Origin of the sequence: Polaromonas sp., assembly GCF_029945925.1 — a bacterium.
Lineage (GTDB): Bacteria > Pseudomonadota > Gammaproteobacteria > Burkholderiales > Burkholderiaceae_C > Polaromonas.
This window is the reverse complement of sequence record NZ_JAQSDN010000033.1, coordinates 1-227235: the sequence shown is the minus strand read 5'-3', so window position 1 is coordinate 227235 and position 227235 is coordinate 1. Positions and strand designations below refer to the sequence as shown.

At 64.6% G+C, this 227235-nt stretch carries 204 protein-coding genes and 1 riboswitch (1 of these 205 only partly in view); of the genes, 92 read left to right on the top strand and 112 right to left on the bottom strand.

The window, feature by feature from the left end:
• The 7 genes in view from PSV40_RS08615 to PSV40_RS08585 are tightly spaced (at most 18 nt apart) and all read left to right on the top strand, a layout consistent with a single transcriptional unit that may run on beyond the window.
• Positions 1–1143: the 3' portion of an ABC transporter substrate-binding protein gene (locus PSV40_RS08615; protein ID WP_300536552.1), read on the top strand. The gene continues 336 nt to the left of window position 1, outside the view; 1143 of the gene's 1479 nt are visible here — the last part of the coding sequence; the start codon falls outside the window, past its left edge; it ends in the stop codon at positions 1141–1143.
• On the top strand, positions 1140–2198 hold the full coding sequence (locus tag PSV40_RS08610) for an ABC transporter ATP-binding protein (protein WP_300536550.1): 1059 nt from the start codon (positions 1140–1142) through the stop codon (positions 2196–2198). Before PSV40_RS08615 ends, PSV40_RS08610 begins: the two co-directional genes overlap by 4 nt.
• Complete coding sequence (locus PSV40_RS08605) at positions 2195–3187, top strand: oligopeptide/dipeptide ABC transporter ATP-binding protein (protein WP_300536548.1); 993 nt, start codon at positions 2195–2197, stop codon at positions 3185–3187. Before PSV40_RS08610 ends, PSV40_RS08605 begins: the two co-directional genes overlap by 4 nt.
• Positions 3181–4119, top strand: coding sequence for an ABC transporter permease (locus PSV40_RS08600; RefSeq protein ID WP_300536546.1), 939 nt, complete (start codon positions 3181–3183; stop codon positions 4117–4119). Before PSV40_RS08605 ends, PSV40_RS08600 begins: the two co-directional genes overlap by 7 nt.
• 1 nt (position 4120) lies before the next feature.
• Positions 4121–5077: an ABC transporter permease gene (locus PSV40_RS08595; protein ID WP_300536544.1), complete on the top strand. Its 957-nt coding sequence runs from the start codon at positions 4121–4123 to the stop codon at positions 5075–5077.
• 18 nt (positions 5078–5095) lie between these two features.
• Complete coding sequence (pehA, locus tag PSV40_RS08590; RefSeq protein ID WP_300536542.1) at positions 5096–6637, top strand: phosphoric/sulfuric ester hydrolase PehA; 1542 nt, start codon at positions 5096–5098, stop codon at positions 6635–6637.
• On the top strand, positions 6634–7296 hold the full coding sequence (locus tag PSV40_RS08585) for an HAD hydrolase-like protein (protein ID WP_300536541.1): 663 nt from the start codon (positions 6634–6636) through the stop codon (positions 7294–7296). Before pehA ends, PSV40_RS08585 begins: the two co-directional genes overlap by 4 nt.
• A gap of 47 nt (positions 7297–7343) precedes the next feature.
• Here the strand turns inward: PSV40_RS08585 and PSV40_RS08580 are convergent, their stop codons facing one another.
• Complete coding sequence (locus tag PSV40_RS08580) at positions 7344–8324, bottom strand: LysR family transcriptional regulator (RefSeq protein ID WP_300536540.1); 981 nt, start codon at positions 8322–8324, stop codon at positions 7344–7346.
• Positions 8325–8452: 128 nt separating this feature from the next.
• Here PSV40_RS08580 and PSV40_RS08575 point away from each other — a divergent pair, with 128 nt between their 5' ends.
• Positions 8453–9970 carry a CoA-acylating methylmalonate-semialdehyde dehydrogenase gene (locus PSV40_RS08575; RefSeq protein ID WP_300536603.1) on the top strand — a complete coding sequence of 506 codons (1518 nt, stop codon included), beginning with the start codon at positions 8453–8455 and terminating at the stop codon, positions 9968–9970.
• 176 nt (positions 9971–10146) lie between these two features.
• Positions 10147–11907: a GMC family oxidoreductase N-terminal domain-containing protein gene (locus PSV40_RS08570; protein ID WP_300536539.1), complete on the top strand. Its 1761-nt coding sequence runs from the start codon at positions 10147–10149 to the stop codon at positions 11905–11907.
• A gap of 102 nt (positions 11908–12009) precedes the next feature.
• Here the strand turns inward: PSV40_RS08570 and PSV40_RS08565 are convergent, their stop codons facing one another.
• Together PSV40_RS08565 and PSV40_RS08560 are read right to left on the bottom strand one after the other, a co-directional pair.
• Positions 12010–12786, bottom strand: coding sequence for a hypothetical protein (locus PSV40_RS08565; protein WP_300536538.1), 777 nt, complete (start codon positions 12784–12786; stop codon positions 12010–12012).
• A 190-nt stretch (positions 12787–12976) separates the two neighbouring features.
• The gene (locus tag PSV40_RS08560) at positions 12977–13504 is read right to left on the bottom strand and encodes a TIGR02281 family clan AA aspartic protease (protein WP_300536536.1); all 528 of its coding nucleotides are present in this window, start codon (positions 13502–13504) and stop codon (positions 12977–12979) included.
• Between the two features lie 98 nt (positions 13505–13602).
• Between PSV40_RS08560 and PSV40_RS08555 the strand changes: the two genes are divergently transcribed.
• Positions 13603–15903, top strand: coding sequence for a response regulator (locus tag PSV40_RS08555; protein WP_300536534.1), 2301 nt, complete (start codon positions 13603–13605; stop codon positions 15901–15903).
• Between the two features lie 79 nt (positions 15904–15982).
• On the opposite strand, the gene PSV40_RS08550 is transcribed toward PSV40_RS08555, so the two are convergent.
• Positions 15983–16447 carry a hypothetical protein gene (locus PSV40_RS08550; RefSeq protein WP_300536609.1) on the bottom strand — a complete coding sequence of 155 codons (465 nt, stop codon included), beginning with the start codon at positions 16445–16447 and terminating at the stop codon, positions 15983–15985.
• Between the two features lie 14 nt (positions 16448–16461).
• Positions 16462–17661, bottom strand: coding sequence for an ammonium transporter (locus PSV40_RS08545; RefSeq protein ID WP_300536601.1), 1200 nt, complete (start codon positions 17659–17661; stop codon positions 16462–16464).
• 656 nt (positions 17662–18317) lie between these two features.
• Between PSV40_RS08545 and PSV40_RS08540 the strand changes: the two genes are divergently transcribed.
• Positions 18318–19076, top strand: coding sequence for a TSUP family transporter (locus PSV40_RS08540; RefSeq protein WP_300536532.1), 759 nt, complete (start codon positions 18318–18320; stop codon positions 19074–19076).
• Positions 19077–19102: 26 nt separating this feature from the next.
• Here PSV40_RS08540 and mrdA read toward each other — a convergent pair whose 3' ends face one another.
• The 4 genes from mrdA to PSV40_RS08520 form a co-directional block, all read right to left on the bottom strand.
• Positions 19103–21145, bottom strand: coding sequence for a penicillin-binding protein 2 (mrdA, locus tag PSV40_RS08535; RefSeq protein ID WP_300536530.1), 2043 nt, complete (start codon positions 21143–21145; stop codon positions 19103–19105).
• Positions 21146–21316: 171 nt separating this feature from the next.
• Positions 21317–21835, bottom strand: coding sequence for a rod shape-determining protein MreD (mreD, locus tag PSV40_RS08530; protein WP_300536528.1), 519 nt, complete (start codon positions 21833–21835; stop codon positions 21317–21319).
• On the bottom strand, positions 21832–22752 hold the full coding sequence (gene mreC, locus PSV40_RS08525; RefSeq protein WP_300536526.1) for a rod shape-determining protein MreC: 921 nt from the start codon (positions 22750–22752) through the stop codon (positions 21832–21834). The genes mreD and mreC overlap by 4 nt, the downstream gene beginning before the upstream one ends.
• 47 nt (positions 22753–22799) lie before the next feature.
• A complete protein-coding gene (locus PSV40_RS08520; RefSeq protein WP_077592290.1) occupies positions 22800–23843 on the bottom strand; it encodes a rod shape-determining protein in 1044 nt (347 codons plus the stop codon).
• 260 nt (positions 23844–24103) lie between these two features.
• Here PSV40_RS08520 and gatC point away from each other — a divergent pair, with 260 nt between their 5' ends.
• The 3 genes from gatC to gatB are packed head-to-tail and all read left to right on the top strand — an operon-like array spanning position 24104 to position 27479.
• Positions 24104–24403 carry an Asp-tRNA(Asn)/Glu-tRNA(Gln) amidotransferase subunit GatC gene (gatC, locus tag PSV40_RS08515; RefSeq protein ID WP_300536524.1) on the top strand — a complete coding sequence of 100 codons (300 nt, stop codon included), beginning with the start codon at positions 24104–24106 and terminating at the stop codon, positions 24401–24403.
• A gap of 3 nt (positions 24404–24406) precedes the next feature.
• The gene (gene gatA / locus PSV40_RS08510) at positions 24407–25909 is read left to right on the top strand and encodes an Asp-tRNA(Asn)/Glu-tRNA(Gln) amidotransferase subunit GatA (RefSeq protein ID WP_300536522.1); all 1503 of its coding nucleotides are present in this window, start codon (positions 24407–24409) and stop codon (positions 25907–25909) included.
• Between the two features lie 52 nt (positions 25910–25961).
• On the top strand, positions 25962–27479 hold the full coding sequence (gene gatB, locus PSV40_RS08505; RefSeq protein WP_300536599.1) for an Asp-tRNA(Asn)/Glu-tRNA(Gln) amidotransferase subunit GatB: 1518 nt from the start codon (positions 25962–25964) through the stop codon (positions 27477–27479).
• A gap of 90 nt (positions 27480–27569) precedes the next feature.
• Here gatB and PSV40_RS08500 read toward each other — a convergent pair whose 3' ends face one another.
• The gene (locus PSV40_RS08500) at positions 27570–28235 is read right to left on the bottom strand and encodes a DUF4124 domain-containing protein (RefSeq protein ID WP_300536520.1); all 666 of its coding nucleotides are present in this window, start codon (positions 28233–28235) and stop codon (positions 27570–27572) included.
• A 20-nt stretch (positions 28236–28255) separates the two neighbouring features.
• Positions 28256–29020: an orotate phosphoribosyltransferase gene (pyrE, locus tag PSV40_RS08495; protein ID WP_300536518.1), complete on the bottom strand. Its 765-nt coding sequence runs from the start codon at positions 29018–29020 to the stop codon at positions 28256–28258.
• A 10-nt stretch (positions 29021–29030) separates the two neighbouring features.
• On the opposite strand from pyrE, the gene PSV40_RS08490 reads away from it, so the two are divergent.
• Positions 29031–29909 carry an exodeoxyribonuclease III gene (locus tag PSV40_RS08490; RefSeq protein ID WP_300536516.1) on the top strand — a complete coding sequence of 293 codons (879 nt, stop codon included), beginning with the start codon at positions 29031–29033 and terminating at the stop codon, positions 29907–29909.
• Here PSV40_RS08490 and PSV40_RS08485 read toward each other — a convergent pair.
• Genes PSV40_RS08485 through PSV40_RS08475 form a run of 3 tightly spaced genes read right to left on the bottom strand, consistent with a single transcriptional unit; the run spans position 29899 to position 32404 of the window.
• Positions 29899–31332, bottom strand: coding sequence for a sensor histidine kinase (locus PSV40_RS08485; protein ID WP_300536514.1), 1434 nt, complete (start codon positions 31330–31332; stop codon positions 29899–29901). The genes PSV40_RS08490 and PSV40_RS08485 overlap by 11 nt on opposite strands.
• Positions 31329–31991, bottom strand: a complete 663-nt coding sequence (locus PSV40_RS08480; RefSeq protein WP_300536513.1) for a response regulator transcription factor — start codon at positions 31989–31991, stop codon at positions 31329–31331. Before PSV40_RS08480 ends, PSV40_RS08485 begins: the two co-directional genes overlap by 4 nt.
• A gap of 17 nt (positions 31992–32008) precedes the next feature.
• Positions 32009–32404: a PepSY domain-containing protein gene (locus tag PSV40_RS08475; RefSeq protein WP_300536511.1), complete on the bottom strand. Its 396-nt coding sequence runs from the start codon at positions 32402–32404 to the stop codon at positions 32009–32011.
• A 136-nt stretch (positions 32405–32540) separates the two neighbouring features.
• On the opposite strand from PSV40_RS08475, the gene PSV40_RS08470 reads away from it, so the two are divergent.
• The 5 genes from PSV40_RS08470 to PSV40_RS08450 all read left to right on the top strand — a co-directional run bounded on the left by PSV40_RS08470 (position 32541) and on the right by PSV40_RS08450 (position 36508).
• Positions 32541–32963 (top strand): DUF1924 domain-containing protein, encoded by a 423-nt coding sequence (locus PSV40_RS08470; protein WP_300536509.1) that lies wholly within the window; start codon positions 32541–32543, stop codon positions 32961–32963.
• A 30-nt stretch (positions 32964–32993) separates the two neighbouring features.
• Complete coding sequence (locus PSV40_RS08465) at positions 32994–33512, top strand: diheme cytochrome c (protein WP_300536508.1); 519 nt, start codon at positions 32994–32996, stop codon at positions 33510–33512.
• A gap of 17 nt (positions 33513–33529) precedes the next feature.
• Positions 33530–34288 carry a cytochrome b/b6 domain-containing protein gene (locus tag PSV40_RS08460; protein WP_300536506.1) on the top strand — a complete coding sequence of 253 codons (759 nt, stop codon included), beginning with the start codon at positions 33530–33532 and terminating at the stop codon, positions 34286–34288.
• Positions 34289–34337: 49 nt separating this feature from the next.
• The gene (locus PSV40_RS08455) at positions 34338–34502 is read left to right on the top strand and encodes a rubredoxin (RefSeq protein ID WP_300536505.1); all 165 of its coding nucleotides are present in this window, start codon (positions 34338–34340) and stop codon (positions 34500–34502) included.
• 185 nt (positions 34503–34687) lie between these two features.
• A complete protein-coding gene (locus PSV40_RS08450; protein ID WP_300536504.1) occupies positions 34688–36508 on the top strand; it encodes an ABC transporter ATP-binding protein in 1821 nt (606 codons plus the stop codon).
• Between the two features lie 64 nt (positions 36509–36572).
• Here the strand turns inward: PSV40_RS08450 and PSV40_RS08445 are convergent, their stop codons facing one another.
• From PSV40_RS08445 to PSV40_RS08355, 19 genes are all read right to left on the bottom strand, one after another.
• The gene (locus tag PSV40_RS08445; RefSeq protein WP_300536502.1) at positions 36573–37301 is read right to left on the bottom strand and encodes a GntR family transcriptional regulator; all 729 of its coding nucleotides are present in this window, start codon (positions 37299–37301) and stop codon (positions 36573–36575) included.
• 9 nt (positions 37302–37310) lie between these two features.
• Positions 37311–37979 carry a cysteine hydrolase gene (locus PSV40_RS08440; RefSeq protein WP_300536500.1) on the bottom strand — a complete coding sequence of 223 codons (669 nt, stop codon included), beginning with the start codon at positions 37977–37979 and terminating at the stop codon, positions 37311–37313.
• Between the two features lie 708 nt (positions 37980–38687).
• Positions 38688–40328 carry an ABC transporter ATP-binding protein gene (locus PSV40_RS08435; protein WP_300536498.1) on the bottom strand — a complete coding sequence of 547 codons (1641 nt, stop codon included), beginning with the start codon at positions 40326–40328 and terminating at the stop codon, positions 38688–38690.
• Between the two features lie 142 nt (positions 40329–40470).
• Positions 40471–41160 (bottom strand): isochorismatase family cysteine hydrolase, encoded by a 690-nt coding sequence (locus PSV40_RS08430; RefSeq protein WP_300536497.1) that lies wholly within the window; start codon positions 41158–41160, stop codon positions 40471–40473.
• A gap of 12 nt (positions 41161–41172) precedes the next feature.
• Positions 41173–42216, bottom strand: a complete 1044-nt coding sequence (locus PSV40_RS08425; protein WP_300536495.1) for a formamidase — start codon at positions 42214–42216, stop codon at positions 41173–41175.
• A 19-nt stretch (positions 42217–42235) separates the two neighbouring features.
• Positions 42236–43156, bottom strand: coding sequence for an ABC transporter permease (locus PSV40_RS08420; RefSeq protein WP_300536493.1), 921 nt, complete (start codon positions 43154–43156; stop codon positions 42236–42238).
• A complete protein-coding gene (locus tag PSV40_RS08415; RefSeq protein WP_300536491.1) occupies positions 43153–44244 on the bottom strand; it encodes an ABC transporter permease in 1092 nt (363 codons plus the stop codon). Before PSV40_RS08415 ends, PSV40_RS08420 begins: the two co-directional genes overlap by 4 nt.
• Positions 44245–44338: 94 nt before the next feature.
• On the bottom strand, positions 44339–45457 hold the full coding sequence (locus PSV40_RS08410; protein ID WP_300536489.1) for a BMP family ABC transporter substrate-binding protein: 1119 nt from the start codon (positions 45455–45457) through the stop codon (positions 44339–44341).
• A gap of 55 nt (positions 45458–45512) precedes the next feature.
• Entirely contained in the window at positions 45513–45890 is a 378-nt protein-coding gene (gene hpxZ, locus PSV40_RS08405) for an oxalurate catabolism protein HpxZ (protein ID WP_300536487.1), read from the bottom strand.
• Between the two features lie 5 nt (positions 45891–45895).
• Positions 45896–47368 carry an AtzE family amidohydrolase gene (locus tag PSV40_RS08400; RefSeq protein ID WP_300536486.1) on the bottom strand — a complete coding sequence of 491 codons (1473 nt, stop codon included), beginning with the start codon at positions 47366–47368 and terminating at the stop codon, positions 45896–45898.
• Between the two features lie 2 nt (positions 47369–47370).
• Positions 47371–47586 (bottom strand): AtzG-like protein, encoded by a 216-nt coding sequence (locus PSV40_RS08395; RefSeq protein WP_300536485.1) that lies wholly within the window; start codon positions 47584–47586, stop codon positions 47371–47373.
• A gap of 14 nt (positions 47587–47600) precedes the next feature.
• The gene (locus PSV40_RS08390; protein ID WP_300536484.1) at positions 47601–48422 is read right to left on the bottom strand and encodes an ABC transporter ATP-binding protein; all 822 of its coding nucleotides are present in this window, start codon (positions 48420–48422) and stop codon (positions 47601–47603) included.
• Between the two features lie 2 nt (positions 48423–48424).
• The gene (locus PSV40_RS08385; protein WP_300536482.1) at positions 48425–49276 is read right to left on the bottom strand and encodes an ABC transporter permease; all 852 of its coding nucleotides are present in this window, start codon (positions 49274–49276) and stop codon (positions 48425–48427) included.
• A gap of 86 nt (positions 49277–49362) precedes the next feature.
• Positions 49363–50370, bottom strand: a complete 1008-nt coding sequence (locus tag PSV40_RS08380; protein ID WP_300536480.1) for an ABC transporter substrate-binding protein — start codon at positions 50368–50370, stop codon at positions 49363–49365.
• 52 nt (positions 50371–50422) lie between these two features.
• Positions 50423–52234 carry an allophanate hydrolase gene (locus tag PSV40_RS08375; RefSeq protein WP_300536597.1) on the bottom strand — a complete coding sequence of 604 codons (1812 nt, stop codon included), beginning with the start codon at positions 52232–52234 and terminating at the stop codon, positions 50423–50425.
• A 333-nt stretch (positions 52235–52567) separates the two neighbouring features.
• Positions 52568–54196: an MFS transporter gene (locus PSV40_RS08370; protein WP_300536478.1), complete on the bottom strand. Its 1629-nt coding sequence runs from the start codon at positions 54194–54196 to the stop codon at positions 52568–52570.
• Between the two features lie 99 nt (positions 54197–54295).
• Positions 54296–54685 carry a response regulator gene (locus tag PSV40_RS08365; RefSeq protein ID WP_300536476.1) on the bottom strand — a complete coding sequence of 130 codons (390 nt, stop codon included), beginning with the start codon at positions 54683–54685 and terminating at the stop codon, positions 54296–54298.
• 15 nt (positions 54686–54700) lie between these two features.
• A complete protein-coding gene (locus tag PSV40_RS08360) occupies positions 54701–55048 on the bottom strand; it encodes an Hpt domain-containing protein (RefSeq protein WP_300536475.1) in 348 nt (115 codons plus the stop codon).
• 4 nt (positions 55049–55052) lie between these two features.
• Positions 55053–55871, bottom strand: a complete 819-nt coding sequence (locus PSV40_RS08355) for a M48 family metallopeptidase (RefSeq protein ID WP_300536473.1) — start codon at positions 55869–55871, stop codon at positions 55053–55055.
• Positions 55872–55942: 71 nt separating this feature from the next.
• Between PSV40_RS08355 and PSV40_RS08350 the strand changes: the two genes are divergently transcribed.
• The 4 genes from PSV40_RS08350 to PSV40_RS08335 all read left to right on the top strand — a co-directional run bounded on the left by PSV40_RS08350 (position 55943) and on the right by PSV40_RS08335 (position 60703).
• On the top strand, positions 55943–57349 hold the full coding sequence (locus PSV40_RS08350) for an AmpG family muropeptide MFS transporter (protein WP_300536471.1): 1407 nt from the start codon (positions 55943–55945) through the stop codon (positions 57347–57349).
• A 269-nt stretch (positions 57350–57618) separates the two neighbouring features.
• A complete protein-coding gene (locus PSV40_RS08345; protein ID WP_300536595.1) occupies positions 57619–58329 on the top strand; it encodes a response regulator transcription factor in 711 nt (236 codons plus the stop codon).
• A 153-nt stretch (positions 58330–58482) separates the two neighbouring features.
• A complete protein-coding gene (locus PSV40_RS08340; protein WP_300536469.1) occupies positions 58483–59694 on the top strand; it encodes an ATP-binding protein in 1212 nt (403 codons plus the stop codon).
• Between the two features lie 391 nt (positions 59695–60085).
• Complete coding sequence (locus PSV40_RS08335) at positions 60086–60703, top strand: carboxymuconolactone decarboxylase family protein (RefSeq protein WP_300536467.1); 618 nt, start codon at positions 60086–60088, stop codon at positions 60701–60703.
• Positions 60704–60706: 3 nt separating this feature from the next.
• Here PSV40_RS08335 and waaF read toward each other — a convergent pair whose 3' ends face one another.
• The 7 genes from waaF to radA all read right to left on the bottom strand — a co-directional run bounded on the left by waaF (position 60707) and on the right by radA (position 67419).
• Entirely contained in the window at positions 60707–61666 is a 960-nt protein-coding gene (gene waaF, locus PSV40_RS08330; protein ID WP_300536465.1) for a lipopolysaccharide heptosyltransferase II, read from the bottom strand.
• Positions 61667–61808: 142 nt separating this feature from the next.
• Positions 61809–62018, bottom strand: a complete 210-nt coding sequence (locus tag PSV40_RS08325) for a zinc-finger domain-containing protein (protein ID WP_300536463.1) — start codon at positions 62016–62018, stop codon at positions 61809–61811.
• Positions 62019–62020: 2 nt separating this feature from the next.
• Positions 62021–62962 (bottom strand): branched-chain amino acid transaminase, encoded by a 942-nt coding sequence (locus PSV40_RS08320; protein ID WP_300536461.1) that lies wholly within the window; start codon positions 62960–62962, stop codon positions 62021–62023.
• Positions 62963–63060: 98 nt separating this feature from the next.
• On the bottom strand, positions 63061–63495 hold the full coding sequence (locus PSV40_RS08315) for a glycerate kinase (RefSeq protein WP_300536459.1): 435 nt from the start codon (positions 63493–63495) through the stop codon (positions 63061–63063).
• Between the two features lie 197 nt (positions 63496–63692).
• A complete protein-coding gene (locus PSV40_RS08310) occupies positions 63693–64469 on the bottom strand; it encodes a metallophosphoesterase family protein (protein WP_300536457.1) in 777 nt (258 codons plus the stop codon).
• A 25-nt stretch (positions 64470–64494) separates the two neighbouring features.
• Positions 64495–66015, bottom strand: a complete 1521-nt coding sequence (locus PSV40_RS08305) for a BCCT family transporter (RefSeq protein ID WP_300536455.1) — start codon at positions 66013–66015, stop codon at positions 64495–64497.
• 36 nt (positions 66016–66051) lie between these two features.
• A complete protein-coding gene (gene radA / locus PSV40_RS08300) occupies positions 66052–67419 on the bottom strand; it encodes a DNA repair protein RadA (RefSeq protein ID WP_300536453.1) in 1368 nt (455 codons plus the stop codon).
• 106 nt (positions 67420–67525) lie between these two features.
• Here radA and hpaR point away from each other — a divergent pair, with 106 nt between their 5' ends.
• The 11 genes from hpaR to PSV40_RS08245 all read left to right on the top strand — a co-directional run bounded on the left by hpaR (position 67526) and on the right by PSV40_RS08245 (position 76911).
• Positions 67526–67957, top strand: coding sequence for a homoprotocatechuate degradation operon regulator HpaR (gene hpaR, locus PSV40_RS08295; RefSeq protein ID WP_300536451.1), 432 nt, complete (start codon positions 67526–67528; stop codon positions 67955–67957).
• Positions 67954–68661: a fumarylacetoacetate hydrolase family protein gene (locus tag PSV40_RS08290; protein ID WP_300536450.1), complete on the top strand. Its 708-nt coding sequence runs from the start codon at positions 67954–67956 to the stop codon at positions 68659–68661. The genes hpaR and PSV40_RS08290 overlap by 4 nt, the downstream gene beginning before the upstream one ends.
• Entirely contained in the window at positions 68658–69404 is a 747-nt protein-coding gene (locus PSV40_RS08285) for a fumarylacetoacetate hydrolase family protein (RefSeq protein ID WP_300536433.1), read from the top strand. The genes PSV40_RS08290 and PSV40_RS08285 overlap by 4 nt, the downstream gene beginning before the upstream one ends.
• A gap of 2 nt (positions 69405–69406) precedes the next feature.
• Positions 69407–70870, top strand: coding sequence for a 5-carboxymethyl-2-hydroxymuconate semialdehyde dehydrogenase (gene hpaE / locus PSV40_RS08280; RefSeq protein WP_300536431.1), 1464 nt, complete (start codon positions 69407–69409; stop codon positions 70868–70870).
• 118 nt (positions 70871–70988) lie between these two features.
• On the top strand, positions 70989–71912 hold the full coding sequence (gene hpaD / locus PSV40_RS08275; RefSeq protein ID WP_300536429.1) for a 3,4-dihydroxyphenylacetate 2,3-dioxygenase: 924 nt from the start codon (positions 70989–70991) through the stop codon (positions 71910–71912).
• 14 nt (positions 71913–71926) lie between these two features.
• Positions 71927–72331, top strand: a complete 405-nt coding sequence (locus PSV40_RS08270; protein WP_300536427.1) for a 5-carboxymethyl-2-hydroxymuconate Delta-isomerase — start codon at positions 71927–71929, stop codon at positions 72329–72331.
• Between the two features lie 87 nt (positions 72332–72418).
• Entirely contained in the window at positions 72419–73219 is an 801-nt protein-coding gene (gene hpaH, locus PSV40_RS08265) for a 2-oxo-hept-4-ene-1,7-dioate hydratase (protein ID WP_300536425.1), read from the top strand.
• Between the two features lie 10 nt (positions 73220–73229).
• Complete coding sequence (locus PSV40_RS08260; RefSeq protein ID WP_300536424.1) at positions 73230–74063, top strand: aldolase/citrate lyase family protein; 834 nt, start codon at positions 73230–73232, stop codon at positions 74061–74063.
• A 12-nt stretch (positions 74064–74075) separates the two neighbouring features.
• On the top strand, positions 74076–74846 hold the full coding sequence (locus PSV40_RS08255; protein ID WP_300536422.1) for a class II aldolase/adducin family protein: 771 nt from the start codon (positions 74076–74078) through the stop codon (positions 74844–74846).
• Positions 74847–74884: 38 nt separating this feature from the next.
• On the top strand, positions 74885–75898 hold the full coding sequence (locus tag PSV40_RS08250) for a 2-dehydropantoate 2-reductase (protein ID WP_300536420.1): 1014 nt from the start codon (positions 74885–74887) through the stop codon (positions 75896–75898).
• Positions 75895–76911, top strand: coding sequence for a zinc-dependent alcohol dehydrogenase family protein (locus tag PSV40_RS08245; RefSeq protein WP_300536418.1), 1017 nt, complete (start codon positions 75895–75897; stop codon positions 76909–76911). Before PSV40_RS08250 ends, PSV40_RS08245 begins: the two co-directional genes overlap by 4 nt.
• 57 nt (positions 76912–76968) lie before the next feature.
• On the opposite strand, the gene PSV40_RS08240 is transcribed toward PSV40_RS08245, so the two are convergent.
• From PSV40_RS08240 to PSV40_RS08220, 5 genes are all read right to left on the bottom strand, one after another.
• A complete protein-coding gene (locus tag PSV40_RS08240; protein ID WP_300536416.1) occupies positions 76969–77547 on the bottom strand; it encodes an amino acid synthesis family protein in 579 nt (192 codons plus the stop codon).
• A 16-nt stretch (positions 77548–77563) separates the two neighbouring features.
• Complete coding sequence (locus tag PSV40_RS08235) at positions 77564–78529, bottom strand: tripartite tricarboxylate transporter substrate binding protein (protein WP_300536414.1); 966 nt, start codon at positions 78527–78529, stop codon at positions 77564–77566.
• 91 nt (positions 78530–78620) lie between these two features.
• Positions 78621–79484, bottom strand: a complete 864-nt coding sequence (locus tag PSV40_RS08230; RefSeq protein WP_300536412.1) for a fumarylacetoacetate hydrolase family protein — start codon at positions 79482–79484, stop codon at positions 78621–78623.
• Between the two features lie 50 nt (positions 79485–79534).
• Complete coding sequence (locus tag PSV40_RS08225; RefSeq protein WP_300536411.1) at positions 79535–80083, bottom strand: VOC family protein; 549 nt, start codon at positions 80081–80083, stop codon at positions 79535–79537.
• 42 nt (positions 80084–80125) lie between these two features.
• Positions 80126–80821 (bottom strand): GntR family transcriptional regulator, encoded by a 696-nt coding sequence (locus tag PSV40_RS08220; RefSeq protein ID WP_300536409.1) that lies wholly within the window; start codon positions 80819–80821, stop codon positions 80126–80128.
• A gap of 244 nt (positions 80822–81065) precedes the next feature.
• Here PSV40_RS08220 and PSV40_RS08215 point away from each other — a divergent pair, with 244 nt between their 5' ends.
• The 3 genes from PSV40_RS08215 (at position 81066) to PSV40_RS08205 (ending at position 82496) form a co-directional block, all read left to right on the top strand.
• Positions 81066–81968, top strand: a complete 903-nt coding sequence (locus tag PSV40_RS08215) for a DMT family transporter (protein WP_300536407.1) — start codon at positions 81066–81068, stop codon at positions 81966–81968.
• Positions 81969–82030: 62 nt separating this feature from the next.
• Complete coding sequence (locus PSV40_RS08210; protein ID WP_300536405.1) at positions 82031–82243, top strand: DUF6290 family protein; 213 nt, start codon at positions 82031–82033, stop codon at positions 82241–82243.
• Positions 82227–82496 (top strand): type II toxin-antitoxin system RelE/ParE family toxin, encoded by a 270-nt coding sequence (locus tag PSV40_RS08205; RefSeq protein ID WP_300536402.1) that lies wholly within the window; start codon positions 82227–82229, stop codon positions 82494–82496. Before PSV40_RS08210 ends, PSV40_RS08205 begins: the two co-directional genes overlap by 17 nt.
• 201 nt (positions 82497–82697) lie before the next feature.
• On the opposite strand, the gene alr is transcribed toward PSV40_RS08205, so the two are convergent.
• On the bottom strand, positions 82698–83792 hold the full coding sequence (alr, locus tag PSV40_RS08200; RefSeq protein ID WP_300536593.1) for an alanine racemase: 1095 nt from the start codon (positions 83790–83792) through the stop codon (positions 82698–82700).
• A gap of 205 nt (positions 83793–83997) precedes the next feature.
• Between alr and lplT the strand changes: the two genes are divergently transcribed.
• From lplT to PSV40_RS08185, 3 genes are all read left to right on the top strand, one after another.
• On the top strand, positions 83998–85278 hold the full coding sequence (gene lplT / locus PSV40_RS08195) for a lysophospholipid transporter LplT (RefSeq protein WP_300536591.1): 1281 nt from the start codon (positions 83998–84000) through the stop codon (positions 85276–85278).
• Between the two features lie 52 nt (positions 85279–85330).
• Positions 85331–86215 (top strand): DMT family transporter, encoded by an 885-nt coding sequence (locus PSV40_RS08190; protein ID WP_300536401.1) that lies wholly within the window; start codon positions 85331–85333, stop codon positions 86213–86215.
• Positions 86216–86369: 154 nt separating this feature from the next.
• Positions 86370–86855: a glutathione peroxidase gene (locus PSV40_RS08185; RefSeq protein ID WP_300536400.1), complete on the top strand. Its 486-nt coding sequence runs from the start codon at positions 86370–86372 to the stop codon at positions 86853–86855.
• A gap of 8 nt (positions 86856–86863) precedes the next feature.
• Here the strand turns inward: PSV40_RS08185 and PSV40_RS08180 are convergent, their stop codons facing one another.
• Entirely contained in the window at positions 86864–88051 is a 1188-nt protein-coding gene (locus tag PSV40_RS08180; protein WP_300536399.1) for an acyltransferase, read from the bottom strand.
• A gap of 148 nt (positions 88052–88199) precedes the next feature.
• On the opposite strand from PSV40_RS08180, the gene PSV40_RS08175 reads away from it, so the two are divergent.
• Positions 88200–89069 carry a LytTR family DNA-binding domain-containing protein gene (locus tag PSV40_RS08175; protein WP_300536397.1) on the top strand — a complete coding sequence of 290 codons (870 nt, stop codon included), beginning with the start codon at positions 88200–88202 and terminating at the stop codon, positions 89067–89069.
• 47 nt (positions 89070–89116) lie between these two features.
• Here PSV40_RS08175 and glcF read toward each other — a convergent pair whose 3' ends face one another.
• From glcF to PSV40_RS08140, 7 genes are all read right to left on the bottom strand, one after another.
• On the bottom strand, positions 89117–90361 hold the full coding sequence (gene glcF, locus PSV40_RS08170; protein WP_300536395.1) for a glycolate oxidase subunit GlcF: 1245 nt from the start codon (positions 90359–90361) through the stop codon (positions 89117–89119).
• Positions 90362–90446: 85 nt separating this feature from the next.
• Entirely contained in the window at positions 90447–91544 is a 1098-nt protein-coding gene (glcE, locus tag PSV40_RS08165; RefSeq protein WP_300536393.1) for a glycolate oxidase subunit GlcE, read from the bottom strand.
• A 74-nt stretch (positions 91545–91618) separates the two neighbouring features.
• Positions 91619–92551: an SMP-30/gluconolactonase/LRE family protein gene (locus PSV40_RS08160; RefSeq protein WP_300536391.1), complete on the bottom strand. Its 933-nt coding sequence runs from the start codon at positions 92549–92551 to the stop codon at positions 91619–91621.
• The gene (locus tag PSV40_RS08155) at positions 92548–93414 is read right to left on the bottom strand and encodes an aldose 1-epimerase (protein ID WP_300536389.1); all 867 of its coding nucleotides are present in this window, start codon (positions 93412–93414) and stop codon (positions 92548–92550) included. Before PSV40_RS08155 ends, PSV40_RS08160 begins: the two co-directional genes overlap by 4 nt.
• A gap of 172 nt (positions 93415–93586) precedes the next feature.
• Positions 93587–95125: an ammonium transporter gene (gene amt, locus PSV40_RS08150; protein ID WP_300536387.1), complete on the bottom strand. Its 1539-nt coding sequence runs from the start codon at positions 95123–95125 to the stop codon at positions 93587–93589.
• Positions 95126–95152: 27 nt separating this feature from the next.
• On the bottom strand, positions 95153–95491 hold the full coding sequence (gene glnK, locus PSV40_RS08145; protein WP_077591625.1) for a P-II family nitrogen regulator: 339 nt from the start codon (positions 95489–95491) through the stop codon (positions 95153–95155).
• A 37-nt stretch (positions 95492–95528) separates the two neighbouring features.
• Complete coding sequence (locus PSV40_RS08140; RefSeq protein WP_300536385.1) at positions 95529–96296, bottom strand: TorF family putative porin; 768 nt, start codon at positions 96294–96296, stop codon at positions 95529–95531.
• A gap of 204 nt (positions 96297–96500) precedes the next feature.
• Here PSV40_RS08140 and PSV40_RS08135 point away from each other — a divergent pair, with 204 nt between their 5' ends.
• Positions 96501–98036 (top strand): YifB family Mg chelatase-like AAA ATPase, encoded by a 1536-nt coding sequence (locus PSV40_RS08135; RefSeq protein ID WP_300536384.1) that lies wholly within the window; start codon positions 96501–96503, stop codon positions 98034–98036.
• A 93-nt stretch (positions 98037–98129) separates the two neighbouring features.
• Here PSV40_RS08135 and metH read toward each other — a convergent pair whose 3' ends face one another.
• The 3 genes from metH to fba all read right to left on the bottom strand — a co-directional run bounded on the left by metH (position 98130) and on the right by fba (position 103142).
• The gene (gene metH, locus PSV40_RS08130; protein ID WP_300536382.1) at positions 98130–100937 is read right to left on the bottom strand and encodes a methionine synthase; all 2808 of its coding nucleotides are present in this window, start codon (positions 100935–100937) and stop codon (positions 98130–98132) included.
• 17 nt (positions 100938–100954) lie between these two features.
• Positions 100955–101058, bottom strand: a riboswitch (S-adenosyl-L-homocysteine riboswitch).
• 25 nt (positions 101059–101083) lie between these two features.
• Complete coding sequence (locus PSV40_RS08125; protein WP_300536380.1) at positions 101084–101992, bottom strand: phosphoribosylaminoimidazolesuccinocarboxamide synthase; 909 nt, start codon at positions 101990–101992, stop codon at positions 101084–101086.
• Positions 101993–102077: 85 nt separating this feature from the next.
• Entirely contained in the window at positions 102078–103142 is a 1065-nt protein-coding gene (fba, locus tag PSV40_RS08120) for a class II fructose-bisphosphate aldolase (protein ID WP_300536378.1), read from the bottom strand.
• Positions 103143–103393: 251 nt separating this feature from the next.
• Between fba and PSV40_RS08115 the strand changes: the two genes are divergently transcribed.
• Positions 103394–104122 carry a phosphatase PAP2 family protein gene (locus PSV40_RS08115; RefSeq protein WP_300536376.1) on the top strand — a complete coding sequence of 243 codons (729 nt, stop codon included), beginning with the start codon at positions 103394–103396 and terminating at the stop codon, positions 104120–104122.
• 50 nt (positions 104123–104172) lie between these two features.
• Here the strand turns inward: PSV40_RS08115 and pyk are convergent, their stop codons facing one another.
• The 7 genes from pyk to def form a co-directional block, all read right to left on the bottom strand.
• Positions 104173–105606, bottom strand: a complete 1434-nt coding sequence (pyk, locus tag PSV40_RS08110; RefSeq protein WP_300536374.1) for a pyruvate kinase — start codon at positions 105604–105606, stop codon at positions 104173–104175.
• Positions 105607–105709: 103 nt separating this feature from the next.
• Entirely contained in the window at positions 105710–106591 is an 882-nt protein-coding gene (locus PSV40_RS08105; protein ID WP_300536372.1) for a dihydrodipicolinate synthase family protein, read from the bottom strand.
• A 114-nt stretch (positions 106592–106705) separates the two neighbouring features.
• Positions 106706–107899, bottom strand: coding sequence for a phosphoglycerate kinase (locus tag PSV40_RS08100; RefSeq protein WP_300536370.1), 1194 nt, complete (start codon positions 107897–107899; stop codon positions 106706–106708).
• A 65-nt stretch (positions 107900–107964) separates the two neighbouring features.
• The gene (locus PSV40_RS08095; protein ID WP_300536368.1) at positions 107965–108300 is read right to left on the bottom strand and encodes an AzlD domain-containing protein; all 336 of its coding nucleotides are present in this window, start codon (positions 108298–108300) and stop codon (positions 107965–107967) included.
• The gene (locus PSV40_RS08090; RefSeq protein ID WP_300536367.1) at positions 108297–109055 is read right to left on the bottom strand and encodes an AzlC family ABC transporter permease; all 759 of its coding nucleotides are present in this window, start codon (positions 109053–109055) and stop codon (positions 108297–108299) included. The genes PSV40_RS08095 and PSV40_RS08090 overlap by 4 nt, the downstream gene beginning before the upstream one ends.
• Positions 109052–110032, bottom strand: a complete 981-nt coding sequence (gene fmt / locus PSV40_RS08085; RefSeq protein ID WP_300536365.1) for a methionyl-tRNA formyltransferase — start codon at positions 110030–110032, stop codon at positions 109052–109054. Before fmt ends, PSV40_RS08090 begins: the two co-directional genes overlap by 4 nt.
• Positions 110033–110225: 193 nt before the next feature.
• Positions 110226–110738 carry a peptide deformylase gene (def, locus tag PSV40_RS08080; RefSeq protein ID WP_300536363.1) on the bottom strand — a complete coding sequence of 171 codons (513 nt, stop codon included), beginning with the start codon at positions 110736–110738 and terminating at the stop codon, positions 110226–110228.
• Between the two features lie 188 nt (positions 110739–110926).
• On the opposite strand from def, the gene PSV40_RS08075 reads away from it, so the two are divergent.
• The 3 genes from PSV40_RS08075 to PSV40_RS08065 all read left to right on the top strand — a co-directional run bounded on the left by PSV40_RS08075 (position 110927) and on the right by PSV40_RS08065 (position 113941).
• Positions 110927–112144 carry a LysM domain-containing protein gene (locus PSV40_RS08075; RefSeq protein WP_300536589.1) on the top strand — a complete coding sequence of 406 codons (1218 nt, stop codon included), beginning with the start codon at positions 110927–110929 and terminating at the stop codon, positions 112142–112144.
• Positions 112145–112215: 71 nt separating this feature from the next.
• Positions 112216–113337, top strand: coding sequence for a DNA-processing protein DprA (dprA, locus tag PSV40_RS08070; RefSeq protein WP_300536362.1), 1122 nt, complete (start codon positions 112216–112218; stop codon positions 113335–113337).
• Between the two features lie 79 nt (positions 113338–113416).
• Entirely contained in the window at positions 113417–113941 is a 525-nt protein-coding gene (locus tag PSV40_RS08065) for a DUF494 domain-containing protein (protein WP_300536360.1), read from the top strand.
• Between the two features lie 116 nt (positions 113942–114057).
• On the opposite strand, the gene PSV40_RS08060 is transcribed toward PSV40_RS08065, so the two are convergent.
• From PSV40_RS08060 to PSV40_RS08035, 6 genes are all read right to left on the bottom strand, one after another.
• On the bottom strand, positions 114058–116535 hold the full coding sequence (locus PSV40_RS08060; RefSeq protein WP_300536358.1) for a DUF1631 family protein: 2478 nt from the start codon (positions 116533–116535) through the stop codon (positions 114058–114060).
• A gap of 27 nt (positions 116536–116562) precedes the next feature.
• Positions 116563–117516, bottom strand: coding sequence for a protein translocase subunit SecF (secF, locus tag PSV40_RS08055; RefSeq protein WP_300536357.1), 954 nt, complete (start codon positions 117514–117516; stop codon positions 116563–116565).
• Between the two features lie 27 nt (positions 117517–117543).
• Entirely contained in the window at positions 117544–119439 is a 1896-nt protein-coding gene (gene secD / locus PSV40_RS08050; protein ID WP_300536355.1) for a protein translocase subunit SecD, read from the bottom strand.
• Between the two features lie 66 nt (positions 119440–119505).
• Positions 119506–119841: a preprotein translocase subunit YajC gene (gene yajC / locus PSV40_RS08045; protein ID WP_300536353.1), complete on the bottom strand. Its 336-nt coding sequence runs from the start codon at positions 119839–119841 to the stop codon at positions 119506–119508.
• Positions 119842–120038: 197 nt separating this feature from the next.
• A complete protein-coding gene (locus tag PSV40_RS08040; protein ID WP_300536351.1) occupies positions 120039–123620 on the bottom strand; it encodes an indolepyruvate ferredoxin oxidoreductase family protein in 3582 nt (1193 codons plus the stop codon).
• On the bottom strand, positions 123617–123778 hold the full coding sequence (locus tag PSV40_RS08035; RefSeq protein ID WP_300536350.1) for a hypothetical protein: 162 nt from the start codon (positions 123776–123778) through the stop codon (positions 123617–123619). The genes PSV40_RS08040 and PSV40_RS08035 overlap by 4 nt, the downstream gene beginning before the upstream one ends.
• A 177-nt stretch (positions 123779–123955) precedes the next feature.
• Between PSV40_RS08035 and PSV40_RS08030 the strand changes: the two genes are divergently transcribed.
• Positions 123956–124441 carry an Lrp/AsnC family transcriptional regulator gene (locus tag PSV40_RS08030; RefSeq protein ID WP_300536349.1) on the top strand — a complete coding sequence of 162 codons (486 nt, stop codon included), beginning with the start codon at positions 123956–123958 and terminating at the stop codon, positions 124439–124441.
• 251 nt (positions 124442–124692) lie between these two features.
• Here PSV40_RS08030 and PSV40_RS08025 read toward each other — a convergent pair whose 3' ends face one another.
• Together PSV40_RS08025 and PSV40_RS08020 are read right to left on the bottom strand one after the other, a co-directional pair.
• Entirely contained in the window at positions 124693–125046 is a 354-nt protein-coding gene (locus PSV40_RS08025) for a hypothetical protein (RefSeq protein WP_300536348.1), read from the bottom strand.
• A complete protein-coding gene (locus tag PSV40_RS08020) occupies positions 125043–126200 on the bottom strand; it encodes an MltA domain-containing protein (RefSeq protein WP_300536346.1) in 1158 nt (385 codons plus the stop codon). Before PSV40_RS08020 ends, PSV40_RS08025 begins: the two co-directional genes overlap by 4 nt.
• On the opposite strand from PSV40_RS08020, the gene PSV40_RS08015 reads away from it, so the two are divergent.
• Positions 126199–126348, top strand: a complete 150-nt coding sequence (locus PSV40_RS08015) for a hypothetical protein (RefSeq protein WP_300536344.1) — start codon at positions 126199–126201, stop codon at positions 126346–126348. The genes PSV40_RS08020 and PSV40_RS08015 overlap by 2 nt on opposite strands.
• A gap of 2 nt (positions 126349–126350) precedes the next feature.
• On the opposite strand, the gene PSV40_RS08010 is transcribed toward PSV40_RS08015, so the two are convergent.
• The 4 genes from PSV40_RS08010 to PSV40_RS07995 form a co-directional block, all read right to left on the bottom strand.
• Positions 126351–126977 (bottom strand): response regulator, encoded by a 627-nt coding sequence (locus PSV40_RS08010; protein ID WP_300536342.1) that lies wholly within the window; start codon positions 126975–126977, stop codon positions 126351–126353.
• Between the two features lie 26 nt (positions 126978–127003).
• The gene (locus PSV40_RS08005) at positions 127004–129007 is read right to left on the bottom strand and encodes an ATP-binding protein (RefSeq protein WP_300536587.1); all 2004 of its coding nucleotides are present in this window, start codon (positions 129005–129007) and stop codon (positions 127004–127006) included.
• 80 nt (positions 129008–129087) lie between these two features.
• Positions 129088–129894: a carbon-nitrogen hydrolase family protein gene (locus PSV40_RS08000; protein ID WP_300536340.1), complete on the bottom strand. Its 807-nt coding sequence runs from the start codon at positions 129892–129894 to the stop codon at positions 129088–129090.
• Between the two features lie 2 nt (positions 129895–129896).
• A complete protein-coding gene (locus PSV40_RS07995) occupies positions 129897–134084 on the bottom strand; it encodes a YhdP family protein (RefSeq protein ID WP_300536338.1) in 4188 nt (1395 codons plus the stop codon).
• Between the two features lie 57 nt (positions 134085–134141).
• On the opposite strand from PSV40_RS07995, the gene glnE reads away from it, so the two are divergent.
• The 5 genes from glnE to PSV40_RS07970 all read left to right on the top strand — a co-directional run bounded on the left by glnE (position 134142) and on the right by PSV40_RS07970 (position 143693).
• Positions 134142–136994: a bifunctional [glutamate--ammonia ligase]-adenylyl-L-tyrosine phosphorylase/[glutamate--ammonia-ligase] adenylyltransferase gene (glnE, locus tag PSV40_RS07990; RefSeq protein ID WP_300536337.1), complete on the top strand. Its 2853-nt coding sequence runs from the start codon at positions 134142–134144 to the stop codon at positions 136992–136994.
• Between the two features lie 106 nt (positions 136995–137100).
• Positions 137101–137814, top strand: coding sequence for a CerR family C-terminal domain-containing protein (locus PSV40_RS07985; protein WP_300536336.1), 714 nt, complete (start codon positions 137101–137103; stop codon positions 137812–137814).
• Entirely contained in the window at positions 137811–139301 is a 1491-nt protein-coding gene (locus PSV40_RS07980) for an efflux transporter outer membrane subunit (protein ID WP_300536335.1), read from the top strand. The genes PSV40_RS07985 and PSV40_RS07980 overlap by 4 nt, the downstream gene beginning before the upstream one ends.
• Positions 139302–139344: 43 nt before the next feature.
• On the top strand, positions 139345–140520 hold the full coding sequence (locus tag PSV40_RS07975) for an efflux RND transporter periplasmic adaptor subunit (protein ID WP_300536334.1): 1176 nt from the start codon (positions 139345–139347) through the stop codon (positions 140518–140520).
• A gap of 11 nt (positions 140521–140531) precedes the next feature.
• Positions 140532–143693 carry an efflux RND transporter permease subunit gene (locus PSV40_RS07970; protein WP_300536332.1) on the top strand — a complete coding sequence of 1054 codons (3162 nt, stop codon included), beginning with the start codon at positions 140532–140534 and terminating at the stop codon, positions 143691–143693.
• Between the two features lie 114 nt (positions 143694–143807).
• Here the strand turns inward: PSV40_RS07970 and rfaE2 are convergent, their stop codons facing one another.
• From rfaE2 to PSV40_RS07955, 3 genes are all read right to left on the bottom strand, one after another.
• Positions 143808–144314, bottom strand: a complete 507-nt coding sequence (gene rfaE2 / locus PSV40_RS07965) for a D-glycero-beta-D-manno-heptose 1-phosphate adenylyltransferase (RefSeq protein ID WP_300536330.1) — start codon at positions 144312–144314, stop codon at positions 143808–143810.
• Between the two features lie 59 nt (positions 144315–144373).
• A complete protein-coding gene (locus tag PSV40_RS07960) occupies positions 144374–145243 on the bottom strand; it encodes a ferritin-like domain-containing protein (protein ID WP_300536329.1) in 870 nt (289 codons plus the stop codon).
• 206 nt (positions 145244–145449) lie between these two features.
• Positions 145450–146451, bottom strand: a complete 1002-nt coding sequence (locus tag PSV40_RS07955; RefSeq protein WP_300536327.1) for a MerR family transcriptional regulator — start codon at positions 146449–146451, stop codon at positions 145450–145452.
• A 125-nt stretch (positions 146452–146576) separates the two neighbouring features.
• On the opposite strand from PSV40_RS07955, the gene PSV40_RS07950 reads away from it, so the two are divergent.
• The 9 genes from PSV40_RS07950 to PSV40_RS07910 all read left to right on the top strand — a co-directional run bounded on the left by PSV40_RS07950 (position 146577) and on the right by PSV40_RS07910 (position 154686).
• A complete protein-coding gene (locus PSV40_RS07950) occupies positions 146577–147173 on the top strand; it encodes a glutathione peroxidase (RefSeq protein WP_300536326.1) in 597 nt (198 codons plus the stop codon).
• 338 nt (positions 147174–147511) lie between these two features.
• Complete coding sequence (locus tag PSV40_RS07945) at positions 147512–148837, top strand: FAD-dependent oxidoreductase (RefSeq protein WP_300536325.1); 1326 nt, start codon at positions 147512–147514, stop codon at positions 148835–148837.
• Positions 148834–149727: a DUF1365 domain-containing protein gene (locus PSV40_RS07940; protein ID WP_300536324.1), complete on the top strand. Its 894-nt coding sequence runs from the start codon at positions 148834–148836 to the stop codon at positions 149725–149727. Before PSV40_RS07945 ends, PSV40_RS07940 begins: the two co-directional genes overlap by 4 nt.
• Positions 149728–149729: 2 nt before the next feature.
• Positions 149730–150977: a cyclopropane-fatty-acyl-phospholipid synthase family protein gene (locus PSV40_RS07935; protein WP_300536323.1), complete on the top strand. Its 1248-nt coding sequence runs from the start codon at positions 149730–149732 to the stop codon at positions 150975–150977.
• 11 nt (positions 150978–150988) lie between these two features.
• Positions 150989–151549: a chalcone isomerase family protein gene (locus PSV40_RS07930; RefSeq protein WP_300536322.1), complete on the top strand. Its 561-nt coding sequence runs from the start codon at positions 150989–150991 to the stop codon at positions 151547–151549.
• Positions 151546–152832 (top strand): MFS transporter, encoded by a 1287-nt coding sequence (locus PSV40_RS07925; protein ID WP_300536320.1) that lies wholly within the window; start codon positions 151546–151548, stop codon positions 152830–152832. The genes PSV40_RS07930 and PSV40_RS07925 overlap by 4 nt, the downstream gene beginning before the upstream one ends.
• Positions 152829–153389: a DUF3833 domain-containing protein gene (locus tag PSV40_RS07920; protein ID WP_300536318.1), complete on the top strand. Its 561-nt coding sequence runs from the start codon at positions 152829–152831 to the stop codon at positions 153387–153389. Before PSV40_RS07925 ends, PSV40_RS07920 begins: the two co-directional genes overlap by 4 nt.
• A gap of 87 nt (positions 153390–153476) precedes the next feature.
• Positions 153477–154247, top strand: coding sequence for an SDR family NAD(P)-dependent oxidoreductase (locus PSV40_RS07915; protein ID WP_300536316.1), 771 nt, complete (start codon positions 153477–153479; stop codon positions 154245–154247).
• A 10-nt stretch (positions 154248–154257) separates the two neighbouring features.
• Complete coding sequence (locus tag PSV40_RS07910) at positions 154258–154686, top strand: nuclear transport factor 2 family protein (RefSeq protein ID WP_300536314.1); 429 nt, start codon at positions 154258–154260, stop codon at positions 154684–154686.
• A 178-nt stretch (positions 154687–154864) separates the two neighbouring features.
• On the opposite strand, the gene PSV40_RS07905 is transcribed toward PSV40_RS07910, so the two are convergent.
• Complete coding sequence (locus PSV40_RS07905; protein WP_300536312.1) at positions 154865–155491, bottom strand: glutathione S-transferase N-terminal domain-containing protein; 627 nt, start codon at positions 155489–155491, stop codon at positions 154865–154867.
• A gap of 175 nt (positions 155492–155666) precedes the next feature.
• Between PSV40_RS07905 and purB the strand changes: the two genes are divergently transcribed.
• Positions 155667–157055 carry an adenylosuccinate lyase gene (gene purB, locus PSV40_RS07900; RefSeq protein WP_300536310.1) on the top strand — a complete coding sequence of 463 codons (1389 nt, stop codon included), beginning with the start codon at positions 155667–155669 and terminating at the stop codon, positions 157053–157055.
• 197 nt (positions 157056–157252) lie between these two features.
• Here purB and PSV40_RS07895 read toward each other — a convergent pair whose 3' ends face one another.
• Positions 157253–157561 (bottom strand): DUF2007 domain-containing protein, encoded by a 309-nt coding sequence (locus tag PSV40_RS07895; RefSeq protein WP_300536308.1) that lies wholly within the window; start codon positions 157559–157561, stop codon positions 157253–157255.
• Between the two features lie 86 nt (positions 157562–157647).
• A complete protein-coding gene (locus PSV40_RS07890) occupies positions 157648–158076 on the bottom strand; it encodes a DUF3717 domain-containing protein (protein WP_300536306.1) in 429 nt (142 codons plus the stop codon).
• 459 nt (positions 158077–158535) lie between these two features.
• Between PSV40_RS07890 and PSV40_RS07885 the strand changes: the two genes are divergently transcribed.
• The 3 genes from PSV40_RS07885 (at position 158536) to PSV40_RS07875 (ending at position 160248) form a co-directional block, all read left to right on the top strand.
• Positions 158536–159273 (top strand): TerC family protein, encoded by a 738-nt coding sequence (locus PSV40_RS07885; protein ID WP_300536304.1) that lies wholly within the window; start codon positions 158536–158538, stop codon positions 159271–159273.
• Positions 159274–159297: 24 nt separating this feature from the next.
• On the top strand, positions 159298–159750 hold the full coding sequence (locus PSV40_RS07880; RefSeq protein ID WP_300536302.1) for a hypothetical protein: 453 nt from the start codon (positions 159298–159300) through the stop codon (positions 159748–159750).
• Positions 159751–159897: 147 nt separating this feature from the next.
• Positions 159898–160248, top strand: coding sequence for a phage holin family protein (locus PSV40_RS07875; protein ID WP_293593140.1), 351 nt, complete (start codon positions 159898–159900; stop codon positions 160246–160248).
• Here the strand turns inward: PSV40_RS07875 and PSV40_RS07870 are convergent.
• Positions 160207–161805, bottom strand: coding sequence for a M48 family metalloprotease (locus PSV40_RS07870; RefSeq protein ID WP_300536300.1), 1599 nt, complete (start codon positions 161803–161805; stop codon positions 160207–160209). The two genes, PSV40_RS07875 and PSV40_RS07870, sit on opposite strands and share 42 nt — an antisense overlap.
• A gap of 171 nt (positions 161806–161976) precedes the next feature.
• On the opposite strand from PSV40_RS07870, the gene moaC reads away from it, so the two are divergent.
• Positions 161977–162465: a cyclic pyranopterin monophosphate synthase MoaC gene (gene moaC / locus PSV40_RS07865; RefSeq protein WP_300536299.1), complete on the top strand. Its 489-nt coding sequence runs from the start codon at positions 161977–161979 to the stop codon at positions 162463–162465.
• Positions 162466–162477: 12 nt separating this feature from the next.
• On the opposite strand, the gene PSV40_RS07860 is transcribed toward moaC, so the two are convergent.
• The 12 genes from PSV40_RS07860 to sucC all read right to left on the bottom strand — a co-directional run bounded on the left by PSV40_RS07860 (position 162478) and on the right by sucC (position 179277).
• Positions 162478–163917 (bottom strand): Wzy polymerase domain-containing protein, encoded by a 1440-nt coding sequence (locus tag PSV40_RS07860; RefSeq protein WP_300536297.1) that lies wholly within the window; start codon positions 163915–163917, stop codon positions 162478–162480.
• 104 nt (positions 163918–164021) lie between these two features.
• On the bottom strand, positions 164022–165791 hold the full coding sequence (locus PSV40_RS07855) for an O-antigen ligase family protein (RefSeq protein ID WP_300536295.1): 1770 nt from the start codon (positions 165789–165791) through the stop codon (positions 164022–164024).
• A gap of 3 nt (positions 165792–165794) precedes the next feature.
• The gene (locus PSV40_RS07850; protein ID WP_300536293.1) at positions 165795–166292 is read right to left on the bottom strand and encodes a pilin; all 498 of its coding nucleotides are present in this window, start codon (positions 166290–166292) and stop codon (positions 165795–165797) included.
• Between the two features lie 147 nt (positions 166293–166439).
• Entirely contained in the window at positions 166440–168845 is a 2406-nt protein-coding gene (locus PSV40_RS07845; RefSeq protein WP_300536292.1) for an ATPase, T2SS/T4P/T4SS family, read from the bottom strand.
• Positions 168842–169633, bottom strand: a complete 792-nt coding sequence (locus tag PSV40_RS07840; RefSeq protein ID WP_293593127.1) for a 3',5'-cyclic-nucleotide phosphodiesterase — start codon at positions 169631–169633, stop codon at positions 168842–168844. Before PSV40_RS07840 ends, PSV40_RS07845 begins: the two co-directional genes overlap by 4 nt.
• 34 nt (positions 169634–169667) lie before the next feature.
• Complete coding sequence (locus tag PSV40_RS07835) at positions 169668–171917, bottom strand: adenylate/guanylate cyclase domain-containing protein (RefSeq protein ID WP_300536290.1); 2250 nt, start codon at positions 171915–171917, stop codon at positions 169668–169670.
• Between the two features lie 63 nt (positions 171918–171980).
• Positions 171981–172643, bottom strand: a complete 663-nt coding sequence (locus tag PSV40_RS07830) for an FHA domain-containing protein (RefSeq protein ID WP_300536288.1) — start codon at positions 172641–172643, stop codon at positions 171981–171983.
• Between the two features lie 40 nt (positions 172644–172683).
• Positions 172684–173469: a Stp1/IreP family PP2C-type Ser/Thr phosphatase gene (locus PSV40_RS07825; RefSeq protein ID WP_300536287.1), complete on the bottom strand. Its 786-nt coding sequence runs from the start codon at positions 173467–173469 to the stop codon at positions 172684–172686.
• Positions 173470–173479: 10 nt separating this feature from the next.
• Positions 173480–176182 carry a serine/threonine-protein kinase gene (locus tag PSV40_RS07820; protein WP_300536285.1) on the bottom strand — a complete coding sequence of 901 codons (2703 nt, stop codon included), beginning with the start codon at positions 176180–176182 and terminating at the stop codon, positions 173480–173482.
• 236 nt (positions 176183–176418) lie between these two features.
• Entirely contained in the window at positions 176419–177120 is a 702-nt protein-coding gene (locus tag PSV40_RS07815) for a TerC family protein (protein ID WP_300536284.1), read from the bottom strand.
• A gap of 87 nt (positions 177121–177207) precedes the next feature.
• Positions 177208–178101 (bottom strand): succinate--CoA ligase subunit alpha, encoded by an 894-nt coding sequence (sucD, locus tag PSV40_RS07810; protein ID WP_096666096.1) that lies wholly within the window; start codon positions 178099–178101, stop codon positions 177208–177210.
• Between the two features lie 15 nt (positions 178102–178116).
• On the bottom strand, positions 178117–179277 hold the full coding sequence (gene sucC, locus PSV40_RS07805) for an ADP-forming succinate--CoA ligase subunit beta (RefSeq protein WP_293593120.1): 1161 nt from the start codon (positions 179275–179277) through the stop codon (positions 178117–178119).
• A 197-nt stretch (positions 179278–179474) separates the two neighbouring features.
• On the opposite strand from sucC, the gene argC reads away from it, so the two are divergent.
• From argC to PSV40_RS07790, 3 genes are all read left to right on the top strand, one after another.
• A complete protein-coding gene (gene argC, locus PSV40_RS07800; RefSeq protein WP_300536281.1) occupies positions 179475–180398 on the top strand; it encodes an N-acetyl-gamma-glutamyl-phosphate reductase in 924 nt (307 codons plus the stop codon).
• 411 nt (positions 180399–180809) lie between these two features.
• Complete coding sequence (locus PSV40_RS07795) at positions 180810–181583, top strand: c-type cytochrome (protein WP_300536279.1); 774 nt, start codon at positions 180810–180812, stop codon at positions 181581–181583.
• A 56-nt stretch (positions 181584–181639) separates the two neighbouring features.
• On the top strand, positions 181640–182632 hold the full coding sequence (locus tag PSV40_RS07790; protein WP_300536277.1) for a c-type cytochrome: 993 nt from the start codon (positions 181640–181642) through the stop codon (positions 182630–182632).
• A gap of 59 nt (positions 182633–182691) precedes the next feature.
• Here the strand turns inward: PSV40_RS07790 and recX are convergent, their stop codons facing one another.
• Positions 182692–183168, bottom strand: a complete 477-nt coding sequence (recX, locus tag PSV40_RS07785) for a recombination regulator RecX (protein ID WP_300536275.1) — start codon at positions 183166–183168, stop codon at positions 182692–182694.
• Positions 183169–183275: 107 nt separating this feature from the next.
• Positions 183276–184391 (bottom strand): recombinase RecA, encoded by a 1116-nt coding sequence (recA, locus tag PSV40_RS07780; RefSeq protein ID WP_300536274.1) that lies wholly within the window; start codon positions 184389–184391, stop codon positions 183276–183278.
• A gap of 166 nt (positions 184392–184557) precedes the next feature.
• Here recA and PSV40_RS07775 point away from each other — a divergent pair, with 166 nt between their 5' ends.
• From PSV40_RS07775 to PSV40_RS07760, 4 genes are all read left to right on the top strand, one after another.
• A complete protein-coding gene (locus tag PSV40_RS07775; RefSeq protein WP_300536272.1) occupies positions 184558–185058 on the top strand; it encodes a MarR family winged helix-turn-helix transcriptional regulator in 501 nt (166 codons plus the stop codon).
• Positions 185059–185417: 359 nt separating this feature from the next.
• Positions 185418–186092, top strand: a complete 675-nt coding sequence (locus PSV40_RS07770; RefSeq protein ID WP_300536270.1) for a response regulator transcription factor — start codon at positions 185418–185420, stop codon at positions 186090–186092.
• A gap of 242 nt (positions 186093–186334) precedes the next feature.
• The gene (locus tag PSV40_RS07765) at positions 186335–187777 is read left to right on the top strand and encodes a sensor histidine kinase (RefSeq protein WP_300536268.1); all 1443 of its coding nucleotides are present in this window, start codon (positions 186335–186337) and stop codon (positions 187775–187777) included.
• A gap of 61 nt (positions 187778–187838) precedes the next feature.
• Positions 187839–188672: a gamma-glutamyl-gamma-aminobutyrate hydrolase family protein gene (locus PSV40_RS07760; RefSeq protein ID WP_300536267.1), complete on the top strand. Its 834-nt coding sequence runs from the start codon at positions 187839–187841 to the stop codon at positions 188670–188672.
• Between the two features lie 137 nt (positions 188673–188809).
• Here PSV40_RS07760 and PSV40_RS07755 read toward each other — a convergent pair whose 3' ends face one another.
• From PSV40_RS07755 to PSV40_RS07725, 7 genes are all read right to left on the bottom strand, one after another.
• Positions 188810–189604, bottom strand: coding sequence for an ABC transporter ATP-binding protein (locus PSV40_RS07755; protein ID WP_300536265.1), 795 nt, complete (start codon positions 189602–189604; stop codon positions 188810–188812).
• Positions 189601–190668, bottom strand: coding sequence for a dihydrodipicolinate synthase family protein (locus PSV40_RS07750; RefSeq protein WP_300536263.1), 1068 nt, complete (start codon positions 190666–190668; stop codon positions 189601–189603). Before PSV40_RS07750 ends, PSV40_RS07755 begins: the two co-directional genes overlap by 4 nt.
• Positions 190669–190697: 29 nt before the next feature.
• Positions 190698–191543, bottom strand: a complete 846-nt coding sequence (locus PSV40_RS07745; RefSeq protein ID WP_300536262.1) for a GNAT family N-acetyltransferase — start codon at positions 191541–191543, stop codon at positions 190698–190700.
• The gene (locus PSV40_RS07740) at positions 191530–192594 is read right to left on the bottom strand and encodes an NAD(P)-dependent oxidoreductase (protein ID WP_300536260.1); all 1065 of its coding nucleotides are present in this window, start codon (positions 192592–192594) and stop codon (positions 191530–191532) included. Before PSV40_RS07740 ends, PSV40_RS07745 begins: the two co-directional genes overlap by 14 nt.
• Positions 192591–193403 (bottom strand): ABC transporter permease, encoded by an 813-nt coding sequence (locus tag PSV40_RS07735; RefSeq protein ID WP_300536258.1) that lies wholly within the window; start codon positions 193401–193403, stop codon positions 192591–192593. Before PSV40_RS07735 ends, PSV40_RS07740 begins: the two co-directional genes overlap by 4 nt.
• Positions 193404–193526: 123 nt before the next feature.
• Positions 193527–194894, bottom strand: coding sequence for an L-serine ammonia-lyase (locus tag PSV40_RS07730; RefSeq protein ID WP_300536256.1), 1368 nt, complete (start codon positions 194892–194894; stop codon positions 193527–193529).
• A 38-nt stretch (positions 194895–194932) separates the two neighbouring features.
• Positions 194933–195586: a TetR family transcriptional regulator gene (locus PSV40_RS07725; protein ID WP_300536254.1), complete on the bottom strand. Its 654-nt coding sequence runs from the start codon at positions 195584–195586 to the stop codon at positions 194933–194935.
• Between the two features lie 82 nt (positions 195587–195668).
• On the opposite strand from PSV40_RS07725, the gene PSV40_RS07720 reads away from it, so the two are divergent.
• The gene (locus tag PSV40_RS07720) at positions 195669–196661 is read left to right on the top strand and encodes an ABC transporter substrate-binding protein (protein ID WP_300536252.1); all 993 of its coding nucleotides are present in this window, start codon (positions 195669–195671) and stop codon (positions 196659–196661) included.
• 70 nt (positions 196662–196731) lie between these two features.
• On the opposite strand, the gene PSV40_RS07715 is transcribed toward PSV40_RS07720, so the two are convergent.
• Both PSV40_RS07715 and PSV40_RS07710 read right to left on the bottom strand, forming a co-directional pair.
• The gene (locus tag PSV40_RS07715; protein WP_300536251.1) at positions 196732–199695 is read right to left on the bottom strand and encodes a DNA topoisomerase III; all 2964 of its coding nucleotides are present in this window, start codon (positions 199693–199695) and stop codon (positions 196732–196734) included.
• On the bottom strand, positions 199692–200210 hold the full coding sequence (locus PSV40_RS07710; RefSeq protein ID WP_300536250.1) for a TlpA disulfide reductase family protein: 519 nt from the start codon (positions 200208–200210) through the stop codon (positions 199692–199694). The genes PSV40_RS07715 and PSV40_RS07710 overlap by 4 nt, the downstream gene beginning before the upstream one ends.
• A 74-nt stretch (positions 200211–200284) precedes the next feature.
• On the opposite strand from PSV40_RS07710, the gene PSV40_RS07705 reads away from it, so the two are divergent.
• From PSV40_RS07705 to PSV40_RS07695, 3 genes are all read left to right on the top strand, one after another.
• Positions 200285–201007, top strand: coding sequence for an SET domain-containing protein-lysine N-methyltransferase (locus PSV40_RS07705; protein ID WP_300536248.1), 723 nt, complete (start codon positions 200285–200287; stop codon positions 201005–201007).
• A 105-nt stretch (positions 201008–201112) separates the two neighbouring features.
• Positions 201113–201979 (top strand): biotin--[acetyl-CoA-carboxylase] ligase, encoded by an 867-nt coding sequence (locus tag PSV40_RS07700; protein ID WP_300536246.1) that lies wholly within the window; start codon positions 201113–201115, stop codon positions 201977–201979.
• Positions 201973–202665: an SPOR domain-containing protein gene (locus tag PSV40_RS07695; RefSeq protein WP_300536244.1), complete on the top strand. Its 693-nt coding sequence runs from the start codon at positions 201973–201975 to the stop codon at positions 202663–202665. The genes PSV40_RS07700 and PSV40_RS07695 overlap by 7 nt, the downstream gene beginning before the upstream one ends.
• Positions 202666–202757: 92 nt before the next feature.
• Here the strand turns inward: PSV40_RS07695 and PSV40_RS07690 are convergent, their stop codons facing one another.
• The gene (locus PSV40_RS07690; protein WP_300536242.1) at positions 202758–203690 is read right to left on the bottom strand and encodes a LysR family transcriptional regulator; all 933 of its coding nucleotides are present in this window, start codon (positions 203688–203690) and stop codon (positions 202758–202760) included.
• Positions 203691–203892: 202 nt separating this feature from the next.
• On the opposite strand from PSV40_RS07690, the gene PSV40_RS07685 reads away from it, so the two are divergent.
• The 8 genes from PSV40_RS07685 (at position 203893) to PSV40_RS07650 (ending at position 213636) form a co-directional block, all read left to right on the top strand.
• Entirely contained in the window at positions 203893–206079 is a 2187-nt protein-coding gene (locus PSV40_RS07685; protein WP_300536240.1) for an indolepyruvate ferredoxin oxidoreductase subunit alpha, read from the top strand.
• A gap of 125 nt (positions 206080–206204) precedes the next feature.
• Positions 206205–207671: an indolepyruvate oxidoreductase subunit beta family protein gene (locus tag PSV40_RS07680; protein ID WP_300536585.1), complete on the top strand. Its 1467-nt coding sequence runs from the start codon at positions 206205–206207 to the stop codon at positions 207669–207671.
• Between the two features lie 90 nt (positions 207672–207761).
• On the top strand, positions 207762–208739 hold the full coding sequence (gene dctP, locus PSV40_RS07675) for a TRAP transporter substrate-binding protein DctP (protein WP_300536238.1): 978 nt from the start codon (positions 207762–207764) through the stop codon (positions 208737–208739).
• 66 nt (positions 208740–208805) lie between these two features.
• Positions 208806–209336, top strand: a complete 531-nt coding sequence (locus PSV40_RS07670; protein ID WP_300536237.1) for a TRAP transporter small permease subunit — start codon at positions 208806–208808, stop codon at positions 209334–209336.
• A gap of 73 nt (positions 209337–209409) precedes the next feature.
• On the top strand, positions 209410–210732 hold the full coding sequence (locus PSV40_RS07665; protein WP_300536235.1) for a TRAP transporter large permease subunit: 1323 nt from the start codon (positions 209410–209412) through the stop codon (positions 210730–210732).
• Positions 210733–210921: 189 nt separating this feature from the next.
• Positions 210922–211341, top strand: coding sequence for a response regulator (locus PSV40_RS07660; protein WP_300536234.1), 420 nt, complete (start codon positions 210922–210924; stop codon positions 211339–211341).
• Between the two features lie 154 nt (positions 211342–211495).
• Positions 211496–212689, top strand: coding sequence for an MFS transporter (locus PSV40_RS07655; RefSeq protein ID WP_300536584.1), 1194 nt, complete (start codon positions 211496–211498; stop codon positions 212687–212689).
• A gap of 149 nt (positions 212690–212838) precedes the next feature.
• Positions 212839–213636, top strand: a complete 798-nt coding sequence (locus PSV40_RS07650) for a transglutaminase family protein (RefSeq protein WP_300536232.1) — start codon at positions 212839–212841, stop codon at positions 213634–213636.
• Between the two features lie 47 nt (positions 213637–213683).
• Here the strand turns inward: PSV40_RS07650 and PSV40_RS07645 are convergent, their stop codons facing one another.
• A complete protein-coding gene (locus PSV40_RS07645; protein ID WP_300536230.1) occupies positions 213684–213836 on the bottom strand; it encodes a hypothetical protein in 153 nt (50 codons plus the stop codon).
• A 404-nt stretch (positions 213837–214240) separates the two neighbouring features.
• Here PSV40_RS07645 and PSV40_RS07640 point away from each other — a divergent pair, with 404 nt between their 5' ends.
• Positions 214241–217021, top strand: a complete 2781-nt coding sequence (locus PSV40_RS07640; RefSeq protein ID WP_300536228.1) for a PAS domain S-box protein — start codon at positions 214241–214243, stop codon at positions 217019–217021.
• A 471-nt stretch (positions 217022–217492) separates the two neighbouring features.
• Entirely contained in the window at positions 217493–218626 is a 1134-nt protein-coding gene (locus tag PSV40_RS07635) for an ABC transporter substrate-binding protein (RefSeq protein ID WP_300536226.1), read from the top strand.
• A gap of 165 nt (positions 218627–218791) precedes the next feature.
• On the opposite strand, the gene PSV40_RS07630 is transcribed toward PSV40_RS07635, so the two are convergent.
• Positions 218792–219550 carry a class II aldolase/adducin family protein gene (locus PSV40_RS07630; protein WP_300536224.1) on the bottom strand — a complete coding sequence of 253 codons (759 nt, stop codon included), beginning with the start codon at positions 219548–219550 and terminating at the stop codon, positions 218792–218794.
• Positions 219551–219760: 210 nt separating this feature from the next.
• Here PSV40_RS07630 and PSV40_RS07625 point away from each other — a divergent pair, with 210 nt between their 5' ends.
• Entirely contained in the window at positions 219761–220762 is a 1002-nt protein-coding gene (locus PSV40_RS07625) for a 3-hydroxyacyl-CoA dehydrogenase NAD-binding domain-containing protein (protein ID WP_300536223.1), read from the top strand.
• 53 nt (positions 220763–220815) lie between these two features.
• Here the strand turns inward: PSV40_RS07625 and PSV40_RS07620 are convergent, their stop codons facing one another.
• Positions 220816–222591 (bottom strand): IlvD/Edd family dehydratase, encoded by a 1776-nt coding sequence (locus PSV40_RS07620; RefSeq protein WP_300536221.1) that lies wholly within the window; start codon positions 222589–222591, stop codon positions 220816–220818.
• Positions 222592–222785: 194 nt separating this feature from the next.
• On the opposite strand from PSV40_RS07620, the gene PSV40_RS07615 reads away from it, so the two are divergent.
• Entirely contained in the window at positions 222786–223745 is a 960-nt protein-coding gene (locus PSV40_RS07615; protein WP_300536582.1) for a tripartite tricarboxylate transporter substrate binding protein, read from the top strand.
• A 95-nt stretch (positions 223746–223840) separates the two neighbouring features.
• Here PSV40_RS07615 and PSV40_RS07610 read toward each other — a convergent pair whose 3' ends face one another.
• The gene (locus tag PSV40_RS07610) at positions 223841–224461 is read right to left on the bottom strand and encodes a flavin reductase family protein (protein ID WP_300536219.1); all 621 of its coding nucleotides are present in this window, start codon (positions 224459–224461) and stop codon (positions 223841–223843) included.
• 138 nt (positions 224462–224599) lie between these two features.
• Positions 224600–224944 (bottom strand): PRC-barrel domain-containing protein, encoded by a 345-nt coding sequence (locus PSV40_RS07605; protein WP_300536217.1) that lies wholly within the window; start codon positions 224942–224944, stop codon positions 224600–224602.
• Positions 224945–225331: 387 nt separating this feature from the next.
• Here PSV40_RS07605 and PSV40_RS07600 point away from each other — a divergent pair, with 387 nt between their 5' ends.
• Complete coding sequence (locus tag PSV40_RS07600) at positions 225332–227152, top strand: 3'-5' exonuclease (RefSeq protein WP_300536215.1); 1821 nt, start codon at positions 225332–225334, stop codon at positions 227150–227152.
• Positions 227153–227235 lie beyond the last annotated feature (83 nt).

Genomic DNA, 227235 nt, shown 5'->3' with positions numbered 1-227235 from the left:
TCGCTGGAACAAGTGAAGGTGATCGACAAGTACACGGTGCGGTTCATCAATGCCGTCCCCGACGTGACCATGGAGGGACGTATCGCACGCTCCGGCTCGGAGATCATCTCCAAACGAGCCTTCCTGGCCTCGAAAGACTGGGCATCGTGGGCACGAAGCCCGGTCAGCGCCGGACCTTACAAGGTCAAGGAGTTCAAGCCAGACAACTTTCTGGTCCTCGCCGCTCATGACGCCTACTTTGGCGGCAAACCGCCGGTTCGCGAGATTCGTTACCAGGTGGTGCCCGAGGTGTCGGGACGGGTCAACGGCTTGCTCAGTGGGGAATACGATTTCGTCACCGACATCCCGCCGGATCAGATCAAGACCATCGAAGCCAACCCCAAGTATGAAGCCGTGGGTGGCCCGCTTCTGAACCACCGGCTTGTGGTGTTTGACAAAAACCATCCGCAACTGGCCAACCCGAAAATCCGGCTGGCCATGGCGCATGCCATTGACCGCGATGCCATCGTTCAGTCGCTTTGGGCCAACCGGACCAGCGTGCCCGCCGGCCTTCAGTGGGAGTTCTACGCGGGCATGTTCCAGAAAGACTGGACCGTGCCCAAATACGACCCCCAACTTGCGGCCAGGCTGATCAGGGAGTCTGGCTATAAGGGCGAGTCCATTCCCTACCGTGTACTCAACAACTATTACACCAACCAGGTGCAAACTGCCCAGGTCATGGCCGAAAACTGGCGTGCGGTGGGCTTGAATATTGACATGCAGATGAAGGAAAACTGGCAGCAGATCTTCGACAACACCAAACCCCGCGGCATCCGGGACTGGTCCAACTCGGCCCCCTTCAACGACCCGGTCAGCTCCATCGTCAACCAGCATGGCCCCAACGGGCAGCAGCAGCAGATGGGCGAATGGAGCAACGTTGAGTTCAACACCTTGTCGTCACTGCTGGAAACATCCACAGACATGAGCAACCGGCAACGCGCCTTCCGCCGCATGCTCGAGATTGCCGAGCGCGAAGACCCTGCGTACACGGTATTGCACCGCAACGTTGTGTTTTACGGCAAGCGCAAGGACATCGGCTGGAAGTGGTCGCCCACCTTCACCATGGACTTCACGGCGGCCAACCTGCAGCTGCCGAAAAAATGAGCGCCCTGCTTCGCGTCGCAGCGGAGGAATCGCTGCGGCCATTTTTTCAACCGACCGGTCCTGACGGTGCCATCCGGACCGCACCGACCGGCAAACCCCTGGTGAGCATCCGGGACCTGCGTGTGGCGTTTGATGATGGCGCAAGCCATGTGCCGGTCTTGCATGGCATCGATCTGGACATTCACCGTGGCGAGGCGCTTGGCATCGTGGGCGAGTCGGGTTGCGGGAAAAGCGTGACCTGGCTCGCGGTGCTGGGCTTGCTGGGCCCGCGTGCGCAAGTCAGCGGATCCATCCATCTGGATCAGCAGCCCATTCACGGCCTCGCCAACGACGACCTCGCCGCCATACGCGGCAAGCGTATTGCCATGATCTTCCAGGATCCCGCCTCCGCGCTCAACCCGATACACCGGGTGGGCCGGCAAATCACCGAAGCGCTGAAGCTGCACCGTGGTCTGCGGGGTCAGGCGGCCCACACCGAGGCGCTGCGTCTGCTGGAGCGGGTACATATTCCCAACGCCCGGCAACGGTTCGACGCCTATCCCCATGAAATGTCAGGCGGCATGAACCAGCGCGTGATGATTGCCATGGCTTTGGCAGGTGAGCCGGACATGCTGGTGGCCGATGAACCCACCACGGCGCTCGATGTCACCATCCAGGCACAAATCCTCGACCTTTTGCGAGAAATCCGCGAGGACAGCGGCATGGCCATGGCGCTGATCTCGCATGACCTGGGGGTCATTGCCGAAGTCTGTGATCGAGTGATGGTGATGTATGCCGGTCGCATGGTTGAGCAAGCGCCCGCGCGCAGGCTGTTCGACGCCCCGCACCACCCCTACACCCGGGGCCTGATGTCCGCATTGCCCGATCTGGCAGCGCCACAGCGTCGACTCATCGCCATCGCGGGAAGCGTGCCCGAAGCCGGACGCCTGCCCAAGGGCTGCAGTTTTGGTCCCCGCTGCGGGCAGGTCCACGCGCGCTGCAAAGAAGCACTGCCCCCCACCCGGGAAGTGCACGCAAGGCATCACGTGGCCTGCCAGCTCCCGGTGGCCGCATGACCGCCTTGCTCGAAGTCAATCACCTGGTCCGTCATTACCCTGTACGCCAACCGGGCAGCCTGTGGGGCAAGCCGGCAACGCTGCGCGCAGTCAACGACGTGTCGTTCCATCTCCCGCCGGGCAAGACACTGGGACTGGTCGGCGAATCAGGTTGCGGCAAGTCCACCACGGCCCGTCTGGTCCTGGGCTTGCTTCCCCCCACCAGTGGTGAGGTGCTTTTTGAAGGCTCGCCCGTGCCTGCCCGCAACGGCGCTGCCTGGCGCGCCCTGCGACGCCGCATGCAGATGGTTTATCAGGACCCGCTGGGGGCGCTGGACCGGCGCCTGCCGGTGGCGACGCAGGTGGCAGAACCCCTGCTCGTCGTTGGACAAGGTACAGCCGCTGAGCGCAAGGAACAGGCCCGCGACCTGATGTCTGCCGTGGGTCTGCCGCAACACCTGTTCGAGCGCTATCCGCACGAACTTTCTGGCGGGCAACGCCAGCGTGTCGTGCTGGCACGGGCTCTGATACTGCGACCCAGCCTTCTCGTTTGCGACGAACCCATCTCGGCGCTGGATGTTTCCATCCAGGCCCAGGTGATCAATCTTCTGCAGGATATGCAGGAACAACGCCACGTTGCCCTGCTGTTCATCAGCCACGACCTGAAAGTAGTGCGCCAGGTCAGCGACGAGGTGGCCGTGATGTATCTGGGCCGCATCATTGAGCAAGGGCCGCCCGAAGAGCTTTTTCAGCGCCCTCTTCACCCTTACACCCAGGCGCTGGTTTCGGCTATTCCGTCCCCATGGCGCGGGAAATCAGAGCGGCGCATCATGCTTGAAGGCGATCCTCCGAATCCAGTCAATATTCCGCCGGGCTGCGCCTTTCATCCGCGCTGCCCATCGGCCATGCCTGTGTGCAGCCAGCAGCGCCCGGAGCTCGCGGCCGTGGACAGCGGCAGGCTGGCAGCTTGTCATTTGCTGACACCGACCAGCACGGAGACCGCATGCTGAACTTCATCGTTTCAAGGCTGTCCAGGGCATTGCTCACGATATTTCTGGTACTCACCTTTGCATTCTTCATCTTGCGTATGTCGGGCGACCCGGCCATGCTCATCATGTCGCCCGATGCACCGCCGGAAGCCTTGATTGCTTTCAGGCAAGGCTGGGGCCTGGATGCACCGCTGTGGAAGCAGTACCTCGGCTTTTTCAAGAATCTGCTGCAGGGCAACTTCGGGCAGTCCATGCGCGACAGCAGCCCCGCCATGGACCTGGTGATTGAGCGCATTCCCGCCACGCTGGCCCTCGCCTTGCCGGCTTTTGCACTGAAGCTGTTGATCGGCATTCCTGCCGGCATCTTTGCGGCGCTGCATCGCAACTCATTGGCCGATCGACTGGTGATGAGCTTGTCTGTGGCTGGCTATACGGTGCCGAGTTTCGTTCTGGGCCTGGTACTGGTCCTGATTTTCGCTGTCCGGCTTGACTGGCTGCCGAGCGGCGGGCATGACAGCTGGAAACATGCCGTGCTGCCCATCATCACGCTCAGCCTGGGCGGCGCCGCTGTTCTGGCACGCTTCACCCGCTCGGCCATGCTGGAAATCATGGGCCAACCGTACATCCGCACTGCGTCGGCCAAGGGTTTGCCGTGGCGTGCGGTGGTGCGCGCGCATGCACTCCCGAACGCATCCATCCCGATCGTCACAGTGGCCGGTTTCATGGTCGGCAGCCTGATCGCCGGTGCGGTGGTGGTCGAGAGCGTGTTCTCCTGGCCGGGTGTCGGACGCCTCCTGGTTTCTGCCGTGGCCAACCGCGACCTGGCCGTGGTTCAGTGCATTTTGCTGCTGGTGGCCGCCACGATGGTGTGCTCCAACCTGATCGTGGATGCACTGTATGGCTTGATCGATCCACGCCTGGGCAGCGCCGATGCCCCCAAGTCCGGACACTGATATGACCGACAACGTCACCGTTCTCTCGCCGCCCGTGCCTGCGGTGCCACTGGCTCCTTTGGCTCCCGCGGCGCCTGCACCAGCGCCTGCCATGGCCCAAGGGGCCGCGCCCCGCCACGCGTTATCCCGTCTTTTGAAGGCGTGGCCCCCTTTGGTGATGTTCGGCATAGCCTGGGTGCTGGTCATGCTGGTGGTCGCCTTGTTTGCCGACGTACTGGCGCCGATGAGCTACAGCCACCTCGACCTCAAGGCAAGGCTCGCGCCGCCCAGCTTCATGGGCGGAAGCGCCGAGCACTGGCTGGGCACGGATGAACTGGGGCGCGATGTCCTCTCACGCCTGGTGATTTCGGTGCGCATCAGCCTGCTGGTGGCTTTTGTGAGCACCGTGCTGTCAGCGTCCGTCGGTGTGCTGCTGGGTATTCTGGCCGCTCACTTCAGGGGCTGGGTTGAGCAAGTCGTTCTCACCTTGATCGACTTTCAGGCCTCCATGCCGTTCATGATCATTGCGCTGGCAGTCCTCGCCTTCTTTGGCAACACGCTGCCTCTGTTCATCGCCCTCATGGGCTTTTATGGCTGGGAGCGCGCCGCGCGTATTGCACGCGGACTCACCATCGCCGCCAATGAGCAGGGCTATGCCGCTGCGGCACGCGAAATCGGCGCCTCGCCGCTGCGCGTCTATGGCGCGCACGTTCTGCCGAACATCGCCAGCACCTTGATCGTGAGTGTGACACTCACTTTTCCAGAGGTGATTCTTCTGGAGTCTGGCTTGTCCTTTCTCGGTCTGGGGGTTCAACCTCCCATGACCAGCCTGGGAAACATGGTGGGCTATGGCCGCGAATATCTGCAAACCGCGCCATGGATTCTGCTGGCGCCCAGCGCGGTCATCGTCCTCACCACTTTTTCCGTGAGCATGGTCGGCGACTGGCTGCGCGACCGGCTCGACCCGACACTTCGCTAACCCTGTACCAAGGCTCTTATGAAACAACGAAAAAACGTCCTGCTCGTCGTGGTTGACCAGTGGCGCGGCGACACGCTGCCCATGCTGGGACATCCGGTGGTGAAGACCCCGAACATTGAAGCTCTGGCCGCTGAAGGCGTGACCTTTGCCCGCCACTACACCCAGGCCGTGCCCTGTGGCCCGGGTCGTGCCAGCCTGCTCACGGGACAGTACATGATGAACCACCGGGCGGTGCAAAACACCATTCCGCTCGATGCCCGCCATACCAACATCGCCTTTGAAACGCGCAAGGCGGGCTACGACCCGGCGCTGGTCGGCTACACGACCACCACGCCAGACCCCCGCGTGATCTCGCCAAACGACCCGCGCTTCACTGTGTTGGGCGCGGACATGGAGGGCTGGCGCCCGGTCGGTTCCTGGGGCATGAAGATGGAGGCTTACTTTTCCTGGGTGGCGTCGCAGGGCTTCAAACTGCCAGTCAATCCGTGGGATATCTGGCGGCCGGAAGGGTTGGCGCCACACGAGGTCAATGCCACCAACAAGCCCAGCCGCATACCCGCTGAACTCTCCGACACCGTGTGGTTCACGGATCGGGGGCTCGACTATTTGCGTGGTTCGCAGCACAAGCCCTGGTTTCTGCATCTGGGCTACTACCGCCCGCACCCACCGTTTGCGGCACCCGCCCCTTACCATGACATGTACGACCCCGCGGATTGTCCAGCACCGGTGCGGGCAGCGTCGGCCGAGGCAGAATCCGCACAGCATCCGATGCTGCGTTTTTATGTCGAAAACATCCAGAGCAGCAATTTTTTCCAGAATGGCCAGGGTCTTGGCAGCGCGATGAGTGAGGCCGAAGTACGCCAGATGCGCGCCACCTATTACGGACTGATGACCGAGATTGACACCCAGCTGGGCCGCGTGTTCCAGTTCCTCAAAGACACCGGTCAGTGGGACAACACCTTGATCATTCTGACCAGCGACCACGGCGAGCAACTCGGTGACCATCACTTGCTGGGCAAGATTGGTTACTTTGACGAGAGCTACCATATCCCGATGATCGTGCGGGACCCCCATGCCGAGGCGAATGGAACGCGCGGCTCCATCATCGGTAATTTCACCGAAACGGTGGACACCATGCCTACGGTGCTGGACTGGCTGGGTCTGCCCTCGCCCCGTACCTGCGATGGCCACTCACTGCTTCCATTCCTGCGCGAAGGGCAGGCCCCGTCAGACTGGCGCACGGAGGTGCACTACGAGTACGACTACCGCAACATCTTCTACTCAAAACCCCAGGATGCGCTCGGCCTGAAAATGGATGCGTGTTCACTGGCCGTGACCCAGGACGAGCACTACAAGTACGTCCACTTTCCTGCCCTGCCACCCCTGTTCTTCGACCTGAGCAAAGACCCCGATCAACTGCACAACGTGGCGAACGACCCGGCCTACGCTCCCCAGATGTTGATCTATGCGCAAAAAATGCTGAACTGGCGACTGTTGCATGCTGATCGCACCTTGACCGGCTACGCCGCCTCTCCAGAAGGACTGTTGTCTCGTCTATGAGTACCGCAACGCTCATGGCACGTCACGAGGTGCTGGTGTTTGACCTGGACGGCACACTGATCGATTCAGCCGGCGACATCTCCAGCACACTCAGCCTGGCACTGCAGGATTGCGGTCTGGCGCCCTTGCCGCCGGGTGAGAGGTCGCCCGATCTCTTCAGCCCGCTGGAGGGAATCGTGCAAACCGTGCTGCAAACCCGCGAGGAAACGGCGGTCACGACCGCGGCCGTGGTGTCAGCCTACCGCATGCGCCAGCAGCAGAGTACCTACGCGGCCTCCACCCCTTACCCAGGGGTGCTTGAACTGTTGGGCAAGTGCCGTCAGCGGGGTCAGCGTATGGCGGTGTGCACCAACAAGCTACACAGTGAAGCCTTGCGCATGCTGGAGCATTTCAGTTTGATGGGTTTTTTCAGCCATGTGATCGGAGGCGGCAGCACCGCCAACGCCAAGCCCAGCCCGGACCCACTGCTGCTGGCGCTCGAGCAGCTAGGCGCCCATCCTGCCGAAGCGCTGATGTTTGGCGACACCCATGTGGACGCCCTATGCGCTCACCAAAGCAAGGTGCAGTTCGTCTGGCACCAAAGCGGTTACGGGGGCGAGGAAGTCCTGCAACATCCTGTGGCGGGACGATTTCAATCCTTTTTCGAACTCGACGCATGACGTGCCGCCGGTAGGCAGTGAAAGTGAACGCGCGTGGGGGTGAAGCCTCACCCCCAGACCGCCTCGATCGCCTGCCAGGCACTGGCCACCACCGGCGCCTGGCGCTGCGCGCTCAGGCTGACAAAACTCAGCACGCTTTGCAGGCTGACCTGGTCGGCAATCACCAGGCCTGCAGCGTGCGACTCGCGGATGGCGATCGAGTCGCGCACCAGGCTCAGGCCCACCCCGGACTTGACCAGGTCCAGCATGGACGCCTCCTGGTCCACCAGCGCCACCCGGTGCGGCTCGACGCCCAACGGACCGAACACACTGGCCAGCAGCCGGTGGTGCGCCGAGGCGGGCGGCGTGGCAATCCAGGGCAGCGCCGCCAGGGCTTTCCAGTCCTTGCCACGCACCTGCGGCCCCCAGCCAGCCGGCGCCAGCACCCGGTAGGTGAAGTGCGTCAGCTCCCGGACGGCAAAACGTGCCGCCCGGTCGGGCGCCTGATCCGCTCCTGAATGTATAGCTGCTGGCGCTTTGGTGGAAAGGGCTGCAGCCTGATTTTTCATGAAATCACGGGTCTCCCCCAGCGGGTGGGCCGGCGTGCCGAGGTAAAAGCCCACATCGAGCTCGCCCCGGTCGATTTGCGCCAGCACCTCGCCGCTCATGGCTTGGCGCAGTTCGGTTTCCACCTGGGGCGCGGTTTCCACCAGCACCTTCAGGAAAGCCCCGAGCCGGGTGAACTCGGGGTCGAGGATGGTGCCTATGCGCAGGCGGCCGCGCACTTGGCTGTGCAGGCGGGCCGCGGCGTTTTTGAAGTCGCCCTGCGCGGCGAGCACTTTTTCGGCCAGCGGCAACAGGGCCGCGCCGTCGCGCGTCAGGTTCATGCCCTGCGCGCTGCGCTTGAACAGTGTCAGCCCCGTGGCAGCTTGCAGGCCTTTAATCTGCAGGCTGACGGCCGGCTGTGTCAGGGCCAGCTTGTCGGCCGCGCGAGACAGGCTGCCCTCGCGGGCCACCGCCACAAAAATCCGGAGTGTGTGGATGTCCATTATTAGAAATATTTATAACACTTCTGAGAAATTCAAAGTAGCAAAAGCTGGCCCAGTGCGCTAATCTAGTGGGTTAGTCACAGGTTAATTGCAGGAGACAACCCATGAATGATATGAGCCACCCAAATATGAACAGCAGCGTCCAGGCCATAGGCCACGCCATCAACGGACGCCCCGTGCCCGGCCACTCCGGGCGCGAGCAGGACGTCTTCAACCCCGCCACCGGCGCCGTGACCGGCCGCGTGGCGCTGGCCAATGCGACCGAGGTGGCCACTGCCGTCAGTGCGGCCCAGGCTGCCTTCCCGGCCTGGGCCGACACACCGCCGATACGCCGGGCGCGAGTCATGTTCAAATTCCTCGAACTGCTGAACCAGAACAAGGACACCCTGGCCCACATGATCACCGCCGAACACGGCAAGGTGTTCACCGACGCCCAGGGCGAGGTCTCGCGCGGCATCGACATCGTCGAATTCGCCTGCGGCATTCCGCAGTTGCTCAAAGGCGACTTCACCGACCAGGTGAGCACCGGCATCGACAACTGGACGCTGCGCCAGCCGCTCGGCGTGGTGGCCGGCATCACGCCCTTCAACTTCCCGGTGATGGTGCCGATGTGGATGTTCCCGGTGGCGATTGCCGCGGGCAACTGCTTCGTCCTCAAGCCCAGCCCGATCGACCCGAGCGCCAGTCTGTACATGGCCGAGCTGCTCAAGCAGGCCGGCCTGCCCGATGGTGTGTTCAACGTCGTGCAGGGCGACAAGGAAGCGGTCGATGCCCTCCTGGTGCACCCGGACGTGAAGGCCGTGTCTTTCGTCGGCTCGACACCGATTGCCAACTACATCTATGAAACCGGCGCGCACCATGGCAAACGTGTGCAGGCGCTGGGCGGCGCGAAGAACCACATGGTGGTCATGCCCGACGCGGACCTGGAGCAGGCGGTTGACGCGCTGATAGGCGCCGGTTACGGCTCGGCCGGCGAGCGCTGCATGGCGATCTCGGTCGCGGTGCTGGTCGGCAACGTGGCTGACAAACTCGTTCCCATGCTGGCGGCGCGCGCCAAAACCCTGGTCGTGAAGAACGGGATCGAGCTCGATGCCGAGATGGGTCCCATCGTCACGGCCGCGGCACACAGCCGCATCACCGGCTACATCGACACCGGCGTCAAGGAAGGCGCGAAACTGCTGGTCGACGGCCGCGGCTTCACCGGCCAAAGCGCGGGCGCCGGTTGCGACCAGGGCTTCTGGATGGGCGGCACACTGTTCGACCATGTGACCCCGGAGATGAAAATCTACAAGGAAGAGATTTTCGGCCCGGTGCTGGGCTGCGTGCGTGTCAAGGATCTGGCCGAAGCGGTGAACCTGATCAACGCCCACGAGTTCGGCAACGGCGTGAGCTGCTTCACGCGCGACGGCAATGTGGCGCGCGAATTTTCGCGCCGCATCCAGGTCGGCATGGTCGGCATCAACGTTCCGATTCCCGTGCCCATGGCCTGGCACGGTTTTGGCGGCTGGAAAAAAAGCCTGTTCGGCGACATGCATGCCTACGGCGAGGAAGGCGTGCGTTTTTACACCAAGCAGAAGTCCATCATGCAGCGCTGGCCCGAGAGCATTGGCAAGGGCGCGGAATTCGTGATGCCAACCGCAAAATAAGTACCCCCCGAAGCGGCCTGCGGCCGCCTCCCCCCTCGGGGGCGCCACCTGCGGCCCGGCATAGCCGGTTCCGCGATGGCCTTGGTATGGGACTAACCCGAGGTGGCGCTTAGCTGTGTTGGGAGCGGCAGAACAAGCTCTAAAAGCAGTACAAGAAAAACGATGAGACAAGAAGCATGAGCGAAAACATCTTTGACTACATCATCGTCGGGGGCGGCACCGCCGGTTGCCTGCTGGCCAACCGCCTGAGCGCCGACGCGTCCAAACGTGTGTTGCTGATCGAGGCCGGCCGCAAGGACGACTACCACTGGATCCACATCCCGGTCGGTTACCTGTACTGCATCGGCAACCCGCGCACCGACTGGCTTTACAACACCGAACCCGACGCCGGCCTGAACGGCCGCACCTTGCGTTACCCGCGCGGCAAGACGCTGGGCGGCTGCTCCAGTATCAACGGCATGATTTACATGCGTGGCCAGGCGCGCGACTACGACCGCTGGGCCGAACTCACCGGCGACGATACCTGGCGCTGGGACCATGTGCTGCCGGGCTTTCGCAAACACGAGGACCACTACAAACTCGATGTGCCCAAAGGCAAGGCAGAGGCGGTGGTCAATGAAAACTTCCGGCGACTGCACGGCCACAAGAGCCAGCACACCACCAGCGAAGGCCTGGCGCGCAAGATGGGCGGCGAGTGGCGCGTTGAAAAGCAGCGCCTGCGCTGGGACATCCTCGACGCGTTTGCGGCGGCGGCGCAGCAGGCGGGTATCCCGGCCACCGACGACTTCAACGGCGGCAACAACGAAGGCGTCGGTTATTTCGAGGTCAACCAGAAAAGCGGCTGGCGCTGGAACACCGCCAAGGCGTTTTTGCGCCCCACTTGTTTTGCACGCCCCAACTTCGAGATGTGGACCGGCGCACAGGTCAGCAAACTCCTTGTCGAGCGCCAGGACGACGGCAGCCAGCGCTGCACCGGCGTCGAGGTCTGGACCGGCCACGAACGCGTGCAGGCCTTTGCCACGCGCGACTCTGGCAAAGCGCAGGGCAAGCTGGGCGAGGTCATCCTGAGCGCCGGCAGCATCGGCTCGCCGCAAATCCTGCAGCTCTCGGGCATAGGCCCGGCGGCGCTGCTGCAGCAGCACGGCATCCCGGTGCTGGTGGACCTGCCCGGCGTGGGCGCCAACCTGCAGGATCACCTGCAGATCCGCTCGGTCTACAAGGTCAACCCCGTCGCAGGCAGCAAGGCAAAAAACTTCACGCTCAACACCTTGGGCAGCTCGCTCTGGGGCAAGGCCAGAATCGGCCTCGAATACGCGCTCAAACAGACCGGCCCGATGAGCATGGCGCCGTCGCAGCTCGGCGCCTTCACGCGCAGCTCGCCGGACCAGCCCTGGCCCAACATCGAGTACCACGTGCAGCCGCTGTCGCTCGACGCGTTTGGCGAGCCGCTGCACAGCTTCAATGCCTTCACCGCCAGTGTCTGCAACCTCAACCCCACGAGCCGCGGCACGATTCAGATCAAGAGCGGCAACTTTGAAGACGCGCCCGCCATCGCGCCCAACTACCTCAGCACCGCCGAGGACCGGAAGGTGGCGGCCGACTCCCTGCGTGTCACGCGCCGCATCGTGAGCCAGAGCGCCCTGGCCGGTTACCAGCCCGAAGAGTTCCGCCCCGGCGTGCAGTTCCAGAGCGATGAAGACCTGGCGCGGCTGGCCGGAGACATTGCAACCACCATCTTCCACCCGGTGGGCACCACCAAAATGGGCAAGGCCGATGACCCCCTGGCCGTCGTCGACGCCCATCTGCGGGTGCGCGGGGTGACGGGGCTGCGTGTGGTGGATGCCGGCGTGATGCCGCTGATCACCAGCGGCAATACCAATTCACCGACCCTGATGATTGCGGAAAAAGCCGCGCAGTGGATCCAGGCCGGAAATTAAGGCCCCCATGATCGCGTTATTCCGCTCGTTCTGAGCTGTCGACGGCTGCCCGCCGGGGTTTCAAACAAACAGTACACGCAGTGACAAGCGTGGGAGCTTGGTTCATTGCCCGATCAACGCAGCGATGGTCACGCCATCACCTCTCTGGTTGCTGGCGCGCAACTCGTCAGCGCAGGTGATCCAGCTCTTGATCTGCGAGACCCAGCCTTCCGCCTCGTCATCGGCCGGCGGTGCCTTGCCCTTCATGGCCAGCGCCACAGGTTCGGGCCCGCAGCGGGCCTGCGCCGCATCGATGAAGCCGAGCCGGTAAGACACCGCGGTCAGCAGATGCTGCTCGGCCAGCCAGCGCGGGCTGATGACAAACAGGTCTGTCGGCGCAGTGGCATTCATCTTGTCGAGGATGACACGCGGCGTGCCCAGCCCCGACATGTAGTTTTCAACCGTGCGCGCAATCTGGCTGACATACGCCGACTGCTGGTCGATGCCGCCCTCCTTGACCTGGACATAAATGCGGTGCACGCCAAGCGTTGCACCGCTGGACACATGGCGGGTCACGCCACTCATCCACAAAATGAAACAGGCGCTGTAGCAGCGCGCGCCACGGGCCACATGGGTGGCGGCGTAACTCTTGTCAAGCAGGTGGGCGATCTTGATGGCCTCCACCACATCACCGCCCGATGAATCCAGGTAGACCATGCGTGCGAAGCGCCCGTAGTTGTCGGGGTGCCGGACAAACTCGATGATCCTGGCGTAGTCGCCTTTCTCGATGGTCCCCTGGATCAACACGCCGCGCTGGTAGGCCGAGATATCGGCAGCCGCTGCAGGCAGCCATGCACCGGCAAACGCGCTGATCAAAAAGGTGACGATGGCTCGCATCATGAGGGTCTCCTGTCATCAGCCGGAAGGACTGAACAGAAGTCATCTTAGGAGGGCGCTGCGCCAGCGTCAGTCATCAATTACCGGGGTGGCGGTAACTTATTTACCGCCCGGTTTTCAGCGTGGCGGCCGGGGAGAGAACCTGCGACTTATCGGTGCGGCGGGTGCACGCAAAATGAAAACCTTAGGCCCACTACTTGCCGCGCAACACCATGTTGTCCCCGGACAGCACGATTTCGAACCGGGACAGGAAGCTCTGCCCCAGCAGGGCCATCGAGGGATCGGCTCCCACCAGCCCCACGCCGACCCGTGTGCCCGAGACGCTGGCCGGCCCGACCGACACCGTGACACCCTTGACGATCCGGCCCTGCAGTTCGCCGCTGGCGGTCCGGAAGGTAGTCGCCTCGCCCGGCGCCATGCCGGCGGTCCGCGCAAACTCCTGGCTGACCACCACCAGCGATGCGCCGGTGTCCACCAGAAAAGTGACAGGCCGGCCATGGACCTGTCCCCGCGCGTAAAAGTGGCCGTCCCGGGCACGCGGAATCAACAGCTCACCGGTCACTGAAACGGTCAGCGGCGGCGGCTTCAACACCTCGCGCATCACGGCGTACAGGGCCCCCATGACCCCCAGCCAGAAAAGCAGGATCACCAGCGGTCCCCACCGAAGGCCCGCACCGGCCGGGCGGGCCTGTTTCGTGCTGTTGCGGTCCGGATGTCTCATGGGTGGTTGGCTTGACGGGGGTGGTCTGCGCGGAAGGGCTAGTACTGCGTCCGGGGCCATGATAATGGACCAGCCTTCCTCACCACCCCAAAGCCCCGATGCCGACCACCAGCCTTGCCCTTTACATGCAGACCCAGCGCGCGCTGTATGCGGCCGGGTTGCCGGAAAAGATCAGTGTGCTGGAAGCAGCGCTGCAACAACTGGGCGGCGGCACCGACGAACCCGGCAGCCAGGAGGCGGCGCTGTCCGCGCTGGCGCAGGCCCACAAGCTGGCGGGCTCTGGCGGCACCTTTGGTTTTCCCGCCGTCAGCGAAGCGGCGGCAACGATCGAGAAACTTCTCTCGGAAAACGCCGGTGTCCCGGGTTTTCCCTGCGCCGATGATCGTCTCACGCTGGAAGCCTGCCTGCAGGCGCTGAAAGCCGCGGCGGCCGCGGACCAGCCTGCCGCCGAGATTCCGGCTGCGGCTCCCACGGCCAGCAATGATGCCGTCGTGCCACAGCCCGCCGGACCAGCACGGATGCTTCACATCATCGATCCCGACGGGGTAGCGGCCGGCCAGCTTGCCGATCATCTGCGCCATGGCGGCTACCAGATCCGCGTGTTCACCCAGCCTGCTGCCGCCGACATGGCGGCGCGGCAGGAAGCACCGGCGGCCATTCTTGCCGACATCGCATTTTCTGCAGACCCCCTGGTGGCGTGGCCCGTGCTGGCCGCGCCCGGCCCGGCCACAGAAGGCAGGACGCCCCTGCTTCTCATGGGCGCCGGCACGGACTTCCAGACTCGCCTGGCCGCCGTGCGGGCCGGGGCGGCCGGTTATTTCCCGCACCCCGTGGATGTGCGGGCCATCACCGCCCTGCTGGGCCAACTCACCTCTGCGGAGCCGACGCAGCCCTACCGGGTGCTGATCATCGAGGACGACGAAGCGCTGGCGAGCTTTTATGCCGGCGTGTTGCAGTCGGCAGGCATGCAAACGCGCATCGTCACCGAACCCTGCCAGGTCATGGCACCGCTGGTCGATTTCCAGCCCGACCTGATCACCTGCGACATCCACATGCCGCAATGCAACGGCATCGAACTGGCCACCCTGATCCGGCAGCAGCCCGAGTTCGTCCGGGTGCCCATCATCTTCCTGTCTGCCGAGACCAGCCTGGACCAACAGGCCCAGGCGCTCCTGCAGGGCGGGGATGACTTCATCACCAAGCCGGTCTCCCCGGAAACGCTGGCCTCTGCGGCGCAGAGCCGGGCACGCCGCCACCGCAGCCTGCTCGCAGCCGAAGACACCCTGCGCATCAGCGAGGAGCGTTTCCGGCTGGTGGTCGAAACCAGCCTGGACGGCTTCCTGCAAAGCCTGCCCGACGGCACGGTGGTCGCGGCCAACCAGGCGGCCTGCACCATGTTCGGGATGAGCGAACAGCAAATCAGGGCGGCAGGCATCGCCGGTCTGCTGGACAGCAAGGATCCACGCATGGCCGGGCTGATGATGCGAGTCAGCCGCTCCGCCAGGTTCCGCGGCGAACTCGTCTGTGCGCGCGGGGACGGCACGCGTTTTCCGGCCGAGGCCTCCTCGTCGCAGCATGTGAACAGCGAGGGCGACGTGCAGGTCAGCGTGATCCTGCGCGACATCACCGAGCGCAAGCTTGCCGAGCAGCAGATCCTGCAGCTCAACGCGGAGCTGGAAACCCGCGTGGAAAACCGCACGGCCGAACTGACGGCAGCCACCCTGGAGCTGCAGGCTTTTTCGCAGGCTCTGGCCCATGACCTGCGTCAACCCTACATTGCCATCAACGGCATGACCCGGCTGCTGGAAAAGGAAATGGCGGCCGGCATCAGCGAGCGCGGCAGGCACTACCTCCAGCGCATCCGTGCCGGGGTCAGCCAGATGAACGAACGGACCGACAGCCTGCTGGCGCTGGCGCAGCTGTCGCGCACGCAGTCCCGCCGCGAGCAGGTGGACCTGGGCACCATGGCCGGGGCGGTTCTGAAATCACTCCAGCAACAGCACCCGGAACGCCTTGTGGCCACCCGGATTGAGGCCTTGCCGGCCGTGCAGGCCGACGCCGGACTGGCGCTGCATTTGCTGAACATCCTGCTGGGCAATGCCTGGAAGTTCACGTCTACGCGGGCGGACGCCGAGATCACGGTGGGCTGCGAGCCGGGCACCGATGGCGAGATGATTTTTTTCGTGAGGGACAACGGCGCCGGGTTCGACATGACGTATGCCGACAAGCTGTTTACCGCCTTCCAGCGCCTGCATGCCCCAGGCGAATTTGCCGGTGCCGGCATTGGCCTGGCGACCGCACGCCGGATTGTCACGCGCCATGGCGGACGTATCTGGGCCACATCGGCACCTGGCCAGGGCGCCTGTTTTTATTTCACACTGGCCGGCGCCAAACCTTAGTGTTGCGCCGGGCGCGCAGATCCCGGTCGTTCCCCTTCGACGCGAGGGATCTGAAACAGGCGACGTGAGCAGGAGCCGCTCAGCGCAGCCCCTTCACATAACGGGGTGCGTCCGGATCGCGCGGCTTGCGCTCGCGGTGTTTTTCGCTGTCACCAAAAAAGTTGCCGAACGTCGACTCGATGAAGCCCGACTCGGGGTAGACCTCTTCCTCGGTGTTGACCGAGCGGGCACCCTGCTGATCCGGCACCGGCGCGGCGGCGGCTGGTGGCGCGGCGTTGCGCTCCTTGACCGCATCGGCCATCATCCTGACCAGCGGCACGCGGTGCCTGGCCTCCGGAGACGCCATGATTTCCTCGAGCCGGTCGGCCCAGACGCCGAGATCGATGTGGCCATCTTCGGCCGCCTTCTCGCGCGAGAAGCGGACGATTTCGGCAGCGTATTCCGCGTTGGTCGCCATCCACTCGGTGTCGGTCACCCGCCCGGTCTTTCTGCGCAGCAACACATGAAGATGGGCAGCAATCGCAATTTTTTCGCTGGAGGGCATGTCAGGGTCCTCCATCAGGTGCCCATCCGCTCGGCATGCTGGGCAATGTCCAATCCGTCGGACTCCGAGCTGTCACTGACCCGCAGGCTGAAAACCAGCGATGTGATCCAGAGCACCACGGCCGTCATGAGCAGGCTGTAACAGAGCACAGCCCCCACACCGATGGCTTGGGTCAACACGCTGCCTTCCACGCCCGAGATGGTATTGCTGGCAAACACGCCAGTCAGCAGCGAGCCGACGATGCCGCCCACGCCGTGCACGCCAAACACGTCGAGGGAATCGTCGGCATTGAGCAAGCGTTTGAGGCCGGTCGCGCCCCAGTAGCAGGCGACGCCGGCAATCAGCCCGATGGCCAGGGCCGCGCGAGGCGAGACAAAGCCAGCCGCCGGGGTGATGGCGACCAGCCCGGCCACCAGCCCCGAACACAGGCCGAGCAAGGTGGGACGCTTGCGGACCATCCACTCGGCCGCCATCCATGACAGGGCGCCGGCAGCGGCGGCAATGTGCGTCACCGCCATCGCCAGGCCGGCCCGGCCGTCGGAGGCCACGGCGGAACCGGCATTGAAGCCGAACCAGCCGACCCAGAGCATGCCGGCACCGGCCATGGTGAGCCCGAGGTTGAAGGGCGTGAAGGCCTCACGGCCGTAGCCGCGGCGCGGCCCGAGCACGTAGGCACAGACCAGCCCCGCTACGCCGGCATTGATGTGGACGACGGAACCACCGGCAAAATCGAGCGCCCCAAGTTGGGCCAGCCAGCCATTGGGTTCCCAGACCCAGTGCGCAATCGGTGCATAAACGACCAGGGTCCACAGGCTGATGAAACACAGCATCGCGGAAAACCGCATGCGCTCCACAAACGCACCCACCACCAGCGCCGCGGTGATGATGGCAAAGGTCAGCTGGAACATTGCGTACACCGACTCGGGAATATTCGGCGCAATATGGCTGACCGCGACTTTCTGCGCGTCCTTGACATAGTCCAGACCGGCAAACCAGAGCCGCTCGCCACCGCCAATGTAGCGGCCCAGATCGCCGCTGCCCGGCGTGAAGGCCAGGGAGTAACCGACGGCGAACCACAGCAGACTGACAACAGCGCAAATGGCGACCACGCAGGCCATGGTGTTGAGCACGTTTTTCTTGCGCACCATGCCGCCGTAGAACAGGGCGATGCCCGGCAAGGTCATCAGGAGCACCAGGGCCGTCGAGGTCATCATCCAGGCGGTGTCGGCGCCATGGAGGGTATCGGCGGCCACCAGACCCGGGCGGGTCAGGGGGGCGGGGACCGGGACCGCAGGGACAGGGGCTGGAGCCGCTGTTGCGGCAGGCGGCGCGGCCACCACCTGCGCCACCGGTTCGGCAGGCGCGCTGGCAGCTGGCACGGCGGGCGCGACCTCTGCAGGGACCGGCGCCTGTGCTCCCACCAGAGTGGCGGCCAACAGCAGCCCGAGACCCCAACCCAATGAAACGAACCGCGTGTGGTGCATGGTGATTTCCGATGTGTGCCGAATGGAGCGAACATCTCGTAACAGGCATAAGTCGTGCCATGCTGCCGACGCCCTGTTTCGCTGCACCCCGGCACCCAGCCCGCCGGGAACAAGCCCCCCGGCACAGGGAAGGGAAAGTCCCGATGCACTATGGGGGTGCGCACACTACAGTCAATGATCTGCATACGAGCCAAGCTGCTCGCAGAGGGCCGAGGAGACAAACTCGCACAAACACAACAGACAACAGAATTGGCATCCAGAGAGATGTTTTTTACAAAGCGCCGGTCAACCCGGCGCTTTTTTTTGCCCGTCCGATCCGGATCACCCGAGGTGCGGGACCGGGACCGGCAGCTTGCCGCCGGCGGGGCCAATGAGACAATTCGCCGATGGAATTACTGATCGTGTCATTGGCCTCGCTGCTGGCGGGATTTGTGGATTCCATCGTGGGGGGCGGCGGGCTGATTCTGGTGCCAGCCCTGTTTGCCGTGTTTCCCACCACCCATCCGGCGACACTGTTTGGCGTGAACAAGGGCGCATCGGTCTGGGGCACGGCGGTGGCCACCGTGCAATACGCCCGGCGCGTGGACATGCGCTGGGCCGCCCTGCTGCCGGCCGCGCTGGCCGGTTTTGTCGGCTCGTTCGCCGGTGCCTGGCTGGTCACCGTGATTTCCCCGGGGTTTCTGCGCAAGGTCCTGCCGTTTGTGCTGCTGGCCGTGCTGCTCTACACCCTGGTGCGCAAGGACCTGGGACGCACCCACGCTCCGCGGTTTTCCGGTCGCGCGGAAACCTGGGCGGCCTGCACCATCGGTATCCTGCTGGGTTTTTACGACGGCTTTTTCGGCCCGGGCACCGGCAGCTTTTTTGTCTTCCTGTTTGTGCGCTGGCTGGGTTACGACTTCCTGAGCGCTTCGGCTTCCGCCAAGCTGCTCAACACCGCCACCAACCTGGCTGCCCTGCTGCTGTTTGCGTACAAGGGCCACGTCTGGTGGCATTTCGCGCTGACCATGGCACTGGCCAACGTGGCGGGCAGCCTGCTGGGCACACGCCTGGCGCTCAAGCATGGCGCGGGTTTTGTGCGTGTGGTGTTTATCGTGGTGGTCAGCGCACTGATTCTGAAAACCGGGTTCGACGCTTTCCTGAAATAGCTTCGGCAGGTCCCAGTCAGCAAGTCCTAATCCGCGTCAGGTGAAGGCACCGGCGGTGGCAGCTTGCTGAGGGCTTCGGCAATCGCCGCTGCTTTGGCCGGGTTGGTGGGGGTGGTCGCGCCCGGCCCCAGCAAGCCCGTCATTTCGGCCGCCAGGCGCGGCTTGCCGATGGGTGCAGCCGCGAGCCCCTTTTGCACGGCAGCCATGTCCACCTCGCTGGGGTACTGGCCGAGCAGCACATAGTCAAACACGCGCCGGGCAATGGGCGCCGCATGGGCCGCACCGAAGCCCGCGTTTTCCACCACCACTGCCAGCGCAATTTTCGGATGGTCTGCGGGCGCAAAAGCCATGTACAGGGCATGGTCCCGCTGGTGCTCCTCGAGCTTGCGGGCGTCGTACTTGTCTTTCTGGCCGACACCCACCGCCTGGGCCGTGCCGGTCTTGCCACCGCTGAGGTAGCCGGCACCCGCAAACACCCGGGTCGAAGTGCCCTCCTGCGTGACGCCGACCAGCGCCTTGCGGATCACCGCCACGTTTTCCGGTTTGTAGCCCAGGTTTTGCGCCGGCTGCGGCGCAATGGGCTCGATGGCCCGCGTCATCGGGTTTTGCGTGGCGATCACCAGCTGCGGTTTGTGCCGGACACCGTTGTTCGCCACCGTGGCGGTGGCCTGCGCGAGCTGCAGCATGGTGAACGCGTTGTAGCCCTGGCCGATGCCCAGCGAAATGGTTTCGCCGGGGTACCATTTCTGGTGCTGTGGTCCCTTCTTTTTGTAGGCCTCACGCTTCCACTCCTGACTGGGCAATACGCCGCGCACTTCGCCGTTGATGTCGATGCCGGTGATCTGCCCGAAGCCGAGCGGCTTCATGAAGTCGTGCATGGCGTCCACGCCGAGGTCATTGGCCAGCGAGTAATAGTAGACATTGCTCGACTTGACGATGCTCTGGTGCATGTCCACCGGGCCGAGCCCGGCCCCATGGCTGCGGAACTGGTGGCCGCCAAACATCCAGGACCCGGTGTCGTTGGTGATGCTGCCGGGCTGGCGCTTGCCGGACTCCAGCGCCGCCAGCGCCATGAAGGGCTTGTAGGTGGAGCCGGGCGGGTAGGTCCCGCGCAGTGCACGGTTCAGCAACGGCTTGTCGAGCGATTCGTTGAGGGCCTGCCAGCTTTCACTGTCGATGCCATCGACAAACAGGTTGGGATCGAACGTCGGCTTGCTGACGAAGGCCAGCACTTCCCCGGTGGACGGGTCCAGGGCCACCAGCGCGCCGCGCCTGTCGCCAAACAGGTCTTCCACCAGCTTCTGCAGCTTGATGTCGATGGACAGCATCACCGTGTCGCCCGGCACCGCCGCCGTGCTGGCGAGCTTGCGCACCGCCCGGCCACCGGCCGACGTTTCCACCTGCTCGACGCCCGTGTTGCCGTGCAGCTGGGCTTCAAAGCTCTGTTCAACGCCGAGTTTGCCGATGTAGTCGGTACCGCGGTAGTTGCCCTCCTCGTCGTTCTCCTCGATCCGCTCCTTTTCCGACCGGTTGATGCGCCCGATGTAACCGACCACGTGGCTGGCCAGTTCACCATTCGGGTAGCTGCGAAACAGCCGCGCCTTGATGTCGACACCCGGGAAGCGGAAACGCTGGGCTGCAAAACGGGCCACTTCTTCGTCCGTCAGCCGTGTGCGGATCGGCAGCGACTCGAAATTGCGGGACTCCTCGCGCAGCTTCTTGAAGCGGCGCTTGTCGCGCGGATGAATCTCCACCAGCCGCCCCAGCGCCTCGATGGTTTCCTCCAGGTCGGCCACCCTGGACGGCGTGATCTCCAGCGTATACGCCGAATAGTTGGTGGCCAGCACAACGCCGTTGCGGTCGAGGATCAGGCCCCGGTTGGGCACGATGGGAACAACCGCGGTGCGGTTGCTCTCGGCCTGTTCGTTGAGGTCGTCGTGCCGAACCACCTGCAAAAAGACCAGGCGGGCGGCCAGCAGCATGAAAGCGAGCAGGATGACCAGCCCGGCCACCAGCACCCGCGCACGGAAACGTGAAAGGTCTGCCTCGACGTTCCTGAGTTCAGTCATGGCGAGTAGGACTCAGGGCCGGCGGAAAAAGTGCCCACATTTGCAAAGCACTCCGTCTGCAATCCGGCCCCCCGTTCAAGCAGGGGCCGCGGAACCGGCTTCGCCGGGCCGCAGGCGCAGCGGCCCCCTCGGGGGGCAGGGAGTTACACGCAGTGAACGACCGTGGGGGCTTCACAAGGGTCGGTTCTGGTCGGGATTCGGCGCCCGGCGCTGCGGCGCCAGCAGCATCACGCTGACCACCGGCCACAGCAGGGATTCGGCCAGCGGCGCCAGCAGCATCAGCCAGCCGGGAAAAACACCGCCGCTGATCATGCGGATGATGATTTCCACACCGTGCGCCACAGCGAACAACGGCAGGATCTGCAGCGCCTGGGAGGGCACGGTAAACCACAGCAGGCGGCGGTGAATCATGGTGGCGAAAAAGGCCAGGGCGGTGTAGGCCAGCGCGTGCTGGCCGAGCAGGGCCGACTGGTGCACATCCATACCCAGGCCGAACATGAAGGCCAGGCCAATCCCCACACGCTGTGGCTGGTGGATGTTCCAGAACACCAGCACCAGTGCCAGGAAATCCGGCATCCAGGGCACCCGCCCGAGTGGAAGCATGTCCAGCAACAGGGCCAAGATCAGGCTGGTCCAGATGAACACCGGATTGGCGGGCAGCAGCAGCTGCTGGCCAGAGGGCATGATCATTTGCCGGCTCCTTTTTTGACGGCCACGGGCGCGGGCTCTGCGGCGCCAGAAGGCAGCTTCTCGCCGGACAAGGGCTTGACCACCATGACATGGAAAGCGGCATTGACCTGGGCCTGCGGTGTGCAGTAAATCCGGGCAAACGCCGATTCGGCACGCCGCTCTATCCGGTCGATTTTGGCCACCGGCAGCCCCGGCGGATAAACGCCGTCAACACCGCTGGTCGTCAGCAGGTCGCCCTGCTGGACATCCGAATTGCTGCCCATGAAACGCAGCTCCAGCCCGCCGCCATGGGTGGTCGGCTCGCCGAAGGCCACACTGCGCGCACCGGTCCGGGTGTTGAGCACGGGGATGGCAAGGTCGCGGTCAATTACCAGCGTGACCTCGCTGATCAGGGGATGGACGCGGGTGACCTGGCCCAGCACACCGGACTCGTCCACCACCGGCGAACCAAGCGCCACACCCTGAAGCAGGCCTTTGTCGATGATGACCTTGCGGGTGTAGGGGTCGGGGGCGTCGTAAAGCACCTGTGCGGCCTGCCCTGTGAGGGCCGCCTGTTCGCGCAGATCAAGCAGCTTTCGCAGGCGCGAATTTTCGAGTGCCAGCTGCTCGACCTGGCTGGCTCGCAGCGACAGCGTCGCCAGTTTCTGGTGGGCCGCTTCTTCGCCGGCCCGGGCCTGGCTCAGTGCAGTGAAATAACCGCCGCCATACCGGGCCGCGCGGACCGGCTGCAGGGCCAGCCACTGCACGGGGTAAAGCGCCGTCGCCACGACCGCCCGGATGGGCTGGGTGATCTTGAAACGCAGGTCGGCCACCATCAGAAACAGGGCCAATGCGCTGAAAAACATCAGCTTGGAAAGAGCCGACGGTCCCTGTTTGAAAAAGGGCGGCGGGCTTCTGTCGAGGGTTCCTAAGGGCATGGTCTGCGGTCAATCATGCGCCTGTCCGGCTGCATCGAGGAGGATGCTTATTCCGAGGTGAAGATGGAACCCAGTCTGTCCATGCGCTCCAGCGCGATGCCGCAACCGCGCACCACACAGGTCAGCGGGTCTTCGGCCACCAGCACCGGCAGGCCGGTTTCCTCGGCCAGCAGGCGGTCCAGGTCGCGCAGCAGCGCGCCGCCGCCGGTCAGCATCATGCCGCGGTCGGCAATGTCGGCGCCGAGTTCGGGCGGCGTGTGCTCCAGCGCGGTTTTCACGGCGCTGACGATGTTGTTGAGCGGGTCGGTCAGGGCTTCGAGGATCTCGTTGCTGGAGATCGTGAAACTGCGCGGCACACCTTCGGACAGGTTGCGGCCCTTGACTTCCATTTCCTTGACCTCGGAGCCGGGAAAAGCCGAACCGATGTTTTTCTTGATGGCCTCGGCCGTCGGCTCGCCGATCAGCATGCCGTAGTTGCGGCGGATGTAGCTGATGATGGCCTCGTCGAAACGGTCGCCGCCAACACGCACGCTGCCCTTGTAGACCATGCCGCCCAGCGAAATGACGCCGACCTCGGTGGTGCCGCCGCCGATGTCGACGACCATGGAGCCGCTGGCCTCGGAGACCGGCAGGCCGGCACCGATGGCAGCCGCCATCGGCTCTTCGATCAGGTAGACGTCGCTGGCACCGGCGCCCAGGGCGCTTTCGCGGATCGCGCGGCGCTCGACCTGGGTCGAACCGCAGGGCACGCAGATGATGATGCGCGGGCTGGGCTTGAAGAAGCTGCGCGGATGCACCATCTTGATGAACTGCTTGAGCATCTGCTCGGTCACGGTGAAGTCGGCGATCACGCCATCTTTCATCGGCCGGATGGCCTCGATGTTGCCGGGTACCTTGCCGAGCATGGCCTTGGCCTCGTGGCCGACAGCCTGGATGGTTTTTTTGCCTTGCGGGCCGCCTTCATGGCGGATGGCAACCACCGAGGGCTCGTCCAGCACAATGCCGCGGTCGCGCACAAAAATCAGGGTGTTGGCGGTACCCAGGTCAATCGCCAGGTCGGTGGAAAAGTACCGACGGAATGTTTCAAACATGGTGAGGGAGTCCGGTTTTGGGCATGGAGCAAACTTCGTTGCTCTATCGCCTTTTGTGATTGTTGTGAGTGGTCAAAAAGAGTCGATGGACAGGAAAATGGAGCAACACCTTGGTTCCAGAGCGTAAACCGCGCCTAAAGCGTGCAACCGCCCCTGATTTCACACCAAAGGCGGGATAATAACGCATCCCCTGAAAATCTCAGGGCGGCACCCTGCCCATTATTTCATCTTTACACCCGGTTTCGGCCCCTGTTTTATCCATGGCATTGACATCCCAAGACATCGCACGCGTCGCCAACCTGGCGAGGCTGGAGTTGCGCCCCGACGAGACCGAGCACACGCTCGGGCAGCTCAACGGCTTTTTTGCCCTCGTCGAGCAGATGGACGCCGTCAACACGGAGGGCGTTGAACCGCTGGCCCATCCTGCCGCGGTCCTGGGCCAGGTGGCCCTCAGGCTGCGCGACGACGTCGTGACCGAAACCAACCAGCGCGAAGAAAGCCAGAAAAGCGCACCCGCCGTCGAGCGTGGCCTGTTTTTAGTCCCTAAAGTGATTGAGTAAACGATGAGCACCGACCTGCACGACCTCGGCGTCGCCCAACTCGCGGCCAAGCTCGCAGCGCGCGAGGTGTCCAGCGTCGAGCTGACGCAACACTTCCTGGCCCGCATCGAAAACAATGCCGGCCTGGGCGCCTTCCTCGCCACCGACAGCGAGGTGTCGCTGACCCAGGCCCGGGCCGCCGATGTCCGCCTGGCCGCCGGCGAGCGCACGCCCCTGCTGGGCGTGCCGCTGGCGCACAAGGATATTTTTGTCACGCGCGACTTCCCGACCACGGCCGGCTCGAAGATGCTGGAGAACTACCGCAGCCCGTTTGACGCGACTGTGGTGGCCCGACTCGGCGTGGGCAGCGGCGCCGGCATGGTGACCCTGGGCAAGCTCAATTGCGACGAGTTCGCCATGGGCTCGGGCAACGACAACAGCGCTTACAAGCCGGTGCAAAATCCGTGGGACACGACCCGCGTGCCGGGCGGCTCCTCGGGCGGCTCGGCAGCGGCTGTGGCCGCGCGGCTGGTGCCGGCGGCCACCGGCACCGACACCGGCGGCTCCATCCGCCAGCCAGCCGCGCTGACCGGCATCACCGGCATCAAGCCGACCTATGGCCGCTGCTCGCGTTACGGCATGGTGGCGTTTGCCTCCAGCTTGGACCAGGCGGGGCCGATGGCGCGCAGCGCGCTCGACTGCGCCCTGCTGCTGTCCAGCATGGCCGGGCCCGACCCGGACCGCGACTCGACCTCGCTGGATCTTCCGGCGCTCGACTACGCTACTGATTTGATAGCTTCCGGCGCAGCAACGACGGGCGCCACACCCCTAAAAGGCTTGAGAATCGGGCTGCCTGCGCAGTTTTTCGGTGCCGGCTGTTCGGCCGACGTGCTCAAAGCCGTGCGCGGCGCGCTGGCTGAATTCGAGAAGCTGGGCGCAACCCTGGTGGACGTGAGCCTGCCGCTGACCGAGTTGTCGATCCCGGTGTACTACGTGATCGCCCCGGCCGAGGCCAGCAGCAACCTGAGCCGCTTTGACGGCGTGCGTTATGGCCACCGTGCCGCGCACTACACCGACCTGACCGACATGTACAAAAAGTCGCGCTCCGAAGGTTTTGGCGACGAAGTGACACGCCGCATCATGATAGGCACCTATGTGCTGTCGCACGGATATTACGATGCGTATTACCTGAAGGCACAGAAAATCCGCCGCCTGATCGCCGAGGATTTCCAGAAAGCCTTTGCGCAGTGCGACATCATTGCCGGCCCGGTGTCGCCCACGGTGGCCTGGAAGATCGGCGAAAAGTCCGACGACCCGGTCGCCAACTACCTGGCCGACATCTACACGCTGTCGTCCAGCCTGGCGGGCCTGCCCGGCATGAGTGTGCCGGCCGGTTTTGGTGAAGGCGGCATGCCGGTCGGCCTGCAGCTGATCGGCAACTATTTCAAGGAAGCGCAGCTGCTCGGTGCGGCGCACCAGTTCCAGCTGGCAACCGACTGGCACAAGCGCCAGCCCACAGGCATTTGAGTGATTGTTGAAATTGAGCCAGACCCCCCCCCCCACGAACTCCTTCGCCCAGATGCAGGCCGGCCGGCCCACCGGGCCGCTGGTGCAGGGTTATGAAGTCATCATCGGCTTCGAGACCCACACGCAGCTGACCACCCAATCGAAAATTTTCAGCCGGGCCTCGACCGCGTTTGGCGCCGAGCCGAACACGCAGGCGTCCGCGGTGGACTTTGCGCTGCCCGGCGCGTTGCCGGTGATGAACAAGGGTGCGGTGCAACGCGCCATCGAGTTCGGCCTGGCCGTGGGCGCGCACATTGCCGAAAGCAGCGTGTTCGCGCGCAAGAACTATTTTTACCCCGACCTGCCCAAGGGTTACCAGATCAGCCAGTTTGAAATTCCCGTGGTGCAAGGCGGCACGGTGGAGTTTTTCCTTCCTTCGACAGGCTCAGGACAGGCTCTGGAAAAGAAAACGGTGCGCCTGGTGCGCGCCCACCTGGAGGAAGACGCGGGCAAGTCGCTGCACGAAGACTTCATCGGCATGAGCGGCATCGACCTGAACCGCGCCGGCACGCCGCTGCTGGAGATCGTCACCGAGCCCGACATGCGTTCATCGCTTGAGGCCGTGGCGTACGCGAAAGAGCTGCACAAAATCGTGACCTGGATCGGCATCTGCGACGGCAACATGCAGGAAGGCAGCTTCCGCTGCGACGCCAACGTCTCGGTGCGCAAGCCCGGCGCTGAGCTCGGCACACGCCGCGAGATCAAGAACCTGAACAGCTTCAAGTTCATGCAGCAAGCCATCGACTATGAAGTGCGCTGGCAGATCGAGCAGCTTGAGGACGGCCATGCGATCCAGCAGGCCACCGTGCTGTTCGACCCGGACACCGGCGAAACGCGTTCCATGCGCACCAAGGAAGACGCGGCGGACTACCGTTACTTTCCCGACCCCGATCTGCCGCCACTGGTGATCTCGCGCGAGTGGGTGGAGAAGACGCGCTCGGAAATGAAAGAACTGCCGCGGGCAATGGCTGCGCGTTTCCGAAGCCAGTACGGTTTATCTGATTACGACGCCAACCAATTAACCAGCAGCTGGGGTATTGCGAAAGATTATGAGGATGCTGCAAAACTCAGCAAGGAACCTAAACTTGCTGCAAATTGGTACATCAATGCAGTCTTACCTGCACTAAGTGCATCGGATGCTTTACCCGAAGTCAGTGTTGCCAAATTAATGAGCGATGACGCGCCAGCAAAAATTGCGGCGCTTATTTCCCGCATTTCCGACAACACGATCTCCAACAAAGCAGCTAAGCAAGTTTTTGAACTGCTTTGGTCGAGAAACGCAACTTTTGCCGAGCCGGTCACTCAAGTAGATGCGTTAATTGAACAACTGGGCCTCAAGCAGATGAGCGACACCGGCGAACTTGAAAAAATCATTGATGACGTACTGGCTGCCAATGTCAAAAACGTGGAAGAGGTGAAAGCCGGTAACGCCAAAGCCATGAATGCCCTGGTCGGCCAGGCCATGAAAGCCACCAAGGGCAAGGCCAACCCCACCCAAGTCAATGAACTGCTGAAGAAAAAGCTGGGCTGAAACGTGACGGGAACAGCGAAGGGTTGCTACCAAAACAGTAGCGCCCCCCGCAATACCGACAAGGACTGATGGCCTTTTTCGCCTGAATTTCTACTTCCTGGCGGTGGGCACTGCCGCCGCGGCAGGCACCGCACCACCCATCGCCCACAGTTGGTTGAGCTTGACCAGTTCTTCGTCGAAACGCATGTTGACGCGTTTTTTCTCCGCATCCTGGTCGGCGATAAAACGTTTCTGCACTGCCACGCTGCTGTCGTTTTCCTCCAGCCGGCGCTTGAGCGAGGCCGGTGCCCTGGCCGGATCGGATTTGTAAAACTCGAAGTCGGCATCGATGGCCTTGCGCTGGCCGGCCAGTTCGGTGGTTCGCTTGCTGGCCGCCTTGATGACCACGTCGATCTGGTCCAGCGCCTCGGCGCGCTCCTTGTCGTGCACGGCCCGGCTCGGGTAACGCAGCAGCAGGGCCCGGTCGCGGCGCTTTTCCTCCGCCTCGCGGGCCCGCACTTCGGCGGCCGCCTTGTCTTTCTGCTCCTGCGCGGCCCGCTCCTGTGCGGTCAGCGAAGGCCCGACGACACGTTTGATGGTGCCCGAAGGATTGATTTCCCGCTGCGGACGGTCAATACATTCGGCAATCGGACGGTCAGCGGTGATCTTCCGGCCTGCAGCATCGACACAGCTGTAAATGCCCTGGGCCTGGGCGATGCTGCACAGGCCAGCCGCCAACGCAACCCAGGCCACAGCGGCCATCGTCTGAACTTGCATTTGCATCGCCAAGAAGGTCCTTAATCCACGCCGTAGCGCTGTCGGTAGGCCAGCACATGCTGGTAATGAGTCTGAAGCGAATTGCCGGCGGTCAGATCCGCAGTGTCTTGCGGCACACGACTCGCCTCAGACAGATACTGCAGCAAGTCGGTCAAACGGGCAATCGCGAAAACGTGCAGCCCCAGCTGATTCGTAACATATTGCACGGCGCTGTAGTTGACGTCCTGGCCGTTTTCCGTGGCCTTTTCCTGGCGGTCCAGCGCGATCGCCACCGCGTGGGGGGTTGCCCCGGCCGCCCGGATGATGGCGATCGACTCGCGCGTGGCGGTGCCGGCGGAAATCACGTCGTCGATGATCAGCACCCGGCCGCGGACCGGCGCGCCGACGAGTGTGCCACCCTCGCCGTGGTCCTTTGCTTCCTTGCGGTTGTAGGCAAAAGGCACGTTGCGGCCCAGCCGGGCGAGCTCCACCGCCACCGCTGCCGCAAGCGGGATGCCCTTGTAGGCCGGGCCAAAAATCATGTCGAACTGCAGGCCGCGCGTTTTCTCCTCGAGCAGCAGGCCGCGCGCATAAAATTGCGCAAGCCGGCCCAGTTTGGCCCCGTCGTCAAACAGCCCCGCATTGAAAAAGTAGGGGCTCAGGCGGCCAGCCTTGGTCTTGAACTCGCCAAAACGCAGCACGCCGGACTCGATGGCAAACTGCACGAATTCCTGCGCCAGCCGGCCGTCTTCGGCGGTTTGGCTGCTGTCCTGTTTTTGCCCCGGCGTAACCGTTGTGATGCTCATTGGAAGTCCCATGTTTAAATTAACCAGCCTGAATCTCAATGGCATCCGCTCCGCAGCCAGCAAGGGACTGCAGGAATGGGTGGGCCAGACCCAACCGGATTGTATTTGCGTGCAGGAACTCAAGGCCCAGGCGGCTGACGTGGCCGGCCGCTTCGAGGACATCGCCGGGCTCAAGGGCCACTTTCACTTCGCCGAGAAAAAGGGTTACTCCGGCGTCGCCATCTACACCCGCCATGAGCCCAGCGACGTGATCACCGGTTACGGCTCGCACGAATTCGACGCCGAGGGCCGTTATGTGGAGCTGCGCTTCGACCGGCCCGGCCGCAAGCAGGCGCCCAAACTGTCCATCATCAGCTGCTACTTTCCAAGTGGCTCCTCGGGCGAAGAGCGGCAGGCGGCCAAGTTCCGCTTTCTCGCGGAGTTCTACCCCTACCTTGCGAGCCTGAAGGAAACGCGCGACTTCGTGTTGTGCGGCGACATCAACATTGCGCACCAGGAGATCGATCTTAAAAACTTCAAGGGCAACAAAAAGAACAGCGGCTTCCTGCCCGAAGAGCGCGCCTGGATGACCGAACTGCTGCGCGATGCCGAGGTGGCCGAAGAAGCCCTTGAAGAGATGACCGGCAGTACCGGCCAGCCTGCGGTGAAAGCAGTGCGCGGCGGCGGTATGGTCGATGTGTACCGCAAGTTGCAACCCGCAACTACCGACGAGGCCTACACCTGGTGGAGCAACCGCGGCCAGGCCTACGCGAAAAATGTCGGCTGGCGGCTCGACTATCACCTGGCCACGCCGGCCGTGGCAGCCCTGGCCCAAAGCGAAACGATTTACAGAACCCAGCGGTTTTCCGACCACGCGCCTATCACGGTGGACTACGCCCTCACGCTTTGACCCCCGCGCCGGCACCATGCGCCAGGGCAGCCGGCAGGCGCAAGGTGGCCTTTAGCCCGCCGCCGCCGGCTGGCAGCAAGCTGAGCTCACCGCCGTACAAGCCGACCAGGTCCTGCACGATGGCCAGGCCCAGCCCGGTGCCGGGAACCGACTCGTCCAGACGCACGCCCCGGGCCCCCACCAAAGCGAGATGTGCGGCGTCGATCCCGGGCCCATCGTCCTCGATATGAACTTGCAACTGAAGAGGCAGGGCGCCGGCCAGAGGTTCAACGGCAATCGTCACGCTTGAACGTGCCCATTTGCAGGCGTTGTCCAGCAGATTGCCCAGCATTTCCTGCAAGTCCTGCTCCTCGCCGGCGAAAAAGAGCGGCGCATCGGCCGTCAGCACGGTGATGGCGATGCCTCTTTCGGCATGGACCCGCTCCATCACCCGCACCAGGCCGGCCAGCACCGGCCCGACCGCGGTGCGCTGGCCGGGCAGGCGCTGCGTCGCGGCCACCCGGGCGCGGGCCAGGTGCCAGTCGATATGGCGGCGCGACAGCCCCACCTGCTCCTTCACCAGCCGGGCCAGTTCGCTGCCCTGCGCCGCCAGCGTCCCGGCCGCGGCCTGATCCAGCACCGACAGCGGCGTCTTGAGTGCATGGGCCAGGTTGCCCGCCTGGGTGCGCGCGCGCGTCACCACCTCGGTGTTGCGGTCGAGCACGTCGTTGAAATCGTCGATCAGGGGCTGCACTTCGTTGGGAAAGCGCCCCTGCAGGCGCTGCGTCCGCCCTTCATGCACATCGGCCAGCGCACGCTGCATGGCGCGCAGGGGCGACAGCCCCACCGCCACCTGCGCCAGCGCCGCCAGCACGAGCAACACCAGAAGCACCGCCAACGACGCTGCCATCACACCGTTGAAGCTGTCCACCGCCCCGGTGACTTCCTGCATGTCGGCCGCAACCACGATGCGCCAGCGGGCATCGGGCTGCTCGGCGATTTTCACCTTGCGCTCGAGCATCAGCAGCGGGGCGTCCAGCGGGCCCGTGCCCTGGTGCACATGCACCGCGCCATCGGCCAGTTCGTCGGCGAGCAGCGGCAGACTGGTGTCCCACAGCGAGCGCGAGCGCAACACGCCCACGCGGGACAGGCCATCGGCAGCGGTGCTGTCCAGCTGCCAGTACAGCCCCGAATAGGGTTTTTGCCAGCGCGGGTCGGACAGGGCCTGGGGATCGATCAGCGGCTGGCCGGCGGCATCGAATTCGAGCCGGGCGGTGACCTGGTCGAGCTGCTGCGTCAGGGTAGCCTCGAACTGCCGCATCACGTGGTCGCGAAACAGGCCGCTGAGCAGCACGCCCGCGAGCAGCAGCGCCAGCGCCAGTGCCACCAGCGTCGCGGCCAGCAGCCGAAAACGCAGCGATGTGGCCCGACGCCAGATGCTCATGGCGGGGGCACCAGCCGGTAACCCAGCCCGCGCACCGTTTCGATCAGTTCGGGCGGCAGTTTGCGGCGCAGGCGGCCCACGAAGACCTCGATGGTGTTGGAGTCGCGCTCGAAATCCTGGGCGTAAATGTGTTCGGTGAGTTCAGTGCGCGACACCACGGCGCCCGGTCGGTGCATCAGGTAATCGAGCACCTTGTACTCATGGCTGGTCAGGCTCACCGGCTGGCCGGCCAGCGTGACGCGGCCGCTGCGTGTGTCCAGCGCCAGCGCGCCACACTGCAGCACCGCCGAGGCCAGGCCGCTGGCGCGGCGTATCAGCGCGCGCACACGTGCCAGCAGCTCTTCCATGTGAAAGGGCTTGGTGAGGTAGTCATCGGCCCCGGCGTCGATGCCGGCCACCTTTTCATGCCAGTTGTCACGCGCCGTCAGGATCAGCACCGGCATGGCCCGTCCGCCGTCACGCCAGCGCTTGAGCACGGTCAGGCCGTCGAGCACCGGCAGGCCCAGGTCGAGCACCACGGCATCGAAGGCCTCGGTATCTCCCAGGAAATGGGCGTCGCGGCCATTGTCGGCCTCGTCCACCGCATAGCCGGCTTCCTGCAGGCCGGCACGCAGCTGGGCGCGCAGCGTGGGTTCATCTTCAACCAGGAGGATGCGCATGGGCCGGCAGCGGGGTGTCAGGGACGCACATCGCGGCCGGGGCGTCGCTCGTCGTGCCTGTCCTTGCTTTTGGCGGACAACAGGGCGGCGGTCCGGGCATCCAGCTTGAGCTTGACCAGTTGGCCCTGCGGCTGCAGCAGCTTGACTTCGTAGACCCAGCGGCCTTCCTCCTGCTCCAGTTCGACTTCCATGACCTGGCCCGGGTGCTCGCGCTCCAGCCGCTCCAGCACGCTGCGCAGCGGCAGCACCTGACCCGCCTGCACCGCCTGGCGCGCCCGGTTGTGGTCGTCCTTGCTGCCGGACCAGGCCGGCTGCAGCCCCAGGCTGCCCACCAGCAGCGCCAGCACCCACAGCCCGCCCGGCCGCGAACGGCGGCGTTTGCCGGCAAGGAGGAAGGGCTGGACGGAGGTCATGGCGTGATTGTCCTGCACACATTGTGAACCGCAGATGAATGGCGCCTTCAGGAAAGGTTCAAGCGCCCTTGCCAAAAATACATCCCATCGCCTGCCACACCTGCCAACACCCGCCCAAAACGAAGAAAGCCCAGCCATGACATTGATCCGCACCTTCTCTCCCGCAGCCTTCCTGCTGGCCGCCACGCTGGCCAGTGCGCTCCTGCCCGCCGCCAGCCAGGCGGCCGACACCTCGCCCGCAGAACAGCTCAGCTACTGGGCCGCCCAGGCCGGGACCCCCGGCCATGCCGACAAGGGCCGGGCATTTTTCAACACCAAACACGGCGGTGAATGGTCCTGCGCCTCATGCCACGGCACGCCACCCACGGCGCAGGGCAAACATGCCACTACCAGCAAGTCGATAACACCGCTGGCCCCGGCGTTCAACCCCAAGGCCTTCACCCACACCGCCAAGGTGGACAAGTGGTTCCGCCGCAACTGCAAGGATGTGCTGAGCCGCGAATGCAGCGCTGGCGAAAAGGCCGACGTGCTGGCCTACCTCAACAGCCTCAAGCCCTGAGCCATGCCGTTCACCCACCGGAGTTTCTTCATGAACACCCTCCCCGCCGTCCGTTCCCTGTTGATCGCCGCCACCTTGGCCCTCGCTGCGCTGCCCGCCCTGGTCCGGGCCGACAGCAGCCGTTTGCTGCCGGGCAAGGTGCCCGCGGCCTACACCCAGGAGTGCGCCGCCTGCCACACCGCCTATCCACCGGGCATGCTGCCTGCCCGCTCCTGGGAACGCATCATGACCGGCCTGGACAAGCACTACGGCACCGACGCCTCGCTGGACGCGGCCACGGTGCAACAGCTGAGCACCTGGCTGAAGGTCAACGCGGGCACCTACAAACGCGTGGCGGAAGAGCCGCCGCAAGACCGCATCACCCGCTCGGCCTGGTTTGAACGCAAACACCGCAAGGTCGATGCCGCCGTCTGGAAACACGCCAGCGTCAAGAGCGCTGCCAACTGCGCGGCCTGCCACACCGCGGCCGACAAGGGCGATTACAACGACGACAACATCCGCTTCCCGGCCGGGCTCGACGCCCGTTACCGCCGGGCCTGGAGCGACTGATCTCAAGGAGAACCACCATGCATGTCACCCCCGCTATTCCCACCACTACCCAGACCACGCGCGCAGCGGCCGCGTCAACCCGCCGGGTGACCGACGCGCCTACGCGCATGTTCCACTGGCTTTTTGCGCTGAGCTTTCTGGGCGCCTACGTGACCGCTGACGGCGAAAGCTGGCGGCTGCTGCACGTTACGCTCGGCTACACCATGGCCGGCCTGCTGGTGTTTCGTGTGCTGTATGGCCTGCTGGGTCCGCGCCAGGCGGGCCTGGGCCTGATGTGGCGCAAGCTGGCCGGCGCGCCGGCGTGGCTGAGGTCGCTCACGCAGGGCCAATCGCTGGCCGGCATCAACTGGCGGCAGGGCCAGAACCTGCTGATGGCGCTGGCCGTGGTGGCCCTGCTACTGATGGTGGTGCCGCTGACGCTCAGCGGTTATGCCACCTACAACGACTGGGGCGACTTTCTCGGCGGCGACTGGCTGGAAGACGTTCACGAATTTTTCGGCGAGGCGTTTCTGTTTGTCGTTCTGGCCCACCTGGCGCTCATCGCGGGCCTGAGCCTGCTGCGGCGCAAAAACCAGGCCCTGCCCATGCTGACCGGCCGGATCGATGGCAAGGGGCCGGATCTGGTGCAGAAAAACCGCGTCTGGCTGGCCGCCTTGCTGCTGCTCGCCGTGCTGGCCTTCGGCGCCTGGGAGTGGCAGCAGTCGAGTCACGGACTGATCCCGGCCAGGGCCTGGAACAGCAGCCCGGCGGCCGGGCAGGCCCACGATGACGACTGACACTCTCCGCGTCCCGTCCCACCCCCCAATCATCCCCAGTGAGGAATTCATGAACGTTTACATGTGTGTCGTCTGCGGTTTCATCTATGACGAGGCGGCCGGCCGGCCCGAAGACGGCATCGCCCCGGGAACACCCTGGGCCGCGGTGCCCGCAGGCTGGGTCTGTCCGGAATGCAATGTCGGCAAGGCCGACTTCACCATGGTGCTGATCTGAACACCCGCCAGCCGGCGGCCTGGCTGCGCAGCACCTGCGCGAAGAAGGGTCAAACCCAAGGGACGTGAACCCGTGGCGCTCACCGTGCGCCCGGGGCCAGCCCGCTTGCACCCTCCGCAGAAGATGGGAGAAGAAGCGAGAAGCAGCAAGAAGAGGGGGCGTTCGATCTTCTTTAAACTCAAGCCATGCACATCCTCTGGACCTACCTGCGTCCGCACCGCGCGCTGGCGGCGCTGGCGCTGCTGCTGGCGGCCATCAGCCAGGTGCTGGCCCTGATCGATCCGATCATTTTCGGCAAGATCATCGACGGTTACGCGGTCGGCCACCCCGGCATGTCTGATGAGGAGCGGGTGTCGGGCGTACTCTGGCTGCTCGGCCTGGCGGTGGTGATTGCCGTGTTGTCGCGGCTGGCCAAGGCGCTGCAGGAGTATGTGACGCGGCTGGTCGTGCAGCGCTTCGGCACGCAGATCTTCAACGACGGACTGCGCCAGGTGCTGCGCCTGAAGTTCCAGGAGTTCGAGGACCTGCGCAGCGGGGAGACCCTGTCGCTGCTGCAGAAAGTGCGCGCCGACTGCGAACGCTTCATCAACACCTTCATCAACACCGTGTTTGCCGCGCTGGTCGGCATGGGCTTTCTCTGCTGGTACGCCATCACCACCCACTGGCTGCTGGTGCCGGTGTTCCTGGTGGGTGTGCTGGTGATGGGCGGGCTGACCGGGCTGCTGAGCCGCGAGATCAAGACGCAGCAGCGCTCCATCGTGCGCGAGACCAACCGCAATTCGGGCTTCATTGCGGAATCGCTGCGCAACATCGAGCTGATCAAGAGCCTGGGCCTGACCTTCACCGAGATCCGGCGCCTGCAGGCGCAGACCCTGCAGGTGTTTGCGCTCGAGATGCGCAAGGTCAAACGCATCCGCCTGCTGTCCTTTCTGCAGGGCACAACGCTGAGCCTGCTCAAGCTCGGCATCCTGTTTGCGCTGCTGTGGCTGATCTTTCGTGACGTGCTGAGCACCGGTGAGCTGATTGCGATGCAGTTCATCTCGGTGGCGATTTTTGCGCCGCTGCAGGATCTTGGCAATGTGATCGTCGCCTGGCGCGAGGTCGAGGCCTCGCTGCTGAACTTCGACGTGCTGATGAAAAAGCCGGTCGAACAGCGTCCCGAGTCACCGCAGGACATCGGGCCGGTCACCCACCTGCGTTTTGCCAATGTCAGCTTCCGGCACAAGGGCGCGCCCGACAACGCGCTGGAGGACATTTCCTTTTCCGCCGGCCTGGGCGACACCATCGCGTTTGTGGGCCCGTCCGGCTCGGGCAAATCCACGCTGGTCAAACTGCTGGTGGGCCTGTACACGCCGGCCAGCGGCGAGGTGTTCTACAACGACATCTCGACGCGGGACCTGCGCTACAACGAGGCGCGCCGGCAGATCGGATTTGTGACGCAGGAGACACACCTGTTTGCCGGCACCATCCGCGACAACATGCAGTTCGTGAAAGCCGACGCCACCGATGCGGAGATTATGGCGGCGATGGAGCAGGCCTCCTGCGCCTACCTGCTGGACAAGTCCCCCGAGGGCCTGGACACGCAGATCGGCGAGATGGGCACCAAGCTGTCCGGCGGCGAAAAGCAGCGCCTGTCGATTGCGCGCGCCCTGATCCGGCAACCACGCCTGCTGATTTTCGACGAGGCCACCTCGGCGCTCGACTCCATCACGGAAGAGCAGATCACCGACACCGTGCGGCGCGTGTCGGCGCGCAGCAGCCAGATCACGCTGCTGATCGCCCACCGGCTCTCGACCATCATGCATGCCAACACCATCTTCGTGCTGGAAAAGGGACGCATCGTGGAAAGCGGCGACCATGCCGCGCTGCTGGAGCGCAAAGGCCTGTATTACGCGATGTGGCGTCAGCAGATCGGCGAGCGGCCGGATCCGCGCCGCGCCTTGGAACCGTTGCCGGAAGAAGAAAAAGACGACGTTCTGCCGTCACCGGATGCTATGGATATGTGAGCTGGTGACGCCCGAATCATCAGGGCTGAAGCCGGTTTTTATCTGAATTTTCGGGAGCGCGCGCCTACCGCATCGCCTGACCGTGCTGGCGTGCCAGATGCACCTGGTGCAGCGTGATCTTGCGCACCTCGGCCTGGCTGGCCTGGATGTGGGCGCGCAGCAGCAGGGCCGCCTGGTCGCTGCGCCTGCGCTGGATCGCCTTGAGGATCTTGGCGTGTTCCTCATAGGTCGCATCGATGCGCGGCTGCTTGGTGAAGTCGAGCCGGCGGATCACGCGAATGCGTTCGGTCACGTCGCGGTGCACACGGGCCATCTCGGCGTTGCCGGCCGCCGCCACCAGCGCGCAGTGAAAGGCCTCGTCCCACTGCGCAACCTGCACGGTGTCACTGCTGCGCTGCTCGGGGCTGACCAGCCAGATCGCGGCCAGGTCGTCCAGCAGCGCCGGGTTGACCTTCAGCGCGTCTTCACACAGGCGATGCGCCGCGGTGGTTTCCAGCACCATGCGCAGGTCATACAGCTCTTCGAACTGGTTGAAGTCAAAGGGCAACACGCGCCAGCCGCTGCGAAACAGCACCTCGACAAAACCTTCATGCTGCAGGCGGAACAGCGCCTGGCGCACCGGTGTGCGCGACACACCCAGGCGTTCGCTGATTTCGGTTTCGGTGAAGCGGTCGCCCGGCACCAGCTTGAATTCGGACACGTCGCGCTTGAGCTGCTCGTACACCTCGTCGGCACGCGAGCGGTGGGCAGGGGCCTCGGCAAGAGCAGGCAAAGGGCGGGCAGCGGTGTGCATGGCGGAACTCTAGCAGTCTTGCAGCAAAGGCAGCAGCTGGCCGCTGGCAGCGGTCCAGCCGACGATAGCGCCCTGCGCCCGCATCATCTCCACCGCCGCCGCCTTGAACGCCGGGAAGTAACTTTCGGTGCAGTCTTCCAGCAGCAGGCTGTCGTAGCCGCGGTCGTTGGCCTCACGCATGGAGGTCTGCACACACACCTCGGTGGTGACCCCCATGAACAGCAGGTGCGTGATGCCTTTTTGCTGCAGCAGCTCGTGCAGCGGGGTGGCGTAGAACGCGCCCTTGCCCGGCTTGTCGATGACGATCTCGCCGGGCAGCGGCGCCAGCGCGGCAACGATCTGGTTGCCCGGCTCGCCGGCGATCAGGATGCGGCCCATCGCCCCCATGTCGCCGATGCGAAGCGAAGGATTGCCGCGGTTGCGCTTGGCAGGCGGGCAATCGGCCAGGTCGGCCCGGTGCGCTTCCCGGGTGTGAACCACGAGGCCGCCGGCGCCGCGCCAGGCTTCGAGCACCGCCTGACAGGCCGGCACGATAGCCTGCAGCAGAGAGACATCGTTGCCCAGCGTCTCGCCAAAACCACCGGGCTCGATGAAGTCGCGCTGCATGTCGATGATGACGAGGGCGGTGGACTTCAGCTCGAAGTTGTAGGGGAAGGGTTGGGCTTGGTTTAGTTGCATGGTCGTGCTGTTATTGGTTTCATGCAAATGCCTTCGCCAGTGCAGGAGCCTGAGGTGCTTCGAGCAAGCCAGGGGTAGCCCGGCGGCTACTCACTTTTCTTTGTCTCGCCAAAGAAAAGTAAGCAAAAGAAAGGCGACCCTGCTGTCTGCGTCCCCCTTCGCTGACGCTACGGGGGCAACCTGCGGTGCTCGGTCCAGCCGGGGTCGAGCTCGAACTCGCCTTCGGCTCAGACAATCGCTCGCCCTGATCCGGCTGGCCCTGCGCTCCTCGGCGCAGCCAGAAGGGGGGCGGGATCAGGAGCGGGTTCGGGATCGGATTCGGGTACGCAGTCGGGCTCCGGCGAGGACACGCAAAGCGCGTCCTCGCCTCCCCGCACCCGTATTCGCTCCCCAACCCGTCGGGCCGGGCCGAGGAGCACAACCGAAAGAGGATCAGGGCGAGCGATTGTCTGAGCGAAGCGAGTTCGAGCTCGACCCCGCTTTCGGCGAGCACCGCAGGTTGCCCGTAGCGAAGCGAAGGGACCCGGACCATCGGGTCGCCTTTTCTTTTGCTTACTTTTCTTTTGGCGACGCAAAAGAAAAGTGAGTTGCCGCCGGGCAACCCCCGGCTTGCTGGCAAACCTCCAACAGCAGAAGCAAAGAAGGCTTCGACAAACTCAGCCCGAACGGTAACAAGGACCAGCTTGTTCAACAAATCCAGGAAGCAGTTCACACCGCCACCTCAGCCAAAGGCTGATGATGCCCCCCACCCATGTGCGCCCCAAGAACATGCCGCTCGGCGTCCGCAGCGGACGTTTCAAAAACGATGCGCCCTTCGCTCATCACCACGATGCGGTCAGCCAATTCAAGCAACTCGTCCAGGTCTTCGCTGATCAGCAGCACCGCGCCACCATGGTCGCGCACGCCGCGCAGGCGGGTGTGGATCTCCTTGACGGCCGCAAAATCCAGGCCGAACACCGGGTTGGCGGCGATCAGCACATTGATCTCGCCATGTAATTCCCGCGCCAGCACGGCTCGCTGCACATTGCCGCCCGACAAGCTGCGGATGGGCGCGTTTTCGCCCTGGGTCTTGATGCCGTAAGCGGTGATCCATTCACGCGCGCGGCTGCGCCAGCGGCCGAAGCGCAGGTGCCCGCCCCAACCTTCACGGGACGACAGCGGCGGCCGGTCGAAGTCGCGCAGCGCCATGTTTTCGGCCACACTCAGGTCGCCGACGCAGGCATTGCGCAGCGGCTCCTCGGGCAGGCTGCGCACCTTGAGGCGGTGGTTCTCATCACGCGTGGCCGCGTAGGGCTGGCCGTTGACCCGCACCATGCCCGCGGCGCGTCCGCGCTGGCCGACCAGCGCTTCGACGAGTTCGCGCTGGCCGTTGCCGGAGACGCCGGCGATGCCGAGGATCTCGCCGGCAGCCACCGACAGGCTCAGCTCGCGCACGGCGGGTGTGCCGCGGTCCCCCATCACGCAGAGTTTTTCCACGACCAGGGGCAGGGCCGCACTTGCTATGATTTCAGGAGCCACTTGCGCTTGCCGGATAAGGGCTGGAGGCAGATTTTGTTCTGCACTGAGGCTTTCGGGGCGGGCGGCGGCCGCATCACCCACCATGGCCTGCGCCAGCCGCGCCGGATCGGTCGCCGCCACCGACGTGGCGTGCACCGCCTTGCCGCGGCGCAGCACGGTCACGTCGTCGGCATAGGCCATCACCTCGCGGAACTTGTGCGTGATGATGAGCACCGTGCACAGCCCGCTGCGCGCAAACTCGCGCACATGGCCGAGCACCTCGTCGGCTTCCTGCGGCGTGAGCACCGAGGTCGGCTCATCAAGGATCAGCAGGCGCGGCCGGAGGTAGAGCTGCTTGAGCAACTCGAGCTTCTGCTTTTCGCCTGCCGCCAGTTCCGACGGCCGCGCGTCCAGATCCAGGCGGAAGGGCGTGTGGGCGAGAAAGGTCTTGAGTTCATCACGCTTGGCGCGCCAGTTGATCACCGCTGGCAACTGGCCGCCGGCCAGCAACAGGTTCTCCGCCACCGTCATGCCCGGTGCCAGCGTGAAGTGCTGATAGACCATACCGATGCCCAGGGCGCGCGCGGCCACCGGGTTGGCAATGTCGTGCTCGCGGCCGTCGATCAGGATGCTGCCGGCGGAGGGCCGCTGGAAGCCCGCCACGCACTTGACCAGCGTGCTTTTGCCGGCGCCGTTCTCGCCGAGCAGCGCGTGCACCGTACCCGGCGCCACTTTCATGCTGACCGCGTCCAGCGCGGTGAGGCTGCCGAAGCGCATGCTCAGTTCGTAGGTGTCCAGCGCCAACGCGCCGGTGGCTGGCGCCAGGCTGCCGATCAGGGCGGCGGCGCTCATTGGATAAGCTCCCTATCGAGGTTGCGGGCCTGACCCCTGCGGTTGTCATGCCGGACTTGATCCGGCATCCAGGTATTCGTATCCGGGCGAGTGCCGCGAAGACATGGATTGCGGGTCGGGCCCGCAATGACAGCACGGGGGTTCATCCGATTGCCTCCAGCACCGCCTTTGACACCGCATGCGCGCCAAACACGCCGCCCTGCATGGTGATCATCTTCAGTGCGGCCTCGTGGTTGCCCGGGTCGGTGGCCGCCGTGCAGTCGGACAACAACAGGCATTCAAGGCCGCGGTCATTGGCCTCGCGCATCGTGGTGTGGACACACACGTCGGTGGTGATGCCGGTGAGGATGAGGTTCTCGATGCCTCGGGTCCGCAGGATCAGCTCCAGGTCGGTCGCGCAAAACGATCCCTTGCCGGGTTTGTCGATCACAACTTCCCCGGGCAACGGGCTCAGTTCGGGAATGATTTCCCAGCCCGGCTCGCCGCGCACCAGGATGCGGCCCATCGGCCCGTCGTCGCCGATGCCCACTCCCTGGCTGCCGATCTGCCGCGACCGCCAGCGTTTGTTGGCCGGCAGGTCCGACAGGTCGGGCCGGTGGCCTTCACGCGTGTGGATCAGCATGTAGCCGGCCAGGCGCATCGCCGCCATGAGTTTTTTCAGGGGTTCGATGGGCGCCCGCGTGAGCGAGATGTCGTAGCCCATCTTGTCCACGTAGCCGCCGGGACCGCAGAAGTCGGTCTGCATGTCGATGACCACCAGCGCGGTGTTCGACGGTAGCAGCCTGCCGTTCCAGGGCCAGGCGTAGGGGTTGGCTTGAATGAAGCGTTGCATGGTTGCCGGCCTTCAGGCGATTTTTTTCACCGGCAAGGCCGCCGAATCGGGCACCAGTGGATGTGCCTCCGGTCCATGGTAGCTGCGCGTCGGCGGGGCGAAGCCGCAACTGCTGCCGTCGGTCACATCGACCTTCCAGGGCAGCTTGTAGGTGCCGGCCGCCATGTCGTGCATGTAGGTGTAGGGGCAGTCCTGGGCGCCGCCCTTCACCGCCACGTAACCGCGGTGGTAGAGCTGGTAGAGGTTGTTCTCCACGCCCCAGCCGCTGCGCGCTTCACGCACGAGATCAGGCCGCACTTCGCAGGTGATGATCTCGTCGGGCCGGCCGCTGCCCGCCACCAGCACCGTGCCGTCGAAGTTGCAGAACATGCCCTCGCCCATGGAATCGAAAGTGCCGTCGCTGCCGCACATACACACGTTGGCGGTGACCGCCAGGTTGCAGAAGGCGTTGGCCTGGTTGGTGATCTTCCAGCTGTGGCGAATCGGTGCGGTGTAACCCGCCGTGCGGATGATGATTTCGGCGCCCTTGTAGGCGGCCTCGCGCGCCATCTCGGGGAACATGCCGTCGTGGCAGATGATGAGCGCCAGCTTGCTGCCGTTCGGGCCGTCGCAGACGGGAATGCCCAGGTTGCCCGGCTCCCAGGGCTCGACCGGCACCCACGGGTGCAGCTTGCGGTAGTAGAGCCTGATGGCACCGGTGTTGTCGATGATCAGGCCGCTGTTGTACGGGTTGCCGCCGGGGTTGGCCTCCATGATGGAGAAACACCCCCAGATGCGGTTGTCCACGCAGGCCTGCTTGAAGGCCGCCACTTCGGGGCCGTCGAGCGAACACATGATGGCGGGGTCGGTCGCCATCGACAGGCCGTGCAGCGAATACTCCGGGAACACCACCAGGTCCATGGTGGACTGGTTGCGCCTGGCCTTGCCCACCATGTCGCAGATGCGCTGCGTCTGGGCCGCCAGCTGCGCGGGCGTCTCGACCACCGGCAGCTGCAGTTGCACCAGGCCCATGACCACGCCACGGGCCGATTTGTTGAGTCCACCGAGTCCGGTCATGTTGCTTCCCTGTTTGTGTTCAATGTGTGGAGGAGAGTTCGCCCGGGCTCCCGCTCACCGTCGTGCCGGGCCGGCAGGTGATGACCAGGATCAAGAGTGTCAGCACATAGGGAACGATGTTGAACAGGTGGTAGCCCCAGCTGATGCCGATGGACTGCAGGGCCGGGCCGATGGCGCCGGCGCCGCCGAACAGCAGCGAGGCATAAACGCAGCGGACCGGGCTCCAGCGCGCGAAGATCACCAGCGCCACCGCGATCAGGCCCTGGCCGCTGGAAATGCCTTCGTTCCAGCTGCCGGGATAAAACAGCGTGAGGCAGGCGCCGCCCAGGCCGGCGACCATGCCGCCCGCGGCGGTGGCCGCGATACGGATGGTAGACACCGAATAACCGAGGGCGCGCGTGGCGTTGGCCGAATCACCCGCCATGCGCACCAGCAAGCCGGCGCGCGTATTGGCAAAGGCCCACCACAGCGCCACCGCCAGCGCCATGCCGATGGGCACCAGCGCGTTGACCTGCAGGGCCGAGCGAACGGCCGCCGAATCGCTCCAGTTGCCCAGGGCGATGGCCGGCAATTGCGGCGCCTGCGGCTGGATCAGCGGCTTGCCCAGGTAAAACGCCAGGCCCATGCCCAGCAGCATCAGCGCAATGCCGGTGGCGATGTCATTGACGCGCGGCAACGAACACAACACACCGTGCAAGGTGGCCAGCAGCGCACCCGTGGCCGCAGCAGCCAGCACGCCGACCCAGGCCGAGCCGAAAAGCCAGGACGCGCCAAAAGCGGCCATAGCCGACAGCACCAGCACGCCTTCCAGACCCAGGTTGATGCGACCGGATTTTTCGGTGATGCATTCGCCCAGGCTAACAAACAGGAAGGGCGCACCGACGCGCAAGGCGCCGCCGACGATGCCGGCAAAAAAGATCAGCAGCTGGTCGGCGGTCATGGCTTGTCCTGTGGCAAGGGGATCGGACTCGGCTCGGACGGACCGAAGCGGTTGATGCGGGCGAGGAGGGCTTTCCAGTCCACGTCACGCAGGGCCTCGCTGGCCAGGATCAGCACAAAAGCAATGCCCTGCAGCACCAGCACCGACGCATCGGGCAGGCCCAGGCGCCGCTGTAGCAGGCTGCCGGCCGCGCCGAAGCCGCCAAACAGGATGGCCACCGGGATGATGGCCACCGGATGCTGGCGCGCGATGAATGCCACCAGGATGCCGGCGTAGCCGTAACCGGCGATGAGCGAGGCGTTGGCATTGGTGTGCACGGCCGCCACCTCGATGGCGCCGGCCAGCCCGGCGCAGGCGCCGCCGAGCGCACAAGCCAGCAGGATCAGCTTCGAAGCCGGCAGGCCGACCAGTTGCGCCGCCCTTGGATTGCCGCCGACCACACGCAGCGCAAAACCCGACGCTGTCATGCGCATCCACAAGCCGGTCGCCAGGCAGGCCAGCACGCCGATCACCAGGCCCCAGTGCACATCGGAGCCCGCGATGCCGCTGATGCGTAAACCCTCGTCCAGCGAGAAGGTCGAGGGCTTGTTCAAGCTGGACGGGTCGCGCAGCGGCCCTTCGACCAGGTGTTTGAACAGGCCGATGGCCACATAAGCCAGCAGCAGGCTGCTGATGGTTTCATTGATGCCGCGGTACTGGCGCAACCAGCCTGCCAGCGTGATCCACAACCCGCCGGCCACAGCGGCGGCCAGGCAGACCATCACCGTGCCGGCTGTGTTGGCCGGCAACGGCAGGCCCTGCGCCAGGCCGGCGCAGGCCAGGCCGCCCAGCACCACCGCGCCCTCGCCGCCGATCACCGTCAGGCCGGCGCGCGCCGGGATGGCCACACACAGGGCGGTCAGCATCAACGGCGCAGCGCGCTGCAAGGTGTTCTGCCAGGAGTACCAGTCGCCGAAGGCGCCCTTGAACAGCAGCAGCCAGACCTCCAGCGGGCTCACGCCGGCGAACCAGACGAACACGCCGAACAGGCCCAGCGCAGCGATGATGGCGCCGACCGGCAGCAGGAAGTTGGCGAGGGAGGTGCGCATGGGGATGCAGTGCTTTTGTCATGCCGGACTTGATCCGGCATCCACGCTGGCGCGCCAACATGGATGGCGGGTCAGGCCCGCAATGACAGCCACGTCAGACCGAGCCGATCACTCCTTCAACCAGGTAATTCATCTTCTCGAGCTCGAGATCCGTCTGCTTGAAGACCTTGCCGGCCGGGACGATGGTGCCGCCCTTGTTGTCCTTGAGCGGACCTTTGAAGATGTCGAAGCTGCCGGCCACCATCTGCGCCTTGACGCTGTCGGCCTGCTTTTTGGCGGCATCGGTCACGGTCGGGCCGTAAGCCGACATTTTCACGTAGCCATCCTTCAGGCCACCCCGGATGAAATTCGGGTGCGGCTTGCCGCTGCGTGCGGCGTCCAGGAAGGTGGTGTAGGCGGTCAGCCAGTTCCACTCGGCACCCGTCAGGTAGGCGTTGGGCGCGAGCTTGGCCTGGCTGGCGTGGTAGCCGCACACCATCTTGCCGCGTTTGGCGGCCGTTTCGACCACCACCTTGGGACCGTCCACATGCATGGTGAACACATCGCAGCCCTGGTCGGCCAGGCTGTTGGTGGCCTCGGCCTCCTTGACGGCCATGGACCAGTCGCCGGTGAAGATCACGTTGCAGGTGATGCCGGGCTTGACCGAGCGCGCGCCCATGGTGAAGGCGTTGATGTTGCGCAGCACCTGCGGGATCGGCTTGGCAGCGACAAAACCGATCTTGTTGCTCTTGGTCATGTGGCCGGCGATCACGCCATTGAGGTACTGGCACTCTTCGATGTAGCCGAAGTAGCTGGCCGCATTCTTGGGATGTTTGCCCTCGGTCCAGAGACCGCCGCAGTGCGCAAAACGCACGTCCGGAAACTTGGGTGCCACGGCCAGCACATGCGGATCAAAATAACCGAAGGACGTGGGGAAGACCAGCGTGGCGCCGTCCTGGGCCACCATGCCGGTCATGGTTTTCTGGACGGCGGCCGTCTCCGGCACGTTTTCTTCCTCGACCACCTTCACGCCGGGCATCTTCTTGAGCTCGGCAGCGGCCTGGGCCTGGGCCTGGTTGTAGCCGTAGTCGTCTCGCGGGCCGACATAGATCACGCCGACGGTAATGGGTTTTTGCGCAAAAGCCAGTTCGCTGAAAGCGCCCAGCGTGCCGGCAGCGCCGAGTGCGGCCAGGGACTTGAGGGAATCGCGGCGGCTGAAATGTCTGGTGTTCATGGGGTCTCTCCTTGGGTCAAGTTAAAGAAGTACTGCGGAAAACGGGAAGCAGGATTCATGCAAGCAGGCTCACATGGGCAGACACCACACGCCAGCCCTCGGGCGTGCGCAGCCAGGTCTGGCTTTGCCGGCCGGCCTTGGCGCTGCCGGCGCGCTGGAACTCGACATTGGCGGTCGCCATGTCCTGGCCATAGGTGGTGATGGCGGTCTTGAGCAACGTGCGCTCCAGCCCCTGCGCGGGGCGGCCGGCGCGGAAGGCCCGGATCGCGTCGTAGCCATAGAGGTTTTCGGTCGCGCCGTAACGCAGGGTGTGCGGGCTGTTCCAGAACAGCTCGTCGAGCACCGCCACGTCGTTGCCGGTCAGGGCCTTTTCGTAACGCTGGAACTGGGCCGTGACTTCGGCCAGGACATCGGGCAGGTTGATGGCGAGCATGTCTGTCATTCCGGGCTAGACCCGGAATCCATGGCGGTGGACCCGGATGTGCGAGGCATGGATGCCGGATCAGGCCCGGCATGACACAAGGCGGGCCGGACATGCGCTACACCGGCATCGCTGAGGGCCCTGGCCGCGCGGAAAGCCAGGTCTTCGCGCCACGGCGCGGCGATCAGTTGCACCCCGATCGGCAGGCCGCCGGTGCCGGCAGGCCACAGCGGCGCGGTCACGACCGGACAGCCGGCAAACGAGATGGGCTGGGTCAGCAGCCCCATGGACGCACGCGCGGGTTGCTGCGCGCCGTTGATGTCCAGCCACTCGGTGCCGATGACCGGCGCGCTGACCGGTGTGGCCGCCGTGAGCAGCACATCCCAGTCGCGAAACAGGGCGTTGACCTTGTCGCGGTAGACCCGGCGAAAACGCTGGGCACGCAGGTACCAGTCGACCGGCTGCAGGGCGCCGGCGATGAAGCGGTCCACCGACAACGGCTCGAAGTCATCGGCGCGGGTGCGCAGGTCGTCCAGGTGCAGGCTGCCGCCTTCACTGGCGGTGATGATGAAAGCCGCGGCGCGTGCCAGGGCCGCGTCCGGCCAGGTCACCGCGGTCTGCGCCCCCAGGGTGCGGGCGGCCAGCGCCACCACCTCGCGTGCGGCCGGCGTGGCGTTGTCGTGAAAATAGCCGCCCAGCACGCCGATGCGCAGGCCTTCGATACCCCGGCCGATCAGCGGCATGACCGGCTGCACGCGCAGGGCCTGGCAGCCCGGGTCCAGGGCGTCGGGGCCTTGCAAGGCGTCATAGACCAGCGCCAGGCCGGCCACACTGTCGGCCAGCGGCCCGAGGTGATCGATGCTGTGCACAAACGGGTAACTGCCGCGGCGCGAGAGCCGGCCAAAAGTGGGCTTGAGGCCCCAGACGCCGCACAGCGAGGCCGGCACACGGATGGAACCGTTGGTGTCCGACCCGAGCGACACCGGCACCTGGCCGGCCGCGACTGCGGCACCGGAGCCACCCGACGAACCGCCGGCAATCCTCGTGAGGTCGTGCGGGTTGTGGCAGGGACCGTAATGCGTGTTCTCGGTGGTGAAGCCGTAGGCGTATTCGTCCATGTTGAGCCCGCCCACCAGCACGGCGCCGGCCGCCTTCATTTGCCCGACCAGAAAAGCGTCGGCGGTGGCCGCCGCATCACCGCGGTTGACCCTGGAGCCGGCCAGGGTCACCACCCCTTCGATGTCGAACAGGTTTTTGACGGCGTAGGGCACGCCGGCCAGCGGACCGAGCGGCTGCGACGCCGCCCGCTGCGCATCCACGGCATCGGCCTCGGCACGGGCACGGGCGTGCGTCTGGTCGGTGAAGGCGTTGACCCGGCCGTCGGTCGCGGCGATACGCGCCAGGCTGGCGTCCAGCAGTTCGCGTGCGCTGACCTCCCCCGAGGCGACCGCTGCCGCCATGACTTCCGCGCCATTTGCTATATTTTTCATAGCTATTGGCGCCCGTCAATATTGGGCGGAAAGGCTGCCGGCCTGTATATTTCCGCGAGTTCGTCGTGTGCAGCCAGGGGCGCGGCCTCCAGCAGCGCGGCCATCACGGCCGTGCGCTGCAGGTTCAGCGCGACGCGCTGGGTACGCGCCGCATCCAGTGGCAGCTTGAGCAGCGCGGCCGTGGTTTCAACGTAAGCCAGCATGCGGGTGTCGTTCATGGTTGGCCCGCCGTTCAACGCCGTACTTCACGCTGGAAGATTTCCAGGCTGCGCTTCTTGGTGCCGATGAAGCTGGCCTCGGACAGCGTTTCCACCGTGCGCGGGCGCGCATCGCCATACGGCAGGATTTCGGCCACACGGGTGGGCCGCTTGGTCAGCAGCAGCACCTGGTCGGCCAGGTAGACGGCCTCTTCAAGGTCGTGCGAGACCAGCAGCATGGTGGTGCCGGTCTGCATGAACACTTCCTGCAGCTTTTCGCGGATGAATAGTGTCATTTCAAAGTCGAGCGCCGAGAAGGGCTCGTCGAGGAACAGCACCTCGGGGTTGTTCGCCAGTGCCCGCATGATGGAGGCGGTCTGCTGCTGGCCGCCCGAGAGTTCGTAGGGGTAACGCTTGAGGTCGAACTTCACGTCGAAGGAAGCGACCAGTTCCGCCATGCGCCGGTCCACTTCGGCCTTGGACCGGCCTTCGAGCTTGAGCGGGTAGGCGATGTTGTCGATGGTGCGCATCCACGGAAACATCGCCTCGCGGTAGTTCTGGAACACGTAGCCGATCTTGGTGTCTTTCAGCGACTTGCCGTCGAACAGGATTTCACCGGCGTCGATGGGCACCAGCCCGGCGATCATGTTGATCAGCGTGGACTTGCCGCAGCCGTTGGGCCCGAACACCGAGACGATCTTGTGTTTCGGGATGTCTAGGCTGAAGTCCTCGTACAGCGGCCAGCCGGCAAAATATTTGGTCAGCCCGCGTATGGTGATGTGGGTGCCGGCTGGGCCGGGCCGGAACCCGGGAACGGGCACATCGGCAAACACAGGGGCGTTGAGAACTGCAGACATGGCTACCTTCCACTCCAATGAACAATACGACGCTCAACAACGAGAAAGAGAATATTCAGTGCATAACCCAGCGCGCCTGCTGCCAGAATCGACGCATACATGTCCTTCACGTTCATGACCTGCTGCGAGTTGATGATGCGGTTGCCCAGCCCGCTGTCGGCGCCAATGAACATCTCGGCCACGATCACGATCACCAGCGCCATCGACACGGCCGAACGCAGGCCGACAAAACTCGGCTGCAGGCTTTCCCAGATCAACACGTCCTTGAACACCTGCCAACGCGACGCGCCCATGACCCTGGCCGCCATCACGCGTTGCTTGCGCGCGTTGATCACGCCGTAGGCGCTGTTGAACACCACGATCAGCAGCGCGCCAAAAGCCGCAATCGCGACCTTGTTGATGTCGGACACGCCGAAGATCATGAGAAACAACGGGATCAGCGCCGACGACGGTGTGGAGCGGAAAAAGTCGATCAGGAACTCGACGCTGCGGTAAGCCTTCTCGGAGCTGCCCAGCAGAACACCCAGCGGCATGCCGACGGCGGCGGCGATCAGGAAGGCCTGCACCGTGCGCCACACCGTGACGGCAAAGTCCTTGAGCAGGGGGCCGCCCGCCAGGCCGTTGACCAGTGCACCCAGCGCATCGAGCGGTGGCGGCAACAGGATGGCCTTGATGAAGCCCAGGCGCACCACCAGGTCCCAGACGATGAACAGCACCACCGGGCCGATGAAGGGCAACGCCCTGTCCAGCGCCGGCGTGCGCTGCACAACGACCGCCGGCGCGCTGGCCGGCGGCGCCCAGGGCTTGACGGGCGCTGCCGGCGCCGCCGTCACGGAGGAGGTGACGTCCATCATGTCGCCGCCGGGCCGCCCCAAGGCGACATGCGCCCCCTCGGGGGGCAGAGAAGCCGCGAAGCGGCAAACGTGGGGGCGGTCATTTCTCAACCTTTGTAGAGCATCGAGTCCACCATGAGGCGCGAACTGAAGATGCCTTTTTCGGAGAACAGGTCGAAGAACTTCTGGAAGTGCGCGACGTCGGCCGGCTTGAACTCGTTGTACATCATGTAGGCCGCCAGCGGCACCTCGCCGGTCAGCGCGCCTTCGATGGGGGTGTAACCCTTGAGGTACTGGCGCGCCTCGACCGGTTTGCTGCGCACGTGAGCCACGCCCTTGCCGTAGGCGGCAACAAACTTCTTCGCGGCATCGGGATTCTTCTTGATGAACTCCGAGGACAGCGAGGCGGAGCCGCCGAACCAGGGCGCCATGTTGTCACCCAGCACGTATCTGGAGATCACGCCGGCCTCGAGCACGCGCGTGGTGCCGTTCATGCGGCCTATGGTGCCGGTGGGCTCCAGCGTGTAGGCGCCGTCGATCTGGCCCGCAGCCAGCGCGGCCACATGCTGGCCGATCGGCAGCTCGACCACCGTGGCACCCAGGGCACCGCCGCGCTCCAGCACGGTCTTGGCCAGGGTCACGTTCTGGATGCCGGGACCCGAACCGATACGTTTGCCCTTGAGGTCGGCCATCACCTTGGCGGGGCTGGCCACCGGCACGATGACTTCGTCGAGCACATTCTTCACATTGCTCGGGTTGGAGCAGAAGATCTTGAAGGTGCCGGGCTGGGCCAGCTCGCCGATGGCAATGTTGGCCGAGCCGGTGCCGTTGGCGGTGCCGTCGGAACGGCCCGACAGCACGGCCTCCATCACCTGCTGGGCGCCAGCGAACTTGAGCGCTTCCACGTCCAGGCCGGCTTCCTTGAAGTAGCCCAGCTCGATGGCCGCGTAAAACGGCAGGCCGGCGGCGATGGGCCAGTAGCCGATGCGGATCTTCGGTGCGGCCTGGGCACGCACGATGGCAGGCATGCCCAGTGCGCCAAGCATGGCCGCGCCGGTTTGCAGGACTTTCCTGCGCGAGGCCGTGTAGGTGGAGGAAGTGCGGACAGTGGTCATGGAAAGCTCCTGAAGTAATAGAGGGAGAAGGGTTGGGAATCCGTGCAAGGTGTCAGGCCGCGGCCGTCTTGAGCGAAGTCATGTAAGCGCGCCAGCCGCCCAGGTGCGAGATGTCCAGCGCCCCGTGCAGCGCTTCGGGCTCACAGACAAAACCCTGCACCGTGCTGCCGTCGCGAAGCGCCAGCGTGCCTATGCCCAGAGGCGCGGGGATCAGCGCCACAAACGAGCCGTAGGCAGCAAGCGGCATCTCCCAGATTTCAAGCGCGATACAGGCCCCCTGGCCGGCACCGACACGGAGCAGGCCGGGCTTGGGCGGGGTGGTGCCCTGCAAGGCGAACAGCCTGTAATCGGGCGCGGTTTCGGCGGGGCCTGCCAGCACGGCCCCACGCTCGGTCAGCTGGGTATTCAAGGGCATGCCCGACAGATGTGCACCGACCACTGCCACCCGCACCATTGCTGTCGCCATTGCCGGCTTGCGCAGGCCGGCGATGGCGCGCATGGCGGGCAGGGGCAGGCCGGTCGCGCCCTGCGTCAAGCCGGTAGCGTGGTGGTAGCGCTGGCCGAGGTCGGCCAGCTGCCAGTCGCTGCCGCAAGGGGCGATCAGGGTGATGCCAAACGGCAGCCCGTCGGCGCGCACGGCACTGGGCACGGACAGGGCGGCGTAGTCGAGCAGGTTCACGAAGTTGGTGTACGCACCCAGCCTGCGGTTGAGCACCACCGGGTCCTGCTGCATTTGCGCAATCGTGTAATGCGTCGGTGCGGTCGGCACCACCAACACGTCAATGTTGGCCCCCACGCTCCCCACTGCGTGTGGTTCGCTGCCCCCCGGGGGGGCTGGCCTTGCTTGGGGCGGCCCTTCGCTGCGGCCGTCGGCGGAACAAGACCACATCGCGTCGGCCTGCTGGCCCAGGCGCTTCAATTCGGTTTGCACTTCGTACAGATCCGCCGCGCTGTACTGTCGGCCCGCGGCAATGATGCTGCGCACCGGCTCGACCACCTCGGCTTCATGGTCGTCGAAGAAGCTGCGGATGGCGGTGTAGCGTTCGGCCACCAGCGCGCTTTCATAGAGCAGGGCCGCGACCTGCGCCAGCGGTGCAAAGTCAATGGCCACGGGCGTGCCGCCCAGGGCCTGCAGTCTCGCCACGGCCTCCCGGAAGGCCGCTTCTGCGGCACCGTCATCGTAGAACTCCAGCGTCGCCGGCACCCCGAAACGGAAGGCCGGTGCAAACGGTTCGCTGGCCAGCGCCAGCCGGCGCGAATACGGATCGAGCGCGTCATGCGCCATGGCGCTTTCCAGCACCTGGACCGCGGTGGCCACCGTGCGCGCAAAGATGGACACACAGTCCACGCTTTGCGCGGCCGGGACCACACCGCGCGCGCTGATCAGGCCGCGTGAAGGCTTGAGGCCGACGATGTTGTTGAGCCCCGCCGGCACCCGGCCCGAGCCGGCCGTGTCGGTGCCCAACGAGAAGTCGGTCTGCCCGGTGGCCACCACGTAGGCCGAGCCGGAACTGGAGCCGCCTGACACATAAGCGGGATTAAACGCATTGGGCACGGCCCCGAAAGGTGAACGGGTGCCGTTCAGCCCGCAGGCGAACTGGTCGAGGTTGGTCTTGCCGGCTAGCTGTGCACCAGCATCGAGCAGTTTTTGCACAACAAAGGCACTGGCAGTCGGTGTGTAGGCAAAAGCCGGGCAACCCGCGGTGGTGGGCACGCCTGCGGCGTCGATGTTGTCCTTGACAGCAAAGCTCAGCCCCGCCAGCGGCCCGGCCGAGGTTCCCTGCGCACTGGCGCTTGCCGGCGGCGTGGCGCGGCAGATCCAGGCCCGCGGCGCGAGCGCCGTGCCGTCCGCAGCGGCCGGCATGTTGTCCGGTGCCGGCGGCTGGCCGGTCAAATCAGAGGTTAAAGAATTTCGCACCAATTTAAAGCATCCATACTTGTGTACAAGATGAGATGCAAGAGGTGTGCCAAGTGCGGGCGACGAGTTCGGGACGCGGAGCGCCGAACCGGCTCAGAACGGATTTGCTATTTAATCAATAGCTGTCAGCGCTTGTCCAGAAAGGGCCCGAAGCCATTTTTCTCTCCTACGCGGCACCACGGCGGCCCGGCCCGCGGGCTGGCGACGCCTGGCAGCGCCACCACACCGATCCGGAAAAACTGCGCTGAGCCGGCGGGCCAGCCCGGCGAGAAAGCGGCATCAACTCTCCAGCACCAGCCGCGTCACCACCGGCGGCGTTTCGCCCCGGTGAAACGCCAGCTTGCGGTCGCGCAAGGCCACGTCGCCCGCCGTCACGCGGTCAAAGCGGCGCAGGTGTTCGGTCCAGGACTCGTCGGTGATCTGCTCGACGTAACGTCCCGGGTCCGAGATGTCGCGCAGCAGCTCCCAGGCCAGCGCGCCCTGGCGCAGCCGGCTGCGCCGGCTTTCCTGCATCAGCGTGCGAAATTCGAGGGCCCGGGCCGGATCGATCCGGTACTCGATCAGGGTGCGCACCTGGCCGGTCAGTGGCGGCGCTTCCGCGCTGGGCACCTTGAATTCGCGCGACGGCGTCAGGTCCTCCTCGATGCTGCGGTCGCGCAGCAGCAACTGCGTGGCACCCATGGCCACCATGGCTGTTGATGCGGCGATCAGCATGCTGGTCGGGACACTGGTCACGGTCGCAATCTGGCCCCAGACCGCCGCACCCAGTGCGCTGGCGCCCATGATCGCCATCTGGAACATCGACATGCCGCGCGCACGCACCCAGTCGGGCAGGGCGAGCTGCGCCGAGACACTCAGGGTGTTGGCGGTGGTGATCCAGGCCGCGCCCGCCAGAAACATGGCCGGCGCGGCGACGTAGGCATTCGGCGCAAAGGCGATGATGGCCGTGGCTGCCGACTGCAGGCCCATGCCGCCCAGCACCATGGCATCGCGGGACAAGGTGCGGCGCAGCCGCGGCAGCAGGAAGGCCACCACAAAAATCGCGCCCGAGCCCATGGACGCCAGCAGCAGCGTGAAGGTGCCGGCACCGCCGCCGTGCAGGCCGCGCGCCACCAGCGGCAACAGGGCCAGCAAGGCGGTGGAATGAAAGAAAAACAGCGCCACCCGCAGCAGCACCGCGCGCAGGCGTGCCGACTGGCGCACGAACTGCACGCCGACACGCATGGCGCTGATCAGGCGCTCGCGGCCCAGCGGACTGGGCACGTGTTCGCGGCGCCAGCGCATGATCACAAAACCGGACACCAGCGAAATCACCGCGTTGAGAATAAAAACGTATTCGCTCCCGGCACCGGCAATCAACGCCCCTGCCACCAGCGGGCCGATGATGCGCGAGGCGTTCATGGCGATGCCGTTGAGCGCCAGTGCCGCCGGCAACTGCGCGCGCGGCACCAGCTCCGGAACAATCGCCGAAAACACCGGCCAGCGCATGGCCAGCCCGACGCCGTTGGCAAAGGTCAGCGCCAGCAGCAGCGGCGCGGTCATGGCGCCCATCACAATCGTCAGGCACAGCACCAGGGCCACGGCGGCCACCCAGAACTGCGTGATGATGAAGTAGCGGCGCCGGTCCAGGATGTCGGCCAGCGCGCCGCTGGGCAGGCCCAGCAGGAAGACCGGCAAGGTCGAGGCGGACTGCACCAGGGCCACCCAGATCGGCGAGGTGGTCAGCGAGGTCATCAGCCAGGCGGCGGCAACGTCGTTCATCCACATGCAGATGTTGGCGGCCATCCAGGTGCCCCACAACATGCGGAAAACCGGTGAGCGCAGGGGCGCCCAGGCCGACAGCGAGGCCGGGTCGTGACGGCTCGCGGCGGGGACGCCGGGCAGATCCGGCGGGGGGGAGTGGGGCATGGGGCGGAGGTCCTGAGACAGGTCTGGCTTCAATGACCAGCAGCCAAGCTGGTTCTGCTCAAGAACCGTTACTGCCGGGCTGCAGTCGCCAATGCGTTTTTACGACCCCTGCTGCGCCCAGATACGGCTGATCTGCGCCGACAGCTCCATCGGATCAAACGGCTTGTGAATCACGTCGATCGCTCCGAGCTCGCGGTACTGCGCCACTTCGGTGGCCTGCACCTTGGCCGTCATGAAAATCACCGGCGTGTCTGCCGTGGCGGGCAGCGCCCGCAGGGCCTTGAGCGTGCTCGGGCCGTCCATGCCCGGCATCATGACGTCGAGCAGCAGCAGGTCGGCCTGGGCGGTCGGTGCCGCGGCCAGCGCCTCGCTGCCTGACGGGCAAGCGATCACGGTGAAGCCGCCCACGGCCTCCAGGGCCATCTGCGCCACCATGCGGATGTCGGGTTCGTCTTCGACATAAAGAATGCGGGCAAGTGTTTTGCTCATGGTTATCGTCCTTGGTCAAGAAAGAGGTTCGTCGGCCGGCAGGCTGGCCTGCAGCGCGGCAACGGCCAGGGCAATGTCGGCGCGCTGTGGTGACAAGGGTAACTGACCGGCCAGCGCGGCCTGTTCGAGCAGCAGCTCCAGCGCCCTGGCGGCCGCGCCCACCTCATGAAACCCCAGGGTGCCGGCCGTGCCTGCCAGGGTGTGCACCAGGCGCTCCAGTTCCACCGGCAGCGCCGTTTCGTCGCCGTCGGCCACCGCGCTCCACAGGGCGCGGATGTGTGCTATTTTTTCCGGCAAGGCGCGCTGGTAGTCGGCACGCTGCTGATCGAGAAACTTCTGGAACGCCTGCTGCGGGGTATTCATGCGCTCAGCTTTTTCGCGCCCGCTCGTACAGCGGCATCACCCTGGGCAGGGTGCGTTCCATGTCGGCAATGCGCGTGGCGCCGGCGGGGTGGGTGCTCAGCCACTGCGGCGGCGCGCCCTTGTTGGCCGCGGCCATTTTCTGCCAGAGTGTGATGCCGGCGCGCGGGTCAAAGCCGGCGCGCGCGCCGAGTTCCATGCCGACCAGATCGGCCTCGGACTCGTCTTCACGGCCAAAACGCAGGTTGATCAGCTCCACGCCGAGACCTGCAACGGTCTGGCCCAGGTCCCCGAGGCCCAGCAGATTGGACAGCAGGCTGGCACCGATGTTGGTGGCCGCCGACTTGCCCATGCGCTCGCGCGCGTGTTCACGCAGGGCATGGGCCATCTCGTGGCCCATGATCATCGCGACTTCGTCGTCGTTCAGTTGCAGCTGGTCCAGGATGCCGGTGTAAAAGGCAATTTTTCCGCCCGGCATGCAAAACGCATTGATCTGCTTGCTGCCAATCAGGTTGACCTCCCACTGCCAGTCCTTCGCACGCGGATTCCAGGCCACGGCATGCGGGATGACACGCTGGGCAATGCGGCGCAGTCGCTGCAGTTGCGGATGGCCGGCAGGGGCCAGAGCCTTCTGGGCCGCCGCCTCCTGCAACATCTTGCTGTATTGCTGCCGGGAGGCCTGCTCGATCTCCCCCGCCGGCACCAGCTGGGTGAAGCCGGAGTTCTTGCCCACTTCGACACCTTCGCGCTGCGCCATGGCGGGCGCTGCGCCCAGCACCAAGGCCGCGGACAAGGCCGCCAGGGTCAGTCTCAACGCAAATGTCATCGCCTTCTCCAAATAATAAAGGGCAAGTTCCAGCCGGTCGGGCCAAACGGCCCACAGCGTATTATTCCTGCATGAGCGAGACCTTATCCGACGATCCCCAGGCAAAACGTCAGCCAACGCCGCTTTCTGAAGCTCATCCTTCCGCAATCGCTCCCGCCCGGGCCGCGCGCCCAAGCTGGGGCGAGACCTTGCGCGTCTACCTCGAGGCGCCGACCCTGCGCATGCTGCTGCTCGGGTTTTCCGCCGGCCTGCCGCTGCTGCTGGTGTTCGGCACGCTGAGTTTCTGGCTGCGCGAAGCCGGCATTGACCGCACCACCATTGGTTACCTGAGCTGGGTCGGGCTGGCGTATGGCTTCAAATGGGTCTGGGCGCCGCTGGTGGACCGCTTGCCGATCCCGCTGCTGACGCGCCTGCTGGGGCGCAGGCGCAGCTGGCTGCTGCTGTCTCAGTCCGTCATCATGGCGGCCCTGGTCGGCATGGCGCTGACCGATCCCAAAATCGCCCTGCTGCCGGTGGTCTGGTGCGCGCTCGCCGTGGCCTTTGGCTCGGCCACGCAGGACATTGCACTCGACGCCTTTCGCATCGAGTCGGCCGACGTGCAGCGCCAGGCCGCGCTGGCGGCGGCCTACCAGACCGGCTACCGCATGGCGATGATCTGGGCCGGCGCCGGTGTTTTGTGGATTGCCGCGCGGGCCGAAGTCGCCGGTGCGGGCGGTGTCATCGGCTACCAGCACGGCGCCTGGCAGATGGCCTATTTCGCGATGGCGGCGTCCATGCTGGTGGGCGTGGTGACGGTGCTGTTTTCGCCTGAGCCGGCGCCGCGCGAGCTGCCGCCTGCGCGCAACGCCGCCGAGTGGCTGAAAAGCGCGCTGGTCGAGCCCTTTGCCGACTTCCTGCGCCGTTATGGCAAACAGGCGGCGCTGATCCTGATGCTGATCGCCGTCTACCGCATCAGCGACGTGGTGATGGGCATCATGGCCAACCCGTTCTACGTCGACATGGGTTACACCAAGGATGAAGTGGCGGCCGTTACCAAGATCTATGGCGTGATCATGACACTGGTCGGCGCCTTTGTCGGCGGGGCGCTGGCCATGCGTTTTGGCGTGATGCGCGTGCTGATGCTGGGCGCCGTCTTGAGCGCCGGCAGCAACCTGCTGTTTGCCTGGCTGGGAACGCTCGGTCACGATGTCCATGCGCTGATCTTCGTGATCTCGGCCGACAACCTGTCCAGCGGCATCGCCTCGGCGGCCTTCATTGCCTACCTCTCGAGCCTGACCAACATCAACTATTCGGCCACGCAGTACGCCTTGTTCAGCTCCATGATGCTGCTGCTGCCGAAGTTTCTGGCCGGCTATTCTGGCACCTATGTGGACGCGTTTGGTTACAGCAGTTTTTTCACGGGGACGGCCTTGCTGGGGGCGCCGGTGCTGCTGCTGGTGTGGCTGGCTTCACGCATGAAAATGCCGCCCAACCCTTGACTCACGGGCGCCGGCAGCTACCGATTTCATAGCATGCCGAAGACCCGCAGGGGTCGGTCCTGGCGGCCGCGACGGTTTACCTAACTTTACAGCGGCTTCAACGCGACTTGTTGGGCGGCGCGCACCATGAGGCAGTCATTGACGAAGGAGCCTCCATGAGTGACCGTACCCCCAGCCCTTTCACCACCGACGTGCTGGCGGCCAGCCCGCCGGCCGGCGCCAGTGGCTACACTGATCAGCCCACAGGCAACCGCGCAGCGAACCCGCCCATGACACAGCAACTCCTGATGATCGAAGACGACACCCGCCTGGCGACCATGGTGGGGGAATACCTGCGCCAGTCGGGTTATGGATTTACCCATGCGGTCGATGGCGGCAAGGGCCTGGAAGCGCTGCAAAGCTGCAAGCCTGATCTGGTGATTCTCGACCTGATGCTGCCCGACATGGACGGCCTCGAAGTGTGCCGGCGCATCAAGGGCCTGGGCGGCGACGCCGGCCGCACGGCCGTGCTGATGCTGACCGCCAAGGGCGACCCCATGGACCGCATTGTCGGCCTGGAAATCGGCGCCGACGACTACCTGCCCAAACCCTTTGAGCCGCGTGAATTGCTGGCCCGCATCCGCGCGGTACTGCGCCGCGGCGGCGAGGCCCCCAGCACGGGTGGCAGCCAGCAGGCCATGCGCTTCGGCTCGCTCGAGATCGACCGCGACGCGCGCACCGTGTCGGTTTCCGGCAAGGTCTGCGAACTGACGTCCTACCAGTTCGACCTGCTGGTGGCGCTGGCCGAACGCGCCGGCCGCGTGCTCTCCAGAGACCAGATCATGGAAGCCGTGCGCGGCCGCGAACTCGAAGCTTTTGACCGCTCGATCGATGTCCACATGGGCCGCATCCGCAGCGCCATCGAGCTCGATGCGAAAGACCCCAAACGCATCCTGACGGTGCGCGGTGTGGGTTACGTGTTTGCCAAGCAGCAGGATTGATCCGGTCTTATGGGACTTCCAGAAATTCGATTGTCGGGATGCAGGGCAAGGCGCACGGAGCGCAGGACACCGGAATGCACTTGGGAGCATGAGGGTTCCGGGCACCGCGCAACGCAGTCATGCGCCCGAAAATCGGAGTTGTAGGGGTCTCCCATGTGGTCACGTTTTACCTCGCATCTGTATGTACGGATCTGGCTCGCCGTGGTGGCCACGGTGGTGGTGCTCGCTTTCCTCGTTGGCGCAGCCTGGCAACTGAGCACCGATCCGCCGCAATTGCCGATCCGCGAAGTCCTGGTGCACAACGCTGCCGGCGAAGTCATCGGCCGGGCACAGACCAAGCCGGATCGCAAGCTCGGCGACAGCCTCGAGTTTGATGTCTTGACCAAGGACGGGCAGACCCTGAACCTGCTGCTGCCCCGGCCCAAACGCCCTCCGGGCAACTCCTGGAACCGCCCGCCCTACGGTTTTGGCTTTGGCTGGATGCTGGGCCTGGTCGCGCTGGCTGTCGCGCTGGGCGCCTATCCCATCATCCGCCGGCTGACGCAGCGGCTCGAAGGCCTGCAGCGCGGCGTTGAGCGCTGGGGCAGCGGCGACCTGTCGGCCCGCATGACCGTCCAGGGCAGCGACGAAGTGGCTTTTCTGGCGGAACGCTTCAACCACGCCGCGGAGCGCATCGAAACGCTGATGGAGTCACAGAAAGCCTTGCTGGCCTCGCACAAATCGCTGCTGGCCAATGCCTCGCACGAGTTGCGCTCGCCGCTGGCGCGCATCCGCATGGGCCTGGAGCTGATGGGTGGCGGCGCCGGTTCGACGCAGCGCGCCGAAATCTCGCGCAGCATCAACGAGCTGGACCAGCTGATCGACGAAATCCTGCTGGCCAGCCGGCTCGATACCAGACAGGCCGACGCCGAACCGTTCGAGCTGCTGGACCTGACCGGTCTGGCGGCCGAGGAATGTGCCCGGGTGCAGGCCGAACTCGGCACGGCGACCCAGACCGAAAGCCTCACGCTGCAGGGCTCGGCGCGCCTGCTGCGCCGCCTGATCCGCAACCTGCTGGAAAACGCCAGGCGTTACAGCAACGGCGAAGTCAGCCTGGAGCTCGGACAGACCGGCGCGGGTGCGCAGCGGCGTGCCGTGATCCGCGTCAACGACCACGGACCGGGTGTGCCGCCGGACCAGCGTGAACGCATTTTCGAGCCCTTCTATCGCCTGCCGGGCGCCAGCGAGCGCGAAGGGGGTGTGGGGCTGGGCCTGGCGCTGGTCAAATCCATCACCGAGCGCCATGGCGGCAGCGTGCGCTGCGAGGACAGGCCGGGCGGAGGCGCTTCTTTTGTGGTCGAGCTGCCGATGCCGGCTGCCGCCTAGCGCAGGCGCCGACAAGGCCGCCGCGCTGACACCCGCGTGAAGAAAATCGCATTTTGTAACACCGTTACGCGAAAAAACGACATTTCTCCCCCAAATAGGGGATGCCATAAAAACTATCTACCCATTAAAGTTGCGCAGTTGCTGTGACAACATCGATCGCTGACAACAAAGGCAGAAGACTTCAAATCGATCAACAGATCATCAGTCTCAACGACGTCCCTCAAAAGACTTGGCAAGGCCACCGCAAGGTGGTCTTTTTTTGCCCGAATACACCTGCGGGGCAGTCGCTTCCCCGCGTTACCATCGCTAGCCGATGGAAAGGCAGCACGGCCCTGCGTCATGCCCTGCTTTTCCGGTTCCCCGCCAGCCACGTCATTGCAGGAGTTTTCGCGTGAATACCAACCATCCCGCCGCACCTGTCAGCCAGGGCTTCTCCACCCCGGCCCCGGATCGGCTTCCCATGCTGCCGGCCGAAGCGATGTCCGCAGCGCAGCGCGAAGCGGCCGATGCCCTGATCGCCGGCCCGCGCAAGGCAGTGTTCGGTCCTTTCATTCCCCTGCTGCGCAGTCCGGCGCTGATGGCGCGGGTTGGCCAGGTGGGCGAGTACCTGCGTTTTGACAGCATGCTGGACGTGCGCATCCGCGAGCTGGCGATGTGCCTGGTCGCGCGCCATGTGTCCAACCAGTTTGAATGGCTGATGCATGCACCGCTGGCGCTCAAGGCCGGCGTGCCGCAAGCCAGCCTGGAGGCCATTGCCGAAGGCCGATACCCGCACAGCACCGCCCCCGACGAAGCGGCCATGGTGGACTTCGTGACCGAACTGCTGCAGCACCACGGCGTCAGCGACAGCTCGTATGCCGCCGCCCTGGCGCTCTTCGGCGAACAGGGCGTGGTGGAACTGACCACGCTGGTCGGCTATTTCGCGATGGTCTGCTGGGTGATGAATGTGGCGCGCACACCGGGGCAGCCCCAGCCGGGCTTCAGCGCCCTGGCGGCCTTTCCGGCCTGAGTTTCAGGGCGACAGTGCCGCGAGCACCCGCGCCGCGCCGACGTCGTTCAGGCAGCGCGTGTGGCCCAGCGGGCATTCACGCTCGAAGCACGGCGCGCAATCGAGCGGTGGCAGGTAGTCCGCATCGTTCTTCAGCCACAGCACCGTGGCTTTCGCGCTCAGCGGCGGCGTGTGCAGCGGGCTCGACGAGCCGAAGATGGCGACCTGCGGCACGCCAAAGGCCGCCGCCACGTGCATCAGGCCCGAGTCGTTGCTGACCACCTGGCGGGCCGCTGCGATGGCGCACAGCGCCTGCACCAGCGTGGTCTTGCCGGCCAGGTTGAGGCAGGCACCGGGTCGCACCGCGTTGGCCGGGCCGGCAATCTCTTCGCACAGCGCCGCTTCCTTGCCCGAGCCCAGCAACACCACCGGCAGGGCCAGGCTTTGCGCCAGTTCGGAAAAATGCGCCGCGGGCCAGCGCTTGGCCGGGCCGTATTCCGCGCCCGGTGCAAAGACGTCATAGCCGCCGCGCTCCAGGCCGAGCTCGGCCAGCGCCTGCGCCACCTCGGCCGCCGGCATCTGCAACTGCGGCCGGTCGGTGTCCAGATCTGTGTCGCCGCTGAGCGCCGAATAAAACGCCACCATGGGCGGACGCTGGCCTTTGGCCGGATTTTTCAGGCGGTGCGTGAGCAGGCCGATGCGCGCTTCACCCAGATAGCCGACACGTTTGGGAATGCCGGCCAGCAGGGGAAGCAAGGCGCTTTTCAGCGAGTTGGGGAGCACGTAGGCGGTGTCAAACCGGCCGGCGATCCGCTTCGCCAGCGCGCGGCGCGCCTTCAACTGCAGGCCGCCATGCGCAAACGGGAATTCGATGACCTCGTGCACCTGCGGCATCGCGCGGTACACCGGCGCCACCCAGGGCAACGCGCCGACGCTGAGCTGTTCACCCCGCGCGTGCAGGCGCCGCAGCAGCGGCTCGGTCATGACTGCGTCGCCTATCCACTGAGGGGCAATGATTAAGGAAGCCCCCCCGAAGCGGCCTCCGGCCGCCTCCCCCCCAGGGGGGCGCCGCTGGCGGCCCGGCGAAGCCGGTTCCGCGGCGGCCGCTTGAAGGGAGGCAGGCACCTTAGTGGCCAGCGCCGACGTGCTCGCCCGCTTTCAGCGCGTAAGTCGTGCCGCAGTAGGGGCACTTGGCCTGGCCGGTGCGCGCCACATCGAGGTAGACCTTGGGGTGGCTGTTCCAGACGGCCATCTCGGCCTTGGGGCTGGGGCAGAACACGCCGCCTTGCGGGTTCAGGTCCTTGGCCAGCAGCTCGACGGTGAAAGAGGTACTCATGATCAGACTTTCGCGAGCCAGTGTGCGTACTTGGGGTTGCGGCCATTGACGATGTCAAAAAACGCGCTCTGGATTTTCTCGGTGATGGGCCCGCGCGAGCCGGCGCCGATCTCGATGCGGTCGAGTTCGCGGATGGGTGTGACTTCTGCGGCCGTGCCGGTGAAGAAGGCTTCGTCGGAGATATACACCTCGTCGCGCGTGATGCGCTTCTGGACCAGTTCGAGGCCCAGGTCCTTGCAGATGTGCAGGATGGTGTTGCGCGTGATGCCGTTGAGAGCACCGGCCGACAGGTCAGGCGTGTAAACCACACCGCCCTTGACCACGAAGATGTTTTCACCCGCGCCTTCGCTGACAAAGCCCGAGGCGTCCAGCAGCAGCGCTTCGTCGTAGCCGTCGTCCAGCGCTTCCATGTTGGCGAGGATGGAGTTGGTGTAGTTGCTGACCGCCTTGGCCTGCGTCATCGTGATGTTGACGTGGTGGCGCGTGTAGCTGGAGGTTTTGACGCGGATGCCGCGTTGCATGCCTTCTTCGCCGAGGTAGGCACCCCAGGGCCAGGCGGCCACCATCAGGTGGATGGTGTTGCCTTTGGGGCTGACGCCCAGCCTCTGCGAGCCTATCCAGGTCAGCGGCCGCAGGTAGCAGCTTTCCAGCTTGTTGTCGCGCACCACGGCCTTTTGCGCTTCCATGACCTCTTCCTGGCTGAAAGGAATTTTCATGCGCAGGATCTTGGCGCTGTTGAACAGGCGCTCGGTGTGTTCCTCGAGCCGGAAGATGGCCGTGCTGCCGTCGGCCGTCTTGTAGGCGCGCACGCCTTCGAAGGCGCCGCAGCCGTAATGCAGGGTATGGCTCAGGACGTGGATTTTGGCGTCGCGCCATTCGACCATCTGGCCATCCATCCAGATTTTGCCGTCGCGGTCTTCCATGGAGGGTGCTACTGGGGACATGGTGCTGATCCTGTGATGAATGTCGTGAAAGGGTTCCCGGCGCCTGGCCTGCTGCCGGCCGGACCGGAGAAACTGCCGAAAAACCCGAAACGCTGATTTTACGGGCCGGGCGGCGGGCCATCGGCGGCCGGCAGCGAATCCTCTACCTGCGGCCTGAAAAGTTCATGGTGCGCCAGCTTGCCGCCGACAAAGGTGCAGGTGACATGCGACTGGCTGCCATCGGTCCAGCGGAACACCTCGGGCTGCGCGTCCTTGTCCGATTGCAGCGTGCCCAGGCTTCGGGTCATGGCCACCACGTGCAGCAGCGTCATGCCCGGCTTGAGTTTGGCATTGAGCATGACGGCGCTGTCGGCATAACCGATGGGCCGGTTGGCCGCGCGTTTGAGCACCTGCATCATGCGGGTGAAGTGAAGCAGCAGCCACATCATCAGGCCGCCGACCGCAGCCGCCACACCGGCCCAGCCGAAACCGCGGTAAGCCAGCACCACTACGGCGACGCCGGCAATCGGAACAAAAATTTTCTGGAAGTTCATGGCTCTATTTTCGCAGCTGTGCGCGGACCCGGTCTGTGGGGACTGCGTAGGCGTGCCGGCCTGCAGGAATTTTCAAAGGCGAGGCAGCGGTACCAGGCCAGGGCAGGCGCCATCGTGCAGATGATGAAAACCTTGAAACAAAATATGCCATTAGCCCTTATTCCACGGGCGCAAGCAGCTATAAATTCAGGAGCATTTCATGCCCGCGGCATGCGTCCGGTCAAAAGCGCGTGGGCCCAGTCCGGCCGGCCGTGGCGCCGCGCGACCTCGGCCTGGGCTTCGTGGGCATAAGGTACGGCGCGCAGTTGGACTTGCCAGCCACCTGGCGCCTGTTCAAGCAGGGCATAACGCGCATGCGGGGCGCCGGTCTCAACAACATGCGAATGGGGACGGGCGTCGCCATAGGCCTGCAGACCGACACTGCCCGGATTGACCACCAGCGAGCCGCCGCACTGCACAACGCGGGGCACATGGGTGTGGCCGCACAGCACCAGCCCATGCCGCTCGTCACCGAGACGCTCACGCACCTCTTCAGGCGTGGCCGGCCGGATTCCCGCGCTGCCCATGTCGCCAAAGCCGGGCACCACGGTTTCCAGCCAGTACTGCAGGTCGGTGCCGGGTGTGCCGTGGCACAGGCGAATGTCCGGCTCCAGCGCCCGCCCGGCAGGCAGCGCGCGCAGCCACCCGGCCTGCGCTGCATTCACTTGTGCTGCCGCAAACCCGTCGCTGCTCAGCGGGTCCATGGCCGAAGCACCGGGCGCAAGCAAGGCCAGCAGCTGGCGATCGTGGTTGCCGCGTATGGTCGGGAAGTCCCGCGCCATCAGCAGGTCGGCGGTTGCTGCCGGCTGCAGCGGCCCGCTCAGAATGTCGCCGAGGTTGACGGTCTGGTCCACACCCTGGCGCGCAATATCCGCCAGCACCGCCTCAAGCGCCAGCAGATTGCCGTGGATGTCGGAGATGACCGCGAGTTTCATATTCCGCTCTGTCCGGATGGAAGGACTACCGGTCCTTGACCAGCGCCTGCATTTTGCGGCGCAGGGCTTTTTCCCGTTGCTGCTCGGCTAGCCAGTCCTGGCGAATGGCGCGCGTCACCGAGACCGCCATCAGCACCACCACCAGCGAGAACGGCAACGCAAAAACAATGGTGGCGGTCTGCACCGCTTTCAGGCCACCTGCCAATAGCAGGCTCAGCGCAATGCCCGAGATCAACACCCCCCAGATGACCTTGACGCGTGCCGGCGGCGCGGGGTTGCCGCGGGTGCTCATCATGGCCAGCACCAGCGTGGCCGAATCGCCGGAGGTCACGAAAAAAACCAGCACCAGTACCGTGGCCACCCCCGACATGATGGCGCCTCCCGGCAAGGCACTGAACAGGGCAAACAGCGCGGTGGAGACATCGGCCTTGACGGCCTCTGCCAGCGGGACGCCCTGGAAAATCTCCATGTAAAGCGCTGTTCCACCAAAAATCGAAAACCAGGCAAAACCCACCAGCGTGGGCGCCAACACTGTTCCCGCAATGAACTGGCGTATGGTCCGGCCGCGCGAGACGCGCGCAATGAACAGGCCGACAAAAGGCGACCAGGACAGCCACCAGGCCCAGTAAAAAATGGTCCAGTCGCCGACCCATGCGTTTTCCCGGAAAGGCGTCATGCGCAGGCTCATGCGCACGAATTCGCTCAGGTAGGACCCCAGGGTGTTGGTGAAAGTGTCGATGATGGCGATGGTCGGGCCTACCAGCAGCACGGCCAGTGCCAAGGCACCGGCCAGCATGAGGTTGCCGCTGGAGAGCCACTTGATGCCGCGGCCCACGCCGCTCAAGGCGGACGCCAGAAACAGCACCGTCGTCACCACGATGATGGCCGCCTGCGACGCCGGGCCCACCGGCAGGCCGAATACCGCGTGGAGGCCGCTGTTGATCTGTGTCGCGCCCATGCCCAGGGAAGCGGCAACACCAAAGGCCGTTGCCACGACCGCCAGCACATTGAAGGCGGGCGACAGCCGCTGGATGAAGGTCCAGGGCAGCGCCTCGGTCACGGAGCTGACCAGCGCTGAGGACTTACGGCGGAACTGGAAAAAGGCGATCGAGAGGCCGACGATGCCGTAGATCGCCCAGGGATGAAGCCCCCAGTGGAAAAAGGCGTAACGCATGGCGGTGTTGGCCGCCTCCGGCGTTCCGGGGGCGACACCCGGGGGCGCGGTCACGTAGTGGGACACCGGTTCGGCAACGGCCCAGAACACCAGGCCTATGCCCATGCCTGCAGCGAACAACATGGAAAACCAGGCGCCCACTGAAAACTCGGGCTCATCGTCCTCGTCCCCAAGCTTAAGATCGCCGTAGCGGCTGACAGCCAGAAAAAATGCCAGCACCACCAAGCCCAGCACCACCCAGAGGTAAAACCAGCCGAAGTTGCGTGTAATGCTGCCCAGCAGCTCGCTGAACACGCTGTCCAGCGTGGCGGGGGACAACAAACCCCAGAGGACGACCGCGGCAATCAGCCCGGCAGAGATGACTAGTTCCATGCGACAGCGTGTGAGTTCAAACGCTGCAGTATGGACCTATTCCAGGCTGCGCACCACGTCCATGGCCTGCTCGACCCGCTCCACCGCATGGATGGTCAGGCCTTCGATCGGCTTTTTCGGCGCGTTGGCCTTGGGCACCACGGCCACGCTGAAACCCAGCTTGGCCGCTTCCTTGAGCCGCTCCTGGCCGCGCGGCGCGGGACGCACCTCGCCGGCCAAGCCGACCTCGCCGAAGGCGATGAAGCCCTTGGGCAGCGGCTTGCCGCGCAGGCTGGAAGTGATGGCCAGCATCACCGCCAGGTCGGCCGCCGGCTCGCTGATGCGCACGCCACCAACCGCGTTGACGAACACGTCCTGGTCCATGCAGGCAATGCCGGCGTGGCGGTGCAGCACCGCCAGCAGCATCGCCAGGCGATCCCGGTCGAGGCCCACCGACAGGCGTCGCGGGCTGGGGCCGCCGCTGTCGACCAGTGCCTGGATTTCCACCAGCAGCGGACGCGTGCCCTCCAAGGTCACCATCACACAGCTGCCGGGCACCGGTTCGGCATGCTGGCTCAGGAAAATCGCGCTGGGGTTGCTCACCCCCTTCAGGCCTTTTTCGGTCATGGCAAACACGCCGATTTCATTGACCGCACCGAAGCGGTTTTTGATGGCCCGCACCAGGCGAAAGCTCGAATGGGTGTCGCCCTCGAAATAAAGCACGGTATCCACCATGTGCTCGAGCACGCGCGGGCCGGCCAGGGCGCCTTCCTTGGTGACATGGCCGACCAGCACGATGCAGACGCCGCTGGCCTTGGCCGCGCGCGTCAGGTGGGCAGCGCATTCGCGCACCTGCGCGACCGAACCGGGCGCCGACGTGAGCTGCTCGGAATACACCGTCTGGATGGAATCGATCACGGCCACGGCCGGCCGCGTCGCTTCCAGCGTGGCGAGGATTTTTTCGAGCTGGATCTCCGCCAGCACCTTGACCTGGGAGCCGTCCAGCCCGAGCCTGCGTGAACGCAGGGCGACCTGGGCGCCGCTTTCCTCGCCTGTCACATACAGCGTGTCGAGACCTGCGCGCTGCAGGGAATCGAGCGCCTGCAGCAGCAGGGTTGATTTGCCGATGCCCGGGTCGCCGCCTATCAGCACCACGCCGCCTTCGACGATGCCGCCGCCGAGCACACGGTCCAACTCCTCATGCCCGGTGGGCGTGCGCGCCATGTCGGTCGCCTCGATGTCGGCCAGGGTCGCCACTTCTGACGGTTTCGCCAACGAGGCAAAACGGTTTTTCACCGGCGACTGGCTTTCCGCGACGGATTCGATCAGCGTGTTCCAGGCGCCGCAGTGCGGGCACTTGCCCAGCCATTTGGGGCTGATGCCGCCGCATTCGGTGCAGGTGTAAATCGTCTTGTCTTTGGCCATCCGGCAATATTACTGTATTTATTCCCAGTACGGGTTAATCCTGGTCTCGCGCGGTTGGTGGCAAGTTTCAAAATCATTTAATATATTAAATAAACCCATCTTGCCCATGAACACGCCTTTTATTCACCGCAACCTGCCCCGCCTGCTTCTGCAGGCGCGCGAATCCGTCATGGCGCACACCCGGCCGCGCCTGCGCGAACATGCGCTGAGCGACCAGCAGTGGCGGGTGCTGCGGGTGCTGGGTGAACACGGCGTGGTCGAAACCGGCAAGGTCGCACGCGAAGCCTTCATCCTCGGCCCCAGCCTGACCGGCGTGCTGACCCGCATGGAGCGCGACGGCCTGATCCAGCGCTCGCGCGATCCGGCGGACCAGCGGCGCACCACCGTGGAAGCCACGGACAAAGGTGTGCAGCTGGTGACCACACTCTCGGGGGCCATCGAAGCGCACTACGCCTGGATGGAAAAAACCCTGGGAAAAGACAAACTCGCCCAGCTGTATGCGCTGCTCGACGAAGTGATTGCACTGGAGCAGCCATGAGCTGGATACCTGAAGGAACCGTGTATGGCGTGCTGCTGAACTTCCGCGCGGAGGTCGAGGCGCTGGCGCCGCAGATGAACCAGCCGCCCTACAAGGCGCCGCCCCAAGCGCCGGTTCTGTATGTCAAGCCGGCCAACACCTGGAGCGCCAGCGGCGCCAGCATTCCCGTGCCGGCTCGGGTCCCTGAGGTTGAAGTCGGCGCCAGCATCGCCATGGTGATGGGTGGGGCCGGCGAAGTGGCGGGCTACGTGCTGGTGAACGACCTGTCCGTTCCGCACGCCAGTTTTTTCCGGCCGCCCGTCAAGTTCAAATGCCTGGACGGCTTTCTGGGCATAGCCGAGCGCCTGGTGCCTGCCAGCCAAGCCGGCGATCCTTCGGGCTTCATGCTGGAGGTTCGCATCAACGGCGAACTCAAACAAACCGTGAACTTCAACCATCTGGTGCGGGATGCCGACCGGCTGCTGGCCGATGTCGGCGGCTTCATGACGCTGCGCCCCGGCGATGTGCTGATGCTGGGCTGTGATGCGGGCCGGCCGCTGGCCAGGCGGGGTGATCGCATCAACATCAGCGCGCCGGGCTTTGGCACGTTGAGCAATATGCTTGTGGAGGAACCGAGCGACGCCGGGCCGCCCCCAGGCGCGAGCGCCCCCTCGGGGGGCAGCGACGACACGCCAGTGCGGAGCGTGGGGGCCACATCATCATGAAGCACGCCAGCGTCATGTATGAAGGCAAGACTCAGCACGCCGTCGAACGCGATGGCCGATTGCTGCTCGATGATGGCCGGCTCGTCAGTGAAGACGCCGTCACCTGGCTGCCACCGCTGGTGCCCACGCCACGCCCGCGCACCATCCTTGCGCTGGGCCTGAACTACGCCGACCACGCGAAAGAGCTTGAATTCAAGGCGCCCGAGGAGCCGCTGGTTTTCATCAAGGGAGAAGGCACGCTGACCGGTCACCGGCAACTCACGCGCCGCCCGGCCGGCGTGCAGTTCATGCACTACGAATGTGAACTCACGGTGGTCATCGGAAAAACGGCCAAAAAGGTGAAACGCGACGACGCGTACGACTTCATCGCCGGCTACACCATCGCCAACGACTACGCGATCCGCGACTACCTCGAAAACTGGTACCGGCCCAACCTTCGCGTGAAAAACCGCGATACCTGCACGCCGCTAGGCCCCTGGCTGGTGGACGCAGCCGATGTCCCCAACCCCATGGCGCTGGCGCTGCAAACCACCGTCAACGGCAAGATCACGCAGTCCGGCAACACGCGCGACATGATTTTCGACGTGCCTTTCCTGATCGAATATTTCAGCAGCTTCATGACGCTGCAACCAGGCGACCTGATCCTGACCGGCACACCCGACGGCGTGGTCGATTGTCGGCCCGGTGACGTGGTGGTCACCAGCATCGAGGGCCTGGGCGAACTTTTCAACACGATTGAATGAACATGACAAGAATAGATCACCTCATCAACGGCAAGGCCGTTGCCGGCAGCAGCTACTTCGAGACCGTCAACCCCGCCACACAGGACGTGCTGGCCGAAGTGGCTGCTGGCGGCGAGGCCGAAGTCAACGCCGCCGTGGCCGCCGCGAAAGAGGCCTTTCCGAAGTGGGCCGGCATGCCGGCACCGCAGCGTGCCAAACTGGTCCGCAAGCTCGGCGACCTGATCGCCGCCCATGTGCCCGAGATCGCGCAGATGGAGACCAACGACTGCGGCCAGGTGATTGCGCAGACCGGCAAGCAGTTGATCCCGCGCGCGGCCGACAACTTCTATTATTTTGCCGAGATGTGCACGCGGGTGGATGGCCACACCTACCCGACCGAGACGCACCTGAACTACACGCTGTACCACCCGACCGGCGTCTGCGCGCTGATCTCGCCCTGGAACGTGCCCTTCATGACGGCCACCTGGAAGGTCGCGCCCTGCCTGGCGTTTGGCAACACCGCGGTGCTGAAGATGAGCGAACTCTCGCCGATGACAGCGGCGCGCCTGGGTGAACTGGCGCTGGAAGCCGGCATTCCGCCCGGCGTGCTCAACATCGTGCACGGCTACGGCAAGGACGCGGGGGAACCGCTGTGCCGCCACCCCGATGTGCGCGCGATTTCCTTCACAGGATCCACCGCCACCGGCAACCGCATCGTGCAGGCCGCCGGCCTGAAAAAATTCAGCATGGAGCTGGGCGGCAAATCACCGTTCGTGATTTTTGACGACGCGAACCTCGAGCGCGCGCTCGACGCCGCGGTGTTCATGATTTTTTCCAACAACGGCGAGCGCTGCACCGCCGGCAGCCGCATCCTGGTGCAGCAATCGATTTACGCCGACTTCGCCGCGAAATTCGTGGAGCGCGCCAAACGCATCAAGGTCGGTGATCCGCTCGACGAAGCCACCACCATCGGCCCCATGATTTCGCAGGGCCACCTGGCCAAGGTGCGCAGCTACATCGAGCTCGGCCCGAAAGAAGGCGCCACCCTGCTGTGCGGCGGACTGGGCACGCCGGACCTGCCGGACCGCGTCAGGAAGGGCAACTATGTGTTGCCCACGGTGTTTGCCGACGTGGACAATCACATGCGTATCGCCCAGGAAGAAATTTTCGGCCCTGTCGCCTGCCTGATCCCGTTCAAGGATGAAGCCGACGCGATTCGCCTGGCCAATGACACGCAGTACGGCCTGTCGAGTTATGTCTGGACCGAGAACCTGGGCCGCGCGCACCGCGTCGCTGCCGCCGTCGAGGCCGGCATGTGTTTCGTCAACAGCCAGAACGTGCGCGATTTGCGCCAGCCCTTCGGCGGCACCAAGGCATCGGGCACCGGCCGCGAGGGTGGCACCTGGAGTTACGAAGTGTTCTGTGAGCCGAAGAACGTGGCGGTGTCGCTGGGGTCGCACCATATTCCGCATTGGGGGGCCGCATGAATATGACACCTTGTCATCCCGGACTTGATCCGGGATCCATGTCCGCAAGAAGCGACGCCTTGGTCCACCAACATGGATTGCGGGTCAAGCCCGCAATGACAAGACAAGAGGCAGTCCTATGGGAACACTAGCCCTCGCCGCCAAAATCACGCACGTGCCTTCGATGTACCTCAGCGAGCTGGACGGCCCGCGCAAGGGCACGCGGCAAGACGCGATCAACGGCCACCTGGAGATTGACCGGCGCTGCCGCGCCCTGGGCGTGGACACCATCGTGGTGTTCGACACGCACTGGCTGGTCAACGCGAATTACCACATCAACTGCGCGCCGCACTTCAAGGGCCTGTACACCAGCAACGAGCTGCCGCACTTCATCAGCAACATGGGTTTCGAGTTTCCGGGCAACCCGGCGCTGGGCCAGCTGCTGGCCAAAGTCTGCAATGCGCACGACGTGGAAACGCTGGCGCACGACGCGACCACGCTGAACCCGGAGTACGGCACGCTGGTGCCCATGCGTTACATGAACGCCGACCAGCACTACCAGGTGGTGTCGGTCTCTGCGCTGTGCCAGGCGCATTACCTGAACGACAGCGCGCGCCTGGGCTGGGCCATGCGCCGTGCGATTGAAGACGAGTACGAGGGCACCGTGGCTTTTTTTGCGAGTGGCTCGCTGTCGCACCGCTTTGCGCAGAACGGCCTGGCACCCGAATACGCTTTCAAAATCTGGAGCCCCTTCCTCGAAACGCTGGACCATGAGGTGGTGCGCATGTGGCAGCGCGGCGACTGGAAGGACTTCTGCGCCATGTTGCCCGAATACGCGGCCAAGGGCCACGGTGAAGGTTTCATGCATGACACCGCCATGCTGCTGGGCGCCTTGGGCTGGTCGGACTACGATGGCCAGGCGGAGGTGGTGACGCCCTACTTCGGCGCATCGGGCACGGGGCAGATCAACGCGGTGTTCCCGGTCACGCCGCAAACCGGCGCCGCCATTCCCGCTGCGCAGGCCTCGTCCGCGCAGGGCTACCAGGCCGCGAGCCGCCTCTGACAAGACAGGACAACATGCCCCACCTCGTCATCCTCTACACCCCCAACCTCGAGACCGCCACCGACATGACGGCGCTGTGCCGCGCGCTGGCCGACACCATGCTGGCTGTGAAAGACGAGGAGGGCCAACAGGTCTTCCCCACCGGCGGCACGCGGGTGCTGGCCTACCCGGCCGCGCACTACGCAGTCGCGGACGGAAAACGCGACTATGGCTTTGTCTACCTGAACCTGCGTATGGCCGCAGGCCGCTCGGACGCTACCAAAAAGAGAGCTGGTGACGCCTTGTTGGCGGGCACTGCGGCCCATTTTGATCCTTTGATGAAGGAGCGACTGGTCGGCATCACGTTGCAGGTGGAAGAAAGCCCGGGACAGGTCTACGACGGCAAACACAGCAACATTCACCCCCTTTTCAACAAATGACTTCCCCTTGCTGTCATTGCGGCCTTGAGCCGCAATCCACCGCCACCAATACCTGGATTGCGGCTCAAGGCCGCAATGACATCCTTTATGTTTGACCAAGCACTCATCACCCAGCTGGCCGCCGAACTGGACCACAGCGAGAAGACCCGCGTGCAGGTGGAGCATTTTTCAAAACGTTACCCCGGCATGACCGTGGAGGACGGCTACGCCATTTCACGCGCCTGGGTGCAAATGAAAATCGCCGAAGGGCGCGTGGCCAGGGGCCACAAGATCGGCCTGACCTCGCGCGCGATGCAGATCTCCAGCCAGATCGACTCGCCCGACTACGGCACGCTGCTGGACGACATGTTTTTTGAGCCTGGCGACATCCCGGCAGCCCGCTTCATCGCGCCGCGCGTGGAAGTGGAACTGGCCTTTGTGCTGAAGAAAAAACTGGAAGGCAGCCACATCACCGTGGACGACGTGCTGGACGCGACCGACTACGTGCAGCCCGCGATCGAGATCATCGACGCACGCATCGAGCAGTTCGACCGCCACAGCAAAGCCATGCGCAAGGTGCAGGACACCATCAGCGACAACGCCGCCAACGCGGGCATCGTACTCGGCGGGCGCAAGGTGTCGCCGCAGGGCATCGACCTGCCCTGGGTCGGCGCCATCCTGCGCCAGAATGGCGTGGTCGAGGAAACCGGCCTGGCCGCCGGCGTGCAGGGCCACCCGGCGATCGGCGTCGCCTGGCTGGCCATGAAACTCGCCCCCTGGGGCGAATGCCTGCACGCTGGCGAAGTGGTGCTGGCAGGTTCCTTCACCCGGCCGGTCGCCGCGAAAGCCGGTGACCGCTTCGACGCAGACTACGGGCCGTTGGGCCGTTTTGAATTTCTCTTTTCCTAAAAAATACCCCATGCAAACACCCGTCAACACCTTCAAGCAGGCCCTGCGCGACAAACAGGCGCAGATCGGCCTCTGGCTGGGCCTGGCCAGCCCCTACAGCACCGAGATCTGCGCCGGCGCCGGTTTTGACTGGCTGCTGATCGACGGTGAACATGCCCCCAACGACATCAACAGCATCCTGGCGCAGCTGCAGGTGATGGCCGGCTACCCGGGCTCACACCCGATCGCGCGGGTGCCCATGGGCCACGGCCATGTCGGCGAAGCGCTGATCAAGCAGTACCTCGACATTGGCGTGCAGACCTTGCTGGTGCCCATGGTGGATACGCCCGAACAGGCCGCCGCGCTGGTGCGCGCCTCGCGTTATCCGCAATACGACGCGCAGGGCAAGGACATAGGCGGCATACGCGGCATGGGCGGCGCCCGCGCCTCGCGCTGGGGCCGCTATCCGCAGTACGCGCATGAAGCCAATGCACAGGTCTGCCTGCTGGTGCAGGCAGAAACACAGCTGTCGCTCGACAACCTGGACGCCATCGCCGCCGTGGACGGTGTGGATGGTGTCTTCATCGGCCCGGCCGACCTGTCGGCGTCCATGGGCCATGTGGGTAACCCGGCCCACCCCGAAGTGCAGGCAGCGATTGCCGACGCCATCACGCGCATCACGCGGGCCGGCAAGGCCGCCGGCATCCTGACGCCCGACGAAGCCACGGCGCGCAAGTACCTGGCCCTGGGCGCCACCTTTGTGGCCGTGGGGCTGGACACCCACCTGCTGGTCCGGGCCACCAGCGCCCTGGCCGCCGCTTTCAAGACAGCGGTCGCGCCCGCGCCCGTCAGCAAAACCTACTGAGTGGAGACCGCCATGAACGCCATCCTTCAAAAACCCGGAATACATCCCGACGAATGGAAAACCCGCGTCGAGCTGGCCGCCTGTTACCGCGTGTTTGCCATGCTCGGCTGGACCGAGATGATCTACAACCACATCACGGTGCGGCTGCCGGGCAGCGTCACCGGCGACCAGAAGCAATTTCTGATCAACCCCTTCGGCCTGCATTACAGCGAAGTCACCGCTTCCAACCTGGTGAAGATCGACCTGCAGGGCAAGGTGCTGGACGGCTCGACACACCGGGTCAACCCGGCCGGCTTCACCGTGCATGCGGCGATTCACGACGGGCTGCCCGATGCCCACTGCGTGATGCACACCCACACCACCGCCGGCGTGGCGGTCGCCTGCCTGCAGGGCGGCCTGCAGCAGACCAACTTCTACACGGCCCAGTTGCATGACAAGGTGGCCTACCACGACTTCGAAGGCATCACCATCCACGCCGAGGAAGGCCCGCGCCTGGTCAACAACATCGGCACGCGGCAGGCAGTGATCTTGCGCAACCACGGCCTGCTGACCTGGGGCCACACCCTGCCGCAGGCCTTTGCCATTTTGTGGACGCTGCAGCGCGCCTGCGAAATCCAGCTGGCCACCTTCAGCATGGGCCCGGCAATTGCGGTGACAGAAGCCGTGGCGCAAAAATCCACACGCGACGCGCTGCAGTTCCAGCCGGCCTACGGCGCCGGCCAGGATGTCTTTGACGCACTCGTGCGGCAGGTTGACCGAATCGACAACAGCTATCAAAACTAGAGCGCCTTGCGCCCGTCAACAAAGGGCTTGAAGCCAAAATGACTCATAAACCCATCAACAAAGCGTGTATTTACGGCGCCGGTGCCATCGGTGGCTGGATAGGCGCCGGACTCGCGGCGGCAGGTTGCAGCATCAGCGTGGTGGCGCGCGGTGCCACGCTGGAAGCGCTGAACAGCCACGGCCTGCGTGTGGTGAGCGGCACGGAGACGCGTTCCGCGGCCGTGCAGGCCAGCGCCGACCCGGTAGCGCTGGGCGTGCAGGACCTGGTGGTCATCGCGGTGAAGGCGCCGGCGCTGCTCGACGTGGCGCGCCAGATCGCACCGCTGATCGGCCCCGACACCCTCGTCCTGACTGCGATGAACGGCGTGCCCTGGTGGTTCTTCCAGGGTTTTGGCGGCCCCTACGCTGGTACGACATTGAAGGCGGTGGATGCCACCGGCGAAATCGCCGCGGCCATTCCGGCGGCGAACATCATCGGCTGCGTTGTGCATGCGAGCTGCTCGGTCGATGCGCCCGGCGTGATTCGTCACCATTTCGGCAACGGCCTCATCATCGGCGAGCCTTCGGGCGCGCAGAGCCCACGTGTGCAGGCGCTGGCGGAGCTGCTGGTGCGCGCCGGTTTTGCGGCCAGCGTGTCGCCGCAGATCCAGAAAGATGCCTGGTACAAGCTCTGGGGCAACATGACGGTCAACCCGATCAGCGCCTTCACCGGTGCCACCACCGACCTGATCCTGGGCGACCCGCTGGTGCGCGATTTCATCTCAAAAATCATGCTCGAAGCCAAGGAGATAGGCGCACGCATCGGCCTCCCGATTGACCAGCAGCCGGAAGACCGGCATGCGGTGACGCTCAAGCTGGGCGCCTTCAAGACCTCCATGCTGCAGGACGTGGAAGCCGGCAAGGCGGTCGAGCTCGACGCCCTGGTCACCGTGGTGAAGGAGCTGGGCGAACTGACGCAGGTGCCTACCCCCTTCACCGACGCGCTGCTCGGCCTGGCCCGGCTGCACGCCCGAGTGCACGGCCTTTACGGATACCCCGCTCCTTCCCCATGAGCCACATCCAGGTCATACAACTCACCCGCACTGGCGGCCCCGAGGTCCTTGAACTGGCCGAACGGCCGCTGCCGCAGCCAGCGCCCCATGAAGTTCGCGTGCGAGCCCTGGCCATCGGCGTGGGCAAGCCCGACGCCCTGATCCGCAAGGGCGTCTATCAGTGGATGCCGCCTCTTCCCGCCGTGCCCGGCAATGAAATGGCCGGAGTGATCGACGCGCTAGGCACCGGCGTCAGCGGTTTGCATGAAGGCCAGCAGGTGCTGGTCAGTGCGCGCGAACTGCCGCAGCGCGGTGGCTGCTACGCGGAAGCGATCTGCGTGCCGGCCGAAGCGGTGTATCGGCTGCCCGATGCGGTATCGGCAACCGATGCCGTGACTCTGGGCAACTACCAGTTGGCCGGCGCCTTGCTTTACGAGTCCGGCATACGCCGGCCCGCAAGCCTGCTGATTCATGGCGCCGCCGGCGGCGTTGGCACAGCCGTTCTGCAACTGGCCCAAGCCGCTGGCCTGCTGGCGATCGGCACCGTAAGCAGCGACGACAAGTTCGACTTTGCCCGCGCCGCCGGCGCGCAGCATGTGATCCACCGCGGCACGCACAACGTGCATGCGGAGGTGATGGCGCTGACGAGTGGCCGCGGCGTGGACCTGGTGCTTGACCACGTGGGAGGGCCGGCATTTACGGCGAATCTTGATTTGCTGGCTCCGTTGGGCACACTGCTGTCCTACAACGCATTGGCCGGCTTGCCGGAAGAAAATCTCCTGGGAGCGTTGCGCCGGCTCATGGGCAAGAGCCTGGGCGTGCGCTGTTACTCCATCCACAGCCTGGACCAACTCCCGGCGACGCGGCGTTCCCTGATGGAACGCGCTATTTCGCTGATGGCGGCCGGCAACCTGCGGCCGCCACCGCCGACCCTGCTGCCGCTGGCCGAGGCGCAGCGCGCGCACGAACTGCTCGATGCCGGCCTGACGCTGGGCAAGCTGGTACTGCTGCCGCGCGGCACAACTGCGGCATGAGAACGAATGAACAGGTCAGCGCGGCACGCCACCCAGGTCCGGTCCTGAGCTGTCTTGTCAGCGTTGGCCGTCGCCGACCGACACGGCTTCCTTGGTCAGGCCGCCCAAACGCGAGTGCACGCGACCGCCTGTCCCCATAACCAGCGCGAACAGAATTTCCTTGGGTCGCGGCGCGTCCTGGATGCCGATTTCCATCGAGTTGTAGTGACTGCGTACATAGCAGGCATGGATGTAGTGCAGCGGCACCATCAGGCGGTAACCGGTGGCGGCCACGGCCTTGGCCGAAGGCACGATGGCTTTGGGCTCGTCCAGCACAGCACGCATGGCCCACCCGCCCGCCTCGTGCCACACGGCGGCGTGCTCCAGTTCACCATCGACACCGACAATCGCAGCTTTGCTGTAGACCTCGACATTTTCCTTGCCCAGCAGGTCGACCAGTTCCTTGGCCAGCAGCGTGCCCAGTGAACGCAATTCCGCCATGAAGGGCATCAAGTCGGACTCGTAACGGCCGGCATAGGGATTGCGGATCACAGCGCAGGCCGCAGCCAGGCGCAGCGGGGTAGCCACCGGCGGCCCTCCCTCGTGATAGATGGTCTCGCAGGTGAGGCTGCGTTTTCGGATTTCGATCAACGACATGACAGAATTTTCCTGCTTACTGTTTGGGAATCTTGGCTTCGGCGACGACCTGGATCCAGCGGGTCAGTTCTGCCGCCACCATGGCCTTCATTTCTTCCGGCGTGCTGCCCCGCGCTTCGCCACCAATGTCTTCAAGACGGGCCTTGACCGCCGGGATCTGCAACGCCTTCAACACCTCCGCATTGAGGCGGTCAATGATGGCTCGCGGTGTGCCCGCAGGCGCCAGCAGCCCGGCCCAGGAGCGGACGTCGTAACCGGCAACGCCCTGCTCGCTGACCGTGGGCACATCGGGCAGACCCGGCCAGCGTTGCGGACCGGTTGTAGCCAATGCCCGCAACTTGCCGGCCTTGATGTTGCTCAGCACGGCCGTGGGGGGCGCGATGATGAAGGGTACGTCGCCGGCCAGCAGCGCCGTTAATGACGCCGAGTCGCCACGGTAGGGCACATGCATCATCTGGACGCTGGCCATCTTGGCCAGCAATTCACCAGCCAGATGGTGCGTCGATCCGATGCCAGCCGTGCCGTAGGCCACGGTGCCGGGCGCGCCGCCCGCAGCCGCCATCACGTCGCGAAAGCTTTTGAACTTCGAGTCGGCGCTGGTGACGATGAGAAAGGGAAAATAAGTGATGGTAGACACCATCTCGAAGCTGCCGACGGTCTGGTAAGGCAGCGCGTTGTAAAGGGCGCCGGCCACCACATGGCCACCGGTGGCCAGCGACAGGGTGTAGCCATCGGGTTTGGCACGCGCCACAGCAGCGGCGGCGATGGTGCCGCCTGCACCGGCCAGCGACTCAACCACGATGGGCTGGCCCAGGGCCCTGCCCATTTCGCCACCCACCAATCGCGCAATGGCGTCGGCATTGCCCCCGGGCGCAAAGCCCTGGAGGATCTTGATGGGTCGGTCTGGATAGCTCTGCGCCCAGCCAGGAAATCCAGCGCTCGCTGCGGCAGCTCCCGCTGCAAGAAAAAGTCGTCGATCCATTTTTGTCTCCTTTTGTAAATTGATGAGCAATCTTGACGTTGCTTAACTACTTCTTGAGAGCGGGGCACAGGGCACGCCAGTACTGTCTGGTTCAGTCGCCAGCAACGACCGGGTTGCGCAGCGTCCCTATGCCTTCGATCTCCACTTCCACCACGTCACCATCGCGCATCACCTTCGGCGGCTTGCGGCTCCAGCCCACACCCGCCGGCGTGCCGGTCGCAATCACATCACCCGGCACCAGCGTGAAGATGGTGGAGGCATAGTTGATCAGCGTGGGAATGTCGAAAATCATGTTGCCTGTGTGGCTGGACTGCTCGACCACCCCGTTGAGGCGCGTCTCCAGCTTCAGCTGGCGGCCCGGTGCAATCTCGTCAGCCGTCACCATCCATGGACCGAAGCCACCGGTGGCCTCGAAGTTCTTGCCGGAAGCGATCTGCTTGGCATGGAACTGCCATTCACGCACGCTGGCATCGTTGTAGCAGGAGTAGCCAGCCACGTGGTCATAAGCCTTGTCCAGCGGGATGTTGCGGCCCGGCTTGCCGATGATGACGGCAAGCTCGCCTTCCCAGTCCATCGAATCGGACACCGACGGGTTGACAATGGGCTGGTTGTGTGCCGTTTGCGAGCGCCATACGCGCAGGAAGATGGGTGGCTTCTCCGACAACTCGCGATGCATGCCTGCCGCCACCACTTCCTGGTGATGGTCCATGTAGTTGCGCACGGCGCAGACAATTTTTTCCGGACGGGGAATCACCGGCAGGTAGTGAATGTCCGCCAGCTTGCCATCGACCGGCTGGCCTTTGACATGCTCGGCCGCCTGCAAATACGCGCCCGAGGCGATGTAGTCCGCCAAAGCGGGTTCCCGCGGCCTGGCACGACTCAGGTTGACCACGGAGTCGCCTACAGCGGCGCCATAGGATTCGTGGCCTTCGTGCAGATATGACAGTAATTTCATGAAATTTCCAGAACGGTAAATAAAAAGCAGGAAAAGGTAAGAACCTGGGCTCACGCCGAAGGGGCAGCCCGCTGAAACTTCGCCCGCCATTCCTCCAGCGGCATGAATGTCGGATCGGCGCGGCAGATGGCTTCCGTCTCACGCATCAGCTCTTCGTCGCTCTTGCTCAGATCGAGCGCGTCGCCATGCGGCTGGGCCACGTAATAGGGTGTGTCGATGTAGACCTCCACCGTGTTGCCTTCCGGATCTGAAAAATATATCGACAACGCATTGCCGTGGTTGAGGCCGCGCAGGTTGGTGGCGCCACGCGCCAGCGCGAGGACCTGGATGTCGCGGATATGCTGGATGCTGGGCACGGCGAACGAAATCTGCATCACGGTACTGAAGCTGGCCTCCTCCGGCCGGCCGGAGGCAAGCACCAGCTGGTGGTGCTGGTCAGGGCTGGCGCTCATGAACACCAGCTCACTCTTGAATGTGCGGCCCCGGCCGCGATCAGTCACCGTCAGTCCGAACACCTGGGTGTAGAAGTCCACCATGCGCTCGGTGTCGGTCACGAAGATCCCGAAATGCGAGGGCGTGGGACGGGTCACTGAAAGCATGAAGTGTCTCCTTGGAGGGGGTATTTATCTGCACGGGCCAGTTCACGCGGCCGCGGCTTCGAGCCGCTTGAGCGCGGCCTCGACATTCCTTTGCGTGCCATGAATGTGGTCGGCCAACAACATGCAGGCGGTGTCGACGTCGCGTTTGAGCACCGCATTCATCAGCCTGCGGTGTTCCTTGTTCTTGTTGCGGACGATGACGCGATGGCGCGCCGAGAAACGGCGGTAGCGCTCGGCCTGGTCAAACAGACTGGCACACATCGCCAGCTGGCGCTGCGACGGACAAGCCGCCAGCAGGGACAAATGGAAATCGCGGTGCAGCCGACTCCATTCGTCACCCAGCAGCGCCGGGCCGTCGCCAAGTTGCGACTCGATTTTTTCGAGCAGGTGGGAGGCCGCCACAATGCCGGCTTCCCAGGCGGCATCGCCCTGCTGCACCGACGCGCGCAACGCCTGCACATCGAGTAACAGCCGCATGTGGGTGATATCGGCCAGGTCAGCCCGGGAAATGGCCGCCACGCGAAAGCCGCGCCGCTCGTCGGCCTTGACCAGACCCTCCTGACTCAGGCGGTTCAAGGCCTCGCGAAGCGGGCTGCTGGAAAAACCATAGCTGGTTTGAAGCTCGTCGATCTTGAGCTTCGCGCCCGGCTCGAACTCGCCGAACAGCACATCGCGGCGAAGGCTCGCAAACGCCTGCTCGGACAAAGGTATGGCGGGAATCGAAGGGGAGGCTTCCATGGGCAGTATTTGGGTGTTGGCAAATTTTATGCATAAAATAACTTTTTGTGCAACATATGGCAAACCCCTATCCCGGGTGCAGGCATCCCATAGACGACAATCTGCCAGTACGCCTGTCTTCCTCAAGGTTGGCGCACACTTGCGTTTTGGCGTCAAAATGACGCACCTTTCATGAAGATTGCCCCAGAGTGGCAGTCACTCAACACGTCGTCCGGCCTGCCCTGGCCTAACACCCCGAATCAGCATGACTTCAAAGCGCGCCCTGAGCGGAACTGCTTTCGCCACACTGCTCCTCATCGCACTGATGATGGGCGCCAACCATGTCGCAGCGCGTCTGGCCTTCAACAACGGCGTGGACGTGGCGACCGCGGTTACTTTTCGCAGCGTGGGCACCGCGCTGGCAGTGGCTGCCCTGCTGGCCATCCAGCGTGTGCCCCTGCGCTTCACCGCACGCAACAAACGCATCCTGCCGGTCATCGGCCTGCTGATCGCGGTGCAGAGCCTGTGCCTGTATTCGGCCGTAGCACGGCTGCCGGTGGCGCTGGCCCTGCTGGCCTTCAACACCTACCCGATCTGGACGGCGCTGTGGGACTGGGTGCTGTACCGCCGCTCGCCCGAGCGCGCCCTGCTGCTGGCCATGCCGGTGATCCTGATCGGGCTGGCGCTGGCGCTCGACGTGCTGGGCGCCGCTTCGGGCCTGGGCGCCGCCGGGCAGTGGGGCCGCATCGGCACCGGGGTGGCCTTTGCGCTGGCGGCAGCGGCCACCTTCGGCGTGGCGCTGGTGCTGACTCAGCACGAGGCCGGCGATGTCGATGGCCGTGTGCGCACCCTGACCACCATGAGCATCGTCGGCCTGTTTGCCCTGGCGGGCGTGGCAGTGCAGGGCGGCTTTCAGCTGCCCCAGGCGGCCATCGGCTGGTGGGGCCTGGCGGCGCTGACTTTTCTGTATGGCACCGCTTTCACCATCATGTTCACCGTGCTGCCCAAGCTGGGCGTGGTCGGCAACTCGGCCATCATGAACGTCGAGCCGGTGTTCGCGCTGGTGCTGGCCTGGCTGATTCTGGGTCAGGCGATTGCGCCGGTGCAGGTGGCCGGCGCCCTGCTTGTCGTGGGGGCGGTGATGGTGCTGGGCTTGCGCAAGCGTTAAGCCGGCTCAGCCCTCACAAGGTTCACGGCTATAATTGCTATACATGTATATCGGAGATTGCCATGCTTGCCATCAGATTGCCTGAACCTATCGAACAGCGCCTGAATGCCCTGGCCCAGGAAACCGGACGGACCAAAACCACGCTGGCACGTGAGGCCATCCTTGAGTTCATCGACGACCTGGAAGACTACTACCTGGCCGAAGCCCGCGCGCGCAAGAACCGCAAAACCATCCCGCTTGAAGACGTGGAGCGCCAGCTTGGTCTGGGCCGTTGAATTCGACCCTGATGCCGTTAAGGACCTGAAGAAACTCGACAAGCAGGTTCAAGCGCGCATTCTTGAATTCCTGCGCGAGCGCCTGGCCCGCCTGGACAACCCTCGCGAACTGGGCGAGGCACTGGCAGGCAGCAAGCTGGGCAACTACTGGAAATACCGCGTGGGCGATTGGCGCATCATCTGCGACCTGCAGGATCGGCGTATCGTGGTTCGTGTCCTGCGCGTGGGTAATCGGCGCGAGGTTTACCGATAGCCCTGAAAGGCCCGGTCCGCACATGACGGCGGAATTCGCCAGACTCCTGGACCTTGGGCTCAGCGACAAGAACCGCCAAATGATTGGGCGACTTATTGAGGTTCTCGTCATTCATGACCCCACGCCGTTCGGGCTGGGCCTGTCATGATTTATGGACGTCTCCACAGAAACAGCCGCCGCGCCTGAAACCCACCTTCTGTTTCACTCCACCACCACCGGCACGCGCGGTGCCACGGCGCACATCAACTCATAACCGACCGTGCCCGCGGCCGCTGCGATCTCGTCGATCGGCAACACGGCGCCGCTGGACGCGCGCCCCCACAAGGTCACGTCCGACCCCATGCCCGCATCGGGCACCGGCGTCAGGTCCACCGTGATCATGTCCATGCTGACGCGGCCCACCATGCGTGTGCGCACGCCCTGCACCAGCACCGGTGTACCGGTCGTGCAATGCCGCGGGTAGCCGTCGGCATAACCGCAGGCCACGACGCCAATGCGCAGCGGGCCGTCGGCGGTGAAGCTGGAACCGTAACCCACCGTGTCGCCCGCCACCAGGTGTTGCACCCCAATGATTTTCGACGCCAGCGTCAGGGTCGGCTGCAAGCCCCAGTCGGCGGCGCTGTGCTCGGGAAAATCGGGTGAACTGCCATACACCGCGATGCCGGGCCGCACCCAGTCGGACTTCTCGCCGATGGCCAGGCCATGGCGCAGGGTGGCCGCGCTGTTGCTGAGCGTGCGCTCGCCGGGCAGGTCATGCGTGACCGCTTCGAAGACCTGCAGCTGGTGGGTTATCCCGCGCGCGCCGTCGGCATCGCTGAAATGGGTCATCAGCGAAATTTCTTCCACCTGCGGCAAGGCGTTGAGCCGCGTCCAGGCCGCGCGGTAACGCTCGGGCGTGAAGCCCAGGCGGTTCATGCCCGAGTTCATCTTGAGAAAGACACGGTGCGGCACCTGGGTCTTGTGGGCCGCGAGCATGTCGATCTGCTCGTCGCAATGAATGGCGTGCCACAGGCCCAGACGTGAACAGAGCTCGAGGTCGCGCGCGTCAAAACAGCCCTCCAGCAGCAGGATGGGGCCGCGCCAGTCGAGCGCACGCAGGCGCTGGGCCTCGGCCAGGTCCAGCAGGGCAAAGCCGTCGGCGCTGCGCAGTGCATCAAACACGCGCTCGATGCCGTGGCCGTAGGCATTGGCCTTGACGACGGCCCAGACTCGGGCGTCCGGCGCAGCAGCGCGCGCGCGCGCCAGGTTGTGGCTGAGGGCGGCGGCATGAACAGTGGCAAGAATGGGGCGGGGCATGTCAGGCAAGGGCTCGTGGTAGGGGTGGTGGCAGTGGGAAAACAGGACGGGACTGGGGTTAACGCAGGCTTGTCAAGACCTATTTGTCGATTCTGCCATCCTGCCGCGTGCTATAAACCTTGATAGTCAGGAGACATTCACTTTTATCGTGCCGCATCAGACTGCCTGATGCATTCGCCACAGTGATCAACACCGTTCAATGAAGCTGAAGCGCGGTTTTTACACCATCATGGCAGCCCAGTTTTTCAGCTCTCTGGCTGATAACGCGCTGTTCGTCGCCGCCGTGGAGCTGCTCAGAACCAGTGGCGCGCCCAAATGGCAACCAGCCGCGCTGGTGCCGATGTTTGCGCTGTTTTATGTGGTGCTGGCGCCTTTTGTCGGCGCCTTCGCCGATGCGCAGCCCAAGGGCAAGGTCATGTTCATCAGCAACGCCATCAAGGTGGTGGGCTGCCTGATGATGCTGTTCGGCACACACCCCTTGATGGCCTACGCGATTGTCGGCCTGGGCGCTGCCGCCTACTCCCCGGCCAAATACGGCATCCTCACCGAGTTGCTGCCGGCCTCGCAGCTGGTCAAGGCCAACGGCTGGATCGAAGGCCTGACGATTGCCTCCATCATCCTGGGCGTGCTGCTCGGAGGTCAGCTGGTCGGCCATTCGGTGTCGCACCTGCTGCTGTCGTTCGACTTCCCCGTCATCGACACCGGCATCGACACGCCGCCCGAAGCCGCCATCTGCGCGCTGATCATCCTGTATGCGATCGCGGCCTGGTTCAACACGCGGATTCCCCTCACCGGCGTGGAGATGCGTCCGATGCCGCGCAACAAGCTCGAGCTGCTGCCCGATTTCTGGAATTGCAACGCAGCGCTGTGGCGCGACAAGCTGGGCCAGATCTCGCTGGCGACCACCACGCTGTTCTGGGGCGTGTCGGGCAACCTGCGCTACATCGTGCTGGCCTGGAGCGCGGCGGCACTGGGCTACAGCACCACGCAGGCGTCGTCACTGGTCGGGGTGGTGGCCATCGGCACGGCGGCCGGTGCGATCCTGGCGTCGATGCGCATGCGGCTGGAACACGCCACCATGGTGATGCCGCTGGGCATTGCCATGGGCGTGCTGGTGATCCTGATGAATTTCATCACCAACGTCTGGGTGGCCGCACCCTTTCTGATTCTTCTCGGCGGCCTGGGCGGTTTTCTGGTGGTGCCGATGAACGCGCTGTTGCAGCACCGCGGCCACAACCTGATGGGCGCCGGCCGCTCCATCGCCGTGCAGAACTTCAACGAGCAGGCCTGCATTCTGGCGCTGGGCGCCGGCTACAGCCTGTCCACCGGCATGGGCCTGTCGGCCTTCGGCGCGATCACCGCCTTTGGCGTGGTCGTGGCCGGTTTCATGTGGCTGATCCAGCGCTGGCACAAAAGCAACTGCATCAAATACAAAGAACAGGTGGACCACCTGCTGACCATCGCGCGCAGCGACAACTCGCACTGATGCGCGAGGCATGGATGTGCGGCCCTGCCGTGGCCCCGGGGAGTCAGATGCCGTGATCCACCGTGGCGCCACGCTGGCCGCATCCGCGCTGGTCTTCAACGCCTTTGTCTGGGGCGTGTCCTGGTGGCCGTTTCGCGAGCTGCAGTCGCAGGGGCTGCACCCCCTGTGGTCGACTGCGCTGATCTACTTCTTTTCGCTGGCCTGCATCTCGGCATGGCGGCATGGCGGCTGGCGCAGCTTCGCGCGGCATCCGCAGCTCTGGTGGCTGGCCGTCGCCGCAGGGCTGACCAACGTCGGCTTCAACTGGGCCGTGACCGTCGGGGACGTGGTGCGGGTGGTGCTGCTGTTTTACCTGATGCCGGCGTGGTCCGTGCTGCTGGCCTGGGGCCTGCTGGGGGAAAAACCGACCCGCGCTTCGCTGCTGCGCCTGGCGCTGGCGATGGCGGGTGTGCTGATCGTGCTGAAGTCACCCGGCTCGCCCTGGCCGGTACCGCACAGCGCAGCCGACTGGCTCGCCCTGATGGGAGGCCTGAGCTTTGCCGCCACCAACGTGCTGCTGCGCAAGCTGGCGTACACGCCCAGCGAATCCCGCATGATGGCCATGTTTGGCGGCGGCGGCCTCATGGCCACCGCCACTGCGCTGCTGGGCATGGGATGGCACATCGTGCCGGCGCCGGTCTGGAGTACCTCGTGGGCCGGCGTCGCGCTGGGCCTGGCTGCGGCCTTCCTGCTCAGCAACATGGCGCTGCAGTATGGCGCGGCGCGCCTGGCGGCCAGCACCACCGCACTCGTGATGTTGACCGAAATCCTGTTTGCCAGCCTGTCGGCGGCCGCACTGGGCGCAGCGGAATTCAGCCCGCGCACGCTGCTGGGCGGCAGCCTGATTGTGCTGGCCGCCTTGCTCGCAGCCACGGCGCCGGCGCCCTTGAGGAAATAGCCCCCACGTTCGTTCACTGCGTGTAACCCTCTGCCCCCCGAGGGGGGCGCTGCGCCTGCGGACTGGCAAAGCCAGATCCGCGGCCCCTGCTTGAATTTATGAGCCCCCACGCTCCCTCGCTGCAGTACAGTGGCAGGTCCAACCAGGACGCACCATGAGCAGCATTTACGACTTCGAAGCGCGGCAGATCAACGGCCAGGACATTGCGCTTTCGCAATTCAAGGGCAAAGTCATGCTGATCGTGAACACGGCCAGCAAGTGTGGTTTCACGCCGCAGTTCGGCGGCCTCGAAGAGCTGCACAAGGCCTACACCGGCAAGGGCCTGGTGGTGCTGGGTTTCCCGTGCAACCAGTTCGGCGCCCAGGACCCGGGCGCCGACGGCGAGATTGCCGAGTTCTGCCAGGTCAACTACGGCGTGAGTTTTCCGATGATGGGCAAGATCGACGTCAACGGCCCGGCCGCGCACCCGCTGTACAAGTGGCTGTCGTCCGAAGCACCTGGCCTGCTGGGCAGCAAGGCCATCAAGTGGAATTTCACCAAGTTCCTGGTCGGCAAGGACGGTCAGGTGATCCGGCGTTATGCACCGACCGACAAACCGGCCGACCTGGCGAAAGACGTGGAAACCGCGCTTGCTGCCTGAGAGCGGCTTCAGGCTTTCCCACGGGCTTCGCCTTGCCCGCACGGAGCGCGCGATTGCCTTGGGGAAACTCCGCGACTGCGCAGTCCGAACAGCGGACGCAGCCAGGCGCTGCGGCGCACCAGGGCGGTGATCGGCCAGCATCCCGCCACCGTCAGCAGCAACAGCAGCGCCGGCTCCACGGCCGGTCCCAGTTGCAGCGGTGCCAGCCACCAGATGGCCACGATGACCACCGTCTGGTGCAACACATACCAGGGATAAACCGACTCGTTGGCCCAGGACAGCCAGCGCCGTGGACGGTTGAGCTTCACATGGCCCCAGCCCAGGATCGCCACCAAGGCCGTCCACAGGTATAAATCGGCGATCAGGCGCAACAGCTGGCGCGGCGCAGCCACATCCGCAGGCAGTGCACGCAGACCCATGTACGCCGCCAGCAGCGCCAACGCCGCGCCCAGGGCCGACCAGCGCAAGCGCGCCGCCGCGGCCCACCAGCCTTCGTCCGTACCTATCCACCAACCGTAGAGGAACAAGGTGAAATACACCGCATGCAGCCAGCCGTCGCCGATCAGGTCATGCGTCGGCGGGAAATGCGGCCACAGGGTCAGCGACCAAACCATCAGCGGCAGCGCCGGAACCACCAGCAAGGCCGCGCCGCGCAGCCCGGCAAATGCCCGGCGCAAGCGCTGGCCGGCGGCCGATTGCAAGGCGGGCAACAAAAGGACCAGCACGCTGGTGTAGAGCCACAGGTAAGGCAGGTACCACAGGTGGTTCCAGGTGACACCGAAGTCCGAACCGTCAAACGCATTTTTCGGCCAGGGCCCGCCGACGGCGTACCGCAGCAGAAAGGCGACGAAGCCCGGGGCGATGCTGCCGTTGGCCACACCCTGGGCATAAGCCTGGAAGGGCACAACCACGGCCATGCCAAAAACCAGCGGCAGCAGCAGCCAGCTGCGCTGGCGCCAGAGGGCGCCCGCACCCTGGCCCCGTTGCAGGAAACCCAGGGCCAGGCCCGAAATCAGGAAAACCAGGTCCATGCGCCACAAGTTGAGGGCCCGCATGGGCAGCTGCAGCCACTCGGCCGCATGCGGGCTTTTCAAGTGCCAGTGCCAGTCGGCCACGTAATACATGGCCACGTGGTAGACGATGACCAGGCCAAAGGCCAGGGCACGCAGGGCATCAATGTCGTGACGGCGGTTCATGGTTTTCTCCTGAACGAAAAACAAGTGGCGGCCATTTTTTTGCGCGCGAGGCATCTTCGGGCACCCTCATGGGACAAGTTGCGGGACGTTTGTGACAGGCGGTGGCCACCGGTGACGAAAATCCGGGCAATTCTTCTAGACTGGCGGTATGTCGGACCCTGCAGACCCAACAAAAGCCTTGCTGGCGCGCTACCGGCCCTACCGGCGCGCCGCCGAAATCGGCTTCTGGATCGCCGTGCTGTCTATCCACATGCTGTTCAACAGCATCACGGCCTGGATCGATCTGCGGACCGCGCCTTTTGTCCAACCCCTGGCCTGGGAGCTCTCAAGCAACCTGACCGTGGGGCTGCTCATCCCCGTGCTGATCGCTTTCGAGCGGCGGTTTCCGCTGCGCTGGGACACGCTGGGCCGACACCTGCCCTGGCACCTGGCGGGCACACTGGTGTTTTGCGCCGTGCATGTGCTGGTCATGATGACGCTGCGCAAGGCTGCCTACGCGGCCGTGGGTGCCAGCTACGAGATCGGCAACTGGGCAACCGTGTTCGCCTACGAGTACCTCAAGGACGTGCGCAGCTATGTGCTGATTCTTGGCGCCGTGCTCGGCTACCGCCTGCTGTTGCTGCGCCTGCAGGGCGAAGCACGTGTGCTGGACTCGCCCGAGCCGGCGGCCGGCGCCGAGCCTGCCGGGGCGTCAGCGCGGCCCGAGCGTTTCCTGGTGCGCAAGTTGCGCAAGGAGTTCCTGATTGCCGCAGCAGACATCGAATGGCTGCAGGCCCAGGGCAACTATGTGGGCATCCATGTCAATGGCCACGACTACCTGCTGCGTTCGACCCTGGCGGATTTCCTCGGTCGGCTGGACCCGGCGCGTTTTGTCCAGGTGCACCGGAGCTTCGCCGTCAACCTGGACCGCGTGGCCGAGATCGAACCCCTGGACAGCGGCGACGCCCGCCTGCATATGAAGGACGGCAGCCGGGTGGCCTGCAGCCGGCGCTACCGCAGCGCCCTGGGCGGCGCCTGACTCATGATCAAATCAGCCCTCAGCCCACGCCGGACGGGCGCAAACAGCTATTTATTTTGTAGCAAATCAACCCCGGTCAGCGACTCGTCCAGCACTTCGATCCAGTGCCGCACCGGCGTGGCCGTGCCGCTTTGCAGGTGCGTGATGCAGCCGATGTTGGCCGACACAATCACTTCGGGTGTCATCTCGCCCAGGTTCGCCAGCTTGCGGTCGCGCAGCTGGAAGGCGATCTCCGGGTTCAGAACGGAGTAGGTGCCGGCGGAGCCGCAGCACAGGTGCGCCTCGCAACTGGCGACCTTCACGTCGAAACCCAGGGCGCCCAGATGTTGTTCAACACCGCCGCGCAGCTGCTGGCCGTGTTGCAGGGTGCAGGGTGGATGAAACGCGATCGGTGCGGCGCTGGCGGCCACCCGGCCGCGCAGCGGCGCCACCAGTTCGGGCAGCAGCTCGCTCAGGTCGCGCGTCAGTTCGCTGATACGCGCGGCCTTGGCCGCGTACGCTGCGTCGTCCCGCAAGTGGTAACCGTACTCCTTGACGGTGACACCGCAGCCCGAGGCGTTCATGACGATGGCCTCCACACCCGCCTCCACATGCGGCCACCAGGCGTCGATGTTGCGGCGCATCTCGGCCTTGCCGCCGTCCTGGTCGTTCAGGTGAAACTTCACGGCGCCGCAGCAACCGGCCTTGGCCGCCACCACGGTCTGGATGCCCGCCGCGTCGAGCACACGCGCCGTCGCGGTGTTGATGTTGGGCATCATGGCGGGTTGTACGCAGCCGGCCAGCATCAGCATCTTGCGGGGGTGTTCACGCTGCGGCCAGCGGCCCGCCGGCTGGCGCGCCGGCACCTTGTTTTTCAGCGCCGCGGGCAACAGGCCACGCACGGCCTGGCCGAGTTTCATGGCCGGTGCAAACAGCGGTGACGGCAAGCCTTCTTTCAGCGCCCAGCGCACCACGCTCTCGGAAGCGGGCCGCGGTACCCGCTCATCGACCAGCTTGCGGCCGATGTCGATCAGGTGGCCGTACTGCACGCCGCTGGGGCAGGTGGTCTCGCAGTTGCGGCAGGTCAGGCAGCGGTCCAGGTGCAGCTGGGTCTTGCGCGTCGGCGCCTGGCCTTCGAGCACCTGCTTGATCAGGTAGATGCGCCCGCGCGGGCCGTCGAGTTCGTCGCCGAGAAGCTGGTAGGTCGGGCAGGTGGCGGTGCAAAAACCGCAGTGCACACATTTGCGCAAAATCGCTTCGGCCGCCTGGCCGTCGGCGGTGTTCTTGAATTCGGGGGCGAGGTGGGTTTGCATCAAGTCTCCGACGGGCCGCCCCTAGGGGACTTGCGCCCCCTCGGGGGGCAGTGAAACGGCGCAGCCGCGAACGTGGGGGTCAACATCAGAAGTCCGGGTAGAGGCGGCCGCGGTTGAAAATCCCGGCGGGATCGAATTCTTTCTTGAGTTGCCGGTGAATCCGGTCCAGCGGCGGTTTCAAGGGATCAAATCGGCCCTCAGCCCTTTCAGCATGGGCGCCACCAGCTATAAAAAGCGTAGCGGTTCCGCCAACGACCGCGACGGCATTGCGCAGGCGCTGCGCCTCACCGGCCGCGGCCCGCACCCAGCGCTGCGCGCCGTGCCATTCGACCAGCGGCGGCTCGGGCAGGTCCAGCACCGGCGCGGTCTGCGGCACCGACAGGCGCCACAGGTCGCGTTCGCCGCGCGCCAGAAACCAGGGCAGTTGCTGGTCGCGGCACAAGGTCCAGTCGGGCGCCGTCGTGGCTTGGTCCTGGCGTTCGCCGCCCAGTGTTTTGCAGGCGGCCTCGACCGCTGCGACGGCACCGCGCAAACGCAGGTACAGGGTGGGTGCGCCGGCGTCGTCGACCCAGCAGCTGGCGTTGAGCGGCAGCGGCTGCCCGCCCCAGCGACTCAACTTTGCCAAGGCCTCTGACTGGCCCATTCCGAATTTCAGCGTGGCTTCGGCCGGCGCTACCGGCAACACCTTGAGACTGATGTCCGTGAGCAGCCCCAGCGTGCCCATGGCGCCCGCCATCAGCCGGGAGACGTCGTAACCCGCCACGTTTTTCATGACCTGGCCGCCAAAGGTCAGCAACTCGCCCTTGCCATTGAGCAGGGTGACGCCCAGCACATAGTCGCGCACGGCACCCACGCTGGCGCGCGCCGGCCCGCTCAGGCCGGCAGCAACCATGCCCCCCACTGTTGCGCCCGGCCCGAAGTGGGGCGGCTCGAAAGGCAGGCACTGGCCGCGTTCCGCCAGCACCGCCTCGAGCTCGGCCAGCGGTGTGCCGGCCCGCGCGGTGACCACCAGTTCGGTGGGCTCGTAGCTGGTGATGCCCGCCAGCGGCGTGACATCCAGCACCTCGCCTTGCAGCGTCTGGCCGTAGAAGTCCTTGCTGCCACCGCCGCGTATGCGCAGCGGCGTGCCGCTGGCTGCTGCGGCCCGCACCCGGGTCATGATCAATTGAAGCGCTGAGTCCATGTTCCTGATGGTAAAGGGGCGCCGGCCGGCCGGGTTTGATATTTTTGAACGGCAGCTGTTCGCTTTTTTGGGATTCAGCCCGGGTCCGCGAAAAAATGAACGGGCAGACCGGGCACATCGACACGCATGGAAAACACGCAACCGGACTGCGGCAGCGCTTCGAGCTCTGCGGCCGGTCGCCCATGACGCGCCGTGGTCAGGTACAGCGTCTGCAGATCGTCGCCGCCAAAACACACCATGGTCGGACACACCACGGGGGTGGGGATGTCGGCCAGCAGTTCGCCGCCCGGCGACAGCTTGAGCACGCGCCCGCCCTCGTACATGGCCACCCAGTAGTTGCCTTCGCTGTCCACCGCTGCGCCGTCAGGCCGGCCGCCATAACCCGGCATGCCGACCTGCCAACCGGGCGGCTTGGACGGGAACTGCCGGAACACGCGCTGCCGGGCCAGGGTGTTGCCGGCGGCGTCCCAGTCCCAGGCATGGATGACATGGCCAGTCGTGTCGGCCCAGTACAGGGTCCGGCTGTCAGCCGACCAGGCCAGGCCATTGCCCACGGTCGCGTCGCCGGCCATGCGCACCAGCGCCGGTGTGTGGCCCGCCCGGCCGTCCAGGCAATACAGCGCCGCCCTGCGCGCATCGCGCGGCTCGTAAATGGTGCCGGCCCAGAAGCGCCCCAGCGGGTCACATTTGCCGTCGTTGAAGCGGGTGGTTTGCGGGTCGTGCGCGGCCCCGGCGAGTTTTTCCAGCGCGCCACCCCAGGTCCGCGCCCGGTAGATGCCGTCGCGCAACGCGATCACGAGCCCGCCGCTGCGCGCCGGTGCGATGCAGCCGGGCTCCAGCTCATGCGGCGGCGCCATGGCCCAACTTTCCACCGTGCCCATGAACACATTGCTGCGCTTGATTTGTTTACCCGCGATATCGACCCAGTAAAGCAGCTGCTCGTCGGGGTGCCAGAACGGCGATTCGCCCAGTTCGCTGGGCTGCGCCACCGTGGTCGTCCAGCTCATGGGGCGGGCTCCACCTGGATGCTCATGTGGGCACTCATCGATTCGCCCGGTGCCAGCACCTGGATGCCCAGCTCATCGGCCTGGCCCGCGCCGGCCTGTAGCAGGTTGACTGCATTGTTGACATGGCTGACCGGCTCGATCGCGACAAAATCCCGCTGGGGGTTGGTAAACACCACCAGGCGGCCCAGGTTGGACGCAATGCGGGTGTGCATTTTTTCGTCGCGCAGATGCACCACGCCGTTCCAGCCGTCAAAGCAGTGGTCCACATCGAGTGCGGCGCAGTCCCCATCGAGCCCGTGCGCGGGCTGGCGGTGCGTCGGCAGTTTTTCCTCGTTCATCTCCCAGCGCCCGATCGCTTCAAACGCGATGTGGCTGCGGCTGCGCTTGACGAAGTAGGGGTGCCAGCCGAGACCGGCCGGCGCCGGCATGGCCGACTGGTTGGTCATGCTCAGCGTGAGTTCGAGGGTGTTGCCACTGAGGCGGAAAGTCTGCGAAGCGTCAAAGGCAAACGGCCAGGAGGCGTCGGCGCTGTGTTCGAAGGCCAGCATCAGGAGCTGATCGTCCTGGTCGAGCACCTGCCAGGGCCGCTGCCAGCCCAGACCATGGATGGCGTGCGGTTCAGGCCCGTTGTTCTGCACCAGCGGATGGCTGGTGCCTTGCCACTTCAGCGTGGCATGCCCGACACGGTTGGAAAACGGCACCAGCGGATAACTGCCGGCCAGGCGCACCGACATCAGCTCGCTGGCGGGCGTCGAGCGCAGCACAGGCAGGTCGCCCAGCCAGAGGCCGGTGATGCAACCGCCCAGGTCGGGCTTGATGTCGCAGCGCAGGCTGGCGCTGGACAAGGTGATGGGCTCGGTCATGGGCAAGTCTCCTGCCGACATTGTGCACCGGGGGACAGACAGCCCTGGACAAAAAAAAGCCCGCCAGAACCGAAGTTCTTGCGGGCTCAACATCCAAAGGAGACTCTCGCTATTTATCCCAAATTCATTGAAGCTGCCGTGGCCACCCGGAGGCGGCCACGGCTTGTGCCGGTCAGCGGCTGTAAGCGGTTTCGCCGTGCGACGTGATGTCGAGGCCTTCGCGCTCGTCTTCTTCACTGACACGCAGACCGATGGTCAGGTCCACCACCTTGTAGGCGATGAAGGAAACCACACCGGACCAGACCACCGTGATCAACACGGCCTTGAGCTGGATCCAGACCTGGGCAACGATGGAGTAATCCGCCGCCGTCACCATGGTGGCCGTGACCCAGTCCGCCACGTAGCCGGGGCCACCCAGGCTTGGCGAGTTGAACACGCCGGTCAGCAGGGCGCCGAGGATACCGCCGATGCCGTGCACGCCGAACACGTCGAGCGAGTCGTCCGCACCCAGCATTTTCTTCAGGCCATTGACACCCCAGAGGCAGGCAAAGCCAGCCACCAGGCCAATGATCAGGCCGCCGCCGATGCCGACATTGCCGGCGGCCGGCGTGATCGCCACCAGGCCTGCAACCGCACCGGAAGCTGCACCCAGCATCGACGCCTTGCCGCGCATCAGCGCTTCTCCGACACACCAGGCCAGCACCGCGGCTGCCGTGGCACCCAGGGTGTTGATGAAGGCCAGGGCGGCGAAGCCGTTGGCTTCCAGGGCGGAGCCGGCGTTGAAACCGAACCAGCCGACCCACAGCAGGGCGGATCCGACCATGGTCAGCGTCAGGCTGTGAGGTGCCATGGCTTCCTTGCCGTAACCGATGCGTTTGCCCACCATGTAGGCGCCGACCAGACCGGCCACAGCGGCGTTGATGTGCACGACGGTACCGCCGGCGAAATCAAGCGCACCCGATTGCCAGATGTAACCGGCTTTGGAGGTCATCTCGTCAACGACTTCCTTGGCGGTGTAGGCATCAGGACCCATCCAGAACCAGACCATGTGGGCCATGGGCGCATAGCTGAAGGTGAACCAGATGACCATGAACATCAGCACGGCGGAGAACTTCATGCGTTCGGCAAAGGCGCCGACGATCAGTGCGCAGGTGATGCCGGCAAAGGTGGCCTGGAAGGCTGCGAAGATGATTTCAGGAATCACAACACCTTTGCTGAAAGTTGCGCCGTTGGCGAAAGTACCGGCAACGTTGTCCCAGACACCCTTCATGAACAAGCGGTCGAAGCCGCCGAAGAAGGCGTTGCCCTCGGTGAAGGCCAGGCTGTAGCCGTAGATGAACCAGAGCACCACGATCATCGAGAAGGTGACCATGACCTGCATGAGTACCGACAGCATGTTCTTGGAGCGGACCAGGCCGCCATAGAACAGGGCCAGGCCGGGAATGGTCATCAGGATCACCAGCATGGTCGACACCATCATCCAGGCGGTATCGCCCTTGTTGGGGACGGCGGCAGGTGCAGCAGGAGCGGCAGGCGCCGCTGCTTCGGCCGCAGCTGGTGCAGCCATCGCTGCAGGAGCAGCAGCGGGAGCGGCCGCCGGTGCAGCGGCTTCAGACGCCGCGGGGGCAGCCGCCGGCGCCTGCGCCAGCACGGCGGCGCCGGAAGTCAGCAGACTCAGTCCCAGAGCCAGGGAGGCAAGTAGTTTTTTCATGTCTATTTCTCTTTTTAGGGTTGAGGCTTAGAGCGCTTCCTTGCCGGTTTCACCGGTGCGGATACGCACGACCTGCTCGAGGTTGTAGACGAAGACCTTGCCGTCACCGATCTTGCCGGTACGGGCTGCGCCCTCGACGGCTTCGATGACGCGGTCCACCAGCTCGTCAGACACCGCTGCCTCGATCTTGACCTTGGGCAGAAAGTCCACCACGTATTCAGCGCCGCGGTACAGCTCCGTGTGGCCTTTCTGGCGGCCGAAGCCCTTGACCTCGGTCACGGTGATGCCCTGCACACCAATACCGGACAGCGCCTCGCGCACTTCGTCCAGCTTGAACGGTTTGATAATGGCCGTTACGAGTTTCATGAGTTCTCCTTTGCCTCAGCTTCCAAGCTGTGTTATTTCAGAAACTTTTCTTGATGGACAGGACCAGGCCATCCTTGGCAAGGTCACGGGTACCTGAACCAGGCAGGGTGTAGGCGCCGCCCAGGCCGTTGGTGCCGACCACAGCCAGACTCACCACCAGACCGTCGATGTCCTTGTTGACGGCCACCGAGTAGTCCGTGTAGGAGTTGCCGTTCTTGATTTTCTGCGCGCCGACGTGCGGCACGATGGACCAGCCGGAGCCCAGGTCAAAGTTGGCGCTGAGGTCGAGGTAGCCGCTGTTCTTGCTGTTGGCCGTGCCAAACAGGTTGGTCGTGGCGCGCGAGTACTTGGCGGTGACGATGCCGAAAGTGAGCGCGCCGTACAGCTCGAAGGTGTTGGGACTCACGAAACCAGCAGTCTTTTTCAGGTTATTGCCGGCATACCAGTAGTAGAGGCCGCCAACGTCATACCCCACGCTTTCGGACAAAGCACCTTTGTAGCCGCCGTAGACGTCGATCTCGATCGGACCCTTGGTGGTGTTGGGGTTGGCGGTAGAGTCTTTCAGCCAGGTGATGGTCGAAGCCCAGGTACCGAGGTAAAAGCCGCTGGAGTGCGCATAGTCGATGCCGCCATTGAGCGCTGGTTTTTTGCCGGACTGCGAAATGCCGCGGTAGCGGTAGTCGGTGGTGGCGCCGACGTTGTAGGACAGGGTGTAGTCCGGCGCAGGGGCTGCGGTCTGGGCAAAGGCCGAACCTGCCAGGGCAAGTACCATCACCAGCATTGATTTTTTGGCGGCTGATTTCATTGAAGGCTCCATGGATAGTTAAAAAGGGAATGTGGCGCGTTGAACACTTAGCATGGAGCGTGCCAAATTTTGTAGGCCTGAGGCCCCTTCGTCGTCGTCAGCAAGGGCTGACACGTTAACTTGAACTGGAATAAATACAAGATTCGCACCGATCAAGTGCATCAGCGTATGCTCTTTTTTGGTGCATGAGGGAGAAATCGACAAATGAGCTTATCTTTAGTGCAGAGCCGCGCCTTGCTGGGCATGCAGGCGCACCCGGTGTGCGTCGAAGTGCATCTGGCCAACGGCCTGCCCAGCTTCACGCTGGTGGGCCTAGCGGAGACAGAGGTCAAGGAAGCGCGTGAGCGGGTGAGGTCTGCCATCCAGAACACCGGCCTGGAGTTTCCCGGCAACAAGCGCATCACCGTGAATCTGGCGCCGGCCGACCTGCCCAAGGACTCCGGGCGCTTTGATTTGCCGATTGCGCTGGGCATTCTGGCGGCCAGCGGCCAGCTCGACACCACCAAGCTCGCGGGCTACGAATTTGCCGGCGAGTTGTCGCTGGGCGGAGAACTGCGCCCCATACGCGGCGCCCTGGCCATGAGCCTGGCCCTGCCGGGCCGGGACGCCGGCCAGGCCCGGCCCCGGCTGGTGCTGCCGGGCGGCAGCGCCGAGGAAGCGGCGCTGGTGCCGGATGCCGAGGTTTACCGGGCCCACCACCTGCTCGACGTGGTCAGGCAATTTCTGCCAGGCGACATGATTCCTGAGGACACACAAGGCTGGGTCCGGCTCCAGCCCAGCGCACCGCAGGACGCCACCCCCTACCCGGACCTGTCCGACGTCAAGGGCCAGGCGGCGGCCAAACGCGCCCTGGAGATTGCCGCCGCCGGCGGCCACAGCCTGCTCATGGTGGGCGCGCCAGGTTCGGGCAAGTCCATGCTGGCACAGCGTTTTGCCGGCCTGCTGCCGGCCATGAGCACGGCCGAGGCGCTCGAAAGCGCGGCGGTTGCCTCGCTCGGCGGCCGCTTTTCGCTGGACAACTGGGCGGTCCGCCCCACCGCCGCTCCGCACCATACCGCCAGCGCCGTGGCCCTGGTCGGCGGCGGCTCGCCGCCCCGGCCCGGTGAAATTTCACTCGCGCACCACGGCGTTTTGTTCCTCGATGAACTCCCCGAATTCCCGCGTGCGGCGCTGGAAGCCCTGCGCGAACCGCTGGAGTCGGGCACCATCACGATCTCGCGCGCCGCGCAGCGCGCCGAGTTTCCGGCGCGCTTCCAACTGATCGCTGCCATGAACCCCTGCCCCTGCGGCTACCTCGGCTCCAGCCTGCGTGCCTGTCGCTGCTCGCCGGATCAGGTCTCGCGTTACCAGGGCAAACTCAGCGGCCCCCTGCTGGACCGGATTGACCTGCATGTGGAAGTCGGGGCGCTGGCCGCCGAGGAACTGCTGGGGGCCGCCCCGGGCGAAAGCACGGCCAGCATCCGGCAACGGGTGGTGGCGGCGCGTGAACGCGCCACGGTGCGCCAGGGCAGCAGCAACCAGGCGTTGCAGGGCAAGGCCATTGATGCGCAATGCCAGCTCGACGACGCGGCGGCGAAATTCCTGAACACCGCGGCCGCGCGCCTGGGCTGGTCGGGCCGCAGCATCCACCGCTGCCTGAAAGTGGCACGCACCATCGCCGACCTGGCCGGTGCGCAGGCGGTGCAGGTCACGCACGTGGCCGAGGCGGTGCAGTACCGGCGGGCGCTCAAACCAAATTAAGGCCCCCACGGTCGCTCACTGCGTGTAGCTCCCGCCCCCCGAGGGGGCCGCTGCGCCTGCGGCCCCTGCTTGAAGGGAGCGCCTCGCGGCCGTTCAAAGGTTCGGGGCCAGCAGCCGCTGCAGGTCTTCGGCCTTTTCGCCGCGACGCTTCGCCAGGTCCTGCAACTGGTCGTCGCCGATCTTGCCGACATTGAAGTACACGCTTTGCGGATGGCTCAGGTAGAAGCCGCTGACGCTGGCGGCCGGTGTCATGGCCAGGCTTTCGGTGAGGGCCATGCCGATGTCGGCGGCCTGCAGCAGCTCGAACATGTCCTTCTTGACGCTGTGGTCCGGACAGGCCGGGTAGCCCGGCGCCGGGCGTATGCCCTGGTACTTCTCGGCAATCATGTCCTCGGTGCTCAGCGTTTCGCCAACGGCGTAACCCCACAAATCCTCGCGCACCCGTTTGTGCATGGCCTCGGCAAAGGCCTCGGCCAGCCGGTCGGCCAGCGACTTGAGCATGATGGACGAGTAGTCGTCGTGGTCGTCGTTGAAGTACTTTTCCTTCTTCTCGGCGCCCAGGCCGGCCGTCACGGCAAACAGGCCGATGTAGTCAGGCAGCATGAAGGTGTTGTGGCCCTCGGCGCCCGCATGTCCGGCGCGCTGGGCCTTGGTTTCGGCTGACAACACTTTCGGCGCCACAAAATCAGCCAGGCAGCGGCTGGGCCGCATCACGCCGTCGAGCGCGGTTTTTTCGGCCTGCTGGCGCAGGCCGTACCAGGTCATGGCCACCGCGCTGCGCGACTCATCCGTGTAGATCTCGATGTCGTCACCGACGCTGTTGGCCGGGTACAGACCGATGACGCCGCTGGCCGTGAGCCAGCGGCCCTCGATCAGGCGCTTGAGCATGCGCTGGGCATCGGCATACACGCGCACGGCCTCGCTACCGACCACCTCGTCTTTCAGGATGGCCGGAAACGGGCCGGCCAGGTCCCACGTCTGGAACAAGGGGCCCCAGTCGATGTAGTTCGCCAGTTCGGCCAGATCGAAATTCTTGAACACGCGACGGCCGATGAATTTCGGTCTGGGCGGCGTGTAGTGTGCCCAGTCAATCGGTGTTGCATTGGCGCGGGCCTTGGCCAGCGGCCACATGGGTGTCTGCTTCTTGTTGGCGTGCTGGGTGCGCACCTTGTCATAGTCGGTATTGAGCTCGGCTATGTATTTGGCTGCCTGGTCAGAAAGCAGGCTTTGCGCCACGCTGACACTGCGCGACGCGTCGGGCACATACACCACCGGGCCTTCATAGTGCGGCGAAATCTTGACCGCCGTGTGCACCCGGCTGGTGGTGGCGCCGCCAATCATCAGCGGAATTTTCTTGATGCGGAAGTGGTCGTCCTTCTGCATCTCGCCGGCCACGTACTGCATTTCCTCGAGGCTGGGCGTGATCAGGCCGGACAGGCCGACGATGTCCGCGCCCTCGACCTTGGCGCGCGCCAGGATTTCGTGGCAGGGCACCATCACACCCATGTTGACCACGTCGAAGTTGTTGCACTGAAGCACGACCGTAACGATGTTCTTGCCGATGTCGTGCACGTCGCCCTTGACGGTGGCGATGATGATCTTGCCCTTGGTCTTGACGTCGCCGCCGGCGGCTTCCAGCAGCAGCTTTTCGGCCTCAATGTAGGGCAGCAAATGCGCCACGGCCTGCTTCATCACCCGTGCGCTTTTCACCACCTGCGGCAGGAACATCTTGCCCTGGCCGAACAGGTCGCCGACCACGTTCATCCCGTCCATCAACGGGCCTTCGATCACATGCAGCGGCCGCCCGCCCTCGGCCTTGATCGCCTGCCAGACCTCTTCGGTATCCGTCACGATGTGTTCGTTCATGCCGTGCACCAGCGCGTGCGACAGGCGCTGGCGCACCGGCAACGCGCGCCACTCATTGCGCTTGCTGTCATCCTTGGCGCCGCTTCTGGCGCTCTCGGCGACCTCGATCAGGCGTTCGCTCGGCGAGACTTCAGGCTCGCCCGGCTTGTAGACCGGTGCGCGGTTCAGCACCACATCCTCGACGCGTTCACGCAAGGTCGGCTCGAGGTCGTCGTAGACGCCGACCATGCCAGCGTTGACGATGCCCATGTCCATGCCGGCCTGGATCGCGTGGTACAGGAACACCGTGTGAATCGCCTCACGCACCGGGTCGTTGCCGCGAAAGCTGAAGGACACATTCGACACGCCGCCCGACACCTTGGCACCGGGCAGGTTCTGCTTGATCCAGCGCGTGGCGTTGATGAAGTCCACCGCGTAGTTGTTGTGTTCCTCGATGCCGGTGGCAATCGCAAAGATGTTGGGGTCGAAAATGATGTCTTCGGGCGGAAAGTCCAGCTCGTCAACCAGCACGCGGTAGGCGCGCTCGCAGATTTCGATCTTGCGTTCGTAGGTATCAGCCTGGCCCTGTTCGTCGAAGGCCATGACCACGGCGGCGGCGCCATAACGCTTGAGCAGCTTGGCCTGGTGTTTGAAGGGCTCGAGACCTTCCTTCATGGAAATCGAGTTGACGATGCCCTTGCCCTGGATGCAGCGCAGGCCGGCTTCGATCACGCTCCACTTGGAGCTGTCGATCATGATGGGCACACGTGCGATGTCGGGTTCGCTGGCAATCAGGTTCAGGAAACGCACCATGGCGGCCTGGCTGTCGAGCATGGCCTCGTCCATGTTGATGTCAATGATCTGCGCGCCGTTTTCGACCTGCTGGCGGGCCACGACGAGTGCCTGCTCGTACTCGCCATTGAGGATCATGCGCGCAAAGGCCTTGGAGCCGGTCACATTGGTACGTTCGCCGATGTTGACGAACAGGCTGCCCGCGCCGATGGCGACCGGCTCCAGGCCGGACAGTTTCATGGGGGGAACTTGGATTTCGGACATTCACTCACCTTGGCTATCGAAGGTGAGCGCCGTTGCAAAGGCAGGCCGCGAGGGTCCTGCTGTCACCCAAGCCTGACGAAACCGGCTTCTGCCGGGTTTCGCTGCAACGCTCCTTGAGTTGCGACTATTTTAAACCAAGGTGCCGGTCAGGCCGTCAGCCGCGTCAGCGCTTCCTGGTACTTGGCCGCGGTTTTCTCGACCACATCCTGCGGCACGCGCGGTGCGGGTGGCGTCTTGTCCCAGGGCTTGCCGTTGACCAGGGCCTGTTCCAGCCAGTCGCGCACGAACTGCTTGTCGTAGCTGGGCGGGTTGGTGCCCGTGGCGAAGGCCTGCTCGTAACCTTCGATAGGCCAGTAACGCGAGGAGTCGGGCGTCAGCACCTCGTCCATCAGGGTCAGCGTGCCGTTTTCGTCCAGGCCGAACTCGAACTTGGTGTCGGCAATGATGATGCCCTTGGTCAGGGCAAAGGCCGCGGCCTCCTGGTAGATGCGGATGCTGAGGTCGCGGATCTGCGCGGCCAGTTCGGGGCCAACAACTTTCACGACCTGCTCGAAGCTGATGTTTTCGTCATGCTCGCCCACCGCTGCCTTGGCCGCCGGCGTGAAAATCGGCTCGGGCAGCTTGCTGGCGTTTTTCAGGCCGGCCGGCAGCGGCACACCACAAACCGACTGGCTGTCCTGGTATTCCTTCCAGCCACTGCCGGCCAGGTAGCCCCGTACCACGGCCTCGACCGGAATCGGCTTCAGGCGCTTGACCAGCATGGAACGGCCGGTGACCTGCGGCACTTCGGCGGTTGTCACCACGCTTTCGGGCGCCTCGCCGGTCAGGTGGTTGGGACAGATGTGGCCCAGCTTGTCGAACCAGAACAGGGCCATTTGCGTGAGCAACACGCCTTTGCCCGGAATCGGCTCGCCCATGATGACGTCGAAGGCGCTGAGCCGGTCGCTGGCGACCATCAGCAGCCGGTCTTTGCCGACAGCGTAGTTGTCGCGAACCTTGCCGCGCGCGAGCAAGGGCAGGGAGGTCAGGGCCGAAGTGTGGAGAGCGGAGGTCATGGGATGCTTGCCAAAAGTAAAAAAGCCCGCCGGTAGCGGCGAGCTTTGAATTATCGCCAGTTCGACACGGCGAGGATTTTCCGGGTTAACGCACCACCTGGGCCAGCTCGCCCCTGGCGTATTTGGCGGCAACAACACTCAGTGCTTCACCCTTGATCTTGCTGGCCTGGCCTTCGCAGCCGAACTCGATGTAACGCTGCTTGCAGATGGCCCTGGCCGCCGCCGTGGCGGGCTTGAGCCACTCGCGCGGATCGAATTTGCTCGGGTTTTCGGCCATGAACTTGCGCACGGCGGCGGTCATCGCCAGGCGGATGTCGGTGTCGATGTTGATCTTGCGCACACCGAATTTGATGGCCTTCTGGATCTCCTCGACCGGCACGCCGTAGGTTTCCTTCATGTCCCCGCCGTACTGGCGGATGATGGCCAGCAGGTCCTGCGGCACACTGGACGAACCGTGCATCACGAGGTGGGTGTTGGGGATGCGGCGGTTGATTTCCTTGATGCGTTCGATCGCCAGGATGTCGCCCGTGGGCTTGCGCGTGAACTTGTAGGCGCCGTGGCTGGTGCCGATCGCAATGGCCAGCGCATCGAGCTGGGTGCGTTTGACAAAATCAGCAGCCTGCTCGGGGTCGGTCAGCAACTGGTCGTGGGTCATCACCGCGTCGGTGCCATGGCCGTCTTCCTTGTCGCCCTGCATGGTTTCCAGGCTGCCCAGGCAGCCGAGTTCGCCCTCGACGGAGACGCCGGTGGCATGCGCCATCTCCACGACCTTGCGCGTCACGTCGATGTTGTAGTCATAGTCGGCAATGGTCTTGCCGTCGGCCATCAGCGAGCCGTCCATCATCACCGAGCTGAACCCCAGGTCGATAGCGCCGCGGCAGACATCCGGGCTCTGGCCGTGGTCCTGGTGCATCACGACCGGGATGTGCGGGTAGCTCTCGACCGCCGCCTGGATCAGGTGTTTGAGGAAACCTTCGCCGGCATATTTGCGCGCGCCGGCACTGGCCTGCATGATCACCGGCGCATTGACCTCGTCGGCCGCCTGCATGATGGCCTGGACCTGTTCGAGGTTGTTGACGTTGAAAGCTGGAATGCCGTAGGTATTGACTGCCGCATGGTCCAGCAGCTCGCGCATGGAAACGAGTGCCATAAGAGATATCCCCAGGAAGGTTGAACGGATTCGGTAACTGACCGGTAACTTTTTTCATTTTACCCGCCGCGCCGGCCCGCGGAGCCCTCAGGCCGCCTCTGGACGGCCTTCCTTCGTCAGCCATGAAAGGGCAAAGACGTAGGACAAGCGCGATGCGAACCGTCGCGTACCCCTTGCCAGGCGCCGGCATTAAGCCTGATTTAAGGCGGGCAGGGCTATCGTCCAGTCTTCCTTGCGCCCAACACGTCCCCATGAACGCCTCCCGCAGTCCAGCCGTTTCCAGCCCGTCGCGTCTTTTTTTCTGGTCACTTGCCAGCCTTCTTCTCTTGCTGGCGTGGGACGCTTCAGGACTGGACCTGCCCCTGGCGCGCTGGTTCGGGTCCGCCAGCGGCTTTGCCCTCGAAAACCACTGGTTCTGGCGCGGCGTGCTGCATGACCACATGCGCCCGCTGCCCTGGTTGTTCGAAGGAGCACTGCTGATCGGCATCGCCCGGCCTGTCGGCCCCCTGCGGCGGCTGCCTGCACTGCGCCGCGCCCAGCTGGCCGTGACCACGCTGTTGGCGCTGCTGGTGGTCGCCGACATCAAGCTGCACAGCCACAGCAGTTGCCCCTGGCGCCTGCAGGAATTCGGCGGCGTGGCCAGCCATGTCTCACACTGGGCCTGGGGCGTGCAGGACGGCGGAGACGGTGGCTGCTTTCCGGCCGGTCACGCCTCGGCAGGTTTTGCCTTTGTCGGCGGCTTTTTTGCCTTCCGGCATGTCCTGCCGGCCACGGCTCGCCGCTGGTTGCTGGGTTCCATGCTGGCCGGCCTGCTGGGGCTGGCGCAACAGGTGCGCGGCGCCCACTACATGAGCCACACCTTCTGGACCGCCTGGTTCTGCTGGGCCACCGCCGCCGGGCTGGACCTTGGCTTCACCTGGGTCACCCGCCAGGCGTCACAAAGGCCGGCACGCGCTCCGGCAGAGGTGCCCGGGCACTGAGGAGCGTGGCCATAGTCGCCACCACGGCGACGGGGTCGGACAGGCCCGGCTCACGCCACGCGGCAGATCTTGAGCATGTTGGTGCCGCCAGGGGCACCCATGGGTTCACCGCAGGTGATGGCGTAAACGTCGCCGCTTTGCACGATGTCGCGGCGCAGCAGGTGCCCCTCGGCCTGTTCCAGCGCGGTGTCGCGGTCGGCGCTGGTGTCCATCAACAGCGGGCGCACATTGCGGTACAGCGCCATCTTGCGCTGCGTCGCCAGGCGCGGTGTGAGCGCGTAGATCGGCACGCGGATGTCGTGGCGGCTCATCCACAGCGGCGTGGAACCGCTGTCGGTCAGCGCCACGATGGCCTTGGCGCCCAGGTGGTGGGCCGTGAACAACGCCCCCATGGCAATCGACTGGTCGATGCGCGTGAAGGTCTTGCCGCTGAAGTCGGCGTCCAGCGCCGCGTATTCGGCTTTTTCCGCTTCCAGGCAGATGTTGGCCATTTCCTCGATGGTCTCGAGCGGGTAATTGCCTGCGGCCGTTTCTGCGCTCAGCATCACGGCGTCGGTCCCGTCGAGCACGGCATTGGCCACGTCGCTGACCTCGGCCCGTGTCGGCACCGGGTTGAGGATCATGCTTTCCATCATTTGCGTGGCGGTGATGACCACCTTGTCCATGGCGCGGGCCATCTTGATCATGCGTTTTTGCAGCGCCGGCACGGCGGCGTTGCCGACTTCCACCGCGAGGTCACCACGCGCGACCATGATGCCGTCGCTGACCCGCAGGATGTCTTCGAGGTTGGGAATGGCTTCGGCGCGTTCGATTTTGGCAATCAGGCCGGGCTTGTGTTTGTAGGGCGCGGCGGCCACATTGCACAGCTGGCGCGCCATTTCCATGTCGGTGGCGTTTTTCGGAAAACTCACCGCCACATAATCCGCCTGGAAACTCATGGCGGTCCGGATGTCTTCCATGTCCTTGGCAGTCAGCGCGGGCGCGGTCAGGCCGCCGCCCTTTTTGTTGATGCCCTTGTTGTTGGAGAGTTCGCCGCCCAGCTTGACGGTGGTGTGGACCTCCTCGCCGCGCACCGCGTCGATGGTCAGCACAATCAGGCCGTCGTTGAGCAGCAGCAGGTCGCCGGCTTTCACGTCTCGCGGCAACTCCTTGTAGTCCAGACCCACACCCTTGATGTCGCCCGGCTCGGTCCGCGAGGCATCAAGGACGAACTTGGCGCCGGGCACCAGCAGGACCTTGCCCTCGGCAAATTTGCCGACGCGGATTTTCGGTCCCTGCAGGTCAGCCATGATCGCCACCTCGCGGCCGGCGCGCTGGGCCGCCTCGCGCACCAGACCGGCCCGGTCGATGTGGTCCTGCGCCGTGCCATGGCTGAAATTGAGGCGCACCACGTTGACGCCCGCACGTATCATTTTTTCAAGCAACGCCGGATCGCTCGAGGCGGGGCCCAGGGTGGCAACAATTTTGGTGGCGCGGCGTGGCATGGATGTCTCCTGTAATTTGTAGACGATTCTCACACGGAACCGGTTACAGGCCGGGTACACCGGGCGCGCTGCACAGACCCGGCGGCGATGCGCAATAAGCTGGTTACAGCGCGCCCAGCTCGTGCAGGACCCGACGCACCGTTTCCACACCCTCCGGCGACAACGGGGCTTGCGGCGCCAGGGGATGGCCGACCTCATACCCCTGCAGCACGAGGCCGGCCTTGATGCAGGCCGCCAGGTTGAAGGTGGCAAACACCTGGTTGATGCTCCAGAGCCTGCGCTGCAAGGCCATGGCCTCGCTCCAGCGGCCGGCCCGGCACAGGTCGTACAGCGCGATGCTCTGCCGGGGAACCAGGCAGGCAGGCCCGGCCATCCAGCCCGTGCCGCCCATCAGCATCACGGTCGCAGGCACGTGCGACGACGCGGCAAAAACTTCCATCCGGCCCTCGACGACATTCATGATCGACAGCAGGCGCCCGGTGTTGAAGGAAGCGTCCTTGATATAACGGATGTTGGGGATGTGGCTGAGCCGCTCGATGACCGGCAGCTTGAGGTCGGAGCGCTGGAAATTCGGATTGGTGTAGATCACCACCGGCAGCGACACGGCATCGGCAATCGCCTTGAAGTACTGGTAGACCCCCTCGTCGTCCACGGGAAAATACGCTTCCAGCACGGCCAGGATGCCGTCGCAGCCCATGCGTTCGTACGCCCGGGCCTGGCCGACGGCGTCGACGATGGTAGTAGCCGCCACACCGGCCACCACCGGCACCCGGCGGCCGGCCGCCTGCACCACCACCTCTACCACCCGGCGCCGCTGCGCCGGGTTGAGGTAGGCAAATTCGCCGGTTGATCCCAGGGGCGTCAGGCCATGCACACCGGCCGCCATCAGGTCCTGGCAAAGGCGTGTCAGGACATCCGCCTTGACCTCCCCGTCGGCGTCAATGGGCGACACCAGATAAGGAAAAACACCGTGAAAATCCGTCATCTGCAAACTCCCGGCAACTATCCGTGGATCGGAAAAAATTCAAGCAAAATGGCCTCCAGCCCTTGCCCTGCTTGCGGAGACAGCTATATTTTTAATAGCAAAAACCGCGCCGGCTCAGCCTGCCACCCGCTTCTGCAGGATATCGAAAGCCGGCAGGGTCTTGCCTTCCAGCACTTCGAGGAAGGCGCCGCCGCCGGTGGAGATGTAGCCTACGTCTTTTTCAATCCCGTATTTGGCAATGGCGGCCAGCGTGTCGCCACCGCCGGCAATGCTGAAGGCGGGGCTGGCAGCAATCGCCTGGGCGATGGTTCGGGTGCCGCCTTCAAAGGCGGCAAACTCGAACACGCCGACCGGGCCGTTCCAGACAATGGTGCCGGCGGCCATCAGCTGGTCGGCCAGCTTTTTCGCGGTTTGCGGGCCGATGTCCAGGATCAGGTCGTCGTCCGCCACCTCGGTGGCAGCCTTGACGGTCGCGGGCGCGTCGGCACTGAAAGTCTTGGCAGTCACCACATCGGTCGGAATCGGCACTTCGGCGCCGCGCGCCTTCATGGCCGCCATCACCGCCCGGGCCTGGTCCAGCTGTTCGCGTTCCGCCAGGCTTTTGCCGATGGGCAGGCCGTTGGCCAGCATGAAGGTGTTGGCAATGCCGCCGCCCACAATCAGCTGGTCCACCTTGCCGGCCAGCGCCTGGAGAATGGTCAGCTTGGTCGACACCTTGCTGCCGGCCACAATGGCCACCAGCGGTCGCTTCGGGTTGGCCAGGGCTTTGGAGATCGCATCCATTTCGGCCGCCAGCAGTGGGCCGGCGCAGGCCACTTTGGCAAACTGCGCGATGCCGTAGGTCGAGGCCTCGGCGCGGTGCGCCGTGCCGAAAGCGTCGTGCACAAAAATATCGCAGAGCGCCGCCATCTTGCGGGCCAGCGCCTCGTCGTTCTTTTTTTCGCCGGGGTTGACGCGGCAGTTCTCCAGCAGCACGAACTCACCGGGCGCCACGTCCACGCCGTCGACCCAGCCGGACTTCAGCGGCACCTCGCGCTGCATCAGTTCACCCAGGCGCTGCGCCACCGGTGCGAGGGAGTCTTCGGGCTTGAACTGCCCTTCGGTCGGCCGGCCCAGGTGGGAAGTCACCATCACCGCGGCGCCGGCGTCAAGGGCCATCTGGACGCAGGGAATCGAGGCGCGGATGCGGGTGTCCTCGGTGATGTGGCCGCTGTCGTCCTGCGGCACATTGAGGTCGGCACGAATGAACACGCGCCGGCCTTTGACAAGGCCCTGGGCGCAAAGATCGGAGAAACGGATGAATTTCATGGGGCCTCGCAAGGAAACGGAGAAGAAAAATCGATGCCTGATTGTAGGAGTGGCCCCGGCAGGGCCTACCAGCCCAGATGGATGTGCAAGGGAAGGTACACCGCCATGCCGGCCACGATGGTGCCGAGCACGGTGCGGCGCCAGAAAAACCACGCAGCACCAGCCAGCGCCGCAAACACGCGCGCGTCCCGCCAGGTGCTGATCAACGAGCCCTGCGTCATCACGATCTCGGGCACGATCACCGCCGCCAGCGCAGCAATCGGCGCATAGTGCAGCCCGCGCTGGGCCCAATCCGGCAATGTCCAGGGTTTGCTCGACAGGAAAAAGAAAGAGCGCGTAAGCACCGTGACCACCGCCAGGCCCAGGATGGTCACGACGGTCCAGGCATCGGTCTGCATCATGCGGTCTCCCCGGATGTGGGAAGGCCGGCGGCGGGCCGGGCGGGTTTTTCGAGCATCAGGCAGACCGCCACGGCCGCTGCGATGCCGACCAGGATGTTGAGCTTGAGCGGCAGGGCAAAGGCGGCCACCGCTGCGGCGCCGGCCACACCGGCGGAGATCAGGCGCAGCCGGCTGCTCGCCAGTGACAGCGTGATGCCCAGCAAGGCCAGGATGCCCGCAAAACCCAAGCCCCAGTGCAGCGGCACGGCGTTGGCCATGGCGATGCCGAGCAGGCTGGGCACCACCCAGGCGACCCAGGTGACGGCGCAGTTGCCCGCCAGGCTGGCCTCCTGCGCACGCAGGGTCAGCAGATCATCGGGGGGCACCGGCTTCGGATGGCGGGCGGTGAACATCACATAACTGAGGTCGGTCGTGAAGTAACCGCCGGCCATGCGGCGCCACAGCGGCTGGTGCATCATGTACGGCCGCAGGTGAGCGCTGAACACGACAAAGCGCAGATTCACGCAGGCAGCGGTCGCCAGAATCACCCACATGGGCGCGCCGGCCACAATCAGCGGCACCGCCGCCAGTTGCGAACTGCCGGCAAAAACCACCACTGTCATCAGCACGCACTCGAACACACTGAGCCCCGACTTGACCATGGCCACGCCGGTCATCAGGCCCCAGGCGGCGGTACCGGCAGCAATCGGCGCCATGTCGCGCACGCCTTGGCGGAACTCGGGGTGGCGCCAGAGCGGCTCCTTCAATGCAGTCATGGCGCAGCCTCCACGGCCGTCCCGAATACCATGCCAGGCGTCAGCGCGAATCCACGCAGGAACTGCGCGGCATCCAGCGCCTTGCCGCCCGCCTTCTGCAGGCGCGTCAGGCGCAGTACGCCGTCTGCCGCGGCGACATCCACCCCCTGCTCGCTGACGGCCAGCACTTCGCCCGGCCGGGCGCCGGCCGGCACGGTCCCCGGCCACACGGCCGCCTCCCAGATCTTGAGGATTTCACCGGCCACCGGACTGGCGGCGGCCGGGAAGGGATTGAAGGCGCGGATACGCCGTGCGATCACCGCCGCACTTTGCGTCCAGTCGATGGCGGCCTCGTGTTTTTCAATCTTGTGGGCGTAACTGACGCCTTGCTCAGGCTGGCGCACCGGGGTCAGCCCGCCGCAGGCCGCCAGCGCCAACGCCTCGACCATCAGCCGGCCCCCCTGGGCCGCCAGCCGGTCGTGCAGGCTGCCGGTGGTGTCGGTCGGCAGGATCGCGATTTTCTCCACCAGCAGCATGTCACCGGTGTCCAGCCCGACGTCCATTTGCATGATCGTGATGCCGGTTTCGCTGTCGCCAGCCTCAATGGCGCGGTGAATGGGCGCCGCACCGCGCCAGCGCGGCAGCAAGGATGCATGGATATTGAAGCAGCCCAGCCTCGGTGTTGTAAGCACCCACTGCGGCAGGATCAGGCCGTAGGCCGCCACCACCATGGCGTCGGCCTGCGCCGACTCGATAGCGGCACGTGCTGCGGCAGCGTCTTCGGGGTATTTGCCGTCCAGCCGCAGGCTGCGCGGCTGGGCCACCGGAATGTGGTGGTCGAGGGCAAACTGCTTGACGCTGGACGCCTGCAGCTTCATGCCGCGACCGGCGGGACGGTCCGGCTGGGTCAGGACAAGGGGAACGTCACAACCAGCCGCGTGGAGTTGCGCCAGCGCCACGCGGGCGAATTCGGGGGTACCTGCAAAAATAATGCGCATCGGGGGATTTTCGCCGAGTACCGGCCCGGAAAAGTGGACCGTCCAATTTTTCAGAGGCCTGCCTGGCGGAGATGCGCCGTGACTTCTCTTCACACCAGCCGGGGCCGCGGAACCGGCTTTGCCGGGCCGCAGGCGCAACGCCCCCATGGGGGGGCAGAAAACTACACGCAGTGAGCGAACGTGGGGGCTGTACTCAGACCCGTTCCTCGTCTTTTTTCTGCTTGATCATCTTGGTCTTGATGCGGTTGCGCTTGAGCGGCGACAGGTACTCGACGAACACCTTGCCCATCAGGTGGTCCATCTCGTGCTGGACACACACCGCCAGCAGGCCTTCGGCACTGTGGGTCTGCGGCTGGCCATCAAGGTCCAGCGCCCGCGCCCTGATGGCGCTGGCGCGCTCCACCCCGTCATACACGCCGGGCACGGACAGGCAGCCTTCGTCGTTGACCTGGGTCTCGGGGCTGGACCAGATGATTTCGGGGTTGATCAGCACCAGTGGCTGGTCCCGGCCCTCGCTGACGTCGATCACAACGACTCTTTCGTGAACATTGACCTGGCTGGCGGCCAAGCCGATACCCTCTGCGGCATACATGGTTTCCAGCATGTCGCCCACCAAAGTGCGGATACGTGCGTCCACCGCCGCCACGGGCTTGGCAACGGTGTGCAGACGTGGGTCAGGGTAACGAAGAATGGTCAGTTGGGTCATGGTGGCGGGTAATCAGATGTCGCTATTTTCGCTAATTTTCGCCATTTTTCAGCATCCCCGCTGTCGCGAAATGGCATATTCGTTGCCTAATCAAGGGCTTAAGTACAAAATCGCTAGTGATTTATCAAGATACAAACGCGGCGTCCGGCCTTGATGCCCAAGGCCGCGCCAGCCCCAAGGGCCTCAAGATGCAACATATTTTTGGTCGGTTCAGTCAGATTTCAATAGCGGCCGCTCTGCTGGCATCCACTGTAGGCCTGCACGCCCAGAATTTTCCGATCACCGCCGGCCAGAAAGCCACGGCCAGCCAGGTAGCCCAAACCGGCGTGCCACTGAGCGATCTGGCCCCCAACGCCCCCGACGAATACACCGTCAAGCGCGGCGACACCTTGTGGGCCATCTCGGGCATGTTCCTGAAAACCCCGTGGCGCTGGCCCGAGTTGTGGGGCATGAATCTGGACGACATCCGCAATCCGCACCGGATTTATCCCGGCCAGCAGCTGTATCTGGACAAATCCGGCGGGCGCGCCACTTTGCGGGCCCGGCGCGCGGGCGACGGCGACGGCCAGCCCGGCACCGTGCGGGTATCGCCGCGCACGCGTTATGAATCGCTGGCTGATGCAGCCATCCCCACACTGTCGCCGCAGGCCATTGAGCCCTTTCTGTCGGAAGCCCTGATCGTCGACGAAGCCGCGTTTTTGACCGCCCCGCGCATTGTGGCCGCCCAGGAAGGCCGGGTCTTGCTCAGCCGCGGCGACCGCGCCTATGCACGCGGCGTCTACTCCAGCAAGGACACCGGCAAGCCGCTGAGCACGGCCAAAGGCGAGCCGCTGGACTACCGGGTCTTTCGCAATGCCACACCGCTGAAAGACCCCGCCACCGGCGAGATCCTCGGCTACGAGGCGCAATTTCTCGGCAAGGCCGAGCTGGTGCGCGGCGAATCCACCGCCAGCGTGCGGGGCAAGGACGGCAAGCTCGTCAATGAGGTCATCCCGGCCACCATCGACATCCTCGTCGCGAAAGAAGAAATGCGCGTCGGTGACCGGCTGGTGCCGGAACCGCCGCGTGAACTGCTGAGTTATGTACCGCGCGCACCGCAGCTCCCCATTGAGGGCCAGATTGTCTCGATTTACGGCAGTGCCGTGCGATATGCGGCTGGCAACCAGGTCGTTGTCATCAACCGCGGCATCCGGGACGGTCTGGAGCGAGGCCATGTGATGGCGATTTTGCGAAGCGGAGAACGCATCACTGACCGCACGGACTCCGCCAGAACACAGATCAAGCTGCCCAATGAACGCAATGGCTTGTTGATCGTCTTCCGTACTTTCGAAAAGCTCTCCTACGCGCTGGTCCTGGAGGTCAGCGAAGGCGTAAAAGTGGGCGACCAGTTCGAAAATCCCAACTGAACGTCAGCGCCAGCTTGTGCAGACTGCCTGCATGAATTGCGATGCCGCCTTCGCCTGAATGCGCCCCCTCCATGGACGTCGCTGAACTCTGCGCCTGGTTGCGCCTGTCGCTGACCCCGGGTATCGGCAACGCGGGAGCCCGCCAGTTGCTGGCCGCGTTCGGGTCAGCCCAGGCCATCTTTGAACAAGACGCAAGCAGCTTGCGGCAGCTCGGCTCCGACCGCCTGGCCGATGCGCTGCTGACCGAACCCGCCACCCTGGCCGACCAGCTGCAAGCCACCCTGGACTGGTTGCAGGGCGCGGACAACCGGCGCGTGGTGACGTTGGGCGATACCGGCTACCCGCCCGCGCTGCTCGACATCGAAGACCCACCCTCCATGCTTTATATGCTTGGAGCCCTTGATCCATGGGCGCCGGCAGCTACAAATAATGCAGCACCCTGCATCGCCATCGTGGGCAGCCGAAACCCGACGCCCCAGGGGGAAAGCAATGCCCGGCAATTTGCCAGAGTGTTCGGCGAAGCCGGCCTCTGTGTGGTGTCGGGGCTGGCGCTCGGCGTGGACGGTGCCGCCCATGACGGTGCCCTGCTCGGTGGCGGCACCACCATGGCTGTGGTCGGCACCGGGCTGGACCGGGTGTATCCGAAGCAGCATCTGGCGCTCGCCCACCGCATTGCGCAGCGCGGCCTGATCATCAGCGAGTTCCCGCTGGGCACACCACCCCTCACCGCCAATTTCCCCAAGCGCAACCGCCTGATCTCCGGTCTGTCCCAAGGCACGCTGGTCGTCGAAGCGGCGCTCAAGTCGGGCTCGCTCATCACCGCGCGCCTGGCCGCGGAACAGGGCAAGGAGGTGTTTGCCATCCCCGGCTCCATCCACTCCCCCCTGTCGCGGGGCTGCCACGCCCTCATCAAACAGGGCGCCAAGCTGGTGGAGTCCGCCCAGGACGTGCTGGAAGAGTTGAGTCTGCCTCAGCTTTCGCCTGCTTTGACCGCAGAAGCGGATGCGGACGGACACCCCGCAGACGACCCGCTGTTTGCGGCGATGGGGTACGAGCCCGTCAGCCTCGACGCCCTGCAGGCGCGCACCGGGCTGGCAACCGCTGAATTGCAGGCCCGTCTGCTGGCGCTGGAGATGGCTGGAGAGGTCGCCAGGCTGCAGGGCGGGCTGTTTCAGCGCATGGCGAGGGGTTGACGCCTGCGGCTACGTTGGGCCAAGGGCCTTCGGCCTCGTGCAATGGCCACACCGCTCCCAACTGCGTTATATTGAGTGCATGTTTGAAGTACTGGTGTACGTTTACGAAAATTACTGGCAAGGCGACGCCTGCCCCGAGCTGCACCAGCTGAGCCGCAAACTCACGGCAGTCGGTTTTGAGGCGGACGAGATCCAGGCCGCGCTGGTCTGGCTCAACGGCCTGAACATCGCCGCGCAGAACACCCAGGTCGGCATGCCTGCCGCTTCGACGGCCAGCGCCCCGCCTTTCCCCGCAACGGCCATCACGCTACCGGGCTTTCAGCCCCAGTCGGCCGGCAGCCTGCGTGTCTATTCGGTGGCAGAGCAGGACCACCTCGGCGCCCAGGCCCTGGGCTTCGTCAGTTTCCTGGAGTCTTCGGGTGTGCTGCCATCCCACATGCGGGAAATCGTGATCGACCGGGCGATGGCTGCACCGGGAGACCCCCTTGCGCTGGACGACCTCAAGATCATTGTGCTGATGGTGTACTGGAGCTTCGGCGAAGAACCCGACGCACTGGTCCTGGACGAACTCTGCGACGACGCGGACTTCCGCGTGGCTCACTAGAGCCCCACGCTCCCCACTTCGTGTGGTTCGCTGCCCCCCGAGGGGGCCACTGCGCCTGCGGCCCGGCAAAGCCGGTTCCGCGGCCCCGGCTGGTAAAGACCCATACCTTAACCGACTTAGCCTAACAGTCGCTCCGGATTGGCATCGAGCTTGGCCAAGGCGTCGCGGGTGGCGCGCACCGTGAGCGCCTCGTCTTCGGTAGGTACAAGCAGGCCGGCCTGCAAGTAGGCCGCCAGGCGGCGCGCCTGGATCAGGAAGTTGCGGCCGTCGGTCGATGCAAACAGGTTCAACTGCTTGCGGTCGCTGCGCCAGGCAAACTGCACATGGCTGACCTGGCCGTTGTGGTCCAGCGTGAACCAGGCCCCGAGCTGCAACTCCTGCGCCCAGGAACGCATGGCTTCACTGGGCTGGCTGCCACCGTCGGTAATCACCGCGATTTCCGAGGCATCAATGCCGATCATCATGACCAGGTTTTCGGTGTCCAGCGGCAGGTCACCAACATCCTCGTCCGACAGGTAGTCCTCCAGATTCGCCAGCCGCCTGGACATCTCCTCGATGCGCTCCAGGGAGATGGCATCGGTCTTGGACATGAAGGCGTCCGCCAGCGTATCGCTGATGATCTTCAGGTGCTGGTCCTGCACCGGCGCGGTCATGCCCAGCATGGACATGCCCAGACGCAGCAGGTGCAGCAGCTTGGGCAGGTCGGCAATGACGCGGGCCCGGTCATTGCGGTTGGGCTTGGCGCTGGCGGCCCAGACGAGATCGGCCGCCGCTTGCTTGAGCGTGATCGTGTCTTTGTGCTGGGGCCCGTTTTTCATGCCTGCAATGGCCAGCACCTCGGCCCAGATCTTGAAGAGAAATTCACGGATCTCTTCGCGCACCGGCATGTCGTTGAGCATGTTGCGCATCTCGATGGTGTACTGGATGGCCATGGTTTCCTTCTGCTCCATCTGCTGGGCCACGCTGACCACGCGCGCGGCGCTGCCTTGCCCGGACAGGAACTTCGAAAGGAATTTCTGAAACTCGTCATACACCAGCTGGAACACCCGCCTGCCGGTCTCCGGGTATTGCTCGATGACCTGCACGATGCGCTTGATTTCGATCTCCAGCGCACCGCCCGAGATCGTTGCATCAAAGCCCAGCACGCAGGAGCCCATGCGGTCGATCAGCCGGCGTGCCGGATGTTGCAGGGAACCGAAAAATTCGGGTTCTGAAATCGCAACACGCAGCACCGGCATCTGCAGCCTGGCAAACCACACCCGCACGGCAGGCGGAATACGGTCTTCCGCCAGAATGCTCTGGAACATCAGCGCCACGATTTCGATGGTGGCCTTTTCACTGGACGTGCTCGCCGCCTGCTTGAGGTCACTGGTGCGCTGGCGCAGGGCGCCTGCCGCCTGCTCCACATCGACGGCACCATAAACCTGACCGGGTGCATCGACCAGGGTGCCTTCATAGGCATTGCCCGTCGCGGCGCGGGTTTGCACCCTGGACAGGGCCTGCGCCAGCCGGGGCGAAGGCTGATTGGCGTGGGTGTGGTCAAAGTCAACGGCATGGTCGGACAGCAGGCGCTTGAGATGCCCCATCACCCCCTGCGCCCGCATGCGTGCCCGTGCCAGTGGCGACGTCCCGGTCTGCATGCGCGTCTCGTCGTGGATCGCTTCCCTGGATGCGGCGGAGTTCGCGGAAGCCCCTGTTCCGCCCGACGCGCTGCCACCGCCACCGCTACCTCCACGCCCTGAACCTGAACCTGAACCTGAACCTGAACCTGAACCTGAACCTGAACCTGATCCCGAACGTCCGCCGCCCGCGGCACCAACGCCTGAAGAGCCCCCATCAACGCCAGCTCCGCCTGACGAGCCCGCACCGGACGCCTGCCCGGCGGGCGCCGTGGCGCGACGGCCCTCCGGCTTGGGTTTGGCGCGGACGGACAACGGGCTGTTTGCAGAGGGCGTGCGTTTGACAAGAGCCCGCAGATCAATGTCCACCATCACGTTTTCCTTGATCAGGAACTCGTTGGCGGCGCGGTAGGCCTCCAGCAGATGCGCGGTCAACTGCTGCTGGATCAGGTCCTGAACCATCAGCCATACCTCGCGCGACAGGGGTGCCAGGGTCCATTGCTCCACCATTTTTTGCGAGAGGACCTCGGGGCGGAGAATGTCTTCCTTGGCGAGTTCGGACCCCCCCTCCAGGCTCTGGACGCGCAGACGCAGGTCGTTGAGCTCCCAGCTGGCGCTGTCCAGCAGGCGCAAGGCGAGGCGGGAGGCAAGAATCCTGTTCTCCATCACCTCGTTGCCCATCAGCTCGAACTTGCCGGTATCCACCGCCATACCAACCGATGCGGCCACCGGGAGCAGCGCATTTTTCCAGGCGGCGATGGTGGCGTTGACCCAGACCGATTCCGAGTTCTGAAAGGACAACCAGGCGTCACGGCGGTCCTGCATGTCGCGGGCACTGCCGCTCTGCTCGGTCAGGGCAGACAGTTTTTGCCTGATGGCGCCGGCCAGCTCGGGCAGAATGCGCGCGGCGTGGCTCACAAACCGTTCGCGCGCCTGCCGGGCAAGAAGAAGGTCTCTTTTGGTGTTTGCGGCCACGTCCGTGTATGTGTTGGTGCGGTTTGTCTAAACCGTTGCGCCGGCATTCGGATCGTTCGGATCCTCTTCCTTTTTCCCCGATGGCTTGACAAGGTCTTCGCGTTTGATACCCAGCCACATGGCAATCGCCGCGGCCACAAACACCGAAGAATAGATGCCGAACAGGATGCCAATCGTGAGGGCCAGCGCGAAATAAAACAGGGTCGGTCCGCCAAAGAGCAGCATCGACAAAACCATGATCTGGGTGGAACCATGCGTGATGATGGTGCGGCTGATGGTGGAGGTGATCGCGTTGTCGATGATCTGCACGGTGTTCATCTTGCGGTAACGGCGGAAATTTTCACGGATCCGGTCGAAAACCACCACCGATTCGTTGACCGAGTAGCCCAGCACGGCCAGCACGGCGGCCAGCACGGAGAGCGAAAACTCCCACTGGAAAAATGCGAAGAAACCGAGAATGATCACGACGTCATGCAGGTTGGCAATGATGGCCGCCACCGCATACTTCCATTCGAAGCGAAAGGCCAGGTAAATCATGATGCCGACCACCACCATGGCTAGCGCCTTCAGGCCATCCTGGGCCAGCTCTTCGCCCACCTGGGGGCCGACAAACTCGGTCCGCCGCAGAGTGATCTGCGGGTCGTCTGCCTTCAGCGCCGCCATCACTTTCTCGCTCTGCTGGGCGGTGGTCACGCCTTTTTGCGCAGGCAAGCGGATCATCACTTCACGCGCCGTGCCGAAATTCTGCACCTGCACATCGGTAAAGCCCAGGCCCGCCACGGTACCCCTGACCTTTTCGACATCGGCGGGCTGTGAATAGCTGACCTCCATCACCGTGCCGCCGGTGAACTCCACCGACAGGTGCAGCCCGCGCGAAAACAGGAAAAACACGGCCAGCACAAAGGTCGTGAATGAAATCACATTGAAGATCAAGGCATGCCGCATGAACGGGATGTCTTTTTTGATTTTGAAAAATTCCATGGCGTTTTCTGTCCGTTGTTCTGTGGTCTAGTTGGCCGACGCTGCAGGCTTGGCAGGCACAGTAGTGCTGCCGGCGGGTCGCCAGACGGTACCAATGGACACCGATTTGAGTTTCTTCTGCCGTCCATACCAGAGGTTGACCAGCCCACGGGAGAAGAACACGGCCGAGAACATACTGGTCAAAATGCCGATGACGTGCACCACGGCAAAGCCGCGCACGGGTCCGGAACCGAAGGCCAGCAAGGCCAGCCCGGCAATCAGCGTGGTGATGTTCGAGTCCAGGATGGTGGCCCAGGCGCGTTCGTAACCGGTGTGAATGGCGGCCTGTGGCGCCGCCCCATTGCGCAGCTCTTCACGCACCCGCTCGTTGATCAGGACATTGGAGTCAATCGCCATGCCGAGCGCCAGCGCCATGGCCGCCATGCCGGGCAGGGTCAGGGTCGCCTGAAGCATGGACAGCACCGCCACCAGCAGGAGCAGGTTCACCGCCAGGGCCAGACCGGAGAACAGTCCGAACAGCATGTAGTAAACGGCCATGAAAGCGACGATCACGACAAAACCCCAAGCCACGCTGTGAAAGCCCTTGGCGATGTTTTCAGCGCCCAGGCTGGGGCCGATGGTGCGTTCTTCAATGATTTCCATGGGGGCAGCCAGCGATCCGGCACGCAGCAGCAGCGCCAGGTCATTGGCTTCCGTCACACTCATGGAACCGGAGATCTGAAAGCGATTGCCAAGCTCACTCTGGATCACCGGGGCCGTCAGCACCTCGCCCTTGCCTTTTTCAAACAGCACGATGGCCATGCGTTTCTTGACGTTTTCGCGGCTCACGTCGCGCATGATGCGCCCACCCTTGGCATCGACGGTCAGGTCCACCTTGGGCTGCTGGCTCTGCGAGTCAAACCCCGGCTGGGCGTCCGTCAGGCTTTCGCCGGTCAGGATCACCTGCTTCTTGACAATCACGGGCCGGCCGTCGCGTTCCAGGAAGCGCTCGGAGCCAAAAGGAACGGCGCTGGCGCCGCTCTCTGCCGCGCGGCCCTCTGCGCTTTCATCGACCAGGCGCATTTCCAGCGTGGCGGTGCGCCCCAGAATATCCTTGGCCTTGGCCGTGTCCTGCACACCGGGTAACTGCACCACGATGCGGTCCAGTCCCTGCTGCTGGATCACCGGTTCGGCCACGCCGAGTTCGTTGATGCGGTTGTGCAGCGTCACCATGTTCTGCTTGAGTGCCTGATCCTGTACCAGACGGGCCGCCTCGGGCTTGATACTGGCATTGAGCTTGTACTCGGTTCCGTCGGGCGCGTCCGCCAGCTGCAGGTCCGCAAACTGGTCCTGGATCAGGCGTTTGGCGGCTTCCAGCGTGGCCGCGTCGCGGAACCTGACCTCAATGACCTGGCCGTTGCGGTTGATGCCGCCGTGGCGGATGTTCTTTTCGCGCAACACCAGGCGGATGTCCCCGGCCAGCGACTCGGCTTTTTTCGTCAGTGCTGCCTGCATGTCCACCTGCAGCATGAAATGCACACCACCGCGCAAGTCCAGGCCGAGGTACATGGGCCGGGCGTTCAGGGCGGTCAGCCAGGCGGGTGAGCGTGACAGCAGATTGAGGGCCACGATGTAAGACGGTGTGGCCGGGTCGGACAGCAGCGCTTTTTCAATCGCGTCCTTGGCCTTGAGCTGGGTGTCCGTGTCACCGAAACGTGCCTTGACCGATGTGACATCGAAAGTCACCGCCTCCGCAACGATATTGACATCCTTGAGCGCCTTCTCAACGCGAGCGACTGTTGTCTCGTCAATCTTGACGCTGGACCTGGCGGCGGACACCTGCACCGCAGGCGCCTCGCCAAAAAAATTGGGCAGCGTGTAAAGGGCGGCAATCAACAGGGCGACGACGATGATCGCGTACTTCCAGACCGGATAACGATTCATGAGCGTGCTGTTCCTGGGAAACTGAGGGGCTGAAAAAGCCGGCCCATGCCGGCCGGCCGGGGGAAATTAGGACTTGATGCTGCCTTTGGGCAGGACCTGGACGATGGCACTGCGCTGCAGCTGGACCTCGACGCCCGTGGCAAGCTCCAGGCCCAGGTAGGCCTCGCCCAGCTTGGTAACCGTGCCGAGCAAGCCACCGGCGGTAACCACCTCGTCGCCTTTGGCCAGTGCGTCAATCATCGCGCGATGCTCTTTCTGCTTTTTCATCTGCGGGCGGATCATCACAAAATACAGCACCACAAACATCAGCACCAGCGGCAGCATGCTGGTGAGCGAAGACAACATGCCGCCTTCGGCAGCAGCGGCTGGGGCGGTTTGGGCAAACGCGGAAGAAATAAACACGGCAGACTCCACAACAATAAGTAAGGCTCCCACTAGTGACAGCGGGGGCGCGGAAGGCCGATTGTATGCGGCCGGGTGGATGTCAGGACTTGTAACCCTACCGGTTTTCACCCTTTGCAGGCCGTTGCCGGCGGGCAAATGCGGTCAACCGGGCTTTTTCAGGCCGGACGCGACCCCCGGCCCTGCCCGGCGGGTCCTCAGGCAGCCCGCTGACGCTCGCTGGCGACCGGCTGGCGGAATGCTGCCGTCGCCGCGCTCCATGGTTGCTGGGCAGCCTCGACATGGCGTGCCTTGACGTGGCCATAACCCTTGATGAGCTCCGGAATACGGGCGATGTCAAGGGCCGCGGCATGGTTGGCCGCATCCAGCGTGCGCAGCACTTCCTCGATGCTGGCCTCGTAGCGGGCGATCAGCCCACGCTCCATCCTGCGTTCTTCAGTGCGCCCGAACGGGTCCAGCGCCGTGCCGCGCAAGCCCTTGAGCCTGGCCAGCACTTTGAAGCCCGTCAGCATCCAGGGACCGAACTTCTGCTTTTGCAGCTCGCCCTTGTCGTTTTTCTTCGCGATCATGGGCGGCGCGAGGTGATAGTTGAGCTTGAAGTCGCCCTCAAACATCGCGTCGACCTTGTCCAGGAAACTGCGGTCGGTGTGCAGACGCGCAACTTCGTACTCGTCCTTGTAGGCCATCAGCTTGAACAGGTACTTCGCAACGGCTTGTGTGAGCAGCGTTTTTCCGAGCGCCGATTCGGCCTGCTGGACCCGGTTCACGAAACTTTCGTAGCGCTTTGCATAAGCCGCATTCTGGTAATCCGTCAGAAAGGCCACGCGGCGCGCCACCAGCTCCGGCAGGCCCTGGCGCGGCGCCGGCATGCTGATGACCTGCGCGGAGGCAAACAGCTTTTCCACCGAAGTCAGGTCGTGGGCTGCGCGGCGGCCCCATTCAAAGGCAGTCTTGTTGTTGTCCACCGCGACGGCATTGAGCTCGATGGCACGCATCAGTGACGCGTATTCCAGCGGGATCCATCCCTTTTGCCAGGCGTAGCCCAGCAGCATCGGGTTGGTGTAAATGCTGTCGCCCATCAGCTTGATGGACGCTGCGTCGGCATTGAAGGCACCGACACCGGCCACACCCACGGCTTTGACAATCTCCGCGGCGCAGGCCTCGGCCGGGTTCTGCCAGTTCGCGTTGTGCACAAACGCCGCCGTCGGCGTGCTGTGGGAATTGAGCGCCACATGGGTGCGGCCCTCGCGCATGCGCAGCACCGTTTCCTTGCCGGCCGCCACAATGGGGTCGCAGCCAATGATCAGGTCGGCGCCGGCCATGCCGACACGTGTGGTGCGGATATCGTCCTGGCTCGCGCCTATCAGCACATGGCTCCAGGTGGCGCCGCCTTTTTGTGCCAGGCCGCCGGCATCCTGCGTGACGATGCCCTTGCCTTCAATGTGTCCGGCCATGCCCAGCAACTGGCCGATGGTGATGACGCCTGTGCCGCCGACGCCGGCCACCACGATGCCCCAGACAGCGCCGTTGACGCCTTGTGTCGCGGGAATCTGCGGCTCCGGCAAGGCACCCATCTCAAACGGTGAAGCCGCCTTGCCCTTGGCCTTCTTCTTGAGTTGTCCGCCCTCGACAGTCACGAAACTGGGGCAGAAGCCCTTGAGGCAGGACATGTCCTTGTTGCAGGTGGACTGGTTGATCTGGCGCTTGCGGCCGAACTCGGTCTCCAGCGGCTCCACGCTCAGGCAGTTGGACTGCACGCCGCAGTCGCCGCAGCCTTCACAGACCAGCTCGTTGATGACCACGCGTTTGGCCGGGTCAATCATGGTGCCGCGCTTGCGGCGCCGGCGCTTTTCCGTGGCGCAGGTCTGGTCGTAAATGATGACCGTGGTGCCCTTGATCTCGCGGAACTGCCGCTGGATGGCGTCGAGCTCGTCGCGGTGATGCACCGTCACACCCTCGGCCAATGCCACACCGTCGTATTTTTCTGGCTCGTCGGTCACCACGACGATTTTGGCCGCGCCTTCGGCCCGCATGGACTGGGCAATCTGCACCACCGAGAGGCCTTCCGGCCGCTCGCCGATCTGCTGGCCGCCGGTCATGGCCACCGCGTCGTTGTAGAGAATCTTGTAGGTGATGTTCACACCCGAGGCAATCGACTGGCGCACAGCCAGCGAGCCGCTGTGAAAGTAGGTGCCGTCACCGAGGTTGGCAAAGATATGCTGGTCGGTCGTGAACGGCTGCTGGCCGACCCAGGGCACGCCCTCGCCGCCCATCTGGGTGAAGCCCGACGTGCTGCGGTCCATCCACAGCGCCATGAAGTGGCAGCCGATGCCGGCCATCGCACGCGAGCCCTCAGGCACCTTGGTCGAGGTGTTGTGCGGACAGCCCGAGCAAAACCAGGGCTGGCGGTCGGCCTTGACTTCCAGCACCTGCAGTGAGCGTTCCTTGGCTTCCAGAATCGCCAGCTGCGCGTCGATGCGCGCCGTCATGTCGCTGTCCAGGCCCAGCTTGCGAACACGCTGCGCAATCGCCTTGGCAATCAACGCGGGCGACAGGTCGGCGTTGGCACGCAGCAGGGTGTTGGCCGTCGGGTTGGGCATGGACCATTCGCCGCCGCTGAAGTCGCCATCCACCTCGTTGAACTTGCCGTAGATGTTGGGGCGCACATCGGCGCGCCAGTTGTAAAGTTCTTCCTTGAGCTGGTACTCGATGACCTGCCGTTTTTCCTCGACCACCAGGATCTCGCGCAGGCCGGTCGCGAACTCGCGCGTGCCCTGCGCTTCCAGCGGCCAGACCACACCCACCTTGTGCAGGCGGATGCCGAGCTGGCGACAGGTGGCGTCGTCCAGGCCCAGGTCGATCAGGGCCTGGCGGGTGTCGTTGTAGGCCTTGCCGCTGGCGATGATGCCAAAGCGGTCGTTCGGGCCTTCGATCACGTTGTAGTTCAGCCGGTTGGCGCGGATGTAGGCCAGCGCGGCATACCATTTGTAATCGAACAGGCGCGCCTCCTGGTCCAGCGCCGCGTCGGGCCAGCGGATGTGCACGCCGCCAGGCGGCATCTGGAAGTCGGTCGGCAGCTTGATCTGCACACGCTCGGGGTCGATCATCGCGGTGGCGCTGGATTCGACAATTTCCTGGATGGTCTTCATGCCGGCCCAGACGCCGGAAAAGCGGCTCATGGCAAACGCATGCACGCCCAGGTCCAGGATTTCCTGCACGTTGGTCGGGAAAAAAACCGGCAGGCCGCAGGCCTTGAAGATATGGTCGCTCTGGTGCGCGGCGGTGGAGCTTTTGGCCACATGGTCATCGCCGGCCACGGCAATCACGCCGCCCCAGGGTGTGGTGCCGGCCATGTTGGCGTGTTTGAACACGTCGGAACAACGGTCCACGCCCGGCCCCTTGCCGTACCAGATGCCGAACACGCCGTCGAACTTGTTGGTGCCCGGTGGCGAAAAGCCGAGTTGCTGTGTGCCCCACAGGGCCGTGGCGGCGAGTTCTTCATTGACGCCCGGCTGGAACACGATGTTCTGTACCTTCAGGTAGCTCGAAGCTTTCCACAAGGCCTGGTCGTAACCACCGAGTGGCGAACCGCGGTAACCGCTGATGAAGCCCGCGGTGTTTTTGCCCAGCAAGGCGTCGCGCTGGCGCTGCAGCATGGGCAGCTTGACGAGGGCCTGGACGCCGCTCATGAAGGCCTGACCGTAATCGAGACTGTATTTGTCGTCGAGCGTGACGGTCTCGAGCGCCTTGCGGATGTGCTCTGGTAGCGGGGCATTCATGCTGCGACTCCACGAATGGCCGGCTCGACGCCAAATACAGCACAGCCGGCTGCGCCGCCTGCATATTTGTGCCTGCGGCGAAATCCGCTTTGCAGATTTTCATCCAAGGTCACCGTTTCCAATGCCTTGCGGATGTGTTCGGGAAGGGGGGCGTTCATCTTGTCTCCAGTCGTGGGGCTGACACCGCCTTTTGGGCAGCGCGAAAAGGCTCACACCCGGATAGGGTGATGCCTCTATATAAGAGCAAAGTGTAGGCTCGATGGCCAGATAAGTCTTTGCTTTTTACCCCTTGTTTAACGCGTTTCAAGAAAGATTCTTGCTTAAAATTGCCACCCATGAAAACACTCGACAAGTTTGACCTCGCGATCCTGCATGAATTGCAGACCGACGGCCGCTTGAGCAATGCCGAACTCAGCACCCGCGTCGGCCTGAGCGCCGCACCCTGCTGGCGGCGCGTCAGGGCACTGGAGGACGGCGGCTTCATCAAGGGTTACCGCGCGGAGATAGACCGCCACAAGATCGGCCTGGGCGTGCTGGCTTTTGTGCGCCTGGATGCGGATCGCAACACGGGCGATGCGACCAGCGCGATGGAGGAAGCCATCCGCAAATTGCCTGAGATCATCGCCTGTCACTACATCAGCGGCACCGGAACCTTCGAGTTGCAGGTGGTGGCCCGGGACCTGGACAGCTTCTCGCGCTTCGCTCTGAAAAGCCTGCTGAACCTGCCCAATGTGAAGGATATGCACACCAGCTTTTCCCTGGGCGAGATCAAGTCCAGCAGCGTGCTGCCGCTGGGCCATTTGTCAGACAAGACACCCTGACCGCCCGCGCCCTGCGTGGATGCCGCCCGCTCGCCGTTTCATCCATGTTTTCAGTGCTTTTTATGGCTCCAGCCCTTGCTGCACTTGCGCAAGCAGCTCCTGAATTAATAGCAAATCAAGCCTGCTGATGCGCCATCTGCAGATCGAAGTCCGGCAGGTGCGCGACGGCCGCGAATCCCGAAACCTGGGCGCCTGCGCACGCAGTCGGCAAACTGGTCGGCGTTGACGGTGCAGCTGCGGATCTCGCTGCGTTAGGAGGCTTCTTTTCCATCCCGCACGCAGCGCGCCACCAGCGGCAGCAGCGGGTAGCGCAGCACCGCCTCACGCCCGCCCGAACCCAGGCCAAACTCGGCGCGCATACGCGTGTTGCTGTACACGGTCTGCGAGGCGCCTTGCCCGCCTGCGTCGCGGAAAAGCACGTCGGAGGCGCGCGAACTCTCGATCAGCGCGCTGTCATCCACAAACCTCACGCTGAAGTCAATGCCATGTTCACAGCGGTAACGCGCGGCCACTGATCCGGTGCCGGTGGCGGCGCAAGCCGAGAGCAAGGCAAGCGCAGCGAGCAGCAGGCTGCAGCGGGGAAGAAAGGTGGGCGGCAGGCTCATTTGGGCCACAACACCCACAGGCGCAAAGGCTGGCTCACCCGGCTGGCCAGCTCGCCGGCCTGCGGCCCCGTCCCGGCAAAATAGTCGGCCCGCACGGCACCCACAATGGCGCTGCCCGTGTCCTGCGCGATCACGAGTTTTTGCAGGTCTGCCGCCGCGCCGCGCGAGGCCAGCCAGACCGGGGTGCCGTAGGGAATGCTCTCCCGGTCCACGGCGATCGAACGGCCCGGCGTCAGCGGCACGCCTTGGGCGCCGCGCGGGCCGTAGGCCGCGTCCATCTCGCTCAGGGTTTCTTCACGGAAAAAGATATACCGCGGGTTGCTCCACAACAGTTGCGACACGCGCTGCGGATTTTGCGCCGCCCAAACCTTGGTGGATTCGGTCCAGGGCGCGTTCATCCGGCCCTGGCCCTGCTCCATCAGCCACTGGGTGATGCTGCGAAAAGGCTGGTCGTTGGAGCCGGCGAATGCAACACGCACGGTACGCTGCGCACCACCGGCGTCGGTGAGGGCCAGCCGGCCCGAGCCCTGGATGTGCAGCGACATCGCATCAATCGGATCGGCCAGCCAGGCGATCTCCCGCCCGCGCAGTGCGGCCTGCGCCTCGGGCAGCGTCTCGATTTCCTGCCGGGTGTACCAGGGCTTGCGGCTGCCCAGACCGGCCGGGGGCTGGTACAGCGGCACCGGGTAAGCGGCGCCGGGCTGCCGGCTGGCCCTGAGCACGGGTTCGTAATAGCTGGTGAGCAGTCCCTCGGCCGTGCCTTGCAGGGTTTCGACCCGGTAAGGTTGCAGCCGGCCCACCATCCAGGCGCGCTGCTCTTGCCCTGTCGCAATGCTCAGGCGCCGCACCTCGCCACACAGCGGTGCAAACACCGGTCCGGGCCGCTCACAGCTTTTGAGCCAGGCGTTCCAGGCCTCAAACAGCGCGTCATTTTCAAACCCCGGCAGTTCGCTCCAGGCCACCGGCACCCAGCGGCTCTTGCCGCGCACCATGGCGCCCGCCTCTGCGCCTGACCCGGGACGCGCAGGCACGCTGGCGGCGGCCGGCGCCGAAGGCAGGGGGGGTGCAGGCACGGGCGCTGTTGCGCAGGACACCAGGCCCAGCACGGCGGCGATAATGACAAGTGTCGGTGTTATCCGGGGAAAAACAGTCATGGCCTTACTTTTACTCGAAGCCCTGGGGGCCTTGCTCATTCTGGTCTTCATTGTCTGGTGGACGATGTTCTCCGGCCGCAACAAGGGCGAACTCAAAAGCGATGCCCAGCGCGAGGCACCACCGGAAAAACCCGGGGATTCGCCTTAACGCTATAAATTACGGAGCAGATTCGCCAGCTCCACTGCCGACTTTACCTGCATTTTGTCAAAAACCCGGGCCCGGTGCACTTCCACCGTCCGCACGCTGATGTCGAGCTGGTCGGCCACCAGCTTGTTCGGCAAGCCCTCCACGACCAGCTTCATGACGTCGCGCTCACGCTCCGTCAGGCCTTCGAGGCGCGCATGCAGGCCGGTGTGCTTGCTGAGATCGGCCAGCGCCGCTGCCGACTGCATCAACGCCTGCTCGATGCGGTCCACCAGCAGATTGTCGGAAAAGGGCTTCTCGCAAAAATCGAAAGCACCCCGCTTGACGGCATCGACCGCGGTCGGCACGTCGGCGTGACCGGTAAGAAAAATCACCGGCAGGGTGGGCAGCAGGCCATACCCGATCAGCTTTTCGAACATGGCCAGCCCGCTCATGCCGCCCATGCGCACATCGAGCAGGGCACACGAGGGCGTGGCGATGGCGAACCCCCCTGAGATCCGCTCGTCGAATGCCTCGGCGCTGGCAAACGTCTCGCTGGTCAGGCGCCGCGAACGCAGCAACCAGGCCAGCGCCTCGCGCACGCTGGCATCGTCATCCACGATGTAGACCGTGGCATTCTGGATGGGTTCCATGGCTATTCCTTCCCGCAGGCGGGTTTTCAGGCGGACACTTCGGCGACCGCGACGGCGGTGACCGCAGCCGGCAATGTAAAGGTGAAAATCGTACCCTGAGGCTGGCCCGCCGCAAAACCAAGAAACCCGCCGTGCTGCTCGATCACCGTGCGGCACAGGCTCAGCCCCAGGCCCATGCCCTCGGCCTTGGTCGTGAAGAAGGGCGTGAACAGCTGGCGCGCCACGTCCTCCGAAATGCCTTCCCCGTGGTCGATCACGGCAAACTCCACCCAGCGGCTGTGTGCATTGGAGGCCGCCGGCCGCACGCGCAGGATCAACAGCCTGTCGGCGCGCCGGCTTTTGTCCGGCGACTGCATGGCCTGCATGCCGTTGCGCGCCAGGTTGAGCAGCACCTGCTCGACCATGGTCCGGTCGCACAACACCGGCGCGCAGCTTTCGTCCACCTGGATCAGCACCCGGACCCCCAGCTTGCGGGCCTGCAGGCTGACCAGCGGCAGCACCGCGTCGAGCAGGGCGCGCGGCGTGACGGGCTCGCGCACCTGGTCGCGCCTGCGCACAAAGTCATGCACGCTCTTGATGACCTTGCCGGCGCGTTCGGCCTGCTCGGCAATGCGGCGCATCGCCAGCTGCAGGTCCTGGTTGTCGGGCGGCTGCGGTTCGCCGGCCACCGCGCTTTGCAGCAAATTCAGCGAGCCGGTCGCGTAGCTGGAAATGGCGGCCAGCGGCTGGTTCAGTTCGTGGCTCAGCAGCGAAGCCATCTCGCCGACCGTGGCCAGCCTGGCCGTGGCCTGCAGCCGGTCCTGGCTGGCCCGCGACAACTCCTCGACGCGCCGCTGTTCGCTGACGTCGAGGATGGCGGTCATCCAGCCGGTCTGTTTGCCCACGGCGTTGATCAGCGGCGCCTCGATGATCAGCACCGGAAACCGCGAGCCATCCCGGCGCATGAAGACGGACTCGAAGCCTTCCCGCGGCAGGGTGGCGCCGACGGCCAGTCGCCGCGCCTGCCGCTGCTCGTACTCCTCGACCTGCTCGGGCGGCCAGTATGGCGGCGGCGTGCCGTGCTTGAGCAACTCGCCGGCCTCCAGCCCCACCATCTGGCAAAAGGCCGGGTTCACGTAGGTCACGCGACCCTGCAGGTCCCTGGCCCGCATGCCGGTGACCAGCGAATCCTCCATGGCCTTGCGAAAGGCCAGCGCGTCGGCCAGGTCATGCTCGACCTTCAGGCGCCGGCGCATGTCGCGCCCGAGCAGCGCCAGCACGGCGACCAGCGCCAGCGACATGGCCGCCACCAGCGCGGTCAGCAGGTTGGGAAACAGGGCCGGCGTTCCGAGCTGGCGCTCCATACGGAGAACCATGGTGTTGCCCGGCAGATCGAGCAGTTGCTGCGCGACATAACCGCGGTTGCCGCGGGCCGGGTTGCCGTACATGGCCAGGCGCGTGCCGTCGGCCTCGGTGAAAGCCAGGCCGTGACCACGCGCCAACTGCCGGCCCACCAGCTCGGACAGGATCTCCTGCAGCGAATAGGTCGCCAGCAGGTAGCCCGTCAGCTGTCCGCCCGCCAGCACCGGCAGGCACATGTCCAGCACCTCCAGCCCCAGCCCATCGGCCTGCGGCAAAAAGTAGCTGCTCGAATAGGCCGGGCCGCTGAAACGGCGCGCCGCCGCGCAGGCAAAACTGACGTCGGTCTGCGCGCTGGCGCGCCCGAGCCGCTCAAACACCGAAGGCCGGTAAGGCGTTTGTGCATAGGAGACCGGCGCCAGCGCCGCATCGCGCCACTCCAGCCGCAACATCTCCCGGTGTTCGTGCAGCAGCGCGGACGCGGGCACACGCCATGCAGCCGGATCCGGGCTGCTGGCCTGCAAGGCCTGGATGCCCTGGACGTTGCGTGTCAATGCGGCGCGAATGTCGGTGGTTGTCTGCACCGCGTCCTGCTCCAGCCGGCTTTGCACCTGGCTGGACTCGTAGCGCCCGGCGAGCCAGACCAGCGTGGACAACAGGCCGAGCAGCAGCGCCACCAGCAGGGCCCACAGACCCCAGCGCCGGCTCCAGCGCCGCCGGTCCGGAGACGGTTCGGCGCGGCTGGCCGCTTCGCTGGGTTCGCTGGGCTCGCTCACAACACCCCGTGGTCCAGCGCGGGCAGCTGCAGGCGAACCGCCCGCAACCTGTCCGCGCTCACCTCGGCCATGACCACGGCGGGGCCCTGGGCCTGCTGACCCAGCACGTCACCCCAGGGGTCGACCACCAGGCTCTGGCCCCAGGTGCGGCGCCCGTTGTCGTGTTCGCCCCCCTGGGCCGCAGCCACCACATAGGCCAGGTTTTCAATCGCGCGCGCGCGCAGCAGGACTTCCCAGTGCGCCTGGCCGGTGGTCCGCGTGAAGGCGCTGGGCACCAGGAGCAGGTCCGCCTTCATGGCCCGGTACAGCTCGGGAAAACGCAGGTCGTAACAGACGCTCAGGCCGACCCGGTAACAGTGGCCATCGACCGAGGGAAGCTCGAAGGTCACCGGCGTTGCGCCGCTTTCAATCACACGCGACTCGTCGTACTGCTCCAGCCCGTTGTCAAACCGGAACAGGTGAATCTTGTCGTAACGCGCGACGCACTGACCCGTCGACGCATACACCAGCGAGCTGTTGCGCACATGCTGGCGGTCGCTGGCGCCAAGCGGCACGGTGCCGCCCACAATCCAGAGCCCCAGTTCGCGCGCGGATCGGGCCAGAAAATCCTGGATCGGGCCCTCGCCGGCGGCCTCCTGCACCGCGAGCTTGTCGGTGTCCTTCAAACCCATCACGCAAAAATACTCGGGCAGCACCGCCAGCTCGGCGCCCTGTGCGGCAGCTCGCTCCAGCAACTGCCTGGCCATGACCAGGTTGGCGGGGAGGCTGGTCCCCGAAACCATTTGAAGGGCGGCGACGTGCATGGCTACTTCCTTGCTCCGGTATCCTCGTCGGGCTTCTCGCCGGGCTTGACCTCGGCCGCGGCCTTGCGATCCACCTTGGTGATTTTCGGGTTGGTCCAGGTTCCGTCAATGTGGAATTCCTGGGTCGCCGCCTCGGTCAGCGGGCGGCGCAGGAAATACTGGGCCAGGAAGGAGCCCAGGCCAATCGCCGGATTGATGACGGTGGCAATCAGGGACGCGGTGCCTGCGTTGATCTCAGGCACCACCACCACCGTCAGGTCCTGGGTTTCTTTGGCGATGTCGGCCTTGCCCTCCATCAGCACGGCGGCGTTGACGCCCTTCATCTGCAGGTTGTTGGTAAACGCCAGGCCCTGGTTGATGCTGACGTCGCCGCGCACGAAGTCAAAGGAAAAGCCGTCCGAAAACACGTCGCGGAAATCCAGCGTCAGGCGCCGGGGCAGGGCCTGCAGGCTGAGCACCCCGAGCAGCTTGGCAATGCCCGGTTCGGCCTTGAGGAACTGGCCGGAGGCCACATTCACATTGAACTGCCCGCTCAGGCTCGGGTAGTCCAGGCTCAGCGGCGAGCCCACCCAGGCGATCTGGCCTTCGAGCTTGCCCTTGCCGCGACGGATCACATCGCTCATGCCAAAGCGCTTGAGCAGTTCGCCCGAATCGGCAATGTCGAGCCTGAAGTTCATCACGCTGCGGCGCCGCTCGACCGCCCCGCGCGCCCCGCCCGCAGCCACCGGCTGCTGCGCATTGACGGCCACCCAGTTGCCGGTGGCCGTCAGCGTGGCCTCCGGCACGATGACATTGAGCTTGTTGAGCCGCCACTCGCGCGCGCCCCCTTCGCGGGCCACCGTCCCGGCGCCGCGGTTGATGGCTTCAATTTCAACCCGGCCCAGTTTCTTGCCGCGCAGCTCCAGGTCTTCCACCACGATGTCGAGAGCCGGGACGTTGGCAGGCTGCTCGTTGAGGATGGCCTCGACCTCGCTGGCCGTGCTCTGGCCCAGGCTCAGGCGCGACAGGCGCGCATACAGCCGTCCGGCACCCGCGCCGCCGGCCTGGCGAAACTCGACGTACCCATTGAGCTCGGTCGCGTCGATGTTGGCGCGCCAGGTCAGACCGTCACGCGATCCGCCGAGCACGACGTTGTTGAGTTTTCGTCCGTCGAACACCAGCTCCCTGGCACGTATCGCCATGGTGGTCGGCAGATAACCCAGCACGGCGCTGGCGGGGGTCAGCCGCTCGGCCGGTGCCGCGGCAACCGGCGCCGGGCTGGCGGCCAGCACTTGCTCCCAGGCATCGATGTCAACACTCGCGAGATTGATGTTGGCGGCCACCCCGGCCTCAGGCACCGGTGCACTTTCACCAGGCTCCAGGCCAATGGCAATGCTGCCGCGCAACACACGGGGCTCCGACCCGCTGATGTCGCGCACGTACTGCACCAAGGCCAGCCGCCCCACGGTCAGTGACAGCTGGTCCTGCAGGGCCTGCCCTGCAGTCGCGCCACGCACAACCGTGTTGTCAAAACGCACCGGCAGGGCGGTCTCGGCACTCTTGTTCAGGGGAGCCGGCAGGCTCAAGGCCATGCCCTGCAGGTTGCTGGACACACTGATCTCGGTGGCGCCGCGCCAGAAGCCGAGGCTGGCGGTGTAGGCGGCGCTGCCGCTGGCGCGGCTGCCCAGGCGCGACACCAGATCGAGCCCCCGGGCTTGGCGCAGCCCCTCGGCGCTCAGGGTGCCCTGGGCCCGAATGAGCACGGTCGCATCCGGAAACTCCGCGGGCCGGACCGCGCCGGCCTGCGCTGTGCGCGTGCCCCCCTCCAGGCGGACGTCGCCGCCCAGCAGGCGCGCCTGTCCGCCACTGATGGCAAAGCCGCTTTCGGTGAAGCTCACCAGGGCCTTCGCCCGGGTGAGCTGCGGCGTGTCCGGTGTGAACTGCACATCGTTGCCGGCCAGGCTGACACTGCCTTTCACCCTGGACTTGTCGAGGTCGTCCAGCGGCAGGCTCAGTTCAAGCTTGTAGCCGGCTGTCCCGGTCGCCACGGTGGTGGCCAGCGCCTGGCCGGTGATGTCGCCCAGGGGCGAGGTATTGACGACTGCCACGGCCTCGGCCAGCGGCCCTTTGAGCTCGCCCACCACCTGCACCGTGGCACCGTGCATGAGGTTGGGAATCCGCGCGTCGGCCTTGACCACCTGCAAACCGGGAAAACCGGCGATCCGCCCCGTCGCGCCATTGACCTGCATGGAGGCACGGTCGAACACCAGTTCGCCATCAAGCTCGCTCAGGGCCGGCCAGGCGCCGGCGTCACGCGGCTGTATCGACCGGGGCACATAGGCCAGGGTCGCCTTGGCCACCCTGGCCGACACCCGGAACTCGCCGAGCTTGGGGTCGGCAAACGGCATGTCATTCAAATTGCCCTTGAGCCGGAATTTCACGTCGCTGAGCGCACCCTGGGTCACCGCATCACGCACATAGTGGCGCACCGTGTCGGGCAGGATCAGGGGCAGGTAGCGATGCACCCGGCCGCCGTCGCCGCGGCTCAGGCTGCCCTGCAAATCCAGCACACCGGGAAAGCGGCCGTCGTGGGCGGCGCCGCCGGCAGCCGCTGCCGGTGCGTCTGCGGTGTGCCAGCTGGCCTGCGCGCTGCCCTGGGCATCGGCGTTGGCAAACACCAGGTTGCGCAGCTGCAATTCGATTTTCGGGCCGGTCAGCTTCCATTGGGCGTCGGCCGACAGCTGGTCGAACGGCAGGCGCGGGTCTTCGAAAATGCCGGGCAAATGCAGGTCGCCATTGGTGATCCTGACTTTGGCCTGTCCGCCCTGCTGGGTCAGGTCAAAATCCACCGCCGCACCCCGCACACCGGGCCGGTCGCTTGTCCCCTGGGCCGCGGCCTGGGGTGCAACTTCAAGCTGCGACACCCGCCCCTTGGCGGCGTAGGCAAGAGGCGCATCGAGCGCGCCCTGCCAGCGCGCTTCAACGACGTCCACCAGGCCCCTGGGCGTCAGCGAGGTGAGCATGGCATGCGCCGCATCGCCCAGCGGCAGCCGGCTGGCGATCAGCGCCAGCGCGGCCAGATCGAGTTTGTCCGCGCGGAACTCGCCGCGTGCAGCTGCCTTGCCCTCGGCACCGGTGTAGACCAGCGACACATTGCCGCCCGGCCACTGCAGGCCATCGCGGGTGCGAAACTGCAGCCCTTCGGTGGCGAACTCGAAGCCGTTGGCAAACTGCCGGCCGCCAAAACGGCCGCTCACGGCCTGCAGCGCCAGGGGTTGCAGGGCCTTGCCCAGTTGCGCATCCACCTCCAGCAGCGCCACATCGGCCGTGCCGCCGGTGATCTGCCCGTCACTGACATCGGCCCAGACCCGCAGCGCGCCGCTGCCCGCCCGCAGGTCGATCCCCAGGCTGGCCAGGTTGGCGTAACGCTTGACCTCGGACACATCGACCCGCCCGAACTCGGCATACATCTGCCCGGCCCAGCGGCGCCACTGGCCGGCGCCGCCCGACCACAGCGGCTCGCGAAACACACCGCGCAGGCTGAAACGCTCGCCCCATTCGGGCGGCGGCGTCGCATCCAGGCGCATCAGGTGGCGCCGGCCCGGGTTGCGCAAGGTCCAGTCCACCTGGGTCAGGGCCAGCAGCGGGACCTGCCGCAGGTCGTCGGTCCAGCGCACCGTGCCGCCGCGAATGACAAACTCGGTTTGCGAAAAAACCCAGTCGGCGATGGCGCTGCTGTCGTCGTTGGGGTCGGGCGACACATCCAGGCCGGCCACATAAATCTTGCCGTCGGACGTGCGCCGGATATCCAGCTCGGGCCGGTCGATGTAAAGCTGCTCAAAACCCAGACCCCACAGCGAGGACGGCGAGACGGCCGCCAGCACGCGCGGCAGGCGCAGGGCTTCGCGCCCCTGGGCGTCCAGCAACGCCACATCGCGCAGCTCGAAGGACGGAATCAGCCCGCCCGGCCGGGCCGTGATCTGGCCGATGCGCACCGGTACACCCAGGACCTGGCTGGCTGCTGTTTCCAGGCGCGGGCGGAATTCGCCGATTCGCGGCACAATCCAGCCGTGAAGCACGGCCCAGGCCGCGCCGAAAAGCACCCAGAAAGCCAGCACCAGGCCCAAGGCCAGGCGGGCAACCAGCGCGGCAATTTTGAGACGTCGAGAGGCAAGCGCCGGCTGGGAGGGTGTCGTTTGATCCATGGACATGAGAATTATGACCTTCAGCGCTTCCGTCCGTTCAATGCAAGCCAGGGAAGTCCTGTAATGTCCATGCCATCGACCGACCTGTCGGCCCAGCCCCTGGCGGCATCGGGCTATTCGCGGTTTGTGCAGCGCATACGTCGGCGTTACGCCGACGAGTTGGCCTTGTTGCCCCCCGGTGCACCCGAGCGGGCCGGCATGCAGATCACCTACGACGCCTTGCAGGCACGCGGACTGGACACCGGTTCGGCCTTGCGGGTGTTGCGCCAGCTGGTCATGGAACGTCTCGTGGTTCTCGACTGCGACGGTGGCCAGGCCCCTCTGCAGGTCATCACCAAAGCCATGACCGAGCTGGCCGAACTGGCGCTGGACATCGCCATCTGCGAGTCGCGCAAGCCGCTGGACGCGCTGCATGGCGCACCCCAGGCACTCGACATGCCGGGCGCCCCGGCCGGGCAGCGCGCCCAGCTGTGGGTGATCGGCATGGGCAAGCTCGGGGCCAGGGAGCTCAATGTCTCCAGCGACATCGACCTGATCTACGTCTATGACCACGACGGCGAGACCGCCGGCCGGGCCGATGGCCGGGGCGTCATTTCCAACCACGAATATTTCGCGCAGCAGGTCAAGGCCATCTACAACCTGATTGGCGAGGCCACCGAACACGGTTTTGTGTTCCGGGTGGACCTGGCCCTGCGGCCCAACGGCAACTCGGGCCCGGCCGCCGTCTCGCTGGGCGCGCTGGAAGAATACTTCCAGGTCCAGGGGCGCGAATGGGAGCGTTTTGCCTGGCTCAAGAGCCGGGTGGTGGCGCCGCTCGAATGTATCCAGAACGGCTCGGCCCAGGCCATGCGCGGGTCCGTGCTGCCTTTTGTCTTCCGGCGCTACCTCGACTACAACGTGTTCGACGCGCTGCGCATCCTGCACCGGCAGATCCGCGAACACGCCGCCAAACGGGCGGCAGGCCACCCCGAGCGCGCCAACGACGTGAAGATGTCGCGCGGCGGCATCCGCGAGATTGAATTTACCGTGCAGCTGCTGCAGGTCGTGCGCGGCGGGCAGTTCCCCGAGCTGCGCACCCGCCCGACGGTCGATGCGCTGCAGCGGGTGGCCAGCGCCGGACTGATGGCGCAGGCCACGGCCGAGGCGCTGATGCGGGCCTACGATTTCCTGCGCCGGGTCGAGCACCGCATCCAGTACCTCGATGACCAGCAGACCCACGTGTTGCCGACGCGCGATGACGACCTGGCCTGGATTGCCCAGACCCTGGGTTACAGCAGCTGCTGCCCGTTTCTGAGCGAGCTGGACACCCACCGGGAGCTGGTCGCCCAGGAGTTCGACACGCTGCTGGGACAAAAAAGCGACTGCAAGGGCTGCGGCAAGTCGGCCCCGGCCGCACCGCAAAACCTCGACGAACTGCTGGAAAAACTGTCGGACCAATGGCCCGACAAATTTCGCGTCCGGGTGGAGTTGTGGCGCGAGCACCCGCGCGTGCTGGGGCTGCGCGACGACGCCAGGACGCGCCTGACGCGGCTGGTGCAGCGCACCGCGCAGTGGCTGCTCGAAGGCAAGGTCGGCGAGGAAGCGGCGGTGCGCATCGTCGACTGGATCGAGCCGCTGCTGCGCCGGGAAAGTTATCTGGCGCTGCTGGTGGAACGTCCCGCCGTGCATGAGCGCCTGTTGCGCCTTCTGGGCGCGGCCAAATGGCCGGCGCGTTACCTGCTGCAGCACCCGGGTGTGATCGATGAGCTGGCCAGCGACGCCATGCTGCATGAACGGTTTGACGCCGCCGCCTTCATGCAGGAACTGCAGCAGCGGCTGGCCGCCCTGCGCCGCACCGGCGAGGACGACGAGGAAAGCTGCCTGAACCTGCTGCGCCGTGCGCACCATGCCGAGCTGTTTCGCACGCTGGCGCGCGACGTCGAAGGTCAACTCACGGTTGAGCAGGTCGCCGACGACCTCAGCGCCCTGGCCGAAGCGGTGCTCAAGGTCACGACCGACTGGTGCTGGCAGCGCCTGAAAAACCGCCACCGCGAGACCCCGCAGTTCGCCATCATTGCCTACGGCAAGCTGGGCGGCAAGGAGCTCGGCTACGGCAGCGACCTGGACATCGTGTTCGTTTATGACGACGAGGACGAGCGGGCCTCGGAGGTGTATGCCGCTTTTGTGCGCAAGCTGATCAACTGGCTGACCATCAAGACCGGCGAGGGCGACCTGTTCGAGATCGACACCGCCTTGCGGCCCAACGGCAACTCCGGGCTGCTGGTCACGCGTTTCGAGGCCTACGCCAACTACCAGCAGCAGCGCGGCAGCAACACCGCCTGGACCTGGGAACACCAGGCCATCACCCGCGCCCGTTTTGTCCAGGGCAGCGACGCCCTGCGCCAGCATTTTGACGCCGTGCGGCTGGCCGTGATCAGCGCCGCGCGCGACATCCCGGCCCTGAGCCGCGAGATTGTCGCGATGCGCGAGAAAGTACGCGCCGCCCATCCAATAAAACGCCCCCACGCTACGCTGCCCCCCGAGGGGGCGCCCGCGCCCAGGGGCGGTCCGTCGGCGCTCAAGGGTGAAAAAACCACGGAGAAATTCGACGTCAAGCACAGCCCCGGCGGCATGGTGGACGCCGAATTTGTCGTGCAGTTTCTGGTGTTGTCCCAGTCGCGCAGCCACCCGGAGCTGGCCGACAACGTCGGCAACATCGCACTGCTGCAGCGCGCCGAAGCCGCCGGCCTGCTGCCCGCCGGCCAGGGCCAGGCGGCGGCCCGCGCCTACCGCGCGCTGCGCCGGGTGCAGCACCAGGCGCGCCTCAATGAAGAGCCAACCCAGGTTGTGCCGTCGGCGCTGCAGTCCGAACGCGAGGCCATCCTGGCGGTGTGGCACACGGTGTTCGAAGCCGGCGAGCCCCACGCTGGCGCCTGAACAACGCTTCCGAGCCTTCGCCCCTGGCCGCCGTGCATGAAATTCATACAATTGAAACAATTGTTTTAATTAAATCAATCGTTTGATTTATGGTCCAATCGGGCCCATGAAACCCTCCCTGCCTGTCCACCCCCCCGCCGGCGGACCCGAAACCCGCAAGCAACGCGCCGACGGTGCCGAAGCGCGGGCCCACCTGCTGCTCAGCGCACTGAAGCTGTTCGCCGAAAAGGGCTTTGCCAAAACATCGACGCGCGAGATTGCGCATGCGGCCGGTGCCAACCTTGCCGCGATCAGCTACTATTTTGGCGACAAGGCCGGGCTGTACCGCGCGGTTTTCACCGAACCATTGGGCAAACCCTGCGACGACATCGCGCGCTACCTGCCGGCACACCTGACACTGCGGCAGGCCCTCGAAGGTTTTATCGGGGGCTTTCTGGAGCCCCTGAAGCTGGGCGACCTGGTGCAACAACTCACCCGCCTGCACTTTCGCGAAATGCTGGAACCGACCGGCCTGTGGGCCGAGCAGCTCGACAACAACATCCTGCCGGCGCACGCCGCACTGGTGGAAGTGCTGGGCCGCCATCTGGGCGTCACGAAACCCGACGACGATGTGCACAGGCTGGCGTTTTCCATCACCGGGCTGGCCATGCAGACCTTCATCAGCCGCGACCTGATCGTGACGGTCCGGCCGCAACTGATTGCCACGCCCAAAGCCATCGACCTGTGGGCCGCGCGCCTGGTGGATTTTGCCGAAGCCATGGTCGCGGTGGAACGCGCCCGGCGCCAGTCCCCCCTTCCCGTGAAAAAGAACAAGCCATGAAAAAACCCCGTTTCATTGTCTGCGCCCTGGTGCCGCTGCTGCTGGGCGCCTGCGCCCTGCAAAGCCCCCCGGCGGCGGTTTCTGCCAACGCCCCCTCGCAATGGTTTGCCCCCTTGCCGGCACAGGCCGGCAGCGCGGGCCTGCCGCACAACGGCGCCCTGACTGACCTGACCCAATGGTGGCAGCAGCAGGGCGACCCCTTGCTGGTCGAACTGATCGCCGCCGCCCAGGCGGTGAGCCCGACCGTGGCCACGGCGCGTTCGCGCATCGAGCAGGCCCGCGCCACGCGGGTGGCCGCCGGCGCGGCCCTGCTGCCCTCGCTCGATGCCACGGCCAGTACCAGCCGGGGCCGCTCGCAGCAGGCCACCGGGCCGGGCCCGGCGCCGGTCACGACCACCACGCAGACCGGCCTGCAGGCGAGTTGGGAAATCGACGTGTTCGGCGGCCGGCTGGCCGGCCGCGATGCCGCCGGCGAACGCCTGACCGGCGCCCGGGCGCAGTGGCACGACGCGCGCGTCTCGGTGGCGGCGGAAGTGGCCAACCAGTACTACAGCCTGCGCACCTGCCGCCAGCTCGAGGCGGTGACACGGGCCGACGCCAGGTCACGCGGCGAGACGGCGCGCCTGTCGGGGCTGAGCACCGGCGCCGGTTTCACCGCACCGGCCACCGACGGGCTGGCTCGCGCCAGCGCGGCTGAAGCCCGCGGCCGGGCCACACAACAACGCGCGCAGTGCGAGCTCGACCTGAAGGCGCTGGTGGCCCTGACCGGTCTGACCGAACCGGATATAAGACAAAAAGTGGCCGCGACGCCCGACCTGCCTGCGGTAACAGCTATGATTTCAATAGCACACGTACCGGCCAGCGCCCTCGCGCAGCGTCCCGACGTGTTCAACGCCGAGCGCGATGTCGCGGCCGCCAGCGCCGACGTCGGCAGCGCGCAGGCCGAGCGTTACCCGCGCCTGAGCCTGAGTGGTGCCATCGGCAGCTCGCGTTTTCGCGCCGGCGGCGTGAGCACCACACTGGACACCTGGTCCATCGGGCCGCTGGCCCTGACCTTGCCGCTGTTCGATGGCGGCCGCCGTGCGGCCGACGTCGATGCGGCGCAGGCGCGTTACGAGGAAGCGGCCGCGCTGTACCGCGCGCGGGTGCGGCAGGCCGTGCGCGAGGTCGAGGAAGCCCTGGTCACGCTGCAGAGCACCGCTGAACGCGAAGGCGATGCCCAGACCGCGGTGACCGGTTACCGCGCATCCTTCACCGGCACCGACGCGCGTTACCGCAATGGCCTGGCCAGCCTGGTTGAACTGGAAGACGCGCGGCGCGCGCAACTCGGTGCCGAAACCGCCTTGGCCACGCTGCAGCGCGAACGCCGCTCGGCCTGGGTGGCGCTGTACCGCGCCATGGGCGGCGGCTGGACGCCGGCCATGACCGGCCCCGAGGCCGGCCCTTCCGCCTCGTCGAATGCACAGGCCGCACCCGCCCGGCCCTGAGTTTTTCCCCTCTTGACTGTCCCTGTTTGATTCCAAGAACACCATGAAAAAATTCAAACTCAAACCCGTTGCCGTGATCGCCCTCGTTGTTGCCGCGGTGGCCGCAGGCGCCTTCTTTTTCCTGTCGTCCGGAAAATCCGGGGACGCCGCCGCAGACGCCAAGGCCGCGCCCAAGCCGGCCCTGACCGTGACCGCCGCGCAGCCGCAGCCGGCGCGCCTGCCCCTCATGCTGGCCGCCAACGGCAACATCGTGGCCTGGCAGGAAGCCATCATCGGCTCCGAATCGAACGGCCTGCGCCTGACCGAGGTGCGGGTCAATGTCGGTGACGTGGTCCAGGCCGGTCAGGTGCTGGCGACCTTTTCAACCGAAAGCGTGCAGGCCGACGTGGCACAGGCGCGCGCCAGCCTGCTGGAAGCGCAGGCCAGCGCGGCCGACGCCGCGGCCAATGCCGAACGCGCGCGCACGCTGCAGAACTCGGGCGCGCTGAGCACCCAGCAGATCAACCAGTACCTGACGACCGAAAAAACCGCCCGGGCGCGCGCCGAGGCGGCGCAGGCCGTGCTGGGCGCGCAGCAGCTGCGCGGCCGGCAAACCCAGGTGCTGGCGCCCGACAGCGGCGTGATCTCCGCGCGCACAGCCACCGTAGGCGCTGTCGTCAGCGCCGGCACCGAGCTGTTTCGGCTGATCCGCAAGGGCCGGCTCGAGTGGCGCGCTGAAGTGACCTCGGCCGAGCTCGGCCGCCTCACGGCCGGCACCACCGCGGTTGTGCGCCCCGCCAGCGGTGGCGAGATCCAGGGCCGCGTGCGCATGATTGCGCCCACGGTCGACCCGCAGACGCGCTCGGCGCTGGTGTATGTCGATCTGCCCATCCTGCCCGCCAAAAATTCACCCGCCAAGGCCGGCATGTTTGCGCGCGGCGAATTCAACCTTGGCAGTTCGGACGCGCTGACGGTGCCGCAGCGCGCCATTGTTGTGCGCGACGGCTTCAACTTTGTGTTCCGCCTGGCACCCGACAACCGCGTCAGCCAGGTCAAGGTGGTGACCGGCCGGCTCGCGGGCGACCGGGTCGAGGTGCTCTCCGGCCTGGCGCCAGACGCGCGCATCGTGGTCGATGGCGCCGGCTTCCTCAACGACGGCGACCTGGTCCGCGTCAGTGAAGCCGCAGTAGCAAATAAAGCCGCAGCCATTGCTGCGCCTGCGCCTCAAGCTACTAAATAGGGAGCTTTCTGATGAACGTTTCCTCCTGGTCGATCAAGAACCCGATCCCCGCGATCATGCTGTTTGTGCTGCTGAGTTTTGCCGGCATGTTGTCGTTCAACGCCATGAAGGTGCAAAACTTTCCCGACATCGACCTGCCGACCGTCAGCATCTCGGCCTCACTGCCGGGCGCCGCGCCGGCGCAGCTTGAAACCGAAGTGGCGCGCAAGCTCGAGAACTCGATTGCCACGGTGCAGGGCCTCAAGCACATCTACACCAAGGTGCAGGACGGCGGCGTCACCATCACGGCCGAGTTCCGCCTCGAAAAACCGGTGCAGGAAGCCGTCGATGACGTGCGTTCAGCGGTCGCGCGCGTGCGTTCCGACCTGCCCGGTGACGTGCGCGACCCGATTGTCAGCAAGGTGGACCTGGCCGGCCAGCCGGTGCTGGCCTTCACCATCAGCTCGCCGCGCATGGATGCCGAGGCGCTGTCCTGGTTTGTCGACAACACGGTCTCGCGCAAGCTGCTGGCCGTGCGCGGCGTGGGCGCAGTCAACCGCGTGGGCGGCGTGACACGCGAGGTGCGCGTGGCGCTCGATCCCTCCAAGCTGCAGGCGCTGGGCGCCAGCGCCGCCGACATCTCGCGCCAACTCAAGCAGGTGCAGACCGAAAGCGCCGGCGGGCGCACCGACCTGGGCGGCAGCGAACAGCCGGTGCGTACATTGGCCACGGTGAAATCCGCCGACGAGCTGGGCCGGCTGGAGCTGGCGCTCAGCGACGGCCGGCGCATCCGGCTCGACCAGGTGGCCACGGTCAGCGACACCGTTGCCGACCCGCGCTCGGCTGCGCTGCTCGACGGCAAACCCGTCGTGGGTTTTGAAGTGGCGCGCAGCCGCGGCGAAAGCGAGGTCACGGTGGGTGCCGCGGTGCAGGTGGCGCTGGCCGAACTCAAGCTGCAGCATCCCGACCTGGTGCTGACCGAAGCCTTCAACTTCGTCAAACCGGTCGAGGAAGAATACGACGGCTCGATGGCCCTGCTCTACGAGGGCGCGCTGCTTGCCGTGCTGGTGGTCTGGCTGTTCCTGCGCGACTGGCGCGCCACCTTTGTCTCGGCCGTAGCGCTGCCGCTGTCGGTGATTCCGGCCTTCATCGGCATGTACCTGCTGGGTTTTTCGATCAACGTGGTGACGCTGCTGGCGCTGTCGCTGGTGATCGGCATCCTGGTCGACGATGCGATTGTCGAGGTGGAAAACATCGTGCGGCATTTGCGCATGGGCAAGACGCCCTACCAGGCGGCGATGGAAGCGGCCGACGAGATTGGGCTGGCGGTGGTGGCCACCACCTTCACGCTGATTGCGGTGTTCCTGCCGACCGCGTTCATGAGCGGTGTGGCGGGCAAGTTCTTCAAGCAGTTCGGCTGGACCGCCTCGCTGGCGGTGTTCGCCTCGCTGGTGGTGGCGCGTGTCCTCACCCCCATGATGGCGGCCTACCTGCTCAAACCCATCGTCGGCGAGCACAAGGACCCGGCCTGGATGAAGCTGTACATGCGTGCGGCCACCTGGTGCCTCAAGCACCGCGTGACCACCATGGTCGCGGCGACGGTTTTTTTCATCGGCTCCATCCTGCTGATTCCGCTGCTGCCCACCGGCTTCATTCCGCCCGACGACAACTCGCAGACGCAGGTCTATCTGGAACTGCCACCCGGCACCAGCCTGGCGCAGACCGAAGCCGCGGCCGAACAGGCGCGCCTGCTGGTCAGCCAGGTCGAGCATGTGCGCAGCGTCTACACCACCATAGGCGGGGGCAGCGCGGGCACCGACCCGTTTGCCATGGCCGGCGCGTCGGAGACGCGCAAGGCCACGCTGACGGTGCTGCTGACCGAACGCAGCGAACGCCCGCGCAAGCAGGGCATTGAAAACAAGATGCGTGCAGCCCTCGAAGCCTTGCCCGGCGCGCGCACCAAGGTCGGCCTGGGCGGCTCGGGCGAAAAATACGTGCTGGTGCTGACCGGCGAAGACCCGGTGGCGCTGCAGGCAGCGGCGCTGGCCGTGGAAAAGGATTTGCGCACCGTGCCGGGCCTGGGCAGCGTGGCCTCGAGCGCCAGCCTGATCCGCCCCGAAATCGCCGTGCGGCCGGACTTCGCGCGCGCCGCCGACCTCGGTGTGACCAGCGCGGCCATCGGCGAGACGCTGCGCATTGCGACCCTGGGCGACTACGACGTGTCGCTGCCCAAACTGAACCTGCCTGAACGCCAGGTGCCGATTGTGGTGAAGCTGGCCGACGCGGCACGCCAGGACCTCAGCGTGCTCGAACGCCTCTCGGTGCCCGGGACCAAAGGCCCGGTCATGCTGGGCCAGGTCGCGACGCTGGAGATTGCCGGCGGCCCGGCCGTGATCGACCGCTATGACCGTTCACGCAATGTCAACTTCGAGATCGAGCTGTCGGGCCTGCCGCTGGGCGACGTGACCAAGCTGGTTCAGGAATTGCCTGCCGTGAAAAACCTGCCGGCCGGCGTCAAGGTGGTGGAGATCGGCGATGCCGAAGTCATGGGCGAGCTGTTTGCCAGCTTCGGCCTGGCCATGCTGACCGGCGTGCTCTGCATCTACATCGTGCTGGTGCTGCTGTTCAAGGACTTCCTGCACCCGGTGACGATTCTGGCCGCGCTGCCGCTGTCCCTGGGCGGCGCTTTTGTCGGCCTGCTGATTGCGCAAAAGAGTTTTTCCATGCCTTCGCTGATCGGCCTGATCATGCTGATGGGCATCGCGACCAAAAACTCCATCCTGCTGGTCGAATACGCCATCGTTGCGCGCCGCGGCAACGACGGCAGCAACGGCCACCCGGTGGTGGCGCCGATGTCGCGCCGCGACGCCCTGCTGGACGCCTGCCACAAGCGGGCCCGGCCCATCATCATGACCACGCTGGCCATGGGCGCCGGCATGATGCCGATCGCCTTTGGCTTCGGCGCGGCCGACCCGAGCTTTCGCTCGCCGATGTCGATTGCCGTGATCGGCGGCTTGATTACTTCCACCGTGCTGAGCCTGCTGGTGGTGCCGGCGGTGTTCACCTACATCGACGACATCGAGCACGGCATCAGGCGCCTGGCAAACCGGCTGCGCGGCCGCAAGGAATCGCCCGAGACGGGGCAGGCAACGCTGGCGGCAGACGCGAAGCCGGCGCAGTTGCCGGCGCCCTGAGCGGGTGGCAGCCCTTGGCCCAAGGTCGAAATTTGAGCAAAAATGGCCTCCAGCCCTTATAAACCGGGCGCTATCAGCTATTGAATCAATAGCGCCGCGGAAGCAGGGACGCGCTCACGGGGCCTGGCGGATCCTGCGTACCAGCGCGCTGGTCGAGTAGCCGTCGACAAACGCAATCGCCAGCGCCTGGCCGCCGTAACTCCGGACCACGGCGGTCTCGGCGAGCTTGTCCATGTCGTAGTCGCCACCCTTGACCAGGATGTCGGGCCGCAGTTCGTTGATCAGTTCCAGCGGCGTGTCTTCGTCAAACCAGGTGACCAGGCTCACCGCTTCAAGCGCCGCCATCAGCACGGCGCGGTCTTCCTCGTTGTTGAGCGGGCGGTCCGGGCCCTTGCCCAGGCGCCGGGCCGATACATCGGTATTGAGCGCCACCACCAGGCTGGCGCCCAGCGCCCGTGCCCGGGCCAGGTAGGTCGCATGGCCGCGATGCAGCACGTCAAACACGCCGTTGGTGAACACCACAGGCCGCGGCAAGGCGGCGACGCGCTGCGCCGCCTGCTCGCGGGAAACGATTTTTTGCGTGAAAAGGGGAGAAGAAGGGGGAGGGGATGCGCCTTGCATCACGCCACTTTAACGGAAGGCCGCCGCCACCCTCTCGACCCGCAGGCTGCCGTCGGGCATCAGGCGCCGGTAGCCACCGGTGCCGGGGCGACCGATGCCGCGATTTCCTTGCTCAGTTCCTTGCGGTAGCGGTTGAGCTCCTGCACGGTCTTGAAACTCTGGTTCATCAGCAGGCTCATGTTGTGCAGGATGCGTTCGACCACCTTGCCTTCCCAGGCGGCGTCGAAATTGATCTGCTTGTCCAGCCAGTGCTCCAGCCACTCGGGGTTGGGCAGGCGCGACTGGATGGTGTCGCGCGGAAACAGGGCCTTGTTCACGTGCAGGTTGGTCGGGTGCAGGGCCTGCGCCGTGCGCCTGGCACTGGCCATCAACACGCCGACCTTGGTGAAGGCGGCCTTGGCGTCGTTGCCGAAATTGTTGATGGCACGTTTCATATAGCGCAGGTAGGCCCCGCCGTGGCGCGCCTCGTCCTGGCTGAGCTGGGTGTAGATCTGCTTGATCACGGGTTCGGTGTGCCACTCGCTGGCACGCCGGTACCAGTGGTTGAGCCGGATCTCGCCGCAGAAATGCAGCATCAGGGTCTCGAGTGCGGGGGCCGGTTCAAATTCGAAGCGGACCTCGTGCAGCTCTTTTTCGGTCGGGACCAGCTCGGGACGGAAGCGCCGCAGGTACTCCATCAGCACCAGCGAGTGTTTCTGCTCTTCAAAAAACCAGATCGACATGAAAGCGGAAAAGTCGCTGTCGTCCTTGTTGTCGCGCAGGAACATCTCGGTGGCCGGCAAGGCGGCCCACTCGGTGATCGCATTCATCTTGATGGTCTGCGCCTGCTCGTCGGTCAGCTTGGACGCGTCGAAACTCGCCCAGGGAATGTCCTTGTCCATGTCCCAGCGGACGGATTCGAGCTGTTTGAAAAGTTCTGGATAAAGCATACGCACTCCTTACGCGGCACACACCGCACTAGATTCACCCTGATTTTAGGGGCTGAATGTGACAAGCTTTTTCAAGCAGGCTTTACAGCCCCGCATTCATGCGGGGTTCAAAGGATGGCGCGCTTTTGCACGCCCCTTCAACCCTTCTACACCCTTGCGCCGGCCTTGGGTAGCGGTCAACGCCGCCAGAAAGCAGCCACGCCGGCTCAGGGCTGCGCCTGGCGCCAGCGCTGGAGTTCCGGCTCGATGGCGGCAAAGCTGGCCAGCACCCGCACGCCCGGCAGGCTGCGGCGCTGAAGGACGGGACAGGCGCCCCCGGTCCAGATCTCGACAGCCGGCGGCAACAGGCCGCGCAGGTCGCGCAGCCCCTGCGTGACATCCTTGGGGTTGAGGCTGGCGCTGAAGCTGAGCACCACGATGCGGGCACCGTGCGCCAGCACCGCCCGGGCGATGTCGGGCACCGGCGTCTGCACGCCCAGCGACAGGCAGTTGCAGCCCTGCAGGGCCAGAAAGGTTTCGGCCATCAGCAGGCCCAGCCCGTGCGACTCCTGCGGAAACGTGGTCAGCAGCACCCGGGGCGACGCGGCGCCGCCCACGCCCAGGCTGCTGATGCCGTGGCGCAGCACGGCCGTCACCGACTCGGTGTAGAAGTGCTCCTCGAAAATTTCCAGCCGGCCATCCATCCAGGCGTCGCCGATCAAGGTGTTGAGGGGCGCCACCAGCGTGCTGACGAAAGGCGCCAGGCCCAAGGCCTGCACGGCGGCGGACAGGGTGTGGCGCAGGCCCAGCGCGTCGTGGCGCTTGACCAGCTCGAAACAGGTCTGGATCTGCGGCGCGAGAACGTCGCCCGCCGCCGTCACGGCGGTCTTGCCGCGCGGACCCTGCGGACGCTGCTTGCTGCCGCCGGCCTGGCGGCCCAGGGCCTGCAGGTCGGCATGCGGCAAACCCACCACCTGCCCGGGCCGGTGCCCGGTGTCCAGCAGGCGCTTGATCAGCCGCAACTGCTCGAGCTGCTCGCGTGAATACAGGCGTTCGCCATGGACGTCGCGGCCGGGCACGGGAAACAGGTAGCGGCGCTCCCAGACCCGCAAGGTGTCCTTGGACAGGCCGGTGTCACGTTCGACCGCGGCAATCGTGAAGCCGGGGGCATAGGCCTCGGCCTGGCAGGGAATTACCGGACCGGGCAGGGAGGGATCGGGGGGCAGCATGCTTGAATCTGATCGGGCCCACACTGCGTATTTCCGTCAGTGGGGAGGCAGGTTTCCGGTAGTTTGATTTTGTTGCGCGCAGACTGCGCAACAAGGCCTTCCATTATTCAACAGCGAGCAAGATCATGAAGCACCCGTCCCTCAAACCCTGGCTGATGCTGGCGCTGCTGGCGGGCATGGCGGCCCTCACGCCCGGCCGTGCAGCCCCACCCGGCGCTGCTGCAGCCCAAGGGGCGCCGGCCTGCGCCCCCTTGCTGCAACACAGCTTTTTGCGTCTGCAGGACGAAAAGCCCCAGACCCTGTGCCAGTACAGCGGCAAGGTGCTGGTGGTGGTCAACACCGCCAGCTTCTGCGGTTTCACCCGCCAGTACGCGGGCCTTGAAGCGCTGTATGCGCGCTACCGGGACCAAGGCCTGGTGGTGCTGGGCTTTCCGTCCAACGACTTTTCGCAGGAGAGCGGCAGCAACAGGGAGATTGCCGATTTCTGCGAAAACACCTTCGGCGTGAAGTTTCCGATGTTCGTCAAATCCGGCGTGTCCGGCACAACGGCCAACCCGCTGTTCCGGCAACTGGCCAGACAGACCGGCCAGAGGCCACGCTGGAACTTTCACAAGTACGTCGTGGCCCGCGACGGCCAGCGCGTCACCAGCTTCAACACCGCCACCGACCCCCATGACCCTGCTTTTTTGAAGGACATCGAGGAGAAGCTCCTAGGCAGATAAATACCAATCGGTAATAATCTGACCATTAAGTCTTTTTAAGAACTTCACGGGCAACATCTTTTCTTCCCCTACCTTCACCTGATCCATGGCTTCTGTGACATTAACAAATTTTTACATCCGCCAGGCTATCCGGGAGGGGAACTGCGGGCGGGGTCGCGGACTCATACCCTTGTCGGCACTGGCACGCAAGCGCAGTGCGGACAGTCACTGTTTTTTGTTGCGAAGACTTCCGGCCGCTTGCGGTCAGGTTGCAATCCCGGGGCGGTTCTCCTCCTCCTCCCTCCCTCCCTTGTTCGCATCGGGGCGCTTCGCAACATTTTTATCTTCCGGGCTGTGAGATGAGTTCTCCAGTCCGCCCCAAGGTCGCCATCGTCGGCTCCGGCATTTCCGGACTGGCGGTCGCCCATGCCCTGCAGGGCCAGGCCGAGCTCACCTTGTTCGAGGCCGGCAGCTATTTTGGCGGCCACACCCACACGGTCGACATCACCCTGCCAACGCCGCAAGGCCTGGTGACCCACGGCGTCGATACCGGTTTTCTGGTCTTCAACGAACGCACCTACCCCCACCTGATCGAGCTGTTTGCGGATCTGGGCGTGGCCACCGCGCGGTCGGACATGTCGTTTTCAGTCAAGATCCCCGGCGCCGGCAAACGCGGCGCCCTGGAGTGGAGCGGCTCCAGCCTGAACACGGTGTTTGCCCAGCGCGGCAACCTCCTGAACTGGAAGTTCTGGCGCATGCTCCGCGACATCATGCGCTTCAACCGCACGGCCACCGCGCTGGCCGAAAGCGGCGCGGAAGCCGCCATGATGCAGCCACTCGGCGAGTTCCTGCGCGAGGGCCAATTCTCGGCCGAGTTTCGCGACTGGTATTTCCTGCCCATGCTGGGCTGCATCTGGTCCTGCCCGACCGACCAGATGCTGCAATTCCCGGTGGCCACCATGATCCGCTTCTGCCACAACCACGGACTGATCCAGGTGGCCGACCGGCCGCAGTGGTGGACGGTCTCCGGCGGCGCCCGGCATTACGTTGAGAAAATCGTTGCCGGCATCGGCGACAAGCGGCTCAACACCCCGGTGCGCTGCATCGCCCGCGACGAGTTCTCCGCCACCAGTGGCGTGCGCGTGCTGACCGACGGCGCAAGCGAGCACTTTGACAAGATCGTGCTGGCCACGCACTCCGACCAGTCGCTGGCCCTGCTGCAGGCCCCCACCGACGCCGAGCGCGCCGTGCTGGAAAGCATCAGCTACCAGCCCAACCGCGCCGTGCTGCACACCGACACCTCGGTGCTGCCCGCCCGCCGGCAGGCCTGGGCTGCCTGGAACTACGAACGTGCGCAGGACCCGCGGCTCGAGTCCTCCCAAGTCTGCCTGCATTACCTGCTGAACATGCTGCAGCCCCTGCCGTTTGCCCAGCCGGTGCTGGTGTCGCTGAATCCGGCGGCCCCGATCGCAGATCAGCACATCATGGGTGAATTCGACTATGCCCATCCGGTCTTTGACGCAGCGGCCATCCGTGCGCAGAAAGAACTGCCCGGGCTGCAGGGCCGGCAGCACAGCTATTTCTGCGGCGCGTGGACCGGTTATGGTTTTCATGAAGACGGCCTGAAGTCCGGCCTGCAAACAGCCAGGCTGCTGCTGCAGGACTGCGCAGGAGCCACGCCATGAACGCGCCGCCAGGCATGGACGGCGCGCGGAGCGACGGGGCTGCGTCTGCCCAAGCCAGGGCCGCGGAACCGGCTTTGCCGGGCCGCAGGCGCAGCGCCCCCCCGGGGGGCAGCGCAGTACGCGAAGCGACAAGCGTGGGGGCTCCATTAATTGGTTTTGGCGAGGTGCGGCACACCCGCCTCAAACCCGTTGTCAACGCCTTCAACTACCCCACCTACTTCCTGATGCTGCCGCTGCGCAGCCTGCGCCAGCACGGCAACGGCGCGCTGGCGCGCAACCGGGGCGCGGCCCTGAGCTTTTTTGACCGCGATCATGGTGAGGGCGGCGACGACTGCCTGGCCTGGGTCGATGCGTTGCTGGAGCGCGAGGGCATCACCGACGCCGCGGGCGAGGTCTGGCTGCACACCTACCCGCGGGTGTTCGGCCACACCTTCAAGCCGGTCAGCTTCTGGTATTGCCACAGTGCCGCCGGCGAATTGCGCGCCATCGTCGTCGAAGTCAACAACACCTTTGGCGAGCGCCACTGCTATCTGCTCGACCGCCCGCGTTATGGCCAGGAACTGCAGGCCGTCAAGGTGTTTCACGTGTCGCCGTTCTGCACGCTTGACGGTTTCTACCGTTTCCGTTTCATGCGCGCCGAGAGCGAAGGCGTGGAGAAAACGGTGGCGCGCATCGATTACGACGACGCATCGGGGCCGCTGCTGCAAACCAGCGTCGCCGGCACGCTGCAGGTCCTGAGCGCGGCCACGCTGCGCAAGGCCCTGTGGGGCTACCCGGCCATGACGTTCGGTGTGGTGGCCCGCATTCACTGGCAGGCCCTCAAGCTCTGGCGAAAACGCGTGCCTTTTGTCAGCAAACCCCAGCCCCCAGAAATTTTTGTAACCCGATGAACATGGCCAGCAACTCCACCGCATCTTCTTCCGTCAATGGCGCTTCGTTTGCGCTGCCCAGCGGCGCCCCGGCCGCCGCACGCACGGCCTTCAAGCTGCTGTCGCGGCTCAAGCACGGCACGTTGACCCTGCAGCTGCCCGATGGCAGCATGCAGCGCTTCGGCTCGGGCGAGGCGCCGACGGCCAGCCTGCGTCTGGTGAACTGGAAGGTCTGCAGCGCCGCGCTGCGTTCTGGCGACATCGGCTTTGCCGAAAGTTTCATTGCCGGCGACTGGACCACCCCGCACCTGACTGAATTGCTGCGCGTGCTGATCGTCAACCGCAAGGAAGTCGATGACGTTATCTACGGCACCTGGCTGGGGCGCCTGGCCTACCGCGTCAAGCATCTGCTCAACCGCAACACCAAGGCCAACAGCCAGAAAAATATCCACGCGCACTACGACCTGGGCAATGCCTTTTACGAACTGTGGCTGGACGGCACGATGAATTATTCGTCGGCAATTTTCGAGACGCCGCAGACTTCGATGAAGGATGCGCAACATGCCAAGGTCAGGCGCGCGCTACGTATGGCGGGCGTGAAACCCGGCGACCGCGTGCTGGAAATCGGCTGCGGCTGGGGCGCACTGGCCGAGATGGCCGCCACCGAATTTGACGCCTCCGTCGTCGGCGTGACGCTGAGTACCGAACAGCTCGCCTGGGCGCAACAACGCATGGCCCGGGTGGGCGCGGCCGACAAGGCCGATCTGCGCCTGCAGGACTACCGCGACATTGGCAAAACCAGCGGCGATGCGCCGTTTGATGCGATCTGCTCGATCGAGATGGTCGAAGCCGTCGGACGTGAATACTGGCCCACCTACTTCCAGGCGGTGGCGCGCCTGCTCAAGCCCGGCGGACAGGCCTGCGTGCAGAGCATCGTGATTGCCGACGAACTGTTTGAACGCTACGTCTCGTCCACCGACTTCATCCAGCAATACATTTTTCCAGGCGGTTGCCTGCCCTGCCCGACCGAGTTTCGCGCCCAGGCGCGCGCCGCCGGGCTGGAGGTGATCGACGAGTTTTCGTTTGGCCAGGACTACGCACACACGCTCAGGCTGTGGCGCGAACAGTTTATGGCGCAAGAGTCACGGGTGCTCCAGCTCGGGTTTGACAAGAGGTTTATCCGCATATGGGAGTTCTATCTGGCGTATTGCGAAGCGGCCTTCGCCCAGGCCAACACCGACGTGGTGCAATACACGCTGCGCAAGATCTGACTCTGACAGGCGTGCTGCTGCTGGCGCTGGTCATGGGCGCCGGTGCCGCCGCGCCGGCGGCTGCGCAGACCGGCGCCGAAGCCGTAGCGGGCAGCGCCAGACCACCGGAATTGCTCGATGCCCTGCCGCAGGGCAGGTTGCTGGGCGGCGGCCGGCTGCGTGTTTTCGGTTTTCAGGTTTACGACGCGCGTCTGTGGGCCGGGCCCGGCTTTCGGGTGGACAGCTTTGCCAGCCAGGCGATGGCGCTGGAGCTCAGCTACCTGCGCGCCTTTGAAGGCCAAGCGATCGCCGAACGTTCGATCACGGAAATGCGCCGCGCCGCGCCGGTCAGCGACGACCTGGCGGACCAGTGGTCGGCCGCGCTGCGCAGGGTGCTGCCCGATGTCAAAAAAGGCGACCGCATCATGGGTGTGCACCGGCCCGGGGTCGGTGCGGCCTTCTGGTTGAATGGCAAGCCGCTGGGTGAGATCCGCGATGCGGAGTTTGGCAGACGCTTCTTCGGCATCTGGCTTGCGCCCGGCACCTCGGAGCCCGGCCTGCGCAATGCGCTGATAGCGGGAGCAGGCCCGTGAACCCTGCCGCCGCCCCGGGCGCGTTCGGCACCCGCAACGGCCTGGCCTACGGCCTGCTGGGCCTGCCGCTGGCTTTTGTGGCCCTGCCGCTGTATGTGATCCTGCCCAACCACTACGCCCGTGAATTCGGTGTGCCGCTGGCCACCCTGGGCGCGGTGCTGCTGGGCGCGCGCCTGTTCGACGCCCTGATCGATCCCCTGCTGGGCCGCCTGAGCGACCGCCTGTTTGCACGCTCGGCCAGGGCGGTGCTGGGGCTGGGCGCCATCGCCGCGCTGGTGCTGGCGCTGGGCTTCGCGCTGCTGTTTTTTCCGCTGGTGAGCGCGCCGTCGGCGCTGGTGGTCTGGGCCAGCCTGATGCTGATGCTGACTTATGCCGGCTACAGCGCGCTCAGCGTGTCGCACCAGTCCTGGGGCGCGATGCTGGGCGGCGACGAGCGCCAGCGCAGCCGCATCGTGGCCTGGCGCGAGGGCCTGGGGCTGGTCGGTGTGGTGCTCGCGTCGATCACGCCGGTCGTCTTCGGGTTGCCGGCCAGCACCGCGCTGTTTTTTGTCGCCCTGACGATCGGCTGGCTGGCCTGGGCGCGCGCCGACCGGCCGGTGGCGCGGCGGGCGCAAGCCGGCCCGCACACGGCGACGTCGATCTGGCTGCCGTTTCGCCAGCCGGGCTTTCGCCGCCTGCTCGCGGTCTTCCTGCTCAACGGCACGGCCAGTGCGGTGCCGGCGACACTGGTGCTGTTTTTTATCCAGGACCGTCTGCAGGCGCCGTCCAGCCAGGAGCCGCTGTTTCTGGGCAGTTATTTCGTGAGCGCGGCCCTGTCCATCCCGCTGTGGCTGGCGCTGGTCAAACGTGTCGGGCTGGCGCCCACCTGGCTGCTGGGCATGTTTCTGGCCATCGCGACCTTCGGCTGGGCAACGCAGATAGCAGCCGGGGATACGGCGGGTTTCGTGATCGTCTGCGCGCTGTCCGGCATTGCGCTGGGCACCGACCTGGCGCTGCCCGGCGCGCTGCTGGCCGGCGTGATCCAGGTCAATGGCCAGTCGGGCCGGGCCGAAGGCGCTTACTTCGGCTGGTGGAACTTCGCCATCAAGCTCAACCTGGCGCTCGCCGCCGGCCTGGCCCTGCCGCTGCTCAGCCTGTTCGGCTACGCGCCGGGCGCACGCGACGCGCAGGCGCTCAACGCGCTGCTGGTGGCGTATTGCGTGCTGCCCTGCCTGCTCAAGCTGGCCGCCGCCGCCTGCCTTTATTTTCTTGTCATCAAACACCCGCAAGGGGTCCAACCATGAAGCACTTTCTCCACAGGAGCGCAGCCGCGCTCGCCTTGTCCCTTCCCCTGCTGGCCGGTCTGGCGGGCTGTGCCGGCCCGCAGATCAGTGACTACGCCGCCGAAAAGCCGGTGCTCGACATGCGCCAGTATTTCAGCGGCACGGTCGATGCGTACGGCGTGTTCACCGACCGCTCGGGCAAGGTCGTCAAACGTTTTACCGTGGTCATGACCTGCAGCTGGAAAGGCCCGCCGGGGATGGAGACCGGCGTGCTCGACGAAGCCTTCACCTACTCCGACGGCAGCACGGACCGCCGTGTCTGGACGCTCAAACGCTCACCGGACGGCCGCTACACCGGCACCGCCGCCGATGTGCTGGGGGAAGCCGCCGGCGAGGAAAAGGGCAACGCCTTCCGCTGGGGCTACACGCTCAAGCTGCCGGTGGACGGCCGCGTGATTGAAGTGCAGTTCGACGACTGGATGTACCTGATGAACGACAAGGTGTTGCTGAACAAGGCGGTGATGAGCAAGTTCGGCGTGCGGCTCGGCGAGGTCACGCTGTCGTTCGTGAAACGCTGAACACGCCTTCCCGTTTCAAGCCAAATTGGCCTGCAGCCCTTTATCCACCTGCGCCAGCAGCTATCATTTTTATAACAAAACAGCACCATGCCGTACAACCTTCCCCTTCATGACTGGCACGGCAAAACCGTGTGGCTGGTCGGCGCCTCCAGCGGCATTGGCCAGGCCACGGCGCATGCGCTGCATGCGGCCGGTGCCCGGGTCGTGGTGTCCGCCCGCAATGGCGCGGCGCTGGAAGCCTTTGTGGCGGCCCACCCCGGCGCGCAGGCGTTGATACTCGACGCGTCGGATGCGGCTGCCGTGAAAACCGCGGCGCAGTCCCTGCTGGCCCAGGGGCCGCTGGACCTGATGATGTATTGCGCGGGTTACTACAGGGAACAACGCGCCACCGGATTTGACCTGGCAGACATGCTCAGGCACCAGCAGGTCAACTACGTGGGGGCCCTGTATGTGCTCGACGCGGTGTTGCCGGCGATGCTGCAACGCGGCAGCGGTCACCTCAGCCTGGTCGGCAGCGTGGCCGGCTACCGCGGCCTGCCGCAAAGCCTGGCCTACGGCCCGACCAAGGCAGCGCTGATCAACCTGGCCGAAACCCTGTACCTGGACCTGCAGGCCAGCGGCGTGGGGGTGAGCCTGGTCAACCCGGGCTTTGTCGAAACACCGCTGACCGCCGGCAACCAGTTCAGCATGCCGGCCCTGCTCAGCCCGGCCCAGGCGGCGGCCGCGATCCTGGCCGGCTGGGCGCGGGGCCAGTTCGAGATCCACTTTCCAAAACGGTTTACGCTCTGGATGAAAACCTTGCGCGTCCTGCCCTACGCGCTGTATTTTCCGGCGATCCGGAAATTCACCGGTCTGTGAGCACCCCATCATGAACACCCAGGTCGAGTCACTGGTGCAATTTTTTGAAACCCTGAGCCCGGCCAGCGTTGCTCGCATGGGCGAGTTCTATGCGGCCGACACCTGGTTCAAGGACCCGTTCAACGAGGTGCAGGGCCTGGCGCAGGTGCAGCAGATCTTCAGCCACATGTACGTGGCACTGGACCGGCCGCGTTTTGTGGTGACGGCGCAGGTGGTCGACGGCCGGCAGTGTTTCCTGACCTGGAACTTCGAGTTTTATTTCAGGCGGCGCGGGCCCCAGCCGCTGCAGACCATACGCGGCGCCTCGCACATCAGCTTCAACGAGGCCGGCCTGGTGGCGCGCCACCGCGACTACTGGGACGCGGCCGAAGAGCTGTATGAAAAGCTGCCCGTGCTGGGCAGCCTGATGCGTTGGCTCAAAAAGCAGGCTGGTAAATAGCCCCCACGGTCGCTCACTTCGTGTAGCTCCCTGCCCCCCGAGGGGGCCGCTGCGCCTGCGGCCCGGCGAAGCCGGTTCCGCGGCCCCTGCTGGGTTGGAGAGCTTCCGCGGTCGCTCCTGTTTTTATAGCTGGCCGCGCCCACCCGGTATGGGCTGAAGCCTGATTATGCGTAAAAACTCAGGAAGGCAGGGTGTCGATAAAACTCGGACGCTGCGCCAGCTTGTCATACAGCCGGGTCAGGTTGGGGGAGGGCGTGCGCCAGTCGATTTGCGGAAAACGGAAGTCCAGGTAACCGAGCGCGCAGCCGACGGCGATGTCGGACAGGCTCAGGTGGATGCCGCTGCAAAAAGGCTTGTCGCCCAGGCCGGTGCTCATGGCCCGCACGGTGGTGTCGATCTTCTCCATCTGGCGGTCAATCCATGCCTGGCAACGCTGCTTGTCGTCGCGGCCGGCCCAGGTGGCCTCCAGCCGCGCGAGGACGGCCGCGTCGAGCAGGCCGTCGGCCAGTGCTTCCCAGGTTTTCACCTCGGCGCGTTCGCGGCCCTGCACCGGAATCATCTTGCCGACCGGCGAAAGTGTGTCCAGGTACTCAACGATGACGCGCGAATCAAACACGGCTTCTTCCGACCCATTGGCGCCTTCCATGACCAGACAGGGCACCTTGCCCAGCGGATTGGATTCGGACATGGTCGTGCCCGCAGCCCAGACGTCTTCAATGACGAACTGGTAGTCGAGCTTTTTTTCCGCCATCACGATGCGCACTTTGCGCACATAAGGGCTGCCGTAGGATCCAATGAGTTTCATAGTCAATCTTTGTCGTGGGCCCTGGGGCTTTGGGGTCGCGTACCTTAAGCCAAATAGCTTAGCAGGCCCCAGCCGATTGCATTCTATCGAGTATGCGTCGGCCGGGCCTGCCACGCGGCAAAAACGGGGTAACCTGTCTGCCGGGGCGCCAGGCCACCCGCCTACAATGTCGCCCATGAACCCGTCCACCAGCTTCTCCATCACCGCCCTGTCCCCCCTGGACGGCCGTTACGCCGCCAGACTCGCCCCCTTGCGGCCGCTGATGTCGGAGCTCGGTTACATGCACCGCCGCGTCCAGGTGGAAGTGGCCTGGTTCATCGCGCTGTCGGACGCGGGGTTTGCCGAATTCAAGCCACTGACCCCCGGTGCGCGCACCTACCTGCTCGGACTGGTCAAACATTTCTCCGAGAGCGATGCCGCCGCGATCAAGAACATCGAAAAAACCACCAACCACGACGTGAAGGCGGTCGAGTACTGGATCAAGTCGAAGTTCGAAGCCCGGCCGGAGCTGCAGGCTGCCGCCGAGTTTGTGCACTTTGCCTGCACCAGCGAAGACATCAACAACACCAGCCATGCGCTGCAGCTCAAAAGCAGTCGCGAGCAGGTCTTGCTGCCGGCGCTGGACAAGGTCATCACCCAGCTGCGCGAGATGGCGCACCGCTACGCCGACGAGCCCATGCTGAGCCGCACCCACGGCCAGACCGCCAGCCCGACCACCGTCGGCAAGGAAATTGCCAACGTGGTGGCGCGCCTGAACGTGGCGCGCGAGCGTATCGCCGCCGTCAAGCTGATGGCCAAGATGAACGGCGCCGTTGGCAACTACAACGCCCACCTCTCGGCTTGGCCCGACTTTGACTGGGAGGCGCTGAGCCGCCGCGTCATCGAGTCGCCCGAGCCGCTGGGCCTGGGCCTGACGTTCCAGGCCTACAGCATCCAGATCGAGCCGCACGACTACATGGCCGAGCTGTTCGACGCAGTGGCACGTACCAACACCATCCTGATCGACTTCGCGCGTGATGTCTGGGGTTATGTCAGCGTGGGTTATTTCAAGCAGCGCCTCAAGGCCGGTGAAATCGGCTCGAGCACCATGCCGCACAAGGTCAACCCGATTGATTTCGAGAACGCCGAAGGCAACCTCGGCCTGGCCAATGCGCTGCTGCGCCACCTCAGCGAAAAGCTGCCCATCAGCCGCTGGCAGCGCGACCTGACCGACAGCACCGTGCTGCGCAACATGGGCGTGGCCTTTGGTTACGCCGTGCTGGCCTACAGCTCCATGAGCACCGGACTGGGCAAGCTCGAACTCAACCACGAAGCCCTGGCCGACGACCTCGACGCCTCGTGGGAAGTGCTGGCCGAGCCGATCCAGACGGTGATGCGCCGTTACGGCGTGCAGGGCGCCTACGAAAAACTCAAGGAAGTCACGCGCGGCAAAACCGTGACGGCCGAAGCGCTGCACGGGCTGATCCGCTCGCTGGAGATTCCGGACGCGGAAAAGGACCGCCTGCTGGCCATGACGCCCGCCAGTTATGTCGGCAAGGCCGCCGAACTTGCGAAACGGATCTAGACAGGCCCCCACGGTCGCTCACTGATTTTCCGTTCGTCCTGAGCCTGTCGAAGGATGCCCCCCGGAGGGGACCGCTGCGCCTGCGGCCCGGCGGAGCCGGTTCCGCGGCCACTACGGGGCTACAGACCTCCCGCGTATTCCGTTCGCCCTGAGCTTGTCGAAGGGTCGAAGGATGCCCCCTGAAGAGCGCAACGATTTCAGGCGGGCGCCGGCATCATAGCGCCGCAGGACCAGCACTGCTCAAAGCCGCCTTCGACTGTTTCCCCGCAAGAACACAGCCAGTGTCGCTGCGGCAGATTTTGCAGGCTGTGCAGCAAGGCCTCGGCGCGCGGCTTTTCGTGGTCGTGGGTCAGCCAGACTTCGGGCTGGCACTGGTCGGGCGGCAACTCTCCCGCCACGCTGCCGAGAAAATAGCGTTGCACCGTGGCCGAAAAGCCTGCCTGCTGCAACACATCGGCCCAGAGCGCCGCGATGGCAATGTTGGGGGCGCGGGCAAGTCGGAGCATGGGAGTCAGTTTACTCCTGAATTGATAGCTGTCTGCGCACGTATTACAAGGGCGGATGGCCAAAAACGCTTAAGAAAAGCGACGTTTCAGACCGATTCCGGCTTGTCCTTCTTTTCCAGCGCGCGGTCGGCATAACGGCCAAAACGCCAGGCGGTGTCTTCCTGCGTGATGCGCCGCCAGGTGCCACGCTTGGCGGCCGGGCTCATTTCGGGCCAGCGCTGCACCTCCTCGAAGGTGCGCCCGCAGCCCTTGCACAACTCGTCGCCCTGGCTGGTCGAGCAGATGGCAATGCAGGGCGTGTCGGCGGTCGTGTCGTACCAGGCGCGCCAGGCCGCCATGGCCCGGGGTGGAAAACCGGCCTCGTCGGCCTCCTCCTCGCGGTAGAAAACCAGCAGGGCGTACACCTGGGCCAGGGCGCGCAACTCGGGCGCCAGCGTGATGCCGTCGGGCGACGGTTTTTTCTCGCGCCAGTAGTTGATGGCCGCTTCAATGTCGGTGATGTGGATGCCAGGCATGCGGGGCTGTGCAATCGGAAAAAGGAAACGTGGAGGCTAAAAATGGGCCGCCGCTGGGGGCGGCGCCCGCTATTTCCGGCTGGGCCGTGAATGATAGGCCAAGCCGGCAGCCTTCTGCGGCGCCGGGTTCTTTTCGGGGGTACCGCAGCCGGACTTTGCAAAAAAGCGCGCTTTGTTGTCAAATACGGGCTTCCGAAGGGGAGTAACTCCCTCGTCCGGCTGCATCGGGACCTTCCCGCAGCCAGACGTTCAACAAGTCGTCATTACGAAGCTCCCGCTTCCGGCTTGTTGGACATGCAGCAAAACTGCGTGTCGAGCCAGACCTTCGATTGAAACCTGTACAGGTTTGATCGAGGCGTCGCGGCAACCACTCCGCCCCTCACCGACCTGTCCGGTTTTAACGAAGCTGGAAGTCCGCCCGCCGGACTTCCATGTTGCAACCTGACGTGAAAGTGTTCAATGGAATTATTCTCCACGCCCTGGTGGTCGGCCCTGCTGGCGATCATCCTCATCGACCTGGTGCTGGCCGGCGACAACGCGATTGTGATCGCGCTGGCCGCGCGCAACCTGCCGCCCCATCTGCAGAAAAAAGCCATTGCCTGGGGCACGGTGGGGGCCATTGCCGTGCGCTCTGTCATGACCGTCGGGGTGGTCTGGCTGCTGAAGATTCCCGGCCTGATGCTGGTCGGCGGCCTGGGCCTGCTCTGGATCGCCTACAAGCTGGTGGCCGACCAGGGCGACAAAGAGCACGACGGCCCGGTGGCCAGCACCTTCTGGGGCGCGATGAAAACCATTGTGGTCGCCGATGCCCTGATGGGTGTGGACAACGTGCTGGGCGTGGCGGGTGCCGCTCACGGCTCGTTTGACCTGGTGGTCATCGGTTTGCTGGTCAGCATCCCGATCGTGGTGTTCGGCAGCACCATGGTGCTCAAGCTGGTCGAGCGTTTTCCCATGATCATCAACATAGGCGCCGCGGTGCTGGCCTTCACCGCCGCCAAGATGATTGTGAGCGAGCCCCTGCTGGACCCGGTTTACGGCGGCCCCGGCTCGCCGCCCGCGTCCGCCACCCTGAACCTCGCCGCGCAGTGGGGCACCTACGCCCTGGCCGTGGCCGGCGTCCTGGGTGCAGGCTGGTGGGTCACGCGCCGTGCCAGGGCCATGCAGCCCGGCCAAGCCGTGGCCGACCACGCGAACTGACATGAACCCGACAGGAACCCACTGATGGACACCACGATTGTTTATGTCGACGAAGCCGCCCATGCGCTGGGCATGCTGGCACCCCTGTTGCAATCCGGCCAGGCGCGCACGCCGACGCGCTGGATCGTGGTGGGTTGCGCGCCACGCATCACACACCGCGTCAGCAAGTGGGTCACGCACAGCGCCCGCGAAAGCTGGCGCGGCAAGTGGGCCGAGAAAGTTTTTGAACAAATCGTCCCGCTGTTGCAGGCCTGCGGCGAGCCGGTCATCACGCAACTTGCGCGCGGCTCGCTCGAAGAATTCACCGCAGCCTTGCAGGCACAGCATGGCGAGGGACGAATTGTGGACGCGCGCCGGCCCAAACCCGGGGCGGACCTGCAGGCGGCCCCCGGGCCGCATCCCGGCGAGCCGCGCGGCGTCTGGGGCTTTGCCGCCATGCTGGCCGGCTCCGGCCTGCTGTTGACGGCCGAATATTGATCTTTTCCAAATACACGGCAGTGAATTGGACTGCTCTCACCCTCGCCCTCTGGAAGAGGGTCGGGGTGAGGGATTGATCGTTCCGACTGTCCTGAGTTTTAAAACGCTCAATAGAAAGCTGCCGACAGCGGTGGTATTCTTGAACGCATGAAACTCATCGTCAAATGGCTTTGCAGCGCGGCCGCCTTGCTGGCGGTGGCTTATCTGTATTCCGGCGTCACCGTGACCAGCTTCCCGGCGGCGCTGCTTGCCGCGGCCGTGCTGGGCGCGCTCAACACGGTGGTGCGCCCGGTGCTGGTGTTGCTGACCCTGCCGGTGACGCTGGTGACGCTGGGGCTGTTCCTGTTTGTCATCAACGCCCTGATGTTCTGGGCGGCCGCCAGCCTGCTCAGCGGCCTGCATGTCACGGGATTTGTCGCTGCCCTGATCGGTTCGCTGATCTACTCGGTGCTGCAGCTAGCGATCGAGTTTCTCCTGGAGCGCCTGCTCCCGAAGTAGCTGGTCGATCTCACGCGCCCGCGTGTCAACGATGGACGCATCGATGTAGTTGCTGGCCGCCGCGCCGCCGTCGCGGCCGCTGCGCATCAGATCCTGCGCGGCCTTGAAACGGTCGCGGGCCGCGGGGTAGTCCAGCTGTGCCACCCGGCTCTCGGCGTCGGCCCGAATCGCGCGCAACGTCTGCCCCTGCTGGCCCCAGGCTGTCGCCAGCAATTGCCAGGCAATGGCATCTTTCGGGTGGGTGGTGACCCAGGTTTGCAGGGCGCCTGAGACATCCTGCGCCCGGCCTGCCGCGAGATCAGCCCGGGCCTGCAGCAACAGGGCCGCCCGGCTGCGCGTGTTGCCGAGTTTCGGCACCGCCGTATTGCCGGCAGCCAGCTCGATCTCAAGCGCCAGCCACTCCACCGGATCGGCCAGTGCCGTCTTCGCGGGCACGGCCGACTTGAGCTTGCCCGCCAGGCTGCGTGCCAGGGCATGGTCGCGCAGCCGGCTCGCCGCCAGGGCGCCGCCATACAGGGCACCGGCATCGCGCGGTGTCCATGCCGCATTCGCCGCACCGGCGAGTGACACACGCTGCGCATCGGCCACCAGCGGCCGCAAGCCATCCACCCCCGGGTCACCCAGCACACGAGCCCGGGCCGCCATCATGGCGTGCAGCGTGCGCGCGCCGCCCGGCTCTTCACTGGCGCCCTTGGGCGCTGAACTCGCCCCGCCTTCCAGTTGCAGCCGGCCCTTGATCTCGGCAATACGCTCGGTTGTCAGCGGGTGGCTGCGCAGGTAGGGAAAAGCACCGTTGTCATTGAGCCGCGAGGCCTGCTGCAGCTTGTCAAACATACTGGCGAAACCCTGCTTTTCGAAGCCCGCGTCGGCCATCACACCAAAGCCGACCCGGTCGGCTTCGCGCTCCATGTCACGCGAAAAATTGAGCTGGTTCTGCACGGCCAGCGCCTGCCCGCCGGCAATGGCCGCGTTGGCGGCGTCGGGGCTTTTGCTGGCGGCCAGGGCGCCGAGAATCATGGCCGCAATCAGCCAGGGCATTTGCTGGCTCTGCTTGCTCATCAGGCGCGAAATGTGCCGCTGCGTCACGTGGCTCAACTCGTGCGCCAGGACCGACGCCAGCTCGTCGCGCGTGGCCACGGCGCCTATCAGTCCCAGGTGCACACCCAGATAACCACCCGGCAAGGCGAAGGCGTTGATGCTGCGGTCACGGATCTGCATGACGTCCCAGGCAAACCGCTCGTCCAGTTCGGGGCCCAACTCGCCCCGGGCGCGCGCCGCCGTCATCAGGGGCTGCCAGATGCCCTGCAGGTAGTCGCCCAGCACCGGATCGTCCAGGTAGTCCGGGTCGCGGTAAATGCTGGCGGCAATCCGGTCACCGAGCCGCCGTTCGGCACTGGCGGACAACTCCGAGGTGTCGCCCAGCGCAGGCAGCGCGCCGCTGGGCCGGACTGGCGTCTGGGCCTGCGCCAGGCCGGCTGATGCTATAAAAATAGCAGCTGCCAACGCAATAGGACCAAGGACAAAATGCCTGTTCAGCTTGAAAAATGAAGACGGCATGAGGGGTACAAAACGAGGGGGTTGAGATCCAGCAAAACTATCCAGTACTTGTCGAAGCCTGGCAGGCCACGCAACTGTTGGGCCGCCTGCCGACCCGTGACTTTCCCAAGCGCTTCAAAATGCACCTGCGCATCTTATGATGACGGATGCTTGTAAAGGTTCTGTAACAGTATGACCACGACTTCACCGCTGACACATTTTGACGGCCAAGGGCAGGCGCACATGGTTGATGTGGCCGGCAAACCAGCCACCCACCGGGTGGCTGTCGCGCAAGGCCGCATCGCCATGAATCCTGCCACGCTGGCCATCATCCTGGAAGGCACCGCCAAAAAAGGCGACGTGCTCGGTATCGCCCGGATTGCCGGCATCATGGCGGCCAAAAAAACCAGTGAGCTGATTCCCCTGTGCCATCCGCTGGCGCTGACCCGCGTGGCAATGGATTTCAGCCCCGACACAGGCAACGCCAGCATCACTTGCCAGGCGACGGTGGAAACGGTCGGACCGACCGGCGTGGAGATGGAGGCCCTGACTGCAGTGCAAGTGGCACTGCTGACGATTTATGACATGTGCAAGGCCGCCGACCGTGGGATGACGATGACGGATATCAAGTTGCTGGAAAAGCATGGCGGCAAGTCGGGAAGTTTTATCGCGACGCCCTAGCCGCGTCCAGGGTCAGTCTGCAGGCCCGCCAGTCAGGCCGTTGGCATGGCGCCACTTTGTGTAGTCCTCGGGGAACGCCGCGCGGTAACGAACCAGATGCAGCAAGGCTTCATCGTCGCGCCCCAGCATGACGGCACTTTCAATCACCTTTTCAATCACCCGTGGCTCGGGCGAGTAATGCAGTAAGGCCATGGCGGTGTCGAAAGTCCATTGCGCGTTGTTGCGATTGAGCGCGGTGGTGGTCAGTTCCGCAAACCGCACCTGGTTCCGGAAAAGCCGGGATCCGCGAACCTTGTCCAGCGTATCGTCACGGTAGGCCGGGTCGCGTGCCTGTGGCGCCAGGTAAATCTGGCTGACACGGTGGTAATCCCATGCAGCATAAGCCACCGCTGCCAACAATGCTGTCGCCACGACAAGCCGGATTGTCGGTGCCGAGCGCGAGGAAGGACGGGAGCCCGTTGCGGGCTCTCGCGGCGCCGGCCACAGCATCCACACGCACAGCCCAAATGCCATCTGGAAAGGGCCGTACCAGAGTGGATACTCCAGCATGCTGTGCAGCATGATGACGGCCAGCACACCCCAGGCCATCTGCCGGGTCGGGTCCGTTTCTCGCCAAGGCCTGGCACGCCAGACGACCCAACCCGCACCACCACAAACAGCCAGGGCCAACGGAATACCCAGCTCCACGGCCAGGTGCAGCGGCAGATTGTGGGCATTGTCCAGGATGTCGCAGAAACGCGCGCCCGGGTATAGCGCCATGTAGTGCGCATAATCCAGCTCGCCCCAGCCCCATCCGAACCAGGGCTTTTGCGCAATCAGATGCAATACGTTGGACCAGAGTGTGAGGCGACCGGCACAGACGGGGTCCCCCGCACGCAGGCGGGCGACCATGCCATGGCCCAGCAGGTCCAGCCCGGCCAACCAGGGCAGTGCCAGCATGGCCACCCCATAGGCCAGCAGCGCCGTCAGCAACACGCGGCGCACCGGCGGTTGGCGCCAGCCGGTCCAGAGCAAACACAGCACGCATAGCAAAACCAGCTGCAACAACCCTGTCCGCGATGAAGATGCTGCGTTCCCCGCCGCCAGCAGGCCAGCCACCATCCACACCAACGGCTCCCGGCGACGGGAGAAACCGTCCTTCACCACAAGCCAGACCAGCGCGACCAACGCGATATTCGTCAAACTCGCAAATTGGTTGCGTTGACGCAAATTGGCAAAGGCCTCACCCAACGGGGCCTGGTTGACCCACGGAGCGAGCGCCGCCGCCGCACCGAAATATTGCAGCAAGCCGATAGCGCTGCTGGCTGCACCGGCGAGCACCCAAGCCCATGCCGCAGAGTAAAACCAGCGCTGCGCATAGGGAGTATCGCCGGGCCTTGTGGCGAGGGCCGCGCGCAGTGATGCGAACAATATCAGGCCTGCTGTAGTGGCGAGAGCAAGCAGGCAGGGCACGATAGCAGGAAAGGGCCCGGGCGCTACTGGATTAAGCCACGGCAACATCACTACCAACCCGACGGCGAATACAAAAACGGGCCTCCTTGACATGCCCCCGTATATCACGGCAACTTGAGTTCACGCAATTGAGGGTACTTGTCCTGTGAAAGGTGGCGCCAGTTCGCCCTGATCTCCTCATATTTCTTGTCACCATGCATGGCTTTAAGGACACGCAGTTGTCTGACCGCCTCCCCAGGGTTGCCATTCAATGCCAGCGAAAGCGCGTATCGTGACTGTGTTGCGATCCAGGGATAACGCAGAGCCACTTCTTGGGCGATTGCCAGTTCTTGCGCGGTCATGCCCGGCCTGGGTGAAATGCGCGCACCATCGAGCAATGTACCCAGCTGCGTCAGCAACAGCACCTCGGGCCTCTGATAATTGAGCGGGGTTTGCCCCACGCGCATGGACTCAAAACGCGCGACTCGAAAGTCTTCCTCAATTGCGACATATTCGACTACCGACCAAGCCGCCACAATAGTCACTGTAAGCAAAAGAACGGCCGACGGACCCACCCCGATGCGCAGCACGCGCTTGTTTTCCACCATACCCTCCAGTGCGCCCAAGGCAAACATCACAGGCACCAGGAAATAAGCATAAGCAAACGGAAATTCCAGCATCGAATGCACGGCCAGAGGCAATGCCACGGCCAAGCAGTACCACGCCAGCAACTGGTTGACCTTCCGCACGCGCCGCCACAACCAGACACCGATTACCAATATCAATAGGGCCGTCAGCGGCACGCCCGTCCCCAGCGCCAGATCCAGCAAGATGTTGTGACTGTATGAAAAGGGTTCGCTCAACTCATAAGCATCCAGAACAGCGTTGTGCGCCCTCGGAACCTGGTTCAGGCCCCATCCCAGCCAGGGCCGTTGGCCCAGTGCTTCCAGCAACTGAGGCCACACCACCAAACGCATGCCAGGCTTGATGTTGATTTCTGCCACACCTGAACTCTGCAGGAGAAAGACAAAAATCGACGGCCACATCCAGAGAAAGGCTAAAAAAGCCACGCAAGCGAATGCAACGATCCATGGAGACGCCCTGAATTCCGATCGTTTTCTGTTGCCGAACCACCATCCGGCCAGCAACAAAAAACTCAGAGCGCCCGTGCGGGACTCCGTAATTCCCAATGCAATAGCCAGCACCAGAAATATCGACATTGACGACGTAGCCCGGAGCCTGTCGGACTCATAAAGGTACAGTAGGCTGGCCACCCCCATCAGTAGCAGGGTCGCTAGGTGATTCGGTTGCCCCAGATTGCCACCAGGACGTCGTAGTCCTGGCATGCGATTGATCCAGAACGCGCCGTCCCATAACTCCAAAACTTGGGCGAACGCCACCACCGCGGATACGAGCGCTCCCATAACCAGCAAGATAGCCAGCCCAATCAAGGCTCGAGGGTGACTGTTTCCGGTGACTGAGGCGGGTCGGAGGGGGGATGACTTCCGGTCAAGGGAGAAACCCAAAACCATGCAAATAACGCAGAGAGCCACATAGAGCTCAAAGACAAGAACATCGCCCCGAAATACAACAAGGCCTGAAGCAGCCTGCGCAATGGCAACGACCCCCAGCGATAGGAGGGGGATGGTCGCCCATGGAAAAATGATCGGCTTGGACAGACCCTGGTGAGCCACTTTGAGCAGACCTCGCCAAGCCAGTAAAAACACCATCGCAAACGCGAGCATCTCGCCATGCCAGCTGACCCAAGGCAGGAAATGCAAGGGGATCAACCAGCTCAACAGCAGGAGCAATGCCGACATCGCAAAAAAAAGTTGCCCGACAATAGAAAAACGCCCCTCATGGGGCGTTTCTGTTTGAACTTCCGAGAAGTTCAAAAATCAGGTGCCGCGGCAAGAGCCGGGCAGGTACTTCAGAGGCGTCGTGGTCACGGCTGTGCCGCCGTTGACGACTGCGCGATTACCGCAAATCCACTGCGAAAGAGGTGCAGTGGCTGAGATGGCAGCGCCAGCAGCGGCAGTCGGCACCAAACTCACCGTCGTACCGTCAATCGTGGTATCACCAAAACTGCCGGCTGCAACCGTCACGATAATGCCGCCATTGGCATCCGTATCGACACGGCCCACGTATTTGGAGGTGGCGACGGAGCTTTCGCAGCCCCAAGCGTTGGCAATGGGCAAGCTCGCTGCGCTGTTGGTCTGGTAGACCTCGGTAATCGAAGTGCGGCAGGCGGAAGACGCCAAAATCACTTCCGACATCTTGGCGCGCTTGGTGTAGTCAGAATAAGCCGGCAAAGCCACCGCAGCCAAAATACCAATGATCGCGACAACGATCATCAACTCGATCAGGGTAAAACCCTTTTGCATGGAACGCTTCATAAAAACTCCTTGGTTGAGAAACTAGCGAGACTAACCAGCAGATACCGTGCCAAGAAGAAACCCGTTCTAAATCAACCTCTTTGGCCCATCTTCTGGCAACAAAAGTTACTTTTTTCGTCACCCTGCAGGGAGTCGCCGACAATTTTGTCACTTGATGCAAACCGACCGAACCTGCTTGAGGTCGGTCAGCCCCATCAGCACTTTCTCCATCCCGTCCATTTTCAGTGTGCGCATGCCGCTGTTGACGGCCGCCGCAAACAGTTCTGCCACGCGGGCACGCTCCTGAATCAGCTTTTTCGCTGCGTCGTCGGCCACCATCAGCTCGTGCAGGCCGATACGGCCCTTGTAGCCGGTCTGGTTGCATTTATCACAACCAACCGCCCGGTACATGGTGAGCTGGCCCTCTTTGCCATAGCGCTCCATCCAGTCGTCCAGCAGCTTTTGCGCTTCGCCGCCGGGATCGGTCTTCCAGGCCTCCGTGTTCCGCAATTCTTCCGAGTACTCCCTGACGAAGTCCTTGACTTCCTGTGCACTCGGCTGGTAAGCCTGCTTGCAGTCACAAAGCTTTTTGGCCAGGCGCTGGGCCAGGATGCCGAGCAGGGCATCGGCAAAATTGAAAGGGTCCATGCCCATGTCCAGCAGCCGGGTGATGGACTCAGGGGCAGAATTGGTGTGCAGCGTCGAGAACACCAGGTGGCCGGTCAGCGAAGCCTCCACGCCCATGGACACGGTTTCCTTGTCGCGCGACTCGCCGACCATGATGATATCCGGGTCCGCACGCAGGAAGGCGCGCATGATGGTTGCAAAGTCGAGCCCTGCCTTTCTGTTGATCTGAACCTGGCGCAAACCTTTTTGCGTGATCTCGACGGGGTCTTCGGCCGTCCAGATTTTCCTGTCTGGCGTGTTCAGGAATTTCAGGATCGAGTGCAGCGTCGTTGTTTTGCCTGAACCCGTCGGGCCACAAACGTAAAAAAGGCCATAGGGCTTGGAAACGGTTTTCTCCAGCCGCTCCCTGTTGTGATCCGTCAGCCCCAGCTTTTCGAGCGGAATGGGCTCGCCCGCCGCCAGAATCCGCATGACGACATCCTCAACCCCTCCCGCTGACGGGATCGTGGCCACACGCAGTTCGATGTCGAGGGGCCCGTATTTCTTGAACTTGATTTTCCCGTCTTGCGGCTTGCGCTTTTCGGAAATGTCCAGATCACACATGATCTTGAGCCGCGTGACCATGGCCTGGCGAAACTGGGCCGGCACCTCGATATAGGGCAGCAAGCTCCCGTCGACCCGAAAACGGATGCCAGTCTTGGCCTTGCCCGGCATGGGCTCGATGTGGATGTCGGAGGCCTTCTGCTTGTAGGCATCAATGATGACCTTGTTGACAAACTTGACCAGTTCGTTGTCGGCGGCGGCCGACTCCAGCGCCGAATCGTCGTTGGCATCGTTTTCGAGCGGCGAATCCATGTCGGCCAGAAGCTGGTCAATGGAGCCGCCCTCGTTGCCCGCGCCAAAAAGCTGGCTCAGGGTTTCATTAAATTCGGTCTGGGTGGTCACGCAGTAGGCGAACTTGCTGATTTTCGGAAATACCTGCGGGACCACCCGGGCCCCCCGCACTGCTTCGGGATCAACACACATGATGACCAGACCGTCCGTCGTTTCCTCCAGCGGCATCCAGCCCTGCTGCTCGACAAAGTGCCGCTTGAGCAGGCCATGCAGCATTTCCGAACGGATGCGCCCTGCGTTGTAGGCCTCGTAGGGAACCCCAAAGAACTTGGCTAACGACGCGCCAATCTGCGCGGGCCGAATACGGTAATCAGCCATCAGCAGATGTTCGACCGACTGGACCTCGTCGCGCGCCTTCTGGATGCAGTGGAGCAACTCGTTCTGGCTCAACACCCCGTCGGCCACCAGCCCGTCGTACTTGGTCGCCCTGCGCCGCTGACCGTCTTCGGCCTTCTGCATGCGCTGGCGAATGGCGATGCCCAGCGTCTTGCACAGTTGCTGCGCACCGTCTTCTTCCAGCTTCCCAAAAGGCTGGTCGCTGCGGTTGTTGATCACCTGCAGGACACCATAAAGCGTACTGCCGTCCATCACCGGTGCAACCAGCATCTGTTTGGTGCGGTAGCCGGACCGTTTGTCCACTTCCTGCAGAAAACTCAGGTTGGGATGGATTTTCTTGAGCGCTTCGTCGTCATACACATCGGTGATATTCACCATGGTTTTTGACAGCGCAACGTAGCCCGCAATGCTTTGCGCGCTGATGGGCAGCTTCAGGTCGCGGCTGGTGTTGAGCCCCGTCTTGACCTTGGAGATGATGGACGTACGGTCTTCATTGACGGCGTAAAGGGTCAGGCGGTCGGCGTTGAAAAGCTTGCAGATATCCTGGCTGGCCTCCAGCATGATCTGGTCAATGTTCTCGGTTTCATGAATGCGGTTGGTAACCAGTTGCAGCTGGCGAAAATAAAGCGCTTCAAAAGTGCCCCCCCGCTCCTGCGGTGGAAGCATCTGCGAGTCGAAAAACGCGTCTTCGGGGTCCTTCTGTACAACGGCATTCATAACTCAAACTCCTGACCCGCGCGCAACCAGCGTATGTCGTGGGTAACGTTGGGACCAAACGGCGCCGTCTGGTCAAAGCGCTGGATCTCGGCCATGATCAAGTCGGTCTCCGCCGGCTTGGTATGGGTGATGTAAATCGGATAGTTCCTGCCTTTGTCAATGCAGTCCAGCTCGCTGGCCAGCGCATGAGGCGACAGATGCAGGCTGCGCCGGGCCAGGTCGCGTTCGCGGTTGCTGAAGGCCGTCTCGATCACCAGCATGGCGACATTAAGCTGGTTGATGCGGGCCCACAGCGCGGGGTTGCGCTCGGTGTCGCCGGTGAACACCCAGCACCCGGCGCCGGTGGCCACCGCATAACCCACCGCGGGCACGGTGTGAACCGCAGGCAGCACTTCCACATATTTTCCCGCCAGCAGCAGCGTCTGACCGACGGTCAGTGGATGAAAGCTGACAAACGGCGCTTCCGGCGTGGGGATTCTCGAGAAATCAGGCCAGATGGTGTTGTTGAAAATATGGGTTTTCAGCGCGTCAATCGTGCCCTGCAGCGCATGAATCTGTATCGGGGTCGTTCGTTGTGCCGCAATCGCGTCCACCATCAGCGGCAAGGCCGCCACATGGTCCAGGTGGGAGTGTGTCAGCAGCACGTGATCAACACCGCGCATCTCGTCCAGCGTGAGATCGCCAACGCCCGTCCCGGCATCGACGAGCACGTCGTGATCCAGCAGGAAGGACGTGGTCCGGCAGCCTTTGGCAATCGCTCCCGAACAGCCCAGTACGCGTACTTTCATGGTCTTTTGTGGCTTGAGGCGCCGGCAGGCTGTGTCATTTGGTTTCGAAGTTGGTGGCCCCGTCCCACTCGGGATCAAACGGCAACAACCTCATGGAGGCTACACGCTCTGCATACAGCCGGTAAAGGTACTTTTGCGCATTCATGCGCTGTAAGTTGAGCAAATGCCCATCGCAGTCGTCCCAAGCCTGGTTGCGGTAGGCCTTGAGCGCCAACGCCCACTCCCGCAGTTCGCTGCCCAACTGCTTGTCGAGCTGGCCGGGAAGCGCCACCGGACAGAAAATGGCCACCGCTTGGTCCTTGCCCTTGACCCTGACCTTGTCGAGTTCCTGCCAGGCAAACCCGGTGGCCAGTTCGCGGGTGGACGCACTGACCACGGTATCGACGCCATAGATTTTGGACAGCCCTTCCAGGCGGGACCCCAGGTTGACGGCGTCGCCGATGACGGTATAACTGCGGCGGATATCCGAGCCCATGTCGCCCACACACATGCTGCCGGTGTTCAGCCCAATGCCTATGCCAATTTCCGGCAAGCCCTTGCTGCGGTGCTCTTCATTGAGCTGGCGCACTGCCCGCACCATCTCCAGCGAGGTCTTGACCGCCAGAGCGGCGTGTTCAGGCGTCTCGACGGGTGCACCCCAGAAAGCCATCACGCAGTCACCCATGTACTTGTCGATGGTGCCGCGGTTGCTGCGGATCAGGTCCGTGAGCCGGCTGAAGACACTGTTGAGCAAGGCCTGCAACTGCGTCGGCTCCATGGTTTCCGACATCCGGGTGAAGCCGCGCATGTCGCAGAACATCACCGTGAGATCCTTGGCCGAGGCCTTCATGCTGTAGCTGTCGGGGTCCTTGACCATTTCATCGACCAGTTCGGGAGGCACATAGGTGCCAAACAGGTTGGCCAGTTCCCGTTTGGAGCGGCTTTCCACAAAATAGCCATAACTCATGTTCAGGGCAAACGCCGTGAGCGCCATGACCAGCGCGGTAGCCAGAGGCAAGACCAGCCCATAGGTCGAATAAAGCCAGAAATTCAGTCCCACCAGGGCGGCTGTCACCGCGGCGCTGGTCGCCACCGCGCGCGGGGCGGACAGCAACGGCAAGGCGAGGGCCAGTGTCAGCCCCGACAGCACAAGAACCACCACCTCGAAACCTACCGCATAGTCCGGTTTGACAAATACCTTGCCATCGAGAAACCCCGAAATCACATTGGCATGGGTCTCGACGCCGGGATAGGTTTCCCCGACCGGCGTGACCCTCAGGTCCAACAAGCCAGGCGCCGTGGTGCCGAGCAAGACAATCTTGTCCTTCAACTGGCCCGGCGGCATCTTTCCGGCCAGCACATCGGACGCAGAGATATACCGGTAGGAACCGCCACTGGCGCCACCGGGCCCGCGAAAAGGCACCAGGGTCGCCACCCGGTCATCCACCGGAATGGCCAGCGTTTTACTGCCCTGCCTGAGCAAAATGCTTTCCAGCCCCTGGTAATTGCGGGTCAGGAATTTTTCCTGTGGAAATCCGGGCTCGACGCCGGGCTGGCCCACCAGCATGCGAAACATCGCCAGGGACAGCGACTCGTAGTACTCGCCTTTGTATTCAGCCAGCAGGGGAACCGATCGAACCACCCCGTCGCCTTCCGTGATGGAGTTGAAAAACCCCGCCAGGGGCGCCGCCCTGGCGATGGTGTCGATGTTGGCACCGAAGCCGTTCCAGCTTGTAAACCGGATGGGCCGCCCCTTGAGCGCCTCCCGCCCCATGACGGGAGCGGGCAAAACACCGTTGACGCGGCCGTCCCGGTCGCTGGTGAAGTAGTAGCCCAGCACGACGGGCCTGTTCTCCAGCGATTTTGCGAAGACGGCATCGTAATCAAGGCTGGCCTGCATCTGGCCGAGCTTGTCGGTAAAGGCGGGCTGGTCCTTCAATTCGGTCCGGGCCAGTTGCTGCAGCCTTTTCAGGCCGGAGCTGTCGTCAGCCTCCGCAAAAACCACGTCGAATCCCAGCAGTGCGGCCTGTTGCCGCCCCAGCAACTCGTCCACGAGCACGGCCAGCTTGTTGCGGCCCCATGGCCAGCGGCCGGCTTCCGCCAGGCTTTTTTCGTCGATATCCACGATGACAATGCGCTCATCCAGCGTCCTGGGCATGGTGGCCCGAAGGCGGGCGTCATAAAGAATGTCGTCAAGCCGCTGCAGGACATCCAGGCGTAACGCGCCGCTGGCATGGAGCAAGGCAAAAACCAGCGGAATCAGCGTGACGGCAATGCGAGGCCAATGCCGGGAAAAAAGTCGCATAAGGCTTCGTGAAGAGCCGCGATTTGCAGTGGTTTTCCGGCCGAACGCGGGGAACCAGCCTGGTCAGCGCTGGACGAATTGCATTTGCGTGCCCGCCAACTCAAGGACATCGCCATTTTTCAGCGGTACAGGCTCGACACCAATGTGCGTTCCGTTCAGCGTGGGTTTGTTGTCCCCTTCCACATGCGCCACGACAAAACCATGCGGCCGCTTGGTGATGGCCGCAACCGCCACCCCGGGCTTGCCGATGGTGGTGACCACCTTGACCAAGGCGACTTCGCGGCCGGCGGCTGCGCCCGACATGACCTTGATGGCTGCGCTGGTGCCCGCCCCATCGACAGGTGCAGGCGCTGCCGGGGCCGTGGCGGCCCCCGCAGGCGCGACCAACCCGGCCGAGCCGGCCTTGATGATCATCGTTTTCTCAAAGCCCGCACTCGCGGCTTCGTTGACATACTTGATCTTGTACTTGCCGATTTCGACGGTGTCACCGTTGTTGAGCTGCTGCTTCTTGACAGCCTTGCCGTTGAGATAGGTGCCATTGGTGCTGTTCAGGTCCTCAACAAAAACCTCGTTGCCGGACATCTGCAGAACGGCGTGCTCCCCACTGACGGCCAGGTTGTCAATGACGATGTCGTTGTAAGGACGGCGCCCGAGGGACGTGCGGTCCTTGGTCAACTGAACCTCTTTGATCACAACGCCGTCAATAGAGACGATCATTTTCGGCATGGCCGACTCCTGTCTATTTTTAATATGTCACTCAATCGGACTATTTCCCCAGCATTCTGGACAGCAGGCCGCGCTTGACGGAGGCCTCCTTGGCCTGTGCCAGCAATACCGAAATATTATCCCGACCGCCGCTGTCGTTGGCCGCAGCAACAAGCTGCCTGGCGCCCTGCTCCAGCGACTTCGATCCCGATAGAATAGCCGCAATCGCCTCGTCACTGATCATGTCGGACAGGCCATCAGAGCACATCAGGTAAATATCGCCCAGCTCCACACGGTGTTCGTTGACTTCCAGCAACACCGCGTCCTCCACACCCAAAGCCCGCGTCACCAGATTCTTGTTCACCGAAGTCAGCGCCTGTTCAGGTGTGATCAGTCCCGCGTCGATCTGCTCCTGTAGCAGGGAATGGTCCTTGGTGATCTGCTCGAGCTGGCCACCCCGCAAGCGGTAACAGCGCGAATCGCCAATGTGACCCAGCATCAGGCGGGTGTTCTGGAACACACCGACCACCAGCGTGGTGCCCATGCCCGAGTACTGCGGGTTGGAGTTGGCTGCGTTGAAAATGGAATGATTGGCGTTTTCAACACAGATCTCCATCGCCCTCCGCACCTCCTTGCCGTTCGCATGCTTACCAGCCTGCGCCAGCCAGCGCCCCAATTCGGACTTGATAAATGCCGTCGCCATGCCGCTGGCGATTTCCCCCGCGTTGTAGCCACCCATGCCGTCAGCCAGAATGCAGAGGCGGGTCGGGGCATCAAACGTGACGGAGTCTTCGTTGTTGTCCCGGGTTAAACCGGGGTCTGTCTGGGTGCAAATCTCGTAAATCATCGTGTTTTTGTTATGGCTTCAAACCTGTAGCATCCACGCCGGCCGGGGGATTCGGCAGGGGGCGGGCCGCAATTGTTCGTGCAAAAGCAAGATTGTCGCCGGCCGTGAACACTGCCGTCTTTTCACTGCCTTCCGGACCCGTGGTGGCGGCACCGGCGGGGAACGCCAGGCCTGTGGGTACCGCCGACAGTTCGGCAATAGCGACACGCAGATCAGCAGCAAACTGGTCGCCCTCCTGATAACGTGTTTCAGGCTTTTTGCCCAGCGACAGCGCCACGATATCCGCCAGTCGCGCGGACAACTCATGGCGGATCACACGAATGTCGGGCGCCGGCTCATTGGCAATCTTGTACATCAGCTCGGCCATGGAGTCGCCGCGGAAAGGCAAAACGCCCGCCAGCATCTGGAACAGCATCACGCCCAGCGAATAGAGGTCCGAGCGTCCATCGACCTTCTTGCCCGCAATCTGCTCGGGCGACATGAAACTCGGGGTGCCGAGCACCAGACCGGTTTTGGTTTTGCTCGAGTCGGTGATGCGCGCAATGCCGAAGTCGGTCACCTTGACGGTGTCACTGTCGGGGTCGTACATGATGTTGGCCGGCTTGATGTCGCGGTGCACCACGTTCTGCTTGTGGGCGTAGACCAGCGCCTCTGCAACACGCGCCACAATCGACAGCACTTTGGCAATCGGCAGCAACTGCCCGTCCTTGGTGACATCCAGCAGATCCTTGCCCTTGAGGAACTCCATCGCGATGTAGGCCAGGTCGTGCTCTTCACCGGCATCAAAAATGGTCACGATGTTCTGGTGCTGCAAGCGACCTGCTGTTTCGGCCTCGCGGAAAAACCGTTCACGGGCGTCCGTCAGTTCCTCACCCTCAAACTCCTGGCTCAAGGCCATGGTCTTGATCGCGACCACACGCCCGATCTTGGGGTCCTTGCCCAGATACACCACCCCCATCGCACCCTTGCCCAGTTCCCTTTCAACCTGGTAGCGACCCAGCATGGGCTTTTCGACACCGCCGCCGTCGAGGAGCATGGTGCCACCGGGGTGCGCTCCGCCACCGCCCATAATGACGGTTTCCGAAAGATTCTTCGCACGGTTGAGTCTGGACTGCAGGTCCTTGTGGTTCTTGTTGTAGCTGGCCATGTATTCGTACACCGCCTGGGCCTTGTTGAATTGCCGCTTGCGCTCGAAATCAAGCGCCAGGTTGTTCATGTTGTCCATCAGCGCGTCGGTGAAAGGAACGCGGCGGAACCGGTCGAAGGCCATGTCCAGTTGCCCCTGCCCCTGCAGGGCCAGACCCATCATGCGGTTGGTTTCGGCCGACTCTTCGTCGGACTTGAGCTTGCCGGCCTCGGTCATCAGGAAACGCTTGGTGGTCAGCGCCAGGTGGCCAATCACCAAGAGCGCGGCCGGAAAGACCAGCTTGAGCCAGGTGGCGGCCGCCGACAGCAAGCCGAACTCGATCACCAGCAGCAACACAAACAGCAGCAGCGTTATGACGGCAGCCTTGCCTGCGGACAGGCGCGGCAGGCCGGCAATCAGGTAGGCGGCGACAACCAGCAGGACCCCCAGCGTAGCCCAGATGCCCCAGGCGGGCTGGACAATGAAGTGTTCGCTGAGGATGCTGGAGGTGATGTGCGCAATGGTCTCCGCCGGTGACAGTCCGGGCCCGGCCGGTGTCGGAAACTGCGTACCGACGCCGGCGGCGGTGGCACCAATAATCACGATCTTGTCGGTGTATTTGCTCGCTGGAATCTTGCCGGACAACACGTCGTAGAAAGAGTCCACGGCGAAAGCCGGCCGGCCATCCCGGCCCTTGTAGAACTGCGGCAGCATCAGGGCGGCCTCATCGGTACCTATGCGCAACTTGCCGATCTGCACCGATTCACCGGCGTTGAGTTTGATATCGGCCGCGGCGAGGTTCAGGCTCTTGACCGCGGCGAGCAATCCCATGGACGGAACCGCCTGGCCGTCATAGTTGATCAGCAGCGGCTCCTGCCGGACCGCGCCGTCCACGTCGGGCAGCTGGTTCAAATGGGCAATGCCTGCCGCGCTGCGGCTGATGATCTCTATGGGCTGCTGGCCCCGAATGGCAGGCAGCGAGAACCCGCCCGACTCCTCCACCGCGCTTTTGAGGGCATAGGCGGGCAAGGGGTCGGGCTTGCCCTGGGGCTCACCCAGCACAAAAACCGAGGGCACCAGCACATTGCCAGCCTTGGCCATGCTCGCCGCCAGCTTGGCGTCCGTGTCCAATGCGACCTCCGCTTCGGCAATCACCTTGCCGAGTTGCTCGCTGAGGCTGTCCTGGTGAGCTGCGGGATCGGCAGGGATGGCGGTCGGTCCCAGCGCTTCTTTCATCTTGCGAATGAACACCAGCCCGCGGTCGGTCTGCGGTTCAAAAAAGAAGGCGGTATGCGCAATGGTTTTGACTTTCGCAGCCGCCAGCTGGTCAATCAGCTGGGCATGCACATCGCGCGGCCACGGCCAGCGGCCAATGTTGGCGATGCTCTGGTCGTCGATCGCGATGATGGCAATGCGGTCCGACGGCTGGCGCGACGTGCTGGTACTGGCAAAGTCGTAATACCGGCGCTCCAGCGTGGCAAAGAAGTCGGTCGCGCTGTGCAGCACCAGCACGGCCAGCACCACCAGAACGCCCACAAACCAGTCAGCTCGCCAGAATTGCCCGCGCTTGTTTGATGATGTGGCCACGTCCGTCCCGCCTTTTGTCCTGGTTCGCCAGACCGTGCGCCAGCCGCGCCGGCTTCTTTTTTGCGCTCTTGTCACCCGGCCAGCGTTACACGCCGGTTACAAATTCACCGCCTTTGGACATTAACAGACGCCAAGAACGCGGACAAGGGACTTTTGCACACGGCCAGAGGCTTGTGTTGCAAATTGGTGCCGCTGGCGCCGGGGCTGCGTGCCTGCAGCCCGGCGGTGGCCGGGACTCAGGCCGCGTCGGCCGGCTTGTGACGTGCCTGCAGGATTTTGCCCGCTGCCAGCACCAGCAAGGCGCCGGCTACTGCCGCCGCATAGCTCCAGACCGCCGAGTCAGGCAGGTAGGCCTTGATCGCCGGGTCGGTGTAAGCCATCTGGCCGGCAATCCAGCCCAGCAACATGGCGCCCAGGGTGATCACAATCGGAAAGCGCCCCATCAGCTTGAGAACCAGCTGGCTGCCCCAGACAATGATGGGAATACTGACCAGCAAGCCGAAAATCACCAGTGCCAGTTGATGGTCCTGATGGGCGCCCTGCGCAGCGCCTGCAATGGCCAGGACGTTGTCGACGCTCATCACCAAATCGGCAATGATCACGGTTTTGACAGCCCCCCAGAGCTTGTCGCTGGAGCTGATGTTGTGGTCGCCCTCGTCTTCCGGTTGCAGCAGCTTCACGCCAATCCAGAGCAGCAGCAGCGCGCCCACGATCTTGAGGTAGGGCACGGCCAGCAAGGCAAGCGCAAAGGCGATCAGGATCACACGCAGGACAATCGCACCCATGGTGCCATAGATAATGCCCTTGGTGCGCTGCTTGGGAGGCAGGTTCCGGCATGCCAGGGCGATCACCACCGCGTTGTCGCCACCCAGCAGGATGTCGATCATGATGATCTGGCCAACCGCGAGCCAGAAGCCAGCCGTCATGAACTCTTCCATGGAAACCTCTCAGAAAAATCAAAAAAAACCGATTGTCAGCGATGACAACCGGTCTGTCTGTTGTGGCTAACCGCAATACGCGAAAATTTAGAGCAGCGCCTTGAGCAGCTTTGCCATTTCCGAAGGATTGCGCGTGATGGTAAAGCCGCATTCTTCCATGATGGCCAGCTTGGCGTCCGCCGTGTCGGCACCGCCCGAGATCAGCGCGCCGGCGTGGCCCATGCGTTTGCCGGCAGGGGCCGTGACGCCAGCGATGAAGCCGACGATCGGCTTTTTCATGTTGGCCTTGCACCAGATGGCCGCTTCAGCCTCGTCCGGTCCGCCGATTTCGCCGATCATGATGACGGCATCGGTGTCCGGGTCGTCATTGAAGGCGCGCATCACGTCGATGTGTTTCAGTCCGTTGATCGGGTCGCCGCCAATGCCGACGGCACTGGACTGGCCCAGGCCGATTTCGGTCAGCTGGGCCACGGCTTCATAAGTCAGCGTGCCGGAGCGGCTGACCACGCCGATGCGGCCCTTGCGGTGAATGTGGCCGGGCATGATGCCGATCTTGATTTCTTCGGGCGTGATCAGTCCGGGGCAGTTGGGACCCAGCAGCAGGGTTTTCTTGCCGCCGGCCGCTTCCTTGGCCTTCATGCGGTTGCGCACTTCCAGCATGTCGCGCACGGGGATGCCTTCGGTAATGCAGATCGCCAGGTCGAGGTTGGCTTCCACGGCTTCCCAGATCGCTGCAGCGGCGCCGGCCGGCGGCACATAAATCACCGACACCGTGGCGCCGGTGGCCTTGGCGGCCTCGGTCACATTGGCAAAAATCGGGATGCCTTCAAAGTCTTCGCCGGCTTTCTTCGGGTTCACGCCAGCGACAAAGCACTCTTTGCCATTGGCATAGTCGCGGCACATGCGCGTGTGGAACTGGCCGGTCTTGCCGGTGATGCCCTGCGTGATGACTTTGGTGTTTTTGTTGATGTAGATCGACATGTTGGTTCTCCTGGCTTACTTGACGGCGGCCACGATTTTGGTCGCAGCTTCAGCCATGGTGTCTGCGGCAATGATGGGCAGACCGGAGTCCGCCAGCATTTTCTTGCCCAGGTCTTCGTTGGTGCCCTTCATGCGCACCACCAGCGGAACCGAGAGGTTCACGACCTTGCAGGCGGTGATCACACCGTCGGCAATCGTGTCGCACTTCATGATGCCGCCGAAGATGTTGACCAGGATGCCTTTGACATCGGGGTTCTTCAGCATGATCTTGAAGGCTTCGGTGACTTTTTCGGCCGTGGCGCCGCCGCCGACGTCCAGGAAGTTGGCCGGCTCGCCGCCGAACAGCTTGATGGTGTCCATGGTCGCCATGGCCAGACCGGCGCCGTTGACCAGGCAGCCGATGTTGCCGTCCAGGGAGATGTAGGCGAGGTCGAACTTGGAAGCCTCGACTTCGGCCGGGTCTTCTTCGTCCAGATCGCGCAGGGCCACGATTTCGGGGTGCCGGAACAGCGCGTTCGGGTCAAAGTTGAACTTGGCGTCCAGCGCGATGAGTTTGTTCTTGCTGTCGCGGTTCAGGGGATTGATTTCCACCAGCGATGCGTCAGTGTCCATGTAGCACTTGTAGAGCTTCTGGAACACGTCCACGGCCTGGGCGGTGGACTCCGCCGGCAGCCCAATGCCGTTGGCGATCTTCGTGGCCTGCGCGTCGCTCAGTCCGGTGAGCGGGTCGATGAATTCGGTGATGATCTTTTCGGGGGTGGAGTGCGCCACTTCCTCGATGTCCATGCCGCCTTCGCTCGACGCGATGAAGGCCACCTTCTGGGTGGCGCGGTCGGTCACGATGGAGACGTAGTATTCCTTCTGGATGTCGGCGCCGTCTTCAATGTACAGGCGGCGAACCTTCTGGCCTTCCGCGCCAGTCTGGTGCGTGACCAGCTGCATGCCGAGGATCTCGCCGGCGAGCTTTTTCACGTCTTCGATGCTGCGCGCCAGCTTCACGCCGCCGCCCTTGCCACGTCCGCCGGCGTGGATCTGGGCCTTCACCACCCAGACCGGTCCGCCCAGTTTCTGGGCGGCTTCGACGGCCTCTTGCACGGTGAACGCAGGAATACCACGTGGAGTGGGGACACCAAAGTTGCGCAAGATTTCCTTGCCTTGGTACTCGTGAATTTTCATGAAATTACTTCCAGGAGTCGGTAAAAAGGGGCGTTCACCGAAGTGATGTCAATCTGCCACATTTCCGCAGAATTCACCAAAATGTAACGCCTTCGGTCACTGCACGCAGCAGCGCAGAACTGTATCATGTTGCGATGCACAATTTTTGTGCGCGGCTTACACCGCTCTTATCAGCACTTTCCACAGGAAGAAGCCACATGGCCAAGGTCTTTATCGACGGCGAAGCAGGAACCACGGGTCTGCAGATCCGGGAACGCCTGCAAGCCATGCCCGCCATCGAACTGGTGAGCATCGCGCCGGAGTTGCGCAAGGACGCGGCCGCCAAGCGCGCGCTGATGGGCACGGTCGACTTGGTGGTGCTGTGCCTGCACGATGACGCGGCACGGGAATCGGTGGCCATGATCGACGACCTGGCGCGCAGCAGCGGAAAAATGGGACCGAAGATCATCGACGCCTCGACGGCGCACCGCACGGCGCCGGGCTGGGTCTTTGGTTTTCCGGAACTCGCCGCCGGCCAGCGCGAAGCCGTGGCCCAGGCCGACCGCGTGGCCAACCCCGGCTGTTATTCGACCGGCGCAATCGCCCTGATTCGCCCGCTGGTCGATGCCGGCCTGTTGCCCCGGGACTACCCATTGGCATTGCCCGCAGTCAGCGGCTACTCGGGTGGTGGCCGCACCATGATTGAAGACTATGAGGCCGGCAAGGCGCCGCCATACCAGATCTACGGCCTGAACCTCCAGCACAAACACCTGCCGGAAATCATGAAATACACGGGCTTGACCCGCCGCCCGGTGTTCACGCCTTCGGTTGGCAACTTCAAACAGGGCATGCTGGTGCAACTGCCGCTGCACCTGGACCTGCTGCCTGGCCAGCCAACGGCGGCGCAGCTGCAGGACGCGCTGGCGCGCCACTACGCGGGCAGCCAATGGGTCACGGTCGAGCCGGTGGGTGACAACACCTCGATAGACGCGCTCGCGCTGAACGACACCAACAAGATGGAATTGCGGGTGTTCGGCAATGAGGAGTTCCGCCACGCGGTGCTGATTGCCAGGCTCGACAACCTCGGCAAGGGCGCTTCCGGCGCTGCCGTGCAAAACCTCGAGTTGATGCTGGGGCTTTGAGGTCGCGGCCCCGCTTGTGGCCACCATGGACTCTTGAGTAGCTGCCCGCGCTTACCCATTGGCGCTGGCGGCTCTCGATGGCCTGAATAGTTGATTGTTTGGACCCACGGCGGGCCATTCCACAGTGCCGCGCCCCCATTGCAGACAAGCGCTTGTCCGACAAGGACGCCGCCGGGCCGAGTCTATGGTAGTGCAGTGTTGCACTCTATCTGGCACTTAAAACCGCGTCTTTTCGCTCAGGGCGTTGTTGCAAATCCGCGCGATACCTGCGGGTATCGCTGTGGTTTGCGCCTAGCCCTGAGCAAAAATCCATCGGTTTTAAATGTGCCATCAAGAATGCAACACTGCACTAGACGCCATCAACTGAACCGACAGAGGACAAGCTCCTTCGAATTGAACCCCCACAAGGCCATGACTCCTTTCTTGTTTTTCCGGCCTACGGTGCGCACCGCGCTTCGGCGGCACTGGGTGCCTGTGGCACTGCTGCTGGCGCTCAGCTACCCGGCCGCCAACGCCGACGAACCCACCACCGCCACAAAAAGTCCGGTGCCCGCAGCAGCGGCGCGTGGTATCGCCAAGGCGGGCGAGCAGCTTGCGCGTGCGGGCAAGCCACCGTCGGTGACCGCCTGCGTGAGTTGCCATGGTGCAAAGGGCGAGGGTATGGCCGCCTTCCCGCCCTTGGCCGGCACCGGTTTCGGCTATCTGCTGGCACAACTCGATGCCTTTGCCGATGACCGGCGGCAAAACGCAGTGATGGGGCCGATTGCGAAAGGCCTTTCGCCGGAAGAGCGTGCCAGCACGGCAGCGTACTTCAGTGGCTTGCCAACTCGCGTGCGCCCGATCGCCGCGCCGCCGCCAGCCGCGAACGACGCTGGCGGCTGGCTTGCCCAGCGCGGGCGCTGGGCCGATCAGCTGCCCGCCTGTGCGCAGTGCCACGGCACCGCCGGTGAAGGCGTGGGCAGCCAGTTTCCACCGATTGCCCTCCTGCCGACGGACTACCTGCAGGCGCAGATCCAGGCCTGGAAAGACGGCACCCGTCCCCCCGGACCGCTGGGGGTGATGCGCGACATTGCGCGCAAGCTCAGCACAGAAGACGTGCAGGCCCTGTCCGCCTATTACGCGCAGCTCCATGCCAAGCCCGCCTCGGCGACCCCCGCATCGCAGGCGCGCCAGGGAGCCAAGTGATGGAACCGAGTACTTCCGCACCGCCCACCCCGGCAGCCCCGGTGCCCAAGGTCCCCATGTCTGTTGCGACACTGGGCCTGTTCGTCTTTGCCGCGTCCATGCTGGGCACGCTGGCAGTCATCGCACTGGGCCTGAACCTCACTGGGCGGGACTCGCCCACACGGGCGGCCACCACGGCGGCACCTCCCAGCGCAGCATCCACGCGGGTGGCCAGTGCACCCCCCGGTGCTGCTGCCACCGCGGTCATCGCTGCGCCAACGCGCTTCGCCCCGCCTGACGACCGCAAGATCCCGGACACGGAAATGGGCGCGGTGATTCGCGCGGGCGAGCAGATCTTTTTGCGTACCGGCCTCAACGCCAAGGCATTCGTCGGCAATTCGCTGAACTGCGTCAATTGCCACCTTGACGCAGGGCGGCTGGCTGGCTCGGCGCCCATGTGGGGGGCTTACCCGCTCTACCCTGCCTACCGGGCCAAGACCAGGCACGTGGACAGCTTTGCCGAGCGCCTGCGCGGCTGCTTCATCTACAGCATGAACGGCAAGGCGCCGCCTGAGGGCAGCGACGTGCTGGTGGCGCTGGAGGCTTATTCCTACTGGATGGCTACGGGGGCGCCGGTGGGTGCCAGGCTGCCAGGAAGCGGCTACAAAAAGTTGGCCAAGCCACCCCAGGTGCCGGATTTTTCGCGTGGGCAAGCGGTGTATGAATCCAGGTGCGCGCTGTGTCACGGCGCGGATGGCCAAGGCCAGCGCTCCGGCGAGATGCAGGTGTTTCCACCGCTGTGGGGTCCGCAGTCATTCAACTGGGGCGCCGGGATGCATCAGGTCGACAATGCCACCGCTTTCATCAAGGCCAATATGCCATTAGGCCAGGGCGGCACGCTGAGCAACCAGGAGGCCTGGGACGTAGCCACCTTCATGAACGGCCACGAGCGTCCGCAGGATCCGCGCTTTACCGGCAATGTCAGTGACACGCGCAAGAAGTTCCACGACAGTGAATTCTCACTCTACGGACAAACCGTCAACGGTAAATTGCTGGGTACTGGCCGCTGAGGTGGCACGAACTTGGGGCAGGTGCCGCAATAGGCGGCGCGGCGCACCGACCCTGCCCCTTACAGCTCGTCGGCGTCAGCGCGCACCACGCGGCGAATCGCCTCTGCACCAAAACCGCGTGCCGCCAGAAAACGCATCTGTTTGCCGCGGGCTGCCGCGTCTGCCGCCGGTTCGCCGAACTTCCTGCGCCAGACCTCACGGGCGCGTTCGACTTCACTGGCTTTCAGGCTGCTCACGGCTTCGGCTACCGCCTCGGCCGCCAGGCCCTTGCCCTGCAACTCATGGCGAATGCGCGCTGCGCCAAAACGCGCGGCGCGCCGGTTGATGACCGATTCCACCACCCGCGCCTCGCTGATGAAGTCTTTCGCCTGCAGATCGTCCAGCACCTGGGCCAGCTGCTCGGGCGACTCGGCATGTGCAGCCAGCTTGCGCTCCAGCTCGGCGCGCGAATGTTCGCGTTGTGCGAGACAGCGCAAGGCCCGGCCTTTAAGGGACAGGCCGAAACCCGGTGCCGCGGGAGTTTTGTCCGTTGTCATGCCGACATTCCGCCCTCAATCACTCCTGTTTTGATAGCTCCTCGCGCAATATAGACAAGGGCTGGGTCCTGATTTGGCATTAAACCTGACATGCCAGCCCCGTCTTCTCAGGCGGCCGCGACTTTGGGTGCTTTTTCAGCCTTGTCTGCTTTTTCGACCTTCTCCGCCTTTTCCGGTTTGTTGCCGACCGCCTCCTGGATCAAGGGAATGCCCAGCGACTCGCGCACCTTGTTTTCGATTTCCATCGCCAGTTCCGGGTTTTCCTTCAGGAATTCGCGCGAGTTGTCGCGGCCCTGGCCGATTTTTTCGCCGTTGAAGGCATACCAGGCGCCGGCTTTTTCAACGATGTGGCCGGCCACACCGAGGTCCAGCACCTCGCCCAGGCGGCTGATGCCTTCGCCGTAGAGGATGTCGAACTCCGCCATCTTGAACGGTGAAGCCACCTTGTTCTTGACCACCTTGACCCGGGTTTCGTTGCCGACCACCTCCTCGCCTTTCTTGATCGAGCCGATGCGGCGGATGTCCAGCCGCACCGAGGCGTAGAACTTCAGCGCATTGCCGCCGGTGGTGGTTTCGGGGCTGCCGAACATCACGCCGATCTTCATGCGGATCTGGTTGATGAAGATGACCATGCAGTTGGCCTTCTTGATGTGCGCCGTCAGCTTGCGCAGCGCCTGGCTCATCAATCGGGCCTGCAGACCGGGCAGCGAGTCGCCCATTTCGCCTTCGAGTTCGGCCTTGGGTGTCAGCGCCGCCACCGAGTCGACCACGATCAGGTCGACCGCACCGGAGCGGGTCAGCGAATCGACAATTTCCAGCGCCTGTTCGCCGGTGTCGGGCTGGGAAATCAGCAGTTCCTGCAGGTTCACGCCGAGTTTCTGGGCGTACTGGATGTCCAGCGCGTGTTCGGCATCTACAAAGGCGCAGGTGCCACCGAGTTTCTGCATTTCGGCAATCACCTGCAGGGTCAGCGTGGTTTTGCCGGACGATTCCGGACCGTAGATTTCAACCACCCGGCCGCGCGGCAGGCCGCCGACGCCGAGCGCGATGTCCAGGCCCAGCGAGCCGGTGGAGACCACCTGGATGTCCTCGATCACCTCGCCGGCGCCCAGTTTCATGATGGTGCCTTTGCCGAACTGCTTCTCGATCTGGGCCAGCGCGGCTTGCAGGGCCTTGGCTTTTTCGGTGTTCAGGGCGGGGTTGGTCTTGTTCGGCAGGTCCATGGAAAAACTCCTTGAGGGTCAGTGAGGGGGAAACTGTGGCTTCGGGTTCCGGCTCTGCTTTTAATCACAGCGCTGGATGCATGACCAGTACTTTATGGCCGCTATATAAATAAGTAAACCCTATATTTAGTCAGTTTGCCTGATCAATTGGATCTATCATTCCGGCATGGATTCCAGCCTTGTTTCCATCCCCGGCCACCCGCCTGCTGACGAGGAAAACTGGCGCCTCACCCACCTGGGCCGGCTGCTGGGCCACGCCCTGCTGCGCTTCGACGAACGGGTGCTGGTACTGATGGCGCGCAACGTGGACGTGCCGCTGGCGCTGTCGAATCTGGCCGCGCGCGCGCAGGTGGGCGCGGCGCACATCCACATCACACGGCATCTGGCGGTCGGCGGTTCGCGCCTGACCGACCTGGCGCACAGCGCCGGCATGAGCAAACAGGCCATGGGCGACCTGGTGGACCAGTGCGAGGCCTGGGGACTGGTCCTACGCGAACCCGACCCGCACGACAAACGCGCCCGCACCGTGGTGTTCACCGCCGCCGGCCTGCTCTGGCTGCAGGCCTTTCGCGACGCGGTGGCGCAGGCCGAAGCCGAGTTCCGTCAAGCCGTGGGCACCGACGTGGCCACCGTGGTGGCGCTGGGGCTGGAAGCCTATGCCGGCTAGAAATAGAGCCCCCACGTTCGCGCACTGCGTGTCGCTCTCTGCACCTTGCTGGCTGCCGCTCGCCAGAGGCTTCGCTTCTGATACCTGTCCAAACCTGCCCAAGCAGGTTCGGAGCCGCAGGCACCAGTCCCGAGGGGGCCGCTGCGCCTGCGGGCCGGCAAAGCCGGACCCGGGACCCCTGCTTGGGCAGACGGAAGAATGGCATTTGCATTGCGACCTGCACGCAATGAAAAGCGGGGAGGGGCTGGTGCAGTCAGCTATCCGTGGGGATAAAAGCCTAGAATTTGCGAAACAAGCCGAAGAGCCGTTCACCCTGAACGTTCCGCCGGACCGCGCCAGGGACCCCTCAGGAGACAAGCATGCGTATTTTGATTGCCGAAGATGACCAGGTGCTGGCCGACGGTTTGCTGCGTACGCTGCGGGCTTCCGGCGCGGCGGCCGACCACGTGGCCAGCGGCACCGAAGCCGATGCCGCGCTGATGACCAACACCGAGTTCGACCTCTTGATCCTGGACCTGGGTCTGCCGCGCATGCACGGACTGGAAGTGCTCAAGCGCCTGCGCGCACGCGGCTCGGCCATGCCGGTGCTGATCCTCACCGCCGCCGACAGCGTCGAGGAACGCGTCAAGGGCCTGGACTACGGCGCCGACGACTACATGGCCAAGCCGTTCTCGCTGCAGGAGCTCGAAGCACGGGTGCGCGCGCTGATCCGGCGCGGCATGGGCGGCGCCAGCAGCACCATCAAGCACGGTCCGCTGGTGTACGACCAGGCCGGACGCGTGGCCACCATCGACGGCCAGATGGTGGAGCTGTCGGCGCGCGAACTCGGCCTGCTGGAAGTGCTGCTGCAACGCGCCGGCCGCCTGGTCAGCAAGGACCAGCTGGTCGAGCGCCTGTGCGAATGGGGCGAGGAGGTCAGCAACAATGCGATCGAGGTCTACATCCACCGGCTGCGCAAGAAAATCGAAAAGGGCCCGGTACGGATTGCCACGGTGCGCGGCTTGGGCTACTGCCTAGAGAAGATCCCAGGCTAGATGGAGCCTCCACGCTCGCTCACTGCGTGTAGCTCCGTGGCTGGTCCCCGCCTTTACCAGCAGGGGCCGCGGAACCGGCTCCGCCGGGCCGCAGGCGCAGCGCCCCCTCGGGGCTGGTGCCTGCGGCTCCGAACCTGCTTGAGCAGGTTTGGACAGGTATCAGAAGCGAAGCCTCTGGCGAGCGGCGGCCTGCAAGGTGCAGCGAACCACACGCAGTGGGGAGCGTGGGGGCCAACACCTTTATGGCGTTAAGACTCTTCCAGCGTGAACGCCGCAGCCTGTTCGGCGAGATCCTCGACTGGATGCTCACGCCGCTGCTGCTGCTGTGGCCGATCAGCCTGGCGCTGACCTGGCTGGTGGCGCAGAACATTGCCGGCAAGCCGTTTGACCGCGCGCTCGAGTACAACGTGCAGGCGCTGAGCAAACTGATCGTCGTCAAAAACAAGCAGGTACAGTTCAACCTGACCGGACCGGCGCGCGAGATCCTGCGTGCCGACGACACCGACCTGGTGTTCTACCAGGTGCTGGGCGCACGCGGCGAATACATCAGCGGCGAACACGACCTGCCCCTGCCGACGGACGAGGAGATGACCTTTGACGGCGAAGTACGGCTGCGCGAGGACATCATGCAGGGGCAGGACGTGCGTGTGGCCTACACCTGGATCAAGGTCGATGTCCCGGGCGGCCACCCGATCCTGGTGCAGGTGGCCGAGACACTGGAAAAACGCAAGACGCTGGCCACCGAAATCGTCAAGGGCGTGATGGTGCCGCAGTTTGTCACGCTGCCACTGGCCGTGCTGCTGGTCTGGCTGGCGCTGGTGCGCGGCATCAAGCCGCTGGACCAGCTGGAAAAACGCATACGCGCACGCAAGTCCGACGACATGAGCCCGCTCGACGAAAGCATCGTGCCCGAAGAAGTCGCGCCCCTGGTGTCGTCCATCAACGACCTGCTGGGCCGGCTCAAGGTGCTGCTGACCACGCAAAAGCGCTTTCTGGCCGACGCCGCCCACCAGCTCAAGACGCCGCTGGCCGGACTGCGCATGCAGGCCGACCTGGCGCAGCGCGAGACCGACGCCGACGAACTGAAAAAGTCGCTCAAGCAGATCGGCCGCGCCAGCATTCGTGCCACCCACACCGTCAACCAGTTGCTGGCCCTGGCCCGCGCTGAAACCACCGGCCGCAGCCTGGCCAAGCAGCGGCTGGACCTGGTGCACATCCTGGCCGAGGCCATCCAGGACTCGCTGCCGCGGGCGCTGGAAAAACGCATCGACCTCGGCTACGAAGGCCCGCCGGCCGGCGAGGCGGCCAACATGCTGGAAGCCAACCCCACGCTGCTCAAGGAGCTGGTGCGCAACCTGCTGGACAACGCGCTCAACTACACACCCGAGGGCGGACAGGTCACGGTGCGCCTGCTGACCGACCGCTTCAGCGGCGTGGTGGTGCTGCAGGTCGAGGACTCGGGCCCGGGCATCCCGGCCGCCGAGCGCGAGCTGGTGCTGCAGCCGTTTTACCGCGCGCTCGGCACCAATGTCGACGGCTCGGGGCTGGGGCTGGCCATCGTGGAGGAAATTGCCAAACAGCATGGCGCCACTGTCGCGGTCGATGACGCCATGCCTGGCCACACGCCCCCGGGGACACGCATCACCGTTCGGTTCATGGGGTTTGCCGACCTGCCGCAGGAATAAATGCCGGCACGTCACTACACTGGGCACTGCCCCGAACCGACGACCTGCCACTGGATCCGCGATGCGCAAAACAACAACCATGAACAGCCAGCGCCACATGCGCTCCAGACTCAAGATCGGCCTGTCGGCCTGCTTTTCCCACGCCGACCCGACGCGCTCGCTGTTCACCGGCAAAACGCTGCAGTACGTCGAGCAGACGGTCGCCCACTGGATCATGTCCTCGGGCGCGATGGTGGTCATGGTGCCCTGCCCGACCGGCGCCACCCAGCGCGGCGATGCGGGTTTTGACGACTACGCCCAGTGGCTCGACGGCCTGGTGCTGCACGGCGGCGCCGATGTCTGGCCCGGCAGCTACGGCGAAGAGCCGCTCGAAGAACGCTGGTCCGGCGACCGCGTGCGCGACGACTACGACAAGGCCATGGTGGCCTCTTTCGAAAAAGCCGGCAAGCCGGTCTTCGGCATCTGCCGCGGCCTGCAGCTGCTTAACGTGGCCTTCGGCGGCACGCTGTACCAGGACATCGCCACCCAGGTACCCGAGTCCTTTCTGCATCGCGATGCGGTGGTCTACGACCAGAACTTCCACAGCGTGGAGATCGTGCAGGGCACGCAGCTGTCGCGCCTGTACCCCGGCGTGGAACGCGCCCGTGTCAACAGCATTCACCACCAGGGCATCAAGGACCTGGCGCCCGAGTTCGTGGCCGAAGCCTTCAGCGTGCCCGACGGCATGGTGGAAGCCATACGCCGCAAGGATCCGTCGAAAAGCTACATCGCGGCGCTGCAGTGGCACCCCGAGTTTCACCAGCCGGGTTCGGACACGATTGACGATGCGGCGGTGCTGGAGGATTTTCTGTCTGCGGTGACAGAGGCGAAAGCAAGGCCCACGACGCCGGCATGATGGACCGGCCCGTGCAGCAGGGCTGAGGCCCGAATTTCATACAAAATGGCTGTAACCCTTACACGAATTGCGCCGCATGCTACTGATTTTGTAGCAATCGGCGCCCGGGGCGGCGGCCAGGCGGCCGCGGTGCCGTTTTATTCCACACCCAGCAGGTCGTAAATCCGCGTCACGTAGGCGCCAAAGGCGGGCGTCGTCTTGAGGTGCAGCTTGCGCGGCTCGGGCAGGTCGATGGCAAAAAAGTCGGCCATGCGCGCAGGTCCAGCGGTCAACACCGCGCAGTGCGAACCGAGAAACACCGCCTCCTGGATGCTGTGGGTCACCACCACAAAGGTCTTGCGGCTTTGCTCCCAGATGCGCAGCATCTCCAGATTCATTTTTTCGCGGGTCAGCGCATCCAGGGCGCCGAAGGGCTCGTCCATCAGCACCAGCTTGGGGTCGTGAATCAAGGCCCTGGCGATGGAGGCGCGCTGCTGCATGCCACCCGACAGCTCGTACGGGTGCTTGTCGGCAAAACCGGTCAGGCCCACCATCTCGAGCAGCCCGTGCGCACGTTCCACCGCCGCCTTGCGCGGCAGCCCGAGGATGTCGGCGGGCAGCAACACGTTGTCCAGGATGTTGCGCCACTTCAGCAGCAGCGGCTGCTGGAACACCATGCCCACGTCGCGCCCCGGGTTGAAGGCCGCGCCGCCGGGGCCGCCTATCTGCAGGGTGCCGCCGTCGTGGCCATGCAGGCCGGCGAGTATCTTCAGCAGCGTGGACTTGCCGCAGCCCGAGGGACCGACCAGCGACACCATGTCGCCTTCGTGGATGTCCAGGGTGACGTCGGAGATCGCGAGGAACTCCTGCGCGCCCTTGCGGTAGACCTTGCGCAACTGGTTCATGCTGATCAGGGCCTCACCCCGCACAGGAAGGCTGGAAGCCGCGCTCATGCCAACCACCGCTGCAGGTTCCCGCGCACAAAGGCGTCGTCGCCAAGGTCGCCATGGGCCTGGTAGACGCGATCGATCTCACCGGCCTGGCCCGGGCCCAAGCCTTCGGCCGGGTCCAGGCACCAGATGCCTTCAAGCAGGCCCTGGCGCCGCAACACCTCGTGGCACCCGGCAATACAGCCATGGAAGTTGTTGGCCACGTCGAAGAAGGCGCTGTTGCAGTCAGTCACGCGCGAATCGAGCGCCAGCAGTTGCGGACTCAACACGCCGCCGTTGGCCGCCAGTTCGGCCTTGATCTGTGCCAGCTGGCTGACGGCGCTGGCCGTCCACACCGACCAGTGGCCCAGCAAGCCGCCGCGAAAACGCACGGTCACAGGCTGGCCGTCGCGCATGGCGGCAAACGGCAGGGCCAGGTCGAGCACGATATGGTCATCGTTGCCGGTGTAGAGGAAAACGCGCTCCTCGGCACGTGCATCGACCAAGCCGCGCACCACGTCGATGCTGCGGTAGCGGTTGAAGGGAGCGACCTTGATGGCCAGGGCGTTCGGGATCAGGGCAAAACGGCGCCAGAAATCGCTGGACAACACCGGCCCGCCCACCACCGTCTGCAGGTAAAAACCAATCAGTGGTATCTCCTGCGCCACGGCTTCGCAGTGCGCAATCAGCTCGTCCTCGGAAGAATGGGCCAGCGCCGCCAGGCTCAGCAGCCCGGCGTGGTAACCCAGCCCCACCGCGGTTTGCGCCTCGGTGCGCGCCTGGGCCGTGCTGCCGCACAGGCCGGCCACCATGACCATGGCACGGCTGGACCAGGCCAGCCGGTCTTCCATGGCGGCGCGCAACACCGGCTCGTACAGGCCACGCTCGCGAATGCTGAACTGCGTGGTGTGGACGCCCACGGCGAGGCCGCCGGCGCCGGCATCCACGTAATAACGCGTCAGCGCGCGCTGGCGCCGGCGATCGAACTGGCGCCCGGCATCGAGTGCCAGCGGATGCGCGGGAATCACCGTGCCTTGCGCCAGCAGCGCCAGCACGTCTTCAGGCAGGTCGGATCGTTTCAAGGGCATGGGAACTCCTGTGTCTGTGGTGCAGCGGCTTATCCGAATTCCGGACCCGCAATCGCGTGAATGAAATGGGTCTGTCCCTGCAGCGGCTGGTCGCCCAGCACCATGCGCATGAAACTGCGCTGCGGCGTGAAGCCGGCGTCGTGAAGCTGGCGGGCCAGCAAGGCGCGTTCATCGGGCACATCGATGAAAACCGGGCCCGCCAGATCCTGCACGGCACGCTTCATCAGTTCGGCGGCGCCGGCTTCATTGAGCGCCAGCAAGGGACCGATCTGGTGCGCGATGCGCCCGCGGCGCACGATGGCAAAACCCTCACTGCTGCGCACACAGGCAGCGTCCGGCCGCGCCAGGAAATCCGCCAACAGTGCATGGCGTGGCGCGCCCAGCGCCTGCGCATCCAGCGCGGCGAGCGCCTGCGCGTCGGGAAGCTGTTGGCTGCGCGCGGCCGGCACGGCCTGCGGCCGGGCTGCGCGCTGCCAGCGTGTCAACCCGTACACCGGTGCAAAGCCGAACTGGCTGTAGATGCGCTGACCGTCGGGTGTGGCGTCCAGGCAGGCGGTGCGCCCGCCGGCTTTCACCAGGGCCAGGCAGTGCAAAAACACCGCGCGGCCCAGGCCCCGGCCGCGAAGATCGGGCGCCACCAGGATCATGCTGATCCAGGCGACTTGCGGGCCATGGGGCAACACCGCGCCACTGGCAATGATGCGACTCTGCGCATCGCGCACGACGCAGACCGAGCCTTCGCGCGAAAAAATCGCCCAGTCCTGCGGCGTCTGGTTCCAGCCGCTTTGCAGCACCAGGGCGTCCAGCCCGGCCTGCACGGCGGGTGTCAGCGGCCCCAGCGTTTCGACAACGACGGCCGCGTCAGTATTTGCCATCGCGTGATTCGAACTTGGTCGGTTTGCCGTACAGGCGCTGTTCGCGGGAAATCCAGTCCGCCACCCAGCCGATCTGGCGCGACAGCGATACACGCGGGTAGCCGAACAGGCGCTCGGCCTCCCCGGTGTTCATGAGCCAGGCGGTGGGCGCTTCCTCGCCGACGATGTGGGCGGGCTTGCCGAAGTGGCGCGCAAACTCCTGCGCCAGCCAGCGGATGGAGGTGGTCTCGGGCCCGCTCACGTTCAGGGGCGAGGTCGGCACGGTCGCGGCGGCCAGGCAGCGCAGGGCCTGCGCGTTGGCGTCGCCTTGCCAGATGACGTTGACATGGCCCATGGTCACGTCAATCTGCTCGCCCTGCCACACCTTGGTGGCCACATCCGCCAGCACGCCATAACGCAGGTCAATCGCGTAGCTCAGGCGGAACAGGCGGCCCGGCGTGCCATGAAGCTGAGAAAAATATTCGAACATGCGCTCCCGCCCGACACAGGAGTTGGCGTATTCGCCGGGGGGACTCAGGGACGAGTCTTCGGCGGAACCCTGGCTGATGACCGGCACAAAGGGGTAGACGCAGGCGGTGGAAAAAGCCACGATACGCGCCGTTTTGAAAGTCTCGGCCACCAGGGCCGGCACATGGGCGTTCATGGCCCAGGTCAGCGGGTTGTTGGCGTCGGCGCCGAACTTTCGCCCGGCCATGAACACCACATTGGCGCACTGCGGCAAGGCGGCCACGGCGGCGCGGTCCAGCAGGTCGCAGCTGATGGTGTCGATGCCGTGTTTTTCCAGCATCTCGCGCACGCCGGGCTCGCTGAAGCGGGCCACGGCGATCACACGGCGTCCGGGCATGGCATTGCGTGCCAGGCGCGCCAGGGTGGGTCCCATTTTTCCGCCCACACCCAGAATCATCAGGTCGCCATCGAGGCGCGCCAGATCCCGGACCAGATCACGCGAGGGCGTGGCCAGGTAGTCCTCCAGCGCCTGCTCGTCGGCGAAACTTTCGGGAAAGGGCAGGTCCTCCAGCACGGTGGGGGAAGGATTTGACGTGTGGGTCATTGAATTCTTGCGTCTTGAGTGATGAAGAGCCGCTCCAGCAGGAGGACCAGCAGGTAAAGCAGCACGCCCAGCCCGGTGATGAGCAGCACGGCCATGAAAACGGCAGGGGTGTCGAGGGAGGCCTGCAGCTGGATCATCAGGTAACCCAGTCCCTTGTCGGAAGCGATGAACTCGCCGACAACAGCGCCGGCCACCGCCAGGATGGTGGCGACTTTCATCCCGGAAAACACATAGGGCAGGGAGCCCGGCAGCTGGATGTAGCGAAACAGCTGCCAGCGTGAGCCTTTGAGGGCACGCACCAGGTCCAGCAACTCGGGCTCGGTCTCATTGAGGCCGCGAATGGTGGTCAGCAGGATGGGGAAGAAGCACAGGCTGAAGGTAATCAGGATATTGGTGCCTATGCCGTAGCTGAACCAGACGATGACCAGCGGCCCGAGCGCCACCTTGGGAATCATGTTCAGCGTGACCAGCACCGGAAACACAAGCAGCGTGAGCCGGCGGCTGGTGATGAACAGCAGGGCGCACAGGATGCCCAGCACCAGTCCCAAGGCATAGCCACCGAAAATCTCGATCGCCGTGACCGTGGTGTTGCTGAGCCAGCTCAGGTTGGTATTGCCCAGGGTCGCCAGCACACGCGAGGGCGCCGGAAGGATGAAGGACTGGATGGCGAAAATGCGCACCACGGCTTCCCAGAGCAACACGCCGGCCAGATGGATGCCCACAATGGCTCCCCAGCGCCGCCAGGGCGGCCCGCTGCCGTCCGGCTCCGGCGCAACAGCCAACGCCACACCATCGAGGGGAGCCTTCATGTGAATTCCTTCGCGCAAACAGTCATTTGCGAATAATAGATTTGCCTCGGCCCATTGTCAACCAACTAGTTGAATTGATTTCAACTCAACGGGCACAGCCAGCAGAGCGCGGGACTCGCGGGACTAACACTCGATCACGTTGACCGCCAGGCCGCCGCGTGAGGTTTCCTTGTATTTGGTCTTCATGTCGGCACCGGTCTCACGCATGGTCTTGATGACCTGGTCCAGCGACACCGAATGGCTGCCGTCACCGCGCAGCGCCATGCGTGCGGCATGGATGGCTTTGATCGCCCCCATGGCGTTGCGCTCTATGCAGGGCACCTGCACCAGGCCGCCCACCGGATCGCAGGTCAGGCCCAGGTTGTGTTCCATGCCGATCTCCGCGGCGTTTTCCACCTGCGCCGGCGTGCCGCCCAGCACCTCGGCCAGCGCGCCCGCAGCCATGGAACAAGCCACGCCCACCTCGCCCTGGCAGCCCACCTCGGCACCCGAGAGCGAGGCGTTTTCCTTGTACAGAAGGGCGATCGCTGCAGCCGTCAGCAAAAACCGCTCCACGCCTTCGGCATTCGCCCCATGGATGAAGCGGGTGTAGTAATGCAGCACCGCCGGGATGATGCCGGCCGCGCCGTTGGTCGGCGCCGTCACCACGCGCCCGCCGCCGGCGTTTTCCTCGTTGACGGCCAGGGCGTAAAGGCTGACCCAGTCCAGCACGACCAGCGGGTCGGTCAGCCCGGCCTGGGGCTGGCTGTTGAGCTGCCTCAGCAGGTCGGGGGCCCGGCGCTTCAAACGCATGGGCCCGGGCAACACGCCCTCGCGGGCGCACCCGCTGCGCACACATTCCTGCATCACGGTCCAGATTCGCGCCAGACCGGCCGAGGTCTCGGCCCCGGGCCGCAGCGCCGCTTCATTGGCACGCATCAGTGCGCTGACCGGCAGGCCCTGCGCATGGCACAGGCCCAGGAGCTGGTCCCCTGTGGTGAAAGGGAAAGGTACCGGTGGGCCGGGCCGGGCCAGCGTCTGGGCGCCGTCATCCACCACAAAACCGCCGCCCACCGAGTAGTAGTCGCGGGTGCACAGCATGTCACCGTCGGCAGACAGTGCCACAAAACGCATGCCGTTGGGATGGAACGGCAGGCTCTTGCGAAAATACAGCAGGTGCTCTGTTTCCACAAAACGCACGGTGTGCCGGCCCTTCAGGCGCAGGCTTTGGTCGCCGCGAATCTGCAGCAGCCGGGCATCCACCGCCGACGTGTCGACGCGGTCCGGCTCCTCGCCCAGCAGCCCCAGAATCACCGCCTTTCCGCTGCCGTGGCCCTTGCCTGTAGCCCCCAGCGAGCCATACAACTCAGTGCGCACTGCGGCGGTTTGTTCGAGCAGCCCGCCCTGCTCCAGGCAGCGCACAAAACGGGCAGCAGCACGCATCGGGCCTACCGTGTGCGAACTCGACGGGCCGATGCCAATCTTGAAGACATCCAGGACACTGAGGGTCATCGCCGGGCCGGATCCACGGTGCAAGGGTGCATGGGGCGTCAGGGCCTCAGGGCGTTGAGCGCAAAGTCGATCACATGGCGACGGCGTTGCACCAAGGCACCACGCGAGCCCAGCGGCTTGCCGAAGATGGCCGAAAGCGTGTGGTTGTTCGAAAAGAAGAAATACGAAATGCCAGCGATCGAGATATAGAGGTTGATCGCGTCAAAATCAGCGCGGAACACGCCCGCCGCCACCCCGCGCTCCAGCGTGGCCTCCAGCATCTCGATGAACGGCGAGTGCATCTTCTGCAGACGCTCGGACGCCAGGATGTGGCTGCCCTGGTTGCGGTTCTCGTCGGTCAGCAGGGCAATGAATTCCGGATGCTCGGCAAGGTAGTCGAATGAGAATCCCACCAGCTGGGCCATGGCCTCCATGGGCTCCAGCGCCCCGAGCGACAGCTTCTGCTCCTTCTCCCGGATCTCGGCGTAAACCGACTCCAGCGCCACAAGGTAAAGCCCCTGCTTGCTGTCGAAATAGTGGTAGACCAGCTGCTTGTTGACGCCCGCCGCCGCCGCGATCTCGTCGACGCGCGCGCCGGCAAAACCCTTGCGCGAAAACTCCGCCACGGCAGCTGCGATGAGGGCAGCCCTGGCGACGGAAGCGTCGCGCCTGGGCGTCAGTGCAGGGTCAGGGGTTTTTACTAAAGTGGCCATATTTGCTTCTCAACCAAACAGTTGGTAATATAAACTGGAAAGCGTCCCATCCGATCCATCCTTCATTTCCTGGAGTTGAACCATGCGAAGACTAGTGAAATCCGCCGCCACCGTATTGTTGGCGACAAGTGCCTCCTTTGCCATGGCGGCAGACCCCATGAGCCTGATGTTGAACTGGACGCCCACGGCGGATCATTCGCCGATCTACTACGCAAAATCCAAAGGCTGGTACAACGACGTCGGGATCGACCTCAAGATCGAGGCCGGCCGGGGCTCGGGCGTGGCAGCCCAACGTGTGGGCTCGGGCGGCGCCGACGTCGGCATCGCCGACTTCCCCACCGCCATGCAGGCCAGGGGCAAAGGCGCAGACCTCAAGGCCGTCATGGTGATTTACGCCAACTCCCCGCAAGGCTTTTACTGGCTCAAATCGTCCGGAATCAATGGCCCCACGGACTTTACCGGCCGCAAGATCGGCAACCCACCCGGCGATGCCTCGCGCCTGATGTGGCCCGCCTTCGCCAAAAAAACCGGCCTGGCGCCGACCGCCGTGACCTTTGTGAATATCAGCCCTCCTGCCAAGGTCGCCGCGCTGAAAAGCAAGTCGGTCGACATCATCAGCGACTTCTACAACGAACATGACCTCAAGGTTCGCGAATTCGGCGCCGACCTGGGCTTTGTGGCTTGGCGCTCGATCGGCGTCAATGTGTATGGCAATGCGTTTGTGGTCAACGGCGCCTATCTCGCGGCCAATACCGAACGCATCAGGAAATTTGTCGCCGTGACGCAACGCGCCTATGCGGAATGTGTCAAGGATTTTTCCCCCTGCCTGCAAGCGCTGACTGCGGATGTCAGCGGCTTGAACCCGGACAACCAGCGCGACCAGTGGGAACGCATCAAACAACTGATGCGGGACGACGCCACGACCAAGGTTGCCCTGGGCAGCTTTGACAACGCTCGCGTGAAGGCCGACTATGACTTGGTGAAAGACCTGATTGGCATCGACAAGCCGTTCGAGCCGGCCACCATGTTCACCAACGAGTTCCTCGACCAGAAACTGCGCATGACCGCCAACTGATGCCCCGCTGACACTTCCGCTGCCCACCGGCCATCCGCGGCCGGCCCTCGGGCAGTGGAATACCTGAGCCTCAGCTCAGGTGCTTCCCGACAATCCCCGCCAGTTCAAACATCGTTACCTGCGGCTTGCCGAACACGGCCAGCAGCTTGGCATCGGCGTTGATGGCGCGTTTGTTGGCCGCGTCCTGAAGGCCTTCGGCCTTGATGTAATCCCAGAGTTTCTTGATGACCTGGGTGCGGGCCACCGGCTCGGCGCCTATCACCGCGGCCAACGCGTCGCTGGGTTTCAGGCCGCTGCCTGGCTTGGCCACGCGCGGCACTTTGGGTTTGGCGGTTTTGGCAGCGGGTGCTTTTTTGGCTGCGACTTTCTTGGCAGCCGCCTTTTTCGCGGCGGGCCCGGCAGTCTTCGCGGCCACTGTTTTCCCGAACGGCGTTTTCACCGTGCCGGTCCGCGGCGGGCCGGCGGTTTTGCGCGGCGGAAACTTGGAAGGCGCGAATTCGAAGTTCACCTTGCCGGCTTCGGCGTCCCAGGCCAGCATGGCCTTGAAGGGCCGGCGCGTGCGCATGGAGACGAACTTGTCGAGCAGATCGGTCTTGCCGCTGGTCAGCAGCTTGACCATCTGCTCGCGCTCGACCGGCTGCTGCAGGATCATCTGGCCGGTCTTGAAGTCGCAGCTGGGGGTCGGTTGCGCGTTGGTCGGCACCGACTTCTCGCAGACGTAGTTCTTGCCGTGTTCGAACACGCCCGCGCCGCACTTGGGGCAGGCGCCCAGCGACTGCTGGGCGCTGAAGTCCACGATCTCGCCGGTTTCGCCGGCCTTGTCGTCGCCAAAATCAAACTCGAGCTTGTAGTTCTTGGTCTCTTCGTCGAACTTGATGACCATCTCGGCGGTGAAAGGCCAGCCGGCCTTGGAGCGGAAGCCGTCCAGCGGCCCGATTTTTTTGTCGCGCAAAAACTGTTCGACCTCGGCCACCTCGAAGGTGCGCCCGGCCGGCGTCTTGCCGAACGAGAAGCCGCAACCATCGTCGCCCTTTTTGCCGGTGCAGGTGTAGCGCCGGTAGTTTTCCTTGATCACGCCGCCGCAGTTGGGGCAGGGCGCGGTGAGCGTGGCGTAGTCGCCGGGAATCGTGTCCTTGTCGTAACCCTTGGCCTTGTCGACCAGGTTCTTGGTCATGGCGGCAATTTCGGCCATGAAGGTCTCGCGGCTCAGCTTGCCGTGTTCCATCTGCGCGAGTTTGTATTCCCACTCGCCGGTCAGGTCGGCGCGCGAGAGTTCTTCCACGCCCAAGCCGCGCAGCAGCGTCATGAGCTGGAAGGCCTTGGCCGTGGGGATCAGTTCGCGGCCTTCGCGCAGCATGTACTTTTCGTTGATCAGGCCCTCGATGGTGGCCGCGCGCGTGGCCGGCGTGCCCAGGCCTTTTTCCTGCATGGCTTCGCGCAGCTCGTCGTCGTCAATGGTCTTGCCGGCGCCTTCCATCGCGCCCAGCAAGGTGGCCTCTGAATACCTGGCCGGCGGCCGCGTCTTGAGCCCCTTGGCTTCGACCACCTCGGCGCGTACCATCTCGCCGGGTTTGACCGGCACCAGGCTCTGGCCCTTGTCGCCTTCCTTGGCGTCGGCCACTTCATCGGCGGCTTCCTTGCCGTAAATCGCCAGCCAGCCCGGCTTGACCAGCACCTTGCCCTCGGTCTTGAAGCTGTGGCCGACGGCCTGCGAAATACGTGTGGTGACCAGGTATTCAGCGCTCGGGAAAAACACCGCCATGAAGCGGCGCACCACCAGGTCGTACAGCTTTTGTTCGGCGTCGCTCAGGCCGCTAGGCGCCTGCAGTGTTGGTATGATAGCGAAGTGATCGCTCACCTTGCTGTTGTCGAAAATGCGCTTGCTCGGCTTGATGTAGTTGCCCTTGAGCGCCGTCGCCGCGTGCGGGGCCAGGTGTTTCATGGCGCTGGCGGCCAGCATCTCAAAAGTCTGCTTGACCACCGGCACATAGTCTTCGGGCAGTGCGCGCGAATCGGTACGCGGGTAGGTCAGCGCTTTGTGGCGTTCGTACAGGCTTTGCGCAATCGACAGCGTGGTCTTGGCCGAAAATCCGAACTTGCCGTTGGCCTCGCGCTGCAGCGAGGTCAGGTCAAACAGCAGCCCCGCGGCCTGCGTGGTCGGCTTGCTTTCTTCCGTCACCGTGGCGGCCTTGCCGCGCACGGCCTCGGCAATCGCCAGTGCCTCGCGCTCGGACCAGACACGGTCGGCTTTCAGTTCGGCATCGGGCTCGGTGTTGTCGGCATTGGCGGCCGCCTTCTTCCACTTCGGGTCAAACCACTTGGCCGGGTACTCGCCGGCCTCGGCCAGAAAACTCGCGTGAATTTCCCAGTAGTCCCGGGAGACGAACTTGCGGATTTTTTCCTCGCGCTCGACCACCACCGACAAGGTTGGCGTCTGCACGCGCCCCACGGTCGTCAGAAAGAAGCCGCCGTCGCGCGAATTGAAGGCCGTCATGGCGCGCGTGCCGTTGATGCCGACCATCCAGTCGGCCTCCGAGCGGCAACGCGCCGCGTCGGCCAGCGGCAACATCTGCGCATCGGTGCGCAGGCTGTCAAAACCTTCGCGGATGGCGGCCGGCGTCATCGACTGCAGCCACAGCCGCTTGACCGGGTGTGCGCTCTTGGCGTACTGCTGGATCAGACGGAAGATCAGCTCGCCCTCGCGGCCCGCGTCACAGGCGTTGACGAGGGCGCCCACGTCCTTGCGTTTGGTCAGCTTGACGATGGCATTGAGCCGCGTCTTGGTCTTGTCCATCGGCTTGAGGTCAAAGTAGGGCGGAATCACCGGCAGGTTGGCAAAACTCCACTTGCCGCGCTTGACGTCAAACTCCTCCGGCGCCTGGATTTCCACCAGGTGGCCGACGGCCGAGGTGACCACCCAGTCGTCGCTCTCAAAGTACTCATCGTGCTTTTCAAACTTGCCCGCGGTCGGCGTCATCGCCCGCACGATGTCCTGTGCGACCGAGGGTTTTTCTGCAATCACCAGCGTTTTCATAAGTACTTCTTCAAACCTTCTACATCTTCAGGGAGCATTTCCCCGGCTTCGGCAAACAGGACACTTCCGCTCTTGCCACTGACTTTCACAACCACCACCACCGGCAGACCGTCCGGCTTGGGCAGCACTTTGGCCACTTCAGGGGTCAGCATCCCGGCGGGAAAACTGTAACCCCTGGCCTTCATATAGTTGACCGCCGCAGCGGCCTCCTTATCCAGCGACAGCGCCAGAACCTCCAGGCCCCGCGCCTTCTGCGCGCGCCATAACGCCTCCATGTGGGGCGACTGCACCGCACAAAAAGGGCACCAGCTGGCCCACCAGTACACCACAAGCACCTTGCCCTGCACCTGCCCGGGCGTCCAGGAACGTCCGTCCAGCAGGCTCAAGGCCGGCAAAGCCAGGGTGCTGCCGACCTTGGGCAGGGGGCTGTCAGAGCCCCTGGACCAGGCAGGCAGGCCCAAGCCCGCGGCGGCCAGCGCGCCGACGGATCCGAGGGCCTTGCGGCGGTTCAACATGGTTTGCTCCTTGCGTGCTTCACTACAATAGCGGCTTCGCGCGTACGCACGCGCGCACCCGCATGTGCGCGCACATGCATGAATTAACCATACCAAAAAAATACGTCGTGTCAAAAACTCAGGTCTCTGCCCCCCTTTCCAGCCCGCCCGCCAGGCCCGCTCCTGACGCCGGCCGCCGTATTCAAACCCGCGTGTCCAACGTCCATGGCAAGGGCGTGTTTGCCGTGCAGGACCTCGCCGAAGGCGAGACGCTGATCGAATACGTGGGAGAAGTGATCACCTGGAAAGAGGCCCTGCGCCGCCACCCGCACGACCCGAAGGACCCGAACCACACCTTCTACTTTCACATCGATGAAAAGCATGTGATCGACGCCAAGTACGGCGGCAACTCCTCGCGCTGGATCAACCACAGCTGCAATCCCAACTGCGAGGCCGACGAGCAGGACGGCCGTGTCTTCATCAAAGCGCTGCGCAATATCAAGGCCGGCGACGAGCTGTTTTACGACTACGGCCTGATCATCGACGCGCCCTACACCAAGAAACTGCTGGCCGAGTACCCGTGCTGGTGCGGTTCCCCCGACTGCCGCGGCACCCTGCTGGCCCCCAAGGACGAAAAGCCGGGCAAGAAGGAAAAAAAGAAGAACAAGCCTGAAAAAGCGTCCGGCGCCGACAAGCCCGTGAAGGGCAAGCAGCTCAAGAAAGAGCTCAACCAGGAACTCAAGAAAGTCCTGAAAAAGGCCGGCAAAACCGGCAAAGCCGGGAAGGCCGTCAAACCGGCCAAAGACAAAAAGCCCTGACTTGTCATGGCCCCGGCTTGAGCGACGCAAACAGTTCGCGGTCATGGATCCCGGATCGAGTCCGGGATGACACGCTCTCCCGCACTGAAGCCCGGAACCACCCCCATGAGCACGCCGCCCACCCCCCCCATCCGCTGGCCCGCCGAGACCATCTGGGAGGCCGTGGCGCCGGTGCTGCCCGGTTTCACGGTCGAGGTGCTGCCGCAGATCGATTCAACCAACACCGAGCTGATGCGGCGCTTTCGGTCAGCCGGGCCGGACGCTTGCGGGCCCGTGCTGCTGGTGGCCGAGCAGCAAACCGCCGGCCGCGGCCGCATGGGCCGCAGCTGGCAAAGTAGCGCCGGCGACAGCCTGACCTTTTCACTGGGCTTGCCGCTGCAGCCAGCCGACTGGTCGGGCCTGTCGCTGGCGGTCGGCATCAGCATCGCCGAAAGTCTGGAATCCGGCAATCCCGCCGCACCCGCCATCCGCCTCAAGTGGCCCAACGACCTGTGGCTCAGCGATGCCCGCGGCGAGTCCAAGCTGGCCGGCATCCTGGTCGAAACCGCCAGCTGGGGCGAGCAGCGTTATGTGGTCATCGGCGTCGGCATCAACGTGCGCCCGATGGCGCAGCCGCTGGCCCCTGCGGGCACCGGCCAGCCGGCCGCGCTGGCGCCCGGCGCCCTGCAGACGCTGCTGCCTGGCATCGACGTGGCGCAAACGCTGCTGCGCGTGGCGGCGCCGCTGGTGCAGGCGGTGCAGGCCTTCGGCCTGTTTGGCTTTGCGCCGTTTCAGGCCCGTTTTGCGGCGCGTGACGCGCTCGCCGGGCGCGCCGTGCAGCTGTCCGACGGTACCCAGGGCGTGGCCCACGGCGTCGGCGAAAACGGCGCGTTGCTGGTGCATACTGCGGCTGGCATGAAAGAAATCACCAGCTCCGAAGTCAGCGTCCGGCCCGTGACGCCCCCCACCCCAGGCAGCGCGCGCCCATGCTGAGGCTGCTGGTGTTGCTGCTGGCGCTGGCCAACGTCGCCTACTTCGCCTGGTCCCAGGGCGCGCTGGCGCCCCTGGGCATGGCGCCCAGCGTGCAGACCGAGCCCCAGCGCATGGCCACACAGATCCGGCCCGAAGCCATCCGCCTGCTGACGGCCGACGAAGCCCTGCAGCTGGAAAACGGCGGCAGCGCCGCCCGGCCGGGCAATGGTGCCAGCGCCGCGGCGGAAGCCGCGGCCCCCGAATGCCTGCAGGCCGGCCTGTTCAACGAGCAGCAGACCACGGTACTGCGTGCCAGCCTGGAAAAATTGTTGCCCGCCGGCAGCTGGCAATTCGAAAGCAGCGCCGAGCCGGCGCGCTGGATTGTCTACATGGGCAAATACCCCACCGAGGACGCTCTGGCCAAGAAGCGCAGCGAGTTGCGCCAGCTCGGCGTGGCCTTCCGGTCGGTCAACAACGAGGTGCTGGCCCCCGGGCTGGCCCTGGCCAGCTTTGCGCAGCAGGCCGACGCCGACAAGGAGCTCGCGCGTATTGCCACCAAGGGCGTGCGCACCGCCCGCGTGGTCCAGGAGCGCGCCGAGGCACGCGGGCAGATTCTCAAACTCGCCGCGGTCGATGCCGCCGTGCGCGCGCAGCTCGACGACCTCAAGCCGCAGTTCGAAGGCAAGGCGCTGCGGCCCTGCCTTTGAATCACCGCGAGCCCGGCTCGCTACACATTCAATAGCTGCTCACGCCCGGTGTACATGGGCTGGCGGCCCATTTGGCTTCAAAATCTGCCAGCTCAGTGGGCCTGCGCACGCACCGGCCGCTTGAACAGCTTGTGCACCAGCGCGCGCATCCACTGGTGCGCCGGGTCCCTGTCGGTGCTGCTGTGCCAGACCAGGCGAACCTCGTAGGCCGGCACGCCGGGAATGCCCCAGACCCGGCAGTCGTAACGCTGGCGCAGGTTGCGCGCATACATTTCCGGCACGATGGACAGCAGGTCCGAGGTCAGCGCGAGCTCGGGCAGCGCGCCGAAGTGGCGGGCCCGCAGCACGATGCGGTCTTCCAGCTTCATGCGCGCCAGCATCTGCTCGACGCTGCCGTGAAAGGTCGCCGTCGGCGCGGCCACCACAAACGAGGCCTCGGCCAGTTGCTGCGCGGTCAGGGTGCGGCCGCTGCGGCCGGAAGCGGGCCGCCACTGCGGCGCGGCGATGGCCACATAACGCTCGCGAAACAGCAGCTCGGTGCGTATGCCCCGGTGACGCGGCTGCAGGATGCCGATGGCCAGGTCGATCTCGCGCGCCTCCAGCGCGGCCGCCACGTCGCTGGAGGCCACCGAAATGTTGGACAGGCGTGCGCCCGGCGCCTGGCTGCGCATCGCGCCGGCCAGTTCCGGCAGGAACAACATTTCCCCGAGGTCGGACAGCGACAGCCGCCAGTGCATGTCGCTGCTGGCCGGATCGAACTCCTCGTGGCCGGTGACCAGCGTCTCCAGCGCCAGCAGCTGGGCCAGCACCGCGGGCGCCAGCTGCTCGCACAGGCGTGTCGGCTTCAGGCCTGACGGCGCACGCACAAACAGCTCGTCCCCGAAAAAGTCGCGCAGCCGGGCCAGGGCATTGCTGGTGGCCGGCTGCGACAGCGCCAGGGTCTTGCCGGCCAGCGTCACCGAGCCGGTGCGGTGAATGGCCGCCAGCACGCGCAGCAGGTTGAGGTCGAGTTGACGGAAATTCATCGCCGCGCCTTTCGTGAAAGATTCCGTGAAGGGTTCTCAGGGTTGTCCCGAATTATTGATCAAACGGATGTGCTCCATTCATACAATCCATTTGCATGATGCCTTCAAGCTGCGTAAATTGCGCTGCAAACAGAAGGCCTAATGATGCAGCACGCACCTATTTTTCAGACCATGAACGCCGTTGCGACCAACGGGGCGGCGCATGGCTGAACGTTCGTTTGCCGCCGAAGTGGAAAAACTGCGCTTGGGCGCGGGGGAAGAGTTTCGCGGCGAAGGCATCCTGGCCGTCACCAAGGCCCTGCTGCAGTCGGGCGTGTCGTATGTCGCCGGCTACCAGGGTGCGCCGATTTCGCACCTGATGGACGTGCTGACCGACGCCAACGACATCCTGCAGGAGCTCGGCGTGCGTTTCGAGCACAGCGCCTCCGAAGCCACCGCCACCGCCACGCTGGCCGCGTCCGTCAACTACCCGCTGCGCGGCGCCGTGACCTTCAAGTCCACCGTCGGCACCAACGTGGCCTCCGACGCGCTGGCCAACCTCGCCTCGGGCGGCGTGACTGGCGGCGCGCTGCTGATCGTCGGCGAGGACTACGGCGAGGGCTCGAGCATCATGCAGGAGCGCTCGCACGCGTTTGCCATGAAGTCGCAGGTCTGGCTGATGGACCCGCGCCCCAACCTGGAAAGCATTGTGCAGGCCGTGGAAATGGGGTTTGAACTCTCCGAAGCCAGCCGCACGCCGGTGATGCTGGAGCTGCGCATACGCGCCTGCCATGTGCACGGGCGTTTCCCCACCAAGGACAACAAGCGATCGGCCTTCACGCTGAAGGACGCGATGGAAAACCCGCAGCGCGACGCCAGCCGCATCGTGCTGCCGCCGGCGAGCTACGCGCAGGAACAGGAAAAAATCACCGAACGCTGGCCGGCTGCGGTGAAGTTCATCCAGGCGCACCAGCTCAACGAATTTTTTGCCGAGGATGCGAAAGACTTCGGCATCGTCATGCAGGGCGGCCTGTACAACAGCGTGCTGCGCTCGCTCGAGCTGCTGGGCCTGGCCGATGCGTTCGGGCAGTCGCAAGTGCCGCTGTATGTGCTGAACCTGACCTACCCGCTAATCGATGACGAGTTCAAGCGGTTCTGCACCGGCAAGCGCGGCATTTTGCTGGTCGAGGAAGGCCAGCCCGACTTCATCGAGCAAAACGTCAACACCATCCTGCGCCGGGCCGACATGCAGACCCGCGTGCACGGCAAGGACGTGTTGCCCATGGCCGGCGAATACACCGGCGGCGTGGTGCTCAAGGGCCTGGCCCGCTTCATAAACATCTACGCGCCCGAGCTGCTGGAAGGCCGGGAGCTGCCGCTGGCGGCGCGTCCCGCGGCCACCGGCCTGGCATTGCTCGATGGCAACCCCAAGGCTTTTGCGATCCAGGCGGCCTCGGCCGAGGTGCAGGCCCGCCCGCCCTCGTTTTGCACCGGCTGCCCCGAGCGCCCCATCTTCACCGCGATGAAGCTGATCGAGCGCGAGCTCGGCCAGCACCATGTGAGCTGCGACATCGGCTGCCACCTGTTTTCCATCCTGCCGCCTTTCAACATCGGCGCCACCACCATGGGTTACGGCCTGGGCTGGGCCGGCGCCTCGGCCTTCAACACCACCGAAACCTCCAAACGCACGATCGCCATGATGGGCGACGGCGGCTTCTGGCACAACGGGCTGACCAGCGGCGTCGGCAACGCGGTGTTCAACCAGACCGACAACGTGCTGCTGGTGGTGGACAACGGTTACTCGGCAGCCACCGGCGGGCAGGACGTGCTCTCGTCCAAGGCCGTCAACCCGCTGCGCAGCACCAACAACCCGATCGAAAAAGCCGTGCGCGGCGTCGGCGTGAAATGGGCCAGAACGGTGACCAACACCTACAGCCTGGCACAGATGCGCGACACCCTGCGCGAAGCACTGACCACGAAAGAAAAAGGCCCCAAGGTCATCATTGCGCAAAGCGAATGCATGCTGAACCGCCAGCGCCGCGTCAAGCCGCAGATCCGCAAGATGATTGCCGGCGGCGAACGTGTGGTGCGCGAACGTTTCGGCATCGACCCCGACACCTGCACCGGCGACCACTCGTGCATCCGGCTCTCGGGCTGCCCCTCGCTGACCATCAAGCCCAACCCCGACCCGCTGCGGCGCGACCCGATTGCCACGGTGATCGACAGTTGCGTGGGCTGCGGCCTGTGCGGCGAAGTGGCGCACGCCGCCGTGTTGTGCCCCTCGTTTTACCGCGCCGAAATCATCAACAACCCGACCGCCTGGGACGGCTTCAAGCTGAAGCTGCGCACGGCGGTGATCGGCTGGCTGCAAAACCGCATCGAGCGCCGGCTCGAGGGGATTGCCGCATGAACATGAACATGAGCGACGCCGGGCCGCCCCAAGGCGCGAGCGCCCCCTCGGGGGGCAGCGAAGTACACGCAGTGACGAGCGTGGGGGCTCACAATCCCCGCGCTATCACGATTGCCATTCTCGCGATGGGCGGCGAAGGCGGCGGTGTGCTGGCCGACTGGCTGGTGGACCTGGCCGAGCAGAACGGTTACTTCGCGCAGACCACCTCGGTGCCCGGCGTGGCGCAGCGCACCGGCGCCACCGTGTATTACCTCGAGATGTTCCCTGAAGCCGCCGTGCCCGCGGGCCGCATGCCTGTCATGGCCCTGAGCCCGGTGCCCGGCGAGGTCGACATCGTGATCGCCTCGGAACTGATGGAAGCCGGCCGCGCACTGCAGCGCGGCCTGGTCACGGCCAACCGCACCACCTTTGTGGCCTCGACGCACCGCGTGTACTCCATGACCGAACGCACCGCCATGGGCGACGGCCGCGTCAGCTCGGACAAGCTGCTCGAAGGCGGACGCGCCGCAGCGCGGCATTTCATCAGCGCCGACTTTGCCCAGCTGGCCGAAGACACCGGCAGCCTGATCAGCCCGACGCTGTATGGCGCGCTGGCCGCTACCGGCCGCCTGCCCTTTACCCGCGCCCAGTTCGAAGCGACGATCACGCGCGGCGGCGTTGGCGTCTCCTCCAGCCTCAAGGCCTTTGCCGCGGGTTTTGCCGTCGCGCAGCAAGCGCTGGCGCCACCTGCCGCCGCCGCAGCCATGCCAGCCGCCGCGCCCATGCCGCCGGTCGGCGCACGGCTCGCGGCGCTGGCGCAGCGTGTTGCGCAGAACTTTCCCGCCAGCAGCCACGCCACGCTGGCCGCCGGCATGGTGCGTGCGGCCGACTACCAGGATGTGGCCTACGCCGCGACCTACCTGGACCGCCTGCAGCCGCTGCTGGCACACCTGCCTGCCGACCCTGCGCTGGCCGCCGGGCTGCTGGATGAAAGCGCGCGCCACCTGGCGCTGTGGATGTCGTACGAAGACACCGTGCGTGTGGCCGACCTGAAAACCCGGCGCTCGCGTTTTGCACGCGTCGGCGGCGAAGTCAAATTGAGCCATACGCAGCACCTGGGCATCAACGAGTTTCTGCATCCGCGCGTCGAGGAAATTGCCGACACGTTGCCGGCCGGCCTCGGGCGCTGGCTGCTGGCCACGCCCTGGGCGCGCGCCTGTATCGAGCCCTTCACGCGCAAGGGCCGCATCGTGCAGACCAGCTCGATACGCGGCTACCTGCTGCTGTACACGATTGCCGCGCTGCGCCCGCTGCGCCCGCGCTCGCTGCGTTTCCAGGTGGAGCAGCAGCGCATTGCCGGCTGGCTGGCCACCATAACAAGCCTGGCGAGCACGCAGCCGGCGCTGGCGCTCGAAGTGGCGCGCTCGCAGCGGCTGGTCAAAGGTTATGGCGACACCCATGAACGCGGCTGGCGCAGCTACCAGCGCGTGATGGCCAAGCTGCCGCAACTGCAGGCCAGACCCGACGGGGCCCAGAAATTGCAGGCACTGAGCCAGGCCGCGCTGGCCGACGACAGCGGCAAGGCGCTGGACCAGATGCTGGCCACGGTGTAGGTCATCAACGTGAGAGTGGTAGTCGCCCGCATTGACGGGTGTTTGTGCAGAGCGGATCATCAATAGCAAATCCAACAGGAGACAGACCCCATGAAAGTCAGCTTTTTAAACACCGTCAAAACGGTTTCGGCCGTGCTGGTCGCCGTCAGCTTTTCGGGCGGTGTCGCCGCGCAGGAAGTCACGCTGCGCCTCGTCAGTGCGTTTGCCGAAAACGGCATCTACGTGCAGCGCCTGCAACCCTGGATCAACAAGGTCAACGCCGAAGGCAAGGGCGTGCTGCAGATCAACTTCCTCGGCGGCCCGAAAGCCATCCCGACCTTCGAAGCCGGCAACGCGGTGAAAACCGGCGTGGTCGACATGGCGCTGAACACCGGCGCGTTCTACACCAACGTCATGCCCGAGGCCGACTTCCTCAAGCTGACCCAGATCCCCGTGGCCGAGCAGCGCAAGAACGGCGCCTTCGACGCGATCAACAAGGTCTGGAACGAGAAGGGCAACATGCAGTACCTGGCCCGCATGGTGGAGAACCAGCCCTTTCACATCTACACCAACAAGAAGGTCGACAAGCCCGACCTGACCGGCCAGAAGATCCGCATCACCCCGGTGTACCGCGACTTCTTCCAGTCGCTCAATGCCAACGTCATCACCACACCGCCGGGCGAGGTCTACACCGCGCTCGAGCGCGGTGTGGTGGATGGTTACGGCTGGCCGATTGGCGGCATCTTCGATTTGAACTGGCACGAAAAAACCAAGTTCCGCATCGACCCTGGTTTCTACGACGCCGAGGTCTCGCTGATCATGAACCTGCCGGCGTACAAAAAGCTCACTGACACGCAGCGCAACTACCTGCAAAAGCAGCTGCTCGCGCTCGAAGCCGAAAACACCTTCTGGGCCAAGTACACCACCACGGAAACCGCGCGCCAGCAGGCCGCCGGCATCCAGACCATCACGTTTGATGCCGCCACGGCCAAGGCCTTCCGCGACAAGGCCTACGACATCGGCTGGGCCGGTGCGACCAAGCAGAGCCCGGACACTGCCGCCCGCTTCAAGGCGCTGTTTTCCAAATGAGGTGCCAGCCGCAGCCGGCGCATGGCCGCCTCACCCGCCCGTGCCGTGTCTGCGGTGGCTTGATTCATGATTGACCGTCTGTCGTCCCACTACGGCAGGGTGCTCAGCGCGCTGGCCCTGCTCGGCTGCGCCATCCTGATGGCCATGATGTTGATCATCGTGGCCGACGTGGCACTGCGCAACCTGGCCCCTCCCGGGCTGCCGCAAGGCCTGGCCTGGAGCAATGAAATCTCCGAGCTCATGCTCTACCTGATCACCATGTGTGTTGCGCCCTGGCTGCTGCGCCAGGGCCAGCACATCCGGGTGGACATCATGCTGCAGGCGCTGCCACCCCGGCTGGCCTGGAGCCTCGAATGGGTCGGCGACCTGATCGGTTTTGTCTGCTGCCTGGTGATTGCCTGGTATGGCACGCAGGCCGCATGGTCAAGCTACACCTCCGGCGCCGTCAACATCAAGACCCTGGTCACCCCCGAGTGGTGGGCGCTGGCGCCGCTGCCCCTGGTTTTTGTTCTTCTTGGAATTGAAATGATTTTTCGCATGATCCGGCTGCAACGCGGCCCGCGCGGTCCGCGCCACGACGCGGTGAGCGCGGCATGATTCATTCGCACGGCCGCCCGAAGAATGAATCGCTCCCGCTTGGCGGGACGGCGCGCAGCGCCAGGGTGCTGTCATGAGCGGCTGGGGCCTGGCCGCCTGGCTGATGCTGGGCGGCTCCACGGTGCTGCTGTTCATCGGCATGCCGGTGGCACTGACCTTCATCACCATCAACATCATTGGCGCATGGCTGTACATGGGCGGCGAGCCCGGGCTGATGCAGCTGGCGCGCAGCAGCGTGAGCTCGGTCACGGCTTTTTCCCTGACGCCGATTCCGCTGTTTGTGCTGATGGGCGAAATCCTGTTCCACACCGGCCTGGCGCTCAAGGTCATCGAAGGCGTGGAGCGCCTGATCAAACGCGTGCCCGGCCGTCTTGCCGTGGTGGCCGTGGTGGCCGGCACGGTGTTCTCGGCGATCTCGGGCTCGACGATTGCCACCACCGCCATGCTGGGCTCGCTGATGCTGCCCATCATGCTGGCGCGCGGCTACCACCCGACCATTGCCACCGGCCCCATCATGGCCATCGGTGCGGTGGACATGCTGATTCCGCCCTCGGCACTGACCGTGCTGCTGGGTTCGCTGTCGGGCATCTCGATTTCCAAGCTGCTCATAGGCGGCGTGATTCCAGGCATGATTCTGTCGGTGGCCTTCGTGCTGTGGATCATCATTCGCGTCAGCATCAGCCCCAAGCTCGCGCCGGCCGACAAGGACGACGTGGTGCAACACCGCGGCTGGGCGCGCTGGAGCCTGTTTTTCGGCTACGTGCTGCCCACGCTGTCTATCTTCGGCGTGGTGGTGGGCGCGCTGGCCGCCGGCTGGGCCACACCGACCGAATGCGCCGCCCTCGGCGCCTTTGCCACCATGCTGCTGGCCCTGTGTTACCGCGTGCTGACCTGGGACGCGGTGATCAAGGCGCTCAAGGGCACCGCCGGCATCTCGGGCATGATTCTCTTCATCATCCTGGGCGCCACGACCTTTGCGCAGATTCTGTCGTTCTCGGGCGCCAGCAGCGGCCTGGTGCAGTTCATCACCGGCCAGGGCTTGTCCACCAACATGATTGTGGTCGGCATGATGCTGATGCTGATTTTTCTGGGCATCTTTGTCGACCAGGTCAGCATGATGATGATCACGCTGCCGATCTTCATGCCCATCGTGCAGGCACTCGGCATCGACCCGATCTGGTTCGGCGTCATGTTCCTGATCTGCATGCAGCTGGGCCTGCTGCTGCCGCCGCACGGCCTGCTCCTGATGACCATGCGCGGCGTGGCGCCGCCCTCGGTCACCATGGGCCATATCTTCATCGCGGTCGTGCCTTATGTGGTCATGAGCCTGATCCTGCTCGCGGCAGTGTTCTGGATACCGGCGATTGCGACCTGGCTGCCCAAATTGATTGGGTAGCGCGCCCCGGTGTTGCTCCCTTTTCCATAGCTGGCTGCGCCCGTCATATATGGGCGGAGGCCTGATTTTGCTTCCAACCGCAGGCCCGGCGCGACCCGTGGGACGGCGCCTACAGGCCAAGGCGCCCCTGACCCACAGGTGCGGCCGCTGCCGCGGTGTACTGTAAGCCCTTCATTAAAAAGGGGAGCCATGCTGCTCAGCACCTTTCTTGTCGAAGACAAGCCCGAGATACGCGACACCGTGGTCGAGGCCATGGAAGAAGTGGCGCCGCTCAAATTCGTTGGCCATGCCGCCAGCGAGGCTGCAGCCCGCCAATGGCTGCGCACCTTCCACGACGACTGGCAACTGGCCATTGTTGACCTTTTCCTCTCCGAAGGGTCCGGCTTTGGCGTGCTCCGCGACTGCCAGGCACGCAAGCCGAGCCAGAAGGTGGTGGTGCTCACCAGCTACTGCCACCAGAACATCACCGACCGCTGCCTGCAGCTGGGCGCCGACAAGGTGTTCGACAAAGCCGCCGACCTGGAAGAACTGGTGGCGTTTTGCAAGGCGCACGCCGACAGCCTGGACCGCGTGGTACCGCAGGTGCAACCCAGCAGCACGCTGCACTGACGCGCCCAGTCCCCCTGTCGGTGAAGGCCTCCCATGAGGTCGCAGGTCGTGTAACCTCACCGGCATGACCGCCGCCGCACCGCCACCCCACGCCACCCACGCGTCGCCCAACCTTTCCGACCCCCGCGCCGTTCCCACGCGCGCCATCTGGGTCATGCTGTTTGCGCTGATCACCGCTTTTGCACTGAGCCAGGCCTGCCGCACCGTGGCCGCCATCATGGCCACACCGCTGCAGGCCGACTTTGGCCTGAGCGCCCAGGCGCTGGGCCTGTTTGCCGGCGCCTTTCACTTTGCCTTTGGCGCCATGCAGCTGTTCATGGGCATAGGCATCGACCTGCACGGCGTGCGGCGCACCGTGCTCACCGCGTTTCCGGTGGCGATTGCCGGCGCGGCCGTGTCGGCGCTGTCCACCAGCTTCGGCATGCTGGTGGCCGGCCAGGTGCTGATCGGCATTGGCTGCGCGCCGGCCTTTCTGGTGTGCACGGTGTTTATCGCGCGGCACATGCCGGCGCACCGCTTTGCCGCCATTTCGGGCCTGGCCATGAGCCTGGGCGGCATTGGCCTGCTGCTGACCGGCACGCCGCTGGCCTGGCTGATCGAGGCCAGCTCATGGCGCATGGGTTTCTGGGTGCTGGGCGCCTGGGGCGTGCTGGCCTGGGGGTTGATCTGGGCGCTGGTGCACGAGCCGCCGCACCCGATGGACGCGCTGAAAAAGAAAGAGTCGGTGGGCCAGGCCCTGGCCGGCTTTGGCGCGCTGTTCACGCTGCCGCACACCTGGGGCATTTTGCTGCTGGCCAGCGTGGGGTATGCCTCTTTCGTCTCGCTGCGCGGCCTGTGGCTGGGGCCCATGCTGATCGAGCGGCACGGTTTTTCACTGGTGCAAAGCGGCAACGTGGCGCTGGTGATGTCGCTGGTGTCACTGGCCGGCCCGCCGCTGTTCGGCCGCTTCGACCCCGGTCCCGCCACGCGGCGCCGCTGGATCACCGGTTTCACGTTGCTGGTGGCAGGCCTGTTTGCCGCATTCGCCTTCACACACAGCCCGCTCATCGACGTGGCGGCGCCCATCGTCATCGGCCTGCTGTCGGGTTACATGATTCTTCAATATTCCGACGTGCGCGCCGCCTACCCCGCGGCCATGACGGGCCGCGCGCTGTCGGTCTTCACCATGGCGATGTTTCTGGGCGTGGCCACCATGCAGTGGTTCACCGGCGTGGTGGCCTCGTTGGCCTCGGCCCATGGCGTGGAGCCTTTCACTGCCGTGCTGGCCAGCATTGCCGCGTTGCTGGCGCTGGGGGCGCTGGCCTTCACCGTGCTGCCCCAGCCGGTAGCGCAGGCCACCCACGCCTGAGCAGCCGCGCCCCAAAGGGGTGCCGGCCCGGGCCGGCGGTGACAAAACCGCCTGCATCAACAGCAAGCCCTGGCCTACAGACGGGTGTGCAGCTGGCGGGTAAGGTAGGCAGTCGTTTCCGCCCACGCCCCCTCCGCACCTGCCCCGCCATGAAACTCAAAGCCACCTGCACCATGACCGTCAACACGGCCTCCGATTGCCCCATCGTCGCCATGCTGCGCCCGCGCAGCGGGCAAGCGCAGTGGATCGTCAGCGACCGTTATGAGTTGCAGCCCTGGGTGCCGACCACCGAGTACGTGGACAGCTACGGCAACCTGTGCCAGCGCCTGGTGCTGCCGGCCGGCGAGATGCGTATCGAGGTTGAAGTGGTGATGGAGGTCGAGGACCAGATCGCCGTGCAACCCGACGCGCCGCACACACCCGTGGCCGAGCTGCCCGACGACGTGCTGCTCTACCTGCTGCAAAGCCGCTATTGCCCGTCGGACAAGATGTCGGAGAAGGCGCGCGAGATCGTCGGCAACGCGCCGCCCGGTTATGCGCAGGCGGAAACCATACGCGGCTGGATCAATACCAACCTCGCCTACCAATACGGCGTGAGCGACGCCAGCACCGACGCCATGGACTCGCTGGACCACGGCGCCGGCGTGTGCCGCGACTTTGCGCATGTGGGCATTGCGCTGTGCCGCAGCCTGCAGATTCCCGCGCGCATGGTGGTGGGCTATTTGCACCAGCTCGACCCGATGGACCTGCACGCCTGGTTCGAGGCCTTTGTGGGCGGGCGCTGGTACACCTTCGACGCCACGCAGAAAGAGCCGCGCGGCGGCCGCATCGTGCTGGCCTACGGCCGCGACGCCGCCGACGTGGCCTTCATCTCCGATTACGGCCCCTTGCCGCTGGAAGTCAGCGACATGAAAGTGCAGGTCAGCACGGTGGCCGAACCAGCCTGACTGGTATGCCCAGGGGGCGTGGCGGCTTGTCCGATAGCGGGACCGGGTCAGGGCGTGGTTTTCTTCTCGCCCTTGTTCTGTGCCCCAACAGGTGAATGGGGGTTTTTGGGCGCCTTGTCTGCCGGCTTTGCCGCGCTTCGCCCGCCGTCCTTGGCCGGGTGGTTCTTGCCGCCGTTGTTGTCTTTGCTTGATTGAGGCATGGTGTTTCCTAGGTTGAAAACTTCAGGCCAGGCTGCGGCCCCCCAGAAACTTTTCAGTCGCGGCAGGAAACGCTGTAGGACGCAGCCGTGACCGGTGAGCGCTGCCACGGCGGCGGGGGTCGGTCGCTTCCGAATCGCTGCGTTGCTCTCTTAATAATAGCTGCTCACGCAGAATAGGCGCTGACTGCAGGCCGATTTCATGTGCAGTGATGGGATAGCGCCCGTTGAACCACGACCCGCGGGCTGCGCGGCTTGCAAACGGCTAGGGATAACCCCCTCAAAAGTCCATGCCCAGCCACGCTCGCAGGCGCTGAAATAATCCATGCTGTTACATTTGGTGGCAATTACCGACCCGCGTCTACCTGATGCTGGCCAGCAGGCAATCAGCAACAAGCGTGAAGCAAATGAAGCAAATGAAGCCGTCGGAGCAGTCGGAACAGCTGGAGCAGCTGGAGCAACCGCAATCACCGCAAAACCTGCAGGACCGCCTGCTGGCGCTGACGCAGCTAAACCAGGAGCTGCAGCAGCAGTTGCGGCAGCAGGCCGACCGTCTCGAGGCCCTGGAGCGCGCCGCCGGTGACGCAGACAGCGGGCAGCAGTTCACCAGCGCCTTCGAAAACGCCGCCATCGGCATGGCTGTGCTGGACACCGACTCGCGGCGGCTACGCGTCAACCAGGCGTTTTGCAGGATGTTCGGTTATTCACCTGCCGAGCTGATGGCTCCCGACGCCCCCGAAGTCACCCACCCGGACGACGTGGCCGAGGACTTGCAGCAGCGCAGGCGCGCACTGGCTGGAGAGATCGACAACTACCAGCGCGAAAAGCGCTACCTGCACAAGTCGGGCAGTGTGATCTGGGCCGCGCTGACCTGTTCGATGGTGCGCGACGCACAGAGGCAGCCCCTGCACTTCATCCTGCAGTTGCAGGACATCACCGAGCGCAAACTCGCCGAGCAGCTTTCGCGCGCGAGCGAAGAGCGCTTTCGCGCGCTGGTGGAGTTGTCCAACGACTGGTTTTGGGAACAGGACGAAAACTTCCGCTTTGTCCAGGTCGCGGGAGAGCTCGCCGACATGGGCGGCCTGACCAATAACAACAGCATCGGCAAACTGCGCCGGGAGCTGCCCTATGTGGGCATGGACGACAGCCAATGGGTCGCGCACGAGGCGCAGCTGGCAAGGCGCGAGCCTTTTCGCGACTTTGAGGTCACGCGGCTGGACTCTGATGGCCAGGTGCGCCACCTCTCCATCAGCGGCGTACCCATTTTTGATGCCGCCGGGCGCTTCACCGGTTACCGGGGCACAGGCCGCGACACCACCGAGATGCGCCGCTCCAACGACCGGGTCCGGGCCAGCGAGCGCCTGCTGCGCGAGATCACCGACGCCGTGCCGGCACTGATTGCCTATGTGGATGCCGAGCAGCGCTGCCGCTTTCACAACCGCGCCTACCAGGATGCCTTTGGCCTTTCCAGCGAGGAGATCCTGGGCAAAAGCATGCGCGAGCTGATGGAGCCGGCGTTCTACGAGAAGCTGCGCCCCCGGGTGGAAGAGGTGCTGTCCGGCTACCCGGTGATGTATGAGCGCAGGCAGCGCTCGTCCAGCGGCGACGTGCGCGACTACGTCGTCAATTATTTCCCGCGTTATGGCGAAGGCGAGGACGAGGGCAAGGTCATCGGCTTTTACTCCCTGGCCACCGACATCACCGAGCTCAAGCGCATCGACCGCCTGAAAAGCGAGTTTGTCTCGACGGTGAGCCATGAACTGCGCACCCCGCTGACCTCGATCCGCGGCTCGCTGGGCCTGGTCGCCGGCGGCATGGCGGGCCAGCTGCCCGACATGGCGATGAACCTGATCGGCATCGCCAAGAGCAACTGCGAGCGCCTGATCCGGCTGATCAACGACATCCTGGACATTGAAAAAATCGATTCCGGCAAGATGCGCCTGGACCTCGAGCAAATGCAGTTGCTGCCGCTGCTGACGCAGGCCATTGCCGCCAACGAAGGTTACGGCCTGGCCAACAATGTGAGCCTGACGCTGCACTGTGACGACACCGACCTGCAGGTCCATGTCGAGGCCGACCGACTCACGCAGGTGGTGACCAACCTGCTGTCCAACGCGCTGAAGTTCTCGCCCGCCGGCGGCAGTGTGGACGTGCACGTGCGCCGGGCCGGGCTGGGCGCGCGGGTGGAGGTGCGCGACCACGGTCCGGGCATCCCGGAAGAGTTCCGCACGCGCATCTTCCAGAAGTTCTCGCAGGCTGATGCGTCCGACACCCGGCAGAAAAGCGGCACCGGCCTCGGTCTGAACATCTCGCGCGCCCTGGTCGAACGCATGGGCGGCAGCATCGGGTTTGACACCCGGCCCGGCGAAGGTACGACGTTTTTCTTCGAGCTGCCCCTCTCCCCGGGTCCCACCGGGCCCCTGCCGCGGGGGGCGCGCTCGCGCATCCTGGTGTGTGAAGCCGACGTGGACGTGGCCCGGCTGATCGGCATCATGCTGGACAAGGCCGGGTTTGACTCGGACCTGGCGCACAGCGCCGAGCAGGCCCTGTCGATGATCACCTCGGGCAGCTACAACGCGGTGACGCTCGACCTGCGCCTGCCCGACCAGACCGGCGGCGCATTTCTCAACAGCCTGCGTCAGAACGAAGCCACCCGCAACCTGCCCGTCATCGTGATCTCCACGCTGACCGGCGACGGGCAGCTTCAGCTCGACCAGAAACCGTCCGCGGTGTCGGACTGGCTGTCCAAGCCGATCGACGAGGAAAAGCTCGTCTCGGCCATGCAGCGCGCGGTGGCCGACCTGCACGGCCGCAAGCCACGCATCCTGCATGTGGAAGACGACCCGGACATCCAGCACATCACCGCCGCCATCGCGGACGACTTCGCCAGCTTTGAATTCGCCAGCAACCTGGCCGAGGCCCGCGCGCGCCTGCGCGACAAGGCCTTCGACCTGGTGATGCTGGACCTGTCGCTCGGCCAGGAGTCCGGCTGGGACCTGGTGGAGCTGATCGACAGCCTGCAGCCCCGGCCCGCGCTCGTGGTGTTTTCTGCCAGCGAAGTGCTGCCCGCCCGGGCGGGCGGGCGGCCCGACGCGGTGCTGCTCAAAGCCTCGACCTCCAACACCGACCTGCTTCAGACCATTCGGCGCGTGCTGAAAATCCCTGTGGAGCCGGCTGCGGGCGTGTGAAAGCTTGCATCGTGCTGGCCTCTGGCCGCGACGCCGCCGACGTGGCCTTCATCTCCGACTACGGCCCGCAGCCGCTGGAAGTCTGCACATGAAGGTGCAGGTCAGCGAAGCCACCGACACCACTGACGCCTGAGAGCGACCGGCGGGCCCTTCGAACGCTCCATTTTTGATAGCTGCTGGCGTCCGCTCCACAAGGGCTGGCGCCCGTTTGATGCACAAAACATGGGGTCGGTGCTGCCTGGGGCGCTGGTCAAACGCCGCCGCAGCGCAGCATGCAGAGCCTGCCCTTCATCTCAAACAAAGGTGTTTTGCAATAATTTCTGGCTACAAAACAGATAAAAAAGCAATTTATACGCAAAAAAGTACTACATTGGATTTGCGGCCATTTGCAATCAATCGTAACAAACGCGAGTATTTGTAATTTCATACAGATCGGTCGGCCGCAACACCAGCCAAATTGAAGGAGGCCTCATGAAATCAGTATTAGCCATTTTGTTCACCCTTTCCGCCGTCCTCGCCCCACCTGCCATCGCGCAGAAAGAGAAAGCGGCGGCAGCCGGGCCCATACTTATCGGTCAAAGCGCCGGCCTCACCGGCGGGCAGGCGCAGTACAGCGCCGACGTCAAGCAGGGTATCGAAGCCTTTTTCAACGCCGTCAACATGGGCGGCGGCATCAATGGGCGGCAGATCAAGCTGATCAGTGAAGACGACAAGGGCAAGAAGGACAACGTCGTTGCCAACACGAAAAAGCTGGTGGAAACCGACCGTGTCACGGCGCTGATCGGCTACACCAACGGGGCCGGGGTGGAAGCCTCACTCAGCTATATCGACGGCACCGGCGTTCCCATGTTGTCGCCCGCAACGGGCAACATGGGCATACGCGCCAGCTTTCACAAATCGCTGTTCCACACGCGCGCCGGCTATGACGACGAAATGAAGAAGATGGTGAGCCACCTGGCGCTCACCGGCGTCAAGCGCTTCGCGATCGCCTACCTTGACGACGTGGGGCCGGCCAACCCCCAGGCCATGCACGACGCGCTGGCGGCCAGCAAGCTCAAAGCCGTCGCCGCCGTTCCGATGAACCGCAACGCCACCGACTTCAGTGCCCAGGTCATCACGCTGCTGGAAGCCAAGCCAGAGGTGGTGCTGTTCATCAGCAACGGCACACCCATCGTGAAAATCATCGAAGGCATGCGCGCCAAGGGGTATGGCGGGCAGTTCGCCACCAGTTCGTTTTCGGGCCTGACGGTAATCGATGACCTCAAGGCCTTGTCCGCCGGCCTGATCATGAGCCAGGTGCTGCCCCCGACCAGCCGCACCCACCTCAAGCTGATCAAGGACTACCTGCAGCACCTGCAGGCCTTTGCGCCCGGTGCCAAACCGAACTACACCAGCCTGGAAGGCTATATCTCGGCACGCGTGCTGGTGGAGGCGCTGCAACACAGCGGAGGCAACCCGAGCGGCGGCCGCCTGATCGCCGCGCTTGAAAACATCCGCCAGCTTGACCTGGGCGGCTACGAGGTGAAGTTCTCGGCGACAAACCACGACGGCTCCCGCCGCGTGGACACCGGCGTGGTGGGTCGGGACGGTTCACTGAGGTTCTGACAGCCATCCCTGGACCGGCGCCTGCCGGGGCTGGCGTCCACGCGTCAGAGCATTTTCAATTGTGCAGCTCATATCGCTATTATTTTAATAGCTATTAGCGCTTTCCCTGCAAGGCGTAGCGCCTGTTTTCATTCAAGGTCACCGTTCCGCCCGGCCCGGTTTCGCTCAGTTCTCGTAGCTGCCGTCCAGCCGGTCCAGCTTGCGCAACAGCGCCGGCCAGACAAAGGGGCCACCCATGCCGCCGCCGCGCACATACACCGCCGCGCGGTCGTCGCCGGTGTAGATCTCTTCCTCAAAATGAATCAGCTCGCCGCCGGCCTGTGCGCTGAGCTGGATCTGGCAGGTGCTTTCAAAGCGGTACATGTTCATGAAGGCGTCGGCAATCGTTTCGCCCACGGTCAGCAGGCCGTGGTTGCGCAGCACCAGGTGGCGCGCGGTGCCCAGGTCTTTCTGCAGGCGCGGCTTTTCGTCGTCGCGGAAGGCCACACCTTCGTAGTCGTGGTAACCCAGCGAGGCCAGCACAAAGGCCGACTGCTGCGAGATTGGCAAGATGCCGCACTTCTGCGCGCTGACGGCCACGCCCGCGCGGGTGTGCGTGTGCAGCACACACGTCATGTCGTGCCGCGCCTCGTGCACCGCGCTGTGAATCACAAAGCCGGCCGGGTTGACCGGGTACGGCGAGTCAATCACCTTGTTGCACTGCTGGTCTACCTTGACCAGCGACGAGGCCGTGATCTCGTCAAACATCAGGCCATAGGGGTTGATCAGGAAGTGATGCTCAGGCCCCGGCACCCGCGCGCTGATGTGCGTGAACACCAGGTCGCTCCAGCCGTACAGCGCCACCAGGCGGTAACAGGCGGCCAGGTCCACACGCAGCTGCCACTCTTCGGCACTGACAACTTCCTGGAGGGAGGCGATGTTCATGGGAGGTCTTCAAAAAAGGGGGCATGACGACAGGCGTGCCGTCAGCAAACGTCAGCGCATCGTAGCACCGCTCACACTTGCGTTTGGCGGGAAGCGGCCATGCGCGCCGAGGTCTTGGCCGTCAGGCGCCGGGATTCAAACTATCATGGGCCTAGTGGCGGCCGCTCGACGGCGCTGCACTACAAACATCGTTTTCTCACCTCCTTGCTTATGACTACCCAGACCACCCCCTCTTCACCGCTTGCCGAGCGATCCACCGGCCTGCCCAGGCCTGCGCGCGCAAGCGCCCTTGTCGTCGGCGGAGGCACCATGGGCGCCGACGTCGCGCTGGTGCTGGCGCGTGCCGGCTGTCGCGCCGTGGTCGTGGAACCCGGTGCGGCCCGACGGCAGGGACTCGATGCCTATTTCACCGATGGACTCCATACGCTGGAGGCCGGGCACAGGCGCGGCCTGGTCAGCGCCTGTGCATCGCTGGACGATGTGGACTGGCGCTCGATCGACCTCGTGATTGAATGCATCCCTGAAAAACTCGACATCAAGCAGGCGCTGTTCGCCGAGCTGGTCCGGCGCAGCCGTCCCGACACCCTGCTGTGCAGCAACAGTTCGAGCTTTCCGATTTCCGCGATTGCGCAAGGTCTAGCTACCGCGCAGCGCATGCTCGGCCTGCATTTTTTCATGCCAGCGCATCTCGTGCCGCTGGTGGAGGTCGTGCTCGGCAAAGACTCGGCCGCCGGGCTGGCCGATGCCTTGTCGGACTTCATGCGCGGCTGCAGCATGGTGCCGGTGCTGGTGCGCAAGGACCTTCCGGGCTTCCTCGCCAACCGGCTGCAACATGCGCTGGCGCGTGAAGCCTTTGCCATGATCGATGCCGGTGTGGCCACGCCGGAAGATGTCGATGCGGCCGTGCGCTTTGGCTTCGGTTTCCGTTTTCTGGCGGCCGGGCCGGTGCTGCAGCGCGACCATGCCGGCATCGACGTGCATTGCGCGGCCGCGGCATCCATGTACCCCTCGCTCGCGGCCAATACCGAGCCGGCCCGGGCGCTGACAGAACGTGTGGCCAGCGGCAAGCTGGGCATGAAAACCGGCGCAGGCTTTTTCACGTGGACGCCGGAGAGCATCGCCGCCGAGCGCAAACGGTATGACGGCTTGCTGATGGCGGGCCTGCGCCTGCTGAAACCAGAACTGCCGCCCATCGACGACGAGTCGACCTGAACCCGGCGCAGGCGCGCCTGCGCGGTCCTTGCGGCGCTGGTGGCGCTGGCGGCCTACTTGGCCCCGGGGATGGTCTGGCGCACGGTAGCCGCTCGCAGGAAATCGAAATCCACGCCCTGGTCGGCCTGTGTCACGGTCTGCAGGAACAGCTTGCGGTAGCCGCGTTCGGCGCTGGGCCGCGTGACGGGGCTGGCCGCCGCACGCGCGGCAAGCTCCTCGTCCGAGATCAACAGGCTCAGTTCGCGACCGGCCACGCTGAGGCGGATGCGGTCACCGTTGCGCACATGCGCCAGCGGTCCGCCAATGGCCGCCTCGGGCGTGACGTGCAGCACGATGGTGCCGGCCGCGGTGCCGCTCATGCGGCCATCGGAAATCCGCACCATGTCCTTGACGCCCGCGCGCGCCAGCTTCATGGGAATCGGCAGGTAGCCGGCTTCGGGCATGCCCGGCGCGCCGGTCGGGCCGATGTTTTTCAGCACCAGGATATCGTCGGCCGTGACGTCGAGGTCGGGCGCGTCGATACGCTGCGCCATGTCTTCGGCATTCTCGAACACCACCGCGCGGCCCTCGTGCTCCATCAGCGCCGGCGCTGCCGCCGACTGCTTGATGATGGCGCCACCGGGCGCGAGATTGCCCTGCAGCACGGCAATGCCGCCCTGCGGATAAATCGGGTTGGAGAAAGGCCGCACCACGTCCTGCGCGAAGCCGGGGCCGGCGCGCTCGAGCTCCTCGCCCAGCGTTCTGCCGGTCACCGTCAAGGCATCGAGATGCAGCAGCGGTTTGAGTTCCCGCAGCAGGGACGCCATGCCGCCGGCCTTGTGGAAATCCTCCATGTAATGCTGGCCCGAGGGTTTGAGGTCGACCAGCACCGGCGTTTCCCGGCTCATCCGGTCCAGCGCCTTCAGGTCCACCTCAAAGCCGAGGCGGCCGGCAATCGCCGTCAGGTGAACAATGCCGTTGGTCGATCCGCCAATAGCCAGCAACACACGCATGGCGTTTTCAAACGCCTTGGCCGTCAGGACCTTGTCAATCGTCATGCCGGTTTTGGCCATCTGCACCGCCAGCGTGCCGGTTTCTTCGGCAATGCGGATCCGGTCGGCGGTCACGGCGGGGGCCGACGCGCCGCCCGGCACCATGATGCCCAGGGCTTCCGCAATACACGCCATGGTGCTGGCCGTGCCCATGACCGAGCAGGTGCCGACGCTGGCGACCAGCTGGTTGTTGACCGCGCCAATTTCCTCGGCGTCGATTTCGTCCGCGCGGAACTTGCCCCAGTAGCGGCGGCAGTCGGTGCAGGCGCCAACACGTTCGGAGCGGTGCGAGCCGGTCAGCATGGAACCGGTCACCAGCTGGATCGCGGGAATGCCCGCCGAGGCCGCGCCCATCAGCTGCGCCGGCACCGTCTTGTCGCAGCCGCCTATCAGCACCACCGCATCCATCGGCTGCGCGCGAATCATTTCCTCGGTGTCCATTGACATGAGGTTGCGCAGGTACATGCTGGTGGGCTGCGAAAAGCTTTCATGCACCGAGATCGTCGGAAAATCCATGGGCAGGCCGCCGGCCAGCATGATGCCGCGCTTGACCGCCTCGATCAGCTGCGGCGCATTGCCGTGGCAGGGGTTGTAGGCGCTGCCGGTGTTGGCGATGCCGATCACCGGACGCTCCAGCGCGCTGTCGGTATAACCCGCGCCCTTGATGAAGGCCTTGCGCAGGAACAGGGAAAAACCCTTGTCGCCGTAATTGGTCAAGCCCCGGGAGATGCCGAATTCGGCATCGTCAGGCGTGGTGGAATGGGGCGCGGCGCTGCCGGAAGAGGTGGGGTGGGTCATGTTGGTTCTGTGGCCTGCCACAGAGAGTGCGGTAAAGTGGCCCATCATAAGATGCAACCCTGCACTGGCAGGCGCGCCTGGAAAAAAAACAGGCCGCACCTTTTTTACAAAGCACAGGTTTGAAACCACCAAGGAGACCCCCGTTGAAATTGCGCCCTATCCCCCTTGAAAAATCCCCTGCAAGACGCGTCCTGATGGCCGGCCTGGCCGCCGCGGCCGTGCTCGGCATGGTCGGCTCGGTCCTGGCCCAGGACTACCCGAACAAGGTGATCAAGCTGGTGGTCCCCTATCCACCAGGCGGCGCCACCGACGTGATCGGCCGCGTGATGGCGCAAAAACTGTCCGTCTCCCTGGGGCAGCAGGTGATTGTGGACAACCGCGCCGGCGCGGCAGGCAGCATAGGCGCGGCGGCCGTGGCGGCAGCGCCGGCCGACGGTTACACCCTGCTCATGGGCGCCATGACCAGCCACTCGATCAGCGCGGCGCTGAACCCGAAGGTGGCCACTTTTGACATGGACAAGAGTTTCGCGCCCGTCGCGATTGTCGGCACGGTGCCGCTGGTGTTTGTGGTCAACCCATCGATCAAGGCCAATACCCTGCCTGAATTCATCGCCCTGGCGAAAGCCAAACCCGCCACGCTGAGCTTTGCTTCGGCCGGCAATGGCTCGCCGCAGCACCTGGCCGGCGAAATGTTCCAGCGCGCCGCCGGCGTGCAGATGCTGCATGTGCCCTACAAGGGCAGCGGCCCCGCCATGACCGACTTGATGGGCGGCCAGGTGGACAGCATGATCGAGACCGCACCGGCCGCGCAAGCCCACATCAAGGCCGGCAAACTGCGCGCGATTGCCACCGCCTCCGCGCAGCGTGTGGCCACCCTGCCCGAGGTACCCACCGCCACCGAAGCCGGCCTGAAGGGCTTTGAAGTCAGCTCCATGTTCGGCATTGCCGCCCCCGCCGGCACACCGGCGGCCATCATCACCAAGCTCAACGGCGCGCTGAAATCCATCCTGACCCTGCCGGACGTGAAGGAATCGCTGCTGGCCCAGGGCGTGATTGCGACCTACACCACGCCGCAGGAAGCCGCCGTGGCACTGCGCAACGAAAGCGCCAAGTGGACCAAGGTGATCAAGGACGGGAACATCAAACCGGAGTAAGCGCCCGATACGCTTGCCGCGTTGCAATGACGATCCCGCCGCCGCTTCGGGGCGGCGCTTGACCGGCCAGCCCGGTCTTTCCGGGCTGGCTGGACTCAGCGTGGCCGGTACATGCGAAACAGCTGCTCCGGCCCGACCGTGAAGTAGTCGCCCGGCCCGCCGCCGCGCAGCACATGGCCGGCGTTGGCCGTGTCGTACACGCCGTCTTTCAGCAGCGCCTGGGCAATGTGCACCGCCACTACCTCGCCCAGCACCAGCCAGGTGTCGATCTTGCTGCCATCCACGCCCTCCAGCTGCAGCACCTGCGTGCGCCGGCACTCGAACGACACCGGGCTCTCCAGCACACGCGGCACCGCCACCACGCGCGAAGGCGCGGGCGTGAGGCCCGCCAGTTCAAACTCATTGACCTCGGGCGGCACCGCGGCGCAGGTCTGGTTCATCTGCCCGGCCAGCGCGCGCGTGGTGAGGTTCCACACAAACTCGCCGGTGGCCTCGATGTTGCGCACCGTGTCCTTGTAGCCAATGCTGGCAAAACCCACGATGGGCGGCACGTAGTTGAAGGCGTTGAAAAAACTGTAAGGCGCGAGGTTCAGCGCACCGGCCGCATTGTGCGAAGAGATCCAGCCGATCGGCCGCGGCCCGACGATGGCGTTGAACGGGTCATGCGGCAAGCCATGGCCGTGGCGGGGTTCGTAGAAGTGAATGGCATCTGGCAAGGCGGGCTCCGCAGCAGTGGGTGAAGAATGGGGAAGCTGACGATACCCGAAAGCACCACATTTCACCGGCGCACAAAAAAGGGCCGCACAAGGCGGCCCTTCTGGCGTGCAGTCCGGGAGGGTCCCGCTGCGTGAGGCTTACATCCAGTAAGGCGAGGTTTTGTAATGCTCATGCACCTTGGTCTGCCAGGTGCGGTCGGCAAAGTCGGGCCAATGGTCCTTGTCGAAGCCTTCGGTGTTTTCCAGCGACGCCTGGGTGGCGTCAAGAATAAAACACTTGTTCACCGCGTCTTGCTTCAGGGCCAGCATGGGTACGGCAAACAACTTGCTGCCGATGCCGAACAAACCGCCGAATTCCACCACCGCATAGGCAACGCGGCCGCTGGGCAGATCGATCATCAAGTCCTTGATGTCGCCCAGGCTCTCGCCAGCCGGGTTGTTGACAGAGGTTCCCTGGATGCTGCCTGCACTCAATAAGCTCATGATGTGTTCCTTGTTTCATCACGCCTGACGGTATTGCCTGGGCGTTGAGGAAAATTTAGGGCAGGCACATGGCGCACAGCCGTGGCGCAGCGCCCGTGTGGATGTAGGAGGATGCCGTCAGGGTCCTGCGTGCCCGCGCAAGACCTGCAGCGCCCGGCCCCACGCGGAACCCGACCGGCTGCGGCGCAACCCGTATTGCTATGTTATTGATAGCTGCCGACAGCCTCTGGTATAGGGCTGCATGCACTTTTTGTCTAATTCCCAGCCATGCAGCCCATGCAACCGCGCCCCCGTCCCGGTAAAAAGTCACCAAGTAAATCGGCACTCCTGCGCATGATCACAGGCATGATGTTCGTAACCAAGTGTTAGGGACGGCGGCAATCACCAATGGCTATTCTTATTCCGGCAATCAGCTCCTGCGTTTCCCGCATGACCAGCGGCGAGCGCAGGCTCGCAGAGCGGCTGGAACAGAAGCTCGACGGCGACTACCTGCTCTGGTACGACGTGCCGATGGGTCCCCGCCATTTGCACCCTGACTTCGTCGTGATGCATCCACGGCGCGGAATCCTGATCCTGGAGGTCAAGGACTGGAGCCCCAAGACCATCCATCACGCGGACAAGCAAAGCTGGCAAGTCTTTATTGACGGCATGCTGAAAACCCAGCCCAACCCAGCGGAACAAGCCCGGCAATATGCCCATGCGGTAGCCGACGCACTCAAGCGCGACCCGCAACTTGTCCATGCAGAGGGCAAGTACCAGGGCAGCTTGTGCTTTCCGTGGAGCTATGGCGTGGTGTTCCCCAACATGACGCGCAAGCAGTTCACCGAAGGCCAACTGGATCAGGTCATTGAGCCGCACTATGTGATTTGCAGCGACGAGATGGTCGAAAAAGTTGACCCTGAAGACTTGCAGAGCCGCCTGTGGGGCATGTTCCCCTTCATCATGAGCGGCATCATGTCGCTGCCGCAACTGGACCGCGTGCGCTGGATCATGTTTCCGCAAGTACGGGTGCCGCCGCAGGGCGGGCTGTTTGACGACAGCAACGAGGAGACCGAACTGCCCAGCATCATGCGTGTGATGGATCTGCAGCAGGAGCAACTCGCGCGCAGCCTGGGCGACGGCCACCGCGTGATCCACGGCGTGGCGGGCTCCGGCAAAACCATGATCCTCGGCTACCGCGCCGAATTCCTGGCGCAGGCCAGCACCGCCAACAGCAAGCCCATCCTCATCCTGTGTTTTAACGAACCGCTGGGCGTAAAGCTGCATAGCGTGATGGACGCCAAGGGCTTGAGCGGCAAAGTGCATGTGCGGCACTTTCACAAGTGGTGCCGCGACCAGCTGGTGGCTTTTGGGCAAACCTTGCCGGGCCAGATGGGCAGCCAGCAGTTTGTGGAAGAGCTGGTGCGGCGCGTCATTGCCGCCGTAGATCGCAAACACATCCCCAGCGGCCAGTACCAGGCCGTGCTGATTGACGAGGGGCACGACTTTGCGCCCGAGTGGCTCAAGCTCGTCACGCAAATGGTGGACCCAACCACCAACAGCCTGCTGCTGCTCTATGACGATGCGCAAAGCATTTACGAACGCAGCCGCAGCAAACAGTTCAGCTTCAAGAGTGTGGGCGTACAGGCGCAGGGCCGCACCACCATTCTGAAAATCAACTACCGCAACACCAAGCAGATTCTGCAAACCGCCAACCTGATTGCGGCCGACTTGTTGACGGCGGACGACAAAGACGATGACGGCATCCCACTCGTCAAGCCCATCAGCTGCGGCCGCGAGGGGCAAGCACCGGTCATCCTCAAACTGCCCAGCCTGCGCGAAGAAGCCTTTGCCATCGCCGACCAGCTGAACAGCGCCCACAAAGAGGGCCACGCCTGGGGCGACATGGCCATCTTGTGCGCAGACTGGAAAACGATGGACCTGTGCGCCGATGCCCTGCACCAGCGCAAGCTGCCCTTCAATGTGCGCAAGTACTCAGGCGACTACAACCCCGCAGCGGACGCCATCCAGATCATGACCATGAAGGTCAGCAAGGGCCTGGAGTTTCCCGTGGTGGCACTGCCCGGGGTGGGACACATGCCCGCCAAGGGCGAGGACGAGCAGGAGGCAGCGCGGGTGTTTTATGTGGCGGCGACGCGGGCTACGCAGAGGCTGGTGATTGGAGTGGGAGGGGATGGGGGGTTTGGGGTGAAATTGGGCACCCCTTGAGCGGGCTTTTTGCATGAGGCAAACAGCCGCTAGTACATCAACACGTAAGTTTCGAAACATAGTATCGCCCAAGCTTTGTATCT

Coding starts and splice junctions, on each gene's coding strand:
- PSV40_RS08610 (WP_300536550.1), top strand. CDS start 1,140: ATGAGCGCCCTGCTTCGCGTCGCAGCGGAGGAATCGCTGCGGCCATTT.
- PSV40_RS08605 (WP_300536548.1), top strand. CDS start 2,195: ATGACCGCCTTGCTCGAAGTCAATCACCTGGTCCGTCATTACCCTGTA.
- PSV40_RS08600 (WP_300536546.1), top strand. CDS start 3,181: ATGCTGAACTTCATCGTTTCAAGGCTGTCCAGGGCATTGCTCACGATA.
- PSV40_RS08595 (WP_300536544.1), top strand. CDS start 4,121: ATGACCGACAACGTCACCGTTCTCTCGCCGCCCGTGCCTGCGGTGCCA.
- pehA (WP_300536542.1), top strand. CDS start 5,096: ATGAAACAACGAAAAAACGTCCTGCTCGTCGTGGTTGACCAGTGGCGC.
- PSV40_RS08585 (WP_300536541.1), top strand. CDS start 6,634: ATGAGTACCGCAACGCTCATGGCACGTCACGAGGTGCTGGTGTTTGAC.
- PSV40_RS08580 (WP_300536540.1), bottom strand. CDS start 8,324: ATGGACATCCACACACTCCGGATTTTTGTGGCGGTGGCCCGCGAGGGC.
- PSV40_RS08575 (WP_300536603.1), top strand. CDS start 8,453: ATGAACAGCAGCGTCCAGGCCATAGGCCACGCCATCAACGGACGCCCC.
- PSV40_RS08570 (WP_300536539.1), top strand. CDS start 10,147: ATGAGCGAAAACATCTTTGACTACATCATCGTCGGGGGCGGCACCGCC.
- PSV40_RS08565 (WP_300536538.1), bottom strand. CDS start 12,786: ATGATGCGAGCCATCGTCACCTTTTTGATCAGCGCGTTTGCCGGTGCA.
- PSV40_RS08560 (WP_300536536.1), bottom strand. CDS start 13,504: ATGAGACATCCGGACCGCAACAGCACGAAACAGGCCCGCCCGGCCGGT.
- PSV40_RS08555 (WP_300536534.1), top strand. CDS start 13,603: ATGCCGACCACCAGCCTTGCCCTTTACATGCAGACCCAGCGCGCGCTG.
- PSV40_RS08550 (WP_300536609.1), bottom strand. CDS start 16,447: ATGCCCTCCAGCGAAAAAATTGCGATTGCTGCCCATCTTCATGTGTTG.
- PSV40_RS08545 (WP_300536601.1), bottom strand. CDS start 17,661: ATGATGACCTCGACGGCCCTGGTGCTCCTGATGACCTTGCCGGGCATC.
- PSV40_RS08540 (WP_300536532.1), top strand. CDS start 18,318: ATGGAATTACTGATCGTGTCATTGGCCTCGCTGCTGGCGGGATTTGTG.
- mrdA (WP_300536530.1), bottom strand. CDS start 21,145: ATGACTGAACTCAGGAACGTCGAGGCAGACCTTTCACGTTTCCGTGCG.
- mreD (WP_300536528.1), bottom strand. CDS start 21,835: ATGATCATGCCCTCTGGCCAGCAGCTGCTGCTGCCCGCCAATCCGGTG.
- mreC (WP_300536526.1), bottom strand. CDS start 22,752: ATGCCCTTAGGAACCCTCGACAGAAGCCCGCCGCCCTTTTTCAAACAG.
- PSV40_RS08520 (WP_077592290.1), bottom strand. CDS start 23,843: ATGTTTGAAACATTCCGTCGGTACTTTTCCACCGACCTGGCGATTGAC.
- gatC (WP_300536524.1), top strand. CDS start 24,104: ATGGCATTGACATCCCAAGACATCGCACGCGTCGCCAACCTGGCGAGG.
- gatA (WP_300536522.1), top strand. CDS start 24,407: ATGAGCACCGACCTGCACGACCTCGGCGTCGCCCAACTCGCGGCCAAG.
- gatB (WP_300536599.1), top strand. CDS start 25,962: ATGCAGGCCGGCCGGCCCACCGGGCCGCTGGTGCAGGGTTATGAAGTC.
- PSV40_RS08500 (WP_300536520.1), bottom strand. CDS start 28,235: ATGCAAGTTCAGACGATGGCCGCTGTGGCCTGGGTTGCGTTGGCGGCT.
- pyrE (WP_300536518.1), bottom strand. CDS start 29,020: ATGAGCATCACAACGGTTACGCCGGGGCAAAAACAGGACAGCAGCCAA.
- PSV40_RS08490 (WP_300536516.1), top strand. CDS start 29,031: ATGTTTAAATTAACCAGCCTGAATCTCAATGGCATCCGCTCCGCAGCC.
- PSV40_RS08485 (WP_300536514.1), bottom strand. CDS start 31,332: ATGAGCATCTGGCGTCGGGCCACATCGCTGCGTTTTCGGCTGCTGGCC.
- PSV40_RS08480 (WP_300536513.1), bottom strand. CDS start 31,991: ATGCGCATCCTCCTGGTTGAAGATGAACCCACGCTGCGCGCCCAGCTG.
- PSV40_RS08475 (WP_300536511.1), bottom strand. CDS start 32,404: ATGACCTCCGTCCAGCCCTTCCTCCTTGCCGGCAAACGCCGCCGTTCG.
- PSV40_RS08470 (WP_300536509.1), top strand. CDS start 32,541: ATGACATTGATCCGCACCTTCTCTCCCGCAGCCTTCCTGCTGGCCGCC.
- PSV40_RS08465 (WP_300536508.1), top strand. CDS start 32,994: ATGAACACCCTCCCCGCCGTCCGTTCCCTGTTGATCGCCGCCACCTTG.
- PSV40_RS08460 (WP_300536506.1), top strand. CDS start 33,530: ATGCATGTCACCCCCGCTATTCCCACCACTACCCAGACCACGCGCGCA.
- PSV40_RS08455 (WP_300536505.1), top strand. CDS start 34,338: ATGAACGTTTACATGTGTGTCGTCTGCGGTTTCATCTATGACGAGGCG.
- PSV40_RS08450 (WP_300536504.1), top strand. CDS start 34,688: ATGCACATCCTCTGGACCTACCTGCGTCCGCACCGCGCGCTGGCGGCG.
- PSV40_RS08445 (WP_300536502.1), bottom strand. CDS start 37,301: ATGCACACCGCTGCCCGCCCTTTGCCTGCTCTTGCCGAGGCCCCTGCC.
- PSV40_RS08440 (WP_300536500.1), bottom strand. CDS start 37,979: ATGCAACTAAACCAAGCCCAACCCTTCCCCTACAACTTCGAGCTGAAG.
- PSV40_RS08435 (WP_300536498.1), bottom strand. CDS start 40,328: ATGAGCGCCGCCGCCCTGATCGGCAGCCTGGCGCCAGCCACCGGCGCG.
- PSV40_RS08430 (WP_300536497.1), bottom strand. CDS start 41,160: ATGCAACGCTTCATTCAAGCCAACCCCTACGCCTGGCCCTGGAACGGC.
- PSV40_RS08425 (WP_300536495.1), bottom strand. CDS start 42,216: ATGACCGGACTCGGTGGACTCAACAAATCGGCCCGTGGCGTGGTCATG.
- PSV40_RS08420 (WP_300536493.1), bottom strand. CDS start 43,156: ATGACCGCCGACCAGCTGCTGATCTTTTTTGCCGGCATCGTCGGCGGC.
- PSV40_RS08415 (WP_300536491.1), bottom strand. CDS start 44,244: ATGCGCACCTCCCTCGCCAACTTCCTGCTGCCGGTCGGCGCCATCATC.
- PSV40_RS08410 (WP_300536489.1), bottom strand. CDS start 45,457: ATGAACACCAGACATTTCAGCCGCCGCGATTCCCTCAAGTCCCTGGCC.
- hpxZ (WP_300536487.1), bottom strand. CDS start 45,890: ATGCTCGCCATCAACCTGCCCGATGTCCTGGCCGAAGTCACGGCCCAG.
- PSV40_RS08400 (WP_300536486.1), bottom strand. CDS start 47,368: ATGAAAAATATAGCAAATGGCGCGGAAGTCATGGCGGCAGCGGTCGCC.
- PSV40_RS08395 (WP_300536485.1), bottom strand. CDS start 47,586: ATGAACGACACCCGCATGCTGGCTTACGTTGAAACCACGGCCGCGCTG.
- PSV40_RS08390 (WP_300536484.1), bottom strand. CDS start 48,422: ATGTCTGCAGTTCTCAACGCCCCTGTGTTTGCCGATGTGCCCGTTCCC.
- PSV40_RS08385 (WP_300536482.1), bottom strand. CDS start 49,276: ATGATGGACGTCACCTCCTCCGTGACGGCGGCGCCGGCAGCGCCCGTC.
- PSV40_RS08380 (WP_300536480.1), bottom strand. CDS start 50,370: ATGACCACTGTCCGCACTTCCTCCACCTACACGGCCTCGCGCAGGAAA.
- PSV40_RS08375 (WP_300536597.1), bottom strand. CDS start 52,234: ATGCCGGCCGCTGCGGACGGCACGGCGCTCGCGCCGCGGGCCTGGATC.
- PSV40_RS08370 (WP_300536478.1), bottom strand. CDS start 54,196: ATGCCCCACTCCCCCCCGCCGGATCTGCCCGGCGTCCCCGCCGCGAGC.
- PSV40_RS08365 (WP_300536476.1), bottom strand. CDS start 54,685: ATGAGCAAAACACTTGCCCGCATTCTTTATGTCGAAGACGAACCCGAC.
- PSV40_RS08360 (WP_300536475.1), bottom strand. CDS start 55,048: ATGAATACCCCGCAGCAGGCGTTCCAGAAGTTTCTCGATCAGCAGCGT.
- PSV40_RS08355 (WP_300536473.1), bottom strand. CDS start 55,871: ATGACATTTGCGTTGAGACTGACCCTGGCGGCCTTGTCCGCGGCCTTG.
- PSV40_RS08350 (WP_300536471.1), top strand. CDS start 55,943: ATGAGCGAGACCTTATCCGACGATCCCCAGGCAAAACGTCAGCCAACG.
- PSV40_RS08345 (WP_300536595.1), top strand. CDS start 57,619: ATGACACAGCAACTCCTGATGATCGAAGACGACACCCGCCTGGCGACC.
- PSV40_RS08340 (WP_300536469.1), top strand. CDS start 58,483: ATGTGGTCACGTTTTACCTCGCATCTGTATGTACGGATCTGGCTCGCC.
- waaF (WP_300536465.1), bottom strand. CDS start 61,666: ATGACCGAGCCGCTGCTGCGGCGCCTGCACGCGCGGGGTGAACAGCTC.
- PSV40_RS08325 (WP_300536463.1), bottom strand. CDS start 62,018: ATGAGTACCTCTTTCACCGTCGAGCTGCTGGCCAAGGACCTGAACCCG.
- PSV40_RS08320 (WP_300536461.1), bottom strand. CDS start 62,962: ATGTCCCCAGTAGCACCCTCCATGGAAGACCGCGACGGCAAAATCTGG.
- PSV40_RS08315 (WP_300536459.1), bottom strand. CDS start 63,495: ATGAACTTCCAGAAAATTTTTGTTCCGATTGCCGGCGTCGCCGTAGTG.
- PSV40_RS08310 (WP_300536457.1), bottom strand. CDS start 64,469: ATGAAACTCGCGGTCATCTCCGACATCCACGGCAATCTGCTGGCGCTT.
- PSV40_RS08305 (WP_300536455.1), bottom strand. CDS start 66,015: ATGGAACTAGTCATCTCTGCCGGGCTGATTGCCGCGGTCGTCCTCTGG.
- radA (WP_300536453.1), bottom strand. CDS start 67,419: ATGGCCAAAGACAAGACGATTTACACCTGCACCGAATGCGGCGGCATC.
- hpaR (WP_300536451.1), top strand. CDS start 67,526: ATGAACACGCCTTTTATTCACCGCAACCTGCCCCGCCTGCTTCTGCAG.
- PSV40_RS08290 (WP_300536450.1), top strand. CDS start 67,954: ATGAGCTGGATACCTGAAGGAACCGTGTATGGCGTGCTGCTGAACTTC.
- PSV40_RS08285 (WP_300536433.1), top strand. CDS start 68,658: ATGAAGCACGCCAGCGTCATGTATGAAGGCAAGACTCAGCACGCCGTC.
- hpaE (WP_300536431.1), top strand. CDS start 69,407: ATGACAAGAATAGATCACCTCATCAACGGCAAGGCCGTTGCCGGCAGC.
- hpaD (WP_300536429.1), top strand. CDS start 70,989: ATGGGAACACTAGCCCTCGCCGCCAAAATCACGCACGTGCCTTCGATG.
- PSV40_RS08270 (WP_300536427.1), top strand. CDS start 71,927: ATGCCCCACCTCGTCATCCTCTACACCCCCAACCTCGAGACCGCCACC.
- hpaH (WP_300536425.1), top strand. CDS start 72,419: ATGTTTGACCAAGCACTCATCACCCAGCTGGCCGCCGAACTGGACCAC.
- PSV40_RS08260 (WP_300536424.1), top strand. CDS start 73,230: ATGCAAACACCCGTCAACACCTTCAAGCAGGCCCTGCGCGACAAACAG.
- PSV40_RS08255 (WP_300536422.1), top strand. CDS start 74,076: ATGAACGCCATCCTTCAAAAACCCGGAATACATCCCGACGAATGGAAA.
- PSV40_RS08250 (WP_300536420.1), top strand. CDS start 74,885: ATGACTCATAAACCCATCAACAAAGCGTGTATTTACGGCGCCGGTGCC.
- PSV40_RS08245 (WP_300536418.1), top strand. CDS start 75,895: ATGAGCCACATCCAGGTCATACAACTCACCCGCACTGGCGGCCCCGAG.
- PSV40_RS08240 (WP_300536416.1), bottom strand. CDS start 77,547: ATGTCGTTGATCGAAATCCGAAAACGCAGCCTCACCTGCGAGACCATC.
- PSV40_RS08235 (WP_300536414.1), bottom strand. CDS start 78,529: ATGGATCGACGACTTTTTCTTGCAGCGGGAGCTGCCGCAGCGAGCGCT.
- PSV40_RS08230 (WP_300536412.1), bottom strand. CDS start 79,484: ATGAAATTACTGTCATATCTGCACGAAGGCCACGAATCCTATGGCGCC.
- PSV40_RS08225 (WP_300536411.1), bottom strand. CDS start 80,083: ATGCTTTCAGTGACCCGTCCCACGCCCTCGCATTTCGGGATCTTCGTG.
- PSV40_RS08220 (WP_300536409.1), bottom strand. CDS start 80,821: ATGGAAGCCTCCCCTTCGATTCCCGCCATACCTTTGTCCGAGCAGGCG.
- PSV40_RS08215 (WP_300536407.1), top strand. CDS start 81,066: ATGACTTCAAAGCGCGCCCTGAGCGGAACTGCTTTCGCCACACTGCTC.
- PSV40_RS08210 (WP_300536405.1), top strand. CDS start 82,031: ATGCTTGCCATCAGATTGCCTGAACCTATCGAACAGCGCCTGAATGCC.
- alr (WP_300536593.1), bottom strand. CDS start 83,792: ATGCCCCGCCCCATTCTTGCCACTGTTCATGCCGCCGCCCTCAGCCAC.
- PSV40_RS08185 (WP_300536400.1), top strand. CDS start 86,370: ATGAGCAGCATTTACGACTTCGAAGCGCGGCAGATCAACGGCCAGGAC.
- PSV40_RS08180 (WP_300536399.1), bottom strand. CDS start 88,051: ATGAACCGCCGTCACGACATTGATGCCCTGCGTGCCCTGGCCTTTGGC.
- PSV40_RS08175 (WP_300536397.1), top strand. CDS start 88,200: ATGTCGGACCCTGCAGACCCAACAAAAGCCTTGCTGGCGCGCTACCGG.
- glcF (WP_300536395.1), bottom strand. CDS start 90,361: ATGCAAACCCACCTCGCCCCCGAATTCAAGAACACCGCCGACGGCCAG.
- glcE (WP_300536393.1), bottom strand. CDS start 91,544: ATGGACTCAGCGCTTCAATTGATCATGACCCGGGTGCGGGCCGCAGCA.
- PSV40_RS08160 (WP_300536391.1), bottom strand. CDS start 92,551: ATGAGCTGGACGACCACGGTGGCGCAGCCCAGCGAACTGGGCGAATCG.
- PSV40_RS08155 (WP_300536389.1), bottom strand. CDS start 93,414: ATGACCGAGCCCATCACCTTGTCCAGCGCCAGCCTGCGCTGCGACATC.
- amt (WP_300536387.1), bottom strand. CDS start 95,125: ATGAAAAAACTACTTGCCTCCCTGGCTCTGGGACTGAGTCTGCTGACT.
- glnK (WP_077591625.1), bottom strand. CDS start 95,491: ATGAAACTCGTAACGGCCATTATCAAACCGTTCAAGCTGGACGAAGTG.
- PSV40_RS08140 (WP_300536385.1), bottom strand. CDS start 96,296: ATGAAATCAGCCGCCAAAAAATCAATGCTGGTGATGGTACTTGCCCTG.
- PSV40_RS08135 (WP_300536384.1), top strand. CDS start 96,501: ATGAGCTTATCTTTAGTGCAGAGCCGCGCCTTGCTGGGCATGCAGGCG.
- metH (WP_300536382.1), bottom strand. CDS start 100,937: ATGTCCGAAATCCAAGTTCCCCCCATGAAACTGTCCGGCCTGGAGCCG.
- PSV40_RS08125 (WP_300536380.1), bottom strand. CDS start 101,992: ATGACCTCCGCTCTCCACACTTCGGCCCTGACCTCCCTGCCCTTGCTC.
- fba (WP_300536378.1), bottom strand. CDS start 103,142: ATGGCACTCGTTTCCATGCGCGAGCTGCTGGACCATGCGGCAGTCAAT.
- PSV40_RS08115 (WP_300536376.1), top strand. CDS start 103,394: ATGAACGCCTCCCGCAGTCCAGCCGTTTCCAGCCCGTCGCGTCTTTTT.
- pyk (WP_300536374.1), bottom strand. CDS start 105,606: ATGCCACGCCGCGCCACCAAAATTGTTGCCACCCTGGGCCCCGCCTCG.
- PSV40_RS08105 (WP_300536372.1), bottom strand. CDS start 106,591: ATGACGGATTTTCACGGTGTTTTTCCTTATCTGGTGTCGCCCATTGAC.
- PSV40_RS08100 (WP_300536370.1), bottom strand. CDS start 107,899: ATGAAATTCATCCGTTTCTCCGATCTTTGCGCCCAGGGCCTTGTCAAA.
- PSV40_RS08095 (WP_300536368.1), bottom strand. CDS start 108,300: ATGATGCAGACCGATGCCTGGACCGTCGTGACCATCCTGGGCCTGGCG.
- PSV40_RS08090 (WP_300536367.1), bottom strand. CDS start 109,055: ATGACTGCATTGAAGGAGCCGCTCTGGCGCCACCCCGAGTTCCGCCAA.
- fmt (WP_300536365.1), bottom strand. CDS start 110,032: ATGCGCATTATTTTTGCAGGTACCCCCGAATTCGCCCGCGTGGCGCTG.
- def (WP_300536363.1), bottom strand. CDS start 110,738: ATGACCCAACTGACCATTCTTCGTTACCCTGACCCACGTCTGCACACC.
- PSV40_RS08075 (WP_300536589.1), top strand. CDS start 110,927: ATGCAACATATTTTTGGTCGGTTCAGTCAGATTTCAATAGCGGCCGCT.
- dprA (WP_300536362.1), top strand. CDS start 112,216: ATGGACGTCGCTGAACTCTGCGCCTGGTTGCGCCTGTCGCTGACCCCG.
- PSV40_RS08065 (WP_300536360.1), top strand. CDS start 113,417: ATGTTTGAAGTACTGGTGTACGTTTACGAAAATTACTGGCAAGGCGAC.
- secF (WP_300536357.1), bottom strand. CDS start 117,516: ATGGAATTTTTCAAAATCAAAAAAGACATCCCGTTCATGCGGCATGCC.
- secD (WP_300536355.1), bottom strand. CDS start 119,439: ATGAATCGTTATCCGGTCTGGAAGTACGCGATCATCGTCGTCGCCCTG.
- PSV40_RS08040 (WP_300536351.1), bottom strand. CDS start 123,620: ATGAATGCCCCGCTACCAGAGCACATCCGCAAGGCGCTCGAGACCGTC.
- PSV40_RS08035 (WP_300536350.1), bottom strand. CDS start 123,778: ATGAACGCCCCCCTTCCCGAACACATCCGCAAGGCATTGGAAACGGTG.
- PSV40_RS08030 (WP_300536349.1), top strand. CDS start 123,956: ATGAAAACACTCGACAAGTTTGACCTCGCGATCCTGCATGAATTGCAG.
- PSV40_RS08025 (WP_300536348.1), bottom strand. CDS start 125,046: ATGAGCCTGCCGCCCACCTTTCTTCCCCGCTGCAGCCTGCTGCTCGCT.
- PSV40_RS08015 (WP_300536344.1), top strand. CDS start 126,199: ATGGCCTTACTTTTACTCGAAGCCCTGGGGGCCTTGCTCATTCTGGTC.
- PSV40_RS08020 (WP_300536346.1), bottom strand. CDS start 126,200: ATGACTGTTTTTCCCCGGATAACACCGACACTTGTCATTATCGCCGCC.
- PSV40_RS08010 (WP_300536342.1), bottom strand. CDS start 126,977: ATGGAACCCATCCAGAATGCCACGGTCTACATCGTGGATGACGATGCC.
- PSV40_RS08000 (WP_300536340.1), bottom strand. CDS start 129,894: ATGCACGTCGCCGCCCTTCAAATGGTTTCGGGGACCAGCCTCCCCGCC.
- PSV40_RS07995 (WP_300536338.1), bottom strand. CDS start 134,084: ATGTCCATGGATCAAACGACACCCTCCCAGCCGGCGCTTGCCTCTCGA.
- glnE (WP_300536337.1), top strand. CDS start 134,142: ATGTCCATGCCATCGACCGACCTGTCGGCCCAGCCCCTGGCGGCATCG.
- PSV40_RS07985 (WP_300536336.1), top strand. CDS start 137,101: ATGAAACCCTCCCTGCCTGTCCACCCCCCCGCCGGCGGACCCGAAACC.
- PSV40_RS07980 (WP_300536335.1), top strand. CDS start 137,811: ATGAAAAAACCCCGTTTCATTGTCTGCGCCCTGGTGCCGCTGCTGCTG.
- PSV40_RS07975 (WP_300536334.1), top strand. CDS start 139,345: ATGAAAAAATTCAAACTCAAACCCGTTGCCGTGATCGCCCTCGTTGTT.
- PSV40_RS07970 (WP_300536332.1), top strand. CDS start 140,532: ATGAACGTTTCCTCCTGGTCGATCAAGAACCCGATCCCCGCGATCATG.
- rfaE2 (WP_300536330.1), bottom strand. CDS start 144,314: ATGCAAGGCGCATCCCCTCCCCCTTCTTCTCCCCTTTTCACGCAAAAA.
- PSV40_RS07960 (WP_300536329.1), bottom strand. CDS start 145,243: ATGCTTTATCCAGAACTTTTCAAACAGCTCGAATCCGTCCGCTGGGAC.
- PSV40_RS07955 (WP_300536327.1), bottom strand. CDS start 146,451: ATGCTGCCCCCCGATCCCTCCCTGCCCGGTCCGGTAATTCCCTGCCAG.
- PSV40_RS07950 (WP_300536326.1), top strand. CDS start 146,577: ATGAAGCACCCGTCCCTCAAACCCTGGCTGATGCTGGCGCTGCTGGCG.
- PSV40_RS07945 (WP_300536325.1), top strand. CDS start 147,512: ATGAGTTCTCCAGTCCGCCCCAAGGTCGCCATCGTCGGCTCCGGCATT.
- PSV40_RS07940 (WP_300536324.1), top strand. CDS start 148,834: ATGAACGCGCCGCCAGGCATGGACGGCGCGCGGAGCGACGGGGCTGCG.
- PSV40_RS07935 (WP_300536323.1), top strand. CDS start 149,730: ATGGCCAGCAACTCCACCGCATCTTCTTCCGTCAATGGCGCTTCGTTT.
- PSV40_RS07920 (WP_300536318.1), top strand. CDS start 152,829: ATGAAGCACTTTCTCCACAGGAGCGCAGCCGCGCTCGCCTTGTCCCTT.
- PSV40_RS07915 (WP_300536316.1), top strand. CDS start 153,477: ATGCCGTACAACCTTCCCCTTCATGACTGGCACGGCAAAACCGTGTGG.
- PSV40_RS07910 (WP_300536314.1), top strand. CDS start 154,258: ATGAACACCCAGGTCGAGTCACTGGTGCAATTTTTTGAAACCCTGAGC.
- PSV40_RS07905 (WP_300536312.1), bottom strand. CDS start 155,491: ATGAAACTCATTGGATCCTACGGCAGCCCTTATGTGCGCAAAGTGCGC.
- purB (WP_300536310.1), top strand. CDS start 155,667: ATGAACCCGTCCACCAGCTTCTCCATCACCGCCCTGTCCCCCCTGGAC.
- PSV40_RS07895 (WP_300536308.1), bottom strand. CDS start 157,561: ATGCTCCGACTTGCCCGCGCCCCCAACATTGCCATCGCGGCGCTCTGG.
- PSV40_RS07890 (WP_300536306.1), bottom strand. CDS start 158,076: ATGCCTGGCATCCACATCACCGACATTGAAGCGGCCATCAACTACTGG.
- PSV40_RS07885 (WP_300536304.1), top strand. CDS start 158,536: ATGGAATTATTCTCCACGCCCTGGTGGTCGGCCCTGCTGGCGATCATC.
- PSV40_RS07880 (WP_300536302.1), top strand. CDS start 159,298: ATGGACACCACGATTGTTTATGTCGACGAAGCCGCCCATGCGCTGGGC.
- PSV40_RS07875 (WP_293593140.1), top strand. CDS start 159,898: ATGAAACTCATCGTCAAATGGCTTTGCAGCGCGGCCGCCTTGCTGGCG.
- PSV40_RS07870 (WP_300536300.1), bottom strand. CDS start 161,805: ATGCCGTCTTCATTTTTCAAGCTGAACAGGCATTTTGTCCTTGGTCCT.
- moaC (WP_300536299.1), top strand. CDS start 161,977: ATGACCACGACTTCACCGCTGACACATTTTGACGGCCAAGGGCAGGCG.
- PSV40_RS07850 (WP_300536293.1), bottom strand. CDS start 166,292: ATGAAGCGTTCCATGCAAAAGGGTTTTACCCTGATCGAGTTGATGATC.
- PSV40_RS07845 (WP_300536292.1), bottom strand. CDS start 168,845: ATGAATGCCGTTGTACAGAAGGACCCCGAAGACGCGTTTTTCGACTCG.
- PSV40_RS07840 (WP_293593127.1), bottom strand. CDS start 169,633: ATGAAAGTACGCGTACTGGGCTGTTCGGGAGCGATTGCCAAAGGCTGC.
- PSV40_RS07835 (WP_300536290.1), bottom strand. CDS start 171,917: ATGCGACTTTTTTCCCGGCATTGGCCTCGCATTGCCGTCACGCTGATT.
- PSV40_RS07830 (WP_300536288.1), bottom strand. CDS start 172,643: ATGCCGAAAATGATCGTCTCTATTGACGGCGTTGTGATCAAAGAGGTT.
- PSV40_RS07825 (WP_300536287.1), bottom strand. CDS start 173,469: ATGATTTACGAGATTTGCACCCAGACAGACCCCGGTTTAACCCGGGAC.
- PSV40_RS07815 (WP_300536284.1), bottom strand. CDS start 177,120: ATGGAAGAGTTCATGACGGCTGGCTTCTGGCTCGCGGTTGGCCAGATC.
- sucD (WP_096666096.1), bottom strand. CDS start 178,101: ATGTCGATCTACATCAACAAAAACACCAAAGTCATCACGCAGGGCATC.
- sucC (WP_293593120.1), bottom strand. CDS start 179,277: ATGAAAATTCACGAGTACCAAGGCAAGGAAATCTTGCGCAACTTTGGT.
- argC (WP_300536281.1), top strand. CDS start 179,475: ATGGCCAAGGTCTTTATCGACGGCGAAGCAGGAACCACGGGTCTGCAG.
- PSV40_RS07795 (WP_300536279.1), top strand. CDS start 180,810: ATGACTCCTTTCTTGTTTTTCCGGCCTACGGTGCGCACCGCGCTTCGG.
- PSV40_RS07790 (WP_300536277.1), top strand. CDS start 181,640: ATGTCTGTTGCGACACTGGGCCTGTTCGTCTTTGCCGCGTCCATGCTG.
- recX (WP_300536275.1), bottom strand. CDS start 183,168: ATGACAACGGACAAAACTCCCGCGGCACCGGGTTTCGGCCTGTCCCTT.
- recA (WP_300536274.1), bottom strand. CDS start 184,391: ATGGACCTGCCGAACAAGACCAACCCCGCCCTGAACACCGAAAAAGCC.
- PSV40_RS07775 (WP_300536272.1), top strand. CDS start 184,558: ATGGATTCCAGCCTTGTTTCCATCCCCGGCCACCCGCCTGCTGACGAG.
- PSV40_RS07770 (WP_300536270.1), top strand. CDS start 185,418: ATGCGTATTTTGATTGCCGAAGATGACCAGGTGCTGGCCGACGGTTTG.
- PSV40_RS07765 (WP_300536268.1), top strand. CDS start 186,335: ATGGCGTTAAGACTCTTCCAGCGTGAACGCCGCAGCCTGTTCGGCGAG.
- PSV40_RS07760 (WP_300536267.1), top strand. CDS start 187,839: ATGCGCAAAACAACAACCATGAACAGCCAGCGCCACATGCGCTCCAGA.
- PSV40_RS07755 (WP_300536265.1), bottom strand. CDS start 189,604: ATGAGCGCGGCTTCCAGCCTTCCTGTGCGGGGTGAGGCCCTGATCAGC.
- PSV40_RS07750 (WP_300536263.1), bottom strand. CDS start 190,668: ATGCCCTTGAAACGATCCGACCTGCCTGAAGACGTGCTGGCGCTGCTG.
- PSV40_RS07745 (WP_300536262.1), bottom strand. CDS start 191,543: ATGGCAAATACTGACGCGGCCGTCGTTGTCGAAACGCTGGGGCCGCTG.
- PSV40_RS07740 (WP_300536260.1), bottom strand. CDS start 192,594: ATGACCCACACGTCAAATCCTTCCCCCACCGTGCTGGAGGACCTGCCC.
- PSV40_RS07735 (WP_300536258.1), bottom strand. CDS start 193,403: ATGAAGGCTCCCCTCGATGGTGTGGCGTTGGCTGTTGCGCCGGAGCCG.
- PSV40_RS07730 (WP_300536256.1), bottom strand. CDS start 194,894: ATGACCCTCAGTGTCCTGGATGTCTTCAAGATTGGCATCGGCCCGTCG.
- PSV40_RS07725 (WP_300536254.1), bottom strand. CDS start 195,586: ATGGCCACTTTAGTAAAAACCCCTGACCCTGCACTGACGCCCAGGCGC.
- PSV40_RS07720 (WP_300536252.1), top strand. CDS start 195,669: ATGCGAAGACTAGTGAAATCCGCCGCCACCGTATTGTTGGCGACAAGT.
- PSV40_RS07715 (WP_300536251.1), bottom strand. CDS start 199,695: ATGAAAACGCTGGTGATTGCAGAAAAACCCTCGGTCGCACAGGACATC.
- PSV40_RS07710 (WP_300536250.1), bottom strand. CDS start 200,210: ATGTTGAACCGCCGCAAGGCCCTCGGATCCGTCGGCGCGCTGGCCGCC.
- PSV40_RS07705 (WP_300536248.1), top strand. CDS start 200,285: ATGCATGAATTAACCATACCAAAAAAATACGTCGTGTCAAAAACTCAG.
- PSV40_RS07700 (WP_300536246.1), top strand. CDS start 201,113: ATGAGCACGCCGCCCACCCCCCCCATCCGCTGGCCCGCCGAGACCATC.
- PSV40_RS07695 (WP_300536244.1), top strand. CDS start 201,973: ATGCTGAGGCTGCTGGTGTTGCTGCTGGCGCTGGCCAACGTCGCCTAC.
- PSV40_RS07690 (WP_300536242.1), bottom strand. CDS start 203,690: ATGAATTTCCGTCAACTCGACCTCAACCTGCTGCGCGTGCTGGCGGCC.
- PSV40_RS07685 (WP_300536240.1), top strand. CDS start 203,893: ATGGCTGAACGTTCGTTTGCCGCCGAAGTGGAAAAACTGCGCTTGGGC.
- PSV40_RS07680 (WP_300536585.1), top strand. CDS start 206,205: ATGGGCGGCGAAGGCGGCGGTGTGCTGGCCGACTGGCTGGTGGACCTG.
- dctP (WP_300536238.1), top strand. CDS start 207,762: ATGAAAGTCAGCTTTTTAAACACCGTCAAAACGGTTTCGGCCGTGCTG.
- PSV40_RS07670 (WP_300536237.1), top strand. CDS start 208,806: ATGATTGACCGTCTGTCGTCCCACTACGGCAGGGTGCTCAGCGCGCTG.
- PSV40_RS07665 (WP_300536235.1), top strand. CDS start 209,410: ATGAGCGGCTGGGGCCTGGCCGCCTGGCTGATGCTGGGCGGCTCCACG.
- PSV40_RS07660 (WP_300536234.1), top strand. CDS start 210,922: ATGCTGCTCAGCACCTTTCTTGTCGAAGACAAGCCCGAGATACGCGAC.
- PSV40_RS07655 (WP_300536584.1), top strand. CDS start 211,496: ATGCTGTTTGCGCTGATCACCGCTTTTGCACTGAGCCAGGCCTGCCGC.
- PSV40_RS07650 (WP_300536232.1), top strand. CDS start 212,839: ATGAAACTCAAAGCCACCTGCACCATGACCGTCAACACGGCCTCCGAT.
- PSV40_RS07645 (WP_300536230.1), bottom strand. CDS start 213,836: ATGCCTCAATCAAGCAAAGACAACAACGGCGGCAAGAACCACCCGGCC.
- PSV40_RS07640 (WP_300536228.1), top strand. CDS start 214,241: ATGAAGCAAATGAAGCCGTCGGAGCAGTCGGAACAGCTGGAGCAGCTG.
- PSV40_RS07635 (WP_300536226.1), top strand. CDS start 217,493: ATGAAATCAGTATTAGCCATTTTGTTCACCCTTTCCGCCGTCCTCGCC.
- PSV40_RS07630 (WP_300536224.1), bottom strand. CDS start 219,550: ATGAACATCGCCTCCCTCCAGGAAGTTGTCAGTGCCGAAGAGTGGCAG.
- PSV40_RS07625 (WP_300536223.1), top strand. CDS start 219,761: ATGACTACCCAGACCACCCCCTCTTCACCGCTTGCCGAGCGATCCACC.
- PSV40_RS07620 (WP_300536221.1), bottom strand. CDS start 222,591: ATGACCCACCCCACCTCTTCCGGCAGCGCCGCGCCCCATTCCACCACG.
- PSV40_RS07615 (WP_300536582.1), top strand. CDS start 222,786: ATGGCCGGCCTGGCCGCCGCGGCCGTGCTCGGCATGGTCGGCTCGGTC.
- PSV40_RS07605 (WP_300536217.1), bottom strand. CDS start 224,944: ATGAGCTTATTGAGTGCAGGCAGCATCCAGGGAACCTCTGTCAACAAC.
- PSV40_RS07600 (WP_300536215.1), top strand. CDS start 225,332: ATGGCTATTCTTATTCCGGCAATCAGCTCCTGCGTTTCCCGCATGACC.